214 protein-coding genes, 3 pseudogenes and 4 riboswitches are annotated in these 230,686 nt (G+C 37.7%); of the genes and pseudogenes, 160 read left to right on the forward strand and 57 right to left on the reverse strand.

The window, feature by feature from the left end:
• Positions 1-314: 314 nt before the first annotated feature.
• Together D8M06_RS06405 and D8M06_RS06410 are read left to right on the forward strand one after the other, a co-directional pair.
• Positions 315-572, forward strand: a complete 258-nt coding sequence (locus D8M06_RS06405) for a hypothetical protein (protein ID WP_121203587.1) — start codon at positions 315-317, stop codon at positions 570-572.
• Positions 572-859: a retropepsin-like aspartic protease gene (locus tag D8M06_RS06410; RefSeq protein WP_121203588.1), complete on the forward strand. Its 288-nt coding sequence runs from the start codon at positions 572-574 to the stop codon at positions 857-859. Before D8M06_RS06405 ends, D8M06_RS06410 begins: the two co-directional genes overlap by 1 nt.
• An 86-nt stretch (positions 860-945) precedes the next feature.
• Here D8M06_RS06410 and D8M06_RS06415 read toward each other — a convergent pair whose 3' ends face one another.
• The 3 genes from D8M06_RS06415 to D8M06_RS06425 all read right to left on the reverse strand — a co-directional run bounded on the left by D8M06_RS06415 (position 946) and on the right by D8M06_RS06425 (position 4,581).
• Positions 946-2,799 (reverse strand): heavy metal translocating P-type ATPase, encoded by a 1,854-nt coding sequence (locus tag D8M06_RS06415; RefSeq protein WP_121203786.1) that lies wholly within the window; start codon positions 2,797-2,799, stop codon positions 946-948.
• A 300-nt stretch (positions 2,800-3,099) separates the two neighbouring features.
• Positions 3,100-3,636 (reverse strand): hypothetical protein, encoded by a 537-nt coding sequence (locus tag D8M06_RS06420; RefSeq protein WP_147404952.1) that lies wholly within the window; start codon positions 3,634-3,636, stop codon positions 3,100-3,102.
• A 57-nt stretch (positions 3,637-3,693) separates the two neighbouring features.
• Positions 3,694-4,581, reverse strand: coding sequence for a LysR family transcriptional regulator (locus D8M06_RS06425; RefSeq protein WP_241558890.1), 888 nt, complete (start codon positions 4,579-4,581; stop codon positions 3,694-3,696).
• A gap of 95 nt (positions 4,582-4,676) precedes the next feature.
• On the opposite strand from D8M06_RS06425, the gene D8M06_RS06430 reads away from it, so the two are divergent.
• The 13 genes from D8M06_RS06430 (at position 4,677) to D8M06_RS06490 (ending at position 16,238) form a co-directional block, all read left to right on the forward strand.
• Positions 4,677-5,393, forward strand: a complete 717-nt coding sequence (locus D8M06_RS06430) for an AzlC family ABC transporter permease (RefSeq protein WP_121203590.1) — start codon at positions 4,677-4,679, stop codon at positions 5,391-5,393.
• On the forward strand, positions 5,386-5,688 hold the full coding sequence (locus D8M06_RS06435; protein ID WP_121203591.1) for an AzlD domain-containing protein: 303 nt from the start codon (positions 5,386-5,388) through the stop codon (positions 5,686-5,688). Before D8M06_RS06430 ends, D8M06_RS06435 begins: the two co-directional genes overlap by 8 nt.
• Positions 5,689-6,364: 676 nt before the next feature.
• Positions 6,365-7,516, forward strand: coding sequence for a betaine/proline/choline family ABC transporter ATP-binding protein (locus D8M06_RS06440; RefSeq protein ID WP_121203592.1), 1,152 nt, complete (start codon positions 6,365-6,367; stop codon positions 7,514-7,516).
• Positions 7,517-7,529: 13 nt separating this feature from the next.
• Complete coding sequence (locus D8M06_RS06445; RefSeq protein WP_121203593.1) at positions 7,530-8,174, forward strand: ABC transporter permease; 645 nt, start codon at positions 7,530-7,532, stop codon at positions 8,172-8,174.
• 44 nt (positions 8,175-8,218) lie between these two features.
• Positions 8,219-9,118, forward strand: coding sequence for an osmoprotectant ABC transporter substrate-binding protein (locus D8M06_RS06450; protein WP_121203788.1), 900 nt, complete (start codon positions 8,219-8,221; stop codon positions 9,116-9,118).
• Between the two features lies 1 nt (position 9,119).
• Entirely contained in the window at positions 9,120-9,782 is a 663-nt protein-coding gene (locus D8M06_RS06455) for an ABC transporter permease (protein WP_121203594.1), read from the forward strand.
• Between the two features lie 25 nt (positions 9,783-9,807).
• Complete coding sequence (locus D8M06_RS06460) at positions 9,808-11,496, forward strand: CocE/NonD family hydrolase (RefSeq protein ID WP_121203595.1); 1,689 nt, start codon at positions 9,808-9,810, stop codon at positions 11,494-11,496.
• 77 nt (positions 11,497-11,573) lie between these two features.
• On the forward strand, positions 11,574-12,113 hold the full coding sequence (locus D8M06_RS06465) for a GbsR/MarR family transcriptional regulator (protein ID WP_121203596.1): 540 nt from the start codon (positions 11,574-11,576) through the stop codon (positions 12,111-12,113).
• Between the two features lie 16 nt (positions 12,114-12,129).
• Positions 12,130-13,023: a beta-keto acid cleavage family enzyme gene (locus D8M06_RS06470; RefSeq protein ID WP_121203789.1), complete on the forward strand. Its 894-nt coding sequence runs from the start codon at positions 12,130-12,132 to the stop codon at positions 13,021-13,023.
• A gap of 5 nt (positions 13,024-13,028) precedes the next feature.
• Positions 13,029-13,997, forward strand: coding sequence for a 3-hydroxyacyl-CoA dehydrogenase NAD-binding domain-containing protein (locus D8M06_RS06475; RefSeq protein ID WP_121203597.1), 969 nt, complete (start codon positions 13,029-13,031; stop codon positions 13,995-13,997).
• A gap of 24 nt (positions 13,998-14,021) precedes the next feature.
• Positions 14,022-14,498, forward strand: coding sequence for a thioesterase family protein (locus D8M06_RS06480; RefSeq protein WP_121203598.1), 477 nt, complete (start codon positions 14,022-14,024; stop codon positions 14,496-14,498).
• A 484-nt stretch (positions 14,499-14,982) separates the two neighbouring features.
• A complete protein-coding gene (locus tag D8M06_RS06485; protein ID WP_121203599.1) occupies positions 14,983-15,312 on the forward strand; it encodes a hypothetical protein in 330 nt (109 codons plus the stop codon).
• Between the two features lie 323 nt (positions 15,313-15,635).
• The gene (locus D8M06_RS06490) at positions 15,636-16,238 is read left to right on the forward strand and encodes a 50S ribosomal protein L25 (protein ID WP_121203600.1); all 603 of its coding nucleotides are present in this window, start codon (positions 15,636-15,638) and stop codon (positions 16,236-16,238) included.
• Positions 16,239-16,506: 268 nt separating this feature from the next.
• Here D8M06_RS06490 and D8M06_RS06495 read toward each other — a convergent pair whose 3' ends face one another.
• The gene (locus tag D8M06_RS06495; RefSeq protein WP_121203601.1) at positions 16,507-17,700 is read right to left on the reverse strand and encodes an amidohydrolase; all 1,194 of its coding nucleotides are present in this window, start codon (positions 17,698-17,700) and stop codon (positions 16,507-16,509) included.
• Between the two features lie 49 nt (positions 17,701-17,749).
• Positions 17,750-19,189, reverse strand: a complete 1,440-nt coding sequence (locus tag D8M06_RS06500; protein ID WP_121203602.1) for an MFS transporter — start codon at positions 19,187-19,189, stop codon at positions 17,750-17,752.
• Between the two features lie 325 nt (positions 19,190-19,514).
• Here D8M06_RS06500 and D8M06_RS06505 point away from each other — a divergent pair, with 325 nt between their 5' ends.
• The 5 genes from D8M06_RS06505 to D8M06_RS06525 all read left to right on the forward strand — a co-directional run bounded on the left by D8M06_RS06505 (position 19,515) and on the right by D8M06_RS06525 (position 24,759).
• The gene (locus D8M06_RS06505; protein ID WP_241558891.1) at positions 19,515-20,651 is read left to right on the forward strand and encodes a sensor histidine kinase; all 1,137 of its coding nucleotides are present in this window, start codon (positions 19,515-19,517) and stop codon (positions 20,649-20,651) included.
• 2 nt (positions 20,652-20,653) lie between these two features.
• Positions 20,654-21,286, forward strand: coding sequence for a response regulator transcription factor (locus D8M06_RS06510; RefSeq protein ID WP_121203603.1), 633 nt, complete (start codon positions 20,654-20,656; stop codon positions 21,284-21,286).
• Between the two features lie 166 nt (positions 21,287-21,452).
• Positions 21,453-22,385: an ABC transporter ATP-binding protein gene (locus tag D8M06_RS06515; protein ID WP_121203604.1), complete on the forward strand. Its 933-nt coding sequence runs from the start codon at positions 21,453-21,455 to the stop codon at positions 22,383-22,385.
• Between the two features lie 17 nt (positions 22,386-22,402).
• Positions 22,403-23,662 carry an ABC transporter permease gene (locus tag D8M06_RS06520; protein ID WP_121203605.1) on the forward strand — a complete coding sequence of 420 codons (1,260 nt, stop codon included), beginning with the start codon at positions 22,403-22,405 and terminating at the stop codon, positions 23,660-23,662.
• Positions 23,662-24,759: an ABC transporter permease gene (locus D8M06_RS06525; protein ID WP_121203606.1), complete on the forward strand. Its 1,098-nt coding sequence runs from the start codon at positions 23,662-23,664 to the stop codon at positions 24,757-24,759. Before D8M06_RS06520 ends, D8M06_RS06525 begins: the two co-directional genes overlap by 1 nt.
• Before the next feature lie 129 nt (positions 24,760-24,888).
• Here the strand turns inward: D8M06_RS06525 and D8M06_RS06530 are convergent, their stop codons facing one another.
• The 3 genes from D8M06_RS06530 to D8M06_RS06540 all read right to left on the reverse strand — a co-directional run bounded on the left by D8M06_RS06530 (position 24,889) and on the right by D8M06_RS06540 (position 27,676).
• Positions 24,889-25,890: a DUF3231 family protein gene (locus D8M06_RS06530; protein ID WP_121203607.1), complete on the reverse strand. Its 1,002-nt coding sequence runs from the start codon at positions 25,888-25,890 to the stop codon at positions 24,889-24,891.
• 262 nt (positions 25,891-26,152) lie between these two features.
• The gene (locus D8M06_RS06535; protein ID WP_121203608.1) at positions 26,153-26,671 is read right to left on the reverse strand and encodes a MarR family winged helix-turn-helix transcriptional regulator; all 519 of its coding nucleotides are present in this window, start codon (positions 26,669-26,671) and stop codon (positions 26,153-26,155) included.
• Between the two features lie 102 nt (positions 26,672-26,773).
• On the reverse strand, positions 26,774-27,676 hold the full coding sequence (locus tag D8M06_RS06540; protein WP_121203609.1) for an AraC family transcriptional regulator: 903 nt from the start codon (positions 27,674-27,676) through the stop codon (positions 26,774-26,776).
• 193 nt (positions 27,677-27,869) lie between these two features.
• Between D8M06_RS06540 and D8M06_RS06545 the strand changes: the two genes are divergently transcribed.
• The 4 genes from D8M06_RS06545 (at position 27,870) to D8M06_RS06555 (ending at position 32,697) form a co-directional block, all read left to right on the forward strand.
• Positions 27,870-29,990, forward strand: a complete 2,121-nt coding sequence (locus D8M06_RS06545; protein WP_121203610.1) for a glycoside hydrolase family 3 protein — start codon at positions 27,870-27,872, stop codon at positions 29,988-29,990.
• 528 nt (positions 29,991-30,518) lie between these two features.
• Positions 30,519-30,695 carry a hypothetical protein gene (locus D8M06_RS19810; protein WP_158591743.1) on the forward strand — a complete coding sequence of 59 codons (177 nt, stop codon included), beginning with the start codon at positions 30,519-30,521 and terminating at the stop codon, positions 30,693-30,695.
• Between the two features lie 223 nt (positions 30,696-30,918).
• Positions 30,919-32,052: an NADH-dependent flavin oxidoreductase gene (locus D8M06_RS06550; RefSeq protein WP_121203611.1), complete on the forward strand. Its 1,134-nt coding sequence runs from the start codon at positions 30,919-30,921 to the stop codon at positions 32,050-32,052.
• Positions 32,053-32,271: 219 nt separating this feature from the next.
• A complete protein-coding gene (locus D8M06_RS06555; protein ID WP_121203612.1) occupies positions 32,272-32,697 on the forward strand; it encodes a cell wall hydrolase in 426 nt (141 codons plus the stop codon).
• Positions 32,698-32,890: 193 nt separating this feature from the next.
• Here the strand turns inward: D8M06_RS06555 and D8M06_RS06560 are convergent, their stop codons facing one another.
• The 3 genes from D8M06_RS06560 to D8M06_RS06570 are packed head-to-tail and all read right to left on the reverse strand — an operon-like array spanning position 32,891 to position 35,421.
• Positions 32,891-33,391, reverse strand: a complete 501-nt coding sequence (locus tag D8M06_RS06560; RefSeq protein WP_121203613.1) for a hypothetical protein — start codon at positions 33,389-33,391, stop codon at positions 32,891-32,893.
• A gap of 9 nt (positions 33,392-33,400) precedes the next feature.
• Positions 33,401-34,405, reverse strand: coding sequence for a DUF3231 family protein (locus tag D8M06_RS06565; protein ID WP_158591744.1), 1,005 nt, complete (start codon positions 34,403-34,405; stop codon positions 33,401-33,403).
• Positions 34,406-34,407: 2 nt separating this feature from the next.
• Positions 34,408-35,421 carry a DUF3231 family protein gene (locus tag D8M06_RS06570; protein ID WP_158591745.1) on the reverse strand — a complete coding sequence of 338 codons (1,014 nt, stop codon included), beginning with the start codon at positions 35,419-35,421 and terminating at the stop codon, positions 34,408-34,410.
• A gap of 214 nt (positions 35,422-35,635) precedes the next feature.
• Here D8M06_RS06570 and D8M06_RS06575 point away from each other — a divergent pair, with 214 nt between their 5' ends.
• From D8M06_RS06575 to D8M06_RS19960, 4 genes are read left to right on the forward strand one after another with little or no spacing between them, the layout of a single operon-like run.
• Positions 35,636-37,189, forward strand: coding sequence for a spore germination protein (locus D8M06_RS06575; protein ID WP_121203616.1), 1,554 nt, complete (start codon positions 35,636-35,638; stop codon positions 37,187-37,189).
• 27 nt (positions 37,190-37,216) lie between these two features.
• Positions 37,217-38,329 (forward strand): GerAB/ArcD/ProY family transporter, encoded by a 1,113-nt coding sequence (locus tag D8M06_RS06580; RefSeq protein ID WP_121203617.1) that lies wholly within the window; start codon positions 37,217-37,219, stop codon positions 38,327-38,329.
• Positions 38,316-39,497, forward strand: a complete 1,182-nt coding sequence (locus tag D8M06_RS06585) for a Ger(x)C family spore germination protein (RefSeq protein ID WP_158591746.1) — start codon at positions 38,316-38,318, stop codon at positions 39,495-39,497. The genes D8M06_RS06580 and D8M06_RS06585 overlap by 14 nt, the downstream gene beginning before the upstream one ends.
• A gap of 1 nt (position 39,498) precedes the next feature.
• The gene (locus D8M06_RS19960; RefSeq protein WP_170150260.1) at positions 39,499-39,666 is read left to right on the forward strand and encodes a hypothetical protein; all 168 of its coding nucleotides are present in this window, start codon (positions 39,499-39,501) and stop codon (positions 39,664-39,666) included.
• A 4-nt stretch (positions 39,667-39,670) separates the two neighbouring features.
• Here D8M06_RS19960 and D8M06_RS06590 read toward each other — a convergent pair whose 3' ends face one another.
• Positions 39,671-40,408, reverse strand: coding sequence for a YqjF family protein (locus D8M06_RS06590; RefSeq protein WP_121203791.1), 738 nt, complete (start codon positions 40,406-40,408; stop codon positions 39,671-39,673).
• Between the two features lie 141 nt (positions 40,409-40,549).
• Between D8M06_RS06590 and D8M06_RS06595 the strand changes: the two are divergent.
• From D8M06_RS06595 to D8M06_RS06635, 9 genes and pseudogenes are all read left to right on the forward strand, one after another.
• Positions 40,550-41,947 (forward strand): annotated as a pseudogene (locus tag D8M06_RS06595) (FMN-binding glutamate synthase family protein); the annotation flags it as partial.
• A gap of 400 nt (positions 41,948-42,347) precedes the next feature.
• Positions 42,348-43,850, forward strand: a complete 1,503-nt coding sequence (locus tag D8M06_RS06600; RefSeq protein ID WP_121203619.1) for an amidase — start codon at positions 42,348-42,350, stop codon at positions 43,848-43,850.
• Positions 43,851-44,659: 809 nt separating this feature from the next.
• Positions 44,660-46,195, forward strand: a complete 1,536-nt coding sequence (locus tag D8M06_RS06605) for an AbgT family transporter (RefSeq protein ID WP_121203620.1) — start codon at positions 44,660-44,662, stop codon at positions 46,193-46,195.
• Positions 46,196-46,405: 210 nt separating this feature from the next.
• On the forward strand, positions 46,406-47,362 hold the full coding sequence (locus tag D8M06_RS06610; protein WP_121203621.1) for an AAA family ATPase: 957 nt from the start codon (positions 46,406-46,408) through the stop codon (positions 47,360-47,362).
• Positions 47,363-47,365: 3 nt separating this feature from the next.
• Positions 47,366-48,643, forward strand: a complete 1,278-nt coding sequence (locus D8M06_RS06615) for a DUF58 domain-containing protein (protein WP_121203622.1) — start codon at positions 47,366-47,368, stop codon at positions 48,641-48,643.
• Positions 48,640-50,841 carry a transglutaminase TgpA family protein gene (locus tag D8M06_RS06620; RefSeq protein WP_121203623.1) on the forward strand — a complete coding sequence of 734 codons (2,202 nt, stop codon included), beginning with the start codon at positions 48,640-48,642 and terminating at the stop codon, positions 50,839-50,841. The genes D8M06_RS06615 and D8M06_RS06620 overlap by 4 nt, the downstream gene beginning before the upstream one ends.
• Before the next feature lie 54 nt (positions 50,842-50,895).
• Positions 50,896-50,997, forward strand: a riboswitch (purine riboswitch).
• A gap of 635 nt (positions 50,998-51,632) precedes the next feature.
• Entirely contained in the window at positions 51,633-53,168 is a 1,536-nt protein-coding gene (gene guaA, locus D8M06_RS06625; RefSeq protein ID WP_121203624.1) for a glutamine-hydrolyzing GMP synthase, read from the forward strand.
• Between the two features lie 126 nt (positions 53,169-53,294).
• Positions 53,295-53,396: riboswitch (purine riboswitch) on the forward strand.
• A gap of 80 nt (positions 53,397-53,476) precedes the next feature.
• Complete coding sequence (locus D8M06_RS06630; RefSeq protein ID WP_121203625.1) at positions 53,477-54,781, forward strand: NCS2 family permease; 1,305 nt, start codon at positions 53,477-53,479, stop codon at positions 54,779-54,781.
• Positions 54,782-55,268: 487 nt separating this feature from the next.
• Positions 55,269-56,963 carry a methyl-accepting chemotaxis protein gene (locus tag D8M06_RS06635; RefSeq protein WP_121203626.1) on the forward strand — a complete coding sequence of 565 codons (1,695 nt, stop codon included), beginning with the start codon at positions 55,269-55,271 and terminating at the stop codon, positions 56,961-56,963.
• 215 nt (positions 56,964-57,178) lie between these two features.
• Here D8M06_RS06635 and D8M06_RS06640 read toward each other — a convergent pair whose 3' ends face one another.
• Positions 57,179-58,345, reverse strand: coding sequence for an MFS transporter (locus D8M06_RS06640; protein ID WP_121203627.1), 1,167 nt, complete (start codon positions 58,343-58,345; stop codon positions 57,179-57,181).
• A 162-nt stretch (positions 58,346-58,507) separates the two neighbouring features.
• Here D8M06_RS06640 and D8M06_RS06645 point away from each other — a divergent pair, with 162 nt between their 5' ends.
• Positions 58,508-59,218: a gamma-glutamyl-gamma-aminobutyrate hydrolase family protein gene (locus D8M06_RS06645; protein ID WP_121203628.1), complete on the forward strand. Its 711-nt coding sequence runs from the start codon at positions 58,508-58,510 to the stop codon at positions 59,216-59,218.
• Between the two features lie 51 nt (positions 59,219-59,269).
• Positions 59,270-60,337, forward strand: coding sequence for an NAD(P)H-dependent flavin oxidoreductase (locus D8M06_RS06650; protein ID WP_121203629.1), 1,068 nt, complete (start codon positions 59,270-59,272; stop codon positions 60,335-60,337).
• Between the two features lie 517 nt (positions 60,338-60,854).
• Here D8M06_RS06650 and D8M06_RS06655 read toward each other — a convergent pair.
• The 3 genes from D8M06_RS06655 to msrA all read right to left on the reverse strand — a co-directional run bounded on the left by D8M06_RS06655 (position 60,855) and on the right by msrA (position 63,504).
• Positions 60,855-62,138: an MFS transporter gene (locus D8M06_RS06655; RefSeq protein ID WP_121203630.1), complete on the reverse strand. Its 1,284-nt coding sequence runs from the start codon at positions 62,136-62,138 to the stop codon at positions 60,855-60,857.
• A gap of 70 nt (positions 62,139-62,208) precedes the next feature.
• A complete protein-coding gene (locus D8M06_RS06660) occupies positions 62,209-62,832 on the reverse strand; it encodes an ArsR/SmtB family transcription factor (protein WP_121203631.1) in 624 nt (207 codons plus the stop codon).
• Positions 62,833-62,976: 144 nt separating this feature from the next.
• Positions 62,977-63,504 carry a peptide-methionine (S)-S-oxide reductase MsrA gene (msrA, locus tag D8M06_RS06665; RefSeq protein ID WP_121203632.1) on the reverse strand — a complete coding sequence of 176 codons (528 nt, stop codon included), beginning with the start codon at positions 63,502-63,504 and terminating at the stop codon, positions 62,977-62,979.
• Between the two features lie 322 nt (positions 63,505-63,826).
• Here msrA and D8M06_RS06670 point away from each other — a divergent pair, with 322 nt between their 5' ends.
• Positions 63,827-64,369, forward strand: a complete 543-nt coding sequence (locus tag D8M06_RS06670) for an MOSC domain-containing protein (protein ID WP_121203633.1) — start codon at positions 63,827-63,829, stop codon at positions 64,367-64,369.
• Positions 64,370-64,626: 257 nt separating this feature from the next.
• On the opposite strand, the gene D8M06_RS06675 is transcribed toward D8M06_RS06670, so the two are convergent.
• The 4 genes from D8M06_RS06675 to D8M06_RS06690 form a co-directional block, all read right to left on the reverse strand.
• Positions 64,627-65,328, reverse strand: a complete 702-nt coding sequence (locus D8M06_RS06675) for a lysophospholipid acyltransferase family protein (protein WP_121203634.1) — start codon at positions 65,326-65,328, stop codon at positions 64,627-64,629.
• A gap of 182 nt (positions 65,329-65,510) precedes the next feature.
• Positions 65,511-65,732: a hypothetical protein gene (locus D8M06_RS06680; RefSeq protein ID WP_121203635.1), complete on the reverse strand. Its 222-nt coding sequence runs from the start codon at positions 65,730-65,732 to the stop codon at positions 65,511-65,513.
• Positions 65,733-65,743: 11 nt separating this feature from the next.
• The gene (locus D8M06_RS06685; protein ID WP_121203636.1) at positions 65,744-66,412 is read right to left on the reverse strand and encodes a peroxiredoxin; all 669 of its coding nucleotides are present in this window, start codon (positions 66,410-66,412) and stop codon (positions 65,744-65,746) included.
• A 139-nt stretch (positions 66,413-66,551) separates the two neighbouring features.
• Entirely contained in the window at positions 66,552-66,986 is a 435-nt protein-coding gene (locus D8M06_RS06690; RefSeq protein ID WP_121203637.1) for an Hsp20/alpha crystallin family protein, read from the reverse strand.
• Positions 66,987-67,157: 171 nt separating this feature from the next.
• On the opposite strand from D8M06_RS06690, the gene D8M06_RS06695 reads away from it, so the two are divergent.
• From D8M06_RS06695 to D8M06_RS06770, 16 genes are all read left to right on the forward strand, one after another.
• Positions 67,158-67,772, forward strand: a complete 615-nt coding sequence (locus D8M06_RS06695) for a DUF2179 domain-containing protein (RefSeq protein ID WP_121203638.1) — start codon at positions 67,158-67,160, stop codon at positions 67,770-67,772.
• An 896-nt stretch (positions 67,773-68,668) separates the two neighbouring features.
• Positions 68,669-68,768, forward strand: a riboswitch (purine riboswitch).
• Between the two features lie 133 nt (positions 68,769-68,901).
• Positions 68,902-69,393, forward strand: a complete 492-nt coding sequence (gene purE / locus D8M06_RS06700) for a 5-(carboxyamino)imidazole ribonucleotide mutase (RefSeq protein ID WP_121203639.1) — start codon at positions 68,902-68,904, stop codon at positions 69,391-69,393.
• The gene (gene purK / locus D8M06_RS06705) at positions 69,380-70,507 is read left to right on the forward strand and encodes a 5-(carboxyamino)imidazole ribonucleotide synthase (protein ID WP_121203640.1); all 1,128 of its coding nucleotides are present in this window, start codon (positions 69,380-69,382) and stop codon (positions 70,505-70,507) included. Before purE ends, purK begins: the two co-directional genes overlap by 14 nt.
• Entirely contained in the window at positions 70,507-71,823 is a 1,317-nt protein-coding gene (gene purB, locus D8M06_RS06710) for an adenylosuccinate lyase (protein ID WP_121203641.1), read from the forward strand. Before purK ends, purB begins: the two co-directional genes overlap by 1 nt.
• On the forward strand, positions 71,813-72,523 hold the full coding sequence (purC, locus tag D8M06_RS06715; RefSeq protein ID WP_121203642.1) for a phosphoribosylaminoimidazolesuccinocarboxamide synthase: 711 nt from the start codon (positions 71,813-71,815) through the stop codon (positions 72,521-72,523). Before purB ends, purC begins: the two co-directional genes overlap by 11 nt.
• Positions 72,520-72,771, forward strand: a complete 252-nt coding sequence (gene purS, locus D8M06_RS06720; protein WP_121203643.1) for a phosphoribosylformylglycinamidine synthase subunit PurS — start codon at positions 72,520-72,522, stop codon at positions 72,769-72,771. Before purC ends, purS begins: the two co-directional genes overlap by 4 nt.
• Complete coding sequence (purQ, locus tag D8M06_RS06725; protein WP_121203644.1) at positions 72,768-73,451, forward strand: phosphoribosylformylglycinamidine synthase subunit PurQ; 684 nt, start codon at positions 72,768-72,770, stop codon at positions 73,449-73,451. Before purS ends, purQ begins: the two co-directional genes overlap by 4 nt.
• The gene (purL, locus tag D8M06_RS06730) at positions 73,435-75,663 is read left to right on the forward strand and encodes a phosphoribosylformylglycinamidine synthase subunit PurL (RefSeq protein ID WP_121203645.1); all 2,229 of its coding nucleotides are present in this window, start codon (positions 73,435-73,437) and stop codon (positions 75,661-75,663) included. The genes purQ and purL overlap by 17 nt, the downstream gene beginning before the upstream one ends.
• Positions 75,639-77,045, forward strand: coding sequence for an amidophosphoribosyltransferase (gene purF, locus D8M06_RS06735; RefSeq protein ID WP_121203646.1), 1,407 nt, complete (start codon positions 75,639-75,641; stop codon positions 77,043-77,045). Before purL ends, purF begins: the two co-directional genes overlap by 25 nt.
• A 217-nt stretch (positions 77,046-77,262) precedes the next feature.
• A complete protein-coding gene (gene purM / locus D8M06_RS06740) occupies positions 77,263-78,282 on the forward strand; it encodes a phosphoribosylformylglycinamidine cyclo-ligase (RefSeq protein ID WP_121203647.1) in 1,020 nt (339 codons plus the stop codon).
• Positions 78,279-78,839, forward strand: a complete 561-nt coding sequence (purN, locus tag D8M06_RS06745) for a phosphoribosylglycinamide formyltransferase (protein WP_121203648.1) — start codon at positions 78,279-78,281, stop codon at positions 78,837-78,839. The genes purM and purN overlap by 4 nt, the downstream gene beginning before the upstream one ends.
• A 26-nt stretch (positions 78,840-78,865) precedes the next feature.
• Positions 78,866-80,398: a bifunctional phosphoribosylaminoimidazolecarboxamide formyltransferase/IMP cyclohydrolase gene (purH, locus tag D8M06_RS06750; RefSeq protein ID WP_121203649.1), complete on the forward strand. Its 1,533-nt coding sequence runs from the start codon at positions 78,866-78,868 to the stop codon at positions 80,396-80,398.
• 125 nt (positions 80,399-80,523) lie between these two features.
• The gene (gene purD, locus D8M06_RS06755; protein ID WP_121203650.1) at positions 80,524-81,771 is read left to right on the forward strand and encodes a phosphoribosylamine--glycine ligase; all 1,248 of its coding nucleotides are present in this window, start codon (positions 80,524-80,526) and stop codon (positions 81,769-81,771) included.
• Positions 81,772-81,940: 169 nt separating this feature from the next.
• Complete coding sequence (locus D8M06_RS06760) at positions 81,941-83,683, forward strand: adenine deaminase C-terminal domain-containing protein (RefSeq protein ID WP_121203651.1); 1,743 nt, start codon at positions 81,941-81,943, stop codon at positions 83,681-83,683.
• A gap of 61 nt (positions 83,684-83,744) precedes the next feature.
• The gene (locus D8M06_RS06765; RefSeq protein WP_121203652.1) at positions 83,745-84,794 is read left to right on the forward strand and encodes a DUF3048 domain-containing protein; all 1,050 of its coding nucleotides are present in this window, start codon (positions 83,745-83,747) and stop codon (positions 84,792-84,794) included.
• A 90-nt stretch (positions 84,795-84,884) separates the two neighbouring features.
• A complete protein-coding gene (locus D8M06_RS06770; RefSeq protein ID WP_121203653.1) occupies positions 84,885-85,187 on the forward strand; it encodes a YerC/YecD family TrpR-related protein in 303 nt (100 codons plus the stop codon).
• Positions 85,188-85,449: 262 nt separating this feature from the next.
• Here D8M06_RS06770 and D8M06_RS19815 read toward each other — a convergent pair whose 3' ends face one another.
• Positions 85,450-85,587, reverse strand: a complete 138-nt coding sequence (locus tag D8M06_RS19815; RefSeq protein ID WP_158591747.1) for a hypothetical protein — start codon at positions 85,585-85,587, stop codon at positions 85,450-85,452.
• A gap of 97 nt (positions 85,588-85,684) precedes the next feature.
• Here D8M06_RS19815 and pcrB point away from each other — a divergent pair, with 97 nt between their 5' ends.
• The 14 genes from pcrB to D8M06_RS06835 all read left to right on the forward strand — a co-directional run bounded on the left by pcrB (position 85,685) and on the right by D8M06_RS06835 (position 102,803).
• On the forward strand, positions 85,685-86,362 hold the full coding sequence (pcrB, locus tag D8M06_RS06775) for a heptaprenylglyceryl phosphate synthase (RefSeq protein WP_121203793.1): 678 nt from the start codon (positions 85,685-85,687) through the stop codon (positions 86,360-86,362).
• A gap of 15 nt (positions 86,363-86,377) precedes the next feature.
• Entirely contained in the window at positions 86,378-88,621 is a 2,244-nt protein-coding gene (gene pcrA, locus D8M06_RS06780; RefSeq protein ID WP_121203654.1) for a DNA helicase PcrA, read from the forward strand.
• Between the two features lie 15 nt (positions 88,622-88,636).
• A complete protein-coding gene (gene ligA / locus D8M06_RS06785) occupies positions 88,637-90,652 on the forward strand; it encodes an NAD-dependent DNA ligase LigA (protein ID WP_121203655.1) in 2,016 nt (671 codons plus the stop codon).
• Positions 90,649-91,797, forward strand: coding sequence for a CamS family sex pheromone protein (locus tag D8M06_RS06790; protein ID WP_121203656.1), 1,149 nt, complete (start codon positions 90,649-90,651; stop codon positions 91,795-91,797). The genes ligA and D8M06_RS06790 overlap by 4 nt, the downstream gene beginning before the upstream one ends.
• A 250-nt stretch (positions 91,798-92,047) precedes the next feature.
• Positions 92,048-93,328 carry a helix-turn-helix domain-containing protein gene (locus D8M06_RS06795; protein WP_338322960.1) on the forward strand — a complete coding sequence of 427 codons (1,281 nt, stop codon included), beginning with the start codon at positions 92,048-92,050 and terminating at the stop codon, positions 93,326-93,328.
• Positions 93,329-93,340: 12 nt separating this feature from the next.
• Positions 93,341-93,481 (forward strand): hypothetical protein, encoded by a 141-nt coding sequence (locus D8M06_RS19820; protein WP_158591748.1) that lies wholly within the window; start codon positions 93,341-93,343, stop codon positions 93,479-93,481.
• A gap of 321 nt (positions 93,482-93,802) precedes the next feature.
• The gene (gene gatC, locus D8M06_RS06800) at positions 93,803-94,093 is read left to right on the forward strand and encodes an Asp-tRNA(Asn)/Glu-tRNA(Gln) amidotransferase subunit GatC (RefSeq protein ID WP_121203658.1); all 291 of its coding nucleotides are present in this window, start codon (positions 93,803-93,805) and stop codon (positions 94,091-94,093) included.
• 12 nt (positions 94,094-94,105) lie between these two features.
• Positions 94,106-95,572 (forward strand): Asp-tRNA(Asn)/Glu-tRNA(Gln) amidotransferase subunit GatA, encoded by a 1,467-nt coding sequence (gene gatA, locus D8M06_RS06805; protein ID WP_121203659.1) that lies wholly within the window; start codon positions 94,106-94,108, stop codon positions 95,570-95,572.
• Positions 95,572-97,002 carry an Asp-tRNA(Asn)/Glu-tRNA(Gln) amidotransferase subunit GatB gene (gatB, locus tag D8M06_RS06810; RefSeq protein ID WP_121203660.1) on the forward strand — a complete coding sequence of 477 codons (1,431 nt, stop codon included), beginning with the start codon at positions 95,572-95,574 and terminating at the stop codon, positions 97,000-97,002. Before gatA ends, gatB begins: the two co-directional genes overlap by 1 nt.
• Before the next feature lie 186 nt (positions 97,003-97,188).
• A complete protein-coding gene (locus D8M06_RS06815; protein ID WP_121203661.1) occupies positions 97,189-98,118 on the forward strand; it encodes a diacylglycerol kinase in 930 nt (309 codons plus the stop codon).
• Between the two features lie 146 nt (positions 98,119-98,264).
• Positions 98,265-99,647, forward strand: coding sequence for a 23S rRNA (uracil(1939)-C(5))-methyltransferase RlmD (gene rlmD / locus D8M06_RS06820; RefSeq protein WP_121203662.1), 1,383 nt, complete (start codon positions 98,265-98,267; stop codon positions 99,645-99,647).
• A 954-nt stretch (positions 99,648-100,601) separates the two neighbouring features.
• Complete coding sequence (locus D8M06_RS06825; RefSeq protein ID WP_121203663.1) at positions 100,602-100,838, forward strand: AbrB/MazE/SpoVT family DNA-binding domain-containing protein; 237 nt, start codon at positions 100,602-100,604, stop codon at positions 100,836-100,838.
• Positions 100,835-101,878 (forward strand): alpha/beta fold hydrolase, encoded by a 1,044-nt coding sequence (locus tag D8M06_RS06830; RefSeq protein WP_121203664.1) that lies wholly within the window; start codon positions 100,835-100,837, stop codon positions 101,876-101,878. The genes D8M06_RS06825 and D8M06_RS06830 overlap by 4 nt, the downstream gene beginning before the upstream one ends.
• A gap of 190 nt (positions 101,879-102,068) precedes the next feature.
• Positions 102,069-102,803, forward strand: a complete 735-nt coding sequence (locus D8M06_RS06835) for a class I SAM-dependent methyltransferase (protein WP_121203665.1) — start codon at positions 102,069-102,071, stop codon at positions 102,801-102,803.
• 310 nt (positions 102,804-103,113) lie between these two features.
• On the opposite strand, the gene D8M06_RS06840 is transcribed toward D8M06_RS06835, so the two are convergent.
• On the reverse strand, positions 103,114-103,707 hold the full coding sequence (locus D8M06_RS06840; protein ID WP_121203666.1) for a TetR/AcrR family transcriptional regulator: 594 nt from the start codon (positions 103,705-103,707) through the stop codon (positions 103,114-103,116).
• 98 nt (positions 103,708-103,805) lie between these two features.
• Here D8M06_RS06840 and D8M06_RS06845 point away from each other — a divergent pair, with 98 nt between their 5' ends.
• The 9 genes from D8M06_RS06845 to D8M06_RS06885 all read left to right on the forward strand — a co-directional run bounded on the left by D8M06_RS06845 (position 103,806) and on the right by D8M06_RS06885 (position 111,673).
• Positions 103,806-104,525 carry a GAP family protein gene (locus D8M06_RS06845; protein WP_121203667.1) on the forward strand — a complete coding sequence of 240 codons (720 nt, stop codon included), beginning with the start codon at positions 103,806-103,808 and terminating at the stop codon, positions 104,523-104,525.
• A gap of 22 nt (positions 104,526-104,547) precedes the next feature.
• Positions 104,548-104,769, forward strand: a complete 222-nt coding sequence (locus D8M06_RS06850) for a hypothetical protein (protein ID WP_121203668.1) — start codon at positions 104,548-104,550, stop codon at positions 104,767-104,769.
• A gap of 466 nt (positions 104,770-105,235) precedes the next feature.
• Entirely contained in the window at positions 105,236-105,280 is a 45-nt protein-coding gene (locus D8M06_RS20410; RefSeq protein ID WP_105980607.1) for an erythromycin resistance leader peptide, read from the forward strand.
• Positions 105,281-105,643: 363 nt separating this feature from the next.
• Positions 105,644-106,837, forward strand: a complete 1,194-nt coding sequence (locus D8M06_RS06860) for an MFS transporter (protein WP_121203669.1) — start codon at positions 105,644-105,646, stop codon at positions 106,835-106,837.
• Positions 106,838-106,955: 118 nt separating this feature from the next.
• Positions 106,956-108,407, forward strand: a complete 1,452-nt coding sequence (locus tag D8M06_RS06865) for an Msr family ABC-F type ribosomal protection protein (protein WP_121203670.1) — start codon at positions 106,956-106,958, stop codon at positions 108,405-108,407.
• 113 nt (positions 108,408-108,520) lie between these two features.
• The gene (gene ermCL, locus D8M06_RS06870) at positions 108,521-108,580 is read left to right on the forward strand and encodes a 23S rRNA methylase leader peptide ErmCL (protein ID WP_121203794.1); all 60 of its coding nucleotides are present in this window, start codon (positions 108,521-108,523) and stop codon (positions 108,578-108,580) included.
• Positions 108,581-108,638: 58 nt separating this feature from the next.
• Positions 108,639-109,373, forward strand: a complete 735-nt coding sequence (erm, locus tag D8M06_RS06875; RefSeq protein WP_121203671.1) for a 23S ribosomal RNA methyltransferase Erm — start codon at positions 108,639-108,641, stop codon at positions 109,371-109,373.
• A gap of 452 nt (positions 109,374-109,825) precedes the next feature.
• Positions 109,826-110,908: a ribosome small subunit-dependent GTPase A gene (gene rsgA / locus D8M06_RS06880; RefSeq protein ID WP_121203672.1), complete on the forward strand. Its 1,083-nt coding sequence runs from the start codon at positions 109,826-109,828 to the stop codon at positions 110,906-110,908.
• A 363-nt stretch (positions 110,909-111,271) separates the two neighbouring features.
• Positions 111,272-111,673, forward strand: a complete 402-nt coding sequence (locus tag D8M06_RS06885; protein WP_121203673.1) for a hypothetical protein — start codon at positions 111,272-111,274, stop codon at positions 111,671-111,673.
• An 80-nt stretch (positions 111,674-111,753) separates the two neighbouring features.
• Here D8M06_RS06885 and D8M06_RS06890 read toward each other — a convergent pair whose 3' ends face one another.
• Positions 111,754-112,341, reverse strand: coding sequence for a TetR/AcrR family transcriptional regulator (locus D8M06_RS06890; protein WP_121203674.1), 588 nt, complete (start codon positions 112,339-112,341; stop codon positions 111,754-111,756).
• A gap of 143 nt (positions 112,342-112,484) precedes the next feature.
• Here D8M06_RS06890 and D8M06_RS06895 point away from each other — a divergent pair, with 143 nt between their 5' ends.
• From D8M06_RS06895 to D8M06_RS06980, 18 genes are all read left to right on the forward strand, one after another.
• Positions 112,485-113,399 carry an ABC transporter ATP-binding protein gene (locus D8M06_RS06895; RefSeq protein WP_121203675.1) on the forward strand — a complete coding sequence of 305 codons (915 nt, stop codon included), beginning with the start codon at positions 112,485-112,487 and terminating at the stop codon, positions 113,397-113,399.
• Positions 113,399-115,009, forward strand: coding sequence for an ABC transporter permease (locus D8M06_RS06900; protein ID WP_121203676.1), 1,611 nt, complete (start codon positions 113,399-113,401; stop codon positions 115,007-115,009). Before D8M06_RS06895 ends, D8M06_RS06900 begins: the two co-directional genes overlap by 1 nt.
• A 93-nt stretch (positions 115,010-115,102) precedes the next feature.
• The gene (locus D8M06_RS06905) at positions 115,103-115,966 is read left to right on the forward strand and encodes an alpha/beta fold hydrolase (RefSeq protein WP_121203677.1); all 864 of its coding nucleotides are present in this window, start codon (positions 115,103-115,105) and stop codon (positions 115,964-115,966) included.
• 36 nt (positions 115,967-116,002) lie between these two features.
• Complete coding sequence (locus tag D8M06_RS06910) at positions 116,003-116,539, forward strand: GNAT family N-acetyltransferase (protein ID WP_121203678.1); 537 nt, start codon at positions 116,003-116,005, stop codon at positions 116,537-116,539.
• 127 nt (positions 116,540-116,666) lie between these two features.
• Complete coding sequence (locus D8M06_RS06915) at positions 116,667-117,308, forward strand: Vat family streptogramin A O-acetyltransferase (protein ID WP_121203679.1); 642 nt, start codon at positions 116,667-116,669, stop codon at positions 117,306-117,308.
• 766 nt (positions 117,309-118,074) lie between these two features.
• Complete coding sequence (locus D8M06_RS06920; RefSeq protein ID WP_121203680.1) at positions 118,075-119,058, forward strand: tRNA dihydrouridine synthase; 984 nt, start codon at positions 118,075-118,077, stop codon at positions 119,056-119,058.
• 185 nt (positions 119,059-119,243) lie between these two features.
• Entirely contained in the window at positions 119,244-119,909 is a 666-nt protein-coding gene (locus D8M06_RS06925) for a peroxiredoxin (RefSeq protein WP_121203681.1), read from the forward strand.
• A 367-nt stretch (positions 119,910-120,276) separates the two neighbouring features.
• The gene (pepV, locus tag D8M06_RS06930) at positions 120,277-121,689 is read left to right on the forward strand and encodes a dipeptidase PepV (RefSeq protein WP_121203682.1); all 1,413 of its coding nucleotides are present in this window, start codon (positions 120,277-120,279) and stop codon (positions 121,687-121,689) included.
• Between the two features lie 183 nt (positions 121,690-121,872).
• Positions 121,873-123,684 carry a M3 family oligoendopeptidase gene (locus D8M06_RS06935; protein ID WP_121203683.1) on the forward strand — a complete coding sequence of 604 codons (1,812 nt, stop codon included), beginning with the start codon at positions 121,873-121,875 and terminating at the stop codon, positions 123,682-123,684.
• Between the two features lie 327 nt (positions 123,685-124,011).
• Entirely contained in the window at positions 124,012-124,356 is a 345-nt protein-coding gene (locus tag D8M06_RS06940; protein WP_121203684.1) for an ArsR/SmtB family transcription factor, read from the forward strand.
• Positions 124,357-124,371: 15 nt separating this feature from the next.
• Positions 124,372-125,670: an arsenic transporter gene (locus tag D8M06_RS06945; RefSeq protein ID WP_121203685.1), complete on the forward strand. Its 1,299-nt coding sequence runs from the start codon at positions 124,372-124,374 to the stop codon at positions 125,668-125,670.
• A gap of 590 nt (positions 125,671-126,260) precedes the next feature.
• Positions 126,261-126,680, forward strand: coding sequence for an arsenate reductase (thioredoxin) (arsC, locus tag D8M06_RS06950; protein WP_121203686.1), 420 nt, complete (start codon positions 126,261-126,263; stop codon positions 126,678-126,680).
• A gap of 348 nt (positions 126,681-127,028) precedes the next feature.
• Entirely contained in the window at positions 127,029-127,607 is a 579-nt protein-coding gene (locus tag D8M06_RS06955; protein ID WP_121203687.1) for a hypothetical protein, read from the forward strand.
• Between the two features lie 48 nt (positions 127,608-127,655).
• Positions 127,656-128,345: a response regulator transcription factor gene (locus D8M06_RS06960; RefSeq protein WP_121203688.1), complete on the forward strand. Its 690-nt coding sequence runs from the start codon at positions 127,656-127,658 to the stop codon at positions 128,343-128,345.
• 85 nt (positions 128,346-128,430) lie between these two features.
• Positions 128,431-129,354 (forward strand): ATP-binding cassette domain-containing protein, encoded by a 924-nt coding sequence (locus D8M06_RS06965; protein WP_121203689.1) that lies wholly within the window; start codon positions 128,431-128,433, stop codon positions 129,352-129,354.
• On the forward strand, positions 129,347-130,114 hold the full coding sequence (locus D8M06_RS06970) for an ABC transporter permease (RefSeq protein WP_121203690.1): 768 nt from the start codon (positions 129,347-129,349) through the stop codon (positions 130,112-130,114). Before D8M06_RS06965 ends, D8M06_RS06970 begins: the two co-directional genes overlap by 8 nt.
• Positions 130,115-130,134: 20 nt before the next feature.
• A complete protein-coding gene (locus D8M06_RS06975; protein WP_121203691.1) occupies positions 130,135-131,070 on the forward strand; it encodes a sensor histidine kinase in 936 nt (311 codons plus the stop codon).
• Between the two features lie 93 nt (positions 131,071-131,163).
• Positions 131,164-131,724 carry a DUF4256 domain-containing protein gene (locus D8M06_RS06980; protein ID WP_121203692.1) on the forward strand — a complete coding sequence of 187 codons (561 nt, stop codon included), beginning with the start codon at positions 131,164-131,166 and terminating at the stop codon, positions 131,722-131,724.
• Positions 131,725-132,144: 420 nt separating this feature from the next.
• Here the strand turns inward: D8M06_RS06980 and D8M06_RS06985 are convergent, their stop codons facing one another.
• Positions 132,145-132,666, reverse strand: coding sequence for a hypothetical protein (locus tag D8M06_RS06985; protein WP_121203693.1), 522 nt, complete (start codon positions 132,664-132,666; stop codon positions 132,145-132,147).
• Between the two features lie 658 nt (positions 132,667-133,324).
• Positions 133,325-133,470, reverse strand: a riboswitch (cyclic di-AMP (ydaO/yuaA leader).
• Between the two features lie 197 nt (positions 133,471-133,667).
• Between D8M06_RS06985 and D8M06_RS06990 the strand changes: the two genes are divergently transcribed.
• Positions 133,668-134,525, forward strand: coding sequence for an MBL fold metallo-hydrolase (locus tag D8M06_RS06990; RefSeq protein WP_121203694.1), 858 nt, complete (start codon positions 133,668-133,670; stop codon positions 134,523-134,525).
• Between the two features lie 47 nt (positions 134,526-134,572).
• Here D8M06_RS06990 and D8M06_RS06995 read toward each other — a convergent pair whose 3' ends face one another.
• Positions 134,573-135,046, reverse strand: coding sequence for a PilZ domain-containing protein (locus D8M06_RS06995; RefSeq protein WP_158591749.1), 474 nt, complete (start codon positions 135,044-135,046; stop codon positions 134,573-134,575).
• 314 nt (positions 135,047-135,360) lie between these two features.
• Between D8M06_RS06995 and D8M06_RS07000 the strand changes: the two genes are divergently transcribed.
• The 5 genes from D8M06_RS07000 to D8M06_RS07020 all read left to right on the forward strand — a co-directional run bounded on the left by D8M06_RS07000 (position 135,361) and on the right by D8M06_RS07020 (position 140,492).
• Complete coding sequence (locus tag D8M06_RS07000; protein WP_121203696.1) at positions 135,361-135,639, forward strand: hypothetical protein; 279 nt, start codon at positions 135,361-135,363, stop codon at positions 135,637-135,639.
• A 137-nt stretch (positions 135,640-135,776) separates the two neighbouring features.
• The gene (locus D8M06_RS07005; protein ID WP_121203697.1) at positions 135,777-138,149 is read left to right on the forward strand and encodes a polyprenyl synthetase family protein; all 2,373 of its coding nucleotides are present in this window, start codon (positions 135,777-135,779) and stop codon (positions 138,147-138,149) included.
• 252 nt (positions 138,150-138,401) lie between these two features.
• Positions 138,402-138,974 (forward strand): hypothetical protein, encoded by a 573-nt coding sequence (locus D8M06_RS07010; protein ID WP_121203698.1) that lies wholly within the window; start codon positions 138,402-138,404, stop codon positions 138,972-138,974.
• A 16-nt stretch (positions 138,975-138,990) separates the two neighbouring features.
• Positions 138,991-139,581, forward strand: coding sequence for a hypothetical protein (locus D8M06_RS07015; protein ID WP_121203699.1), 591 nt, complete (start codon positions 138,991-138,993; stop codon positions 139,579-139,581).
• Positions 139,582-139,760: 179 nt separating this feature from the next.
• On the forward strand, positions 139,761-140,492 hold the full coding sequence (locus D8M06_RS07020; protein WP_241558892.1) for an N-acetylmuramoyl-L-alanine amidase: 732 nt from the start codon (positions 139,761-139,763) through the stop codon (positions 140,490-140,492).
• 175 nt (positions 140,493-140,667) lie between these two features.
• Here the strand turns inward: D8M06_RS07020 and ilvA are convergent, their stop codons facing one another.
• Together ilvA and D8M06_RS07030 are read right to left on the reverse strand one after the other, a co-directional pair.
• Positions 140,668-141,867 carry a threonine ammonia-lyase gene (ilvA, locus tag D8M06_RS07025; RefSeq protein ID WP_121203700.1) on the reverse strand — a complete coding sequence of 400 codons (1,200 nt, stop codon included), beginning with the start codon at positions 141,865-141,867 and terminating at the stop codon, positions 140,668-140,670.
• A gap of 262 nt (positions 141,868-142,129) precedes the next feature.
• The gene (locus tag D8M06_RS07030) at positions 142,130-142,990 is read right to left on the reverse strand and encodes a proline iminopeptidase-family hydrolase (protein WP_121203701.1); all 861 of its coding nucleotides are present in this window, start codon (positions 142,988-142,990) and stop codon (positions 142,130-142,132) included.
• Positions 142,991-143,187: 197 nt separating this feature from the next.
• Between D8M06_RS07030 and D8M06_RS07035 the strand changes: the two genes are divergently transcribed.
• The 4 genes from D8M06_RS07035 (at position 143,188) to D8M06_RS07050 (ending at position 147,679) form a co-directional block, all read left to right on the forward strand.
• Positions 143,188-143,883: a response regulator transcription factor gene (locus tag D8M06_RS07035; protein WP_121203796.1), complete on the forward strand. Its 696-nt coding sequence runs from the start codon at positions 143,188-143,190 to the stop codon at positions 143,881-143,883.
• Entirely contained in the window at positions 143,880-144,884 is a 1,005-nt protein-coding gene (locus tag D8M06_RS07040; RefSeq protein ID WP_121203702.1) for a sensor histidine kinase, read from the forward strand. The genes D8M06_RS07035 and D8M06_RS07040 overlap by 4 nt, the downstream gene beginning before the upstream one ends.
• Positions 144,885-144,978: 94 nt before the next feature.
• Positions 144,979-145,740: an ABC transporter ATP-binding protein gene (locus D8M06_RS07045; RefSeq protein ID WP_121203703.1), complete on the forward strand. Its 762-nt coding sequence runs from the start codon at positions 144,979-144,981 to the stop codon at positions 145,738-145,740.
• Positions 145,730-147,679: an FtsX-like permease family protein gene (locus D8M06_RS07050; RefSeq protein WP_121203704.1), complete on the forward strand. Its 1,950-nt coding sequence runs from the start codon at positions 145,730-145,732 to the stop codon at positions 147,677-147,679. The genes D8M06_RS07045 and D8M06_RS07050 overlap by 11 nt, the downstream gene beginning before the upstream one ends.
• Positions 147,680-147,733: 54 nt before the next feature.
• On the opposite strand, the gene D8M06_RS07055 is transcribed toward D8M06_RS07050, so the two are convergent.
• The 3 genes from D8M06_RS07055 to D8M06_RS07065 all read right to left on the reverse strand — a co-directional run bounded on the left by D8M06_RS07055 (position 147,734) and on the right by D8M06_RS07065 (position 150,150).
• On the reverse strand, positions 147,734-148,657 hold the full coding sequence (locus tag D8M06_RS07055; protein WP_121203705.1) for a GNAT family N-acetyltransferase: 924 nt from the start codon (positions 148,655-148,657) through the stop codon (positions 147,734-147,736).
• Positions 148,658-148,735: 78 nt separating this feature from the next.
• Positions 148,736-149,596, reverse strand: a complete 861-nt coding sequence (locus D8M06_RS07060) for an alpha/beta fold hydrolase (RefSeq protein ID WP_121203706.1) — start codon at positions 149,594-149,596, stop codon at positions 148,736-148,738.
• The gene (locus tag D8M06_RS07065) at positions 149,593-150,150 is read right to left on the reverse strand and encodes a GNAT family N-acetyltransferase (protein ID WP_121203707.1); all 558 of its coding nucleotides are present in this window, start codon (positions 150,148-150,150) and stop codon (positions 149,593-149,595) included. Before D8M06_RS07065 ends, D8M06_RS07060 begins: the two co-directional genes overlap by 4 nt.
• A gap of 360 nt (positions 150,151-150,510) precedes the next feature.
• On the opposite strand from D8M06_RS07065, the gene D8M06_RS07070 reads away from it, so the two are divergent.
• The 7 genes from D8M06_RS07070 to D8M06_RS07095 all read left to right on the forward strand — a co-directional run bounded on the left by D8M06_RS07070 (position 150,511) and on the right by D8M06_RS07095 (position 156,196).
• Positions 150,511-151,035, forward strand: coding sequence for a cupredoxin domain-containing protein (locus D8M06_RS07070; RefSeq protein ID WP_121203708.1), 525 nt, complete (start codon positions 150,511-150,513; stop codon positions 151,033-151,035).
• A gap of 16 nt (positions 151,036-151,051) precedes the next feature.
• The gene (locus D8M06_RS07075) at positions 151,052-152,530 is read left to right on the forward strand and encodes a cbb3-type cytochrome c oxidase subunit I (protein WP_121203709.1); all 1,479 of its coding nucleotides are present in this window, start codon (positions 151,052-151,054) and stop codon (positions 152,528-152,530) included.
• The gene (locus D8M06_RS07080) at positions 152,511-153,143 is read left to right on the forward strand and encodes an SCO family protein (RefSeq protein ID WP_121203710.1); all 633 of its coding nucleotides are present in this window, start codon (positions 152,511-152,513) and stop codon (positions 153,141-153,143) included. The genes D8M06_RS07075 and D8M06_RS07080 overlap by 20 nt, the downstream gene beginning before the upstream one ends.
• 5 nt (positions 153,144-153,148) lie before the next feature.
• Entirely contained in the window at positions 153,149-153,709 is a 561-nt protein-coding gene (locus D8M06_RS07085; RefSeq protein WP_121203711.1) for a hypothetical protein, read from the forward strand.
• Between the two features lie 406 nt (positions 153,710-154,115).
• Positions 154,116-154,292, forward strand: coding sequence for a hypothetical protein (locus tag D8M06_RS19825; protein WP_158591750.1), 177 nt, complete (start codon positions 154,116-154,118; stop codon positions 154,290-154,292).
• Between the two features lie 195 nt (positions 154,293-154,487).
• Entirely contained in the window at positions 154,488-155,177 is a 690-nt protein-coding gene (gene ric / locus D8M06_RS07090; RefSeq protein ID WP_338322962.1) for an iron-sulfur cluster repair di-iron protein, read from the forward strand.
• A 227-nt stretch (positions 155,178-155,404) separates the two neighbouring features.
• Entirely contained in the window at positions 155,405-156,196 is a 792-nt protein-coding gene (locus tag D8M06_RS07095) for a TatD family hydrolase (protein WP_241558893.1), read from the forward strand.
• A gap of 50 nt (positions 156,197-156,246) precedes the next feature.
• On the opposite strand, the gene D8M06_RS07100 is transcribed toward D8M06_RS07095, so the two are convergent.
• Positions 156,247-157,257 carry a DUF1646 family protein gene (locus tag D8M06_RS07100; RefSeq protein ID WP_121203713.1) on the reverse strand — a complete coding sequence of 337 codons (1,011 nt, stop codon included), beginning with the start codon at positions 157,255-157,257 and terminating at the stop codon, positions 156,247-156,249.
• Between the two features lie 285 nt (positions 157,258-157,542).
• On the opposite strand from D8M06_RS07100, the gene D8M06_RS07105 reads away from it, so the two are divergent.
• Positions 157,543-158,304: a CPBP family intramembrane glutamic endopeptidase gene (locus tag D8M06_RS07105; RefSeq protein WP_121203714.1), complete on the forward strand. Its 762-nt coding sequence runs from the start codon at positions 157,543-157,545 to the stop codon at positions 158,302-158,304.
• 67 nt (positions 158,305-158,371) lie between these two features.
• On the opposite strand, the gene D8M06_RS07110 is transcribed toward D8M06_RS07105, so the two are convergent.
• Entirely contained in the window at positions 158,372-159,163 is a 792-nt protein-coding gene (locus D8M06_RS07110) for a CAP domain-containing protein (RefSeq protein WP_121203715.1), read from the reverse strand.
• A gap of 280 nt (positions 159,164-159,443) precedes the next feature.
• Here D8M06_RS07110 and D8M06_RS07115 point away from each other — a divergent pair, with 280 nt between their 5' ends.
• Together D8M06_RS07115 and D8M06_RS20415 are read left to right on the forward strand one after the other, a co-directional pair.
• Positions 159,444-160,541, forward strand: coding sequence for a DUF3800 domain-containing protein (locus D8M06_RS07115; protein ID WP_121203716.1), 1,098 nt, complete (start codon positions 159,444-159,446; stop codon positions 160,539-160,541).
• 140 nt (positions 160,542-160,681) lie between these two features.
• Positions 160,682-160,768 carry a putative holin-like toxin gene (locus tag D8M06_RS20415; RefSeq protein ID WP_421904207.1) on the forward strand — a complete coding sequence of 29 codons (87 nt, stop codon included), beginning with the start codon at positions 160,682-160,684 and terminating at the stop codon, positions 160,766-160,768.
• A gap of 232 nt (positions 160,769-161,000) precedes the next feature.
• On the opposite strand, the pseudogene D8M06_RS07120 reads toward D8M06_RS20415, so the two are convergent.
• Positions 161,001-162,084 (reverse strand): annotated as a pseudogene (locus D8M06_RS07120) (DUF3626 domain-containing protein).
• Positions 162,085-162,528: 444 nt separating this feature from the next.
• Between D8M06_RS07120 and D8M06_RS07125 the strand changes: the two are divergent.
• From D8M06_RS07125 to D8M06_RS07150, 6 genes are all read left to right on the forward strand, one after another.
• Positions 162,529-163,902, forward strand: coding sequence for an NAD(P)-dependent oxidoreductase (locus D8M06_RS07125; RefSeq protein WP_121203717.1), 1,374 nt, complete (start codon positions 162,529-162,531; stop codon positions 163,900-163,902).
• Between the two features lie 29 nt (positions 163,903-163,931).
• The gene (gene preA / locus D8M06_RS07130; protein WP_121203718.1) at positions 163,932-165,200 is read left to right on the forward strand and encodes an NAD-dependent dihydropyrimidine dehydrogenase subunit PreA; all 1,269 of its coding nucleotides are present in this window, start codon (positions 163,932-163,934) and stop codon (positions 165,198-165,200) included.
• Between the two features lie 50 nt (positions 165,201-165,250).
• The gene (gene hydA / locus D8M06_RS07135) at positions 165,251-166,666 is read left to right on the forward strand and encodes a dihydropyrimidinase (RefSeq protein WP_121203719.1); all 1,416 of its coding nucleotides are present in this window, start codon (positions 165,251-165,253) and stop codon (positions 166,664-166,666) included.
• Positions 166,667-166,835: 169 nt separating this feature from the next.
• A complete protein-coding gene (locus D8M06_RS07140; RefSeq protein ID WP_421904208.1) occupies positions 166,836-168,257 on the forward strand; it encodes an NCS1 family transporter in 1,422 nt (473 codons plus the stop codon).
• 16 nt (positions 168,258-168,273) lie between these two features.
• The gene (locus D8M06_RS07145; protein ID WP_121203721.1) at positions 168,274-168,492 is read left to right on the forward strand and encodes a hypothetical protein; all 219 of its coding nucleotides are present in this window, start codon (positions 168,274-168,276) and stop codon (positions 168,490-168,492) included.
• A 21-nt stretch (positions 168,493-168,513) separates the two neighbouring features.
• A complete protein-coding gene (locus D8M06_RS07150) occupies positions 168,514-169,749 on the forward strand; it encodes a Zn-dependent hydrolase (protein WP_121203722.1) in 1,236 nt (411 codons plus the stop codon).
• 349 nt (positions 169,750-170,098) lie between these two features.
• Here D8M06_RS07150 and D8M06_RS07155 read toward each other — a convergent pair whose 3' ends face one another.
• Positions 170,099-171,757 carry a PucR family transcriptional regulator gene (locus D8M06_RS07155; RefSeq protein ID WP_121203723.1) on the reverse strand — a complete coding sequence of 553 codons (1,659 nt, stop codon included), beginning with the start codon at positions 171,755-171,757 and terminating at the stop codon, positions 170,099-170,101.
• 199 nt (positions 171,758-171,956) lie between these two features.
• Between D8M06_RS07155 and D8M06_RS07160 the strand changes: the two genes are divergently transcribed.
• Genes D8M06_RS07160 through D8M06_RS07170 form a run of 3 tightly spaced genes read left to right on the forward strand, consistent with a single transcriptional unit; the run spans position 171,957 to position 175,977 of the window.
• A complete protein-coding gene (locus tag D8M06_RS07160) occupies positions 171,957-173,312 on the forward strand; it encodes an aspartate aminotransferase family protein (RefSeq protein ID WP_121203724.1) in 1,356 nt (451 codons plus the stop codon).
• Between the two features lie 39 nt (positions 173,313-173,351).
• Entirely contained in the window at positions 173,352-174,482 is a 1,131-nt protein-coding gene (gene ald, locus D8M06_RS07165; protein WP_121203725.1) for an alanine dehydrogenase, read from the forward strand.
• Between the two features lie 34 nt (positions 174,483-174,516).
• Positions 174,517-175,977: a CoA-acylating methylmalonate-semialdehyde dehydrogenase gene (locus D8M06_RS07170; protein ID WP_121203726.1), complete on the forward strand. Its 1,461-nt coding sequence runs from the start codon at positions 174,517-174,519 to the stop codon at positions 175,975-175,977.
• 133 nt (positions 175,978-176,110) lie between these two features.
• On the opposite strand, the gene D8M06_RS07175 is transcribed toward D8M06_RS07170, so the two are convergent.
• Positions 176,111-177,133, reverse strand: a complete 1,023-nt coding sequence (locus D8M06_RS07175) for a plasmid pRiA4b ORF-3 family protein (protein WP_158591751.1) — start codon at positions 177,131-177,133, stop codon at positions 176,111-176,113.
• Between the two features lie 235 nt (positions 177,134-177,368).
• On the opposite strand from D8M06_RS07175, the gene D8M06_RS07180 reads away from it, so the two are divergent.
• A complete protein-coding gene (locus D8M06_RS07180) occupies positions 177,369-178,661 on the forward strand; it encodes a M20 family metallo-hydrolase (RefSeq protein WP_121203728.1) in 1,293 nt (430 codons plus the stop codon).
• Positions 178,662-178,730: 69 nt separating this feature from the next.
• On the opposite strand, the gene ltaE is transcribed toward D8M06_RS07180, so the two are convergent.
• Positions 178,731-179,759: a low-specificity L-threonine aldolase gene (gene ltaE, locus D8M06_RS07185; RefSeq protein ID WP_121203729.1), complete on the reverse strand. Its 1,029-nt coding sequence runs from the start codon at positions 179,757-179,759 to the stop codon at positions 178,731-178,733.
• A 175-nt stretch (positions 179,760-179,934) separates the two neighbouring features.
• On the opposite strand from ltaE, the gene D8M06_RS07190 reads away from it, so the two are divergent.
• Positions 179,935-180,402, forward strand: coding sequence for a UPF0158 family protein (locus D8M06_RS07190; RefSeq protein ID WP_121203798.1), 468 nt, complete (start codon positions 179,935-179,937; stop codon positions 180,400-180,402).
• A 54-nt stretch (positions 180,403-180,456) separates the two neighbouring features.
• Here the strand turns inward: D8M06_RS07190 and D8M06_RS07195 are convergent, their stop codons facing one another.
• Positions 180,457-180,945, reverse strand: a complete 489-nt coding sequence (locus D8M06_RS07195; RefSeq protein ID WP_121203730.1) for a hypothetical protein — start codon at positions 180,943-180,945, stop codon at positions 180,457-180,459.
• 100 nt (positions 180,946-181,045) lie between these two features.
• Between D8M06_RS07195 and D8M06_RS07200 the strand changes: the two genes are divergently transcribed.
• Together D8M06_RS07200 and D8M06_RS07205 are read left to right on the forward strand one after the other, a co-directional pair.
• Positions 181,046-181,627 (forward strand): vWA domain-containing protein, encoded by a 582-nt coding sequence (locus D8M06_RS07200; protein ID WP_121203731.1) that lies wholly within the window; start codon positions 181,046-181,048, stop codon positions 181,625-181,627.
• A gap of 34 nt (positions 181,628-181,661) precedes the next feature.
• Complete coding sequence (locus D8M06_RS07205; protein ID WP_121203732.1) at positions 181,662-182,288, forward strand: DUF4352 domain-containing protein; 627 nt, start codon at positions 181,662-181,664, stop codon at positions 182,286-182,288.
• A gap of 71 nt (positions 182,289-182,359) precedes the next feature.
• Here D8M06_RS07205 and D8M06_RS07210 read toward each other — a convergent pair whose 3' ends face one another.
• Positions 182,360-182,620 (reverse strand): YiaA/YiaB family inner membrane protein, encoded by a 261-nt coding sequence (locus D8M06_RS07210; protein WP_121203733.1) that lies wholly within the window; start codon positions 182,618-182,620, stop codon positions 182,360-182,362.
• A 283-nt stretch (positions 182,621-182,903) separates the two neighbouring features.
• Between D8M06_RS07210 and D8M06_RS07215 the strand changes: the two genes are divergently transcribed.
• Complete coding sequence (locus tag D8M06_RS07215; protein ID WP_121203734.1) at positions 182,904-183,404, forward strand: hypothetical protein; 501 nt, start codon at positions 182,904-182,906, stop codon at positions 183,402-183,404.
• A 164-nt stretch (positions 183,405-183,568) separates the two neighbouring features.
• On the opposite strand, the gene D8M06_RS07220 is transcribed toward D8M06_RS07215, so the two are convergent.
• The gene (locus D8M06_RS07220) at positions 183,569-186,727 is read right to left on the reverse strand and encodes a DEAD/DEAH box helicase (RefSeq protein ID WP_121203735.1); all 3,159 of its coding nucleotides are present in this window, start codon (positions 186,725-186,727) and stop codon (positions 183,569-183,571) included.
• A 43-nt stretch (positions 186,728-186,770) separates the two neighbouring features.
• Complete coding sequence (locus D8M06_RS07225; protein WP_121203736.1) at positions 186,771-187,160, reverse strand: (deoxy)nucleoside triphosphate pyrophosphohydrolase; 390 nt, start codon at positions 187,158-187,160, stop codon at positions 186,771-186,773.
• 213 nt (positions 187,161-187,373) lie between these two features.
• Between D8M06_RS07225 and D8M06_RS07230 the strand changes: the two genes are divergently transcribed.
• From D8M06_RS07230 to D8M06_RS07250, 5 genes are all read left to right on the forward strand, one after another.
• On the forward strand, positions 187,374-188,489 hold the full coding sequence (locus tag D8M06_RS07230) for a DUF4145 domain-containing protein (protein ID WP_121203737.1): 1,116 nt from the start codon (positions 187,374-187,376) through the stop codon (positions 188,487-188,489).
• A gap of 114 nt (positions 188,490-188,603) precedes the next feature.
• Entirely contained in the window at positions 188,604-188,945 is a 342-nt protein-coding gene (locus tag D8M06_RS07235; RefSeq protein WP_121203738.1) for a hypothetical protein, read from the forward strand.
• A 118-nt stretch (positions 188,946-189,063) separates the two neighbouring features.
• Positions 189,064-189,396, forward strand: a complete 333-nt coding sequence (locus tag D8M06_RS07240) for a hypothetical protein (protein WP_194074620.1) — start codon at positions 189,064-189,066, stop codon at positions 189,394-189,396.
• 203 nt (positions 189,397-189,599) lie between these two features.
• On the forward strand, positions 189,600-190,715 hold the full coding sequence (locus tag D8M06_RS07245) for an Rpn family recombination-promoting nuclease/putative transposase (protein WP_241558894.1): 1,116 nt from the start codon (positions 189,600-189,602) through the stop codon (positions 190,713-190,715).
• Between the two features lie 148 nt (positions 190,716-190,863).
• Positions 190,864-191,670 (forward strand): VLRF1 family aeRF1-type release factor, encoded by an 807-nt coding sequence (locus D8M06_RS07250; RefSeq protein ID WP_121203739.1) that lies wholly within the window; start codon positions 190,864-190,866, stop codon positions 191,668-191,670.
• Between the two features lie 84 nt (positions 191,671-191,754).
• Here D8M06_RS07250 and trpB read toward each other — a convergent pair whose 3' ends face one another.
• From trpB to D8M06_RS07265, 3 genes are all read right to left on the reverse strand, one after another.
• Positions 191,755-192,924, reverse strand: coding sequence for a tryptophan synthase subunit beta (gene trpB, locus D8M06_RS07255; RefSeq protein ID WP_121203740.1), 1,170 nt, complete (start codon positions 192,922-192,924; stop codon positions 191,755-191,757).
• 279 nt (positions 192,925-193,203) lie between these two features.
• Positions 193,204-194,346: a CAP domain-containing protein gene (locus tag D8M06_RS07260; protein WP_121203741.1), complete on the reverse strand. Its 1,143-nt coding sequence runs from the start codon at positions 194,344-194,346 to the stop codon at positions 193,204-193,206.
• Positions 194,347-194,568: 222 nt separating this feature from the next.
• Positions 194,569-195,510: a nucleoside hydrolase gene (locus D8M06_RS07265; RefSeq protein ID WP_121203742.1), complete on the reverse strand. Its 942-nt coding sequence runs from the start codon at positions 195,508-195,510 to the stop codon at positions 194,569-194,571.
• A 300-nt stretch (positions 195,511-195,810) separates the two neighbouring features.
• Here D8M06_RS07265 and D8M06_RS07270 point away from each other — a divergent pair, with 300 nt between their 5' ends.
• From D8M06_RS07270 to D8M06_RS07285, 4 genes are all read left to right on the forward strand, one after another.
• Positions 195,811-196,668 (forward strand): TetR/AcrR family transcriptional regulator, encoded by an 858-nt coding sequence (locus D8M06_RS07270; RefSeq protein WP_121203743.1) that lies wholly within the window; start codon positions 195,811-195,813, stop codon positions 196,666-196,668.
• Between the two features lie 49 nt (positions 196,669-196,717).
• The gene (locus D8M06_RS07275; RefSeq protein ID WP_121203744.1) at positions 196,718-198,175 is read left to right on the forward strand and encodes a DHA2 family efflux MFS transporter permease subunit; all 1,458 of its coding nucleotides are present in this window, start codon (positions 196,718-196,720) and stop codon (positions 198,173-198,175) included.
• 274 nt (positions 198,176-198,449) lie between these two features.
• Positions 198,450-199,361 carry an AEC family transporter gene (locus D8M06_RS07280; RefSeq protein ID WP_121203745.1) on the forward strand — a complete coding sequence of 304 codons (912 nt, stop codon included), beginning with the start codon at positions 198,450-198,452 and terminating at the stop codon, positions 199,359-199,361.
• Between the two features lie 207 nt (positions 199,362-199,568).
• Positions 199,569-201,008 carry an amidase gene (locus D8M06_RS07285; RefSeq protein WP_241558895.1) on the forward strand — a complete coding sequence of 480 codons (1,440 nt, stop codon included), beginning with the start codon at positions 199,569-199,571 and terminating at the stop codon, positions 201,006-201,008.
• Positions 201,009-201,074: 66 nt separating this feature from the next.
• Here D8M06_RS07285 and D8M06_RS07290 read toward each other — a convergent pair whose 3' ends face one another.
• The 4 genes from D8M06_RS07290 to D8M06_RS07305 form a co-directional block, all read right to left on the reverse strand.
• A complete protein-coding gene (locus D8M06_RS07290; protein WP_277749469.1) occupies positions 201,075-203,468 on the reverse strand; it encodes a phosphoketolase family protein in 2,394 nt (797 codons plus the stop codon).
• A gap of 427 nt (positions 203,469-203,895) precedes the next feature.
• A complete protein-coding gene (locus D8M06_RS07295) occupies positions 203,896-204,342 on the reverse strand; it encodes a CBS domain-containing protein (RefSeq protein WP_121203746.1) in 447 nt (148 codons plus the stop codon).
• Positions 204,343-204,418: 76 nt separating this feature from the next.
• Entirely contained in the window at positions 204,419-205,591 is a 1,173-nt protein-coding gene (locus D8M06_RS07300; protein ID WP_121203747.1) for an aminotransferase, read from the reverse strand.
• Positions 205,588-206,091: an Lrp/AsnC family transcriptional regulator gene (locus tag D8M06_RS07305; RefSeq protein ID WP_194074621.1), complete on the reverse strand. Its 504-nt coding sequence runs from the start codon at positions 206,089-206,091 to the stop codon at positions 205,588-205,590. Before D8M06_RS07305 ends, D8M06_RS07300 begins: the two co-directional genes overlap by 4 nt.
• Positions 206,092-206,285: 194 nt before the next feature.
• Between D8M06_RS07305 and D8M06_RS07310 the strand changes: the two genes are divergently transcribed.
• Both D8M06_RS07310 and D8M06_RS07315 read left to right on the forward strand, forming a co-directional pair.
• Positions 206,286-206,609 (forward strand): hypothetical protein, encoded by a 324-nt coding sequence (locus D8M06_RS07310; protein ID WP_121203749.1) that lies wholly within the window; start codon positions 206,286-206,288, stop codon positions 206,607-206,609.
• A 68-nt stretch (positions 206,610-206,677) separates the two neighbouring features.
• Complete coding sequence (locus D8M06_RS07315) at positions 206,678-207,001, forward strand: hypothetical protein (protein WP_121203750.1); 324 nt, start codon at positions 206,678-206,680, stop codon at positions 206,999-207,001.
• A 358-nt stretch (positions 207,002-207,359) separates the two neighbouring features.
• Here the strand turns inward: D8M06_RS07315 and D8M06_RS07320 are convergent, their stop codons facing one another.
• The 7 genes from D8M06_RS07320 to lgt all read right to left on the reverse strand — a co-directional run bounded on the left by D8M06_RS07320 (position 207,360) and on the right by lgt (position 214,543).
• Entirely contained in the window at positions 207,360-209,129 is a 1,770-nt protein-coding gene (locus tag D8M06_RS07320) for a SulP family inorganic anion transporter (RefSeq protein WP_121203751.1), read from the reverse strand.
• Positions 209,130-209,542: 413 nt separating this feature from the next.
• On the reverse strand, positions 209,543-209,869 hold the full coding sequence (locus D8M06_RS07325) for an ArsR/SmtB family transcription factor (RefSeq protein ID WP_121203752.1): 327 nt from the start codon (positions 209,867-209,869) through the stop codon (positions 209,543-209,545).
• A gap of 157 nt (positions 209,870-210,026) precedes the next feature.
• Positions 210,027-211,541: an osmoprotectant update ABC transporter permease/substrate-binding subunit OpuFB gene (gene opuFB, locus D8M06_RS07330; protein WP_121203753.1), complete on the reverse strand. Its 1,515-nt coding sequence runs from the start codon at positions 211,539-211,541 to the stop codon at positions 210,027-210,029.
• The gene (locus D8M06_RS07335) at positions 211,534-212,496 is read right to left on the reverse strand and encodes an ABC transporter ATP-binding protein (protein ID WP_121203754.1); all 963 of its coding nucleotides are present in this window, start codon (positions 212,494-212,496) and stop codon (positions 211,534-211,536) included. The genes opuFB and D8M06_RS07335 overlap by 8 nt, the downstream gene beginning before the upstream one ends.
• 320 nt (positions 212,497-212,816) lie before the next feature.
• On the reverse strand, positions 212,817-213,095 hold the full coding sequence (locus D8M06_RS07340; protein ID WP_121203755.1) for a YwqI/YxiC family protein: 279 nt from the start codon (positions 213,093-213,095) through the stop codon (positions 212,817-212,819).
• On the reverse strand, positions 213,088-213,513 hold the full coding sequence (locus D8M06_RS07345; protein WP_121203756.1) for a YwqH-like family protein: 426 nt from the start codon (positions 213,511-213,513) through the stop codon (positions 213,088-213,090). Before D8M06_RS07345 ends, D8M06_RS07340 begins: the two co-directional genes overlap by 8 nt.
• 193 nt (positions 213,514-213,706) lie before the next feature.
• Positions 213,707-214,543, reverse strand: coding sequence for a prolipoprotein diacylglyceryl transferase (gene lgt / locus D8M06_RS07350; RefSeq protein WP_121203757.1), 837 nt, complete (start codon positions 214,541-214,543; stop codon positions 213,707-213,709).
• A 181-nt stretch (positions 214,544-214,724) separates the two neighbouring features.
• Between lgt and D8M06_RS07355 the strand changes: the two genes are divergently transcribed.
• Positions 214,725-215,285, forward strand: coding sequence for a sugar O-acetyltransferase (locus D8M06_RS07355; protein WP_121203758.1), 561 nt, complete (start codon positions 214,725-214,727; stop codon positions 215,283-215,285).
• 45 nt (positions 215,286-215,330) lie between these two features.
• Here D8M06_RS07355 and D8M06_RS07360 read toward each other — a convergent pair whose 3' ends face one another.
• Positions 215,331-216,479: a PstS family phosphate ABC transporter substrate-binding protein gene (locus D8M06_RS07360; RefSeq protein WP_121203759.1), complete on the reverse strand. Its 1,149-nt coding sequence runs from the start codon at positions 216,477-216,479 to the stop codon at positions 215,331-215,333.
• A 269-nt stretch (positions 216,480-216,748) separates the two neighbouring features.
• On the opposite strand from D8M06_RS07360, the gene D8M06_RS07365 reads away from it, so the two are divergent.
• The 8 genes from D8M06_RS07365 (at position 216,749) to D8M06_RS07395 (ending at position 222,315) form a co-directional block, all read left to right on the forward strand.
• Complete coding sequence (locus D8M06_RS07365) at positions 216,749-217,153, forward strand: RDD family protein (protein ID WP_121203760.1); 405 nt, start codon at positions 216,749-216,751, stop codon at positions 217,151-217,153.
• 201 nt (positions 217,154-217,354) lie between these two features.
• Entirely contained in the window at positions 217,355-217,891 is a 537-nt protein-coding gene (locus D8M06_RS07370; protein ID WP_121203761.1) for a metalloprotease family protein, read from the forward strand.
• A gap of 152 nt (positions 217,892-218,043) precedes the next feature.
• Positions 218,044-218,175 carry a hypothetical protein gene (locus D8M06_RS20260; protein ID WP_277749470.1) on the forward strand — a complete coding sequence of 44 codons (132 nt, stop codon included), beginning with the start codon at positions 218,044-218,046 and terminating at the stop codon, positions 218,173-218,175.
• 357 nt (positions 218,176-218,532) lie between these two features.
• Positions 218,533-218,865: a winged helix-turn-helix transcriptional regulator gene (locus D8M06_RS07375; protein ID WP_121203762.1), complete on the forward strand. Its 333-nt coding sequence runs from the start codon at positions 218,533-218,535 to the stop codon at positions 218,863-218,865.
• Complete coding sequence (locus tag D8M06_RS07380) at positions 218,862-219,779, forward strand: DsbA family oxidoreductase (RefSeq protein WP_241558896.1); 918 nt, start codon at positions 218,862-218,864, stop codon at positions 219,777-219,779. The genes D8M06_RS07375 and D8M06_RS07380 overlap by 4 nt, the downstream gene beginning before the upstream one ends.
• Positions 219,780-219,885: 106 nt before the next feature.
• Positions 219,886-220,095, forward strand: a complete 210-nt coding sequence (locus D8M06_RS07385; RefSeq protein WP_121203763.1) for a hypothetical protein — start codon at positions 219,886-219,888, stop codon at positions 220,093-220,095.
• A gap of 216 nt (positions 220,096-220,311) precedes the next feature.
• Positions 220,312-221,907 carry an FMN-binding glutamate synthase family protein gene (locus D8M06_RS07390; protein WP_121203764.1) on the forward strand — a complete coding sequence of 532 codons (1,596 nt, stop codon included), beginning with the start codon at positions 220,312-220,314 and terminating at the stop codon, positions 221,905-221,907.
• A gap of 66 nt (positions 221,908-221,973) precedes the next feature.
• Complete coding sequence (locus tag D8M06_RS07395; protein WP_121203765.1) at positions 221,974-222,315, forward strand: cupin domain-containing protein; 342 nt, start codon at positions 221,974-221,976, stop codon at positions 222,313-222,315.
• A 201-nt stretch (positions 222,316-222,516) separates the two neighbouring features.
• On the opposite strand, the gene sda is transcribed toward D8M06_RS07395, so the two are convergent.
• On the reverse strand, positions 222,517-222,645 hold the full coding sequence (gene sda / locus D8M06_RS07400) for a sporulation histidine kinase inhibitor Sda (protein WP_121203766.1): 129 nt from the start codon (positions 222,643-222,645) through the stop codon (positions 222,517-222,519).
• A gap of 607 nt (positions 222,646-223,252) precedes the next feature.
• On the opposite strand from sda, the gene D8M06_RS07410 reads away from it, so the two are divergent.
• From D8M06_RS07410 to D8M06_RS07450, 9 genes and pseudogenes are all read left to right on the forward strand, one after another.
• Positions 223,253-223,999, forward strand: coding sequence for a hypothetical protein (locus tag D8M06_RS07410; protein ID WP_121203768.1), 747 nt, complete (start codon positions 223,253-223,255; stop codon positions 223,997-223,999).
• Positions 224,000-224,030: 31 nt separating this feature from the next.
• Positions 224,031-224,552: a GNAT family N-acetyltransferase gene (locus tag D8M06_RS07415; RefSeq protein ID WP_241558897.1), complete on the forward strand. Its 522-nt coding sequence runs from the start codon at positions 224,031-224,033 to the stop codon at positions 224,550-224,552.
• A gap of 249 nt (positions 224,553-224,801) precedes the next feature.
• The gene (locus tag D8M06_RS07420) at positions 224,802-225,857 is read left to right on the forward strand and encodes an N-acetylmuramoyl-L-alanine amidase (RefSeq protein ID WP_121203769.1); all 1,056 of its coding nucleotides are present in this window, start codon (positions 224,802-224,804) and stop codon (positions 225,855-225,857) included.
• 894 nt (positions 225,858-226,751) lie between these two features.
• Positions 226,752-227,306 carry a DinB family protein gene (locus tag D8M06_RS07425; protein ID WP_121203770.1) on the forward strand — a complete coding sequence of 185 codons (555 nt, stop codon included), beginning with the start codon at positions 226,752-226,754 and terminating at the stop codon, positions 227,304-227,306.
• Positions 227,307-227,338: 32 nt separating this feature from the next.
• Positions 227,339-227,470: pseudogene (locus D8M06_RS20420) on the forward strand (hypothetical protein); the annotation flags it as partial.
• Positions 227,471-227,686: 216 nt separating this feature from the next.
• Positions 227,687-228,034 carry a PadR family transcriptional regulator gene (locus D8M06_RS07435; RefSeq protein WP_121203772.1) on the forward strand — a complete coding sequence of 116 codons (348 nt, stop codon included), beginning with the start codon at positions 227,687-227,689 and terminating at the stop codon, positions 228,032-228,034.
• Positions 228,024-228,533: a DUF2812 domain-containing protein gene (locus D8M06_RS07440; protein WP_158591752.1), complete on the forward strand. Its 510-nt coding sequence runs from the start codon at positions 228,024-228,026 to the stop codon at positions 228,531-228,533. The genes D8M06_RS07435 and D8M06_RS07440 overlap by 11 nt, the downstream gene beginning before the upstream one ends.
• Positions 228,534-228,658: 125 nt before the next feature.
• Positions 228,659-229,444 (forward strand): class I SAM-dependent methyltransferase, encoded by a 786-nt coding sequence (locus D8M06_RS07445; RefSeq protein ID WP_121203774.1) that lies wholly within the window; start codon positions 228,659-228,661, stop codon positions 229,442-229,444.
• Positions 229,445-229,499: 55 nt separating this feature from the next.
• Complete coding sequence (locus D8M06_RS07450) at positions 229,500-230,033, forward strand: DUF1572 domain-containing protein (protein WP_121203775.1); 534 nt, start codon at positions 229,500-229,502, stop codon at positions 230,031-230,033.
• 4 nt (positions 230,034-230,037) lie between these two features.
• Here D8M06_RS07450 and D8M06_RS07455 read toward each other — a convergent pair whose 3' ends face one another.
• Positions 230,038-230,478: a GNAT family N-acetyltransferase gene (locus D8M06_RS07455; RefSeq protein WP_121203776.1), complete on the reverse strand. Its 441-nt coding sequence runs from the start codon at positions 230,476-230,478 to the stop codon at positions 230,038-230,040.
• Positions 230,479-230,686: the final 208 nt, after the last annotated feature.

Here is a 230,686-nt window from a genome sequence, read left to right on the forward strand (position 1 = left end):
AACTCGGAGGAACTAAAACTAAACAATGACAATCTGAATGATATCGATGATTTGTGAAGTAAAACACTTAAAGTAACGGATGCGTTAGTTCAGGAAGGAAAGAGTAGTCTATACATTAAAGAAGTAGAAGGCAAATGGTATGCAGAATTGCCTGAAACAGAATCCTATGATATAGGTACTCCTAGTATCGCATGGACATTATGTGGTGGGAGTAACGGGTGCTTATTTTTAATAAGTATTTGTTGAATTCGAAGTGTATTACATCTGTAAAATACCGTGATATAATATAACTAAATATTCTGGAGGTGATTTAAATGAACTGGGAAGATGTACGCCAAGCATTTCCGAAACACTGGGTTTTGATAGAAGCAACGGGGGCGTATACAAATGGGCAAAGTGAGCGGATCTTAGAAGAGATTACCCCTTTGAAAAAGTTTTCCAATTCTCCAGAGGCGATGAGAGCATATCAGGAAATCCATCGGGAAGAACCTAATAGAGAATTATATGTTCTTCACACAAGTCGTAAGAGGCCCAATATCATTGAGAAAAAACGGGTAGGTGTCAGGAGATAGTGAAAAAACTGATGATAGATAATGGTTTATTGCTTGCGGACATGGAACTAACATTTAGGGGAAAATCTCTTCATCTGCAACGTGTATTAGTGGATAATGGATCAGGTAGTACCGTTATATCAACGGACTTAGCTGAAACAATAGGTATTGTAGCAGAAGAGAATGACATGATATATCGTATCAGTGGGATAGGCGGTTCAGAGTTTGTATATTCGAAGACGGTTGATTTAGTAAAAGTAGGAGAAATGCAAATAACAGAGTTCACTTTGGAAATTTTCTCTCCCTAAAGTGAACCCGTTATTCTATTAGAGTAGTTTCCTCTTAAGTATTTTTTCGTAACTATGGTGGAGTTGGTAGAAAGTACGGTGTAAATTTATCTTCTCAAACGGTAGCGAAGCAATCTCATACCATTTAATATAACTACCAAGATACTTAATTCGTGAACCAACATTCCGATGGACATGTTCATCCATTCGCTAAATAGTAGGCTAGCAAGTAAAATCAATACCACACCTACCGCGATGAAGATATTTTGTTTCATGTTGTTTGAGGTTGATTTTGTCAGGCCTAATGCGTGTGGTAAACGACTAAAGTCAGAGTTCATTAACACCACATCTGATGTTTCAATCGCAACATCTGTTCCACTTCCCATAGCTATTCCGATATCTGCTAAGGCTAAGGAAGGACTATCATTCACTCCGTCACCGACAAAGGCAATGATTTGACCTTTTGCCTGCATTTCTTCAATATATGCAGATTTTCCTTCTGGAAGCATATGACCGTGTGCTTCTGTTAAGCCAAGTTCACGTGCAACTAAATCAACGGTTCCTTGGTTGTCCCCTGAAAGAACGACTAGGTTTTTGACTCCTAGTTTTTTCAGGTGTTGAAGATCTTTTTTAACACCTGGACGGATTTGATCGCGAATACCCATTAGAACTTTTAATTCTCCGTCGACTGCGGTTAATACAAGAGAGTTCCCGTTTTTCTCAAAACGTTCAACGTCTTTTTTCGCTTTTTCGCTTAATTCTACATTTTCTTTTTCCATTAAAGCTACGTTACCAACGGCTATACGATGACCATATACTTTTGCTACAACTCCGCCACCTTTAACGACTTCTGTATCTTCCACAGTAGAGAAAGTTGTCTCACCAATATCTTGTAGGACAGCCTTTGCAAGTGGGTGATCTGATTCCCGTTCCACACTAGCTAAGTATCCTAGAACTTCCTCCGTGTTATTTCCATAAAATTCTTTTTCGGCAACTTCAGGGTTTCCTACGGTCAATGTTCCTGTTTTATCAAAAACGATCGTATCTACTCTGCTAAAGTCATTGATCACTTCACTACCTTTTAGAAGTACACCATTACGTGCACCATTTCCAATACCAGCGACGTTTGATACAGGTACCCCGATGACCAATGCTCCAGGACATCCTAAAACGAGAATCGTGATAGCTAATTCAACATCTCTTGAGAATAACCAAACAATAAAACCAAGGATTAAAACAGCTGGTGTATAGTATTTCGAAAATCGATCAATAAACCGTTCTGCTTCTGATTTGGAATCCTGTGCTTCCTCTACTAATTCGATAATTCTGCCAAATGTTGTATCTTCTCCAACACGGTCCGCTCGAATTTGAATGGTTCCATTTTCTAAGATAGTACCTGCAAATACTTCTGAACCAACCTTTTTACCTACTGGCACAGATTCTCCAGTGATGCTTGCTTCATTAATATGACCTTCACCAATTAACACCGTCCCATCAACTGGAACTTTTGCACCGGTTTTAACCAACAAGATATCATCTTCGTCTACATCATCGACATCTACTTCTTCAAATTCCCCATTTTCCATTTGCTTTAAAGCACTCTCCGGAGCCAACTCGGTTAATTCCTTAATGGCTGAGCGTGTTTTGTTCAAGGTACGTTGTTCTAAATAAGAACCAAATAAGAATAAGAAAGTGACAATGGCTGACTCTTCATAGTTTTGAATTAAAACAGCGCCAACAACAGCAATCGTGACTAATACATCAATACTGACTACTTTTACTTTCAATGCCTGATAGGCTTGGATCGCAATCGGTGCTACACCAAGAATCGATGCAATGATCAGTGACCAATTGAAAATAACCATGTTATCTAAACCAAATCGTCCAAAGAATCCTAATACAATTAAAATCGCACTGATGAGCGTAATGGCATTCTTCTTACTTAATATAAATCTTTGCATATTAATTACCTCCAACTTCATCTTCTTTTTACTCCTTGTTGATGACTCTAGTATAGAATGTTTTTAAGAAATAAAAATTGATGCAAGTCAAGTTACGAGATTAATATTTCTTATCATTCGCTTGAGATATATCATAAAAAGAACAAATTCCCTGGAAGAGCGGGGGGACAGAGGGACAGGTTCCTCGTCCCACCCATTTTTGATAGTTTGTTAGATGATGAGCAAGATGATTAGACAAAAACTAGGACGACAAAAAGGTTTAATCTAAGACTTTTTAATCGTGTTATTAGATGTTTTTGTTCAATTAACGAGCATTCCTGTAAATACCAGTTCATACGTTCCATCTATCAACCGGGGGGAACGTCCTATCAACCGCCATCCTCCATCAATCAACCGGGAGGAGCGCTCAATCAACCGCCATCCTCCATCAATCAACTGGGAGGGGGGCTCAATCAACCGCCATCCTGCATCTATCAACCGCGATGGACGCTCAATCAACCGCCTTCTTCCATCAATCAACCGGGAGGAGCGCTCAATCAACCGCCATCCTCCATCAATCAACCGCGATGGACGCTCAATCAACCGCCTTCCTCCATCAATCAACCGCGATGGGCGCTCAATCAACCGCCCTCCTGCATCAATCAACCGCGATGGACGCTCAATCAACCGCCTTCCTCCATCAATCAACCGCGATGGACGCTCAATCAACCGCCTTCCTCCATCAATCAACCGGGAGGAGCGTTCAATCAACCGCCCTCCTGCATCAATCAACCGGGAGGAGCGCTCAATCAACCGCCTTCCACCTTCTATCAACCGATCGGGCCCTCCATTAACCATGTACATGGTTTCCGTCTCAGGCATGATATTCATTAAAAATGATGGGAATAAAATAGTCTAGTTTTTATGATGAAATTGTTCGATAACAAAGTCAATAAAATATCTACTCGTGATGGGTAATGTTTTTTTATCTTTGAAAGCCATTCCAATGGTACGAATAATGGGTGGGGATATTTTTTTAGCCACCAATTGATAGTTGATACGATTTAACACCAATTCAGGTAAAATAGAAATTCCTAGACTATTTTCCACCATTGCCATGATCGTATAGTCATCATGAACACGAAATTGGATATTTGGCTGTAACTGTTGTGCTTTAAAAATTTCCAACGGTTCACTTAATTCTCCTTCGTCTAGAAGAATAAAAGGTTCATTAGATAACTCCTCGACAGTCACTGAATCCTGATGGGCAAGAGAATGATCATGAGGTAAAACGGCAAGCATTTCATCATGCTTTAAAGGGATTGTTTCCAAATCGGTAACTGCATCCGGATTCACAAAACCAAAATCAACACTGCCTTCCTTGATATATTGGACAATACTTGTATATTCACCTTGCTGTAACTGGAAGTGCACGGAAGGATACATCTTTTTAAAGTCCTTGATTAATACTGGAAGCCAGTTGCTAGATATGCTGGAAAAGGTTCCAATTCGTATGTTTCCCCTTTGTAAACTTCTCATTTCTTTGCTTTTTTCGATTAGTTCCCGGTGTGCATAGTTTACCTTTTTAATATATGGTAAAAATTGTTCTCCATCAGACGTTAGACTAATTCCTTTCCGCGAGCGGACAATTAATGTTGTTGCAAGTTCACTTTCTATCGATTGAATCATTTGGCTAACTGCCGATTGGGTGTATCTCAAATCTTCTGCAGCTTTGGTAAAACTACCTTTTTCTAGTACCTTTAAAAAGATTTCATAACGATTGATTTCTATCCCTCCTAACATTAGCTTTTCTTATGTAAGTATCATAAAAATTAATTTTACTTATGTCAATTCATCTGATAGAATCAAAACAATTTAATCATCAGGGGGGACTTGATATGATGGGGAATCTTGCAGCATGGAAAAAAGGGGTGATTGATGGGATTCCGATTGGTCTGGGTTACCTTTCTGTTTCCTTCAGTTTTGGAATTATCGCTGCAACTGCTGGGCTGCATATAATAGAAGCTGTCATGATGTCGGCTACTAATTTCACTTCTGCTGGTCAATTTGCTGGCGTCACATTAATTGCATCGTCTGCTCTATTAATGGAGATGGCGCTAACTCAGTTTATTATTAATTCACGCTACTTTCTCATGTCAGCTGCTCTATCGCAAAAAATGGACCCGAAGACGTCAATGGTTCATCGAATAATCATGGCTTTTGGGATAACAGATGAGGTGTTTGGTGTATCCGTGGCAGTAAAAGGGAAGTTAAATCCTTATTATACTTATGGGGTAATGAGTGTCGCTTTACCAGGTTGGACGCTCGGTACGTTCTTAGGAGCTTATTCAGGTGATTTACTTCCACCAAGTATCGTAAGCGCTTTGAGTATTGCACTTTATGGAATGTTGCTTGCTGTTATTTTACCTCCGGCGAAAGGAAATAACATTTTATCGGCATTAATCATTATCTCCATGGTTGGCAGTTGGTTATTTAGTCAAGTGCCATATCTGCAAAACATCTCGAGTGGTGTAAAAATCATTTTATTAACTTTCATCATTGCTGGGATTGCGGCCGCACTGTTCCCAGTGAAGGGGGAGGCAAGAAATGGATAGAGTTTACCTTTATCTCCTTGTTATGGCAGTTGTCACCTATCTCATTCGGTTGTTGCCACTTACTTTGATTAGAAAGGAAATTAAAAATACGTATATAAAGTCTTTTTTGTACTATGTTCCATACGTCACTTTGGCGGTAATGGTGTTTCCAGCTATTTTGGATTCCACTGCTTCGCCAATTTCAGGATTGATTGGTTTTTTGATTGCAGTTATTTTTGCTTATTCTGGTGCCAGTCTGTTTAATGTTGCACTTATTGCTTGCCTATCCGTGTTTATTGTGGAGCGTTTCATTTAATCTGATTTCAATATATACATAGTATAGTGAATTCAGGTGTCAGTCCTCTCTGATCAGTTTTAGAACTGTGGGGCTGACACCTGTAATTGTTTATCGCCACGTTCCATACCCTTAAGGACTTAAACTATCTACAAAATAATCCATTACGGACTACGCTTTCCGCGAGGAGGCTGAAGCCGTGCCCGCGAACCGCAAGTATTCTGCCGGAGCGAAGACCCCACAAAATATTCATGATTGTAAGCGAGAGCTACACTATTCTTAATTAAATAAGTCAGCAGTTTCTATCAAATCCTACCTACTAAGAAACAAAAAACTCACGAAATGATTATATTTCCTATAACCATGAGAATCGTATTTTCGTTCAGTATTTAAAAATTGCAAGCTTTCATGTGATTTATAAACAATATCTGCTCGGACAGATAATCACTCATCAAATCCCCAATATTTGCTAAGCAAGCATCTATATTAAAACGCTTTCTCATCATTTACAAGTTACATAGAGTAGAAAAACGACGAAATTTGGCGGAATTGTACGATAAACACTTTATAAAGTTTGTGCAATTAAAAGTTTATAAAGTTTTCAAGTTGTATGGACTTATTTGGAGTTTTTGCAGCCCAGTTTTTTTCTTTATACTTAAAAACAGTGATTCAACAAGAATACTTACGGAGGTGCGTCATGTTAGAGTTTAAAAATGTAACGAAACGATACGACGGAAAAACAGCAGTTAAGAATTTGAATCTAAACATAAAAAAAGGGGAATTTGTTTGTTTTATCGGACCTAGTGGTTGTGGGAAAACAACGACGATGAAAATGGTGAATCGCTTAATTGGTATATCTGGAGGAGATATTCTTGTAGAAGGCAAGAATATCAAGGAACAAGATGCTGTTGAATTACGCAGATCTATTGGGTATGTTATTCAACAAATTGGTCTGATGCCTCATATGACGATTAAGGAAAATATTGTACTTGTTGGTACATTGCTTAAATGGTCGAAAGAGAAAAAAGATCAGAGAGCACGTGAATTACTTAAGTTAGTAGATTTACCGGAAGAATACTTGAATAAATATCCACATGAATTAAGTGGAGGACAGCAACAGCGAATCGGTGTACTACGTGCACTTGCAGCAAATCCACCATTGATTTTAATGGACGAGCCATTTGGTGCACTCGATCCAATTACGAGAGATTCTTTGCAAGATGAGTTTAAAAAGCTTCAAAAAGAGCTGGGCAAAACCATTGTTTTTGTTACACATGATATGGATGAAGCACTGAAGCTGGGAGACCGTATTGTCATTATGAAAGACGGAGAAGTCGTTCAAGCGGACACTCCAGATGAGATTCTTAGAAATCCTGCAAATGAGTTTGTGGAAGAATTCCTAGGAAAAGATCGTCTAATTCAAGGTCGTCCTGATGTTACGACGGTAGAGCAGATTATGGAAAATAAACCTATTACTGTTCCAGTTGGTACAACGTTACGGGATGCTATTTCGATTATGCGTGATAAACATGTAGATTCGCTTCTTGTTGTGGATTCAGCTAATGTATTAAAAGGCTTTATTGATATTGAGTCTATTAATCTAAACCATAAAAAAGCAAAAGTAGTGGATGAAATCATGGAGGAAGGAATTTATACCGTATCTCATCATAGTTTACTCCGTGATACGATTCATAAGATCCTTCGCCGTGGAGCGAAATATGCTCCTGTTGTAGATGATAACCAACGTCTAGTCGGGATTGTTACAAGAGCAACGCTTGCGAACCTTGTGTATGACACCATCTGGGGCGATGGAACAGAATTAGAAGAATTAACTCAAGCTGCAGAATAGGAGGCAGATAAATATGATGGAATTTTTTGCAACGCATGGTAACGATCTTTTAATTAAAACGTGGGAACATTTGTATATATCTCTTGCCGCTATTCTTTTAGGAGTCCTAGTTGCTATTCCACTTGGTATCTTGCTTTCTAGAGTACCTAATTTTGCCGATCGATTTATTTCATTTATTGGTATTCTACAAACCATTCCAAGTCTAGCAATACTTGCATTCTTTATTCCAATTTTAGGTGTAGGTAAGTTACCAGCAATTCTTGCGCTATTCTTCTATTCCTTACTACCCATTTTACGTAATACGTATATTGGAGTGCGTGAGGTTGATAAAGGAGTGGTAGAGGCAGGAAGAGGTATGGGAATGAGTAACTGGCAGTCCATTATGAAAGTAGAATTCCCAATGGCACTACCTGTTATTATGGCTGGTGTTCGTTTATCTACCGTCTATTTAATCGGTTGGGCAACATTAGCGGCCTTTATTGGAGGTGGGGGTCTAGGTGATTTTATTTTTGACGGATTAAACTTATATCAACCAGCATTAATAATTGCAGGTACCGTACCGGCAACCATTCTTGCCTTAATTGCGGACCGCTCACTTTCCATGATAGAAAACAAATTAACTCCCGAGGGTTTAAAGAATTCATATAAGACAGCATAATTACGGAGGTGACACGTGTGAAACGGATAGTAGGCAAAGGTAGCATGATTGTATTATTACTTGTCACGTTGGTAGGGTGTTCCTTACCTGGACTTGCAGGTACGACGAAAGAAACGATTAACATAGGTGCTCTTGGAACATCAGAATCACACATTTTAGCAGAAATGCTTTCGATTATGATTGAAAGAGAAACGGAGGCAAATACAGATATAGTTTCACATCTTGGGTCTTCCATCGTTCAGCATCAGGGAATGACTAGAGGAGATCTTGATATTACAAGTACACGTTATACAGGAACGGATTTATCTGGTGCTCTAGGGATGGACCCAATTACGGATCCAGATGAAGCATTAGAAATTGTAGAGCGTGAATTCCAAGATCGCTTTAGTCAAACATGGGCACCTACTTATGGTTTTGAAAACAGCTATTCGGTAGCTGTTACAACAGAGTTTGCGGAAGAAAATAATATTGAAAAAGTCTCAGATCTCGAACCATTTGCAGATGAGCTAAGTTTTGGTGTGGATAATGCCTGGATTAATCGTAAAGGGGATGGGTACGATGGCTTCCAAGAAACGTATTTTTCTTTTGGAGAAGTGTATCCAATGAATGTTGGGTTAGTGTATCAAGCGGCTGCTAGTGGTCATATGGACATTGTTCTTGCTTATTCTTCTGATGGCAGAATTAAACAGTTTGATTTGAAAGTCTTGGAGGATGATAGACAATTCTTTCCACCATATGATGCTTCTCCAGTTATTGCGAATGAAATATTAGAAAAGTATCCAAAAATTAAAGATATTACAGAGCGCTTATCTGATCAAATCTCCACAGAAAAAATGCAGGAACTAAATTATAAAGCGGATGTCGAATTAATGAATCCTAGAAGCGTTGCAATGGAATTCTTGGAAGAAAATAACTACTTTATTGAGGAGAAAGGGGAGAAGTGATATGGAAACATTGAATCAGTTGATTCATTATGTTGCTCAAAATGGCGATTATATTTGGGAACAATTTTATAGACATTTTCTAATGACTTTTTATGGTGTGTTATTCGCATCCATAATCTCTATTCCCTTGGGTATCCTTATAGCTAAATATGGTAAATTAAGTAGCTGGGTATTAGCGATTGGAAGTATTACACAGACGATTCCTGCTTTAGGTGCAATGGCAGTAATTATGATTTTGTTAGGCCTTGGTACCAACACAGCAATCGTGACATTAATCATCTATTCGATTCTACCAATTACTCAAAACACCTATGTTGGAATGAAAGATGTGGATAAGACAGTGGTTGAAGCTGGCTATGCATCTGGTATGACGCGTTTTCAATTGTTGCGCATGGTCGAATTACCACTAGCCATTAGCGTCATTATGGCTGGTATTCGAACAGCATTTGTTATTGGAATAGGGATTGCAGCGATTGGCGCTTTTGTTGGTGCAGGTGGTTTAGGAGCGATTATCCTAACAGGTACAAATGCTACAGATGGAACAGCGATTATACTAGCAGGTGCCATTCCTACCGCATTAATGGCGATTATTGTTGATTTATTTTTAGGATGGGTGGAACGTAAACTGCAACCAATTAAATCATCGAAGTCAAAAGCAGCTTAATAACGTATGTCTTGAGGTGAATAAAATGTTGGAAGAAAGAATGGTTGTTGAAAAGAATATCCCGTGCACTTTATCAGATGGAACGGTGTTACGGTCCGATGTCTACCGTCCGGACGGTGAGGATAAATATCCGGTACTCATGCTTCGATTACCCTATGATAAAGGAACTCCCAGATACTATGATGAGTATTTAGAAGTTCCGCGAATGGTAGAAGCGGGATACGCAGTCATTTTGCAAGACGTACGGGGAAGATTTGCTTCCGATGGTGAATTCTATCCTTGCATTCATGAAGCCAAGGATGGATATGATGCTGTTGAATGGGCAGCGAGACTTCCTTTTTCAAATGGAAAAGTTGGATTGTTTGGGATGTCCTATCATGGATATACGCAACTCGCAGCAGCGACAGAGAAGCCTCCATCCTTAAAAGCAATAGCCCCCGTTATGACTGGTGGCAACCTATTAGAAGGTTTCGTCGGCAGAGAAGGAGAACCGGAGACAAGTGCCAAATTGAAAAATTGGGTTTTAGGTTCGATGATAGAAGATCAATTAAAACGCAAGGGAACATTCGATCAGAGAACATTCCGTTTTTATTATGAAAATGTAACAGAATGGTTATCCCAATCACCAGCTAACGAATGGCAACCAATGAAAGTGTTGGACTCAGATTCCTATTACTTTGATTTAATAAATGATACGATACCAGCTGAATGGAAGAAAAATACCAATTTGCTTGATAAGCTTCAGGATATTGACATACCCGCTTTATTTATGGGGGGATGGTTTGATGCATTACTTGACTCCACTTTAGAAGTTTATCAGTGTTATGGTGGAGACAAGATGCTGTGGATTGGACCATGGACACACGAAGAAATGACCGGAAGATGTGGTGAGAAGTTTTTTGACCATGCCGAAACCAACATCGGAGTCGATCAAATAAAAGACCCGACAGAAGTCCATATTAAGTGGTTTGATCAATGGTTGAAAGACAAGCCGATGTCTGTGGATAAGCCGGTTCATTTATATCGAATGGGAGAAAATCACTGGGAAGCTTATGACGAATGGCCACTTGTAAAGGAAGTTCAGGAGAATGAATGGTTTCTTCATAGCAAAGGGGCATCACAAACACGTCATGGAGATGGAGAGCTAGCTCAACAACCGTTATCAAGTGAGTCTGTGAGTCAAATGAAATTGGATCCAGAGCATCCTGTTCCAACTCGAGGTGGAGGATCTCTTATTGCTGGATGTGAATCAGGTATGTTTGATATGAGTGATTTACAGGATCGTGAGGATGTCCTCGTCTATACGAGTGCTCCACTTGGAAAGGACTATGCCATATTGGGTACTATCAAAGCGGCATTATGTGTATCATCCCAGTCGGAATTATTTGATATGTCCCTAAGAATGACAGATGTTGACCCACAAGGAAAAGCTTATAATATAGTTGATTCCTTTCATCGGAAACAGGTAAAAGAAGCAGATAAGCCATTCTTATTGCAGGTGGAGATAGGGGCTACCGCTTATACGTTGAAAAAAGGCCACCGCTTGCGTTTAGATATTGCAGCAAGTAATGCACCACTTTATGATATTAATCTAAATAACGGGAAAACTACTAAAACACATACAGATGGAAAAGTGGCGTTTGAATCGGTTTACCATGGTGGGGATTTCTCGTCTAAATTATTCTTGCCAATCGCTAAGAATAACAATGATTAAAATCATGTTTTTATTAGAACAGACAGATTGGAGAGGAGTAGTTCTCTTTAGTCAGCTAACCGATAAGGAGCGGTAAAATGAAGCATCGTAATGAAAAGATTGAAGATGTAAGAACGCAATTTATAGAAAAAATAACCGATAATATGAATGCGTTTGGTGTTTCGACAAGTGTTGGACGTGTATTAGGAATTATTTATATGCATCAAGATGCGATGACCCTTGATGAATTATCAGAAGAAACAGGGATGAGTAAAACACGGATGAGTCAGGTTGTCCGAGAAATGATTGATTTGAATATTGCCGAACGTGTTTTTAAGAAAGGTGTTCGCAAAGATTTATTTCAGGTGGAAGAGGATTATTACCAAACGTTTATTTCCCTTTTCACTTCCACATGGCAAAAAGCGATTAATCGCAGCCGTACTTTTGAACAGAGAATCAAGAATAAGTTGGAAGAAATACAAGCGGATGAAGAGTTAAGCCCAGAAGAGGAACAAGCTGTTAACGAATTATTAGCAGAGTTGAAAGAATGGATGGAATATTACGATTGGATTCGTCGAGTAACGGACTTCTTTGAGAGTGGAGAAATATTTAAGCATGTTCCGAAAAAAGCAGACTAACGAAGGAGATGAGAAAATGAATAAAAAGGTAATTTTATCTTGTGCTTTAACAGGTGCTGGTGATACGACTGCTAAAAGTCCCCATGTTCCTGTAACACCAAAAGAAATTGCAGATTCAGCTATAAAAGCAGCAAAGGCCGGTGCAACGGTCGCGCACATTCATGTTCGTGATCCAAAGACAGGAAAACTAAGTCATGATGTGAAGTTATTTGAAGAGGTAGTAGAGAGAATAAGGGAATCAGAAACAGATGTCATCATTAACCTTACATCTGGTGGAGGTGGAGATTGGGTACCTAATGAACAAGACCCGACAAAAGGTGGAGAAGGAACGGATATTCAAACACCAGAAGAACGTCATGAGCCAATTGGAAAGCTTTTACCTGAAATGTGTACATTGGATTGTGGCAGTGTGAACTTTGGCAATATGCTTTATTTAAGCCCTACTGATTGGTTAAGAAAGCAAGCGAAGCTCATCCAGGAAAGTGGAGTGAAGCCTGAATTAGAGTGTTTTGATACGGGACATGTTCGGTTTGCTAATCAATTAATTGAAGAAGGATTAATTGATGGTGATCCCATTTTTCAATTTTGCTTAGGTATTCCATGGGGAGCTGATGCGGACGCAGAAACCATATCCTATATGAAGAGCCGTGTTCCGGAAAATGCAACATGGGCTGCATTTGGGATTGGCCGCATGCAAATGCAAATGGGTATGGAATCCCTTCTTCAAGGCGGGAATATTCGTGTAGGATTAGAGGATAACCTCTATCTTAAGAAAGGCCAATTAGCTACGAATGAGCAACTTGTCGATAAAGCAGTGAGCATGGTTCATAGCCTCGGGTCTGACATCATGACACCAGCAGAAGCAAGAAAACATCTAGGATTACGTAACCCGTACGGAAAGGAAGGCTGAAAACTATGACTACAGACACTTCAATAAAAAAAATAACGGTTGTAGGAACTGGAGTAATTGGAAATGGATGGATTACAAGATTTTTAGCGAATGGCTATACGGTAGTCGCATCCGATCTAGACCCTAAAGCAGAAGAACGTACAAGAGCGGCTGTGGAACGTGCATGGCCATGGATGGAGAAAATGGGAATCTCTAAGAATGCTTCCAAAGATAATCTATCTTTTGAAGCGGACTTAGAGAAAGCATTGAAAGATGCTGATTTTGTCCAAGAAAATGTTCCAGAGAGAGAAGATTTAAAACGAAGTGTGATTGCTAATATCGATCAGTATGCACCAAATGAAACGGTTATTGCTTCCAGTACATCTGGTATACTGCCAAGTACTTTACAAGCAGACAGTACAAATCACCCAGAACGTGTGATTGTCGCTCATCCGTTTAATCCAGTTTATCTGATGCCACTTGTTGAACTTGTTGGTGGGGAAAAAACGCAAGCTACCTATATTGAAAAGGCAAGAATATTCTATGAATCATTACAGATGAAACCACTCGTAGTCCGTCAAGAAATAGAAGGGCATATTGCGGATCGGTTAATGGAAGCTATCTGGCGTGAGTCGCTTCATATTGTCAATGATGGCGTAGCAACAACAGAAGAAGTGGATGCTTCCATTATATACGGGCCAGGTCTTAGATGGGCATTAATGGGACCGTTCATGACACTACACATGGGCGGGGGCAAACAAGGAATGCGTCATTTGCTTGAGCAATTCGGACCAGCATTAAAACTTCCTTGGACCAAATTAGAAGCACCTGAGTTAACGGATGAACTCGCAGAAAAAGTTATTAGTGGTTCTGAGGCACAGACTGGCAACATAGAGATGGAACAATTGGAAGATCGTCGGGATGAATTTTTATTCGAGTTGCAACAACTATTGGAAAAATATTGGCCAGGAGCTAACTTTACAGGAAGGCTATAATAACCAATAAAAGGAGGAATAGATTTGGTACAATCAAAGGTTTTGATTGAAGACAAGGTCCCCCAAGCCTGGATTGATTACAATGGGCATATGAATGATGCGGAATATGTACGGGCTTTTAGTTGGGGTGTGGATCGATTTATGAATTTGATTGGTATCACAGAAGCCTTCAGGAAAGACCATCACTACACCATCTATACAATGGAAAATCACGTATGTTATTTGGATGAAATGAAGCTTGGAGAAGCATTTGAAGTTCATCTATATGTGATTGATTATGATTCTAAACGAGCGCACTTATTCTTTGAATTGTACGGTGAAGATGGAAAACGTGCTGCAACGAGTGAACAGATGTTAATGGGAATAGATCAAACTTCTGGAAAATCAGCACCTTTTCCTGATGAAATAGTTACAAATGTTGAAGAGCTAGCTAACCAACATACACCAACAGATAAACCAAAAGAAGTTGGACGTATTATCGGGATTAAACGTAAATCATAAGAGAAAGGTGGTTCTTAGTATATACTAGGAACCATCTTTTTATGGCATATTTTTACTATTTAATTATGTTGTTTTGAAGATTGAGTGAATCTGATAAAAGAAGGTTTGTATTATCTGTTGACAATTTAGAATTATGTGATTATTATATATGATAACCTCTACATTGCCTCTAGTAATTTCTTTTTGTATCCGTATTTATCTCTATCGTATTTTTCTTTTCCGTATTTGCATTTCAAGCTTTATTTGAATTTATACCTCATGAAATCACGTAAGACCGTCAATCATTTTGAAAACATCATACTTCTTATTTATACAAGTAGAGCAGACAACATAGCGGAGTGTATTTCCGTAGCGGATGTAAACCACTATTCATAATTCAATAAATCAACAATTTAAAATAACCAATCCTGAAAGGGGTGATAGACTAACTATATAATTTTTACTTTTTCATTTTCCGACCATAAATAGAAAGGGGGTTTTAGTAATGAGTCATGATATGGTAGGGTTCAATAAAGCTGGGAAACAGATTGCGCATCTGCATTTTAGTATGGGAAATAGTAGTGCCGGTATATTATATGTTCTATTGGATGCTATGGATTACCATGCAGGTGTTAGTGGAACAGGAGACAGCACGAATCTATCGATAGAAAAAACAGAACAGGCTTTGAATAAATATCAGCAAATTTATGTGGATGGTGACACTTCCCAGAAGGATGATTTCACCATTTGGGAGCAAAACGAAATCCTGAATTTTCTATTAAACTGTGTCACAACTGCACAGAAAGAAGGGAGTGTGAGAGTACTTTTTGCGTAAAATTTTCATGATTGTTCATACATTTCTTCCGTTTCTCCAATTTCCTCATTCACACGAAAGAACAAATAAAAAAACTACAATGCTAGCAAGTAGGTGTAGATTTTTAGCAATTTTCTTTTTCCTCTTCAAATCGTAGTTGTAAATGAAAACCACTTTTATACCATCTCCATGTGAGAAAAACAAACCTTAGTAAAAAAGTCAGATAAGTTTGATATAAATCAAACAAATAGATATACTAGAGTAGTAAGGAATTTTTTTCATCCTTAGATATTAGTATATAAATAGAGTCTAAGATTCACTAACTTCAGGAAGGTGGTAGCGAAATGAATACGCTAGTAGCTCAAGAAAGAAAAGATTTTAGGAAATCTATTTTAAAAAAATCGAGAAATGAGGGAAAGATTCCAGGAATTGTTTATGGAAACGATATCAAAACGGATTCGTTTTTTATTAAAAACACCGACTTACTAAAAGTAATTAAGAGAGTTGGTAGGAATGGTATTTTCTCTCTAGATCATAGTGGAAAATCAACAAATGTTATTCTAAGAGATTATCAAACGGATCCTATCACTAGGGATATACTTCATGTGGACTTTCTTCAAGTTGATAAGCACACAGAAATCGATACTAGTGTCAGTGTTATCCTAAAAGGTACATCTCGAGGAGAGAAATCTGGGGGAATGGCTAAGCAATTTCTTCATGAATTGGATATCACAGCAAAAGCGGATGATATCCCTGATACAATTGAAATTGATATTACTGATTTTGAAATCGGACATACCGTTCAAATAGCAGATATGAAAAAAGAGTATGCTAACTGTACCATTAATCATGAGGATGAAGAGGCTATCGTGATGATCGACTTTGTGAAACCTGAAACAGAAGAAGATGAGGAAGAGGCTAGCGAAGTAGAAGTTTCGGGTGTTTAACCCAAGGTTACTGGATTCAACTTCTTTCCATTAGAAATAAATATAGACGATATTGGTCCCCTCTTTACTGCAGAATTTGGTAAAGAGGGGACCTCTACTTTATTTCCAAATTTATAAAAGCATTCTTTTCCTTTTTGCAAAAAAGCTATGGGAATGATGGTGTAAAGATACTTATTAAATGAGCACAAAATGTAAGGCAAAGTCATGTTAAAAAGCAACAATATTTGAGAAAAGAGCCTATAGAAAAGATAATGTGGGCATCATTTTCTTATTTTGTTTCCTTCTCTAAATAGCTGCATGTTACCTGACCAACGGCTTTTGCTGCTACAAGAATGGCATCTTCATCGATATCGAATTTCGGATGATGATTAAAATATGGATCTTCTACGCCTTTTGGTGTGCAGCCAATGTAAAAGTAAGATCCAGGTATTTTCTCTAAGAAATAGGCAAAGTCATCAGATGGTGCCATTTTAGGAAATTCTTCTATTTTCTTGATGTCTTTGTCTTTCACATCATTTAGCACCTCTGCAACAAAATCCGTTAATTCTGGATCATTGTACAACGGTGGATAATCCGGTGTATAAGTTACTTCGCAAGCTACTCCAAACATTTCTTCTATTCCTTTAGCTATACGATGAAATTCTTGCTCAATAACTTCTTGAACCTCTTTATTGGAATAACGAATATCTCCTTCAATTTCAATACTATCTCTAATTACATTGAAGGTACCTTTTCCATCAAATGAACCAATGGTTACAACTCCGGCTTGCATCGGGTTTATTCTGCGACTGACAATGGTTTGAACTGCTGTAACAAAATAGCTACCGGCAACAATGGAATCATTTGCTTTGTCTGGAGAGGAACCGTGCCCACCTTTACCTTTAATGACTAATTTAAAATAAGTTCGTCCATTAAAGGAATAACCACTATGGTATCCCACCGTGCCAGCTGGAGCCAGTGGTAAAACGTGAATACCGAAGATGGCATCTAAATCGTCTAGCTTTCCAGATTCCATCATGCTCTTGGCACCACCAGGTGGCACTTCCTCTGCATGTTGGTGAATGATTTTGATGGTTCCATTTATTTCATCTTTTAATTGAATGAAACAATCGGCAAGTACAAGGAGATATGCCGTGTGTGCGTCGTGACCACATGCATGCATAACTCCTTCATTTTTAGATTTAAACGGGACATCCGTTTCTTCTGTAATTGGGAGTGCATCAAAATCGGCTCGAAGTCCGATTGTTTTTCCAGAATTGCCCCCCTGTATCGTAACGATAATTCCATGCCCATTTCCAACATTGGTTTCTATTTCTACATCTTTATCATTGTAAAAATCAACAATATATTTAGCTGTTTTATCCTCTTTAAAGGAAAGCTCTGGATTTTCATGTAAATGTCGGCGGATTTTAATCATTTCTTCTTTCCGTGAATCAAGCATTTCCATTAATTTTTCTCTCATTGTTTCCTATCCTTTCTTAAAATTATTGCTGGTTCTTATTTTATCCTCTTTAACGTTCTAACTGTGGCTTAACAGGTTTTGTTACAGTTTTTGACTGTTTTGTTTTTCCAACACTTCTAGGAACAAGAACAATAATGGAAATTAATGAAAGTAAAGCAAAGATAACATTCGTAATAATCCCTGCAGTAGCTGCAACTTCAACGGTGCTAAATCCTGCCACTGTACTATAAATGGTTGCAGAAATTGCAATACCAAAAGCATTACCTAATGAACTCGCCATTTTATAGATACCCGAAGCTTCACCTACTTTACTGTCTGGCGCACCAGCTACGGCTGTATCCGTTGAAGGTGTTGCATACATACCAAGACCTAATCCAAATAAAATAAATCCAACAAACACTGCAATGGTGTACATTAAGTCCGGTAAAAAGGTTAACCCCATTAAACCAACACCAACCAATGTTGCCAGTGTACCCCAAATCATAGGATTTCTTGCCCCGACTCGCTGCATCAGTTTTTCACCTACTCGAATCATTGCTAGAACTGCCGCTAAATAGCCTAGTGATAACATTCCTGATTGGAACGCAGTAAACCCACGTCCTACTTGGACATAAGTGTTTGCGACAATAAGAGTACCAGCAACAGCGTTTAGTAAGAAGTTTGAAATGGTTGCCCCTGTATAAGGTTTGTTTTTAAATAGTTTAAAATCGATCAGTGGAGTAATTTCCCTTTTTCTTTCAAACCAGATAAAGACAGCTGTCCCTACTACAGATACAATTGCTAATGAAATGGTTAGCAGACTTGTCCAACCAAACTCAGCGCCTTGTGTAATAACGATATTTATAGCTAGCATGGTGATAATGAAAATAACTAAGCCACCATAATCGAACTTGAACTTACCAGATGTTTCAGCCTTACTTTCTGGAACTTCTCGAATTAACCACATGGCTAGTACAGCAAAGATAATGGAAAAAATAAAAATCCATTTCCATCCCATATAGGTTGCTATGGTACCTCCTGCAAAAGATGTTAAACCTGACCCACCCCATGAACCGATAGACCAGTAACTAAGTGCACGTTGACGTTCTTCCCCTTCAAAATACGCTTTTACTAATGCAATGGTAGCAGGCATAATACTTGCAGCAGAAAGTCCTTGTAAAACCCGACCGATGACCAATAATATCGAACCCTGTGCCAGGACGAGTAATAAGGAACCGATTATACTTAAAATTAACCCAAAATAGGTGAGTTTCTTTCTCCCAATTCTATCTGCTAAACCTCCGGCCACCACAATAAACATTCCGGAAAATAGGGATGTCAAGCTTATCGCAATATTAAGTGTACCAAGGTTCACCCCTAAATCTTCCTGTACGGCAGGAACAATATTTACCATTGCCTGGGCAAAGAGCCAAAAGGTGATAACCCCAAATACAATTCCTAAAATCATTTTATTGGTACCTTTATAGGTAGTTGATTCATTTGAAGCCATGGTATATCCTCCTGAAATTAGAATTTTATATAACAACAATTAATTAAATATGCTAATGAGAGATACCTTTAATATGAACATTCCTCTTTCATTTATCCGTTGAGACAGTAACTGGAATAAATTGATTCTATGGGAAGAATAAGGGATGGAAATTAGTGCTATAGAAGAATTGGGAGAGGGGGAATTTTATGATAAAAGTATTTACTATATTGGTGAGAATGAGAAGGGATATTCGATTGGGAAGTGGAATACTCTGTCCTGATATATCATGACATTGTGTTTTAATTGCTATACAATAATGAATGAACGAAAGGAGCGGTGCTGTTTGAGGTCGTCATATTGGTTATGGATCTTATTTAATATAATTATTTGGCCGTTTGCTCTGATTTATTCCAATCAAAGTATGAAAGAAATGATCGGAAATATATTTGGTGTGGCCTTGTTTTTTATGATTTTTTTCATGATTCCATTATTTATAAGTAAACCAAAATTGCTTTTATCTCTCTTAAGTATTAATGCATTTATTGCAATCCTCACTTTGCACTACGATGTTAGTACGGAATTTAATCCATATCTTCTTCTCGTCATCACGCTTTTAATGGCTGAAGGGTTCTACCATTTATCTATACGATTTAGTTTATTGTTGGGAGGATTTATGGTAACTATTACTATTATTGTTGTTTTTACTACGGATATATCTCCGAACGTACGGGTTTACATTATTCTCTATTTAATTTTTACACTTGCGGCAATGGTAGTATTTAAAAAAATGAAGAATCGTAACGATGATCTTGACGCTAGATATGAGGCATTACTTAGTGAATATCGTAGTTTGAAACGCAGACGGGTTTCTGAGGAAGAAATTGCGAGGCAGGAAGAGCGGATGTTAATTGCCCATGAAATTCATGATTCAGTCGGACATAAGCTAACTGCCTTGCTCATGCAGTTGGAGGCCTTTCGTATGAAGGTATTGGAAAAGGACAAAGAGCATGTTCAGTCTTTGAAGAAACTCGCGAGTGATAGTTTAGATGAAACAAGAAGAGCAGTTAAATCCTTAAAAAACAAGGATACAGGAGGGCTACCAGGAATACTTCGGTTAATCCGTAAATTAGAAATGGAAAGTTTTATGCGTATTCATTTCTCTGTCAAACATGGAGCTTTTACAGCCCCATTAACTGGAGAGCAGTCTTTTGTCATTTATCGTTCGGTTCAAGAGGCATTGACGAATATTATGAAACATAGTAATAAACGGGAAGCAGAGGTTATGTTTGAGTCACCAGGTGGAAGTATTTTTCGCTTTGAAATCAGTAATCCTATCACTAATCATACAATTTATCGTGAGGGATTCGGCCTTACTTCTATGCGTGAACGTTTAGAAAAACATGGTGGGAGCTTAGAAGTTTTTCAAACAAAAGAGAAATTCATTGTTCGAGGCTTTTTAAAAATCGGTTATGGAGGATGAACATGGTTCGAATTTTACTGGCAGAAGACCAGGTGATGGTTAGACAAGGATTGAAAATGATGTTGGAGTCGGATGAAGAAATGAAGGTGACTGGGGAAGCGGATAATGGAAAAGAAGCGATTCTCCTTTGTGAAAAACAGGCATTTGATATTGCTATTCTAGACATTCGAATGCCTGACATGGATGGAATTGAGGCAGCTAAAGTTATACAAACGCGTTGGCCGGATACAAAAATATTGATTTTAACAACGTTCGACGATAATGAATATGTGATGGAATCTTTAAAAATAGGTGTCAGTGGGTACATTCTGAAGACTGGTGACACCGAATCGTTGCTCCGCTCTGTTCGCAGTGCTTTAACTGGAGGGCTTTCGATTGAAGATCATGTAGCAGCAAAGGTCATGCCACTTCTATTGAAGCAAGAAGAAATCAATAAGCCCGATCCTTCCCTAACTCCACGCGAAAGGGCTATACTACAATGTATTGGTGAAGGTTTAAGTAATGGAGAAATTGCAGAACGACTTGCGATTTCAGTTGGCACGGTAAAAAATAACACAAGTCAAATCTTGAATAAACTCGATTTAAGAGACCGCACACAGCTAGCTATTTACGCAATCCGCCATAATCTGGTGTGAAAATCCCTTTACTATCAATCGACTTAACAAAGCCAATAAGAAAAAATGACGCGAGTAATGGGAATACTATCATATCGTGACTGGAGACAGTGGTTACACTGTTTCTTTTTTTGTACATTAGAAAAGAAGAAACAATGAACTTCGATTATGGAGGAGTGTTAAAGAAATGCTTGAAACGATAAATCTTAGCAAAACATTTAAAGAAAAGAAAGCTGTTGATGAAATAGATATTTATTTAGATGATGGAGAATCAGTTGGACTGCTTGGACCCAATGGAGCTGGAAAATCTACGACTATTTCTATGATTTCATCTTTACTAAAGCCGACATCTGGTGATGTAAAGCTTAATGGAAAGAGTACGATAAAAGATCCATCAGAGATTAGAAAGGTCCTTGGTGTGGTTCCACAGGAAATTGCTTTATACGAAGAATTATCAGCCTATGAGAATTTACATTTTTTTGGAAAGATTTATAAAGTGAAAAAAGGTTTCTTAGAGAACCGCATTCAAGAAGTACTTGATATGGTTGGTTTGAAAGATAGGCAAAATGAGCTTGTTAAAACCTTCTCAGGCGGCATGAAAAGAAGAGTGAACATTGCTGCTGCATTGTTGCATCATCCAAAAGTTCTTATCCTTGACGAACCAACCGTCGGTATTGATCCACAGTCAAGAAACCATATATTAGAAACTGTTCGTAAATTAAATGAAGATCATGGAACTACTATTCTTTATACGAGTCACTACATGGAAGAAGTCGAGCAATTATGTGACCGGGTTTATATCATGGATCACGGAAAAGTAGTAGCTTCGGGAAGTAAAGACGAATTATTAAGTATCTTATCCAGTGAAGATACAATCCAAGTACAGCTTAGTAAATCAAGCGATAATTTACTGGAAGCAATAAAGGCAATGAAACCTGTTCGACGTGTAGATGAAACAAGTGATGGTATTCGGATTATTTCTAAGAAAGACAGTAGCATACTAAACAATTTAGTACATGCAGCAGAAAAAGAAGGGATTCAAATTACCCATTTTCAGTTGGAAGTTCCAAGCCTGGAAGATGTATTTCTGCACTTGACTGGGAAATCACTGAGAGATTAACAGAGGAGGAAATGAAAATGGGCTCATTTTTAAAAAAAGACCTGCTAGTGTTTTGGAGAGATCGTAAAGAAGTGCTTTTAGCTTTGTTTCTTCCAATTGTTATCATAGTTGTTTTAAACTTAGCATTTTCTGGACTATTTGATAATGACGCAGAGTCTGTGAACATGAATGTGGGGATTGTTGATGAGAATGAACATTCTACCGAACTTGAGCAGTTTAAATTAAGATTGCAAGAAATGGATATATTGGAAGTCGAGAAAGAAGCATTGATTAATCAAGCATCTGCTATAAAGCCAAGTGAGCTGATAGTTGAGTTTTTTAATGACCCTAAATTAAAGGAATGGATTCCGTATGAGAAGGTTAGTGAAGCAGAAGCAATCAAGTTAGTTGAGGAGGGGGATCTGGATGCTATCATTAAGATTCCTGAAGGTTTCACATACGATGTTCTCTCTTCGCTCCTACTTGAAGAGGATTCGTCTACACCAATATCAATTCTAGCAGCAGAGCAATCGATGGAATTGAATACTCTTCAAAATGTGGTAAATGATTTTATTGATACGCTTAATTTACAGTTTGCCCTTGGTAGTACGGTTGGAGCGGATTTAGAAGAGCCAGTATTGCCGCAGGGAGGAAGAGAGGTCGTAGAGGGTGTAGAAACTTTTAACATCTCTCAATATTTTACCATTGCCATGAGTACGCTTTTTGCTTTGTTTATCGCACAAACTGTAGCAATGAAAACAGTAACTGAGAAAAGGGAACGTGTATTTAATCGAATACTGCTGACAAATAGCAATCCCCTGGAGTATCTAATGGGTAAAACGTTAGCTACATTTTTCCTTAGTATGATACAAATGCTGGTAACCTTTGCGGTGACTCAATTATTTTTAGATGTGTTTCCTGGGAAGTCATTAGCATTTTGGGTCGGGGTAATAGTCATCATTGCTGCGTTTGCTTTGACTGTTTCTGGATTGTCTGCATTATTCACCAGCATTACATTAATTCTAAATGATTCTAACGCAGCCAGTGGAATTTTTACAATGATTGTGATGAGTTTTGGTGTTCTTGGTGGGAGTTTCTTCCCGCTTCAGGGACTACCCGTGGTGTTCCAGAAAATTGGTGAATGGATTCCTAATGGGTTAACTCAAACTGTACTGATTAAATGGATCCAATTAACGAGTGTTCAAGATTTAATCGTACCTATTATTATTCTGATTGTATTTTTTATGGCTTGTCTTGTTATTGCCGTTACCATTTTTCCTAGAAGGGGGAGAGTTTAATGTACCCAGTTTTTATGGCGCAATGGATGAAAGATAAGCGAAAACCGTATATCATACTTTTATTTATCGGATTAAGCATTATTGCAACGCTCATATTCGGCGATATAGATAGAATAGAGCAAACTACTGCTATGGTTTATAGTACGGAACCAAATGCAGAAGCAGTAGAAGAAAAATGGTTAGAAGGATTAAATGGCCATGAGACGATTGATTTTATAATATCGGACAAAGAGGAAGCGCACGAACAAGTCGCAGAAGGTGCAATCGATGTTGCAATCCATTTGATGGAAAATGATTATCGATTGATTACTTCCAGTGATATGCCAAATATACAGATTGTCGAACAGTACGTTCATAAAGTGTTTACGGAAGAGGCTCAATTGGAGGCTGCTGCAGGAGATGGGAATACAGAGAAACTGAGAAGTGAACTGGATAGTTATCTGGAAAATCCACCAATTCAAGTTCAAACAGAGTCAATTGATGGCGGAGAAATTCCAAACTATGATATGGGGATGCAATTATTATTTGGTTTCACCCTTTTTATTGCGATGTTTACGATTGGATTTAAAGTAAATGGTATCAGTGGAGACAAAGTTAGTGGAATATGGAATCGATTAATTCTTTCTCCCGTAAGTAAAACCAATATGTACATCGGCCACTTGCTTTATAGTTTTTGTGTTGGTTTTCTTCAAATGTTGATTGTTTTTCTTATTTTTCATTATGTTATGGGCTATGATTTAGGCAATCTCTCGATGATACTTGTCATAACTGCTGTTTTCACTCTAAGTATGGTAAGCGTTGCTATGTTAATTACTGGGATTGTCAAAACCCCAGAACAGTTTAATATGGTTTATCCTTCTCTAATTCCAATGATTCCAGTTATTAGTGGTGTCTATATGCTACCTGGAACGATTAGTAATCCGGTTCTTCAATTTATTGGCGATATGTTTCCATTGTCCCATGGGGTGGAAGCGATGACGGATGTTGCTCTATTTGATGCAGGTTGGAATGACATCGCACTACCGATTGCACTGATGTTACTAATTGGAGTATTTTCTATGGGAATCGGAATTAATATGGTTGAACGGAGGAAGTAAATCATCCTTTTGAATTATGGTAAGGCGTTCTCTTAGTATGTTAATTTGAAACATCCTTCAATAGAAACACACAGGAGGCCTTAGAAACAAATTAGTCTCTATGGCCTCCTATATTTGCTAGTTGGTTGTTTAAATCAGTTTTTCCCGATCTTCCATTGGAGGTTGTTCCTCCATCCATCCGTTCCGAATCATAATTTTTGCTCCCTCATGGGCGTATTCAAATATATCTTTCATGAATAAAGAAGTTTTTGTTGTTAAATCATTTCGTAAACTAAAAGCGGTTCCTATAGAGTTTCCTCCCATTGCGAAACTAGAGAAGAGGCTTGTACAATACATCATTAATTTATCTGAGAACGGAGGCACGGTTGAACGTGTGGTATTTCCACCAGATACAACTGGTGTTTGAATACCGTCTTCGAGGAAAACTTCGTTAAGTTCTTTGATGATGCTTTTGGAAATTTCTGCTCCTTTCGTAAAATATTTTTTCACTTCCTGTGTATTGGCACATTGAGCAAATCCAGTAATCATTTGGAAGCCAGTAATGTTCGTTTCAATCGCATGAAACATATTGGCAACTTCCACGGTATTTATTGTACGCTTTTTACTTAGCGGATTAAGTCCTCCTCTTAAATAGGAAGTATCTGTTATAAATTCGACCTTTTTTGGCATGGAAACATAAGGAGGGCGTGCATGCATTCCTTTTTCAATAAGATATTGTGTACAAGCATTGTAATATTTTTGCGTAATAGAAGTTAGGTCTTTATAAAGCAAGATAATGTCTTCTCGGGATGCCATCGTTATATTTAAGGTGTGCATGGCCATGCTGATTTCCTTTATTAAACGGAAAAACATGATATCGAAGCCATTATCATATAGCTTAGGTACCCCTTTATTCACATCCTCGGAAGTAAATCCAACAGGGATTGCAACTCCTTCATTTTGGAAAATAACAGAAATTTCCTCCACATATGGGTCAACTTCATCGTACATGTTAACCATGATGTTTTTGGCTTTTTCGTCATCTGCTTTCTCTATGAAATATTCTAACATCCTTAACACCATTGTTTTTTGTTGATAAGTAAGCCATAATGTACCAAGTTCTGACGAAGTAATTCCCGGTTTTTCTGGCATGTAACAGATTCCTCCTATATATAATCTTGGGATTATAGTAGTCTTTCTTATTCTTTTAGATTTTATGAATGAATATATTTTTGGCTAGTCATAAACAAATCAAATTAACTAGTTTTTATTATGTACAAACAGAGTGGAATTATTTGCGAATGCAAATATAAATGTAAAAAAGTTGATCATAAGATTGGGATTGTATTTTGTCTTCGTCCTACCTAAAAAAGAGCTTGTAAGAAAGCCCTTAAAACTATAGCATTGGATTATTTTATTGAGTTGAAGCAGATTTATTTAACAGTTCAGCGGATGATTTTTTAACAAATTCATTGAAGTTCTTTCCTAATAGCTCATTACTTAATACGGACAATCCACCAACAAACGTAGCAAAGTCATTTTCAGATATCTTCTCTACTAAATGGGTTAGTTGGATTTCTGAGTCTTCCTCATTTCTTTTGATGAAATCATATACTACTCTTTGCCCATCCTCTGTTAGTGAGAGCTCCTTCGCCCGAGCATCGTGACCAATTTTAATCAATACCATACCCTCTTCTTTTAATTTGGTAAGTTGTCGAGTTACATTGGAAATATTAGTTTGCGTTAAATAGGTCAGTTCAGATATGTTTATGTTTGAATAGAAATAAAGAATCCATAAAATGCGAAAACTAGAGAAGTTCATCTTGATTTTCTTTAAATCTTTTCGGATATCATTTTCAATGACAAAATTAAGACCTCTAATAAGTCCATACAGTAAATAACTATGAGCAAATCTTTCTTTAGAATTAGTCATAAATACCTCCCTCTACTAGCTAAATAGCAGTATATACATTATTTCCATTTGATCTTTGTTTAAACGCTTCTATATTGCAATAAAAAACTTAGTCCAGCCGAACTAAGTTTTTTTATAATTCTTTTGGAAATTTTTAGGAGAGAGATTGTATTCTTTTTTAAAGAGTCTATAAAAGCTAGAATAATCAGGAAAACCACATGTATAAGCAATTTCTTCTATGGACATTTGATTTTGTTTTATCATGGTTAATGCAGTCGAAAGACGCTTTAAAGAAACGTAACGATAAAAAGGAAGAGTCATATTGTTTTTAAAGTAATGGGAGAAATAATATTTATTCAAATGAAAATGATTGGACACTTTATCAAGATTTAAATCTGGGTCAGTTAAATGCGATTCGATAAAATCCAGGATGCTTGCTAACCTTTCATCTAATTCATTCGTTTTAGGTGTGCTACTTTCTGGTTGAAAGATGGATTCAAGTACCTTAAATAAAAGATATTGTAAGAAAAAAGAATTTGTTTCTTTTCCATTTACTTTTTTCCATGATATTTCCTCCAAGAGAGAAAGAACCTCCTGAAATTTATCTGTGTGGAGATTTCGAACATAGGAACCTTGTGTTTTCTGGTAAACTATATTTTCCTTCATTGTTGGAGATATGGACACATAGTCATCCATCAGATGTGTACTAACAGTAAACATGATACGCTCATAGCTATCGAAGTCTGTCACCTTAGCTTGATGAACTGCATAGGGAGGAATGACAACAATATCTCCTCTTTTAAGGATATAAGTTTTTCCCTCACAAAAAAATGTACAGTCCCCACTCAAAAAAACAAGAACCTCTGTTACATCATGGCTATGCAATCGAAACAACTGCTCTACTTCCGCACGTTTTTCTGGGGATTCATATTCTTTTTTCAACGTATGTTGGGAAGGATTACTTTGGCTCCAGTCAAAAATCTCAAAATCTTGATGTTTAGCCGGCATAAAAACGGATTGTTCCAAGGAGATTCTCCTCTCTAATAGCAATAATTACAATGTTTAAAGCAATAAATGATATTTTTTATAGACGATTTATTGATAGTATAACATTATCAGGTTGTTAAGTAACTACTACTGAAATTGAAAGCCCTATCTTGGGGATAAATAATAATAACTGAAAATGATTAGATATAGGTAATCATTAGGAGGCCCTTATATGAAGCAACAACCAGAATTACAGGTTAGAAAGAAAAAGCTCATCGAAGTCGATGGATTACAATTTAAAGATTTAAATAACGATGGGAAACTGAATCCATATGAAGATTGGCGTTTAAGTCCTGAAGAACGGGCGAAGAACTTGGTTTCCTTAATGACTATGGATGAAAAGGTCGGGATGATGCTAATCAATTCTCGTCGAATGGGCTTATCTCAAGAAGATAAGGAAAAGACAAGTCATGATGGTGTATTAGATGAAGGAATTGTGGAAAAAGGAGAAAATATTTTTGCCATAAATAAGATTTATGGTACAACGCATACCATTGAGAAAATGAATTTAAGACATTTCATTTTAAGAGACAATTACAGTCCAGCTGAGATGGCAGAATGGATCAATGCAATGAATGAAGTGGCGGAGGGAACACGTTTAGGTATCCCTGTTTTAATCACTTCTAATTCACGAAATGAACATGCAGAACCTGTCTTTGGAATGAATGATGCGTCTGGAATCTTTTCTACATGGCCAGGAACGCTGGGTCTAGCTGCAGCAGCAAAAGGTGATATAAAAAATGGCAAAGATGCGTCCCTCATTAGCCAATTTGCTAGAATTGCTCGTAAGGAGTGGGATGCAACTGGTATCCGAAAAGGGTATATGTATATGGCTGATGTAGTAACAGACCCAAGATGGCAGCGCACGTATGGAACATTTGGAGAGGATCCTGAATTTATTGCGGATGCAATTGGTCGTATTATAGATGAGTTCCAAGGAGAAGAATTAGGAAAACATAGTATTGCTATGACAACGAAGCATTTCCCTGGTGGGGGAGCAAGAGAAAATGGTTTTGACCCACACTATGAGGAAGGAAAATGGAATCTGTATCCAACTCCAGGCAGCTTGGAAAAATACCACTTACCACCATTTAGAGCAGCGGTGGAGCATGGAACTTCTTCTATCATGCCGTATTATTCTATTCCAAGCGTTAAGAAGAGTGTTGTTCAGGAATTCGAGGGGGAAGACATTCCATTTGAAGAGGTAGGATTTACCTTTAATCATTATTTCTTAAATAAGATTCTTCGCGAGGAACTAGGGTTCAAAGGCTATGTGAATAGTGACAGTGGTATTATTAACAAGATGAGCTGGGGCATGGAAGATAAGACGGAAGCAGAACGTTTTGCGAAAGCCGTTAATGCTGGAACTGATATAGTTGCAGATACAAATGATATTGAAAATCTGAAACTTGCTGTCGATAAGGGATGGATTAGTGAAAAACGTATAGATGAAGCTAATGTACGCCTTTTAACAGAAATGTTTACCTTAGGTCTATTTGATGACCGTACGTACAATGAACCAGAACAGGCTACAAAGGTTATTAGTACACCTGAACATTGGGATGCAGCCTATGAAGCCCATAAAAAATCGGTAACCGTGTTGAAAAACTCGGAACAAACCTTGCCTCTAACAGCAGACAAGCTTGATGGCAAGAAAGTTTATGTAGAGGTTTTCCATAAAGAATCAGAAAAAGCTGCTTCATTCACTGAAAAAGCAAGAAAAGAAGCCAACGAGCTTGGATTATTTACAATGACAGACAACTATGAAGAAGCAGATACAGCTATTTTATTCTTACAACCAAAATCCGGGGCTTACTTCAACGCAACACCGGGACTTTTAGAACTTGAATTATGCGAGGATAAAATAAACACAGCTTTAGATGGGGAGTTGTATCGAGAGACAACCTTAAGTGGGATGGATCATCTGAAGGAAGTGGCAGATAGTATTCATCATCGTGGTGGGAAAGTTATCATGAGTGTAAACTTTGTCCTTCCATGGATTCTTGGAAATGTCGAACCGATGGCAGATGCTTTAGTTGCGGGATATGATACTTTCTTCAATGCACAAATGGAGGTAATGGCAGGAAACTACCAGCCAACAGGAGTATTGCCATTAACATTACCTGCAAGTGAGGAAGTAATTGCCGTTTATCAGAATGGGGATTGTATATCAAGAAACGATGTACCAGGATACGACAAAGACAAATATATGCCAGAAGGACTTAGTTATGCTTATAAAGATAGTGATGGGAACGTTTATAAGCTTGGGCATGGATTGTCTTATTACTATTGATTGATACAAAGATTACGATACAAAGAATAGGCACAAATCATTTTATGGTTTGTGCCTATTTTTGTTTGGCTTTTTTCTTATATTCTGTAGCTTTTTGAACCATTTATGGAACGCTTCAGCCAAACATCTTCGTGAGAAAAAGTGGTTTTCTTTTTCATAGTTATAGGGATGGATACTGTAAGGACAAACATGTTGCTCGTGCACAGGATAATCGAGGATAGGAATTTGGAAAAAGGTTTATCTTTGAATATTCAATTAATAAATAAGGATAAAATTGGTTCTTATATTACTTTCCGAACACGCGGAGATGTAGAAACGTATCTAGAAACCCAAGGGATACGGTGACTATAAAGTTCCATCTATCTAATCTGGAAGACGATCAAATAAAGCAATGCATATTATTTAACAACACATTCAGGGCATGATGTAATAGATGTACTAGTGAACGGGAAATCAGCGCCCTTTGATAATGTGACAAGTCAATAGCCACTAACAGGTGCTTATTTATTGAGTAAAGGGGGAGTTACTTTGTCAGGATTTGCCATTCCCGTAGTTGTTACGTTTTTGGTAGTCATTATTTTATCAATCGTTTTTAAAGACAAGGATAAAGTGGATAAGGGTTTTACATTTAACTACTATCTTATAGAAGAAAAGTTATTCGAACGATTATTTTTCTTCCTATTAATATTTTGTTACTCATTCTGATTTACGCTTATACCGATTGGAATACGGTAGTAAACATCTGTTTAGGGCTGTTACTTTTCATAGCCTGGTTGGTTCAGCTACTATATAATTTTAATATGTGGAAGAAAAATGAAAATTAAAGAATGGATATCATCCATTAAACGGATTTTTTGTTTGAGCAAACAAGATGAATAGACATCCTTCATATGAGAAAATAATAAGGAGTCTTTAGAGGAGGTCTATCATGAACAACAAATATCAAGCATTATTCGAACCATTGCACTTACCAAATGGAATCGAACTAAAAAATAGAATCGTAATGGCTCCAATGACGAATTATTCTTCTAATTCAGAAGATGGAACGGTTACGGAATCAGAAATCAATTATTACAACCGCCGCTCCAAAGGGGTAAGTGCAGTTATCACAGCAGTTGCGAATGTGACTGTGGGTGGCAAAGGCTTCCCAGGTGAGATAGGCGTTTATAGTGATGAACAAATACCGGGATTGTCGAAACTTGCAGACGGAATTAAAAGCCAAGGAGCAAAAGCAATTTTGCAAATTTTCCATGCCGGAAGAATGAGTCCTGCTGATTTGGTACCAAATGGTGATGTGGTTGGAGCAAGTGATATTCCTGCTGTGCGAGGTGCAGCACCTGGTATCGTTCCAAGAGAATTAACTACGGAAGAAGTAGATGAAATAATTGAAGCATTTGGAGAAGCTACTCGTCGTGCTATTGAAGCGGGATTTGATGGCGTTGAAATCCACGGGGCGAATGGATATCTTATTCAACAATTCTTTTCCCCACATTCGAATCGTCGTAGTGATAGGTTTGGGGGAGATGTCGAAAAAAGAATGACTTTCCCACTGGCTGTCATTGATAAAGTACAGCACGTTGTAAAGGAATATACCAAGAACCCGTTTATTGTCGGTTATCGCTTCTCACCAGAGGAACCAGAAACACCAGGAATCACCATGGGAGATACATTGAAGTTAGTTGATGTATTAGCTGATAAAAAATTAGATTATTTGCATGTTTCCTTACAAGATTTCTGGTCAAAAGCAAGGAGAGAAGCAGATACGAGCAAAACACGAATCAAATTATTGCTTGAGAAGATTAATAATCGTATCCCGTTGATTGGTGTTGGCTCTATCTATACAGCCGATGATGCTGAATCAGCTATCAGCACAGGAGTAGACCTGTTGGCTTTAGGCAGAGAGCTTGTGATTGATCCGGAATGGGTACAAAAGATAGAAGCAGGAAACGAGACAGATATTAAAACTTCATTAGATTTAAATGGTCAAGAAGCATTAGACATGCCAGATGCATTTTGGAAAGTCATTACCTCTGTTCCAGGATGGTTTCCCGGAGTCGAATAATTTGTACCAAACAGAAACAGCCTTTCTTACAGGGAAGGCTGTTTTTTATTCGACAAAATCCGGGGAGTGCCACAGGCACCGCCGTCTCTGCATAGGTTAGTGAGTGGGGATAAGTTTTTGATTCTGATACTTATGCTCGATGAATAGAACGAAAAGACGCACTTCCATACCGTTTTAGACATAATACTATAGAAACTATCTGTGTTTGGAGGGAAATGGATGGTAGTTCACTACACTGAATCAGATGTGAATCTTCTGGCAAGATTACTTCGAGCAGAAGCAGAAGCAGAAGGGCAACAAGGAATGCTAATGGTTGGAAATGTTGGCATAAACCGTGTGAGAGTACCATGCTCAGATTTTGAAGATGTTCGTACTATTGAACAGATGGTATACCAGCCTCATGCCTTTGAAGCAGTAACGCATGGGTATTTTTACCAAAGGGCGAGAGAAAGTGAGAAGAGATTAGCACGAAGAGCAATCAAAGGGGAGAGGGTATGGCCCTCAAAATTCAGTTTATGGTATTTCAGACCACCCGGAGACTGTCCGCCAACTTGGTATGATCAGCCACTTGTCGGCCGCTACAAACTTCATTGCTTTTATGAACCAACTGCTGAGGAATGCGAACAAATTTATAGTACGTATTAGCAAAGAAAATGCGAATTTAGCTTCTTGCATCTTTCATCAAGGAAGAAAGTAAGAAGCTTTTTTTGTTTAGCTCGACAAATATCGACAAAACCCGAGGGGTGCCAGGCACTCGTAAATAACCGCTCTCCACCAACGCTGATTCGACAACAATTGACAAAATCCGGGGGGTGCCAGGCACCAAAGGTGGGAGCGGTTAGTGTGTGTGGGTTGTTTGTTTTGTATAGATTTTTAATAAGATAGTTCGGATGATGGCACCGATTGCTAAGCCGATTGGTAGAAATAGGAATCCTGACCACATGGGGCCGATTAAATGGCCAAATAAACTTAACTTAGGTGAGTAGAACACACCTATGGTTACGAAATAGGCAGAAAAAACAAGTGGTAAGTATGCAAATGGTTTATCTCTACCGCCACCGGCATCTTTATAGGCATCCCACATGGCGAAAAAATATAAACAAGGATAAAACATAAGCCATTGATAATTTGTTTGTGAAATGGCCTCTTCAATTTTGAAGTTCCAGCTCAACAAAATGATGGTATTGAAATTTCCCAAAACATTTACAACAAACTCTAAGCCAACTAATAATAATCCTTTTACATATCTTTTATTTAATAATTGCGCAAATCCAGGCAGGGCAGCACTCCATAATATTGCTTCTAATTTTTTACTTTTACGTTCGATGTTTTCGTCCATATTAATACCCTATTTCACAAGGTCTTTTCGATCAGGGGCCATGGGAGGTTGTTCCATCCATCCTTGATCTATTAGGATATTTGCTCCGTCATTGATAAAATTGGCTAATTCTGCAGTTAAACGTGTGTAATGAGCGCCTAAATCATGCCTCGGACTCTCAGCCAGTGAGAAGCCATACTGACTAATCCCAGCAGCATTTAAACTGGCAACAAGATGCATCATCAGTCTTTCAGAAAACGGGGATTCCGTTGTGTCTGTTACTTCTGATATTAACGACATGGCCCCAATTGGCAAATCATCTTCTTGTAATATCGATGAAAATACTTCGAGATGTTTCCCTGAGATTTCACGGCCTCTTTTAAAATATCCTTTTATTTCTTTCGATGTTGCAACTTGTTGAAAGCCTGTAATTAGTGCCTGCCCTAAAGCGTTTCTTCTGGCGCTTGTATCAATATTGGTAATTTCCATTGCATTTAACGGTCGACGATTTCCAAACCATCCAGTTAGGAAGTTCTGTTTCTTTACAAAGTCAATTTTATCTGGCCTTGGAAGATGAGGGGCGCGTATAAAAATTCCCTTCTCTTTGGCAGTTTCTTTAATCCGTTTATGATGTTCCATGAGAACCGACAAACTCTCACTATAATAATCAATAATATCCTCACGAGCTGCAGCTGTTAATGCCTTGCTATAGAGATCCAAACTAATATAGCTCGCATTTAATAAATACAGAAGATATAATTTATCAGAAAAAAGTCGAGGTTTATGAACATCTACGTCTTCGTCTGTAAATCCATGTGGAATTGGATAATTTTCTTTGTTAAAAAGCTCTGTTACTTTCTTCATATGAGTATTCATTACGGTCAATGTATCTTCAAGTATTAACTTAATATCATTATCATCTACATGATTGATGGAATGTTTCAGTACACAAATAGCCAAACTCTTGCTTTGATATTGCGTCCAAAGTGTAGAAATTTCTGCAGCTGTTAATTCAATGTGATCATAATTTCCCAAAATCATTTTCCTCCCTTTGTTTTTGCTAATTCTTCTCTGTCCACCATTCTTGGTGGTTCCTCCATCCATTCATTTTTGATTAAGATATTGGCACCATCTTCTGAATATAGCATGATTTCACCTGTTAACCTCGTGTAATTCGCCGCAATATCTCTTCTCGTGTTGGTAGAAATACTTAACCCATAAAAACCAATCCCTAGAGCTATCATTCCACTAGCATGAAACATCATTAGTTTGTCGGAGAAAGGACTTGGCCCGGTAGAATCAGTTACCATGGTGTCTGCTCCTGCTGGAACTGGTACATCATTGCCTTCCAATACTTCCGTAAATACATTGACATGTTTTTTGGCAATATCAATTCCGCGCAATAAAAAATTCCGAACCTCTTTTGATTCAGCTACTTGGCTAAACCCTGTTAAAGTGGCCGCACCTAACACATTTCTTTGGATATTCGAATATAGGTAAGAAATTTCCGATGATAATAAAGGTCTGCGCTCCCCGAACCAACCTGTTAAAAAGTTTTGTTTTTCTACAAAATCGATTTCTTTTGGTGCAGGAATAGTAGGGGGGTCTGATAATACTCCCTTCCATTTAGCAATGGAAGATGCTTGTTTGTGAAAGCTATTATAGTCTTGAAAAGCACGTGAAAAATAATCATAGATATCTTGTCGAGTGGCCATAGATAAAGCCATAGCAGCAGCATTCATTCCAAGCATCCCCAACTGTATACAGTTTTGCAGCATATAATTATCCGTGAATAGTTTTGCGCCGTTTACGTTAACATCATCTTCTGTAAAACCATATGGAAGGGGGCGGTTCTCATCCCTGAAAACTGATTTTGTGTACTCCTGATGTCTCTTGGTTATCTCTAATGCTCCTTTTATGATTTCTTTTATTTCAGCATCCTCTACTTTGTGGTTGAAATAAGTCAGAACGGAAATGTTCAGGCTATCATTCATGTATTTGCCCCATAGTTCAGCAAGCTCAGATGAAGTTAATGCTTTCTTTCTTCCCATACGTTCATTCCTCCAGATACATAGTTCCTCCATAGTTTGTCAACTAATGAGATTGTTATACCAGTTTGTATAAGTTATCTTTATTGTTTGTAATCCTCGTATATAACATACCTCCTTAAAGGAATAATATCGTATAGAATATTTGATGCATAAAGTTGGATAGAATTGGGAAAGTAAAGGGGAGAATCTAATTTACATAACTTGGGGGATATCCATGGCGAGACCTTCACTATTTAGTCGGCTGAAACGAAAACAACAAATGAAGCAATCCTCACAAACAGAAAGTTATTCCACTAAAATCACTAAGGACTTAGATGATAATTTAAAAAATATAAAGCAAATGTTAGGAGATCCTGGGGATTTAGTCATGCGTGAGTTGATGATTGGTGGAATGGATAAGAGAGCTGCAATTATCTATATAAGTGGACTAACAGATGAAAACCTGATTAATGACAACATCTTAAAATCCATTCAGCTTAATTTGAAGAAATTTGATACAAATGTCATCGATCATATTCATAAAGAAGTCATTGCCATTACGGATATTCAAAAATCCAATAATATGGATGATATTTCCTTCGCTATTTTAAACGGAAATACCGCATTTTTTCTCGATGGAAATGAGACTATTTTGTTAATGAGTACTGGCGGTGGAGAAACCCGTTCGATTCAACAGCCTGAATCGGAAACACTAATTCGTGGCCCTAGAGATGGTTTTGTAGAAAGTATAGAAACCAATATGGCATTAATTCGGCGCGATATTAAAGATCCCAACTTGCGATTTAAGCAACATCAAGTAGGAAAACGCTCCAAGCAAAAGCTTGTCTTGTGTTATGTAGAAGGAATTACCAATCCGGATATTGTAGAGGAAGTCAATCGAAGACTAGAAACGATTGATATTGATTTTGTATCTGATTCCTCCTATGTCGAACAATGGATTCAAGATAGTTTTCTGTCTCCATTTCCACAATTGCTAGATACGGAGCGTCCTGACAAAGTATCCTCCGATTTAATGCAAGGTAGAGTAGCCATATTAGTTGATGGGACACCGTTTGTGCTAATAGCTCCGGTTACCATTGGAGAGGCGCTGCATTCGATGGAAGATTATACACAACGGTGGATAAGTGCTACTTTGCTTCGAATGTTGCGGTACCTTGCCGCATTCTTTGCCTTATTCTTACCGTCTCTATATATTGCACTCGTTTCCTATCATCCAGGGATGATTCCAGCAACACTAACTTATTCCATAGCTGCTACAAGAGAAGGCGTACCCTTTCCGGCTGCGATTGAGGCCTTTTTAATGGCAATTACATTTGAAATTCTACATGAAGCAGGGGTGCGTTTACCTAAAGTTATTGGACAAACTATTGGTATTGTAGGGGGATTAGTAATAGGTGAGGCAGCGGTAAGTGCAGGGATTGTAAGTCCAATCATGGTTATTGTAACTGCCCTAACCGCCATATCATCTTTTAGTGTTCCTTCTTACAGTGTCGCTGTGTCTTTTCGAACATTGAGATTTGCCTTTATGTTGGCAGCAGCAATTTTAGGGTTATATGGGATTATCCTGATTTACATTATGATTAACATTCATATTGTCAATCTAAAAAGTATTGGTGTTCCATATTCCGCACCATTTGCGCCAACTTTTTTAAAAGATTTCAGGGACTTAGTCATACGGTCACCGATAACGAAATTAACCAAACGACCAACCCATTTGAAACCATTGGATGATCAATCAAAAGATGTAGAACCAGAAAAAGGTCAATAATACTGGATATGAAGGAAGGAGTAATTCATGAGCACGTTTAAGTATGCGGACGACAAAATAAAAACTCGAGATATCATGATTGCTGTTCCTTCGATGGTTATAGCTGTGGGGATTCTGGCTTTTCCAAGGCTTCTTTCAGAGGTAACCTTTTCTTCTGATGGATGGGTTGCGATTCTGTTATCAGGTCTGGTTGCTGTTATTTTTACGTGGGCAGTGGCAAAAATTGCGGCTAATTTTCCAAATCAATCCTTCTTCACCTATGCTTCCTTTCTCGTTTCCAAGCCAATCGCAGTTATACTTGTCGTGTTATTCTCCATTCAAGGAATAACACTAACTGCATTTGAAGTAAGGGCAATAACAGATATATCGCATCAGTATTTGTTCCAGGAAACACCTATGCAAATCATATCGCTAACGTTTTTACTAGTAGTTGTCTATGCGGTCTCAGGGTCAAGGGCAGGTATTTTTCGACTGAATGTTTTGTTTATGCCAATCATTTTTGTAACTACCGTGATCTTGGTACTTTTTTCCATTGGTTATATGGAAGTAAAGAATATTTTGCCGGTTCTTAAAACAGATGTGGACGGCTATATGCAAGGCACATTACAGAGTGCATTATCGTATACTGGAATTGGAGTCCTATTTTTCTACATATCTTTGGTTAGAAATCCAAAAAAAGCACCAAGAATGGCTGCGTTCGGTATGTCTGGGGCTGTAGTGATATATATGCTCATCTATCTCACCTGTATCGCTGTTTTTGGGCAATCGGCAACAGAGGTAATACGCTTTCCATTTGTAGAGTTAGCAAAAACGGTTGAAATACCTGGTGGATTTTTCGAAAGACTGGAATCCATCTTTTTTGTTATATGGATTATGGCAATTTTTACTACAACCGTGATGGCTTTTGATGCAACGATATTTGCCTTAAATTCAATTTTTCCGAAAGTAAAAAAGATAAAGCTTGTATTTACTTTAACCCCATTTATTTATTTGATAGCCTTATTTCCAAATAACTATTTGGAAACAGATACCTTTGGCGATTTTGTTAGTTATTATGGCTGGGGATTGTCTATCACAGTTCTTATCTTATTGTGGATTATGTACAAAGTTAAAGGAGCGAAAAAAAGTGGGAAGAAATAAGGTTTTCCTTCATCTTGTATTTGTTTTGCTCTTATTTTTACTAACTGGGTGCTGGGATGATGTAGAACTAGAGGATAGAGCTTTTATCTCGGGTGTTTCCATAGATTTAGCCGAGGAGCAAGGGGAAAACACTACCTTTGAATTGATGGAACAACTGGTTGTCCCTTCTGGGTTAGGGTCGACTACAGAAGCAGGGGGAGGGAAAGCCTATCGGAATTTGAGCCAGACAGGAGAAAGTCTATACGAGATCAATTCAGCTATATCTAGACAGGCAAATCGAGATATTACTATTGACCATGTGGAGTTGGTTATTATATCTCAAGACCTCGCTAGGCAAGATGGGTTATTTAATGATGTGATAGATGTATTTATTCGTCAGCAACAAATGCGTCGGGGAATTTTACTAGCCATCGCGGAAGAGAAAGCAAAAGACCTCTTATCCATAGAAACAGAACATGCAAAAATCCCTGCACAGTATATTAGTGAACTAACAGAAAATAGACAAGTTCCCATTACGACAAGTCCTGTACGAATTGGGGATATACAAGAATCGATGTTAAATAATCGCAGTTTTGTTGTCCCGCTCCTTTCCATTTATAAGGACAATAGTGTTAATTATAAAGGGCTTGCTATTTTTCAAGGTAAATCAAGTAAAATGGTTGGCACCTTACTTGGAAAAGAAGCGAAAGGATTCAACTATGTTCTTGGTAAAGAACAGCAGGGTAGCGTGACCACTAAAGTGGAAGGCGATCAAACTACCTTTATTCTAGCCGGTGGTACCAGCAAAATTAAGCTTCTGAACAAGGATAAGGATCAATTGAGATTTCAAGTGGATATTGATGTAGATGCTCGCTTGACCGAGTACTTTGGTGAATTGGATTTTTATAGTAAAGGGGTAAAAGAGAAATTTAAAACGACATTAGAAGATAAGGTTAAGAAGGATGCGGAAGATGCGCTTAAAAAACTGAAGGATGAACTTCAGGTCGATGCCTTTCAATTTGATATTTTTCTGCGTTCACACCATTACAATCTATGGAAAGAAGTCAAGGATGATTGGGATCATGGTAAAAATTACTTTTCTAAAAGTGACATAACCGTTCAAGTAAACGCCAATATATTAGAACCGGGTAATTCCTTCCGAGTGAAGAAAAAGGAAGGGGAGGAATAACATGTGGAATATGATAATGGAAAGAATGCCATCCATGCTAGGTTTTTTTTGTACATTTCTTTCCTTCTTTGTGCCTTATGTTGTATATAAGGTAAACCAGAAATTGCATAAAAGTCTAGACCCACCTTGGAAACAGGAAGAAAATAATAAGGCTAATAAGCAATCATAAGTTGCTACAGCCTTTTAATGTTCCAAAAGAGTGTGTCTAATCCACTAGAAAAGTGAGAAACAGCAGGAAAGAATGCATCCAATCCGATAGTTAATTCGGATAGTATGGTATTCCGATGGATGGTTGTTTCTGCTTTTTGAAGGGACCATGGCTTGTGGTGGATATCTGCTTTATACAAAGATTGTTTCTTATTGATGCTGTATAAACGATATCTTTCCATTAGCCAATAATCTAATGAATCTTTATCCGCTATATAAGATTCAGGTAGGGGATGAATCATTCCTTCCCCTTTTATCTGTGATTGCCCATGACGGATAGACTCATAATGATAGGATTCGTGTGATTTTTCAATTGATATGTTAGCAGAGTGGTAAGGCAAGTGATACCATCTTTTGGCTAGAGTAACTGATGCCCAGTTATCTACATCAATAGATAAAAAATAGATTCCTGGCACACCGTTATAGGTAACGTAGGTTCGTACATTCACTTCGGAAAAGTTTGGAGTGATAGAATATTTGGGAATTCCTCGCAAATGAATACTTTCCATTTCGAAAATGACCATCCCTACCCAAGCTTGGCCGTGATACGTATCAATCGTTAATTGCTTTGGGATAAATGGACGTAATTGGCTTTCACTTAAAGGCCAATGGAGAAAGGATATATTTTTCCACTTTTGTTTCATCATCCAATGTTTGGAAGGAAAAGGAAATGGGCGATGATCCGTAACATTTAGAATATCCATGACTTTCTTTTTCTCCTTTCCGGTTTTATAGATGGTCATATCCATCTATTATGTAACACCAAACGTAGTATTAAACATGATTTACCTATTTCTGGGAATTATAAGTATAAATATGGAGATAAGGTCGTGACCGTATTGCAAATGATTCCGATTATTAATTTAGCTTTAATTATCATGATGTTTGGCTTTATTATCGTATTCTTTCTCATAGGCTGGCGATGGATGATAAAAATAATGGTTAAAAAAACTGGAAAGATTATTTTCTCCGATAGCTATCAGGAAAATATTATCGAAATGATTCCTGGGTTTAGACATATGGGAATTCAGAAGTCACTGGAGAATAATTTGCGTGCTGAATCTGGAGATGTGCTTCATCGGCCATTAGGCTCCACGATAAATTGGCCACATCTGGATACGCTTACTTTTATACCTGCTCAAATTAGCCTATTTCCTACAGATGGTGACGAAGACATTGACGTAAAAGTAACGATCGGTCCAAAAGCTAAGAAACCCTTGGAATTAGATATTCCGTTAATGATTAGTGGAATGGCCTATGGTATTGCCCTTAGTGAAGAAGCACGGCTTGCCTTGGCCGAAATTTCCAAAAAAACAGGCACTGCCATAAATTCAGGAGAAGGTGGCGTTATGCAAGAGGAAGTGGATACAGCTGAGAAGTATATCTTGCAGTTCGCTAAAACAGATTGGGCAAAAGAGGAAAAACTTTTAAAACGCGCGGATATGATTGAGATAAAATTTGGCCAAGGTGCCTATTCTGGTGTAGGTGGGAGAATATCCCCGGAGAACCTAACTGGTAAAGCCCGTAAAGTGATGGGGCTAGAAGAAGGGGAAACAGCGGTTATTTATGATCATTTCTTTGAAAATCAGACCTGGAACGATTTAAAGGACCTTGTTAGTGAGCTTCGTCGTATATCGGGTGGTGTGCCAATTGGAGCAAAACTAGGTGCAGGTGGGAAATTAGAGGAAGATATCGATAGTTTGATTGATCTTGGGGTCGATTACATTGCTGTGGATGGCGGACAAGCAGCAACACATAGTTCACCTCCAGTACTATCAGATGATTTCGGCATCCCGACTCTGCATGCAGTAGTCCGTGCAAGTAATCATTTAGAAAAGCGAAAAAAGAAAGGAGAAATTAGTTTAATCGTTTCGGGCGGTCTTTTTACACCCGGACAATTTTTAAAAGTACTGGCATTGGGAGCAGACGCAGTTTATATGGGTTCTGCCATGTTATTTGCAATTAGTCACAGTCAAGTATTTAAAGCAATTCCTTTTGAACCGCCGACACAAATAGTATGGAATGAAGGGAAATTTAAAAATAAATTTAACAGAGAAGAAGGGGTGCGATCAGGATCGAATTTTATAACAGCGAGTATTGAAGAAATGAAGATGGGTATAAGAGCAATGGGAAAACGTTCGCTAAAGGAAGTGTCTAAAAAAGATCTAGTATCCTATGATGAGTTAACCGCAAAGATGGTAGGTGTTCCATTTACGTTTGAACCCTATCCGAATGAGCAAGAGAATCAGAAAAATCAAGGAAGTAAACAAGGAGAGGAGCAGAAAGGCAAGCAGAGAGAAGGAACACAACAAGAGAGTCAGTTGGCTTCTGAACAAGGGGGAAAGGAAGCATCGCAGCAAAGGACGATGCAGGGAAATCAAAACGTAACCCAACAGGATGAACAAACCGTATCTGAAGGTCAGTCGAATTCCGTGATTAGGATGAAAAATCAGCAGGATAATGGGGGACAAGGGCAGACTAAGAACACAAAAGAGAATGAGAAGCAACAAAAAGAAAAGCGCAGAAGAAAAGTAAGGAAAGTACGGAAACTCACGAATAGTCAAACAAATAAGGACTAGTATTGGAACTGTTTTTATAGTAGTGATAGACTATTGTAAAATGATTCCAATGAGGTGTTTACATATGAATTTTGATACGTATAAGACATTAGATGCTACTGAAATGGCAGGATTAATTCGCAGAAAAGAAGTGTCAGCAAGAGAGTTGTTAGAAACAGCTTTTGAGCAACTGGAAAAAGTTCATCCAACGTTAAATGTGACGACCCATACAAGAAAAGAAAAAGTTTTAGATGAAGCAGAACGAATGAATTTAGAGGAAGCACCATTTGCCGGTGTGCCCATGTTATTGAAAAATATCTCCCAAAGTGTGGAAGGCGAGCCAATGACCTCTGGTTCGAAATTGCTGCAAGGAAATCAATCCAAACATGATTCGTATTTTGTGAAGAAGTTTCGGGATGCGGGATTTCATTTTATGGGACATACCAATGCTCCGGAATTTGGACTGAAAAATATCACAGAACCAGCATTATACGGTCCATCACGTAACCCGTGGAATAGCGAGCACTCTCCCGGAGGGTCCAGTGGTGGAGCATCCGCAGCAATAGCCTCGGGTGTAATTCCGCTCGCAGGTGCAAGCGATGGCGGTGGTTCGATACGTATACCAGCATCTTTCACCAGTTTATTCGGACTAAAACCTACAAGGGGAAGAACACCTGTTGGTCCTGGATATGGAAGGCAATGGCAAGGAGCATCGATTAACTTTGTCTTAAGCAGGAGTGTCAGGGATAGTGCAGCAATGTTAGATCTCCTCCAAGTTGTACAACCGGAAGCTGCTTTCCAAACGCCACTATTCCCAGGAAGTTATGTTCAATCCATGTCGGAAGGATTTGGTCAGAAACTGCACATTGGTTTTTCAACCAAGTCCCCTGTGGGCACATCAGTTTCGGAGGATGCTGTAGCAGCAGTTCATAAAACAGTAAAATGGCTGGAATCTCAAGGTCACCATGTTGAAGAGGTGGATAGCCCTGTAGATGGTATTCAATTAATGAAAGATTACTATGTAATGAACAGTGGGGAAATGAACGCAACCATTCTCAGCCTAGAGCACGCCTTAGGGCGCAAAATCACTGCAGAACATGTGGAAATAGAGCCATGGGTGCTGCATCAGGCAGGGAAGTCAGTATCAGCAGCCATGTATAGCAAAAGCCTATCATCTTGGGATCTAGCTGCAGAAAAAATGGCAAACTTCCATAGAATGTATGACTTTTTTATCACACCTGCAACAGCTTATACAGCACCGAAAATAGGAGAATTAACTCCCAATCAAGCGGACTGTGATAAGTTGGCCGATGCCATAGATGAAGCGAGCGGAAATACCGAGAATCAGCAACAGATTGTCTATGATATGTTTTTACCTAGTTTAACCTATACACCATTTACACAATTAGCCAACTTAACAGGTCAACCTGCAATGTCAGTTCCTGTTCATGTATCTGATCAGGGGTTGCCACTAGGTGTACAAGTAATGGCGCAAAAAGGAGAAGAACATCGGTTACTAAAGTTAGCCCATCAATTGGAACAATCAGCACTATGGGTTGGGATGAGTGGGAATCCATATTTTGAGTGAAATGGAGATCGGTGGTTGAGGGGAATGCTTAGTGTGGAGCGCCTGTAAAGATAGAGGAGTGCTTGTAAATTGAGAGGAGCGCCTATAAAAAGAGGTGAGCGCCTATAAAAAGAGTGGAGCGCCTATAAAAAGAGGTGAGCGCCTATAAAAAGAGGTGAGCGCCTATAAAAAAAGGTGAGCGCCTATAAAAAGAGGTGAGCGCCTATAAAAAGAGGTGAGCGCCTATAAAAAGAGGTGAGCGCCTATAAAAAGAGTGGAACGCCTATAAAAAGAGTGGAGCGCCTATAAAAAGTAGAGGAACGCCTATAAAAAGTGCGGAGCGCCTATAAAAAGAGTGGAGCGCCTATAAAAAGAGTGGAGCGCCTATAAAAAGAGAGGAGCGCCTATAAAAAGAGTGGAGCGCCTATAAAAAGAGAGGAGCGCCTATAAAAGTAGAGGAACGCCTATAAAAAGTGCGGAGCGCCTATAAAAAGCGAGGAGCGCCTATAAAAAGAGGTGAGCGCCTATAAAAAGAGTGGAGCGCCTATAAAAAGTGCGGAGCGCCTATAAAAAGAGTGGAACGCCTATGAAAAAGCGAGAACCGCCTATAAACCGAGAGCAACATCCATAAACCGAGCGCAACACCACCAAAAACACCGAAGTCGCACATAACCCAATTCAATTCCAGTCAATCGTGAGAAATGTTTCACAATTTCTACTTCTTTTCTAGGGGTTTCTTTTATGAATTTCACATTTTATAATGTAACTTGGCTTATATAAAGAATATTATTTTCAGAATATTAACCAAAAGATGTAGAAAGGAAGACAGTATGGATAAAAAGAGAAGAGGTTTATTTCAACGGTTATTGGATGGTATTGAAACGGTTGGAAATAAGTTGCCTCACCCGGTTACATTATTTGCAATATTAGCATTAGCAGTTCTTCTTCTTTCTGCACTTTTACAACCATTAGGTATTCGTGTGGAGCACCCTGGAAGTGAAGGGGAAATGGTTGAGATTGAAAATCTATTAAGTGCAGAAGGAATACAATATATTTTTACCAGTATGACGGATAACTTCATTGGCTTTGCCCCATTAGGCGTTGTGCTTCTAACCATGCTAGGGATTGGTGTAGCTGAACGTTCTGGGTTAATTAGTGCGTTGCTAAGAGGCTTTGTTTTATCTGTACCGAAGCGCTTTATTACGTTAGGGTTAGTTTTTGCTGGTGTCATGTCCAGTGTGGCTTCTGATGCTGGATATGTTGTTTTGCCACCACTTGGTGCGTTAATTTTTGCAGCGCTTGGTCGTCATCCGTTAGCTGGACTAGCAGCAGCTTTTGCTGGGGTTTCGGCTGGATTTAGTGCCAACTTATTCCTATCTGGTACGGATGCCATGTTAGGGGAGCTTACCATTGCGGGAGCAGCTGTCATTGATCCTGCTTATGCGGATTCAATGAGTATTGCGATGAACTATTACTTCATCATTGTTTCTACATTCCTGCTTACACTTATTGGTGCGTGGGTAACCGAGCGAATTGTGGAGCCGCGCTTAGGAGAGTACAAAGGTGAATATCGTGAAAAACTAGAAACATTAACAGCTGTAGAGAAAAAAGGTATAATTTGGGCTGGTGTATCTGTACTAGTTTCTGCCGTACTTGTATCACTCCTTATCTTACCTGAAAATGCACCTTTAAGAGGAACGGAAGGAAACTGGGTGGATCAAATCATTCAGTCACCATTTATGGGTTCTCTTGTACCAATCATAGCAATTTTATTCTTCATTCCAGGGCTAGTTTACGGAATGGTTACAAAATCTATCCGAAATGATAAAGATGTTGCTGCACAAATGACCGATACGATGGCATCCATGGGAATGTTTATTGTATTAGCATTTACAGCAGGTCAGTTTGTTGCTTACTTCAATGAATCCAATATGGGATTAGTTCTAGGAGTATACGGAGCGGAATTTTTAGATAGTATTAATTTAACTGGAATTCCATTGATTTTAATGTTTATTTTAATAACTGCGTTTATTAATTTATTTATTGGAAGTGCCTCTGCAAAATGGGCGATGTTGGCACCAATTTTCGTGCCAATTATGATGCAATTGGGTTATACACCAGAGCTTACTCAGATGGCTTATCGTGTAGCTGATTCAACAACCAATATCATATCTCCATTAATGACGTACTTTGCAATTATTATTGCTTTTGCTCAGAAGTATGATAAGAAAATGGGAATTGGTACATTGATTTCCACGATGGTTCCATACTCGTTAGTTTTCTTAGTGGGATGGACTCTGTTACTTATTGTTTGGATGCTATTTGGTTTGCCACTTGGACCTGGTGCAGGAATTTTATATCAGTAAATAATGAAAATGCACTACTCGTTATGGAGTGGTGCATTTTTTAGAATACTCATCCTTTTTAAGATAGAATACTAGTTTAAAGAATCTCTAGTATGTTTATACTAATTTTACAAATACTTCTACTTTTACTTGAAAGTCTTTTCTTGTATAGTTATAATATATAGCTATTTATAGTAACGTGTTTGGCAAACGAGAGGGGCGAAGGAATTCATGCAAGGTACAACTGTATATAATGAAAAAATCGAAAAAGTGTTGGCGAATATTAATAAAGTAATGATTGGTAAAGAGGATGTGGCGACACTTAGCTTAGTAGCTTTGCTTGCAGAAGGTCATGTCTTGCTGGAAGATGTCCCGGGGGTAGGGAAAACCATGCTGGTTCGTGCACTGGCAAAGTCATTGGATTGTGATTTCAGAAGAATACAATTTACCCCAGATTTATTACCATCAGATGTAACAGGCATATCTATCTATAACCCCAAAGAACTAGAATTTGAGTTTCGTGCTGGTCCGATTTTAGGAAATATTATTCTTGCGGATGAAATTAATCGTACGTCACCTAAGACACAATCTTCTCTCCTCGAAGCAATGGAAGAGAAGAATGTTACAGTTGACGGTAATTCGATACCTCTTAAAAAGCCTTTCTTTGTTATGGCAACCCAAAATCCAATTGAGTATGAAGGGACGTATCCCTTGCCAGAAGCGCAGTTAGATCGTTTTATTTTAAAGCTGAAGATGGGCTATCCGACGTTTATGGAAGAATTAGAGATTCTAGAGCGTACATCGAGAAACCATCCAATTGAAGAAATTGATGCGGTAATGACGAAGGATGAATTAATGGATGTGCAAAAAGAAGTTCGAGAGGTTTATATTGATAAGAATATCCAACAGTACATTGTTAATCTAGTAACCAAAACCCGTGAAGATTATGCCATCTATTTAGGGGTAAGTCCGAGGGGATCTATTGCCTTGATGAAAGCAGCGAAGGCATTTGCTTATATATATGGACGAGATTATGTTCTGCCTGATGATGTGAAATATTTGGCGCCTCATGTGATGGGACACCGGATTATACTTACCTCTGAGGCAAAATATGAAGGAATGACCAGTGAAGATGTTATTGATCACATTGTGAAAACAACCCATATTCCTATACGAAAGGAATTTTAGTTGATGAAAAAATCACTAAAGCTTCTGGGAAATCTGCTTTTTGTTGTGATTTTAATTGCTATATTGTTTTCCTATGCCATGTTTCAGGGAGGGTTTGTAAGCTGGTTCCTCTTTTCTGGTTTTTTACCCATTTTACTTTATCAACTTGGATTTTTGTTATATCCAATCAATAATTGGAAAGTATCCCGACAATTATCCCATCAGGTTATTCGTGCAGGTGACGGTGTCTCTGTAATGATACGCATTCAGAGAAGATTTCCGTTTCCTATCTATTATTGTACGCTGGAAGAGACTTTTTCAGAGTCATTAAATAAAATGGATAGTGGACATGCAAAATACCATCTTATGGATCAGCCAAATAAATTAATTTTGCCCCGAAAAATTAAAAAAGCTGTATTTCCAGGATTTAAACGTACTATTTTAATTGATTATTCTCTCTCACAAATCCCGAGAGGAGAACATCAACTAAAAGCAATACGCGTCCGAACTGGTGATATCTTTGGTTTTGTGAAAAAGGAACAAATCTTTACGGTGAAAAATAAATTAGTCGCTACCCCCAATCAGTTACCAGTAAGGATTACGGAAACGATTAGTAATTTTGAACAGGGGACGGTATCTTCTATTAGTAATACAATTACGAATACGAATGTTGCTGCAGGTGTACGTGAATACGAGCCAGGGGATCGCTTTTCTTGGATTGATTGGAAGCAAACGGCTAGAAAAAACACAGTGATGACAAAGGAATTTGAACAGGAAAAAAGCACTAATATTTTACTTATTCTAGATAACTGTTATTATGCCTCACTTAATCCTTTAGCATATGAGGCTTCCGTTGAAATAACACTTTCTTTGGTGGAAGCTATACGAAAGAAGAATACGGAAGTTAGCTTGCTTTCTGTTGGAGGAGATAAACAAAAAATATCTTATTTTCCAATGCATCAAGATAGAGTATCGAAGAACTTAATTGCTGATCATTTGACTAGAGTCCATCCTACTGGCAATCTACCGTTTGTCCGTCAGTTAAAAGAGCAAATAATGCGTATTGGCAATGGAGATATCGTATTTTTGATTACAACAAATATGGATGAAGAATTCAAACAAACGGTCCAACAAATAAACAGACGAATGAAATATGTTCAGGTGATTTATATTCAGTCTAGTTCGTATATCACTGAAATCCAGCAGCAAATAATTGGACAACTTCAGATAGAAGGGATAGGTATGCAGGTAATAACAGAAGTAAATCTAGTAAACAAGCCTATTGAGGTGACTTTGAAATGAATCAAAACAAACAAAGTAAAACGACTGTTTTCTACACCTCTCTACTGTATCTTTGCAGTTTCTTCTTATTTCTTGAATGGCTGCACCCTTTGGAAGATATTACAGACACTAGAAATGTAACCGTGTTTATCCTATTTGCCATTTATTGCTTTATCATTTCATTGTTTCAGTTCAAATGGTGGATTTCCTTTATATTAAAAGGATTTGGACTTATGTTTGTTGTTCATGGGTTGTTTTTTGATCAAATGATCTTTAGTCCGCTATGGGTGGAACAGCTGATACTAGAATTTTCTTTTAATATGAAGGCACTTTTTTCACAGGAATTCTATTATTTGACCCCCTTATTCCGAAGTTTTCTGTTTTTAATATTAATATGGTTAATGAGTTATTTGCTTCACTATTGGTTTGTACAGATGAAACGTATTTTCCTGTTTGTATTATTAACCTTCATCTATTTGACCGTATTGGATACATTTACCGCGTATGATGCTGGTATTTCAGTCGTTCGTGCATTTGTTATTTCATTAATTGCCCTTGCCATCGCTAATTTATTGAAAGAGTTTGACCAAGAATCCATTCGTTTTACGTGGATGAAAAGGACTTCTGCATGGCTTGGTCCATTAATTGCTATGGTCCTTTTTACAACGTTCATTGGCTTTATCGTTCCAAAGGCAGAACCAAAGTGGCCAGACCCAGTCCCGTTTATATATAGTGCTTCTCAAGGTGCTGGCGGGGGCGGTGGCACCATACAAAAAGTAGGGTATGGAGAAGATGATTCTAGATTGGGAGGATCGTTTGTTCAGGATTACACTCCTGTTTTTAAAGCAGAGGTTCAAGAACAGCATTACTGGCGAATTGAAACAAAGGATGTGTATACAGGGAAAGGCTGGGAATTGTCCGATGAACCAGAATATCAGGAATTAGAAGATGGAAATATTCCTCTGGAAACTTTTGCAGATTCAGTTGAAACGGACAGTATCGATGGATATTTAGAACTGCAAAATACATCTATTGGCAAGCTTATTTATCCCTATGGTGTAACAAAATCCAAAGAATTGACTGGAGCAGGTACGATATTTTCTTACGATAGTCTTTCAGAGTCGGTTCGGACGGATTTTCAAGTTCCAGAAGAAATGGTAGGCTATCAAATGCAGTATGAAAATCCGTCTTTTGCTATCCATACATTGAGAAATAGCAGTGAGTCGGACCCACAAGAGATTATGGATCAGTATACACAGGTTCCGTCTAATTTACCGGAAAGAGTAGTAGAATTAGCTGAGGAAATTACCGGTAATGAAGACACGCGTTATGACAAGGCAAAAGCGATCGAAAGGTATTTCAGCAGTAATGGTTTCGAATACCAAACGACCGAAGTGCCAGTGCCTCAAGGGAATGAAGACTATGTGGATCAATTCTTATTTGAATCCCAAGTCGGTTACTGTGATAACTTTTCCACCTCTATGGTTGTCATGCTTCGTTCGTTAGATATTCCAGCAAGATGGGCAAAAGGATTTACGAGCGGAGATTTGGTGGAAAATAATCCTGGGGATGAGAAAGATGTCTATCAGGTTACGAATGCGAATGCACACTCATGGGTAGAAGTGTATTTCCCAGAATCTGGCTGGGTACCCTTTGAGCCAACCCAAGGATTCTCAAACCCGACTGAGTTTCATATGGGAGAAGATCCAAATGCGAGGGAGAATCGTGATGATACGATAGAGGCCACAGGGAGCGATGCAGACGAAGAGCTAGGACAGCAAGAACAAATAGAGGAAGAAGAAGCAGAGCCTGCCTTTGGCCAATCCATAGACAATACAGAATCCTCCGAGGGGAATTGGTGGCCTAGTATTAGTATCCTTATCATACTGAGCGGCCTAAGCATGGTTATTTATAAAACAAGATATCGTTGGCAAACAAGGTTCATGTCAGCAAAACTAACTAAATCAACTAATGCTAAAACCTTTCAAGATGCCTATCATTATCTGATCAAATTGTTGCATCGTAAAGGACATGGTAAAGACCCAGACCAAACTTTAAGAGAATACGCTCGCGTAATAGATTCAAACTTTGGGACAAGTGAAATGAGACAGCTTACCAGTTATTATGAACGCATGCTTTATAAAAATGAAGAAACCATTAAACAACCGGATGAACTAACGAAATTATGGAAAAATTTAATCAATCAAATAATGGGTTGACCTTGTGTTAGTTGGTTAGTAGAATAAGAAGATATTAATAGTGTGTGTTGAAAAAAAGTTTAAATAGACGCCTTTCGTATATCCTCGAAAATATGGTTCGAAAGTTTCTACCGGGGCACCGTAAATGCCCTGACTATGAAGGCAGATAATCTTATGGTTGATCATAAACTTGGATTTCTGCCTTTTTGTAGCTTTTTAGCTATGAAAAGTAGGAGTTCAAGTTTTTTGTTTTAGCTTTTTTGTATAGTTTGTTGCTTATTGAGGTTTTATAGTTGATAGAAATTCCTTGATTTAATTTAGAATAGTTAGCTCTCGCTTTCACTTATGAAAATTTTCTGCTGGCAATCGTTCCGGCAGAAAACTACCGGTTTGCGGGCACGGTTTCAGCCTCCGCTATGTTAGATGGTCTAGATATTTTTATAGCTGAAGTCCGTAATGTCACGATTGGGATAGTTGTTCTTCGTATAAAATAAATTTATTTACTTAAAATCAAATAGCGCAGGAACTTAGCGGAGGAAATACACGGAGACTCCTGCGGGAAGAAGAGCATCGGTGAGACTACGTAGTGCGTCAGCACGGAGGAGGCTCACCAGCTCCCCGCGGAAAGCGTAGTGTATTTCCGTAGTGGAGACAGAGTAGTATTCTGAATTAAAGATATTAGGACTCTATATAAAATGTAAGGTAAAGTCATTTTAAAAAAGCAACAATCTTTTAGAAAAGAACCTTTGTTTTACTGGGGTTTCAGATAATACTGGTGATAGATTACTTAAATAGATAGGAGCGTATAAATCATGGGGAATGAAGAAATGATTCTCGTATTAGACTTTGGCAGTCAATATAATCAGCTAATTACTCGGCGAATCCGAGAATTTGGTGTGTATAGTGAACTGCACTCTCATAAATTAACAGCAGAAGAAATAAAGGAAATGAATCCAAAGGGCATTATTCTTTCCGGTGGTCCTCATAGTGTTTATGATGAGAATAGCTTTCGTTGTGATGAAAAGATTTTTGATTTAGACATTCCAGTACTCGGAATTTGTTATGGCATGCAATTAATGGCACTTCACTTTGATGGGAAGGTAGAAAAGGCAAAAAACCGTGAATATGGAAAAGCACTTATCGATTTAAATAATCAGCCAATTCTTTTCAAAGATACACCAGATAAACAGACAGTATGGATGAGTCATGGGGATAAGGTGACAGCAGAACCGCCAGCTTTTCAAGTGGATGCAACAAGTCCATCTACGCCGATTGCAGCAATGAGCAACCCTTCTGAGAAACTTTACGGGGTGCAGTTTCATCCAGAAGTCCGTCATTCTGAATATGGAAATGATGTATTACGCCACTTTGTTTTTGATGTGTGCGAAAGCAAAGGAGAATGGAGTATTAAGAACTTTATTGAGCAGGAAGTGAAGAATATCCAAGATAAAGTTGGCGATAAGAAAGTATTATGCGCACTCAGCGGTGGTGTGGATTCTTCCGTTGTTGCTGCACTTATCCATAAAGCAATCGGTGACCAGTTGACCTGTATTTTTGTTGATCATGGTTTGCTTCGTAAAAATGAAGCAGATGATGTCATGAAAGTGTTTGCTGACGATTTTCACATGAATATTATTAAAGTCGATGCCAAAGATCGTTTCCTATCTAAGTTAAAAGGAGTCGATGATCCGGAGAAAAAACGGAAGATTATCGGTAATGAGTTTATCTATGTATTTGATGATGAAGCAGATAAACTGAAAGATATGGACTATTTAGCCCAGGGCACACTATACACAGATGTGATTGAAAGTGGTACAGAAACGGCACAAACTATCAAGTCACACCATAATGTTGGCGGACTTCCAGAAGATATGCAATTTGAACTAATAGAACCATTAAATACATTATTTAAAGATGAAGTTCGTGAATTAGGGACTCAATTGGGAATTCCAGATCATATCGTTTGGCGTCAGCCGTTCCCGGGACCAGGCCTTGCGATTCGTGTTCTAGGCGAAGTAACCGATGATAAATTAGAAATTGTTCGTGAATCTGATGCGATTCTACGTGAAGAAATTGCTGCTGCAGGTTTAGACCGTGATATTTGGCAATACTTCACTGTTCTTCCAAACATTAAAAGTGTTGGTGTCATGGGGGATGCACGAACCTATGATTATACGATTGGAATTCGAGCAGTAACATCTATTGATGGAATGACTTCCGACTGGGCACGCATTCCATGGGACGTACTGGAGAAAATTTCTACACGTATTGTAAATGAAGTGGATCATATTAATCGTGTTGTATATGATGTGACAAGTAAGCCACCTGCAACAATTGAGTGGGAATAAGTAATCAAAATCAGTGAGGATAGGAAGCCTCACTGATTTTTTAGTGGAAAAACACAAACGTTAATGTTGTTTTTTATAAAAATATTCGACTTTTATTGACAATGTTAGATGAGGATAGTAATATAGTATTGTAATTTAATAGAAATGCGTATAATTATGGGGATATGGCCCAAGAGTTTCTACCAGACTGCCGTAAATAGTCTGACTACGCAGATATAGTAATAGATTCATAATCGATTACTTTTTCTGCAGTAGCGCTTTTGGAAAAATTCCAAGAGGGCTTTTTATATTTTTAAGGAGGAGAAGTAATGAAAAATTATTTTCAGTTTAAAGAACTGGGGACAAGTTATAAAACAGAATTTACTGCTGGATTGACGACGTTCTTGGCAATGGCTTATATATTATTTGTTAACCCTGCAACACTTGGTGATGCGGGAATGGATGAAGGAGCGGTTTTCGTCGCTACAGCATTGGCTGCTGCGGTTGGTTCCCTGATTATGGGATTACTTGCAAAGTATCCAGTTGTTCTTGCACCAGGTATGGGATTAAATGCTTTCTTCGCATATTCAGTTGTTTTAGGATCAGGAATTCCTTGGGAAACAGCGTTAGCGGGTGTGTTAGCTTCAGGACTTATTTTTATTGTTTTAACCTTAACTGGAATTCGTGAAAAAATTATTAATGCGATTCCATCTAACTTAAAGATGGCGGTTGGTGCTGGTATCGGGTTGTTTATTGCTTTTATTGGATTAACCAATGCCGGTATTGTAGTTGATGATGAGGCAACACTTGTAGCATTAGGAGCTATAACATCTCCAAATGTATTACTTGCTATTTTTGGACTAGCTATTTCTGTTATTCTTTTGACAAAAGGAATCAAAGCAGGTATTTTCTATGGAATGATTGTTACTGCGATTGTTGGGATGTTCTTTGGATTAGTTCCAGTACCACAAGGGATTAACGACATTGTTGGGTCTGTTCCTAGCATAGCGCCAACTTTCGGGCAAGCATTCATGCATTTTGGTGATATCTTTACGATTGAAATGCTCGTTGTTATTTTGACATTTTTATTCGTAGACTTTTTCGATACAGCGGGTACCTTAATGGCCGTTGCATCACAAGCGGGCTTGGTGAAAGATAATAAATTGCCGCGAGCAGGAAAAGCCTTATTCGCTGATTCAGCAGCAACGGTAGTAGGGGCTACGGTTGGTACTTCCACTACTACTTCGTTTGTAGAATCGACTGCAGGTGTTGGTGTTGGTGGGCGAACAGGATTTACCGCAATAGTAGCATCAGGGTTCTTTGTTCTCGCGTTATTCTTCTCACCGTTACTAGGAATTGTGACATCTGCTGTAACTGCACCAGCATTGATTATTGTCGGTGTAATGATGGCAAATCAATTGAAAAATGTAGAATGGGATCAATTTGAAATTGCAGTCCCAGCATTCTTTACCGTACTTATGATGCCATTAACAAACAGTATTGCAACTGGTATTGCTGTAGGATTTATCTTTTACCCAATTACCATGATTGTAAAAGGCCGCGCCAAAGAAATTAACCCAATCATGTATGGATTGTTTGTCATCTTTGTTTTATACTTTATCTTCTTGAACTAATTGATAAAAACTGGAACTTGCTAAAGATAGCAAGTTCCAGTTTTTTTATTTGGGCACAGGGGCGTGCCCACAGGGGCGTGCCAGGCACCCCCCGAAAAAGAGATAGTTCGCAATCACAGTCGTGACGAGGGATACCACATTCGACAAAATCCGGGGCGTGCCAGGCACCACCCGAATAAGAGCTAGTACTCAAACACTGCCGTGACCTGGGGCAAGGCGTTTGACAAAATCCGGGGCGTGCCAATCCGGGGCGTGCCAGGCACCTCCCGAATAAGAGCTAGTACTCAAACACTGCCGTGACTGGGGTAAGGTGTTCGACAAAACCCGGGGCGTGCCAGGCACCACCCGAACAAGAGCTAGTACTCAAACACTGCTGTGACCTGACATAAGGCATTTGACAAAAATCGGGAAGTAACAGGCACCTAGTGTGACGAAAGTCCTGGTTTTTTGTGTGTTTTCTGATAAGATTAAATAGGGGGTTTTTACTATGCGAAGGACATTAACGTGGAGATTGGGATTAATTATTATTGGGGTTATTGTGGCAACCGTTATTATTAATTCCATTACTACATATAACACTGCTTATGATAGCCTTTATCAGGCTGCAGGAGCAGAAGCTTACGGTTGTGCAAATATTACTACTGGACTTTTAAATGAACAAGATATTGAGGATTTGCAGAATGGGAATAGAAGTCATGAGATTGGCAAAAAACTGAACTGGACGATTGATCATAAGAGTATATTTGAGGATCATTATATTCTCAGCTTAGATGGAGAAATTCTAGCACTTGACGATAATCTTAAAGAGCAAGGTTTTGCTATTGGTGACGAGTTTCGTATGGATGAAGAGGCTGTCCAAACTTTAAAAGATAAGAAGCATTCAACATACTCAGAAATATATGAGTTCGGTGGGATGGAGCGGATATCTGGCTATGCGCCGATATTTAAAGATCATGATTCTTCCAAAGAAATTGTTGCAATTAGTGTCATCGACTTTGATGCTGATATTGTAGCAGAGCGTACGTGGGATGTTGTGAAAGAGGGAATTATTATTGGTTTTATTCCTTTATTGATTGCGGCTGTTGTAACGTTATTTTTAATTAGGAAGAAAACAAAACCAATTTCAACGCTTATTGAACGAACTAGAATGATTGCAAATGGTGATATTACTGAAAAGAATATGAACATTAAAAGTAAAGATGAAGTTGGAGATCTGGCCAATAACTTAAATGAGATGTCCGCAAACTTGAGACAAGTCATTACAACCATTAAAGCGACATCGGATGATTTAGTTGAGAATGCTGATTATACGTCTTCCTCCATGAATGAGATGAAGTTAGCCCTTGAGCATGTATCTAGTAATATGGAAGAAGTGGCGGCTGGTACTTCAGATGGTGCAGAGATGACAACAGAGACTTCTGAATCATTAGTTGATCTAGCTAAACTTATTCAGTCATCCAGTGAAAAAGCAGATACTAGTGTGAATAGTGCTGAGTATACAATGGAAGCTGCGAAAAACGGTAAACAAAAGGTAGAAGAAATTGAAGAAAGAATGAAGGCTATTAAAACATCATCAACTGAATCCAAACAAAAAATAGAATACTTAAATGCCTATACTACAGAAATACAAAAAATAACAGAAACAATTACAGGTATTGCAGATCAAACCAATTTACTAGCTCTAAACGCAGCAATAGAAGCGGCAAGAGCTGGTGAACATGGAAAGGGCTTTGCGGTTGTTGCAGATGAAATTAGAAAACTAGCAGAACAGTCAAACAAAGAAGCTTCATCAGTAGGGAAGGTTATTGCAAAAATCACTGCAAATATATCAGAAACCGTAGAAAGCATGGAAGGGAGTCATCAACATGTTGAAGCAGGAGTCCAAACCGTTAATGAAACAGGGGAAGTACTTGAAAATATAAGAAATGCAGTTAGTAATATTGCAGAAGAAATTAGCAGCTTAACCGCATTGATCCATGATGAAGCAAGTACTTCAGAGCAAATCGTTCATCATGTCAAGCAATTAGAAAAGGCCCATGAAAATATGGCCGCAAGTGCGCAAGGTGTATCAGCAGCAACAGAAGAATCGACTGCATCTGCAGAAGAAGTAGCAAATCGTTCTTCTAAATTAGCAGATATAGCTAAGCAATTGAACATGATTGTAAATAAATTTAAATTATAAAAAAAGCCAGGAACTCTTAGGAGGAGGTTCCTGGCTTTATGCTTAATATGCAGAATTTCACAACTTCCAAATGAAAGTGAAACAACCGTTCGACAAACTTCGGGAAGTGCCAGGCACGAGCTGAAAAGTGCCTGTTCTAAATCCCAACCGTGACCTAGGTTTGAGCATTCGACAAAATCCGGGAAGTGCCAGGCACCAATAAGAACCACTCGTGTTTATCCTCTTGCTTTGTTTTGTTTTCCGTATGGGAGTATATGATAAATGGTGAGTAATATGGTTCCGATAGCTGCTAAGCTTCCCATGAGAAGGTATAATGATTCTCCACCAAAGTTATCCATGATAACTCCACCTGTTAGGGATCCGATAATTCCTGATAGACCAAAGAATACAGCGAAGAAAACGAGATGTCCTGTTGCTTGCAGGATCTTTGGAATTAATCGAGTCACATATTCAAAGGCTGCGGTATAAAATACACCAAAGGTTAACCCATGTAAGAATTGCAGTGCAATAATATAAATTGGATCATCTATTGCAGCATAAAGGAACCAACGAAGCGAGAATAGAATTCCTGCAGCAATAATGAAAACTAAGGTATGGAATTTCTTAAACCAGAATCTGGCAAAGGCGAAAATAGCTGCTTCCGCGATTACACCCATAAACCACGCTAAACCAACTAGTCCTTCCGTGCCTCCAAGTTCTGTGATATATAGCCCCATATAACTGTCATTCATTCGGTGACTGGTGGTAATGAACACAACTAATGCCAAGAAGATAAGAAAAGGTTTATTTTTAATAATCATCTCTACATCTTTTAAACGAACAGGTTCTGATTCTACTTTAGCATCCTTCAATTTAATGGTGGCAACCATGGCCATCATCCCAAAGAATAAATAAGGAAACAGCATATACTGAATTCCAACTTGTGCAAGTATTTCCCCGACTACTAAAGAAGAAATCGCAAATCCAATGGAACCCCAAGTGCGAATCGATCCAAAAGCGATATTCAAATCATCTGCACGCCGCTGTGCCAGACTATCCCCAAGTGCGCCAATCGGGGTGGTGAAAAAGTAAAACACAGCTCCCATTAGAATAATCGTGATTAATGTATTCATTTGAAAGAAGAGGGTACTTCCGACAAGAAGTCCGATAACACATATAAATAAGACCCATTTTATGGTCTTAAACTTATCACTCATATATCCCCAAAATGGCTGGGCAAACATAGAAGCAAGCGGTCCAATTGCCAATACCCAACCGATTTGCGTTTGATTTAATTCTTTATATTGTAAATATAATGGTAAAAAACTCAGAATAACGGTATTAGAAGCGTGAAAACTGAATAATAGTGTTTTTAAAGGTAGTAATGATTCACTTCTAGCCAAAATTTTCTCTCCAATCTTAGGTGATTTATCGTTTGCATGTTCCTAAACTATAACATTTTTTTAATTAAATGTGTTTAATTGAGCAAAAAATAAAGGTAGACAACTAGAAAGTAAAATATTAGAATAGAATTAATTTTTTTATTAATTAGAGGAGGGGACCATTTGAAACCTTTCATTGGAGTGACGTCTTCCATGGAGATTGATCAGTCACATTATGCTGTTAATACTAGTAATATTAAGGCGATTATTCGAGCTGGAGGGATGCCTGTCATGCTTCCTTATACGTTGGAGGATGAGGATCTTCATCAATTAGCGAATCAATTAGATGGTTTATATGCTACAGGTGGTTATGATATTGATCCAACTTTGTTTGATGAAGAGCCCCATCCGCAGCTCGGTACCATCATTCCCGCACGTGACCACTTTGAGATAGAATTGATGAAAAGGATGCTGGAATTGGATAAGCCAATTCTAGGTGTCTGCCGTGGCAGTCAAACGTTGAACATTGCTGGTGGAGGAGATATGTATCAGGACATTTATGCACAAATAGATACCGAATTGCTACAACATGCTCAAAAAGCTCCACGCGAACATGCCTCGCATTTTGTTGATGTTCTCGAGAATTCCCTCCTTCATCAATTAACCGGGAAGAGGAGGCTCCGTGTCAACAGTTATCATCATCAAGCAAATCGTGGAGTTACAGAGCCATTCCAAGTTAGTGGCTTAGCTAGTGATGGAATAATTGAAGCAGTAGAAAGTAAGGGTCATAGATTTGTGCTAGGAGTTCAGTGGCATCCGGAGGCAATGGTAGATGAATCCTCACAGAAAATTTATGCAGGGTTTATGAAGGCATGTAAAAAGGATTTGGCTTAAACCATGTAGAAATATATAAATAACTAGTTCTAGCTAAAATGAGGTGTAGGCATGCTTCCAAATAAAATAACAGATCTTTTTAAAATTAAGTATCCAATTATTCAAGCACCAATGGCTGGAGGAATTACAACTGAACAGTTGGTTGCAGCTGTTTCCAATCATGGAGGCTTAGGAATGATTGGTGCTGGTTATATGTCCTCGGAAAGTTTGAAAACGTTAATCAGAGAAGTGAAGAAATCCACAGAACAGCCTTTTGGGGTTAATGTATTTGTCCCAGATGAATTCGAAGTTTCACAACAAGATGTTAATGCAGCTAAACAGACACTACAACCCTATCAGAATGAATTAGATATTCAACAGCCTGAGGTTCAACTACCTAAAGTGACAGATGCTTTTCAAACGTATCATGACCAGATTCAGATTATTATAGACGAAAAGGTTCCTATCTGTTCGTTTACTTTTGGGATCCCGTCTAAAGAAATGATGGAAAAACTAAAGCAGCATGGAGTGACTGTAGTAGGGACAGCAACAACAGTTAAAGAGGCCCAGGAAATTGAAAAATTAGGAATGGACGCTGTCGTTGCACAGGGAAGTGAAGCGGGTGGGCATCGTGGAAATTTCCTAAGTCAGACAGAAAAAAGTCTCATAGGAACGATGTCGCTTGTTCCACAAGTTGCAGATGCAGTAGAAATTCCGGTTATTGCAGCAGGAGGAATAATGGACAGAAGAGGACTAAAAGCTTCGATTTGTCTTGGTGCATTGGGCGTTCAAATGGGTACTGCCTTCCTAACGTGCGTGGAAAGTGGGGTCCATCCATTGCATAAGAAGACACTTCTTCAGTCGACGGAAGAGGAAACAACTTTGACTCGTGCATTTTCTGGAAAATGGGCAAGGGGGATCAATAATCGTTACATTCAGGAAATGAAAAAGAATGAAGAGAAACTTCCAGCCTTTCCTGTGCTAAATGTTCTAACACAACCAATTCGAAAAGCTGCTGCATCACAAAACAAGATCGAATTTATGTCATTATGGTCTGGTCAGAGTCCGAGATTAGCAAAGAAGCAAAATGTACAGGAATTGATCAAACAAATCATTTCAGATCCTGAAATAATAAACTAAGGATTTTTTTCTAAAAGATTTTTGCCTTATGTACCATTATTTTATTTCACATTTAGTATAGAATGTGAATATCTTTAATTCAGAAAAGTGTCGTTCGCAGTTACTTATTGATGAAGTCATGACATTCGCTTTGGCAGAACACTTTGCTTGGATAGATGCTCAGATTTTTTGAGTTTAAGGCTTATAATTACGTATAATACCGTTTTATTCATAAAACCAGCATATTTTTTTATACAGGCAGAGCAGGCAACATAGTGGTGGAAAGACAGGGAGACTCCTTGAAAAAAGATTTCTCACGAAGATGAAGCGTTCCTTTTCCTGAGGAAAAACGTCTAGGTAAAGTTTATATAGAGCGATAGAGTAGGCTCAGCAGCGCACGCGGAAATCGTAGTGTATTTCCGCAGCGGTGTTAAGCACATTACTATGAATTCAGAATATCAACCATTTCAATTAACTGTAACGTTAAATAGCAACAAAATATATGACTCAAGCAAAAATGAAAGATTGTTTTATTTAATTAGACTTCATTTACAACATTTGGTTCTTTCTCCTTAAAGCGTAATCGAAAAGTAGCTGCATCCATATTGGCCACTCTCGGCAATTTTCTTAGAGTGGGATGTAACAGCCAAACAACGGATACGAATAAAATCCCAGATCCAGTTATGGAAAAAATGAATTGTGGAGAGAATACACTAGCTAAATAACCACCAGCCAGTGACCCAATAGGCATGGCTACAACACTCATGCTTCTCGTTATCGAATTTATTCTTCCTAAGAAGTTATTTGGGACAATCGTTTGAATGACGGCTGCAAATAGAACATTGGTTGCACCGACAGGAATCCATGCTAAGCCAAAAAGGATAACTCCAAATAAAGTAGAGGATGAGAACGGACTAACTATCCATAAAATTCCACCGATTGCAAATGCTAGTATAGTAAGTTTGCCCAATGGCAGTTTGCCGAATAAAGAACTGATTAATGCACCAATTAAACTTCCAATAGACAATGCCGCTAGATAGAAACCATACCACTGAGCTCCGCCTTGATAATCGGCATAAGCAGGTAACACTGCCTGGGCAGCTCCAATTGCAAAATTACATAAAACCGAACCTAGTAGAAAGGTGGCAAGTAATGAGTGAAACACTATGGAAAAGCCTTCTTTTAATTCTCTGGTATAGCTTTTTATAACGTCTTTCGCTGTTTTCTTTTGATTGGATTTTTTTATCGCTTGTTTTGGAAATTTAAGTACTGCAAATAGTAAGATAGCAACAGCAAATGTAATGGAGTCGGCAAGAAACAGTGTAATAGCTCCAAATGAAACGATAAGAATCCCAGAAATCGCATTGAAAACTAGATCCACACCTTGATAGGCAAAGGAAAAGAGGGAATTCCCTTTAACTAGATCATCCTTTTTTAGAACAATCGGTAATGCTTTTGTTTGAGCAGGATAGGCGAATTGCTCTATGAATGAAACAATCGGCATAATGATTAACACCAATTGAACAGTTAATACGTCAAAGTAGTAGGTCAATGGAATAAGAAAAATAAGGAAGCATTGTAATAGTTGCGTACTTATCAGTACTTTTTTTATTGGCCAACGATCAACGAAAGGTCCCGTAAGAAATTGTAATGCCATAGGAAGCATAGTTAGAAAACCTGCTAATCCAGAATAAAAGGCATTACCACCCAAATCGTACACTAACCACATAGCAGCAACATAATAAATACTATCGCCAATATTGGTAACTAGCCTACCTAAAAATAAGAAAAGAAAATTGTGATTTCGTACTAGCCATTTCATGATCCATCACTCCGTTTCAAATATTTAATCGGTCGAATAAATTTGACCGTTGTAGAAATAAAAAAGAATCTTACTTGGATTCCTTTTTATCATCAAACTGTTCAAATAAAGGTTCATCAACCTGAAATCCATATGCGGTAATATGATACAGCTTTCCATTTGGATCTTTTTCTGCGGATTTATGTTCCTCTCTAAGTTCCTCCATTAGTTGATGGAATTTTTTAATGAACTTCTTGAAATTTCCTTCCGTTATTGTGATTTCGTAGATAGTACTTAAGTATGGCCATTCACTATAGTCATCCGTTGTATCTTTACTTTGAAAGGCCATATCCGGTGCTGTTAACAGTCGTGTTCGTGATCGGTCCATCATTTGCAACAGCATTGCCTTTGTTGCTTCACTAACCTCTTCCACGTGTGGCATTAAATCGGGAGAGGGTACAAAACCAGTTGCGACAGCGCGGTAGAATTTTTGAACAATCCCGTTTTTTTCCTCGGTTTTAACCACTTTGATCAAACCATTCTTCGCAAGCTCCTTTAAGTGATAATGTATCTTTGCTCTTGATAAATCCAACAGTTCAGCGAGTTGCTGGCCAGTGAACGGCTTTTCAATTAATCGCATCATCATTTTAGCTCGTAATGGGTCACTGATAGCCTTTAATTGGTCATAGGAATCAATGGTCGAGACTTGTTTCATTATTCATCCCTCCGTTATATGTTTTTACTCGGTAAAATTTATTTGACTGTAGTATAGCATAGTTTAGTATCAGGTGTAAACTGAGATGGGGAATTAATATTCCCCACCTCAGCAGTTTATGAGAAGCTTTCGTGAAGGCAATCGTTATTTCTTCCAAACTATTTCAATAAACTCATCGCGTCCAGATTTATCCCGGTCTTCTTTATATTCCTTCTCATTCTTTTTATAAAAATCTTGATGATATTCTTCGGCTGGATAGAAAGTAACGGCTGGGAGAATTTCCGTAACAACAGGTTTAGAAAACTTCCCGCTTTCGTCCAATGCTTTTTTACTTGTTTCTGCTATGGCCTGTTGTTCATCATCATGGTAAAAAATGGCTGTACGGTATTGATCCCCACGATCATGAAATTGTCCGCCAGCATCGGTCGGATCAATTTGCTTCCAGTACAAATCAATTATCGTTTCATAGTTCATAATAGAAGCATCATAAGTAATCTCCACTGCCTCATAATGGCCGGTGGTTCCAGTTTTCACTTGCTCATAGGTTGGATTTTTCACATGACCACCTGTATAACCAGAAATAACACTTTTGACACCGTTCCACTGGTCAAACGGTTTGACCATACACCAAAAACAGCCACCAGCAAATGTTGCCTTTTTTATATTCGCCAAATTGGTTCACTCCTATGTACAAAATCAATCTTTTTATATGGCTCTTTTATGAAGGCTCTTTTCTAAAAGATTGTTGCTTTTTACCTTACATTTTATGAAAATTGTTGATTACTTTAATTCAGAATACAGAAGCGACAGCTACACTATTCTAGTTTCTACCAAATAAAAAAACGAAGCAACAAAATACGAAAGAGTCTTCTAATAATCTATTTTTCTAGGAAAGTAGAATATGAAATTCTTTCTGCAAAAATCGGGCTTTGCTAAGCCTAAGTTTTCTAATAGAATAAAGATACTATAACATATCTTTAAAGCAGGTGAAATAATGGAAGAGCCTTATGTACATATAATTTTTAAAGGAGAAGGGGATAGGGCATCGAGGGAAAAGTTTTGGTTGGAAAAGGTTGGCTTTTCTCAAAAGAATAATGAGGATCATGCTATCTTTGCGTACCCAATTAAACACTATACGTATTGGCAGCAAGAAGAGGTTGATTTTAAGGAAGAAGGCAGTTTAGGAGAGAACTTTTCTGTCTTAGAAATGGACGAGTTCACTGTTTGTATAGGAGATACATTTAGAATGGGAGATGCGGTTATTCAAGTATCCCGACCAGGGAAGGCAAACACGAGTCTGTTGAGGAAAAGTTTGCGTACAGGATGGTATTTTCGAGTGGTCGAAGAGGGGCTAGTAAAAGAAGGGACAGACCTTGAACTATTGGAGCGGCCTTACCCACACTGGTCAGTTGCAGTCTGCAACGAAATAATGTATGTAAATAAATATGATCTGAGAATGGCAGATGAATTGTCAGATTGTGAACTGCTCGCAAGTAACTGGAGAAGAGCATTAAGAAAAAGGGTAAGGGGATTTTAGGTAAGTGGACTGTTTGCAGACCACTTACCTGATTTGGTCTGCAAATATTTTGTAAGGTTCTTTACGTAAAGTTTGTTTCTTTTTGAAGTTTTACAGTTGATAGAAACTGTTGACGAACTTAATTAAGAATAGTGCTTAAATCCGCTACGAAAGCAGACTACTCTTTCCGCGGGCGCTGCTGGGCCTACTCCGTCTGTCGCTCTCCGTATATTATAATCATAACTGTGAGCAAGATGTTTTTCAGAATAAGGAAGTTGTTACAAATGTTTTTTTATTTCTGTTAAGACAGCCGTAGCTAGATGGTTTGTATCTTTAAAATCTCTTGAATCAATGGGTGCAGAGTAATGAACAGAAACTTTGGCTGGTGTGTTCTTACCTTTCATTTCGATCAATTGATAAGAATCTTTTAAGGTTACAGGGATGACTTTGACTCCAGATTTCATCGCTATTCGCAAACTGCCTGATTTAAAATCACCCATGTCAGGCCCCTTACTTCTAGTTCCTTCTGGAAAAATGGCAATGGAGTTACCTGATTTTAAACCTTGAATAGCCTGATTAATAGCCTTTAGGGAACTACGAGCATTATCTCTGTCGATAAATACGCATCCTCGTTCCTTCATCCAATAACCCAACAAGGGGATTTTCTCCATTTCCTTTTTCGCAACAAATGCCATCGTTTGGGGTGCTGTTGAATATAAAATAGGGATGTCCATATTACCTTGATGATTACTTACATATAAAACAGGTTCATTTAGCGGAATATTTCCTTGCCCTGTAACTGTAAGATCAGCACCGGAAATTTTAATTAAATTATTCGTACATTTTAAAATAATCTTATCCATTAGTTCCAGTTTTTCTTTGTTCTTACCAGATCTATTTAACTTATTAATGGTAAATGATTTATTAGCTTTACTTAAAATATAACCCCACATATATCCTTGAAATAATAGAGTTCGCATATGATTTCCTCTTTTCCATCGTGTTGATTGCAATATGATTATAAAGGAAATGAACAAGTGAAAGAAGTTACAAATGTCATTTGTTTCTTTTGGATATACATTTAATCTAGGGAATCGATTGAAAAATAATCATAAAGAAAGTAAGTGGACAAACACAACCTGTGCTTGTCCACTGAATATTACTAGTCTAATAGTTCTTTTGCCTTTGAACTAATTTTATACCGTTCATCTTTCACGGTTACGAATTCCAAATCTTCCATTTCCCTTAAGCTGCTACGAACCTTAAAAAGTGGAGCACCCATTTGTTTGGAAATCTCCTGAGGCGTTAAAGCATCGCTCTCTATAGCGTGAAGCAGCTTTTTAGCGGAGTTGCTTAACTCTCCTTGAGCATTAACACACGCCATTATACTCCCTCCTATAATTTCTTTTTACAAAGATACCAATCGGTACATTCCAGACTATCATCTTTCATTCGCTCTTCAGCTAACTCTGTAGTTGATGGGGTAGGTATTATGACTTCATCGCCATCCTCCCAATTAGCTGGTGTTGCAATGTGATGCTCATCTGATTTTTGCAAGGCCTTTACTAACCGCAATATTTCCTGCATATTCCTTCCTGTAGATTGTGGATAATATATAATAGAACGTACCACTTGTTTGTCGTCAATGACAAACACGGCACGAGCTGTTTCTGTATTGCTTTCTTCTGGCATCATCATTCCATAAGCTTCGGCTACTTCTTTGTTTAGATCTGCAATGATAGGAAACGCTATTTCTACTCCAAACTTTTCCTTAATATTTCGTACCCATGCAATGTGTGAGCTTACACTATCAACGCTTAGTCCTAATAACTCCGTATTCAGTTCACGTAAATCATCATAAATGTTTTGAAAACCCATAAATTCCGTTGTACAAACTGGAGTGAAATCAGCTGGGTGTGAAAATAGAACAAGCCAGCCATCTTCATAGTCCGATAATCTCAGAGTTCCGTGTGTAGTAACTGCTTCAAATTGTGGTGCTTTCGAACCTATTCTTGGTAATGTTTTGATTTCTTCCGTTCTTTCTTTTACACGAATATCGCTCATCTCAACGGCCTCCTATATAGTTTGTAATCGCTTTCCAATCCTAGTTTAACACTGGAATAGACCGATATATGTGATATTATTGAATTTTTTGTAACAATAAAAAGGATTCGTCTGATTTGTCAAACGAATCCTTTTGTTTTTACTCATCCTCCATGAATTGCACTTCTACTTTGTTCTTTTTGCTCTTATCTGAAATTAAGCGATGCAATTGTATAAATACAAGACCATTTCTATAAGTCGCATTTATCTTATCTGCCCTCACCGGGAAGGGTAGATTAATCTCTCGGTTAAATACCCCTTGAAGGATTTCTTCCTTAATTACGGTGCCATTAGCCTGTTCTAAGTCAATGTTTCCTTTCAGTTCTAAAGTTGTATAATTAACAAAGATATCTAGTTGGTTCAAATTCTGCATACCTGGCATATTGACCATACATAAAATTTCATGATCTGTTTGATACATATTGATTTGGGGAATATTAGGTTTTATAATGCCTTCAAATTCATTCCAAAAGTTTTCGCCAAAAAAGTGGTCCATATTCTTTTTCCAGTCAGTCATTTGTTGAAATGGATCCATATTTACACCTCTTTGTTTTTAATTTCTATAGCCTATGCCCCAAAAGTAGGAAAGGTGCCTAGATGGAATAAAACCATGTGTTGGCTGTTATACAGGAACTTAACCAAAATCATTTACATATATAGCTATTTTTAATAAATTAGAAAGATGGAAAGGAATGGGGGTTAAACATTGCTAGAAAATGCATTAATTATGGTCAGCATTATCTTTATTGTTAATGTTGTGTACGTATCTTTAATGACAGTACGGATGATTTTAACATTAAAGGGACGAACGTACGTTGCATCTTTTGTGAGTATGTTTGAAGTGGTTGTCTATATTGTAGGTTTAGGGCTAGTACTTGACAATTTGAACGAAATTCAGAACTTGATTGCCTATGCGATAGGGTATGGAACAGGGTTAATTATAGGGGCCAAAATTGAGGAAAAACTAGCCTTAGGATACATTACGGTAAATGTCGTTTCATCCAATCCAGACTTTAATTTTACCAAGCAAATTAGAGAAAAAGGATATGGTGTAACGAGCTGGTATGCTTATGGGATGGATGGTGATCGGTTATCCATGCAGATCCTAACACCTAGAAAATATGAGTTACGCTTGTACGAAACCATAAAAGAAATTGATCCAAAAGCATTTATTATTTCTTATGAACCAAAACGAATTTACGGAGGTTTCTGGGTTAAACACGTCCGAAAAGGCAAATTGTTGAATCCGAAGAAAAAGAATTCCGATGCTAAAATGGCAGAGTCAAAAACGAGTATAGATGAAAAGGATAGTAAATTGTAAGGAGTAAGCTGCAAATGCTTGCTCCTTGTTTTGTTGATATATTTCCCGATGGTAGATATCCAGTCCTAAGTTGTTGATAAAAGTGTTTTTTCGTTGATATAATGATTACTTTGAAAGAACTGTCAGAAATAAATGTTAGCAAAGTGAGCTGAACGCCCATAAATTATGCAGAGCGCCCATAAATTATGCTGAGCGCCCATAAATTATGCTGAGCGCCTATAAATTATGCTGAGCGCCTATAAATTATGCAGAGCGCCCATAAATTATGCAGAGCGCCCATAAATTATGCAGAGCGCCCATAAATTATGCTGAGCGCCTATAAATTATGCTGAACGCCCATAAATTATGCAGAGCGCCTATAAATCCAGCTGAGCGCCCATAAATTCAGCTAAACGCCCATAAATTATGCAGAGCGCCTATAAATTCAGCTGAACGCCCATAAATTATGCAGAGCGCCTATAAATTCAGCTGAACGCCCATAAATTATGCAGAGCGCCTATAAATTCAGCTGAGCGCCCATAAATTATGCAGAGCGCCTATAAATTATGCTGAGCGCCCATAAATTATGCAGAGCGCCCATAAATTCAGCTGAGCGCCCATAAATTATGCAGAGCGCCCATAAATTATGCAGAGCGCCTATAAATTATGCAGAGCGCCCATAAATTCAGCTGAGCGCCCATAAATCCAGCGGAACGCCCATAAAAACATTACGAGCGCCTACAACCATCCGCGCCCCCTCATAAATCAGGAATAAACGCTCAATCTTAAAAGTTAGCGCCCCAACCTACAGCAAATCCTAATAATCCCCCAAAACCCGAACGTTATTTTACATAAACATTAAATCGTTCGATATTTTGTTGACATTAAGCGCTCGAATTGTTATGCTTAACACGACAAATGGATACGTAAAATCACCTCATATATTTCTAGGGATATGGCCTAGAAGTCTCTACCCAGTACCGTAAATGCTGGACTATGGGGGAAGATGAATCGTTGTAGCGTAACAATGGTTTGTTAAGCTGCGCGATAATATAGGCTAAGTCTATTCATCTTTCCTCATTAATGAGGGAGAGGAATAGACTTTTTTCATTTAAAAAAATGATTTACATATATAGGAGGATGGATACGGATGGCTCAAGTCGGGGTTATTATGGGAAGTATATCAGATTGGGAAACGATGCAGCATTCATGCAGTGTGCTTGAACAGTTAGAAATTCCGTATGAAAAAGATGTTATTTCCGCGCATCGAACACCAGATAAAATGTTTGATTATGCAAAATCTGCACGTAATCGAGGCTTAAAAGTAATAATCGCTGGTGCGGGAGGAGCGGCACATTTACCAGGAATGGTTGCTTCACAAACGACGCTTCCTGTCATTGGTGTACCAGTTCAAAGCAAAGCACTAAATGGACTTGATTCACTGCTATCTATCGTACAAATGCCTGGTGGAGTTCCAACTGCAACCGTTGCAATCGGTAAGGCGGGAGCAACGAATGCTGGAATTCTTGCGGCACAGATTATCGGAGCGTTTGATGAAGATATCGCTAACAATCTACAAAACTATCGAAATGAAATGCAAGGGAAAGTAGAAGAAATGAGGGAAGAACTTGCAAATAAATAAACCAATTCTCCCACCACAAACCGTCGGAATTATTGGTGGAGGACAGCTAGGAAGAATGATGGCTATTGCTGCGAGATATATGGGATATCAAATTGCTGTTTTAGATCCAACACCCAATTGCCCAACTGCACAAGTTGCCGACACGCAAATAACAGCAGCATATGACGATATGGATGCAATTAAACAACTTACAGATTTAAGTGATGTCGTAACGTATGAGTTTGAAAATGTCGACTTAGAAGCAGCTACATTTATTGAAGAACAAGGCAAACTACCACAAGGTTCCAATGTTTTGGGAATTACACAGAATAGAGAAAATGAAAAAACGCTTATGAGGAAATTAAACCTTCCGATTGCTGAATTTTCCATTGTATCAAATGCTAAGGAGTGTGAGGAAGCATTAAAACAGTTCACATTGCCTGCGGTTATAAAAACGTGCAGTGGTGGTTATGACGGGAAGGGTCAGTTGAAGATTAACTCTAAAGCAGATATAGAGCAAGCTAAAGCATTTGCAGATAAATATGGTTCTTGCATTTTGGAACAATGGATTACATTTGATAAAGAAATTTCCGTTGTTTTCACTAGATCACAATCAGGCGAGATTGCCTATTTTCCAATTGCTGAAAACGAACATCGTGACCATATTCTTTTCCAGACAATGGCACCAGCTAAAGTGAATGCAGAAGTACAAATCAAAGCAAATGAAGCAGCTCGAGTGCTTGCAGAAGAAATGAATATTGTCGGGACTTTTGCGATTGAGATGTTTGTTAAAAATGGTGATATTTATCTTAATGAAATGGCACCAAGACCGCATAATTCTGGACACTATACAATCGAGGCCTGTAATATCTCGCAATTTGGCCAACATATACGTGCAATCTGTGGTCTTCCGTTAATGCCAATAATACAGTTCAAACCAGCGATTATGCGGAATATTTTAGGAGAGGATATGGAGCCTGTTTTACGTGCCATGCCAAATAGTGAAGAAGGTTTTGTTCATTTATACGGCAAAGATGAAGCGAAAGTGAAACGGAAAATGGGCCACATTACTTTTACCGCAGACACCGAAAATCAATTATTTGCAAAGGTCGAAAAGTTCGAGGAGGCAAAATAATGATTGACCGCTACACCAGAGAAGAAATGGGAACCATCTGGACGGAAGAGAATAAATACCAAGCATGGCTGGAGGTTGAAATTTTAGCATGTGAAGCTTGGAGTGAACTTGGCGTTATCCCAAAGGAAGATGTGCAAGCGATTCGCAAAAATGCAACCTTTGACATCAACCGTATCTATGAAATCGAACAGGACACCCGCCATGATGTTGTTGCTTTTACTCGAGCAGTTTCGGAAACACTGGGAGAGGAGCGTAAATGGGTTCATTATGGCTTAACCTCTACCGATGTAGTTGATACGGCACTTTCTTACTTAATCAAACAGGCAAATAAAATTATTCGTAAGGACCTACACAACTTCATCGAAATTTTAAAAAACAAAGCAATAGAACATAAACATACTGTACAAATGGGCCGGACGCATGGGGTGCATGCTGAACCTACAACATTTGGGTTGAAACTTGCTCTTTGGTATGAAGAGATGAATCGTAATTTGGAACGTTTTGAACTGGCAGCGAGGGATATAGAGTTTGGCAAAATGTCTGGAGCAGTAGGAACCTATGCCAACATAGACCCTTTTGTTGAAAAATACGTTTGCCATAAACTTGGCATCTCACCGGCACCTGTATCAACACAGACCCTGCAGCGTGACCGACATGCAGCATATCTGTCAACACTAGCATTGATCGCTAGCTCCATTGAAAAATTTGCAACAGAGATTCGTGGATTACAAAAGACGGAAACCCGTGAAGTGGAAGAACGTTTCGCCAAAGGACAAAAGGGATCTTCCGCCATGCCGCATAAACGCAATCCAATTGGCTCAGAAAATATGACCGGCATGGCACGGGTTGTTCGTGGCTACATGATGACAGCATATGAAAATGTTTCTCTATGGCATGAGCGTGATATTTCCCACTCCTCAGCAGAACGCGTGATTTTACCGGATGCAACGATTGCCCTAGATTATATGTTGAACCGCTTTGGTAATATCGTCAAAGATTTAACGGTATTCCCAGAGAATATGAAACGAAATATGGATAAAACACATGGGGTTATTTTCTCACAACGAGTACTGCTTCAATTAATTGATAAAGGCATGACAAGAGAAGCAGCCTATGACATCGTGCAGCCAAAAGCGATGCAGGCATGGGAAACAGGAACGCATTTTAAGCAGCTAGTCGAGCAAGATAACCAAATGAGTAACCTGCTAACACAGGATGAAATAGAGGATTGTTTTGATTACACATGGCATTTAAAAAATGTGAACCTCATTTTTGAACGAATTGGACTAACGGAAGGAGAAACGAATGAAAGCTGATCTCTTATATGAAGGAAAAGCTAAGAAAGTCTATCAAGCAGCCAAACAACTGGGGAAATTAGTTTTATCTTATAAAGATGATGCAACAGCATTTAATGGAGAGAAGAGGGCTTCATTCGCTGGAAAAGGTCATTTAAATAATGAGATCTCTTCACGGATTTTTGAATATCTCCGGGAAAGAGGAATTGACTCTCATTTCATTGAGCAATTAAATGAAACAGAACAGCTGGTAAATAAGACAGAAATCATTCCATTGGAAGTGGTTGTTCGGAATGTCGCAGCAGGAAGCATCACCAGAAGATTGGGAATAGAGGAAAAGACCAATCTTTATCCCCCAATTGTAGAGTTATATTACAAGAAAGATGAATTGGGAGATCCGTTAATTAATGACGAACATGCCATATTGTTATGCAATATTACTCCTGTCGAACTACAGGAAATAAAGACGAAGGCACTTCAAATTAATAACCACTTGAGTGAACTTTTTACCGGTTTAGGTGTGATATTAGCAGATTTCAAACTGGAATTCGGAAAGATTAAAGACGATATTGTCCTTTCTGATGAAATTTCCCCGGATACATGCCGTTTGTGGGATAAAGAAACAATGAATAAATTAGATAAAGATGTTTTTCGTCAGGGTACTGGGAATATAATTGAGGTTTATGAAGAAATCTTACATCGACTGGAGGCAATAGTATGAAGAAAGTAACAGTTTACGTAACGTTAAAAGCAGGTGTGTTAGATCCACAAGGGAAAGCAATTCAGGAATCTTTGAATTCATTGGGCTATCAAGAGGTTAAAGAAGCAAGAGTGGGAAAAGTTATCGAATTAACAGTCGATGATGGTCCGGATTTAGAAGCACGTGTGAAAGACATGTGTGATAAGCTGCTTGCTAATCCAGTGATGGAAGATTACCGATTCCGTGTGGAGGAGGCTGTTCAAGCATGAAATTTGCTGTGATTGTTTTTCCTGGTTCCAATTGTGACCGTGACATGTATCATGCGGTAAAAGAGGTTATGGGGGAAGAAGCGGAATTGGTATGGTATGAAAATAGCAATCTGGAAAACTATGATGCGATTTTGCTTCCAGGTGGTTTCTCGTACGGTGATTATCTAAGAGGAGGAGCAGTTGCAGCTACTTCTGACGTAATGAAACAGGTTCGGGAACATGCACAGAAAGGCAAACCTGTACTAGGTGTTTGTAATGGATTCCAGGTGTTAACTGAATCTGGTTTGCTTCCAGGTGCATTAATGCGTAATAAGAATCTATCCTTTATGTGTCATCAAGAGTATTTAGTTGTTGAGAATAATGAAACTTTGTTTACCACTGACTATGAAAAAGAGGAGTTGGTTCGTTTTCCAATAGCTCATGGTGAAGGAAATTACTTCTGTGATGAGGAAACCTTAAAAAAATTGAAGGAGAACAACCAAATAGTATTCACCTATGAAAATAACCCAAATGGATCAGTAGCAGACATTGCAGGAATCATTAATAAAGAGGGAAATGTTCTTGGTATGATGCCTCATCCAGAGCGTGCCGTTGAGGCTATAATGGGTAGTTATGACGGAGTGAAGTTATTCAAAGCAATGATCAAGAATTGGAGGCAGACCTATGTTACAAACGCGTGAGTGGAGCCCAGAACAAATTGAAGAAAAGAAAATCTATCAGGAAATGGGCTTAAGTGACCAGGAATATGACATGATTAAAAACATCCTGAAACGCCGTCCAAACTTTACGGAAACGGGCATCTTTTCTGTGATGTGGTCAGAACACTGCAGTTATAAGACATCCAAACCGCTATTGAAAAAGTTTCCAACGAAAGCACCGAACGTATTGCAAGGTCCAGGAGAAGGTGCTGGTATCATTGATATTGGGGATAACCAGGCAGTTGTTTTTAAAGTGGAAAGCCATAACCATCCGTCTGCTGTAGAACCGTATCAGGGAGCGGCAACAGGAGTTGGCGGTATTATTCGTGATATTTTCTCGATGGGGGCACGTCCGATAGCGTCTATGAACTCCCTTCGTTTTGGTAATTTAAATACAGAACGGACGAAATATCTGTTTACAGAAGTTGTTAATGGAATTGCCGGGTATGGAAACTGTGTAGGTGTTCCTACCGTTGGCGGCGAAGTGCAATTTGATGACAGTTATGAAGAAAATCCACTAGTAAATGCCATGTGTGTCGGGTTGATCAATCATGAAGATATGCAAAAAGGGGTAGCTAAAGGTATCGGCAACACCATCTTGTATGCTGGACCACCAACAGGACGTGATGGGATTCATGGAGCGACATTTGCATCAGACGATTTAGGGGAAGATTCAGCAAAAGACCGTCCATCTGTTCAAGTTGGCGATCCATTTATGGAAAAACTAATTATTGAAGCATGCTTAGAAGTGATCCATTCTGACGCTCTAGTAGGAATGCAAGATATGGGGGCTGCTGGTCTTACATCGTCCGCATCAGAGATGGCCAGTAAGGCTGGTACGGGAATGGAAATGAACTTAGACCTTGTTCCCCAGCGTGAATTAGATATGACAGCCTATGAAATGATGCTTTCCGAATCTCAAGAGCGTATGCTGCTATGTGTGAAACGAGGTCGTGAACAGGGAATTATCGATGTATTTGAAAAATACGGGTTAAATGCAGTTCCAGTCGGTGAAGTTATTGAAGAAAAAGTGTTTCGAATTAAACATCATGGTGAAGTCGTCGCAGACATCCCGGTGGACCCTCTGGCTGACGATGCACCAGTTTATCACATGCCATCTGCAGAAGCGAAATATTTTCAAGATTTTCAAAAGATGGAAAACACGATATCCGAAGTGGATGACCATACAGAAATGTTGAAGACCTTATTACAGCAGCCTACCATCGCAAGCAAAGAGTGGGTTTATGATCAATATGACTCTATGGTACAAACAAACACAGTCGTAACCCCTGGATCAGATGCAGCAGTTATCCGTATTAAAGGACATGATAAGGCATTGGCGATTACAACGGACTGCAATTCCCGGTATATTTATTTAGATCCAGAAACTGGCGGGAAAATTGCTGTTGCTGAAGCAGCGAGGAACATTGTCTGCTCTGGTGCCAAACCACTTGGACTTACAGATGGACTAAACTTTGGTAATCCGTCCAATCCGGAAATTTTTTGGCAAATGGAGAAAAGTGTAGAAGGCATGACGGCAGCATGTAACGCACTGGAAACTCCTGTAATTAGCGGTAATGTTTCCTTGTACAATCAATCCAAAGGGAAATCCATTTTCCCAACTCCTGTTGTTGGCATGGTTGGATTACATGAATCGTTAGAGCATATTACTCCAAGTTTTTTCCAAAATGCAGGAGATATCGTATATGTTATTGGGGAAGCTGAAGCAGAATTTGGCGGTAGTGAGTTGCAAAATGTGACTTTAGGAAAATATGAAGGAAAAGCACCTGCAATTGATTTAAACATCGAGGCGAAAAGACAGAACCAATTACTAACAGCTATACAATCAGGTCTAGTAGAATCTGCACACGATTTATCAGAAGGTGGCTTGGCTGTAGCCTTAGCTGAAGGTGCCTTTGGAGAAAAAGGCTTGGGTGCGGAAGTAGATTTATCGGGTAATAGGACCGTTGAATTATTTAGTGAAACACAATCCAGATTTGTTGTTACGATAAATCCGGAGAACCGAGAAGACTTTGAGAAATACGTAGAAGACGCAAAAGCAATCGGCAAAGTGACAGGAAATAGTAAACTCCAGGTTCGTGTGAATGGTGAGGAAACAGTGAACGAAGACGTGAGTGAACTTGAAAAACTTTGGAGGGGAGCTATCCCATGCTTGCTGAAATCAAAGGCATAAATGAGGAATGTGGCGTGTTTGGAATTTGGGGTCATGAAAAAGCAGCGGAATTAACTTATTACGGTCTTCACTCCATGCAACATCGCGGGCAGGAAGGTGCTGGTGTTGTCGTTAGTGACGGCGAGGAATTAAAGGGGCATAAAGGATTAGGGTTAGTGAACGATGTATTTAAGAGTGCAAAGTTTGACCAGTTGCAAGGGCCAGTTGCAATTGGTCACGTTCGCTACTCCACACAAGGGGAGAAAGCTGCTGAAAATGTGCAGCCCTTATTGTTTCGTGCACAAACAGGCAGTATGGCTTTGGCGCATAATGGAAACATCATGAATGCTTTTAAATTACGTGGTCAGTTAGAAGAACAGGGAAGTATTTTGCAAACCACCTCTGATACAGAAGTTTTAGCACATTTAATTAAACGAGATGGAAATAGTGTTAGTGAAGGAACAATCGGTCATGCACTAAATCAAATGGTTGGTGCCTATTCGTATATCATTTTAACAGAAGAAAAAATGTACGCTGCGCTTGATCCATCCGGAATCCGTCCGTTATCCATCGGCATGATTGGCGATGCTTACGTTGTTGCATCTGAAACTTGTGCTTTTGATCAAATTGGGGCGACTTTTATCCGTGATGTACTGCCTGGTGAGTTGATTACAATTGATGATAATGGATTACGTTCCACTCACTTTGCAGAACAAAAGCAGCGGAAACTATGTGCGATGGAATATGTTTATTTATCAAGACCGGACAGCAATATCAATTATGTGAATGTTCACGCTTCACGTAAACAAATGGGGAAAGTACTAGCTAATGAAGCACCAGCAGATGCGGATATTGTCATTGGTGTTCCCGATTCCAGTATCTCTGCTGCAATTGGTTTTGCTGAAGAAAGCGGTCTTCCATACGAAATGGGTATTCTTAAAAATCGTTATGTCGGTAGGACGTTTATTCAACCCTCACAAGAATTACGTGAGCAAGGGGTGAAAATGAAACTATCTCCAGTTCGAGGAATTATTGAAGGAAAACGTGTCATTATGATTGATGATTCGATTGTTCGTGGAACGACATGCAAGAGAATTGTGAAAATGCTCAAAGCAGCAGGTGCCAAAGAAGTCCATGTGCGTATTGCATCTCCTGCCATTCAGAATCCATGCTACTACGGAATTGACATGTCAACAAGAGAGGAACTCATTGCTGCAAATCATACAATTGAAGAAATTGCAGAAATCATTGGTGGGGATAGTTTGGCCTATTTAACGGAAGAAGGCTTGGAAAAAGCAGTTTTAGCAGATGATTCCTTCAATCAAGGAATGTGTACAGCGTGTATGACAGGAAAATATCCGGTCAAGGAAGAGGAGAAGGAAATTTCTTATACCAGTTATTAGGAATAATTACTTGTTGCACGATTTGTGGATGGTGTTGCTCGGTTAGGGGTGTTGTCGCTCGAATGAAAGAAGTTGTCGCACGGTTTTGGTTGGAGTTGCGCGAATTTTGAAGGTTGTCGCACGATTTAGGGTTGAAGTAGCTCGGTTTAAATAAGGTTTCAAGAATATCAGCACTGAAATTCTAATGTCAATACAGTTGTGAGGATGTGTCAGATAAATGTCAGATGTATATAAACAAGCCGGGGTAGATGTTGAAAAAGGTTATGAAGCTGTAGAACGTATGAAAAAGCATATCGCAAGAACCACACGTCCTGAGGTGCTCGGAGGAATTGGATCTTTTGCTGGCCTTTTTGATTTATCTAATTCAACGATGAAAGAACCTGTGATGGTGTCCGGGACAGACGGTGTCGGAACAAAGCTAAAACTAGCTTTTCAAATGGATAAACATGATACAGTCGGCATCGATTTAGTTGCCATGTGTGTGAATGATATTGTTGCTCAAGGTGCTCAGCCATTATTTTTTCTGGACTACATTGCTTGCGGTAAAAATGAACCGGAACGGATTGAACAAATTGTAGCAGGTGTATCACAAGGGTGTGTGGAAGCTGGCGCTGCCTTAATTGGCGGGGAAACAGCAGAGATGCCAGGTATGTACAACGATGAAGAATACGACCTAGCCGGTTTTGTTGTGGGAATTGCTGAAAAATCGAAACTCCTAACAGGAGAATCTATTCAAGCGGGCGATGTTGTCATTGGGCTTGCATCTTCTGGCATTCATTCCAATGGATATTCTCTCGTAAGAAAACTAGTAGATGGGATAGATTTGAGTCAAACTCCTCAAGGGTTATCGCAGTCATTAGGAGAAGCACTGCTCACACCAACGAAAATCTATGCAAAACCTATTGCGAATGTTATGGAGAAGCATCACATGAAAGGAATCTCTCATATTACTGGTGGCGGATTCTATGAAAATCTACCACGTATGATGCCAGAAGGTTTGGGTGCTCAAGTGTATCCAGACAGTTGGGATGTTCCAGAAATCTTCCGTTTTTTACAGGGACTCGGCTCCATTCCTGAGGAGGAAATGTATGGGGTATTTAATATGGGAATCGGGATGGCAATTGTTGTGAACGAGAGTGATGTTGAAAGCACACTAGCAATCCTCAAGGAAAGTGGAGAAAATGCTTCGATTATTGGAAAAGTCATAGATCGCGAGGGAGTGCATTTCACATCATGAGTCTTGTAAAAGCAGCAGTTTTCGCCTCTGGAACAGGTAGTAATTTTCAAGCCATTATGGAAAATGCGAACCTTCCATGTGAAATTTCTCTATTAATTTGTGATAAGCCAGGTGCGAGAGTATTAGAAAAAGCAAAGAAATTTGGTGTTCCAACATTCGTTTTCAAGCCAAAGGAATATACAAATAAGGAAGAATATGAAAAACTTTTAGTAGAGAAACTTCGGGAGGCTGATGTTTCTTGGGTTTTTCTGGCGGGATATATGCGGATTGTCGGCCCAACTCTATTAAGTGCCTATGAAGGAAGAATTGTTAATATTCATCCTTCGCTTCTGCCAAAATTCCCTGGGAAGGATGCGATTGGTCAAGCCTTTCAAGCAGGGGAGAATGTAACTGGAGTGACCGTACATTTTATTGATGAGGGCATTGATACAGGACCAATCATCGCCCAGGAACCAGTCTATATTCTAGCAGATGATACAGAAGAGAGTTTAAAGGATAGAATTCAGAAGGTCGAGCATCGGTTATATCCGAGAGTCATCCAGAAAATCGTTAAATAGTCTAATTTACAAAGTGAGGGGTAAACATGAAACGAGCACTAATCAGTGTTTCCGACAAACAGAATATCACAGAATTTGCCAAAGGGCTTGAAGAACTAGGTTATGAAATCATCTCTACTGGTGGCACACTAAAAGTTATTCAAGATGCAGGAGTGAAAGCCATTGCGATTGACGATGTGACAGGTTTCCCAGAAATTATGGATGGGCGTGTGAAAACATTACATCCAAAAGTTCATGGTGGGTTACTCGCAAAGCGATCTAATTCTGATCATATGAAACAAATGGTAGAAAATGAGATTCAACCAATTGATATGGTGGTTGTAAACTTGTACCCATTTAAACAGACACTTGAAAAGGAAGGTGTCTCCAAACCAGAAATTATTGAGAACATCGATATTGGCGGTCCAACCATGCTTCGTTCTGCTGCGAAAAACTTTGAAGACGTAGCGGTTGTTGTTGATCCCAAAGATTATGATGGCATTTTAGAAGCATTGCAAAAAGATGAATTAGATTTTGAAAAACGCCAGCAATTAGCTGCAAAAGTTTTCCGTCATACGGCTCAATACGATGCAATGATTGCTGAATATTTTATGGAAGAAACAAAAGAAGAATTTCCTGAAAGTTATACTGTTACATATGAAAGAGTTCAATCACTAAGATATGGAGAAAATCCTCATCAACATGCTGCTTTTTATAAACGACCTATTGTCCAAACAATGAGTCTAGCAGCTGCCAAACAATTGCATGGTAAAGAATTATCGTATAACAATATTCAAGATGCCAATGCAGCATTAGAAATTTTAGCAGATTATGAAGGTCATGCGGCAGCTGTTGCTGTAAAACATATGAATCCTTGTGGTATCGGTGTTTCTGATACATTGGTTGATGCATTTAGTCGTGCATTTGATGCAGACCCAATTTCTATTTTTGGTGGTATTGTTGCATTGAATAAAGAAGTGGATTCTCCAACAGCAGAAAAATTAAGCAGCATTTTCTTAGAAATTGTAATTGCTCCTAGTTTTTCAGAAAAAGCATTAGAAATACTAACGAGAAAGAAAAATATACGCTTGCTTGAATTAGATATGAATAATAAAGAAGCGGTAAATCACAAACTCACGTCTGTAAATGGTGGTGTCTTGATTCAAAGTCAGGATAATGGAAAAGTAGGGACCGATGACTTGAAAGTTGTTACTAAACGTCAGCCTTCTGAAAAGGAATTAGCAGATTTATTATTTGCTTGGAAGGCAGTGAAACATGTGAAATCCAATGCGATTGTGCTTGCGAAAGATGGTCAAACCATAGGGGTTGGTGCAGGTCAAATGAATCGTGTCGGTGCAGCAAAAATTGCCATGGAACAAGCGGGAGAAAAAGCAAAAGGTTCAGTCATGTCATCGGATGCTTTCTTCCCGATGCCAGATACAGTAGAAGAAACAGTAAAAGCAGGGGTAACAGCGATAATCCAACCTGGTGGATCGAAGCGTGATCAGGATTCGATTGATGTGTGTGATGAGAACGGAATTGCGATGGTTTATACAGGGATGAGACATTTTAAACATTAATTTTGTGGATAGAGGAGTGCCTATAAAAAAAGAGGGAGCGCCCATAAATCCTAAAGAAGCACCTATATATCGCAACTAACACCATTAACCCAAAAGCATTACGACTAAAACAAGGGGGGAAACGCATGAACGTACTAATTGTAGGACGCGGGGGACGTGAACACAGCATTGTTATGGAACTTGCTAAAAGTGAACAAGTTACAAACCTTTATGTTGCTCCTGGAAACGGTGGGATGAAGAAACAAGCTACTTGTGTCTCAATTAATGAGATGGATATAGATGGGTTAGTTGATTTCGCAAAGGAAGCAGCAATTGAACTTACAATTGTTGGACCAGAAGCACCTTTAAATGAGGGAATCGCCAATCGTTTCCAAGCAGAAGGACTTAAAGTCTTTGCTCCGACTAAGGAAGCGGCACTTTTAGAGGGCAGTAAAAGTTTTGCCAAAGACTTTATGGAAAAATATAATATTCCAACAGCTACTTATGCAACATTTACAGAGGCCGATGAAGCAAAAGCATACATTGAGGAGCAGGGTGTACCAATTGTAATCAAAGCAGACGGCCTGGCTAATGGGAAAGGCGTAATCGTCGCAGAAACAAAGGAACAAGCACTAGAAGCAGTGGATGATATGCTTGTATCGAAAGCATTCTCAGAAGCTGGATCAACGATTGTTGTGGAAGAATTTCTTCCAGGAAGAGAATTTTCATTAATGGCATTTGTTCATGAAAATAAAGTTTACCCTATGGTACCAGCTCGAGATCATAAACGTGCCTTTGATAATGATGAAGGGCCGAATACAGGGGGCATGGGGGCTTTTGCTCCTGTTCCAGATATCACCGAAGAACATATCGCTTTTTCCGTAAAACACATTTTGCAAAAAGCCGCAGATGGTTTGATGGAAGAGGGGCGTCCTTTCACTGGTATTTTATATGGCGGTTTAATAATGACAGAGTCCGGGCCAAAAGTGATAGAATTTAATACCAGATTCGGTGATCCAGAGACACAGGTTGTTTTACCGCTTCTAAAAAATGACTTACTAAACGTATTTTTAGATGTCTTAGATGGGAAAAATCCTGAGCTTGTTTGGGAAGATGCTTCATGTATAGGCATCGTTCTAGCATCTGCTGGTTACCCAGGTAATTATGATAAAGGCATCGTTATTCCTAAGATAGATTTATTAGCTAATAGTTTTGTCGTTCATGCGGGAACAAAAATGCAAGGGGAATCTCTTGTTTCAGATGGGGGACGTGTTCTTTTAGTAGGTGCGAAGGAAGCAACATTAGAAACTGCGCGTGAGAAAGTTTACAGGGTTTTAGAATCAGTTCAACATCAAACGGATTTCTTTTTCCGTCATGACATTGGGGTAAATTAATATAGAAGAGAAGGCTGTTTGAAAAGAAAATTCTTTTTGAACAGCCTTTTATGTTGTCGGTAAACAAAATTGTCATAAATTTGTAACTATTAAATGTGAGCACTTTACAACATTAAAGGATGAAATTGTGTTAAAATAATATAAATTCTAATATTGGAGAGCTGGCCTTATGTTTACAAACGAAAATTACTGGAGGAACCGTGAGCTTAGACAGCATGTGAAAGTAATCGATGGTATCGAATCACCAACATTAATATTAAAAAATAGCACGTATTTAAATGTGTTTATTAAACAATGGATAAAAGCAAATATTTGGATATACAAAGATAGAATTGTGTATGTCGGGGAAGACCTCCCTGAAAACATGGAAGATACGGAAGTAATAGATTGTGCAGGGAAATATCTTGTGCCAGGGTATGTCGAACCACATTCCCATCCATTTCAATTAGCCAATCCTGAAGAATTAGCAAACTTTTCGGCAAGGTATGGAACTACTACATTAATAAATGACAATCTTATGTGGAATTTTTTATTGAATAAAAAGAAAGCGTTTTCTATTTTGGGGGAATTTAATAATTTACCAACCTCCATGTATTGGTGGGCAAGATTTGACTCTCAGACAGCTATGCAGGATGAGGGGGAAGTATTTAATACAGATGATATTCTCTCTTGGATATCGCATCCTTCCGTCGTTCAAGGTGGGGAACTTACATCTTGGCCTAGTCTTTTGGAAGGAAATGATAGATTACTATATTGGATGCAAGAGACAAAACGACAAGGAAAACCAATTGAGGGACACCTGCCAGGGGCTTCAGAAAAGACGCTAACAAAATTGAAACTGCTAGGTGTTACGGCAGATCATGAGCCGATAACTGGTGAAGAAGTAGTAAGAAGACTTAGACTTGGCTACAGTGTTTCATTAAGGAATTCTTCCATTAGACCAGATTTACCAAACCTAATAGAAGAAATTTTAGATCTAAACTTAACTAATTTTGATAATTTGACTTTTACCACAGATGGCTCAACTCCTGAGTTTTCACAAAATGGGCTCATTAATGTTTGTATTGATATTGCCATCCGTAAAGGAATACCGTTAGAAGATGCTTATCGGATGGGAAGCTACAATGCGGCAAAACATTTTCGTCTGGATGAAACACTTGGAAGCATTGCACCTGGACGAATCGCACATATAAATATTTTAGACAGGAAAGAAAATCCCCACCCAGTAAGTGTTTTGGCAAAAGGGAAATGGGTTTTAAAAGACAAACAAGTTCAGGAACTTCCTAACCAAATAGATTGGGAAAAATATGATATTTCCCCACTCGTATTTGATTGGGAACTACAGGAAAAAGAATTGCAATTTTCAATGCCAATGGGCTTGCAAATGGTAAACAATGTTATTGTCAAACCATACACAATTAATGTTGATATAACACCAGAGCAATTACCAGAAAATAAAGATGATGCCTTTTTATTATTAATAGATCGAAACGGTAAATGGCGCGTTAATACGACAATAAAAGGATTCACAAGACGCTTAGGAGCAATTGCTAGTTCTTTTTCCTCCTCAGGAGATTTGATAATTATCGGGAAGAATAAAAAGGATATGTTACTGGCATGGAATCGGTTGAAAGAAATTGGTGGTGGTATTGCACTTGTACATCAGGGTGAAGTACTTACGGATCTCCCTCTCGCCTTAGGTGGAATCATGTCAACAGAGAGTATGGACGAAATTATTGAGAAGGAAAAGGAAATCAAAGCTTATTTGAAAGAATTCGGATATCAGTATGAGGATCCGATTTATAATATTCTATTTCTATCAGCTACACACTTACCTTATGTTCGCATCACACAGCAAGGAATTATTGATATTAAGAAAGGAGAAATTCTCTTCCCAGCGACGATGTGTTAGCATATAATATATAGCAGAACTTGCTAAAATTTAGCAAAAACTGACAAAAGGTGTTGGGAAAATGAGAAAAGCAATTTACTTCTTCCTGATAATGCTTGTTCTCTTAGTGGGATGTTCAAATGGTAACGAAGAACAAGTGCAGGAAACAGACGAACAGAATGCAGCAGAAGAACCAGCAGTAGAGGAAGAGAGTTTTGAAAATATTTACCCATTAACAGGTATCGGAACCAACGAACCTGTTAATAATCGTATCGTTGGTGTTATGGTTAATAACCATACAAAAGCAAGGCCGCAAACAGGTTTATCACACGCCGATATCGTTTATGAGATTCTAGCTGAAGGAATGATTACAAGATTTTTAGCGCTATATCAAAGTGATTTGCCAGAAGTAGTAGGTCCGGTGCGCAGTGCGAGGGAATACTATTTTGAACTAGCAAATGATTACAATGCGTTATATGTTTATCATGGAGCTGCAAACTTTGTGAATGATATGATTGTAAATCGAGGGGTTCATTTCTTAAACGGTGCCATATACGATAATGATGGATATTTATTTAAGAGGGAATCCTTTCGAAAAGCACCGCATAATTCCTACTTGCAGTTAGGTTCTGCATATGAGGTGGCGGAAGGAAAAGGCTATGAAACGACAGTAGATTATGAAGCCTTACCTTTCCTATCAGAAGAGGAAGTAGATGGCTTGACAGGGGAGTCTGCACAGAAAGTCCGAGTAGTTTATTCAGGCAAACATGAATGGGCTAATGTAGAATATAAATATGACGAAGAAACAGAGAAATATTATCGTTTTAGTGATGGTCAGCAAACAGTTGAACTTGATACAAATGAACCAATTCAACTAGATAATCTTTTTATCATTGAAACCCATCACCAAGTCATAGACGATGCAGGACGCCGAGCTATTGATTTTAAATCGGGAGGAAATGGCTACTTCATTCAAAAAGGAACATTCCAGAAAGTGGAGTGGGAGAATCAAGATGGTCGTATTATTCCTGTGAAGGATGGTCAAGCAATCGGATTTGTTCCTGGACAGACATGGATAAACGTTGTTCCAACTTCTCCAGGAATGGAACAATCTGTTACCATTTCTGAATAATTCCATGAAGCAGGAAATATCGAACGCTGGCAGTGATAAACAAATTGCTGCCAGTTCTTTCATAAAAGTTTTAAAGCAGGAGGATTTTCAGTGCAAATAGATAAATTAAGAGGAGAGCAATTAGATCAGTTGTTTGATGCTATTCTCTCATTAAAGAATAGAGAAGAATGCTATCAATTTTTTGATGACATCGCAACCATGTCTGAAATCCATGCATTGTCTCAAAGATTGCAAGTTGCAAAAATGCTAATGGATGGCAGCACCTATAATAATATCGAAAAAGAAACCAAAGCCTCTACCGCAACAATTTCCCGTGTACGCCGCTGTATTAATTATGGTAGTGATGGGTATAAAATGGTGCTTGACCGTGTGTTGGAAGACGAAAAAAAGTAAGCCGCTGCCTATAGGTGGAGGTTTCTTTTTTCTTATTGGGTTGATATCCTGGAGGAGCGCTTATAAACCGGTTGGGAGCGCCTATAAACCGTGAGTAGCGCCTATAAACCGTGAGTAGCGCCTATAAACCGTGAGTAGCGCCTATAAATCGGTTGGGAGCGCCTATAAAACGTGAGAAGCGCCTATAAAACGTGAGAAGCGCCTATAAAACGTGAGGAGCGCCTATAAACCGTGAGGAGCGCCTATAAATCAGAAGTAGCGCCTATAAACCAGGAGAGAGCGCCCATAAATCATCAGGAACGCCCATAAACCCAGCAAGAACACCTACCCATAAACCATCCACAACCCCCCCACCAACCCCATGCATTTCCTCAAAAACACTTCCTACCCAATCACTCAAAAATTTCCACCACATATCCCTAAATTCTACCGTCGATTTTTGGTATAATGAATAAATGGAATTCGAGGGATGGAGGATTACCCATTTGAATACAAAGATGAACGAATGGAATCATATTTTTAAATTGGATCCAGCGAAGGAAATTTCGGATGAGAAGCTGGACATCCTTTGTCAATCAGGAACAGATGCGATTATGGTTGGTGGCACGGATAATGTTACTTATGAAGGTGTTGTCGATTTACTAGACAGAATAAGTAAACATCCAATTCACCGGATACTGGAAATCTCCAGAATGAACGCAGTAACTCCCGGTTTTGATGACTATTTTATCCCGATGGTGCTGAACTCCAAAGAGAAGAAGTGGATGATGGATATGCAGCATCAGGGACTGAAAGAATACATGGATTATCTTGATTTTGTAAATCCAATTTTTGAAGGCTATTGTATCTTAAATGAAGAGGCAAAGGCGTTTCACTATACGAACAGCACCATGCCTGATGTGGAAGATACACTGGTTTATGCTTATATGGCTGAACATATATTCCATTTGCCTATTTTCTACATGGAATACAGTGGAACGTATGGTGATCCCCAGCTTGTTAGACAAGTCAAGAACACCCTAAACAACACGTTGCTTTTATATGGGGGAGGAATCGAAAATAGCCGCCAAGCAAAAGAAATGAAACAATATGCTGATGTCATAATTGTCGGCAATAGTATATATACGGGTTTTGAACAGGCACTGGAAACAGTCCAGGCAGTGAAAGGAAAATAATTTGGAGGTGCAGGGATGAGTCAGACAATAGATGACTTATTGAAAGGATTAAACACAGAACAGAGGGAAGCAGTAAAAACAACGGATGGACCATTACTAATAATGGCTGGTGCCGGTTCTGGTAAAACACGAGTACTAACCCACCGAATTGCTTACTTAATCGGGGAAAAAGGCGTGGCACCGCGAAATATTTTAGCGATTACTTTCACGAATAAAGCAGCTCGTGAGATGAAAGATCGTGTACAAAAACTAGTAGGACCTGAAAGTGTGCATATGTGGGTGTCTACCTTTCACTCGATGTGTGTTCGTATTTTAAGAAGAGATATAGATCGAATCGGATATAACAGGAATTTTACGATTTTAGACAGCAGTGACCAGTTATCTGTTGTAAAGCAAGTGTTAAAAAATAAAAATATTGATGCAAAGAAATTTGAACCACGAGCCATGATTGGCCAAATAAGTTCTGCCAAAAACGAACTGATCACCTATGAAGAGTTCCAAAAAAATGCTGGAAATTTTTATGACAAGACCGTTGCAGATGTTTATGAAGGTTATCAAAAAATGCTGCAGAAGAACCAGTCGTTGGATTTTGATGATTTAATCATGCAAACCATCCATTTATTTAAGCGTGTACCAGAAGTTCTGGAATATTATCAACGCCGTTTTCAATATATTCACGTGGATGAGTATCAGGATACCAACCATGCACAATACACACTAGTAAAGCAATTAGCAAATCGTTTCCAAAATTTATGTGTTGTTGGAGACTCAGATCAGTCCATTTATCGTTGGCGTGGGGCGGATATCTCCAATATTCTTTCCTTTGAAAAAGACTATTCTGCAGCGAAAACTGTATTCTTAGAACAAAATTACCGTTCTACCAAATCTATTCTGGAAGCAGCGAATAAAGTCATAGCAAATAATCCAGGACGTAAGCCGAAAAATCTGTGGACGGATAATCCGGACGGTCAAAAAATTAATTACTACCAAGGTTCCACAGAGCGGGAAGAAGCTTTGTTTATTACGAACAAAATACAGGAATTAACTGGACAGGAAGGTTATTCACCAGGGGACATTGCCATTCTTTACCGTACGAATGCACAGTCTCGTGCGATTGAGGATACTTTCGTGAAATCTGGTATCACTTATCAGATGGTTGGCGGCACGAAGTTCTATGATAGAAAAGAAATCAAAGACATGCTAGCTTACCTTCGTTTAATTACCAATCCGGATGATGATATTAGTTTTGAAAGAGTCGTTAATGAACCCAAACGCGGAATTGGGAAAACGTCGATTGAAAAAATACGTGCCTATGCAATGGAACACGATATCTCCTTCTTCCAGACGACACAAGAAGTTGATTTTACTGGAGTGTCTAAGAAAGCAGCAAATGCTCTAGCGGAATTTGGTAAGTTAATTAAGACATTGACGCAGCAACAGGAATTTTTAACAGCAACGGATATGGTTGAAGCTGTACTCGAACGGACAGGCTATGAACAGATGCTAAAAAATGAAAACTCACTCGAATCGCAATCACGTCTAGAGAACTTGGAAGAGTTTATGACCGTTACAAAGGACTTCGAGCAGACAGCAGAAGACAAGACATTAGTCGCTTTTCTAACAGATCTTGCATTAATCGCCGATATCGATAAAGTGGATGAAGAAGATCCAGATAACGAGGAAAAAGTAACCCTGATGACACTGCATGCAGCAAAAGGATTAGAATTTCCAATAGTATTCCTTATTGGAATGGAAGAAAGCGTATTTCCGCATCGCCGTTCATTGATGGATGATGAGGAAATGGAAGAGGAGCGCCGTTTAGCATATGTTGGGATCACTCGAGCGGAGCAAATTCTTTTCCTAACCCATGCGAAAATGCGTACGTTATTTGGTCGTACAAACATGAACCCTGTCAGTCGTTTTATTAATGAAATCCCACAAGAATTAGTGGAAGGCATCGAACAGCAAAGAGAGTCTATGTTCGGTTCCTCATCTTTTGGCAAATCTACCTTTGGAATACCGAAAGAGAAACCTGCACCATCCCCGGTTCGCCGAAAAGCAGAACGCATGCAGAAGACCAGTGGAGCAGAAAGTAAATCCTGGGCATCAGGAGATAAAGCCGTTCATAAGAAATGGGGCGTGGGCACGGTTGTTAAAGTACAGGGCGAAGGAGAAAATATGGAACTGGATGTTGCGTTTCCAGCACCTGTTGGCATCAAACGCCTTTTAGCCAAATTTGCTCCGATTACAAAACAGTAGGAGGTGTGCTTCTTTATGGATCAAAAGCAAGCACAAGAAAGAATCAACGAACTTAGAGAAATTTTAAATCAATATAGTTATGAATATTATGTTTTAGATAAACCTAGCGTTCCGGATAGTGAATATGACGCAAAATTACACGAACTGGAAAAACTAGAAGAACAATTTCCAGAATTGATTACAGAGAATTCCCCGACCCAGCGTGTTGGGGGAGAACCTCTGGAAGCTTTTGAGAAAGTTCAGCACCGAGTACCCATGCTTAGTCTGGGAAATGCCTTTAATGAGCAAGACTTAAAGGACTTTGCAAGACGTGCGAGTCAGGGTGTGGATGGCCCTGTCTCGTTTGTTTGTGAATTGAAAATAGATGGTTTGGCCGTTTCATTAAGTTATGAAAATGGAAAATTTGTTCGAGGTGCCACCCGTGGAGACGGCACAATAGGAGAAGACATTACAAAAAACTTAAAAACCATTCGCAGTATCCCATTAACATTAAAAGAGCCAGAAACATTGGAAGTACGTGGCGAAGCCTTCATGCCGCATCAATCCTTTCTAAAAATGAATGAGGAACGAATGGCAAAGGAAGAAGAGCCATTTGCAAACCCAAGAAATGCTGCGGCGGGATCACTCAGACAGTTGGATCCAAAAATCGCGGCCAAGCGAAATCTGGATACCTTTTTATATGCAGTAGGTGAATGGCAAAATAACAACATTTCCACGCACAGTGGCAGATTAGAAAAACTAAAAGAGCTTGGATTTAAGACAAATCCTGAGTGGAAAAAATGCGCTTCAATAGAAGAAGTCATGGAATTTGTTGAGTACTGGACAAACGAACGTCCCAATCTAAATTACGAAATCGATGGTATTGTTATCAAGGTAGACAACCTCGAACAGCAGGAAGAGCTAGGATACACGGCAAAAAGTCCACGATGGGCAATAGCTTATAAGTTTCCTGCAGAAGAAGCGATGACAAAGTTAAATGATATTGAATTAAGTGTTGGAAGAACTGGTGTGATTACGCCAACAGCTATTTTAGATCCGGTGAGAATTGCTGGTTCAACAGTTCAGCGCGCAACATTACATAATGAAGACTTAATCCGTGAACAGGATTTGCGCGTTGGGGATACGGTAGTAATCAAAAAAGCAGGAGACATTATTCCAAAAGTCGTTCGTGTGGTGGAAGAAAAACGCACAGGTGAGGAAAAAGAATTTCATATGCCAGATGAATGCCCGGCATGTGGCAGCGAAATTGTCCGCTTAGAAGGGGAAGTCGCCTTAAGATGTATCAATCCAAGTTGCCCAGCCCAATTAATGGAGGGACTCATACATTTTGTATCACGAAATGCCATGAATATTGATGGATTAGGAGAGAAAGTAATTATTCAACTCTTCCAAGAAGAATTAATTCATACGATGGCAGACTTGTATCGATTGGAGCGCGAAGAATTACTCCAACTGGAACGAATGGGTGAAAAATCAGTCGATAATTTACTAAAGGCTATTGAAGCGTCGAAAGAAAATTCATTGGAACGATTGTTGTTTGGATTAGGCATCCGGTTTATTGGTGCCAAAGCTGCGAAAACGTTATCGATGGAATTTGAAACGATGGAAAACTTGCAAAAGGCCTCCTATGAAGAATTAGTAGCTATTGATGAAATTGGGGAAAAAATGGCTGATGCGATTGTACAGTATTTCGAGGAGGAAAAAGTGCAGGATTTACTAAAAGAACTTCGTGAACTAAATATTAATATGGACTATAAGGGGCCGAAAAAGGCAGAACAAAATAATGAAGATAGTGTGTTTGCTGGGAAAACTGTCGTTCTAACCGGAAAAATGGAGAGCTATACCCGCCCACAAGCCAAAGAATTAATCGAAGCTTTAGGTGGATCGGTTACAGGAAGTGTCAGCAAAAAGACCGATATCCTGATTGCTGGGGAAGATGCAGGTTCCAAATACGACAAAGCACAGAAATTAGGAGTTACGATTTGGGATGAACAGCAATTAAAAGAGGCATTGGAGAGTGTCACATCATGAAGAGGTGGAGTATCGCGCTTTTAAGCTTCCTGTTAATACTTGCAAGTTGTGCGCCGGAAGATACAGATGATGAGCAAGTAGTACAGGAAAATGAAGATGCCGAACAGCAAACATCCATCGTTCCTAGTTATAAATTGAACGATGAATCATACAGAGTTATCCTTCCTTATCAAACCAGTGAAGCAAGAGGCGTTATTACGAATCAAATGGGAAATCGCGTAGATATCGACGAACTGGAACAAGGATTAATGCGACATTCTAAAGATATTTTTGATCCAGAGGAGCTGTATTTTCAAGAAGGACAATATTTAAATTCGAATCATATATTTGGTTGGATTGATGCGAATAACCCACAGTTGGATGAAGATGAGCTGGAAGATATGGAAGATGAAGATAAAATAAAGACATACAAAAATAATCCGCGGATATTAACTCATATTTTAGAACAGAACTATTTAAAACGAAACGAAGATAATACAGTGGAGATTGCGGGAATCTCTATTGGTATTGCGTTGAAATCTGTGTATCGATTCCAAACAGATATAGGAGAACCATCTCACTATGAAGATATTCCGATGGATGAGATGCTGGAAAAGGGGAATGAGGTCGCTCAAGCTATCTTAACTGAAATGAGAGTGGAAAGTGATGAATCTCCAGATGTCCCCGATGTTCCAATCATGATTGCGTTATATAGAGAAGAGGAGCATAGTTCTCCGGTTCCTGGCAACTTTGTGGCTAAGACAGTTGTTGAATCCGGGCAGTCCAAAATCAATAACTGGGATACCATTAAAGAAGAGAATATACTGTTCCCTTCTAATGAAGGAAAAGATAAATACCCGGAAGACCACGAAATAATTTCAAGCTTTGGAACAGAAATTGGCGAATTCTTCCCTAATTATGTTGGGGTGATTGGAAGAGGCTTTTATGTCAATGAAGAATTACGAAAACTAACGATCGAGATTCCCATTGAATTCTATGGGAAAGGTGAAGTGATAGGGTTCACACAATATACTTATGGATTAATTATGGATATGTTCGCTAATAACTTTGATTTGGAAGTGCGTATTACTTCCAGCGAGGGACTGGAAAGTTTGATTACTCGCGAGTATGGTGATGAGGAACCAACCGTAAATATTCTTGACTAACTATATTTATTCTAATTAGTCCTGTAGTCATATTGACAAAACTTTTTTTAGCTTATAAAAGTGTAAAAACATACCGCTTTTTGAGGAATTCACTCAAAAACGCGGTGTTTTTTCTTGTTTTAGGAAAACCGGAAAACTTTTACGGTGATAATCAAGGGTCAACATGCGTGATTTTCCCAATATGAATAGTTAGAACATATGATATAATATAACTAAATCAAATGATTACAAATTCTTATTAAATGATAGGGTGGGTATTTTGATAGAGATTGGATCATTTATCAAGCTGCAACGTACCAAACAAGACATGACATTAGGCGATCTCGCTGATGGTATTGTTTCCGTATCCTATTTATCAAAAATTGAAAATCTAAAAACCCAAGCAAGCCCGGAGATTATTCAATTACTTTGTAATAGACTAGGAATTCAAGTAGATAACAGTGAAGAACAGGCTATCAAAGAGAAGTGCAAAGAATGGTACAGCATGCTATTTAAAGTAAATGATAAAGAAAAAATTATAGCTACTTACAAAGAAATTCAAGAAATGATGGATACAAATCTATCAGAAAATCTGCTCATGTTTGAGATTCATAAGATTAGATATTATTTGATCTTGAATCAGTATGATAAAGCATTAAAGAAGATTAATGAGTTAAGTGAAATATCGGATAACTTCGATAATTTGCAGGACTTTTATTGGAACAAATTTAGAGGCAATTATTATTCCTTAGCAAATGTTGATTATCATCAGGCTATGTTCTACTATAAAAAGTCTGAAGAAAAAATAATGCATATTGATATTGGTGAGGACGAAGCAGCTGACCTGAAATATATTATTGCTGTAACACACAGTGAATTAAGAAATACACTGGAATCCATTGACTATGCAAATCAAGCTCTTGCAGTTTTTATGAAACAGTATAATTTTCACCGATGTGCGCAATGTCATATTGTTTTAGGAATATCTTATAGAAGAATTAAAATGTATGAAAAAGCCATTAAGAATTATAACTTAGCAAAGCATCTTGCAGAGTTGAATAATAATAAACAAGTTAATCAACAAACTACTTATAATTTGGGAAATCTCTATTCAACAATAGGTGAATCAGAGGAAGCCATAAAATATTATAGTGAAGTTGTAGAAGATAATGAGGTACACCTGCATGAAAAATTAATTGCGATTACCTCCTTAATTAAGGAGTATTATAAGATTGGTAACATTGATAAGACCAGAGAAATGATAAATGAGGCCAAAGCACTCTTGGACTCAGTAAAAAATAGTGTATATTATCAATTATATTACTATATTATATATACTTATACTTATAAACTTAATGGAGAAGATGATAGATTTAAATCGTTAGTAAAAGACAAATTTATACCTTACCTGAGAAAGAATAAGGATTATGGTAATTTAGTTGCCTATTCTAATATGCTAGCAAATCATTTTGAGAGTATTGGAAGGTATAAGGAGTCTGTTAAATACTATAAACTTGCAAATGAAACATACGAGAAATTAATTAACTTATAAGGAGGAAAAATCATGAAAAAAATGATTTTATCAGTAGCATTAGGAACAGCATTAGTGGCGGGATTATTTTTTGCTTCCGAGGTACCAAGTGATTTAGCAATGGATTTACATCCTGATATTTTATCAGTTGAAAAGCCAACACTTTTCTTTTAATTAATTTGTATTACTTTATTTTCATTTAAATTTTTACCCTATTACTATATGATGATTTGACTGGAATAGATTGGAAACCTATTCCGGTTTTTTTTGGTGAAAAAATTCCATTAAGAGAGCCAAAGGCCAATATAAGTGCATGGCCACGATACATGCCTCCAATAAACGCACAAAAACCCACAATTATTTTCTCCTTTCTAATTCTTTTTTCTTACATAATTTGCCTACATACGACTATCTCTGCTATTATCATAGTGTTATAATAGTTAATTATGGTTATATTTAAATGTATATACTATTTTTAGTTTGGAGGGTAATGAAGTGGCAGATATTTCAAAAGAACAGGTGAAACATGTTGCGCATCTGGCAAGGCTTGCTGTTACAGATGAAGAGGTAGAGCAATTGACTGAAGAATTAGGTGCAATCATTCATTATGCAGAACAATTAAATGAACTGGACACAGATAATGTAGAGCCTACAACACATGTGTTAGACATTAAGAATGTGATGCGTAAGGACGAACCAAGAGAATGGATTACACAAGAGGAAGCATTGAAGAACGCTCCAGACAAAAAAGATGGACAGTTCCGTGTGCCGTCAATCTTAGAATAAGGAGGGAACCTAATGGCGTTATTTGATTTTACGATTAAAGAATTAGAAGAGAAATTACATAATAAAGAAATTACTGTTCAGGATTTAGTAGATGAATCCTTTAATCGCATTAAAGAGGTAGATGGGGAAGTAAATGCCTTTTTAACGCTAAATGAAGAAAATGCTCGTACCTATGCAAAAGAGTTAGACGAAAAGGAAGATGCTGCTGCTAGTCTTTTCGGTATACCAGCAGGAATTAAAGATAATATCATGACAAAAGGGCTTCGCACGACATGTGCTAGTCAATTTTTAGATAACTTTGAAGATCCATTATATGATGCGACCGTTATGGAAAAATTATCGAAAGAAAAGCCGGTGAATATCGGAAAATTAAACATGGATGAATTTGCGATGGGTTCTTCCAATGAAAATTCAAGCTACACTCCAACTAGAAATCCATGGAATACGGATTATGTACCAGGTGGATCTAGTGGTGGTTCCGCAGCATCTGTTGCAGCTGGAGAGGTATTATTTTCATTAGGATCTGATACAGGCGGTTCCATTCGTCAGCCTGCTGCATTCTGTGGTGTCGTTGGAATGAAACCAACATACGGACGTGTGTCTCGTTTTGGTTTAGTTGCCTTTGCATCTTCCCTTGACCAAATTGGACCAATCACTCGTACCGTAGAAGACAATGCACGTGTACTGGAAGTAATTGCCGGACATGACAAAATGGATGCTACCAGTGCAAATGTTGAAGTACCAAAATATACGGAAGCACTAACGAATGATGTAAAAGGTCTTAAAATTGCTGTACCAAAAGAATACCTGGCTAAAGGGGTTAGCCCGGAAGTAAGAGAACATATCATGAATGCTCTTAAAGTCTATGAATCACTTGGTGCAACATGGGAAGAAGTATCCTTACCACATTCGAAATATGCGGTAGCAACATATTATCTATTATCTTCATCCGAAGCATCTGCCAACCTAGCACGCTTCGATGGTGTACGTTATGGAGTTCGCTCAGAAAATGCAGATAACATGATTGATATGTTCAAGAAATCCCGCAGTGAAGGATTTGGACAAGAAGTAAAACGTCGGATTATGCTTGGAACCTTTGCTTTAAGTTCCGGTTACTATGATGCTTACTATAAAAAAGCGCAAAAAGTACGTACCTTAATTAAAAATGACTTCGATAAAATTTTCGAAGACTATGATGTAGTAGTTGGACCGACAACTCCAACTCCAGCATTTAAAGTCGGAGAAAAAACGGATGATCCTTTAACGATGTACGCAAATGATATTTTAACCATTCCAGTGAACCTAGCTGGTGTTCCAGGAATCTCTGTACCTTGTGGATTCTCTGGAGAAGGCTTACCGATTGGCTTGCAAATTATCGGTAAACACTTTGACGAAAGTACCGTTTATCGTACGGCACATGCCTTCGAACAAGCAACTGATCATCATACCAAACGACCTCAAATAGGAGGTGCCAAATAATGAACTTTGAAACGATTATTGGTCTTGAAGTACACGTAGAGTTGAAAACAAAATCAAAAATATTTAGTCCGAGTGTGAATGCATTTGGCTCAGAACCTAATACCAATGTGAGCCCAATTGACTTAGGATATCCAGGTACACTTCCAATTTTGAATGAAGAAGCAGTGAACTTCGCGATGAAAGCAGCGATGGCATTGAATTGTGAAATTGCAACTGACACGAAGTTTGACCGTAAAAACTACTTCTATCCAGATAATCCAAAAGCCTATCAAATCTCACAATTTGATCAGCCAATTGGAGAAAATGGCTGGATTGAGATTGAAGTAAATGGGAAAAAGAAAAAAATCGGAATTACGCGTCTGCATTTGGAAGAAGATGCGGGGAAACTAACGCATGGTGACGATGGATACTCCTATGTCGACTTTAACCGTCAAGGAACACCATTGATTGAAATCGTATCTGAACCGGACATGCGCACACCAGAAGAAGCATATGCTTATTTAGAAAAACTAAAAAACATCATTCAATATACTGGTGTATCTGACGTGAAAATGCAGGAAGGTTCCCTAAGATGTGATGCTAACATTTCCTTACGTCCAATTGGTCAAGAGGAATTTGGTACGAAAACAGAGTTAAAGAACTTAAACTCCTTTAACTATGTGCAAAAAGGCTTGGAATTTGAAGAAAAACGCCAGGAGAAGGTTCTTTTAACTGGTGGAGAAATACTACAGGAAACACGTCGCTATGATGAGAAAACAAAAGAAACGATTTTAATGCGTGTGAAAGAAGGTTCGGATGATTATCGTTACTTCCCTGAACCTGACTTAATTCCCCTATATATCGATGAAGAGTGGAAGGAACGCATTCGTGCAGAAATCCCTGAGCTTCCTGATGCAAGAAGAAGTCGTTATGTAAAAGAAATGGGACTCTCTGAATACGATGCGAACGTCCTTACAAGCTCTAAAGAAATGTCTGATTTCTTTGAGGATGCGGTCAACCATGGAGCAGATGTAAAACAGGCCTCTAACTGGTTGATGGGGGAAGTTTCTGCTTATATGAACAAGCATTACAAAGAACTTCATGATCTAGCGATTACTCCTGAAGCATTAGCAAAAATGATTAAGCTCATAGAGGATGGCACCATTTCATCAAAAATAGCGAAGAAAGTATTTGCAGAGCTAGTTGATAAAGGCGGAGATCCTGAGAAAATTGTAAAAGAAAAAGGGCTTGTACAAATCTCAGATCCAGAGCAATTAAAAGAAATTGTGAACAAAGTGTTGGATGAAAACGAACAATCTATCACAGACTATAAAGCAGGTAAAGGAAAAGCACTGGGCTTCTTAGTCGGTCAGATTATGAAAGCAACCAAAGGCCAAGCAAACCCGCCAATGGTTAACAAGATTTTGAAAGAAGAAATTGAAAAACGTTAATAATAAATCTTTTCCCTAGGCTACTATTACTTATGTGATAGTAGTCTAGACTTTGCAAAAATGAATTTTAGGCTTAAGATGGATTTGGTATGTACTTTATAATATAAAATGAGACTATGCGGCAAATATGATAACACTATTAATGATAACCCTGCATGAGGCTGCAATTGGGGGGAGGTAAATATAATGAAGAAGGCCCGTATTATTTATAACCCAACATCAGGACGAGAGGCTTTTAAAAAGGAATTGCCAAATGTACTGCAAAGGCTGGAAGAAGCTGGTTATGAGACATCTGCACATGCAACAACTGGAGAGGGCGATGCGATAACAGCCGTAAGATATGCGATTTCTAGAAGTTTTGATTTAATTATTGCTGCAGGTGGTGACGGAACCATCAATGAAGTAATTCATGGTTTAGCAGAACAGAATCACCGTCCAAAACTCGGTATTATTCCAACTGGTACAACGAATGATTTTGCCCGTGCATTGCATATTCCACGTGATATTCATAAGGCAGTAGATATCATTGTCGAAGGTCACTCTGCTTTATTGGACATTGGAAGAGTTAACGAACATTATTTCATTAACATTGCCGGTGGTGGGAAGTTAACCGAGTTGACCTATGATGTACCAGCAAAACTAAAAACCATGCTCGGACAGTTGGCTTATTATGCAAAAGGGATTGAAATGCTTCCCTCCTTAAAACCTGCCAGGGTGAAAATAGAATTTGATGACGATGTGATTGATGAGGATATTATGATTTTTCTAGTATCCAATTCTAATTCGGTTGGTGGATTTGAAAAACTTGCACCAGACGCAAAACTGGACGACGGCTATTTTGACTTATTTATTTTAAAGAAAGTTAATCTAGCAGAATTCATCCGAATCGTGACATTAGCCGTTCGCGGTGCCCATTTAGATGACCCAAATGTTATCTATAAACAAGCAAAGAAAATCACTGTAACACCAGAAGAAAAAATGCAGCTAAATATAGATGGAGAATACGGTGGATTATTACCAGGAGAATTCATTAATCTTAAGCAACATATTAACTTTATGGTACCAGAAACATTTAGAAAAGATGATGAAGAAAAGGAAGAGGAGACTGAGGAGTAAGCAGTCTTCTTTTTTAATGTTGCTTTTCGGTAGAGTAATAACGTGTTAAAAGATACGTTCTTTCAAAAGGAATGAGACATGCTATTCCGGTCCAAAATATGATAAGATATAACCACTAAATTCAGCGCGGAAAAGGAAGATAATTGATGGCAAAACACACGGCACCCGTAAAGAAAAATCAAACCATTACACTTACATTTGAAGACCTAACACACGAAGGAAATGGTGTTGGAAAAGTCGATGGGTATCCATTATTTGTACCCTATGGCCTCCCAGGTGAAGAGGCAACGGTAAAAGTAGTAAAAGTAAACAAAAATTTTGGCTTTGGAAAATTGCTTAATATTAAAAAGAAAAGTGAAGATCGAGTAGAACCTCCATGCAATGTTTTTTATCAGTGTGGCGGATGCCAGCTTCAACACATGAGTTATGATTTGCAACTTCATATGAAACAAAATCAAGTGAAAAATGTCATGAAAAAGATAGCACATTTGGAACATGTACCAGTGCATCCTACCATCGGAATGAAGGATCCTTGGCGTTATCGGAATAAGGTACAGATTCCAGTTGGTGAACGTGATGGAGAATTGATTACTGGGTTTTACCGGATGAGAAGTCATGACATTATTGACGATATGGAAACTTGCGTGGTTCAAGATGAGGTTAATGATCGCTCCATTCATGCAGTGCGGCGGATTGCTAATCGATTGGGAATAACAGCATATGATGAAAGGTCGGACCGAGGTGTGCTCCGTCATATTATGGTACGAACTGGAAGAGAAACCGATGAAACGATGATTGTACTCGTTACTAGAACAAAGAAATTGCCACATCAGGACGAATTGATACGTGAATTAACAGAGACGTTCCCGCATGTGAAATCCATTGTACACAATATCAATGACCGAAAAACGAATGTCATTTTAGGTCGTAAAACTAAGGTGATCTGGGGCGAAGAGTATATTTATGACACGATTGGCGATGTGAAATTTGCCATCTCAGCACAGTCCTTTTATCAAATAAACCCATATCAAACGAAAGTGTTATATGATAAGGCGCTGGAATATGCTGATATCGGTAAGGAAGATGTAGTGATTGATGCGTATTGCGGAATAGGGACGATTTCTCTATTTTTAGCACAAAAAGCAAGGAAAGTATATGGCATCGAAGTAGTTCCAGAAGCTATTAGTGACGCAAAAAACAACGCTAAGATTAATGGGATTGAAAATGCAGAATTCTTTGTTGGAGAAGCAGAAAAAGTCATGCCAGAATGGAAAGAGCAGGGACTAGACCCAGATGTCATTGTCATTGATCCACCACGTAAAGGCTGTGATCCAGACTTCTTGAAGGCCATGATTGAGATGGATCCGAAACGAATTGTCTATGTATCCTGTAATCCATCCACCTTGGCAAGAGACTTAAAAATCTTAGAAGATGGTGGATACGAAACGAAAGAAGTGCAACCAGTTGATATGTTTCCACAGACGAATCATATTGAAGGAGTATGTTGGTTGAAGAAAAAATTTGTCTAATTAAAAAGTAATTTTGGTAGTCAAAATAAACTCTTGCTGACTTCACCACCAATTCTGTCAAAATAAACAATTGCTATTTCAATAATAAATCCAATAAATTCTCGGGCTTTCCTAATCAGGATCCCGAGTTTTTTTCATGTCTTTTTCAATATCTTTTCAATATGGTTATGTACCTAAATCATTGATATTACTGGGTTTCTTCAATATCTCATTCAATATAATTTCAATAACAATTCAATACTCATCCAATATTATTCTCTTTATTCTAGACCTCTTATCTCCATTATTTTTCTTTGTTTTGTTAGCAAAACTCTATTATAACTCCGAAATACCATGAGAAAACAGTCGAAAAAGGCCCGAAAAACGGTCATTTTTGAACCGAAAAACCTTCAAAATAGGGATTCCGTAGCAAATCTTTATTATGACTGAAACGGTGGAATGCGGGTTGGAGGGGTGGGGTTTTCCCAAATGATTAATATTTTGGTACAGCATCAATAATAATGGGGTTTGAAACAATAGATTTGATAGCTATAAGCTCATCTCAAAACATGTGGAGTGTGTCGTCTTGATGTCAAAGGTGTTGTAGATCTAAAATAAACCCTTGGCTGTCAAAATAAACTATTGCTAATCCCAACACCGATTCCGTAATAATAAACATTTGCTTTTTCAATATAAAACTCAATAATATCTCGGGTTTTCCTCAACAGGATCCCGAGTTTTTTCCTGCCTTTTCGATATCTTTTCGACCTTTATATTCCCAACACCCTACTAAATATGATCTCAATATTCCCTTTCCATAAATGTCTGTAGGTCAATTGTTATTTCTTGGTCCGATGTAGTACCTTGAACTATGATAAGCAAAGTAGTATAATTTGTATGAAAAGTAATACTTAATATACTCGGTTGTACAAATAAGAGATAAAATATATTTACAATGGGAAAGGTGGAATTATAATGGCACATCCAGAGGGAAAACATATTTTTGGTACGGTGAAGGTCGGTACTAAAGGACAAATTGTCATTCCAAAAGAAGCAAGAGATATATTTAATATTAAACCAGGTGACTCTTTACTAATGCTAGGTGATGAGAAACAAGGTATAGCACTAGTTAAACAAGAAGCGTTCTTTGAATTAGCAGATGCAATTTTGAATTCAAAACTTATAAAAGAATCGGATGAGGAATCGGAATGATATATGGCGTTATCATATTACTGCCGTTGTTAGCATTGATTGGATCTTATCTTTATAACAATAAGACTTATATTAAAAAACCATTAAAAGAAATGTACAATAAAGGATTTACTGAAAAGCAAATACAATTAAAAAATGGTACTGTATTAAACTATGGTGAAGGACCAAGCAACGGAAAAACTCCATTATTATTAATTCACGGTCAGGGTATGACATGGGAAGATTATGCAAAAGTATTGCCTGATTTATCAAATCACTATCATGTTTATGCTGTAGATTGTCATGGTCATGGAGAATCCGATTGGGATCCTGAAAAATATTCAGCTAAGGCAATGGCAAAGGATTTTGCAGAATTTATCGAAGTTGAGATCGGTAATAAAGTAGTTTTATCAGGTCATTCGTCTGGTGGTATGATTGCAGTATGGATGGCAGCACATTATCCGGAACTTGTGCTAGGAACAGTGATTGAAGATTCACCTTTCTTTGCAACAGAACCGGATAGAAGAGAAAAGACATATGTGTGGGTATATGGATTTCAAATGTATGAAGATTTTAATAATCAACATGAAGTGAAGGATTATTTTTCTTATTCTTTAGAGCACAGTTACTGGAAGAAGTTATTTGGAAATTTTCTCTGGAATAAATTTTCGAAAGATGCTATCAGGTATCGTGAGAAACACCCAAATGAGCCAGTACATTTAGTGTATTTACCTCCACAAATTAATAGAATATTTGAATCTGAAACGTATACTTATGACCGTAAATTCGGAGAAACATTTTATGATCATTCATGGTTTGAAGATTACAATCAATCAGAAGTGTTATCAAAAATCAAAAGTCCTACCGTATTCATTAAAGCTAAAACATCTTATGATGGAGACTTATTAGTAGCAGCTTTATCAGATGAAGATGCAGATCGGGTTATTGAATTACTGGATAATGGTAAGAGAGTAGATGTTGATACACCTGGACATGATATTCACTACGACAAGCCAAAGGAATTTACGGGGATTTTGGTTAGTTTTTTAAAAGAATTGTAAAATTTAGGTGTACTAATCCCACCAGAACTTTTTATCTTATAAATCTTGTTATTTCTTTACTGTAATTTTCACATTTTTTTCATTGCTATATCCTTGGGTTAATAATGTAAAAAGGAAATGGCAGTAATAGATGAGGCAATGCAGCATGGAAAGCATACAACCTTTAACTTTTTAAACGAGGGGAATTCAGATGAAAGAAAACAAATATGATGATGATATATTTTTTCAAAAATATAGTCAGATGAGTCGCTCACAACAGGGATTGGCTGGTGCAGGAGAATGGGAAACATTGAAAAAGCTGCTGCCGGATTTTAAAGATAAGCGTGTGCTTGATTTAGGATGTGGCTATGGATGGCACTGTATTTATGCGATGGAACACGGTGCTTCTTCTGTTGTAGGTGTTGATATTTCTCATAAAATGCTTGAAGTAGCAAAAGAAAAAACTCATTTTCCGGAAGTTGAATATGAATGCTGTGCCATAGAGGATGTGGATTTTCCAGAGGAGAGCTTTGATGTAATATTAAGTTCACTTGCGTTTCATTATATAGAAGACTATGAGGAATTGATTAATAACTTGTATAAAATGTTAAAACCAAATGGAACACTTATTTTTACGGTTGAACACCCTGTTTTTACTTCCTATGGAACACAAGACTGGTATTATAACGAAAAAGGAGAAATACTGCATTTCCCAGTGGATAATTATTATTATGAGGGAAAACGGACAACTGTATTTTTGGGAGAAAAGGTTACAAAATATCATAGAACACTGACCACATATCTAAATTCACTGCTTTCAAATGGTTTTATAATAAATCAGATTGTGGAGCCACAACCGCCAAAAAAAATGATGAATATTCCAAGTATGAAGGATGAAATGCGACGCCCTATGATGTTGATTGTCTCGGCTAAAAAGAGAAAGTAATTTGTTCGCTCAATATAAAATTTAGCATAGGGGGATAAAGAAACCAGATTTCTTTGTTGTAAAAGATACAAAAATGCCGGCTGCTTTAGTCATTTTTTTAGCTCGAGTTTTCCTAAATAGAATCCTAGTTTTTCATCCCTTTCCAATATCTTCTCAATACAGTTATGTCCTAACTCATTCATATTGCTGGGTTTATCCAATATCCCACTCAATATAATCTCAATAACAAATCAATACTCATTTTATTAATAATTATAAGGGTGGAAGTAGATAATCTAACGAGAATGAATTATCTACTTCCGAGTGTTTTTTATTTATTACAGAGTGTTTTTAAATGGTAACTGATTACTTCCTTCACCATTTCTGGAGTATACACATCTGGTCTTAACAAGGCATGAAATGACATCCCTTCAATCAATGCAGATAACCGACTTCTCTCTAATTCTACATTAACTGAATCCAATAATATTCCTTTTTGAGTTAATATCTCTAACATTGAATTTGCTAGGACATATGTACCATCAGTCAATTCGTCTTTCTTTTCTTTTAATGCATCACTCGTAAGAGAACGGAGTGCAAAAATCCACCAAACACTCGTTTCAATTATCTTTTCTTCATTGATAGGTACAAGCTCTAGTAAAACTTCCTCAACGGCCTTTAATGGATCTTCTGACCATTCTTTATGATCAGAACGCTTTTTTCCTGCATCAAAAAAGTAGTCCATAATAAACAAGAGCATTTCATCCTGAGTTGAGAAGTAATGTCTTAAAGCACCAGAAGACATACCGGCTTCTGCTGCAACCCTCCGTATAGATGCTTTTTCAATTCCATCGTTTATAATTATCTTCCACGCAGCTTCAGCAATTAATTTTCTTTTTTGCTCATGATTAACTAATTTGGGCAAAGAAAACCACTTCCTTTTTTTAATACAGTGTGTTATTATTTTTTTAGCACATTGTGTTATTTTAATGGTATCACATTTTATAAAGGGGGACTAATTATTTGATTGAAATCATTGAGACAATGATGCCTTCCTCATCAATAGATATATCCGTAGCCCTACTTATTATTTCCATTTGTGCTTTAGTTGATATATTAAGTCCTGGTGTGCTAGCTATTACGGGTTATTTATTACTTACACAACCTAATCAGCTATCTTCTCGTCTATTTGTATTCTTGCTAGTTATTCAGTTAGGTTATTTCATGATTGGATTATTACTGTACTTTGGCGGAGATACAATATTGGAATTGATCGAAAGTTTATCTGAATTTGATTTTATTAATTGGTTCTATACTGTTACGGGAACACTTCTTGTTTTAGTTAGCTTCATAAAACCAAAAGAAAGCACAATAGAACGTCTTACGTCATGGATTCCAATACAGACAACAATAAAGGGAATAATTATTTTGGGTATTATTGTGTTTTTTATTGAATTTGTAACGGCATTGCCTTATTTCTATTCGATTTTTTTATTAAATCATCTGTCAATTAATTCTTTTTCTTCTATATTTGTAATAATTGGGTACAATCTTGTAATTGTAATGGTGTTACCTTCCTTAATATTGTTAGGAATTAGTATTGTGTTTAAAGATAAACTGCAGCACTTTCTGAGAAATATAAAAACAAAATTAAATGAAGCACCGATTTCTTCAGTTTTAGTAGCAATAGGTGTCGTAGGTGCAGTATTTTTTAATATTGGTATTAGAGGTATCTTAAATTAAAAAAATGAATGAGGTGTTTAATATGAAAGAAATTATTAGTGGAATTAGTTTACTTTTCCTAATTCAGGGAGTAGGAGGTTTGATAAATCATTTGACAAATGGTGGAAAAAGTTGGTTTTTGGTGAATTATATTGATATGTTTCAAGGTTGGGAAATTGCGATAGATATTTTATTGATTGTTATTGGAGGGGCTATTGGTTTATTTTCTATGAAAAAATCTAGTTCATCTAGAAATGGTAAATAAAGATTAAGATGCTCTCTTCACAGCTTATCTTATAATACACGTCCGACCTTAATGCTTATATCCTATAGTTTTTTTTGATTGGAACAATTCTATTATTTCCAGCTGTTTTAATACTTGTACAGTTATTAGCAATAAAAACCGCTTTTAGGTTTTTGGGGTGGTTTATTAGTAATCGTTGTTCTATTTCTTTTTTAATAACTTTTTTCAATTATGAAGTGTGATGGGGTTTTAGCAGATAATAAAAAAGATGGTACATTCTTTTAAAGGGAAGACATGGTGAGAAATACTTACCGGTGCTAGTCAATGATTGAATGAGACTCCAAGATAAACATTTTCGATTCTAACTCTACTTACGTTAAAAAATAGATTACTTGAGTTGTATAGGGATTATTTTCCTTTGACTTTTGACAAAAGATTAACTATACTAGTCACTGTATTTATAAACGGTAAGGAGGATTATTAAAAAATGACACATTCGATGAGACTACGTTTCCCAACTTTGAACCAGTAATTGAATACGTTCAAAGGCTCTGTTTTGTGTTTGCAGAGTAATGGGATTAGTCTGTCCTTTTTTAATAATCTTTCATTTCATATTTGAAAAATTATCTATTATCCCGATATGGGAGTGTTTTTAACCTATTTCACGATAGGTACTAACAGCATTCTCTATTCCGGATAATGATATGGAATGTTTAGAAAGGTGGATTGTTCTGCCTTTCTTTATTTTTTGTACAAATTAGCTTTACCTTCACTAAAGGTAGGTTTATTTGTGGATGGCTATTCATGGCTTCCTAATAAAATATGGATAGGGCTTTTTCCCTTTACTTCAATCACAGGCAGATGCTTGTGATTTTTTATTTTGGAGGGAACATTAATGGAAAATAAAAATTGGAAAAGAAAATTTATTGCGATTTTTACTGGGCAGTTCTTTTCATTACTGAGTAGTGCTGCTGTTCAATTTAGTATTATTTGGTGGTTAACGGATACAACGGACGGTTCGCCCCTAGTACTGACACTAGCAGGCCTCGCTGGGTTTTTACCGCAAGCATTAGTTGGTCCGTTTGCAGGAACGATTACGGATCGTTACTCACGTAAATTGATGATGATTTTGGCAGACACGACTGTTGCACTTGGGAGTTTAACCTTATTTATTACGATGTACTTTTATGAACCAAGTATTTTGTTGGTGTTATTTGTTTTAGTTATTCGTTCACTTGCAACTGCATTTCATATGCCGGCAATGCAAGCATCCATACCTTTACTTGCACGTAAAGAGCATCTTACAAAGGTGGCAGGTTGGGGACAGACGATAAGTTCTATTTCAAATATTGCAGGTCCAGCAGTAGGGATGTCTTTGCTTGCAATGAGCTCTCTTGAATGGGTATTGATGTTAGATGTTTTAGGTGCTGTGATTGCAAGTAGTATTTTATTGTTTATTCACATTCCAAGAGTACTGAGAAAAGAAGGAGAGGTTTCTAGCGGTATTATTACTGAAATGAAAGAAGGGTATCATGCGATAGTGAAACATCCAGTTGTTTTGAAGTTAACTATAACAATTACCATCGTGGCTATGCTTTATATTCCGCTTGGTACTTACTTTCCACTTATGACACGAAATCATTTCGAAAGAGGTGTTGTAGAAGCTGGAATAGTGGAGGTAATTTTTGCTATTGGGTTAATTGTTGGGGGTGCACTATTAGGTGTAATAGGAGATCGTTTCGATAAAATAAAAACAATGGCTTCAGGAATGTTGTTGATGGGGATTGCATTATTCCTATCTGGTATCGTACCGCCGTCATTGTTCCTTGTTTTTCTAATGATGGCTGGCTTGGTTGGTTTATCTGGACCATTGTTTTCAGCACCATTCTATGCCCTTATTCAAACAGAGATACAACCTCATCTCTTGGGAAGAGTATTTAGCTTTGTAACTAGTCTTTCGTTATTAGCAACACCGATTGGCTATGCCGTAGCTGGAGTATTGATTGAACTTACAAGTGTTGCTACATTATTTTCTATCATAGGTATTTTGATTATGATAAATGCAGTTATAACAAGGAAAGCAAAATAGGAGGAGATATTCATGCAGTTTTTATTATTTTTTTGATACGAGCTTGAACTAGAAATAAAAGCTCGTATCGGTACTAGCTATCGATGCGGAAATTATTTATTTTCGGGAGGTAGCGAAAATGGAAAAAGTAAGTTTTGAATTAGAAAATATAGAGTTAAATTATTTAGATAAAACGGTATTAGAAATTGAACGTTTGGCTGTACATCAGTTTGACCGAATCGGAATTGTTGGGAAAAATGGTGCAGGAAAGAGTTCATTATTAAAGTTACTTGCAGGGGTTATTCACCCTTCTATTGGAATAGTCAAACGTCACGTGGATTTTGTATATTTTGACCAATTAACAACACCTAACGAATCAGAGATAGATTATGATTTAAAAGGAAAATTGGCGATTCCAGAAACTGAAATTAGTAATTTTAGTGGTGGGGAACAAACGAGACTCAAACTTGCACAAATCTTCTCCAGCTATCATGAAGCTCGATTAATTGACGAGCCAACTACTCATCTTGATTCAGATGGTACGCAGTTTTTTATCGAAGAATTGATGTACTATTATGGTGCACTCGTACTAGTAAGTCATGATCGATATGTGTTAGATCAACTGGTGACAAAAATTTGGGAAGTAGAAGATGGGACAGTAAAGGAATATACAGGTAACTATACCGAATATGTCCGTCAAAAAGCGCTTGAGAAGAAACAACTACTGGAACAGCATGAAAAATATATAAAGGAAAAAACACGTTTAATGAAAGCTGCTGAGGAAAAATTGCAAAAAGCGGAAAAAGTAACACAAGGAGATAAAAAAGTAACAAAGGTTAAAGGAAATCGAACCTTTGAAACGAAATCAAAAGGGACTAGTCAAAAATCCATGCAACGTGCAGCAAAAGCGATTGAACAGAGAGTAGAGCAACTGGAAATGGTAGAAGTTCCGAAAGAGGAGCAAATCATTCGTTTTCATCAGTCAAATGCTCTAGAGTTACACAATAAGTTCCCAATAATGGGGGAGAGCTTAAAGCTTAAAGCAGGGGATAAAACACTTCTCAGAGATGCAAAATTTCAATTTCCTTTAGGAAAGACGATTGCTATAACAGGAAAAAATGGCTCTGGTAAGACAACACTGCTTCATCATATTTTAAAACAAGCTGAAGGGATAACGATCTCTCCAAAAGCTGTCATAGGAACGTATCAACAAATGGAATATCGATTTACAAAAGAAGAAACGGTATTTGAATATATTAAAAATAGAAGTGATTGCAATGAAAGCAAAATTCGAGCTGTACTTCATGCCATGAATTTTACTGGTAATGATATAAAAAAGAATATCCAGAATATAAGTGGTGGAGAGGCAACTCGTTTAGTATTGTGTCAGCTATTTTTAGGAAGGTATAATGTATTGGTTTTAGATGAACCAACAAACTTTTTGGACGTTTTTTGTATAGAAGCATTGGAACGATTTTTGAATGGATATGAAGGTACCGTTCTCCTAGTATCACACGATCGTACCTTTGTTGAGTCAGTGGCTGATTCTGTATATGCTATAGAAGAGCAAAAATTAATATTGAAAAGCTAATATAAATGTAGAGAAAGTATAAAAAGAGTTGGTGAACAAGAAAGATAATAACCATAATAAAGATTTGATACTAAAAGTTGTTATTTGTATAAATAATGAAAGGGAAATAAATTATGCGTATTTTTAGTATATTTGTGATAGATACAGTTCATTATCAACCAAACAAAAAATAAATGGTTATAATGAATTGTTAAAATGGAATTCATTATAACCTAATTAGGAGAGGTTATAATGAACAAGGTAAATATAAAGGATAGTCAAAATTTTATTACTTCAAAATATCATATTGAAAAAATAATGAAACTGATAGATTTAAACGAAAATGATAACATTTTTGAAATTGGTGCTGGTAAAGGGCATTTTACTATTGAATTAGTAAATCGGTGTAATTATGTGACAGCTATTGAAATTGATCCTAAATTATGTGGGGTAACTCAGGATAAACTTTTAAATTACGCTAACTATCAAATTGTAAATGATGATATCTTGAAATTTAATTTTCCTAAACATAAATCATATAAAATCTTTGGAAGTATACCTTACAACATAAGCACAAGTATAATTAGAAAAATTGTTTATGAAAGTACGGCTACAGTAAGTTATTTAATAGTGGAATATGGTTTTGCAAAAAGATTATTAAATACAAACAGATCACCAGCATTACTCTTAATGGCAGAAGTAGATATTTCTATACTAGCAAAAATTCCTAGGCATTATTTTCATCCGAAACCTAAAGTGGATAACTCATTAATTGTATTGAAAAGAAGGCCTATAAAAATGTCATATCAAGATAGAAAAAAATATAAATACTTTGTAATGAAATGGGTTAACGAGGAGTACAAAAAACTGTTTACCAAAAATCAATTTCATAAAGCATTAAAACATGCGAAAATCAATGATTTAAAAAATATAAGTAACGAACAGTTTTTAGCCCTTTTCAAAAGTTATAAATTATTCAATAGATAATTGTAATACAAGAGATGAACAAAGACTGTCTGTGTGTTTATGGCAAATAAATGTGTGGAACTTTGCACTAATAAGGGTTCAATTCAGGCTGGAGAATCCATCATTATAATACTATGTAAATTCCAATATAATTGCCTGGCTGGCCTACTAAACATTTGCCAATCTTACCACCAATTCTGTCCTAATACTTTGCTATTTCGATATAAACACCCAACAATTACTTGTTTTTTCAACAGGGGCCCGGGTATTTCTAGAGCTCAGAGGTTTAAAATACCCTTATTCAATAAGGTTAACATTATGATACACTGAAATAAGATTAATAAGAAGGGAATGTTGTTTTATGTTTAACAAGCAAAATGCTGAGATTGTAACAAACGGGGAGGTATATGCAAAGTAAATTCAAGCATTAAGCCTCCCAAAGGTTATAATCTAAACTTTAGGAGGAAATAAAGTTGAATCATATTGATATGGAAAAACTAGGACTTACTGAACAATTTATTCAGGAGTCTAAACAATATAAAGATTTATTTATCGGTCGAGTTTCATCACAAACCAGAAACGTATACAAGGTGATAACGGAAAACGGTGAAATTTTAGCTGAGATATCAGGGAAATTTCACTTTAATGTTAAAGATTTATCTGAATTTCCAGCAGTCGGTGATTTTGTAATGATTGACAGGATAGATCTTTCTAAAGGAAACGGAATTATTCATCATGTCTTAACACGGAAAAGTGTTTTTGCACGAAAAGTAGCGGGTTCAAAGGAAGATGTGCAAGTTGTCGCTACAAATATTGATACCGTATTTATTTGTATGTCACTAAATAATGATTTTAATCTACGAAGAGTGGAACGTTATCTTTCTATTGCGTGGGATAGTGGTGCGATTCCTGTTGTTGTCCTAACCAAATCAGATCTATGTTCTGATGTAGAGAACAAACTGAATGAAGTATCTTCTATAGCTATAGGTGTTGAAGTGCATGTTACAAGTGCTTATGACGATGGATATCAATCATTAAAAAGATATCTTTCAAAAGAGCAGACAGTTGCATTCATTGGCTCATCCGGTGTTGGAAAATCAACGCTAATAAATCGACTTCTTGGTCAAAATGTCTTAGATACAAGTGATGTTAGAAGTGATGACAAAGGTAGGCATACTACTACAAGGCGTGAATTAATCATGCTGCCTGATTCTGGTGTTGTGATCGACACTCCGGGTATGCGTGAACTTGGAATAATTAGTGCAGATTTGTCAAAAACTTTTGTTGATATTGAGAACTTAGTGGATAAGTGTAAATTCAACGACTGTACTCACAGGAGTGAGCCTGAATGTGCCGTACAAAAGGCAATTCAGGATGGGACCTTGTCAATTGAAAGGTTAGAAAGCGATCGAAAACTAGAAAAAGAAACAAAGTATGAAGGCTTAAATTCTAAATTGCTAGAAAAAGAAAAGCTAAATAATATGTTTAGTGAGATGGGCGGCATGAAGAATGCCAGGAAATTTTTAAATGAACAAAAGAGAAAAAAACGTAGATAAAATGAAGGGTTGAATCTAAAACTAGATTCAACCCATTTTGCTATTATACATCTATTAGAACTAACACTATGTAGAAAATATTGTGGACACTTAGGAGAGACGATATCAATTATAGAGATAATGTAAAATAATTATTAAATACCAAATTTGATAGGTGTTATGAGTAGATTATAGATGAAAGAAACGAAATGATAGAGGGGCTGATTTCTTCCCTTTCTTTATATTAACTCTTAATCTTGCATTTTCGCTAATCTTTATTCCAACTCCCAAAATTTATTGATTTTGTACTTACAATGTATTGACGACTATGTAAATACTAATGATTATAATTAACTTAATCTATTAAGGAGGCATTATCTTAAAATGGATACGAATTTGAATTTACGTATATCGAAGGAACTAAAAGAGAGTTTCCAACAGATCGCAAAGGAAAATAATAAAGATGCTTCTTCGCTAGTGCGGGATTGGATTTCTAACTATGTAGCTGAACACCAGAAATCAGATGAAGATCTTGCTACTGAATTGTATAGGGCAGGCTATCAGTTGCAACAAGCACTTGGTGGAAGGGAAAAAGTTAGTAAACAGTTAGTAAAAGAATTGCAGCAAAGTGCTTTAACGAATCAGAAAGATTTTACACAGCAAATTTTAAAAACCTACTTGGACTATGGTTTGACAATTCCATCAGTTGCTTCAAAAATTTACAATAATTATGCTTTCTCTCAAATGTTTTTGTTTGGCTTAATTGGAGATAAGCCAAAGGAGTAATCCGAAAATAAACAAGTTTTCTGTCCTAATAGCTACTTAATTTAAAAAGTCCTGCCCAATTTTTCTAGTTGGGCAGTATCTTATTCTTCTTTACTACCAGCTATGCCATAAAAGAATAACTTGGTAAGATCCTCTGCTATTGGAAATGTCATTGTGGCAACATCTTCACGCTGCAAATATTCTTGAAACATCTTTAAATAGAATAAGATAGCTTCATCTGATACCTCAGAGTCAATATATCCTTGTTCTCTACCTTCATTAAAAAGTTTAATGAAGAGTGGAAGGGCTTCCTTTTCATACACTTCTTCAACATAACTCTGCCCACTTGCATAATCTTTCATAAAGTCTTGAAAGAATCGTTCGCTTATTTGATTAGCGGCAATACCTTTTTCAAATATAATCTTTTTAATCTTCTCATTAAATGGAAGGTCATTAACTAATAGATGTTTTTGTTCATCCCATATCTGATCAACATAAAACTTAAAAACTAAACGAACTAGATTATCTTTACTTTCAAAGTAATTATATATGGTGACTTGCGATACATTGGCCTTTTTAGCTATTTCCGTAATGGATACCTTTTGTATTCCATACTCCATAAATAAGGCTAATGCGGCTTCTAATATGTCTCTTTTCTTTTGCTCCCTACGTTTTTCAAAACCATCCATTTTCTTCACCTCATTGATAGTGTAATAAAAAATATGTAATAAAACAATATAAATAGTTCAAAAACTATTGCGAGAACCAGTAATTTTATATATTATGAACTAAATAGATAAAAATATTTCATAACTAAAAAGGAGATTGAAATATGAGTATATTAAAAGTAACCAATTTGAAGAAAAGGTTTGGTAAGTTTACGGCATTAGATGGTGTGAATATGGAAGTGAAAAAAGGGGAAGTGTTTGGCTTCATTGGTCCAAATGGAGCGGGGAAATCAACGACCATTCGAATATTACTTGGTATGTTAAAGGCTACACAGGGAGAGGCTAGGGTTTTTGGTAAGGATGTTTGGGCCGATGCGGTTGACATTCATAAACGTATAGCATATGTGCCTGGCGATGTGAATCTATGGCCAAATCTAACTGGTGGGGAAGTTATTGATCTTCTTATGAAAATGAATGGAAGTACAAATCTAACAAAAAGAGAGGAACTAATAAAGAAATTTAATTTTGATCCAACGAAAAAGAGCCGGACGTATTCGAAAGGGAATAGACAAAAGGTTGCATTAATAGCTGCGTTTGCATCTGATGCCGATTTATATATTTTAGATGAGCCGACGTCAGGACTTGATCCGTTGATGGAAACTATTTTCCAGGAATGTGTTCTTGATGCAAAAAGAGCGGGTAAAAGTGTTCTGCTATCGAGTCATATTTTATCTGAGGTAGAAAAATTATGTGATCGGGTAGGGATTATCCGTCAAGGGAAGATTATTGAAACAGGAACATTAGATGAACTAAGACACTTAACCCGTACTCATTTAACGATTAAAACAAAAAAACACATAACTTCTCTAAACGAACTAAAAGGAATTCATAATTTGGAAGAAAAAGATTCAGAGCGTACTCTTCAAGTAGATGCAGAGGAAATGGATACAGTTATTCGGTATATAGCTGAGTTTGGGATTTTAAAATTAGAAAGTTCCCCACCAACATTAGAGGATTTGTTTATGCGTCATTATCAAGGAGAAGAATACTCTAACTCTAAGATAGAGGGGTCGTTATAATGGTTGCGAGATATTTTAAAGGGACGAATCAATTAACAGCATTCTATTTTAAACAACACCGATTTAAAATCCTCGTTTGGTTGATTGGTTTGATAGGAATCACCTTGTCTGTTGCTTCTGCTTACCCAAGTATTTATAACGATGAAGAATCGAGGCAAGCTGCTTCACTGACAATGGATAATCCGGTTATGGTGGCGATGCTTGGAACGGGTTATGAAATGGAGGAATATGTAAATTCTGTAGGTGCCATGTTTGCCAATGAAATGTTGCTCTTTACGGCTATTGCAGTAGCTATCATGAGTATATTACTTGTAGGGCGGGCTACACGTGGGGATGAAGAAGAGGGTCGTAATGAAATGGTTCGGGCTCTTTCTGTGGGTCGCTTATCATCTGTAAGTGCGGTAATGATTGTTATCGTATCAACAAATATTTTACTAGCTATTTTAACAGGGATTGGCTTGGCTTCCCTTGGGATAGAGGGTGTGGAGTTAGAAGGGTCTTTATTATATGGTTCCATTTTAGGTGCAACGGGGCTTCTATTTGCTAGCTTCACAGCAGTTTTTGCCCAGGTTACAGAAACATCAAAAGGAACTACTATGTTTTCTTTTATGTTATTAATAATAGCTTATCTTATTCGAGCCATAGGAGATGTGAGTAGTGAGGAACTGTCGTGGATATCGCCACTTGGCTGGACAGTTAAAACTGGCGTATTTGTGGAAAATGATTGGTGGCCGGTTGTATTATCATGTATCGTTGCTATTATGTTTGGAGTTATTGCTTTTTATTTACACTCTATACGTGATTTGGGGGCTGGATTTATAGCAGCAAGAAAAGGTAAGACACACGCTTCCCCATTTTTACAAACATCATTGGGACTTGCTTTAAGGTTACAGCGTACGAATATAATTGCTTGGGCTATTGGACTGTTTATTTTAAGTAGCTCTTTTGGGGCAATTTTAGGAGATTTAGAAACCTATTTTGCTGAAAATGAGTTTATGCAAGCATTTATTGTGGTTGATTCAGATTATACGATGACGGAGCAATTTATTACATTGCTAATGGCAATCATGTCATTGATCAGCCTTGTTCCTGCAGTGATGGTAATATTAAAGGTAAAAGGTGAAGAGACGAGGAATCTTACAGAAAACTATTATACTCGTGCAATATCACGAACTCGTGTACTAGGTAGTCACTTTCTCTTAGCGGTTGTTGTCAGTTTTATCATGCAATCCCTTGTTGCTCTGGGGTTATGGTCGGTAGGTGAAGTAGTGATGGATGAAGCGATATCGTTTGATACAACTATTGCTTCGGCTTATGTTTATTTACCAGCGATATGGGTAGTAATTAGCCTTGTAATAGGATTGGTTGGGGTAGTTCCAAAGCTAACTGGATTGATTTGGCTTTATGTTGTCTTTTGTTTTGTTGTTGTCTATCTTGGAGACTTGTTTGACTTCCCGGAATGGATGAATAACTTGTCAGTCTTTGATTATATCCCGCAAATTCCGATAGATAGCGTGAATTTTACGGCGATGGTGGTATTAATACTGATTTCTTTTGTACTATCTATAATTGGTTTTAGTGGATATAATAGACGGGATATTTCTGGGTGATTTCTTTGAGTAGTCTAAATTTTGTAGAATAGCTTTCAGATCGTACTGTTAAGCTAACCATTGATAAATAAACATCTTTAGAGGAGGATTACTATGCTAGGAAACTTGCCAGAAATTAAAACGGTAAAACTTAAACTAAATGATATAGATGTCAACTGCTACTTGGCTGGGGAATCTGGTTCTCCAGTGATACTTTTGCATGGAGCAGGAGTTGATTCAGCAAGAATTTCTTGGAGTGAGGTAATAGGTTTTTTATCAAAAAAACACCGTGTATTTGCTCCTGATCTTCCTGGGTATGGAGATAGTGATAAACCTAATGTAGAATATTCACTTTCCTTTTACATTGATATTTTGAAACAAATAATGGATAGCCTTCACCTTGAGAAGACTAACTTGGTGGGACTATCTCTAGGTGGAGGACTCTCTCTTGGATATACGCTCGAATATCCAGATCGAGTAGAAAAGCTAGTATTAGTAGGTGCGTGGGGGCTATTTAGTAAACTTCCTTACCATCTTCTTTCTTATTGGTATACAAAATCATTCCTCAATGAGCTTTCGTATAAATGGTCAAGTAAAAGCAGAAGATTTGTGAAGTGGACTCTGTTAAATAGTTTGTTTGGAAATCCTAATAATGTACCAGAAGAACTTGTAGATGAAATTTATGCATCCTTACAAGCACCACATGCTGGTAAAGCATTTATGTCATTTCAGAGAAGTGAGATTACACGAACGGGACTTAGAACAAAGTTGGCAGAAAGGTTATCTGAAATTAATAAACGAACATTAATCGTTCATGGTTCAAAAGATACGACGGTTCCTATTAAACATGCGTTAGAAGCACATAAGGCTTTTAAGGACTCCGAAATCTATGTAATGAAAGGGTGTAAACATTGGTCACAGAAAGAGAGACCTGAAGAGTTTACTCGAGTTATTACAAGATTTCTAGGGAAAGAGTAAAGTAAAAATTTGTATTCGAACAGGAGTTATAAAGAAATGAACATAATAATGAAACAAGAACAGGTTAAGGACTATAACATAACTGAAAAAGTAGTAAAATGTGCATTTGCTAATGCAGAACACAGTGATAGAAATGAACATCATTTGGTGTCTCGTATTAGAAATTCAAACGTATTTATACCAGAATTATCTTTAGTGGCAATAAATAATGATGATAATCGAATAGTGGGACATATTCTATTATCCAAGATAAGAATTAAGAATGACGTTCAAGTTGTAGAGTCACTCGCTCTTGCACCTGTATCTGTATTACCGGAATATCAAAATCAAGGCGTAGGTAAGCTGTTAATTATAAAAGCATTAAAGAAAGCAAAAGAGCTTGAGTTTGATTCAGTTGTTGTCTTGGGGCATCCAGAATATTATCCGAAGTTCGGGTTCAAAAAAGCATCCACTTGGGGGATAAAAGCACCTTTTGAAGTACCAGACGAGGCATTTATGGCAATGGAGTTAGGTGAAAATACCCTCGATAAAGTTTCGGGAGTTGTTGAATATCCTAGTGTGTTTTTTGAATAAATGTAAGTTGAAATTAAGAATATGACCTTAAATTATATCTTTTTCAATGTGTGTTTAAATATGATTTTTTCTTGTTGTGATAAAATTTGCAAGTTATCTTTAAACAATGATATAAAGGAGTGATTTTATGTCTGCTAAAAATTTTCCTGGACCAAATCCACAAACTCCATTTCCATTAGAAGGAAATAAAAATGTTCAATTTATCAAGCCAACTACAACAAGAAAAAATGTTTCCGTTGGTGATTATTCGTACTACGATAGTAAACATGGAGAGTCATTTGAAGAACAAGTTCTATATCACTATGAAGTAATAGGTGATAAACTGATTATAGGAAAGTTTTGTTCGATAGGTCCAGGAACAACATTTATTATGAATGGAGCGAACCATCAAATGGATGGCTCAACGTATCCATTCCATTTGTTTGGCAGTGGGTGGAAAATGCATGTACCTTCACTAGACGACCTGCCGATTAAAGGAGATACTGAAGTCGGAAATGATGTATGGATAGGAAGAGATGTAACAATTATGCCTGGAGTCAAAATTGGAGATGGAGCAATTATTGCTGCACAATCTGTTGTTACAAAAAATGTAGCCCCTTATACAGTTGTTGGAGGAAATCCTGCGAAAATTATAAAAAAACGTTATTCAGATAAAGTAATAGAGGAATGGCTAACCATAAAGTGGTGGGATTGGGATTCTAAGAAAATTAGTGAAAATATCGAATTCATAATAGGTGGACATATAGATAAATTGAAAATGAACAATTAAAATAAGATCGGACTGGATGCTATACTGGGTTCAGTCTGATTCAATATTAAAAATCCTTGATCTCTTAAAGGTAGTGTAAATGATGATTTACTTGATAGGTATTGTACAAAAATATTTAGAAAGTAATTTAAGTAGTAAATCTATTTTCTTAACTCCTAATCTCGTTTTTCCACTACGTAGATCAATATTAAACGCTTAGCAAACCATAATAAACTCTTACTAATCTCACCACCAATTCTATAATAATAAACATTTGCTTTCTTCAATATCAGACTCAACAATTACTCGGACTTCTCTTTTCAAAAGCCCGAGTTTTTTCATCTCTTTTCTCTATTATTTTCTTCCCTCTGTTCTAGCAGACTTTATTCATTTCCGAAAAACTATGAAAAAACAGCTGAAAAAGGCCCTGAAAACGACCGATTTTAATCTGAAAGTGGATAAAAATGAGGGGGGCCGTAGCAATACATTATTATGACTTGAACGGTGAAATGCGGATTGGAGGGGGATTAAGCAGGAGTTTATTGGGTTGTACAGAAGCTGTCTAACTAAAAAGAACTTGCTAATTCGGCCATAATTTCGTAAAATAATCTTTTGTAATTTCCATTTTAATTCAAAATCCTTCCGTTTTAATAATTAGAACATGGGATTTTTCTGATAAAAAAAGTTTATGAATGGTATGAAAGTATAGATTACAGGAATACCTTTGTTTTCTATCTTTGGGACAAGGTTTGACCTGGTATTACTATGAGAGGAATTGAATGAACATATGAAAGAGAACTTTTGGCATGAATTACCAAAACCATTTTTCGTTCTGGCACCGATGGAGGATGTGACAGATGTTGTTTTCCGTCATGTCGTAAGTGAAGCTGCCAGACCAGATGTGTTTTTTACAGAGTTTACAAATTCAGAAAGTTACTGTCACCCAGAGGGGAAACAAAGTGTCCGTGGGCGTTTAACTTTTACAGAAGATGAACAGCCGATGGTGGCTCACATATGGGGAGATAAGCCTGAATATTTTCGTCAAATGAGTATTGGTATGGCGGAGCAAGGTTTTAAAGGCCTGGATATTAATATGGGGTGTCCTGTACCAAATGTGGCGGCTAAAGGTAAAGGTTGCGGCCTTATCCGTCGTCCAGAGGTTGCTGCAGAACTTATACAAGCAGCAAAAGCAGGAGGATTGCCCGTAAGTGTGAAGACAAGGCTTGGTTACACGAAGGTGGACGAATGGCGTGACTGGCTAACTCATATATTGAAGCAAGATATTGTTAATCTTTCCATTCATCTACGTACGAAAAAGGAAATGAGTAAAGTAGATGCACATTGGGAATTGATTCCAGAAATTAAGAAACTTCGTGATGAAGTGGCTCCGGATACACTTTTAACGATCAATGGAGATATTCCGGACCGTCAAACTGGTCTGGAACTTGCCAATAAATACGGGGTTGATGGGATTATGATTGGGCGTGGCATTTTTAAAAATCCATTTGCCTTTGAAAAGGAGCCAAAGGAACATAGCAGTAAAGAATTGCTTGATCTCCTAAGGCTGCAGCTAGACCTTCATGATAAATACTCAACCGAATTTGAGCCACGTCCATTTAAACCACTTCGTCGCTTTTTCAAGATATATGTACGTGGAATTCGAGGTGCAAGTGAATTAAGAAATGAATTAATGAGTACTGAATCAACAGATGATGTGCGTGCATTGCTTGATGGTTTTTTGGAGAAACACAGTGATGAGTTGGAGAAATAGTGTTTTTGGGAAAGTTGATTAAAAAAGGTATATAGACTTATTCATTGAAAATCTTGGGTTTATTACGAACCTGAGATTTTTCTTTCTCAATAAGTCATTTATATATAGCCTTCAATTTGTTATTCCGTAACATAGACTAATACCTAGCATAGAATATCTTGGAATGATGATTGGAGGCATGGAATATGAATGAACGGAGTCTGTCAATTGGCGACCAATTTCCCGAAATGACGGTTCAAACAACTCATGGAACAAAAACTCTTCCAGATGATTATGAGGGTAGGTGGCTTATATTATTTAGTCATCCAGGTGATTTCACCCCAGTATGCACAACAGAATTTGTAGCGTTTCAACAATTATATCCTGAATTTCAAAAACGAGGGACGGAATTAATGGGGCTTTCAATTGATCAGGTCCAAGCACATATGAAATGGACAGAGTGGATAGAACAGAATTTAGGTGTTCCTATTACATTTCCTATTATTGCTGATCCTTTGGGAACCGTTGCGAATAAACTAGGGATGGTGCACAAGGCGAGGCAAACCAGTACAGTCCGAGGTGTATATTTTATTGATGATAAAGGTATGATACGTGCAATCTTCTTTTATCCAGCTGAAGTTGGGAGAGGGTTAAAGGAAATTTTACGAACATTGTATGCACTGCAAACTTCAGATCATTATCACTTAGCATTGCCAGCAGATTGGCCGAATAATAACATAATTGGTGATAGAGCTATTGTCCCACCTGCAGCAAACGAACAACAAAAAGCAGAACGGTTAAAGCAAGCGGAGACTGGTGAAGTAGATTGTTTTGATTGGTGGTTTTGCTATAAAAATTTGAGAAAAGAATGATGCTTTATGTTAACGTTGTAGTTGATAGAAACTGTGGGTAATCTGAATTCATAGTAGCAAAATAATCATCCGTGTGAGCGAGAACAATAAAATTCTAATTAAAAATATTCACGGTCTATAAAAATGTAAGCAAAGATGAGAGCCATTACAAAAGAGACAAAAAAATAAAGGTCCTATTTGAATAATATTATTTCAAATAGGGCCTTTTGAATATATTTCTAATACTAGTTCCAACATATGAAATCTATTTTGTTCGTCAAAAAACAACAGATGAAGACTTCCAAACTTATAATAAGGGAATACTTTGGTAAAATGAACAAGTAACGTAAATACTTGTAAAGGCAGCCAATAAGGAGTGAAGTACATAATGTGTAACATCAATTGGATGGAAGAAGTAGTAAAAAGGAAAGAGGATTTCCTAAAGGATTTACAAGGCATTCTGCAAATAAAAAGTGTGCTGGATGAAGAGAAGGTACAACCAGATGCCCCATTAGGACAAGGGATTAAAGATGCGTTGGAGTATATGCTGAATTTAGGGAAGAAAGATGGATTTACTCCTAAAAATGTTGGGAACTTGGCAGGTCATCTTGAAATGGGACAAGGAGACCAACTACTTGGTATATTAGGACATGTCGATGTGGTTCCTGAAGGAGATGGCTGGAGTGTGGATCCATACGGTGCCGTCATTAAAGATGGAAAGATTTATGCACGTGGTTCCAGTGATGATAAGGGACCAACCATTGCTGCCTATTATGGGATGAAAATTATCAAAGAACTAGGGATTCCACTAGGGAAAAGGGTTCGACTCATTATTGGTACGGATGAAGAGAGTGATTGGAGATGTGTGGAGCATTATTTTGAAAAGGAAGAAATGCCAACTATGGGATTTGTTCCAGATGCAGATTTTCCAATCATTTTTGCGGAAAAAGGAATAGCAGATTACGACATTGTTCAACAATCTAATGTTAATAGCTCAAATGAATCTTTACAATTGCAGTCCTTTCAGTCTGGACGAAGATACAACATGGTTCCGGATTTTGCAGAAGTTCAGTTACAATTAGACGGAGAAACTGTAGATATGAAGCAGAAATATCAGGCATTTCTTGATGATTGGGAATTAGATGGTGCAACTTCTGTAAATGGGGAGGAAGTGACGTTAACTCTAGTTGGAAAGAGTGCCCATGGAGCAGAACCTCGAAACGGGAAGAATGCCGGAGTTTATATGGCGAAGTTTTTGCAAAACCTGGAGTTGGATGATGCAGGGAAGACATTTACAGAAACTATCGCATCATTCTTTGATAAATCTCGTGGGGAAGTTTTTGATATTGCCTTTCAAGATGAGGAATCTGGGGAATTAACGATTAATGTGGGAATGATGAATTACAACCAAGAATCTGGTGGTCGAATTGGACTTAATATGCGATATCCTGTTACTTTTGATATAGATAATGGAAAGACCAAAATTCAAACATTCTTAGAGAAGGAGAATCTCCAGTTAGAGAACTTTTCAGACTCTAAGCCAACCTATGTCAAAAAAGATGATCCACTCATTCAAACATTACAAAAGGTATATGAAGAGCAAACTGGTGAAAAGGCAGAACTGCTCTCTATTGGTGGGGGTACGTATTCACGAGCATTAGATCATGGAGTTGCCTTTGGAGCGATGTTTCCAGGACGTGAAGATGTCATGCACCAAAAAGATGAATATGCCATTGTCGATGATTTACTAAAGGCGACAGCGATTTATGCGCAGGCCATTTATGAATTAGCGAAAGCCTAAAAGTGTGTGTTTAAAAAGGAGGATAAAAAGGACCGAGAATTTCGAGGCGGCGTAGATTTGAGCACCGGAATGTACATTAAAAGGTACATGAGGAACGGAAAACCAAGCCAACGAAGAGATTCGATGTGTCATTTTTACCGGACTTTTTGAACAACCTCGAAAGAAGGAAGAGGAGGAGCAAGTATGAAATATGTAGATACATGGGATTTGGAAAGTATTTTTCCAGGTGGAACGAAATCAGCAGAATTACAAAAGAAAATAGAAACCATTCAAGCAGAAATTAAGGTCTATCAAGATTCCTTGCATGCATGGAACTTTCAAAAAGATTCATCACCTGAAACCTTTAAAATGATTTTAAGTAAACAAGAGACGATTGGAAAAGGATTAGGTCAAGCAGCTACATTTGTTCAGATGTGTCATGATGCTTACATGAATGATGAACACGCCAATGTAGTCATGGGACAAATCATGAACCTTTACAGTGAAGTACAAAAACTATCCAATGCGTTTACGAAAAAATTGGTTGATATATCCGATGGAGATTGGCAAAACCTGTTACTGGAGGGTGAGTTAAAGGAAATATCTTTTGCGTTAGGGGAAATACGTGAACAAGGAAAACGTCTTTTATCAGAAGAAGAGGAGAAGATTATTACTGACTTAAATAATGATGGGTTATCCGCTTGGAGTAATTTGTACGATACCGTTGTTTCCATTATGACTATTCCATTTACAGATAAAGAAGGAAATACAACCGATTTATCTGTAGGACAAGCGATGAATCGTATGTATGCAGACCCTGACCCAGATGTGAGAAAACAGATTTTCGAACAATGGGAAAAGGCTTGGACAAAGTATGCACCTATATTTGCCGACACGATTAATCATTTGGATGGCTACCGAATCACCCTGCAAAAGGCGCATCAGCGCGAGCATTATTTGGATGAGCCGTTGGAATATAATCGCATGTCCAAAGAAACATTGGATGCTATGTGGTCAGCAGTTAGCAACAATAAACAGCCATTCCTTCACTTTTTACAACATAAGGCCAAACTATTAGGGATGGAAAAGCTAGGCTGGCAGGATGTGGATGCCCCTGTCACGATAGGCGGTGCCAAACCAACTACCTTTACATATGATGAGGCTTGTGACTTTGTGATCGATAACTTTGCTACATTTGGTCCGCGATTGTCCAGCTTTGCTGAACATGCTCTTAAGAACCGTTGGGTAGAAGCAGAGGATCGACCAAACAAACGGCCTGGTGGCTATTGTACTGGTCTTCCAGAATGGGAAGAGTCCCGTATCTTTATGACATTTACAGGATCACCAAATGATACGAGCACGTTGGCGCATGAGCTGGGGCATGCCTTTCATAGTGATGTGATGAAAGATTTGCCGCGTTTAAATCAAGAGTATGCCATGAATGTAGCCGAAACAGCAAGTACCTTTGCAGAAACGATCATTGGAAATGCGACCATAGAAAATGCTAAAAATGAGGAAGAAAAGGTTTCCCTGTTAACATCTAAAATAGAAAATGCTACAGCCATGTTTTTAAATATTCATGCTAGATTTTTATTCGAGAATTCCTTCTATGAGGAACGACAAAAAGGAATTGTTTCCGAAAAAAGACTAAGTGAATTGATGGTACAAGCACAAAAAGAAGCATATGGTGACAGCTTAGCCAGTTATCATCCACACTTCTGGTGCAGTAAATTGCATTTCTTTATCGACGATGTTCCGTTTTACAACTTCCCGTACACGTTTGGCTATTTATTCAGTTTGGGAATTTATGCACAATACATGGAACAACCAGAAGGCTTCGAGGATAAATATATTGCCTTATTAAGGGATACAGGATCCATGAAAGTAGAAGATTTAGCCCAAAAGCATTTAGGTGTAGATTTAACTAAACAAGATTTCTGGGAAGCAGGAATTCAACTAGCTGCAAAAGATGTGGATGAATTTATCCGATTGACAGAAGATAAAGTGAATAATTAAAGATTAGGAAAGGTGCTCCTGTAATGGAAGGTTGGAGCACCTTTTCATTTTAGTTAAAATGGTGTAAGTACTGCATCGGTCCCTTTTCTTTGTGCACCCGACTTGTTTAAATTTGCACCTTATCTTGTAACAGGCACTCCGGGATCAAATACCTACTCTAAAAACTCACTAATCATCGGTGTTAGAGCATTCGACAAAATTCGGGAAGTGACAGGCACCAATTTAGTTTCATATATAAGCAAATTATTATATAATGATGTAGGATTAAAATGTATATAAGCAAATAACTATATTCTTATTTGAGATAAATAGGAAGGAGGAAAATAAGTGCTGCAAACAACAATCGAATTGGAGAAAGCTGCTGTAATTTTAAAATTGCTAGGGGATAAAACACGATTAACGATGATGAAATTGATGGATAATCAGACATGCTGTGTTTGTGAGTTTGTTGAAATATTCCAATCTAGCCAACCGTCCATCAGTCAACATTTGCGTAAACTGAAAGATTTAGGTTTAGTCAAAGAAGAAAGAAAAGGTCAATGGATCTTTTATTCGGTGAATAAAAGCAATGAGTACTATTCGTTTATTCGACCAATTCTTGAGCAACTCCCTAATCAGGATTATAAATTAAAAGAACTAGAAGAAAAAGGTACACGAATTTCTTGTTGTTAAACTGGAGGTATTATTTTGTCATCAACGCTTATATTTGCCATATTAATTTTTGTAGCAACCCTAGTTTTAGTCATATGGCAGCCTAGAGGATTGAATATTGGCTGGTCTGCCATGGGAGGAGCAGTTATTGCTCTACTAGTAGGTGTGGTAGAGTTTAGTGATGTAATTGAAGTTACCGAAATCGTTTGGAACGCAACGTTAGCATTTGTTGCAATTATTCTTATATCGTTAATCTTAGATGAGATAGGATTATTTGAATGGGCTGCATTACATATGGCCCGATTTGCCCAAGGTAATGGAATAAAAATGTTTGTCTATATTAGTATATTAGGTGCGATTGTTGCTGCTTTATTTGCGAATGATGGTGCGGCATTAATCCTGACACCTATCGTACTAGCTATGGTAAGGAATTTGAACTTTAAAGAGAAAATGATCTTTCCGTTTATCATGGCGAGTGGGTTTATTGCTGATACGACATCCTTGCCATTCATTGTAAGTAACCTGGTTAATATCGTATCTGCGGACTTCTTTGGGATTGGATTTGTGGAATATGCCTCCCGAATGATCATTCCGAATTTATTCTCCTTAACTGCAACTATCCTGGTTTTACTCATTTACTTTAGAAAAAATATTCCAAGGTCATATGATATTTCAAAATTAGGTAAGCCAGTAGATGCCATTAAGGATCTTAAAATGTTTCGTTTATCGTGGTACGTACTTGGTTTATTAGTTATTGGATATTTTACAAGCGAATTTATCCATGTGCCAGTCTCTTTCATTGCAGGGATTATAGCTATATTCTTTATCATGATGGCTAGACAAAGCAGTGCTGTGAATACCAAAAAGGTTATTAAAGGAGCACCATGGGATATTGTGTTCTTTTCCATCGGTATGTATGTGGTGGTATATGGATTAGGAAATGCCGGGCTCACTTCTGCACTAGCGAGTGTCATTCAAACAGTAGCTGAAGAAGGATTATTTGTCGCTACCATTGTCATGGGGTTCATTGCTGCTTTTCTTTCATCCATTATGAATAATATGCCAACCGTTATGATTGACGCTTTAGCCATTGCGGAGACCAATACATCTGGTGTATTAAGGGAAGCATTAGTGTATGCTAACGTTGTTGGGTCTGATTTAGGTCCAAAAATCACACCAATTGGTTCCTTAGCAACTTTAGTATGGCTCCATGTTTTATCCCAAAAAGGAGTCAAAATTTCTTGGGGAACCTATTTCAAAACAGGTATTATTTTAACGATACCCATTCTGCTAATCACATTAATAGGTCTCTATCTAACGTTAACTATATTTTAGAGTCTTTTCGTATATTTTGTTGCTTTTAGAACTTTTACAGTTGATAGAAATTGTTGATAATTTGAATTCATAGTAAAGTGCTTAACCCCGCTGCGGAAATACACTACGCTTTCCGCGGGGAGCTGGTGAGCCTCCTTCGTGCTGACGCACTACGCAGTCTCACCAATGCTCTTCTTCCCGCAGGAGTCTCCGTGTATTTCCTTCGCTATGTTGTCATCTCTACTTGTATAAACAAGAAATATGCTATTTTCAAGAATAATAATGGTGTTAAACGTGATTTCAAGAACATTCATCTCAAAAATATCTCATGCATCTATCTTAGCGGAGGCAGAATACGGAGACTCCTGCGGGAATAGCACGTGTCCGAAGACCCCACAGCGGTGGTTTTCCGCGAGGAGGCTGAGGCCGTGCCCGCGGAAAGCGTAGTATTCTGCTGGAGCGAATACCCGCACCAACTAATCACAAGTGTAAGTGAGAGGAATACTATTTTGAATAAAAGACATCTACAGTCTATTAAAATATAAAGCGAACTTATATTAAAAACCAACAATTTCTAGAAAAGAGCCATATTTTAAAAAAGGAGTATTAGAATGACTAAAAAAACAATCTATTTTTTATGTACCGGTAACTCATGCAGAAGCCAAATGGCAGAAGGGTGGGCAAAAAAATATCTTGGAGATGAATGGGAGGTTCGAAGTGCAGGTATTGAAGCACACGGATTAAATCCCAATGCGGTTAAAGCAATGAAGGAAGTTGGAATGGATATCTCCAATCAACAATCAGAGATTATTGACCCTGATATTTTAAATAACGCAACATTAGCAGTAACTCTTTGTGGAGATGCCAAAGATAAATGTCCGGTTACACCACCGAATGTCAAACGTGAACACTGGGGATTTGATGATCCTGCAAAAGCAAAAGGAACAGAAGAAGAGAAATGGGCCGTTTTCCAACGTGTTCGTGACGAAATTGGCGAACGAATCAAACGTTTTGCTGAAACTGGTGAATAGTTAGCTTCTTTAGGGTCTCACCGATGCCTTTTCTCCCGCAAAAGTCTTCGTGTGCTTCCTCCACTAAGTATCAGGTTTACTTGATTTTAACTAGAAAAACTTTATTCTACAATAACAGCTATTTAGAGGTGCGAAATCACAAAAGGATTCGCACTTCTTTTTTGTGTAATTAAAACTAAACGAAAGTTAGTGCTCTACCCGCAGAGATTCTGTCCTTTATATTCGCCATGAAAAAAACATTCTTTAAAACTTAAGCTTTTCTTAAGAATTGTTTTAAGTTCTTCTTATGTTTTCGTTTGTATATTGATTATAGAAAAATTCTTTCCAAGACAGAAGAGGAGAATGATCATGGCAGACTTAAAGGTATATATTCTTTTAACAGATACAGGTTCTATCTTTACAAAGTTGATAAAACTATATACAAAAAAGCCATATAATCATGCGTCAATCGCCTTTGACTCTGAGTTATCAGAGGTATATAGTTTTGGGAGGAAGAAGGCATGGAATCCATTTAATGGTGGTTTTGTTAAAGAAGATGTGAAACAAGGTTTATTTAAACATGCAGATTGTGCTATCTATTCATTAACAGTTACAGAGCCTCAAATGGAAAAGATGCAATTATATATACAGGAAATGGAAAGGCAAAAGGAATCCTACAGCTATAATTTCTTAGGTTTATTCGGTTTTATATTAAATAAGCCAATCATAAGGGAAAAAGCATTATTCTGTTCACAGTTTGTGGCATCTGTGCTAAAGCATTGTAACAAGGTTAACTTTGATAAACACTTATCTCTTATAGCACCATACGACTTGCAAGAATTAACGGAATTAAAATTGGTATACGAAGGAGAACTTAAAGCCTATCACCATAAAAGTGAAGAAGATAAATGGCATGTTCCAGTTCCCTTCATCCCGGTTGAAATGTAATACAACCTAATCCTCAAAATAAATAATAGGAAAAAGGAAGGATTCAGAGTGAATCAGACGATTAACATTTTAGTTGTTGAAGATGATAATGACATTAATCAATTATTATGCAGAATCATACAAAAGAGCCAGTACCATCCACAACCTGTATATTCAGGTACAGAAGCTCTGATTTATTTAGATAAACAGAAGTGGGACTTAGTTTTATTGGATTTAATGCTTCCAGGAATGTCCGGTGAAAAAATTCTAGAAAAGATAACGGAAAAAGGTTCAATCCCAGTGATAATTATTTCCGCCAAGAGTGAAAAAGAAACAAAAATTAATAGCTTACGATCCGGTGCCGATGACTTTATATCTAAACCATTTGATGTAGATGAAGTATCCGCTCGTATTGATTCGTTGCTGCGCAGATACAGACATACCGCTGAAAAGCCAAAACAAGTGTTAACCCATAAGGATATTCAGCTTGATTTGGATACAATGACTGTTTTTGTAAATGGAACCGAAATTACGTTAACGGCAAGAGAATTTAAGATATTAATCCTACTAATGAATTCACCTCAGAAAGTTTTTTCCAAATCAAATGTTTTTGAAAGTGTATGGAACGAGCCTTTTCATGGAGATGACAACACGGTTAATGTTCATATGAGTAATTTACGAAATAAGCTATCCAAAGCTAATCCAACGGAAGAATATATCGAAACTATATGGGGAATGGGATATCGGATGAAATCTTAAGGTTTTCTTAAGGTCTGACTTAAGCCATTCTTATGTTTTACACACCATACTAATGTTATGAGCGATTAAGGGAGGTTGCTAGGAAATGAGCGAATTTATTTTACGAACAAATAATTTAACCAAAAAATATAAGAATGATTTTGCGTTGGAAAATGTTAATGTATCTATTAAAAAAGGTGAAATATATGGTCTTATTGGTCAAAATGGGGCGGGCAAATCGACGATGCTTCGTTTGGTAACAGGACTTAGCTTTCCAACAGATGGGTCCATAGAGTTATTTGGAAATGATCATCCATCTGAGTTGACAGAAGTACAAAAAAGGATGGGAGCCATTATCGAAAATCCTGCCCTTTTCCCCAATATGACAGCCTATGAAAATTTAGAAGTCCATCGATTGCAAAAAGGGATTCCTGGTCGTTCTTGTATCCAAAATACACTAGAACTTGTCGGGCTTTTAGACACTGGAAAGAAAAAGGCAAAAAACTTTTCCCTTGGTATGAAGCAAAGACTTGGTCTTGGTATTGCATTATTAAGTGATCCAGAATTTTTAATCCTAGATGAACCAACAAATGGATTGGACCCAATGGGAATCGTAGAGATGAGGGAACTGATCAAAAGGTTAAATCATGAAAAAGGACTTACGGTTTTAATCTCAAGCCATATTTTAAGCGAACTCCATCAACTTGCAACGAGCTTTGGCATTATTCACAAAGGAAAAATATTAGAAGAACTTACGTTAAAAGAATTGGACGAGAAATGTAAAATGCATGTGCGAGTGAAAGTAGATCAGTCGGCAATAGGGGCTACCGTTTTGGAAGATACATTATCTACTACTGATTTCGAAGTAATGCCTGATGGTACTATCAAACTTTATAAATACCTGAACGATGTACGAAGCGTTTCCCAAGCATTAACAAATAATGGCTTGGTAATTGAACACCTATCACAAAATGGGGATAGTCTGGAAAGTTATTTTTCCAAGCTTGTTGGAGGTGTAGATATTGACTAATCTTCTAAGAGTAGAATTATATAAATTGAAAAGAAATAAATCTTTTTGGGTAATAATCGCCATGACTACTGGATTAAGTACATTGTTACATTATTTAGTAGTTATTGACTGGTGGACGATGTCCGGAACCGTCTTTAATGAAGCTGGTTTAAGTGAACTAAATGCCTTATCTCCCTTTACAACATTATTGTTCTTTAACCTAATCGTCAGTTCATTAGCAGGATTTTTTATTTCTGTTGAATTTTCATCGAGTGGTGTCATTAAAAATCAAGTAATAAGTGGTAATAAACGTTCGCATATTTTCTTGGCGAAGTTTCTTGTCTTCTCATTAGGTGCTATTATCGTTACGATCCTGATTCCGGTAATCATCGGAATTCTATTGGTTATCCTATTTGGACACGGAGATATAATCAATACATCTAATTTGCTATACTTGGGAAGGGCATATTTCTTGTTTATCCTTCCATTTCTTGGTTATACAGGCTTAATCACAGTGCTTGCTATGATTACCGAAGATAGTGGGAAAACAATCATTTTCTCTATTTTATTTTCAATCATTATGTTTGCGATAGAAAAGTTCCCAAAGCCATTATTGATAGAGACGGTTTTTGAGCATTCTATATTTTATCAATTCAGTGAAGTATTTAAGCATACGATGACAAATGGTGAAATCATAAAATCTCTTCTTATCGGTGCAATATCATTGATGATCATCATTTTATGTGGAATATTTATGATGAATAGAAAAGAAATTAAATAATATAAGGCGGGGTGAGACCAATGATCTATATCGTTATAATCTTAAGCTTAGCAACCATATTCGTACTCACTCGCATATACGCTTTAAAAAAAGAAGTAAAAAAAATCCACAAGCAGCTGCGAACCTATAATAATAGAAAAACGAATAAAAAAATTGATATGGCACTTTTTGACAAGGATGTGGAAGAGCTGGGATTGGAAATTAATAGGTTGATGGATTCGTATGTGACAGAAAATAGAAGGAGAGTTCAATTTGAAAATGAACATCGACAAGCAGTTGCAAATATGTCTCATGATTTGAGAACACCATTGACTTCTATCATAGGATATATCCAAATGGCTAATTCTAAAGAGATAGAAGAAGATGAAAAAGCAGAATTATTATCTATCGCAGCTAAACGAGGAAAACGACTAGAAACCTTGTTAAATGAATTCTTTGAACTGAGCGTTATTGAATCCGCCGATTATCATCTGAAAACGGAACGGATTAATTTGAGGAATCTAACAGTGGATGTCTTGATGAGCTTCTATGACCGATTTCAGGAGAAAAAAATGGAGCCTAATCTCGACCTTCCTGAAAATGATGTATTCCTAGTTGCTGATACATCAGCTTTAACTCGTGTGATCGAAAATTTGCTTTCCAATGCAATAAATCATTCAGAAGGAAACATCTCAATAAGTCTTGAGGAGAATCACACGAAAGTCAAATTAATGGTAAAAAATAATGCAAACACCCTTACTCAACAGGATGCTACCCGCATGTTTGATCGATTTTATATGGCCGATCAGTCACGTTCTGGCAAAAACACCGGATTAGGCCTTTCGATTGTCAAAAGCTTTATGGAAAAAATGAATGGGACCATAAGGGGACAACTGGATAATGGACAACTCTCGATTATATGTGAGTGGGAAACTGGGAAGGATGAACTGGAAGTAGCGCAACAATCATCGAATTGATTTATGTCTATTAATTCCAATGATTAAACGTACTAAAGAACCTAACCGATAATTATGTTATTATAATTAAACCATTGTAAGGGGGAAAACGACATGAATAAAAAGGAACTATCTCTAGAACAGCAAGAAGAATTAATCAAAATATTGAAAGCTCGTTTTGAGGAAAACATGCACCGCCATAAAGATATAGAATGGAATAATGTTCAAACAAAACTGGAATCGAACACGGAAAAACTATGGTCGCTCAATGAAATGGAAAGAACAGGCGGAGAGCCGGATGTTATAGATTTTGATAAAGAGCTCAATGAATATATCTTTAATGATTGTTCTCCGGAAAGTCCTAAAGGCCGTAGAAGTGTATGCTATGATCTTGAAGGACTGGAGTCGAGGAAAAAATATAAACCAGAAAACAATGCGATAGATATGGCCCGAGACATGGGAATTGAGCTTCTTACGGAAGAAGAATATCGCTCATTGCAGGAACTAGAAAATGTTGATAAGAAAACATCCAGTTGGGTACAAACCCCTTCTGATATTAGAGAACGAGGTGGTGCGCTTTTTTGTGACTATCGTTATGGAAAGGTCTTTGTTTATCACAATGGAGCGGATGCTTATTTTGGAGCCAGAGGATTCCGTGGCTCATTAAGAGTATAAATTATTGAAGCTTTATATAGTAAGCTTTCCCATAAATATAAGAATAGATCCATGATGAGAAAACAAAAATTCTCCATGACTTGCTAGAACGTGTGAATTAAATGAAGTAAAAAAGGTGCTCACCCTTCTTTAAGGGAGCACCTACTAAAGTAATAGCAGACACCAGATACACAGGCCGAAAAAATAACCATTCCGGTAATAAAGCTTCTATCAGAAAGCACATTTATTATCATTTGAGCGATGGTTGCAATTAAAACCTATACAAACATTATATTAAATATGGATTTAGAAGTAATTCTTCTGTTACCTATTTTTATTTCCATTTTTGTTACCTCCCTTTATTAGAAAAACGTTTATATGTGAAATTGGCAATGATGAAAATACTAATTTAAAATTCTTGTACCCCGTTACGAATTTATGCTAATTACTCAAGGAACCCAAAAAATCACCTATACGAATTAACATATTTTCTATTTTATGGTCTTCATTCAAATTTGCTTGACCAGTGACTATTTCTACTTCTGTATTTTCACTACCTTCTTTTTGATAATGTAATTCTACTGAGAAATTATAAATAATCTCTTCTGAGTCAGTTTTTTCAAAATCGATGTTTTTTACCTTTAATTTGTAATTATTTCTCATCGGTTCATTCATTAACACGGAACCGTAGCTACCTACAAATGCAACATAGGATGCATCATCTGCAAAATAATCTTTATATAGTTTTTCTTCATATTTTCTTAAACGTTCCATCCATTCCTTTTCCTTCAATATTTGTTGCAGTTCATCACTGGGGCCTGTAAGGTTATTTTTTAGTACAGCTTCCATAGTTTGTATATTTTTATCTTGGGTTTCCGTTTCTGTGTTTTCAGTGCACCCGAACAATAATAGAAGTGAGGAAAATAAAGTGATTGCAAATAGTTTAAACGATCGTTTCTTCATATAATTCTCCTCTCAATAAAGCACTATGGCTACTGGTACAAAAGGGGTTTATAGGCGTTCGATTTAAAGCTTCATCTTCCACTTTACTGCATGTTAAATTTTAGAACACTATTTCATATACTCTATATCTATTTTAACATAAATATTCGGAATTCTTATATAGGATTCTCCTAGCGATTCATTTAAGAGGAATTTAAGTAGTATCCGCGTTGCTGGGCTTCGGACACGTGCTATTCCCGCAGGACAAGGAATAGATCGGCAGCAAGACATCGCACGAAGAAAATTGATTTGTATTTTCGAGGAGTCTTCGTATTCTGACTCCACTATACAAAAGGCGACATAAACGGAAAAAGCAACTAGTATTTTTTCGGAGAGAGAGTAAACTCAATCCAAATCATAAAAAGGCTTTCTGTATTAAGGCAATGTAGAGCTCTTTACCCGTGTAGGTGATCATAAATAACTTTATAAATAATCATAATTCCCCAATATGTTAATCCAATTCCTCCAAGTGAAAATATGAAAGCAATGCAATAGAACAGAAACATTTCCATATAGCTTCCCCCATTCATTTTCCAAAGTAATGAGTAAAACCCTAGAAAACACAAAAAAGACCATTACAAATAAGAATGGTCTTAGGTAAAGCCTTAGACCTTTCTCTCGAAATAACATGTAACGCTTACGAGGTTAGCTGTCGGATTAGGGACGGAGAGTATCCCCTCTTACGTTAATAAGATTCACCCCAGATAGAAATCATCTATCGAAAATGGTTCCCCCGCTCATCAAATGATTCAGCGATTAAAAGGTATTCGTACGTATTTAATTAACTTCAAATTACCCCTCTTTTCTTAATATGTCAACTCCTTTTTCTAATTTACTAATATTTTATTTTAACTATATAAACCAGTAACATTAGCAACAAAATAAGTTTAAAACGTTCATTATTTTTTGGCAGTAGGAGACACTATTCTTATATGTATTTGATTATACGAAGGAGGTAAAGAATGGATAAGCATATGGAATATGGCGATGATTATAAATATATTCCAGCTACATCTGTAGGTAGTGGAGTTGGTACGGAGGTTCTACCTGATTTATTTAATTATACGATTCAAATCGTAAATATCCACTTGGTTGGAAATCCAGAAACCAATGATTTTGTTTTGATTGATGCTGGGATGCCTGGATCGGCCGATAAGATTATTTCTGTTACTGAAGAACACTTTGGTGAAAATAGTCGGCCAAAAGCGATTATTTTAACACATGGTCATTTTGATCATGTGGGAGCTATTATTGAACTAGTAAAATATTGGGATGTACCTGTATATGCCCATGAGCTAGAATTACCTTATCTAACAGGACAAAAGAGTTATCCAGAACCAGATGCAAGTGTGGAAGGCGGTATGGTAGCGAAAATGTCCCCTATGTTCCCAAATGAACCAATTGATTTAGGGGATAGCATAGAAAAATTACCTTCTGATGGAACCATTCCCCACATGCCAGATTTTGAGTGGTATCATACGCCAGGACATACAGCGGGGCATATATCATTATTCCGAGAAAAAGATCGTGCACTCATAGTAGGAGATGCCTTTGTGACGGTTAAACAAGAATCCCTTTATAAAGTAATAACACAGGAACAAGAGATAAGTGGGCCTCCGAGATATCTTACAACTGATTGGAAAGCAGCCAAGGAATCGGTCATCAAATTAGAAGCATTAAAGCCTTCAGTTGCTGTAACTGGACATGGTTTACCGATGGCTGGCGAGCTGTTATCAAGTAGCTTAGAAAAGTTAGTTCAGGAATTTGATCAAATGGCTGTTCCAGATTACGGGAAATATGTTAATAAGAATACGCATTAAGTGAAAGTGGCTAAGCTTGCAACCATATTCTCTGAAAAAGGCTGAATTCAAAGTGAGTTCAGTCTATTTGGTGTGTACAGGCGGGGTTCACTTATTCTTCTTTGCTCCATCTCTATCTCTCGTAATACAATCGTAAGTTTATCATTTGTTCGTTCATCCGTTTCGGTAAATACTACACCATAAATATAATGGGACTTATCGCTATACTCTTCCTTTCTTACTATTTTACTTTTTAAAACAAAATCACGATTAGATAAGTTGAAGTATAGTTTAATCTCCACTCCTTGTTGTATTGGTAGATTATACGGACAAATTAGTTTCATCCCTGTATAGCTAATATCACTGATAATTGCCTTTCCTTTCTTTAGAGGATTAATATTTTTATTACCAACATTTAATAGTTGAAATTCACATGTTTTATTTTCCAATCTTAATCGAAATGAGTCTCTTCTTTCTTTGTCGTTTAATTTCGCTTCTTGCCCCTTAATGGTCTTCATCAATTCGTTTAGTTGTATTTGCAAATTGCTATTCTGCTTTCTGTAAAATAATATTCTCAGTGTAAAAAAAGTGTTAAATATAAATAAAATCGCAATGATTACATATAAAAGAGTGAGTATCATATAAAGATCACCTCTGTCTTGTAAGTTAGAGTATATAAATAAACTATATTATTTTTCGTAAAAATTTATATAGCCACCAAGTACTATATTTCTAGTACTGCACTCCTATTTTAAAATACGAGTGATGGAAAGGTGTTTAAATAAACGAAACGAATAGGCGTTTCATTCGTATAAATATTAGAAGACTAAAAATGACTATTTAAGGAAGGGTCTAAATGGCTATTCATTTTTTAGAAGTAGCGGCATTAGTAGGAATTTTGTATTTGCTTTTCAAGGTGGTAAAACTCCAAAATTATGTGCGAGGAATGAAATATAATCTGGATTTGATAATGAAACAGGTTGGTACACCGGAAAATCCAATAGATGATGAATTACATATTCTTTTAAAAGAGGGGAAGGATGTCAAAGCAGTGAAAGTTGCCAGAGAAAAAATGGGTCTTTCGTTGTTGGAAGGAAAACAGTACGTAGATAAGCTAAAAGCTGATATCGAATAAAATTTAGATATCATTATTGTATGTTGGGGACATAGGTTTTTGTGTAGGAAACTTTAAGAATGAGATGTTAAATAGTAGATCTTTCATATACTATAATAATAGGCATCAAGATTGACCAATGAGGAAGTAGGGGTAGTATGAAGACAAACCTAGAAAAAATAAATACGGATGTATGTTATCAGGAAGCAGAACAAAAGGCTGCTGATTATTTTCAATCACTCCATACGCAACTTTTGCAGAAGGAAGATATCCCTACTTTAATTACCGACATTGAATTATGGCGGAAAAACCATCGCCGTCATCTATTTTCTATTAAATCACGTAAAAAACCAGATCCAAAGGACTATCGTAAGTATATTCAGTGGCTGCATTACACCAACAAATTGGAAAGCTATTTGAAGCGGAGTTTTTCTTATATCTTTATGCGAGATTTGGGGAAGGATATCCGTGATAAAGAAACGAAGGAAAAACTGGATAAGATGGTTGCCGATGTGAAGAATCATTTAGCTGATTCAACGACAAAAGGTAATAAAGAACATACAGATACATTGAACATGGCTTCGTTATATCGTTTGGCTGAGAAGGAAGGCGTAGAATTAACGATGATCTGGGTCATGAATAAGATTAAGACAGTTTCTGCGAATATACCGGAGGAACTTGAACCAGAACATGCGAAGCGTAAACTGATCAAGCTAATAGCGGGAGTTGTTATGCAAGAGGTGGAAGAGATGGGGAAGGATGTTGCTTCTGAGGAACGGAAGGAGCGACTGGATAAGGCTATTCGACTTGGGTACGCTTATGGACTGACCTATCCTTTTATTGATGACCTTCTCGATGCTAAGCTATTATCGAACGAAGAGGAGAAACAATACTCCGACTTAATTCGCACAACGCTTACTACCGGTATAGTACCGGATTTGGAAAACTGGACAGGGGAAAATCAGAAACTTATTTACTATATTCATTCGGAACTTAAAGAGGCCTTTGAATATATTAAAGCAAACCAGAAACCAGATAATATGACCTCTTTTCTAGAGCAATCATACATCTTTTTTCAATCCCAGGAAGTGGATCGATGGAAGGATCTTTCGAATCCAAATTATACAAATGAAGAAATTTACATACCGATTATTTTAAAATCATCTTCGTCACGGTTAATCGTCCGTTCGGTAATAAGTGCTGCTCACGATGATGAGGTGAATGATCGATTATTCTTTTACGGTATCTATAACCAGCTTGCTGATGATTTTACGGATATGTTTGATGACATGGCCGAGGAATCAGTGACACCGTATACGTATTACTGGAAGTATCATGACAGACGGCCAGACCTAGTAAATCCCTTTGAATTATATTGGACGGTCATTCATCACTTAATCCATCATGTTTATTATTCAGATCCAATGGTATGTGAAATGATTTTCAGTCGAGCCATTAATAGTCTGAAACGATTTAAAGAGCGGTGGGGAAGGGATAAATACAATCAAGTGATGGAGCTGTATGCATCTGGTATTCCAGAACTCAATAAAGTGATACAAGAAGCGGTCCGTAAAGCAGAGAATGTTGATTTCTTTGATAAATTGCTACGGGATCATATTATTTCTAGTCTAAAAAAAGAACAAGAAGAGCAGGAAGATTTTATAGATACTGTTCGTGAAATACGTAATCGGATAAATACTGTCTTACCTATTTTAGAAAAAGACAATCAGTTATTGAAAAACCCAATTATAGATGGAGCGAATTATAGTCTGGCAGGAGAAGGGAAACGGCTAAGACCTGTCATAACCTGGTTTATGGCAGTGAAACAATATGGTTTGGAAGAGTCAGCCATCTTGCCCTTATTAAAATCTTTGGAATACATGCATACGGCCTCTCTTATCTTTGATGATCTGCCATCACAGGATAATGCGTCTGTAAGAAGAGGGCGCCGGACCTTGCATCAAGTGTATAGCACAGCGGTCGCCGAATTAACGGGACTATTTCTTACACAAAAAGGAATGGAAGAACAAGCCTCGATGGATCAGTTTGAAGCAAAAACAGTGCTACAGTTAATCCGGTATTCTGCTCAAAAGACAGAAGAGATGTGCCAGGGGCAGGCGATGGATTTGGAATCAAAAGGGAAAGTATTATCGTTGGAGCAATTAAACACCTTGTGCTTTTACAAAACGGGAATTGCCTTCGAAGCTTCCCTTATTATGCCAGCAATGCTAGCAAACGTTTCGGAAAGAGAAATCAAAGCTTTAAAGAAATTTGCTTATCATGCTGGGATTGCCTTCCAAATAAAGGATGACTTACTGGATGTGGAAGGGAAAGAGGAAGTGATTGGAAAAACGATAGGACAGGATTTAGTGAACAAGACTGCTACATTTGTATCCGTGTTAGGTCAGGATGGGGCCAAAAGAGCCATGTGGGAACATTTCTGTTTAGCCAGTGAAACCTTAGAAGAACTTACCAGTCCTATCCCATTTCTAAAGCATTTATTGAACTATATCGTTCATCGAGAAAACTAAAGCCTACAATGCTGGTTTCCACTCCTTACGTAAGAGAGAAACCAGCATTTTTAATGCAAAGACACGACAAAACCTGACAAATTCCGGGTGGTGCCAGGCACTTCCTGTTTAGAGGCAATTTAAATCTAAGGTGTAGCAAGGCTTGGTGCGTCGACAAAATTCGGGAAGTGCCAGGCACCACCAATGAAACTTTTTTTCTGCTTTTTCGTATGAATAGGTAACAGTTTTTTTTTGATTGAAGGGGTGGAGATGATGACGGATGAGATTTGGAATATGAGGGGCAGGCAATTGATTGCATTAAATATTTTAAATCTGGTTGCTATTACAATTTTCTTCCTTGCCTTTAGACTTTTTAACGTGACACTTCCACACTTTTTTCTTTTTATTGGCATTATATTGTTCATACAGGCGATATGTGGTTTCATAAAAGGAGATTCTACTAAATCATTCTTACCTATATTTGAACAAGTAGCAAAGTATGAGAAGGAAAAAATGGGAAGAGAATGGATGAAGCAAAGAAAAGTGGGGAATGTTGGTCAACTCCTATTGAGTGGCTTAATGTTTCTCCAGTATTATTGGAATCGAGAAATGGCTGAAAGTGTTATTATGGAGTTGAATTTTATTTTTATTGCTACTATTTTCTTTCTATTATTTGTTTTAACGAATTTGATGTTTGTATTGCACGTCAGGAAGGTCGATCGTTCGACTTTCCAGCAGGAGTTGAAAGGCTATACGTGGAAATCTAATTTAATTGGAGCGGGAATTGGAGCCTCATTTGTTCTGATCATAGTAATGATGACAGTGTTTTACATTTTTCTATACTAGTATGGGGAGGGGTTTTATGAAGATATTCTTAGATGCACTATTTTTTCTTATCATCGGTTATTATTGTGTTAGTTTTATTCAAGTCTTAATCCGTATGGAAAGCAAGGTTATTTTACCAACGACTTCAGAAGAAAGGGCGGTAATTAGAAAACACCCTGAAAAACCATTAGCACCTCCTAAATATTCGAAGCAAAAATTGGGTATTATTATTTATTCCGGAGTGCTAATGTTTGTGATATCCATGTACTTTATTAGCCTTACATTTAATGAAATCAATTGGTCGATATACTTACTGTTATCCATACCACTTACAAATTCCTCTGATCTGTTCAATCTTTTTGCAATTTCTAATGACGGGGTGCTCAGCGGAATACGGTTTATACCATGGAAAAGAATGAAGTCCTATCAATTTATTACAATTGACATGAATCACAGATTTTATGGGTTTTCTAAAGAAGTGAATAACCGTTATGAGCTAAAAATAAAAACCAAGGGATTTCCAGTTAGTCTTGTCGTAACTTCGGATGAAATGAAGGAAAAACTGGATAATATATTACGTGAACATATTTATGGTACGGAGAAAATAACCGTAGTAAAGGAGTCCTAAGTGGTAGAGAAACCTAGTTAACTGGAGACATGACTAGGTTTTTTAGTGTGCAATTTTTTAATTTTCCCAATGTGCTGGTTTCTCAAAAGGTCGGGATTACGTCTAAATAAATTTTGGATTACTGCCGATATTATAGGTATAAAGTATTGTTTTTTGACAGCATGTTGGGAGGATTGTATTTGATTTTTTTGAAAAAGAAAGGCTTCTTGCTTGTGATGGTATTATTTTTAATCGTCGCCTTTCTAGCTTTTAGTACGGAAAAATTAGTTTCTTCGCAAGCAAGTAATCAAGATAAGGGCCAGGTTGTAGACAAACCAGTAGTTCCAAAGATAGAAACAAAGGAAGCATCTCTTCCTAATGAGAATTCTAAACCTCGAACGGAACCAATTACGCATCTTGTTCTTCACTTTTCCAGTAATGTGATAGTGAATCCTGAGGATCCGTTTCGTATGGAGGATATCCGCCAAACCTTTATGGATTATGGTGTTTCAGCGCATTATTTGATAGGAAGAGACGGTGCCATTTACTCTTTAGTACCTGAAGAACGTGTAGCTTATCATGCGGGAAAAGGGGAATTATCGGACTTTCCACAATATAAAAATCGTCTAAATGATTATTCGATTGGGATTGAGATAATGGCGATTGGAACGAAAGAGGAAATGAGTATAATGATGGACGAATCGAAGTATGAGGAAATCGATTCTGACCATATTGGTTATACGGATGCGCAATATGACGCACTGGTAAAGTTAATTGATAATGTAATTGAACGACATCCATCCATTAAAAAAGACCGAAAACATATCATTGGGCACGATGAATATGCACCAGGTCGAAAAACAGACCCAGGAGAGTTATTTGACTGGTCGAGAATAGGGTATGAAGAAAAAGTAGAGGACAGTACCTATTAAATGGAATGGGTACTGTCTTTTTTGGTAATGAGTTTCATGCATGGTTCGACAAAAACCGGGTGGTGACAGGCACTTTAAGTGAAAAGACCTATGATGAAAAGTCCGTTGTGACCAGGGAATCCTGATTCGACAAAATCCGGGAAGTGACAGGCACCGCAGAAGGCACCGCCAGAACCTATATGTTGGTGTATCCTTTTTGTTTGAGTGCTTCGAGGATTTCTTGGATATGCTCCTGGTTTTTGGTTTCGATGGAGAGAAATAGTTGTGCATAGCTCGGGTAGATTTTATCACCGATGTGACTGACAGAGATATTTAAGATGTTGCCTTGATGTTCCGTTATCACTTGAAGCACTTTTTCCAGATTCCCTGGTTTATCTTTTAGTATCGTTTGAAATTGCATAAAGCGCCCGGACTCGACCATACCCCTTTCAATAATTCTTGAAATAAAACTAACATCCACATTTCCGCCACTTATCACAGTTACTACTTTTTTATCTTCTATTGGTAGTTTTTTATACACCATAGCGGCAAGAGATGCTGCGCCTGAGCCTTCTACTAAGAGTTTGTTGCGTTCTAGTAATAAGAGCATGGTTCGAGCAATCTCCATTTCATCAACAGTAACGATACCATCCACGAATTTTTCCACAAGACCAAATGGGTGCTGACCGGGGCGTTTAACCGCAATTCCATCTGCCATTGTTGGGGTGGAATTCACCGTAAGTAATTCTTTTCCTTTTAATGATTCTGCCATACTGGGGCATGCTTCTGCTTCTACACCGTAAACTTTAATCGATGGATTTTTTTCTTTGACAGCTGCCGCAATCCCAGCAATTAATCCGCCGCCACCTATTGGAACGACAATGACCTCAACATCTGGAAGCTGTTCTAGAATCTCGATTCCAACTGTTCCTTGTCCTGTAATAATTGCTTCATCATCAAAAGCATGCACAAAAGCTGCTCCTTTTTCATTCTTTAAATCTAAAGCATAGTCTAGTGCGTCATCGAAGACATCTCCTTTAAGTTCTACATTTGCACCGTAATCTTTAGTCGCTTGTACTTTGCTTAAAGGGGCTCCGACAGGCATAACAATGGTACATGGGATACCGAGTATTGAGCTAGCGTAAGCAACACCTTGTGCATGATTTCCAGCTGAAGCGGCAACTACACCTTTTTCTAATTCGTCCTTACTTAGGGATACCAACTTATTATAAGAACCTCGGACCTTGAAAGAACCGGTTTTCTGTAAGTTTTCTAACTTTAAATGTACCTCATTTCCTGCATATTCACTGAAAGTTTTTGAATAATCTAATGGTGTTTTATGTACAATATGTTTCATTTTTGAGTGAGCTTGAGCAATATCATTATAGGAAATCATGATGCCACTCCTTAGGTTATCAAATTTTATACTGCTGCTATCTTTTGCTAGTATGGTACGAGTTATTATATTGTATTCTTTCTTTAAATAAAAAAGGTTATCAAATCCTGCTTCTATGAAGTATGGAATGATAACTATTTACGTATGAAATTCGACAAAAAACGGGGAGTGACAGGCACCGCCCGTTTGCGCCTCTCTCTACAACCCCATTGGTCACACCTGCTCACCCGTTCGACAAAAATCGGGAAGTGACAGGCACTTACTAAGAAAGGAAGTTTTTGATGGTTTGTAGGTATTCTTGGGTTTGTTCGATGTAGGGCATGTGTGCGCTGTTTTCAAAGACGTGAAATTTGCTGCCGGGGGTTAGTGAACTGAAATATTCAGTTGACTCTGGAGTTGCTTCATCATAGCGACCACAAGTAAACAAAGTTGGAATCGTGATGGTATGTAACTCATTTGTGCAGTCAAAATCTTTTAAGTTTCCAGTTACATGAAACTCAGATGGTCCCCACATAAGATTGTAAACTTCCTTATTCTTATATTTGGCACCATATTTAAGAAACTCTGGTTTTGGATCCATTCGGCATACAAAGTGATTATTAAATATTTCTGTTGCCTCTTTGTATTCGAGTGTATCTGTGGTGCCGAATTTCTCACATGTATTTAATGTGATTTGTACATTAATCGGTAGTTTTTCGCGATTTCGCTTCTGGTCTTCAGCCCATCTTGGTGCACTTAAACAGGGGCTTGAAAAAATGATGCTTTTGACGCCCTCTGGATGTGCCATATAATAAGCGGCGGCTAAGGTAGTTCCCCATGAATGACCGAGAATGTGAAAGTCATCAAGATGGAGTGCTTCTTTTATTTGAGCTAACTCTTCTACAAATCGGTTGATGTTCCATAGAGAAGTGTCGCTTGGTCTGTCTGAATGCCCGCATCCTAATTGATCATAAAATATAACCGGGCGATCTTCAGCAAGCTCTTTTAAACCTTGCAAGGAGTAATGCGAAGATCCCGGACCACCATGTAAGATAATTACAGGCGTTTTTTCTGTTCCGTTATCATGCATTTGATACCAAACTCTGCCACCTGTTACTTCAATAAAACCATCTCGAACTGACATATATTTTTCCTCCTAAATTCACTCTGTCTCTATGTTACCATTATTTTCATAAAAATGGTTTATTTAGTGCGGGCCCCGACATCAACCACAGTAGGCTAAACTACTTAATTTATAGCATTTATAATAAAAACACTCATAGCTGTAACAGAAAAAATGATAGAATGGAAGCATACATTGATAAAAGTGCGGTGGTAATGTTGTTTAAAATAATGTTAGTTGAAGATGATCGAACACTTTATACAGAAATAAAGGAACGATTAACACAATGGTCATACGAAGTTTGTGGTATAGCTGATTTCAGCATGGTTATGGAAGAGTTTACGAAGGAGAAACCGGATTTAGTAATTATCGATATCCAATTGCCAAAATTTGATGGTTTTCATTGGTGCCGGATGATTCGCTCACACTCCAATGTGCCAATCATTTTTCTATCATCCCGTGATCACCCAACAGACATGGTGATGTCCATGCAACTTGGGGCAGATGATTTTATTCAAAAACCTTTTCATTTTGACGTGCTTATTGCTAAAATTCAGGCCGTGTTAAGACGAGTCTATAATTACAGCTTGGATACACAAACGAACATTCAAACATGGAACGGCGCAACCATTGATTACATGAGGAATACGGTCGCACATGATCATGGAGAAATAGAACTGACGAAAAATGAAATGTTTATTTTGAAAATATTAGTTGAAAATAAAAATAAGATTGTTAGTCGTGAAGAGATAATGAAAAGTCTTTGGGATGATGAGCGTTTTGTTAGCGATAATACACTAACTGTTAATGTGAACCGACTCAGAAAAAGTTTAGGGGAGATTGGCCTTGGAAAACTGATTGAAACCAAAGTGGGACAAGGTTATATGGCTAAAGAAGAGGTATCTGGGACATGATGCGAGATTACCTTCGAGAAAGAAGGAGTTGGATAAGCTTATTTATATTCATGGAGTTGCTTTTACTTTTTTTAGGATACCTGGATACATCCATTCCAATCTCATCTATTTTATATTTTATATTCCTATCCACCATCATTTTTGTTCTTTTTTTCATTATTCGATATAACCGCGAAACTCGCTTCTATAAAAACTTAGAAGACTGGGAACCAGGGGATGATTGGACATCTGTTATTCAAGCAGCGTATCCTTTTGAAATATTATTGGAGGAGAAATTGCAGAGTCAATCGGAATTTTATAAAGAAGCGTTAGATCAGAAAGCAGTCAGTTTAGAGCAGGAGAAAGATGATTTATTAACGTGGATTCATGAAGTGAAAACACCGTTAACAGCGATGCAGCTTATGCTTGACCGCCTAGAAGATGATACGTTAAAGCAACAATTAATGTATGAGTGGCTACGCATTCATCTACTGCTAGATCAGCAATTACATCAACGCCGATTACCATTCATGGAAAATGATTTATACATGGAAAAAATCGATTTAGAGTCACTTATTGCTAAGGAAATAAGGGCATTACGAACGTGGTGTATACAAAAAGGAATTGGTTTTGACGTAGGACTGGAAGTAACAGAGATTCTAACTGATGCAAAGTGGTTCAGTTTTATCGTTCGTCAGCTTTTAACGAATGCGGTGAAATATAGTGATTCGTCTGATATAGTGGTGAGGTGTTTTAGGAAAAATGAAGCACTACAGCTTACCATTCAAGATCATGGTCGTGGGATTGCGCCAAAGGATTTGCCTCGTATTTTTGATAAGGGGTTTACATCCACTTCAAATCATCAAGATCATGCCGCAACAGGAATGGGACTTTATTTAACGAAAAAAGCAGCAAATGCATTAAAAATACAAATGGATGTTCAATCAAAAGTAGGGAAGGGCACGACCTTCACCTTATTGTTGCCAAAAAAGAATGATTTGCTGGCCATTACAAGCATGTGACAACATTGTCACATGCTTTGCTCATTTGTTCGGTAATTCGAAGGAAAAAATGTTTTGTTTTTCTTATGATAGTTACATAAGGAGTTGATTCACGATGAACATATTAGAAGCGAATAAAATTTACAAAAGCTATGGAAATAAATTGAATAAGCAAGAAGTTTTAAAGGCCGTTGACATTCAGGTGGAAAAAGGGGAATTTGTAGGAATTATGGGGGCGTCTGGTTCTGGGAAAACAACGTTACTGAATGTGCTTTCCTCCATTGATAAAGTAACTCAAGGGTCGATTAAAATAGAGGGCCAAGAATTTACGAAAATGAAAGACAAAAAGCTAGCGGAATTTCGGAAACATCATTTAGGATTTATTTTTCAGGACTATAATTTACTGGATACATTGACCGTTAAAGAGAATATCATGTTGCCACTAACCATTAAAAAGGTACCGAAAAAACAGGCGCAATCTATGTTTGCATCTGTTGCTAAGGAATTGGGAATATATGAAGTGAAAGATAAGTATCCGAATGAAATATCTGGTGGGCAAAAACAACGTACTTCGGCAGCGCGTGCGTTTATTCATGAGCCAAGCATTATATTTGCGGATGAGCCAACCGGGGCACTGGATTCGAAATCTGCTTCCGATTTGTTAAATAAATTAAGTGATTTAAATGAAAAAAGGGAAGCAACGATAGTTATGGTTACACACGATCCTCTGGCGGCTAGTTATTGCAGCAGAGTGATTTTTATAAAAGATGGCCAGATTTATACGCAACTTAACAAGGGTGATGAAACAAGACAGGCATTCTTTAACGACATTATTAAGACACAAGGTGTGTTAGGTGGCGTACAGTATGAGCATTAATCAACTCATTTTTCGTAATTTGAAAAAGAACTTGAAGAACTATTATCTGTACGTTTTTGCGCTCATTTTTAGTGTTGCTTTATATTTTGCCTTTGTTACTTTGCAGTTCGATCCAGCGATGGATGAAACGGAAGGATCGATCAAAGGTGCTGCAGCATTAAAGACCGGTGCTGCCGGAATGATAGCCATTATAACGGTATTTTTAATTTACGCTAATAATCTTTTTATTAAGCGAAGAAGTAAAGAAATTGGTTTGTTTCAACTAGTTGGTCTAACGAAAGGGAAAATATTTCAGATTCTAAGCGCTGAAAATTTACTGTTGTATTTTGGGTCTATGGTAGTTGGGATATTTTTAGGTTTTGCTTCTTCTAAATTGTTGATGATGGTTTTGATAAAGATATTAGGAATTGAAGCAGTAGCGGAGTTGCGGTTTTCTCCGGAAGCTTTGCTGCAAACAGTGATTGTGTTTGCTGGAATTTACTTGGTTATCATGTTAATGAATGCCCTGTTTATCCGGAAACAGCGAATTTTAAATCTCTTTCAAGCAAGTTCTAAAACGGAAGTGAAGAGGTTGCGAATATCCGCTTTAGAAATGATTATCGGTTTGTTGGGAATTGTTTTCATCGGTTTTGGCTATTATTTGTCTACCAAACTTTTTGGTGGTGACTTTACAGGGATGAATGAGTTAATGATAGCGATGATGGTTATTTTAGGAACTGTTATTATTGGAACGTATTTCTTTTACAAAGGATCTGTTAGCTTTATTTTTAATATTATCCGGAAAAAAAGTAATGGATATTTGCCTATTAATAAGGTGATGTCCTTGTCATCGATTATGTTTCGGATGAAATCCAATTCGATATTGTTAACGGTAATTACAACAGTATCTGCTTTAGCTATTGGACTTTTATCATTGACTTATATTTCCTATTATTCGGCAGAAAAGGTGGCTGATCAGGCGGTTGCGCATCAATTTTCGATTCCTCATTTGGAGAATGCAGAGCTTTTCATCGAGGCACTGGAAGAAGAAGGAATTGATTATTCCAAGGAAGAATTCGATATACTCAGTGTCGTAATCGATTTAAGTGATATGGTGGAATTGAACGATAATGTGGAGTATAATTTCGACCCAAGTGTAACATCCATAGTTGTCATGAATGATTTGTGGCTGGAGGATATAGACGTTGCTCCTGATAAAAGTGTATTTGTGAACTCTACTGAAGCGATGAAACAAACATTACCGTTTAATGATTCAGGGGTATTCACGTTAAAAGGGAAAAGTCAGGAGATTGAACTGGAGTATTTAGGGGTACAGGAAAAAAGAGTTATGCCATTACGGCTAACGAATGGAGGGTTTCCTATAGCAGTTGTTGATGATGCAGTTTATCAGCAATTAGCAGTTGATAAGGATCCTTCCGTACAGGGAAACTTCTCAGTCTATGTGGGAATTGATATAGCGGATAGTGGAGAATTGAAAAAAGCAAATGACATATATAAGCGTCTAAACCTGGATGAGTGGGTAGGACATGAGTCAAGATTGGAAGTGAGCACCTCCCAAAAACAAAATATGGGTCTCATGATGTTTCTTGTTGGTTTCTTAGGTCTAACCTTTCTCGTAACATCTGGCTATATCCTTTATTTCAAACAGATGGATGAAAGTGAAGAAGAAAATTCAAGTTATACTATATTGAGAAAATTAGGTTATACAAATGGCGATTTATTAAATGGCATCAAAATCAAGCAAATGTTCAACTTTGGAATTCCATTGGTAGTAGGCCTAAGTCACAGTTATTTCGCCGTGAAATCAGGCTGGTTTTTTTTCGGTACGGAACTATGGACGCCAATGATTATCGTCATGATGCTGTATACACTGCTCTACTCCATCTTCGGCATTCTATCCGTTTTAAACTATAAAAAAGTAATAAAAGAAGCATTATAGAACAACCACCCGGGGAGTGCCTGTCACTCCCCGGTTTTTGTTGTGCAGTAAAACTCAAGGAGCAGTAGGGCTTTGGGGTTCGACAAATTTCGGGGAGTGACAGGCACCGGTTTGATTCCACTCTCTTTTATTCATGCCATGCAAAATCCATGGTGATGGAAGTTGAAACGAATGATTAGGTGGTAAGGTTTGAGCTTCTTCCTTTGTTAAATCCATCCATATGTATGCTTCCGATTTGGTTTGTTTTAGTACTTTTTCGTAATCTTTTGAGATGGTTTCCCACAAACCTGCTTGGTTGGTTATGTCACTCCACGGATAGACAGCATGTAGGTAATAATGCTTTTTCTGATCCGTTTTCGTGATGAGGAAACGTGTTTGTTTATCATTTTCATAGAATGACCATTTTTGTAGGTCTTCATTGTTAAATAACTCCCAGGATGCGGGGAAGGGGTAGTAACACTCATATGGGAAAAGGTTTGAATTTTCCACATATGCTTGGTGTACCCATTCCTTTTTTCGTTGCAAATCATGAACTTCATTCCAAGTTTTTGCTCCAGCCACTAAAGCGGAAGTATCTTTAGTCAGCGCACCGTGTAATGCTGTTAGTTTTTTAAGCTTTAGTTTTTCCAAAACACGACGTGCAGCTGCATTATCTTCTTGCGTATTCGCTCCAACCCATTGAATATCTTCGGAACGAAAGGCCTCCTGCATGACATAAGACATCAATTCTGTAGCCAAATCGCTCCCTCTAAATCTGCGGTCGCTTCGCAATCTTCCAAGCATTGCATGGTGTTTGGCATAGATAGAATAGCCACCTATACTGACCAATTGTCCATCTAAAAATAAACCATATAGGCGATTATTTCCCCTCACTAATCGAGGGAAGACACGTTGGACATAGTCATCCTTCATACCTGTGTCCATCGCTTCAAGATGCGGGTAGTCCTCATCGGTTAATAAGCGGATTAGTTTCTCCAATTATGTCACTCCCTCCATTTTTTCTTCTTCTATAATGCCATTACTCTATATCTAAAACAATCAAAATGGAGCAACATTTTATTGGTATTCCTGAAGAAAGTAGGTTACCTTCTGATTGGTTTCCCGAGAATCTTTACCTAGCCATATCAGATGTCCCCATGAATCGAGTACGGTTAGACTGGAAAAGGAAATATATTCCTGAGCAAAATGCGCATGCTCTATTGGTACGGAACTATCGTGGAGAGAATGCATGACGTGGGTTGGACAAGTGATTTGTTGTAAAACTTCTTTTGATAATTCACTATTCTGCTTTAAGTCCAAGAGAAATCCCTGACCAGACCGCTGTCGGTGATTCATCTTGCAGACTTCTATTACATCCGTATCTTCCATTTTCTCCTTCACTTCAGGATAAGATAGCTTACTAAAAGATGGTATCATTTGCTTAAAGATAAACGTTGGAAAAGCTCTACTCATAATGGAAAACATCGCCCAAGTATATTTTTCAACAGGCGGTCGGAATATCACATTCGCAATTTTATAGTTAGTATCTTGTGGAGTGAGCCATTCTTTGGTTACAGCACTTTGCAAAGTTAACGTTTTAACTCGGTCCGGATAGTTAGCTGAAAAACAGATCCCTGTTGGTCCACCTGCTGATATTGCTATAATATGAGCCTTATCTACATGTAAATGATTCAAGAGCTCAACATAATACTGGCAGGCTACATTTAAATTGACGCCTATCTCTTTTGATATTTTCCCATAACCTGCTCTGGAAGGAGTAATTATCATGAAACTATTTTCGACTAAAAACTCGTATCCAAATGTCTCCATACAATTAGAATGTCCTCCATGAAAAACGAGAATAGGAGCACCTTCTCCAACTAAAGTATATTCCATTTGATAATCATCTACAGAAAAAAGCACCTTTCTTCGTTTCATGGACTTTCTCCTTTATTTTCCCACTCGTTCTGAAGTAAAGAAAAAATAAAAGCATCATGGGATTGATTATTCTGATATAAATAGCCTCTAAGCACGCCTTCCTTTTTAAAGCCAAGACGCATTAACAATTGAATGGAGGCTTCATTTTGTGGGAAAGTAATTGCTCCCATTCGATAGATATTCAAGTTGTTAAAGGAATATCTGAATACTTCTTGAACAGCCTCAATCGTTATACCTTTACGCCAGTGTGCAGGATGTAATTCGAACCCAATATCTGCTCGTTTGTTTCGGAAATTCAAATTATTTAATCCTACTGTTCCAATAAAATCTCCTGTTTCTTTTAAAACAATTCCCCATCTGATTCCTCTTCTGCTTTCAAAAGTTTCCTGGAACGATTGGATGATCATCAGTGCTTGATCAATGCTTTTTAAAGGATCCATCCCGTAATATTTTATTACCTCATCACGAGACAGCACATTGTAAAATTGCTCGGTATATTTTTCTGTTACTTTCACTAGTCGTAACCGCTCTGTTTCAAGCTTTTGAAACTTCACTCAGACTCCCCCTGAACTTTTGTTAAATTACATATGAAACTATTACGATTCAACTTTTATTCTAGCACACGGAAGCAGCTATTAATGGTATAGGAATGAATTGACAGAAAATAGACAAATCAGGGGGAGTGCAGAAAACTATCGTATACGTTTGTCTTTAGAGAAGATCAGAAAGGTTTCTACTATATACAACATAATTACTATAATAAATAAAATAATCTAAATATTTAGTTTATAGTGACATAACTCACATCCTACGTGCACATTTATGATTTATGATGATGACGGTTACAGTATTTATTCTTATAAAATTCTTAAAAAACATGGGAAAGGGAAGTTTGTAAAAAGGGAGGATTTCAAATGGTTCAAACAGTGGCATGGATAGTTAGTTTGATTTTCATGATGGTGATTGCTGGTGTATTTGCTTTTGTATTTTTAAGGTCAAAAGAAAGACGAGATTATGAACCAATTAAAAAGAAATGGTATAAGGCTAGAAATTTTTATGCGGTAACATTGATTATCATTATGTTAGTCGCAACGATTTACACGTTACGAGAGTTGCCTTACGATCAGCCGGTTTATGGGGAAGGATTGGAACCAACCATTGTAGATGTGGAGTCGGTGCAATTTGGATGGAAGATGAGTGAAACAGAATTTAAAGTTGGCGAGCCCATCGAGTTTCGGGTTACAGCAACAGATGTAACACATGGGTTTGGAATTTATGATGAAGATATGATGTTGTTAGCACAAACACAGGCAATGCCGGAGTATACCAATGAAGTGTATATTACGTTTACGGAACCGGGCACGTATGAAATTCTTTGCCTAGAGTATTGTGGGTTAGGACATCATTTGATGACTGAAACAATTGAGGTTACTGAATAATATTGGGGGTGTAGAAATGAATAGCATGGTTAGGAAAGAGGAAAGAAAGGCTAATAAGCATGTAGCTAGTTACTTAGTTATAGGTGGTATCGTTATTGGATTAATGATGATTTTTGGAATCTTAATGCTCTTGCAGCAAGGGGGAGTATTTGATGTAGGTCCTGCGCTGTTTTACCAGTTCTTAACCATCCATGGTACAGGAATGGTAGGGGCAGCAGCATTAGCGGCAGCGGCCATTATGTATTACTTTTTACGTCAATATGTAGATCTGACTCCTGAAATATTTGTGACGAATTTATGGTTGTTTTTAGTTGGAGTTGTCATGGTCATTATTGGGGTATTTTCATTTGAATATGCAAGTGCTTGGACGTTTCTTTATCCGCTGCCAGCTCTTTCAGCTGGGGCATGGGGGACATTAGGAGCGATTCTGTATCTTGGTGGAATGTTAGTACTAGGAACTGGATTTGTTCTTTTTTATATTGATGCAGGAAGAGCTATTATTAAAAAATACGGAAGCCTTGGTAAAGGGTTAGGATGGGATATTCTTTCTGGGAAGAGGCCAGTGGATAAGGCACCACCAAAAGCTGTTATTGCTAGTACAATGGTTATCATTGTTAATACGACGGCATTGATTGCTGGTACGGTTGTTATCATTATGAATATGATTCATGTTGTTAATCCGGCATTTACGTTTGATCCGTTATTAGCGAAAAATTTAACGTATGCATTTGGACATATCTTTGCAAATGCAATTATTTATATGGGAGTCATTGCTGTCTATGAAATTTTGCCCCGCTATGCGAAACGAAAATGGGGAGTAAGTAAAGCATTTCTTGTTGCTTGGAATATGTCAACGTTCTTTACCCTTTTGATTTATACACACCATTTATTGATGGACCCTTCGATGCCAAAATGGGCATTAATTATGGCGCAGATTTTATCTTATTCCAATGGGTTGCCCGTTCTTGTCATCACAGCGTATGGTGCTTTAATGCTTGTATATAAATCTGGGATTAAATGGGATTTAGCATCTGGATTAGCCTTTTTATCCATGCTTGGTTGGACGTTAGGGGTTGTTCCTGCAATTGTCGATGCCACCATCGTTGTTAACCATGTGATGCATAATACGAAATGGGTGCCGGGACACTTTCACATGTATATGGGATTAGGAGCGGTAGTCATGCTCTTTGCATTTATGTATTTTCTTGCTAAAGAGGATAGTGGCATCAAAGAAAATTGGCTGGATAAATTCGGGTTAACCTGTTATACGATTTCATTTCTTGGAATCAGTGGTTCTTTCTTAGTATCAGGAGCAATAAGTACTCCAAGAAGATGGGCAACCCATATTCCGGATTGGATGGGACCAGCTGTCTTTGGTGGAGTATCCGGGGTTTTAGCCTTGCTAGCTTCAACTATTTTTATCTTCCATTTTACTCGTTATATGGCGTTAAGGAATAAAATGGGAAGCGAATCCTATGAGAAAAAACTGGCGTAATAAAGTTGCTATTTTACTTAGTGTTTTTGCCGGACTTTTATTGCTTTATATTGGAACGGATGGGTTTCGGGCGTTTACTGCAGAAAGTGCTAGGACCTATCAATTGATGAAGGAAAAGCCTGTTTTTCCGGAAGTAACGTTAGAAGACAGTAATAACCGAATTTATCCTTTTTCTGATTTTGAAGGAAAGTACGTTATGCTCACATTTATTTACACAGCTTGTGCGGATGTTTGTCCGAAGCTTGGAATGAACTTGGCAGAGGTCTATGAGCAGGTTCCGAGTGAATTTATTGGCGAGAATATTGTCTTTCTTAGTATTAGTTTTGATCCAAAACGTGATGATCCTGCTACTTTAGATAAGTATCGGACCTATTTTGGAAGTGATGGGGAGACATGGCGGATGGCACGAATTCCTGATCAGACGGAGCTGGATCGTTTACTGGAGGAATTTGGTGTAATTGTTATTCCGGATGACTATGGAAATTTCACGCATAACTCTGCCTTTTATTTAGTTGATAAAAATGGGGTGCTTCAGGAAGTAATGGATTATACAAAGATAGATAAGGCGGCAGATACCGTGATTTCGATGGTAGAAGAGGAAGCGGGGGACTGAAGGACATGGGAAAAACTAGATATGGCATTGTCTTGTTCGTACTTTTGCTCCTTCCTCCAATTCGGCTGGGGATGGAATCGATTATGATTGTTCATATGCTAATCCAGCTTCCATTGCTTATACTTGCAGGGTGGCTGACTGGTGACGTGGTAGTGAGAAAGTTTTATGATGTTTGGGATAGATGGAATGGTAACGGCATCCCTGGAATTATTTTGGTATTCTTTATAACTTTATTTTGGATGTTTCCAAGAACGTTGGATGAGGCCTTAACCTATAACTCTATGGAGTTTTTGAAATTTATAAGTTTGCCATTTGTAGGCCTGCTGCTGCGAGGTAGCTGGGAAAAGCTTCACACCCTTGGAAAGACATTTATTTATTTAAACTATTTATCTATGTTTGGATTATTTGCATGGCTGTATATTGATTCCCCTATTCAAATCTGTAACAACTACTTAGAAACACAGCAAAAAGTGCTTGGATGGGGCATGCTCTTCATCACCGTGCTAATGATTCTCTCAATCATTCACTATGTATTTACCGATCACTCTAAAGAAAACGTAACATAAGGACGGAGTCTACTTTCCACTCAAGTAGACTCCGTCCATTTTTTATTCGACAAAAACCGGGTGGTGCCAGGCACCACCCGGTTTTTCAATCAAATCTAAAGGCAACAAGGGCAAAGGTTTTGGGGTTCGACAAATTCCGGGAGGTGCCAGGCACTGTTCAAGGAATTGTCACAGAAAAGGCTAGGAAAGCAGGTTGAGACAATTGATAAAAGTAAACGCTTACATTATAATAGTAAGTGGGTTAAGAATTACCAAGTATAGAAAAGAGGAGAGCTATGATGTAGGACGAATCGTACTACAAAATAATAATAGCGATTTTTCTAACTATTGTCTTAAAACAAGCGCACCTGTAGTAGTCAACATAGGAACAAACTGCATCGCATCATAATGTGGAGGTGTCAATGGTATGAAGTTTTTTAAAAAGATTAACAGATTTCCTAAAGCTTTAAAATCTACAAAAATAACTAATGGAATGGAACATATACGAGAAATAGAAGATCCACACGCACACTCGCTGCAAACTTATGAATTGTTTCGAATGCCTTCAAGATATAAAGGAAATCGAAATTATAAAATCTCATAATTACAGTAAGAAGAGCCTTGCATTCCCGCAAGGCTTATTTTAATGCCCTTTTATGTTCAGCGTTTTTCGACAAATTTCGGGAGGTGCCAGGCACCGAAAAGCCAAAAAGCTTGCTGGAAGTGATTTCAATCACAGATTAGTTTATGGATATCAATTACAATGTACACAAGTCGAAATTTAAATGGAGGGTTTATAGTGAAATTTACTGTTGAACATACACCAGCAAATATCGTAAAAGTTTTCCCGAAAGCTAGTGATTTATTTAAAGAACATAAAATTGACTTCTGCTGTGGCGGAAATCGTCCTTTAAAAGAGAGTTTTGAAGAAAAAGGACTGGATGAGAATTTTATTCTATCTGAGTTAAATACATCTTTTGAAAAATGGAACAAAGAAGATCATGATGTGGTTGATTGGGATGCTAAGCCACTTGCAGAACTAGTGGATCATATTAGACATAATCATCATGCATATCTGATGGAAGAACTTCCAGCACTCGGCCAATTTGTTACAAAAGTATACAGCCGTCATGGAGCTGCTCACCCAGAACTAAGAGAATTATATCAAATCTATAATGAGTTTCGAGTAGAGATGGAAGAACATACCATTAAAGAAGAGAATGAAGTATTCCCACTAATAAAGCAATATGAGCAAGAGCCAAGCGAAGAATTACTGATTCAGATTCGTTCAGCGAATGGTGACTTAGAAGATGAGCATAGTTCTGTAGGAGATATGCTTAAAAAAATGAGAGAAATTACTGGGGAATTTATTCCACCGGCAAATGCATGCGGTTCATACCAAATAACATATGCCCGTCTTGCAGAATTAGAGGAAGACACATTCCAGCACATTCATTTAGAAAATAACGTTCTATTCGCTAGACTATAAGTCGTTTTAGGGATTTCTGTCCAACTCCCCCTACCAAAAAATAGAAACACGTCATTCTCGAGAGCATTGAATTATATTTAATTTGATGCTCTTTCTTTGTTCACTAAATTAATCCAAACAGTAAAAACAATCCACCATCCGACAAAAATCGGGGAGTGACAGGCACCGTTAATAGTGCTAAAATGATAGAAAATTGTATATATTTGCAGGAATGGGGAGAAAAGGGAATGGGAAGTCTTATGTATAATTCAATCATTGATTCTCACATCCATTTAGATGTATATAAGAAAGTGGATCGTAAAAATATTATTGATGAGATGGAGAAATACCATATTGAACAGCTAATAACAGTATCCATGAATCTTGCGTCTGCGATTATCAATCTATCTTTATCACGGAATAATCCTCGAGTTAATGCGGCTTTTGGTTTTCATCCGGAACAACCGTTACCAAGAGAACAGGAGCTTGATGCACTCTGCCTACTCATTAAAGAATATCATCATGAAATGATTGCAATTGGAGAAGTCGGCTTGCCATATTATAGACAAAGAGAAAACCCAAAACTTGAACTGGAACCATACATAGAGATATTGGAACATTTTATCCTAGAGTCAAAAAGATACGATAAGCCAATCGTGTTGCATGCTATTTATGAACATGCACCAATTGTCTGTGATTTATTGGAAAAACATACCATCGAAAAAGCTCACTTTCATTGGTATAAAGGGGACAAGAGAACTACTGAACGTCTTATCCAAAATGGCTATGATGTTTCCATCACGCCAGATGTACTTTATGATAAAGAAATTCAGCAATTGGTGAAGGATACTCCAATTGATCATATGATGCTCGAGACAGATGGGCCATGGAAATACAAGGGAGCGTTCTTAGATAAAATGACACATCCGAAAATGATTCACTGGTCGATTGCAAAGATTGCCGAAATTAAAAACTTGCACATAGAAGACATCTATGCGCAAATTTATCGAAATACAAAAGAATTTTATTGCTTAGATTAGTTTACACACTTTCTTGCAGAATTCGACAAAAACCGGGAAGTGACAGGCACCTAAAGAATAAGATAGATAAATACGATGCTCATGATTAGGAGTCCGAGTGGGAGGCCGTGTTTGGCCCATTCTTTGCTGGTGATTCCTAGTTTGTTTGCTGAGATGATATTGGGAATATTCCCTGGAATTAACATTCCACCGCTGATTACTAGGCTTAATAGTATAAACCGGATGGTCTCCGTATTCATGGCTGGAGTGATTTCTGCTGCAGCTAATGTTGCATTATCCAACACGGCAGAAACCATATTGATCCAATACAGTAGACCGGTATGTAAACCAAGTAAATATTGATTTACAAGTGTTTCAAAGCTTGCACCAAGCAAAGTCAATCCCATGATAAACAGGTAAATTCCACTGGAGCGGTTCACAATATCAGAAAAACTCTCTGCTTGTTTCTTCTTATGGAGATTCTCTTCTGTCCTTTTTGGTTTTAAAAAGAAGAAAGCAAAGACGCCTATTGCGAGGACTGCAATGATTACTTCTTTACCAACTAACTGAAAGAGATAGAAGAAATCTGCATTCAGCTTATTTGTTGTAATAGTTGCTAACGGTTCCCCAATCGGCGTTAATACAGAACCGAACCCGATAGAAAAACACGATAAAACCACGGCACGAATTTCCGTTTTCCGGTCTATGGGCAGGATACTAATAATCGAAACAAGTACAATCGCAGAAATAATGGCAGTAATCAAACTCGATAATAATCCAATAACTACAATTATGACCACCAGAAAGATATGGATACTCATATACTGACGAACTTTTAACATTCCATGCTCTATCGGTTCTTTTAACCACTTAAATAATAGGCTGGAAATAAACACAGCTAATGTTATATTAAGCGGATCGGTTACAGCCTGTCGGATAAGCTCTCTATTCAATACCCCGCTAATAATCGCAGCTAATACTCCCATAATTGATAAAAAAATTTCTAAGTTTCGTTCAACTGTTTTTAATAAGAATGGTAAACATAATACAAGCAGCAAAATAATGATTAGGCCGGTAGTCAAGGTGGACGACGTCCTTTCTAGAAGTAATCACTTTATTCTCACTCTCTATAATGTATAGTTGTCCACCTCATTTAATATTCCTAGTCTGGTGTAAAGAGAAGAGGAAATGATATCCTATATAGTCCAAAAAAATTATAGCACTTTCAATCATTACTAGAAGAAAATACTTTTCTCGCATTCTTAGTGTATAAGTTATATAATTTTTTTACTGATCACAGAGGGGCGATAATGAAAGAAGTAACCAGTGAAAAAACATACACAAAGTAGGAGGAAGAAGTAATTAAAATGGAAGTAAAGACAAAAGAAGAAGAGCTAGCGAATACAAATGAAACCATTCATGGAGAAGGTCAATTACAGCTCAGCTGGGGAAAGTTAATTTTATTTTTTGTTGCATTCATCGGTTTTAGTGGAATAATTGGAGCAATGATTGGTGTTGTGTTTGGAATGATGGATGTAGCAAGTGGAAGCAATCTAATGGATACGGTATTTGCCAGTCATTATATGTTGCTTTTGGATGCCATTGCTCTAATTTTCGCACTACTGATTTTTAAAAGTGTACGTAACCTATTAAAGGGTTCTTTTTCATTTAAACCATTTCAGCAAGGAAAAACATATCTATACTTATTAGGGGGATTCATTGTCCTCTTTGTCAGTCAATATTTGATTATGAATGTATTTCAATTGGAAGATGGTTCCGATCAAGTGCAAACGTTTGGGATGGATAGTTTGTCGATGGATTGGTTAAATATAATTGTTTTTTACCTTGCTTTTACAGTAGTAACCCCGATTAAAGAAGAAATTATATATAGAGGGGTCATTCATGGTTTTCTAAGCGAGAAAATTCATTTTGGAGTTGGATTGCTCGTATCTTCTATTATCTTTGGGGCTCTTCATACAGGACATGTGCTCTCTGCAACCATTATGGGAGTTGTGTTCGTATTGTTATATCGATTAACGAGGTCGTTAATTGTTCCGATTGTTTTTCATATGTTATGGAATATGTACGCGATCACCGGATTGTTGTTTATGATTAGCACTGGAAGTTAAGGTAAATCCTAATCTGCTTTGGTCATACGATAAGGAGAGCATAAAATGTTCGCGCTCTCCGTATCGTTTATTTTGCTATAAACAATTGTGTCCAATATGGTCCTTGGTTTCCGCTATCTTCCATTCCAACACCAATATGGGTAACGGAATCATTTAAAATATTTTTGCGGTGACCTTCACTATTCATCCAGCCATCCACCACTTCCTGAGCTGTTTGTTGCCCAGCAGCAATGTTTTCAGCAGCAACTGTATAATCAATACCAAATTGCTTCAACATATCAAAAGGTGATCCATAGGTTGGGGAGTTATGACTGAAATAGCCATTATCCGCCATATCAACAGATTTCTTTTGTGCCGCATCATTTAATTCCTGTGACATTTGTAGTTCTGGAAGTCCATTTTTCTTACGTTCCTCGTTCGTTAAACGCACCACTTCTTTCACTATTTCACTTGCATCAGCAGCCTGGTTTCCTTCTTGTGGTGTATTATTGTTTCGTTCGGATTGATTAGTTTCAGGTGAAGTAGGATTTGGCTGTGTAGGAGCTTGTTGTCCTGGATTTAACCTCTCATCGTCTGGAACCGATTGATCATTTGGTACACGATTTGGGTCACCGAAGCGATATTCCTTTCGATAAATTTGGTAATTTCCTCTATCTTCCGTGTTCCCATCGAAAAGTGGAAAATCATTATCGGTTCTTCCATTGTTTTCTTGGTTTTCATTAGGACCAAAACTTACATTTTCAAAATCGTTTGGATTACCAGTATCATTGTTGTTTCTAGCCCCTTCTTCATTGGCGCAGCCCATCAGAATCATTGGAAAAATAAACAGGGCTAAAAGCCATTTTATATGATTTTTCATTATCTAACCCCCTATCTATTTGACCTTATTTTAGGTCGGAGAGGTAAAATTATTCTCCCAATATAAGGGAAGATAGGGAGTGGATAGTTGTAGTATGGGAGAAATGGTTATAAAATAGGAATAGTAGAAGGATTATTAAGAATTTTAGCTATAATAAGTTTACGATGGAGAAGACAGGATTAATATATATAAACCACGTAGCAAAAGACATCTTAGAAAGAGTTTGTCTTTTGCTTTTTTATTTTGGTTAAAAATTGCATAAGAGTGGGGTGGTAACATTATGAAGGAATTTGTGGCATTTTTAGAGGAAACTGGAGATTACAGTTTAGACTTAAAACACCAAGGATCCAAGTATTTTACGGTTACTGCTGTTATTGTTGAAAAAATTAAATTACGTAAACTAAAAGAAAAGCTCTCTACGTTTTCCGATTCACCAAATATGGAAACGATTATACCTGAGATTATCGACAGCGATTTCCATATTTACTCCTTTGTTATTAATAAAAGATTGCTCCGGAAACATAGTGGCCTTGCCTATAAGCAGAGTTTTATTCGCCATTTGAACGGCAAGTTGTATAAGGAATTATATAGAACATATGAAAATCTGGAGATAATCGCTGATTTCACGGAAACCAAAGAATTTTTAGAAGCATTTAAAGTATATATTGAAAAAAACCATATTCCGAATCTTTTCAATCAATCCGAATTTCACTTTTCAAACACAAAGGAGCCAGAACTCCTTCAGTTAGTTAACTTAATCTCAAGAATGGTTTTTACAAGATATGAACAACCTAATAAAAAACAAGTTGCCTTTTCGCTTCTAAAATCGAAACTAATTCGTGTGACAGAATGGCCGGAAAATAGCGTAGGAAATGAAATAACGCTATCAAAGGAAGAAGCGGAAGCGTATGAAGACATAATTATGGAACGTGCGGTACACTTAGCTAGAGATTTTATAGCAAATTATGAAGATGAGAAGGATGCTGTAATAAAAGATCAAGTAAACTTTACCAAATACCTGCTCTTTCATTTATCTCTTCACCCGGAAAGTTACATCGCAACAGATGAAATTATTGAAAACCTTCGTATTTTTAAAGGGGAGAAGGTCAGTAAACATTACCTGAGATCGAATGTTGTTGCACCACTGAGGGCTAAGGGAGTTCTGATTGCGAGTAGTGAGAAGGGCTATAAATTACCAATTTCACAGAAAGACTTGATTGATTTTGTTCATTTCAGCAGTTTAAGAATTCTGCCAATGATTCATCGTCTGCAGAAATGCCGGGATCAAATACTCGTCGCTACGGATAAAGAACTAGATATTATGGACTATCCGGAATATAAAGAACTGAAACAGTACTTAGATAGGATGAGTGGATAATGAGGAAGCAAAGAATCATGAACGAATATAGGAAAATATGTTCTGTTAGCAAGAAGTGAATTGCGATATAATGATACTTGTACAATAAGGCTTTTCGTGGGTGGTGGCTCACTCCCTGACTTTTATAGGGAAGGGGGGTGATGCTTCTGACGGTATTCGAATCACTCGTTCTAATGATTTCATTTGGAACATTGGTAGTGGCGATATTGTCCAATCAAAAAAAATAACCACCCTATAAGCCTGACGAGCGATTAGGGTGATTAGAATCCTTAAACGTGAGTCGCCCCCCAAGGAGGGCTATTGTACATGGCCGTTAGTGTAACCAGCACTAACGGTCTTCTTTTATTTTATGCATGATATCTACTTTTATTATAACGAATAAAGCCCAACTTGAAAACCAAATAATCTAATTCAAATGGAATGACGCCATTCGACAAAATCCGGGGAGTGCCAGGCACCTTAGGGTTTTGGTCTGCCATATTTAACTAATACGTGCCACAGCAGTTTTAATTCTTGAAGGATTTGTTCTACGGTTCCGTGATCTTTCCAAGTATCTGGATTTTCCTTTACCTCCCTAACGGCAGCACCAATAATGCTAGCATCAATATAACCATTTGATGCAATTCGCTTTGCTAAGTTTGGCATGGTTGGCCCCCTGAAATTCTTTGGCACTTCATTCACAGGTAGGACAAACCCCATGTGCCAATATAAATCAATGGAATAGGTTGCACAAAGTTCTTCAAGGTTATTTCCAGTTTTAGTTCCTTGAAAGCAGGGATCTGCCACTAGAATTTCTACATCCTCTTTTAGAGAAATATCTCCGTGAATTTGAGCTTCAATATAGTGGTTTAGGTTGCGTGCTGGCTCATTATCGTCCGTTTCGTTAAATACCTCCTGGAGGTTGTACAATAAATGATGGATGAATTTTGTTGGAGTTAAATTTCTTTCTCCTATGGCAAAATCTCTTGTGAATATTTCTGCTAAAAGTCCAGCCATGATAAAGTCAAATTCCTTATAAGTTCCCTTTTCTCTTGTATCCTCATGGGAATCTAAATATGTATAAGTTGCACGGTAGGAAACCTCTGTAGATAAAAGGAAGTAACATGACCCGAAACGTGGAGATGGTCCATCTGGATGCAGCATCAAATTTAGGGCACCGTATTTTGGCCGGTGTTGATTAGTAGTTCCCTCCATCTGGTATGCACCACCGAATATCTTCTCTTCCCAAAGATCCCGTGCACCACCAGAGTATGCTGATACACTTCCGTTAGATATGAGCGTTTCGAACTGACTTTTATACTTTCCTTGTTCAAGTAATGCTTCAGCAACACTTTTCATAGCTGAATCAGGCCTATCTGGATGAAAATGCAGACCAATTTTTGCGTTTTCCTGTAAATTTTTGACTGCTTGATTAAATGTCTTTTCCGAGATATTGGACATTTTTCTGACATGATGGATGATTTGATTAGCTTCTTTTTTTATGTACTCTTGCATAAGAGGTAATGTGTTCCAAAGCTAACTGTTGAGCTCTTGTTAATTTCATAAAAGGATTACTCCTCCCCAAAGAGTTATTACCCAAATTTTAACATATTTCAAAATGGCTTAGCGTTCATATCTAGCTTGATTGGCAGTTTCTTTTGTCCTCCATCAATTAAGCAATAGGCCATTGTTTACAGTTCGGCCAAATAATTCATTAATTGTTTTACAATCTGTCCAATGAATAAGAATATTATAAATTTTATAATAACTAATGAACAAGTTTACACCTACTAGTAAAATTTACATTCTATTTCTTTAACTTACCCCGCTTCACGAAATCCTTATAATATGACGCACATGCAATTAAAAATGATCTATTTATTTTCCAGAAATGAAAAAATGAATAATTCTTTACAGAGAAGGTTTGCTGTAAAGGTAGTGATTTTACTATTAGGTTGAGTAATAGTAACTTTCTCTTTTTTATACATGCTTTAAAGGAGGTTTATCATTGAGCGATTTATTAAAGAATCTTATATCAGGTAAGGTACTTAACGAAAACTTCGAGGAGTCCAAGCCGAGTTTTAATCCTCAAGAAGCATTAGATGAAGCAAATCGGTGTTTATATTGTTATGACGCACCTTGTATTACAGCCTGCCCAACAGGGATTGATATCCCAGGTTTTATTAAAAAGATTGCATCTGGGAATTTGAAGGGGTCAGCTACAACAATCATGGAAGCGAATCCTGTTGGAGCCAGTTGTGCACGCGTTTGCCCAACAGAAGAATTGTGTGAGGGTGCTTGTGTATTAAATCACTCTACCAAACCGATTCCGATTGGTGATTTGCAAAGATTTGCTACGGATTGGGCAATTAAAAATGAAGAAGTATTGTTTGAGGCTGGTAAAAGCAACGGTAAAAAGGTTGCTATTGTCGGAAGTGGACCTGCTGGATTGTCAGCTGCACGCGAGTTAGCACGTCTAGGATATGAAATAACGGTTTTTGAAGCTAAAAGCGAAGCAGGTGGTTTAGATACATTTGGAATTGTTCCTTTCCGTCTGCCGAAAGATATCTCTATATGGGAAGTAGAACAAGTGAAGAATTTGGGAGTGGAAATAAGAACAAATACTGTAATTGGCAAGGATATTTTGGCGGAAGAACTTGCAGAAGAATACGATGCCGTTATTCTTGCTGTGGGAATGTCGAAAGTTCCTGACTTAGGAATGGAAGGCGAGGACCTGGAGGGAATTTATGATGCCATTGACTTGGTAGAAAGGACCAAAAATGGTGAATATATAGAGGAGTTTGCTGGTAAACGGGTAGCTGTCATTGGTGCCGGAAATACTGCCATTGATGGTGCCACAACATCCGTTAGACTTGGTGCTGAAAATGTAAAAATTCTTTACCGGAGAACTGAGGCAGAAATGACTGCTTATGATTTTGAATATGAGTTTGCCAAACAAGATGGCGTAGAATTTAGATGGCTGACCAATCCAAAGCGTCTGATTAGTGACGAAAATGGGCATGTGAAGCAGATGGAATGTGTGCGAATGGAATTACAAGATGCGGGTGATGACGGGAGACCACGCCCTGTAGAGATAAAAGGATCTGAATTCGTGCTGGATGTAGACATTGTAGTAAAAGCCATTGGTCAAACGAGACATAGAGCCATTATTGAAGCTTTTGGTTTGGAACATCATGGTGGAGTTGTGAAAGCAGATCCAAAGACGTTTATAACATCGAACCCAAAAGTGTACGCAGCAGGAGATGTGATATTTGGAAAAGGGGTTGGCGAAGCAATGGTTGTATCCGCGGCACAGCAAGGTAAGGATACAGCATTGGCAATCCACGAACGTCTCAAAGAATCTGTAACAGAGAGTGCATAATCGACTGTTTTATGATTAGGAGGATGTAAATGGCTGATATAAGTATTAATTTTGCTGGAATCAAATCACCAAATCCCTACTGGCTAGCATCTGCGCCCCCAACAAATACAGGTTATCAAGTACAGCGTGCATTTGAAGCGGGTTGGGGTGGGGCTGTATGGAAAACATTAGGAGAGCCGATTTTAAATGTAACCTCTCGCTTTGGTGCAAGTCACTTCAATGGACAACGAGTTGCTGGCTTTAACAATATCGAACTGATATCCGATCGTCCTATTGAGGATAATTTGAAAGAAATCTATGAAACAAAGAAACTTTTTCCCGATCGGGTAATCATTGCATCTTTGATGGTTGAACCTGAACGTGAGAAGTGGCATGAGATTGTAAAAAGGGTCCAGGATGTAGGAGTTGATGGATTCGAGTTAAACCTTGGCTGTCCTCATGGAATGTCTGAAAGAGGGATGGGGGCAGCTGTTGGTCAACATCCTGATTTAGTTGAGATGACTACCATGTATGCGAAAGAAGTGGCTGAAGTTCCAGTTATTACGAAACTTACGCCAAACATTACGGATATAACAGCAACAGCAAAGGCAGCTGCACGAGGTGGAGCAGATGCCATTAGTTTGATAAACACCATTAATAGCTTAATAGGTGTTGATTTAGATACATGGAATACTATCCCGAATGTGAATGGAAAAGGAGCACATGGTGGCTATTGTGGACCTGCTGTGAAGCCAATCGCTTTAAATATGGTTGGTGAATGTGCTAGGAATCCGGAAGTGAATATCCCAATATCAGGAATAGGTGGTATTTCTACATGGAAGGACACCGTTGAGTTTATGCTGATGGGTGCGGGTGGTGTTCAGATTTGTACTGCAGCAATGCACCATGGATTCCGTATTATCGATGATTTAACCGAAGGATTGGAAAATTATTTAGATGAAAAGGGAATTGATTCCCTAAGTGATATTATTGGAAAATCGGTTGAAAAGTACACAGACTGGAGCGAACTGGATTTAAATCATAAATTAGTTGCTCGAATTAATAATGATGTATGCATTAATTGTAATAAATGCCATATTGCCTGTGAAGATACATCTCATCAGTGTATCGATATGTTAAAAGATGGAAATGGAAATGACATCTTGCGAGTAAGAGAAGATGATTGTGTTGGGTGTAATCTATGCTCCATCGTCTGTCCAGTTGATGGTGCTATCGATATGGTTGATCTGACTCCAACTGAACCGCCAATGTCCTGGAATGACCGTCAGGCTGCTATTCAGATGTTGGAAAGGCGCTAATTACTTGGGTGAAAATCAATAATACAGCATTATGATAGGAGGAATCATGGATGAAAAAAATAATAAAAAACGGAACGATAGTGACAGCAGCAGATACGTATCAGGCGGATGTTTTAATTGAGAATGAAAAAGTAAAAGCAATTGGCAATGACTTAAGTGATGTATATGCAGAGGTTATTGATGCATCAGGCCTCTACGTATTTCCTGGAGGCATTGACCCACATACCCATATGGAGATGCCTTTTGGTGGGACGGTAACAAAAGATGATTTTGAAAGTGGAACCATTGCTGCTGCGCATGGAGGGACGACTACAATTATTGACTTTTGTCTAACGGAAAAAGGCAAGACATTAAAGAGTGCATTGGAAAAGTGGCATGCCAAATCAGAAGGACGAGCGGTGATTGATTATGGGTTCCATTTACAAATCGTGGAAGCAAACGAGACTGTGTTGCAGGAAATCCCATCCATTATAGAAGAAGAAGGCGTTACTTCCTTTAAGGTGTTTATGGCTTATAAAAATGTTTTGCAAGCAGATGATGAAACGCTGTTTCAAACACTCATTACTGCAAAAGATCATGGAGGCTTGGTCATGGTCCATGCCGAGAATGGGGATGTGATTGAATACTTGACCCAGGAAGCGTTAAAAGCAGGAAATACAGAACCAATCTATCATGCTTTAACACGTCCGCCAGAACTAGAAGGAGAGGCGACAGGGCGAGCAGCTAAGTTAACAGCATTAGCTAATTCCCAGTTATATGTTGTGCATGTCACGTGTAAAGAAGCGGTAGAGCAAATTGCCGAAGCACGCAGTAAAGGGTTCTCTGTTTATGGAGAAACTTGTCCACAATATTTGGTACTTGATCAAACATATATGGAAAAGCCTAATTTCGAAGGGGCTAAATATGTTTGGTCCCCACCGTTACGAGATAAATCCAATCAGGAAGTACTTTGGAATGCGCTGAAAAGTGGAGAATTACAAACAATTGGTTCTGATCATTGTTCCTTTGATTTTGATGGTCAGAAAGATTTAGGAAAAGATGACTTTACGAAGATTCCTAATGGTGGACCGTTTGTTGAAGACCGCTTCAGTGTTCTATTTTCGGAAGGGGTGAAAAAAGGGCGTATATCTCTGAATCAATTTGTAGACATGGTTTCGACGCAAACTGCGAAATTATTTGGTTTATTCCCACAAAAAGGAACCATTGCTCCGGGGACAGATGCGGACATCGTCTTATTTGATCCAAACGTAGAACGGACGATATCAGCTAATACGCACCATATGGCTGTCGACTACAACGCGCTCGAAGGAATGAAAATCACTGGTCAACCAGTAACGGTTTTATCCCGTGGAGAGTATGTGATCAAAGATAAAGAATTGGTTGCAAAACCTGGAACTGGGAAATTCCTAAAAAGAGAGAAGTTCAACACGGTTACACAAGAAGACCAAAAGGTAGAAAGTATATAAACAATCGATCTTAATCCGTAGCTGCTTGATGAATTCTAGAAATTAAGCAGCTATTCGGATTTTATATAAAACAGGGATGGTCTATCTCTTTAAAAAATTTATAGGAAGAAGGTCGATAATATTGCAGGAGAAGGGGAAAAGCAGTTCTTATTTGAAGTCTCCAGATTTAATGCCAGTAAAGCATAATGAGCGAAAGATTGGAGTAATGGGTTTCTTTGCTATGTGGGTTGGGATGGCAATTCTTCTTGCAACCTTTGATATTGGGGCATCAGGGATCCAGAACATCTCATTGCTATGGGTTGTTATCGCGACATTAGTAGGTTGTCTATTGATAGGTGGGATTATCTCGATTATAGGAGATATCGGTGTGGAACACGGCATTTCCTTTCCCGTCTATATGAGAGCACCGTTTGGAACAGTGGGAACCCATATTCCTTCTGTTACGAGGGCTGTTACGGCATCCTTCTGGTTTGGGCTTAATACGTATTTTGGTTCAACGGCTATTAATGCCATTCTGAACATCATGTTTCCAGGTTTTGACAATTGGCTGTTATGTTACGTCGTGTTTGCGCTTTTTCAATTAATTAATACAGCTTCTGGAATTAAATGGATAGAACGATTCGCTGATCTTGCTGCACCTATTATTGTCGTCATTTCTTTAATTATGTATAGCACGCTAACTGCGGAAGTTAAAGCACAAGGGGAAGAAGTGTGGGCTTGGGTGGCAAGTCCGGTTACTGGAAGTGCTGCAGTTACAGCTTTCATGGTAGTTATTTTTGCAAACATGGGATTTTGGGCGACGTTAGGATGTGACATTCCGACAATCTCCCGACATTTCAAAGCACCGAAGTATGAGAGAAATTGGTTTAAACGAAATAAAACAACCGTAGTAGGCAGTTTGATTGCCATGCCATTGACCGAAGCATTTATGATCATGATTGGAGCAGCCGCATTTATGGTTGCAGGAACCTCTAACCCGGTTACTGCGCTACAAGAAACGGCCTCAGGTTGGATGCTTGCTACTTTATTATTCATGATTGTATTGACACAGTGGTCTACGAATACTGCTGCTAATGTATTGCCAGCTGCAGCTGTTTTCTCCAATGTTCTTGGACCGAAAGTATCTCATGGAGTTGCCGTATTTGTTGCTGGTATTGTTGGAACCATCATCCAGCCGTGGAGTGTCTTTGAAATACTCACACAAGTTCTCCTAATTATTGGTGCTGTCTTATCCGCAGTAAGTGGAATCTTGTTTGCGGATTATTATTTGTTAAGAAAACGAAGAATAAATGTTCCAGATTTATATAGAAATAGTGGGCAATATCGATTTAATGGTGGAATCAATATGGTTGGATTTATTTCATGGGCAATCGGTGGTGTTATTGCGACATTCTTTATGACTTACTCCTTTATCGTTGGCTTTGTCATTGCAGCAGTTCTTTACTATGTATTGACGAAATATTGGTACATTAAAAAATTCCCACAAGCAGAAATTATCGATCCGGATGATGATAAATATCTTGGCATTACGGTAGGCCGGGATTGGGTTATTGATGAGGAACTGGAAAAAGATGAAGTGGTAGCTAAATAAGTTAGGAGGTATCTCATTGTCAAGTTACCAAGATTTTTTAAGAGAAAAGCAACGGATTGATGAGTATGTGAAAAATGGATATAAAATTACCGCAGTTGTAGGTACGTTGGATGGAGATAGCGTGGAGCTGGAAAAAGAGAATACAGGAGAAAAGCAGTCCATCCTGCTCAGAAATGCGGACGCTAGAAAATATATCACAACATTGTTGATCAAGCGCCAACTTCAAAAACAATAAACATTGCAGGGAGGAGATACGATGGAAAAACAAAAGCTATTAATAAATGGGGAAAGACTCAAACAAACAGTGGAAGAGTTTGCAGATTTCGGAAGAACAGAAAATAATGGTGTCACCCGTCTTGCATTATCTGAAGTCGATATAAAAGTGAGAGATCATTTCAAATCTGTGTGTGAAGAACTGGGAATGACGGTAAAATGGGATGACATGGGGAGTATGTATGCAACCTTAGAGGGAATAGATAATGACAAGCCGCCAGTGGTTGTTGGCTCGCATCTAGACTCCGTCGAAAAAGGTGGTAGATTTGATGGGGTATTAGGTGTTTTAACAGGTCTAGAGATTGTAAGAACCCTGGTCGAGAATAATATTAAGCCACAGGTTCCTGTAGTGGTGGCTAATATTACAAATGAAGAAGGGGCAAGATTTGAACCTTCTATGATGGCTTCTGGTGTGATGTCTGGACGATTTGATAAAGGTGCCATGCTGAAGTCCACCGATAAGCATGGTGTGACATTTGAAGAAGCATTAAAGGTTAGTGGATATGAGGGAAGTAAAGAAAATCGTTTAAAAGAAGCAGAAGCTTTTCTGGAATTGCATGTGGAACAAGGTCCTGTGCTAGAGAATGGGTCTATCGATATCGGGGTAGTCGAATGTGTGGTAGGTATGTGCTGCTATGAGATAGAAGTAATTGGAGATTCCGATCATGCAGGAACCACTCCAATGCCAATGCGAAAGGATGCCTTATTTGCAGCGAATAACTTAATTAATGAAATACGTGAAAAGATGAGTAAATTGGATAGTGACCTTGTTTATACGATTGGTCGAATGAATGTAAGTCCGAATATTCATACTGTTATTCCGAATAAAGTTGTTTTTACTATTGAGGCACGTCACAAAGAAGCGGCTACTATCAGTCAAGTGGAAGACATTATTCAAGGGCTTAGTGAATCAGTTGGAAAAGAGAAATGTGAGGTTACTGCAACTAAGTTATGGGACCGTGACACCGTATGGTTTAGTGATAAACTAGTAAACTCTTTGGAAGAATCCTGTAAGTCATTGAATTACTCTTATAAGCGTATGCCTAGTGGTGCTGGTCATGATGCACAATTTATTGCAACGTATCTACCTGCTGCTATGATTTTTGTTCCAAGTGTGAATGGAAAGAGTCATGCGGAAGATGAGTTAACCTCCTGGGAGGATTGTGAAAAAGGCGTAAATGTTGTTTTGCAGACGGTTTTGGATATGACTACTAGTTAAGTAGTAGTGGTTGTTTCACGTTATTTCGGAGTTGATAGAAACTCTTGATTTATTTAATTCAGAATAGCTAGCTCTCGATTACACTTATGAATGTATTCTGCTGTCATTCGATACAGCAGAATACTACGCTTTCCACGGGCACGGCCTCAGCCTCCCCGCGGAAAGCGTAGTGTATTTCCGTAGCGGAGACAGAGCATTATTCTGAATGAAAGATATCCGCACTCTATACAAACAATTAAAAGCAACAACCTTTTTGTGGGATGGTAAACAGCGTTCCTAATCTATTAGTAGAGACAATTGCATGATGAATTTTTGTTAACTAATTGGATAGAATTCATACCTGCACTTCTTATCCCAACTGCTTCGTATTAGTGTATTCTTCCTTTTTCGATGTATATTGTAAAAGATAATATGCACTCAATGCCAGTTCTATTGCCTGTCGATTGATTGGTTCCATTAGATTTGTCCTTAATAACTCTTCTATTTTCTGCAGACGATGATACAAGGTCTGTCGAACGATAAATAATTGATTGGCTGTTTCCTTTTTGGAACCCATACATTTTAAATAGACAGATAGTGTCAACAGCAATTCGCTTTTCATCTCTCGATCGTACCTTAAAATAGGCCCTATATAATCTTGAATAAATTCATGTAATTTATCGTTATCGTACATTTCTAATAACAACCGATAGACACCAATTTTTTCATAAAAATATGTCTCTATTAAATTAGCTTTCTGAATGAGTATGACATCTTTGGCTTCTTTATAGCTGATAGGAGAAAATGCGTAATCATGATGGACATTGCTGATTCCGAATGTACATTTCTTCCCATTGAAAATGTTTATTTGCTGAATGTTTTTCAGTTCAAGGAGAATATCGCTGAATGACTTTGTATCTTTTTGAGCATCCTTTTGCATGTAAAAAGCAGCAATAATGGCAATTTCATTACGACCTACCGATACAGCCGGAACAAATCCGTTTTTGCGGAATAAGGATCGAATAATTATAGCTTGCTGTAATTTTACTTCTTCCCAATCGTCCTCTTTCGTACTTACATGATGGGAGTTCATATTAATTAGGAATAATCGATAGTATAAGTTTTTTGCTGGAGAGGGTAATATCTTCTGGACCTCTGTTGCATCCACATTTTTCCCTTTTACCATACTTCTGACAATCTCTTCCTCTTGGTTTTGCTTTCTTTCTTCTATTGTTTTATTTCGTAGCATAATTTGCGCAATGGCCAATGCCGCACGATCTACTACGGAAAAGGAAAACTCATCTAATGATTCAGACTTCATTTGCAAACATAGATATCCCCAGGTATGTCCAAGACCTCTAATTGGAAAAATCGTGTAGTGATCCTTGTCCGATACATAGCTTTTATAGGGACTTGGTTTTATGGTTTTTTTGATTAGTGTATGAATGGATTGTGTTTGGCTTTTAATCTTTGGAGGGTAGTAATGGGCTTTTGTATCATCAGAAACGAATAGGACAGGTGCATGAAAGTGTGTGTGTAATTCTTTTAAGATCTTTAATATGCCATTTGGCAATAAAGAAAGTTCGTTAATTTTTTCTGAAAATGTGTAGAGTTGGTTCAGCATTTGATGATGATGATTAACAATTACTGTGTGGAGGTCTTGCGTGATGTCTACGAATTTGACAATTTCGTTGAAGGTAATTAGTGGCAAGTTATGATCATTTCCATATTGAATGATTTCAGGTGCAATCTTTTTAACATGGGTTCCTAACTCAATGACGACACCAGCTACATTCTTTTTTACCAATTTGTCTAAGTGCGTAATTCCCTCTGGGGCATCAAAGGCAATTCCAGAACCTGTCGTGAGGATTAACTCCCCGCCATTAATAAATGACTCAATATCACCCGATTCTAATATATGTGTCCATTTAATTTCACGGTTTAATCCGCCTTTTCCAGACACGACGACCGCATTTTTAAATAAATCCCTGGAAAGAATATCTTTTACTCGAATACTCCATTTCTCCATCTATTTACCACCCTTCATATCGTAAAAGTAAAGCAGTAATTATTTGACACTATGTAAAATGATTCCATACGAAAAACATTATACAATAAATTATGTAATATACTAAAAATTATGTCAAATATAAATAGAACAAAAGTAACTGTGGTTTTGAAACTGGACATTTTGTTAATGCTTAAAGTCTGGAAAGGAGAAGGTATGGATGGAATCTGTTAAGAAAAAGCAATCTTTAGTAGAAAGGGATCGTCAGAATGTTTGGCATCATATTTCCCCTTATAGTGAAAAGAATCCGCCAATGATTGTGGAAGAGGGGATAGGTTCTTGGATAACGGACCATCAAGGAAATCGTTATTTGGATGGGATGTCAGGACTTTATTGTGTCAATGTAGGGTATGGCCGTGAAGAATTGGCACAGGCGGCTTATGAACAATTGAAGAAGATGGCTTACGTACCCATGACACAAAGTCATGAACCCGCCATTGAATTGGCAGAGAAAGTAAATGAATTGCTCGGTGGAGATTATGTGATTTTTTATTCCAATAGTGGATCCGACGCTAATGAAGTGGCATTTAAGATGGCCAGGCAGTATCATCAGCAAAATGGTGAGACAACTCGACATAAAGTCATTTCACGCTATCGTGCTTATCATGGGAGTTCTATGGGGGCATTATCTGCTACGGGTCAGGCTTTAAGAAAATATAAATACGAACCACTTTCAGCTGGATTTTTGCATGTTGCCCCACCTGATAACTATCGCAAACCTGAAGGAATGTCGATAGAAGAATATAATATACAGCGAGCAAGGGATATGGAAGAGACAATCATCTGGGAACAAGAAGAAACCATTGCAGCAGTCATCATGGAACCACTCATCACAGGAGGTGGCGTATTAATTCCTCATCCTGTTTATGTGGAAAAGGTACAGGAAATCTGTAAACGTCATGGTGTTCTGTTGATCATCGATGAAGTTATTTGCGGCTTTGGCCGAACAGGGAAAGCTTTTGGTCATCAGCACTACCAGGTAAAACCAGATTTGGTCACCATGGCTAAAGGTTTGACAAGTGCTTATCTGCCGTTATCTATTACAGCAGTTCGAAAAGATATTTATGATGCTTTTAAAGACAGTGAGGAAAATAGTCATTTTCGCCATGTAAATACATTTGGCGGCAATCCAGCCTCTTGTGCATTAGCATTGAAAAACATTGAGATTTTGGAAAAAGAAAATCTATTTGATCGCTCAGCTGAGGTCGGTGATCGCTTATTAAATGAACTGGCTGAATTACAGAATCTTGATTTTGTTGGGGATGTACGTGGATTAGGGATGATTGTAGGAATTGAAATCGTGGAAGATAAACAGACGAAGAAACCTGCATCAAAAGAGCGAGTAGGTAAGTTGATAGCAGCGTGTAAAAATAATGGATTAATCATTGGAAAAAATGGAGATACCGTAGCAGGCTATAATAATATTTTGGCACTTAGCCCTCCGTTATCCAGTACGGATGATGATATCGATTTTATTATTGCCGTATTGAAGAAAGTATTCAATGAAAACAAATAGATAAATATTTTATAGGAAACATAGGGAGGAGGATTATTCATGAGGATAGGGATACCAAAAGAAATCAAGAATAATGAAAACCGTGTAGCCATTGCGCCAGCAGGTGTGGATGCACTTGTTGGGGCAGGGCATGAGGTTGTGATTGAAAGAGGAGCGGGTTTAGGGTCAGGATTTACAGATGAGGTCTACCAAAACTCAGGTGCCCGTTTGGTTACTTCCAGGGAGGAAGTATGGAATCAAGATATGGTAATGAAAGTTAAAGAGCCTTTACCAGAAGAGTATATGTATTTTCGTGACGGGCTCATTTTGTTCACATTTTTGCATCTAGCTGCAGAGTCTGAATTAACAAAAGCATTAGTAGATGCGAAGGTGACAAGTATTGCTTACGAAACAATTCAGGAAAAGGATGGATTACTCCCGCTTCTGTCTCCAATGAGTGAAGTTGCAGGAAGGATTGCTACCCAAATAGGGGCCCGTTTTTTAGAAAAAACAAGTGGTGGAAAAGGAATCTTATTAAGTGGAATTCCAGGTGTCAATCGAGGCAAGGTCACGATAATTGGTGGAGGCGTAGTAGGAACGAATGCAGCTAAGATTGCTCTTGGCTTAGGCGCGGATGTAACGATTATTGATTTGAGTGCCAACCGTTTACGGGAATTGGATCAATTATTTGGGAATCAACTGCAAACCATGATGTCCAATCCATTTAATATTGCTGAGTCGGTTAGCGAAGCAGATCTTGTGATAGGCGCAGTGCTGATACCTGGAACAAGGGCACCGAAACTAGTAACAGAATCCATGGTTAAAGCAATGAAACCTAAGTCCGTCATTGTGGATGTTGCGATTGATCAAGGTGGAATCTTTGAAACGAGTGACCGGATTACGACCCATGATAATCCAACCTATGAAAAACATGGAGTTATTCATTATGCAGTAGCCAATATGCCTGGCGCAGTACCGAAAACCGCATCCCTTGGCCTGACGAATGTAACCTTGCCGTATGCTTTGAAAATAGCAAATAAAGGAATTAAGAAGGCCAGTGTAGAAGAAGCTATATATAAAGGAATCAACACAATGGAAGGATACGTTACTTATAAAGCTGTAGCAGATGCTCACGGCCTAGAGTACAGTAAAGCTAGTAACCTATTAAATATGAAACAGAAAGTATATTGATAGGAAAATGCAAAAGGATAGGGAGGATTTTGAATTGACACAAACAACCGTAAAAGAATTGAAAAACTATGTAGGCGGAAAATGGATCGAAGCAAAGACAGATAAAACGGAACCTGTTTATAATCCAGCGACTGGTGAAGTGATTGCAAACGTGCCGATCTCCACTCAAGAGGATGTGGAGTATGCGATACAGGTGGCCGAGGAAGCTTTTGAGTCTTGGAAAGAAGTAGCTGTACCAAGAAGAGCTCGAATTTTATTTAAATATCAGCAATTACTAGTTGACAATTGGGAAGAACTTGCAAAGCTAATTACAATTGAAAATGGAAAAAATTATACAGAGGCCTATGGGGAAGTACAGCGAGGAATCGAAAATGTAGAGTTTGCTGCGGGTGCACCATCGTTAATGATGGGAGAACAACTTCCGTCGATCGCAACAGACCTGGAGTCTGGTGTGTATCGTTATCCAATAGGTGTTATTGGTGGAATTACGCCATTTAATTTCCCGATGATGGTGCCATGCTGGATGTTTCCGATGGCAATTGTAACCGGGAACACGTTTGTTATGAAGCCGTCTGAACGGACTCCTCTTTTAGCTAATCGTTTAGCAGAGTTATTAGAGGAAGCGGGACTTCCTGCCGGTGTATTTAACATTGTCCACGGGGCACATGATGTTGTGAATGGCCTATTAGATCATAAGAAAGTAGCGGCCATCTCCTTTGTTGGATCACAGCCTGTGGCAGAATATGTTTATAAACGTGGTACAGATAATCTGAAACGCGTGCAAGCTCTAGCAGGAGCGAAAAACCATTCCATCGTATTAAGTGATGCAAATTTGGATAATGCAACGACGCAAATTATGAATGCTGCCTTTGGTTCTGCGGGAGAACGGTGTATGGCGGCATCTGTAGTAGCGGTAGAAGCATCCGTTGCGGATGAATTCATTTCCCTGCTTACGCAAAAAGCGAACGAAATTGAAATTGGTAATGGTTTAGATGAAGGTATTTTCTTAGGTCCAGTTATACGGGAGCAACATAAAGAACGAACTCTTAAATATATTGAAACTGGCGAAAAGCAAGGAGCAAAACTGGTTCGGGACGGAAGAAAAGATGAAGCAGTGAAACAAGAGGGTTATTTCGTGGGACCGACCATTTTTGATAACGTTACATCGGAAATGAAGATCTGGCAGGATGAAATTTTTGCACCGGTACTTTCGATTGCTCGTGTGGAAAATTTAGAAGATGCCATTGATTTAACGAACCAATCCCGTTTCGCCAATGGAGCTTGTATATTCACAAAAGATGGTGGAAGTGTTCGCAAATTTAGAGAAACCATCGATGCAGGCATGCTTGGGGTCAATATCGGTGTTCCTGCACCAATGGCATTTTTCCCGTTCTCTGGATGGAAAGATTCCTTCTATGGCGATTTGCATGCAAATGGGAAAGATGGATTGCAGTTTTACACGAGGAAGAAAGTCATTACGACGAAGTGGGTTTAATATAAGTATTCATAAAAAAATCAAACACCTCAGATGAAGCGGCAGGTGTTTGATTTTTTCCTTTTTCTATAAGGATGTGGATTTTACGTGATTTTTAAACTTTCGATGTAAGGCGCGTGTTATCAATAGGCATCTAAAAGAAATTGCTCTTTAGGAATAGGTTTACTTTTTCCAAATCAAAAGTACGGTCCCCTTGCATTTCATACCAATTTTTCATATGTTCGTGTTCAGGGTCATGTTTATCTTCCAGAACTTCCAACAAATAAGCATATCCACCTTCTCCCCCTACATCTTCAGGTGGCGTATCTCCTTCACCTTCCAGACAAACAGGGAACATATTGTCATAGTTCTCGATCATATCTTCTACTAGGATACGATGCTCCCAGTTGTCACCTGGATCGTAAATATACATAAATGACTGATGTTGTGGAATATATGCTGACAGGCTAGTGTCTGCAGAAATCCTTGCCGGTTGTTCTGGAATATGGAATTGGTGTAAATGAATATCCTCCCATTTAAAAGATATTTGAATGGCTTGGTGCAATTGTTCCCATGTGTAGTTTAAAGGGACAACCAGACGGCGCCAAATATCTGATTGGCCTACGTCTAAAGTAATTTTCATTTGTACCGCTTTTGTCTGCACAACTGCTTTTCCTGAAAAAGCAGTTAAATCATGGAACAATTCACGGTTAGGGTCGATATAATGATTCTTCCCATGCCCCACTAAAAAACGGCTTGCATGCATATTTAGTACTGGTTGGGCAATAGAATTCCTATCGAGATAATCATCCAAAAAGTAGATAGTCTCACACGATTTATTTAAGCGGGAAACCGTTGTTCGATCTTTTGTTTTGGTAAAAGAAATGGCAGGTGAGTGCTCGATAAACTGTTCGATAACATCTTCTTGAAATCCCTCTTTACGAAAGGTGATTCGAATGGATTCCCTAATTAATTCATCGAGATTTTTAAGATGTTTCTTAGTTAACCCGTATAAAACAATCGTATAGCGATTTTTATCATTTACGAGTACTAACGCCTTTTTCCGTTCCAGCGTTAATAAATTGGCATGCCAGGAGAAAAGTGGGTTATTATCTATTGGGGGTTCCGGTTTTATTTTTAAAAAGTCGAGTACTTTTTTGGTAGCTTGTATAAGCATATAGAAATAGCTCCTTATAAAATATAGTTTCTCAAATAATAACATCTCTTGGACAGACTGAAAAGGAATGCCATTCGTTCCGGTATAGGTTTAGATGTACTTTATTTCGGAAGTTATAGGACATGGTGGCTGCACGCATAATGAAATAGTGCCTTTTTCGATATGGTCATAAGAAAAGATAGTTAAATCAAAAAAATACTAGTAAGATAGACATTAAAATAGGGGGATAGAACAAATGACATTCTATGAGGAATTACTAACCGGCTATAATATCGATTTAAATCATTCTGGTGTAAGTGGAGAAAGGATAGCAAAGAGACTCGATGAAATATCCAGAATTGGGGCGGAAGAAAATAATGGCGTAACCCGCATTGGCTATTCACGCGAAGAAAAAAGAGCAAAGGAATTAGTTGCTGGCTGGATGAAAGAAGTGGGATTAGAAGTATCGATGGACGGTGCTGGAAATGTTTTTGGTAGATTAGAAGGTGAAAATAAAGGTCCTGCCATCCTGTCAGGCTCTCATTTGGATAGTGTACCAAAAGGCGGCAATTTTGATGGTCCATTAGGAGTTCTAGCTGCACTTGAAGTAGTGGAAGCTTGGAGACAAACAGGTTACACACCACCGTTTCCTTTTGAAGTAGTGATTTTTTCAGATGAAGAAGGATCCAGGTTTAATGCTGGAATGACTGGTAGTGAATCTTTTATGGGAAAAATGAAGAGTGAGGATTTAGATAATCTAATCGACCAAGAAGGCAATACGTTTGATGAAGTGATTAAAATCTATGATAGCAGTCGAGAAAAGTTTTTGAATCCATCCAGTAAAGAAAAGGATATCCAATTGTTTGTGGAAGTGCATATTGAACAAGGAAAGGTGTTGGAAAAACACAATCAGCCAGTAGGAATTGTGAGTGGTATCGCAGGACCAGCTTGGTTAGAAGTTACCTTTGAAGGGCAGGCAGGGCATGCTGGGAATACGTCAATGGAGAATCGAAAAGATCCAGTCATTGCTGCCGGGATTTTTGTCAGTGAAATCGAGGCTTTGCCAAGAAAAGTAAGTGAGATGGCAGTTGCTACCGTAGGAAAATTAAAAGTTTTGCCAAATGGCGTAAATGTTATCGCACAAGAAGTCAATCTTATGGTAGATATACGAGATATCCGTGAAGAAACAAGAGACAGATTAATAGAATTAATTTATCAAAAGGCTGAAGAAGTGGCAGATAAAAGAGGTATAGAGGTAACATGGAATCTCAACACTAAAATCCGCCCGCTCCCAATTGAAAAGAATTTGCAGGAGAAGTTAGCAAATGTTATGGATGAAATGAATATCGAACCAATTTATATCCCTAGTGGAGCAGGCCATGATTCGATGATTGTCGGCGAGGAGATACCGGTAGCAATGCTATTTGCCAGAAGCAGAGATGGGATTAGTCATAACCCAAAAGAATGGACGTCATTGGATGATTGTGTCTTGTCTGTACATGTGTTGAAGAAGTTTGTGGAAAAAGAGATGATAGAGAAGGCAGATTAAAACGAAACGGCCTCACTTCATACATGGAAGTGAGGCACCTTTACTAGGTAGAAGTTTCCTTTTTTAACTTTATTGAACTCGAGCAACCCTGGTCATTACAGCTACCGCTTGCTCGATAGCTTCTTTCGTAATATCCAAATGAGTAACAAAACGAATGGTATGAGTACCAAACCTGCTTGCAAGTACGCCTTGTTTCTGTAATGCATCAAGAAACTCATCTGAAGTATATCCAGTTTCTTGCACATTTGCTAATACGATATTGGTTTCAACGGTATTTTCAAGTTTAAGCCCAGATATGTTAGCTATTCCTTCAGCCAGAGTTTGAGCGTTCTTATGGTCCTCTACTAAGCGATCCGCGTTTTCCTTTAATGCGACAAGGCCAGGGGCAGCGATTATTCCTGCTTGTCTCATTCCTCCACCTAAACGTTTTCTCCATTTTCTTGCTTTTGCGATGAATTCTTCGGTTCCAGCGATGATAGAACCGACTGGGGCACCTAACCCTTTGGATAAGCAGAATTGAACGGTATCTACATTTTTGGCGTATTCTTTTATGGAAATACCTGAAGCTGCGGATGCATTGAATAGTCTAGCCCCATCTAAATGGACTGCTACTTGATTTTCTTGAGCAATTTGGTAGATTTCCTGCATATTTTCCAAAGGCAAAATGGCACCACCAGCTAGGTTATGCGTGTTTTCCAAACAAATTAAGGACGTTTCAGGAAAGTGGATATCGTCAGCACGAATGGCGTTCCGAACGTCTTCCGTATTCATTGCGCCTCGAGTTCCTTGAAGTGGACGGGGCTGAACGCCTGATAAAGCTGAAATTGCTGCACCCTCAAATAGGTATATATGTGAATTCGCTTCCAGGATGACCTCCTCTCCTGGTTTACAATGTGTCAATGCAGCAATTTGATTCCCTTGTGTTCCGCTTGTAACAAATAATGCTTTTTCTTTTCCTAGCATCTCTGCAGCGGTATCTTCTAACAAGTTAACTGTCGGGTCCTCTCCATAAACATCATCGCCGACTTCTGCACTATAAGCCATTTTTCTCATGTTATCCGTTGGTTTGGTGACAGTATCACTTCGCAAATCTATCATAATTAATCCTTCGTTTGATGAAAAAGTATTATAGAATAAATGTAAACCTATTTCTAGTTGAATACAATATAAAATGAAGTTCTATTTTGATGAATATAAAAAATAAATTCAAGAATTGTGCTAAAAAGACTACTATATAGTTAAGTGGGATATTCTTAGAGGGAGTTGATTAATGATGGGTGTTAAGGTTAAACTAGATGATATTATAGAGGGAATGGAATTTCAATCTGATGAAAGTTTAAGATTACTTAACATAAAAACGGGTAAAGTTATATTTATTGACCGTTATTTTCTGACACAAGCTGAAGATGGGGAGCCCTTTGACCATATGAATGACTGGATGCAAGAACAAATGGAAATAGCCTACGATGTCGCTAAGTATGTTGAAAATTATAGAGAACTGCCTACTTCTTTTGAAATCAATGAATATGAAATAATGGAAGACTTTTGCTATGAAGTAAAAAGCAATGGTAAGAGAGACCGATTGCTCCGTGCAATTAATGGTAGAGGTGCATTTAGAAGGTTTAAGAATACGGCTATTAAACTTGAGTTAATTGAAGACTGGTATGATTACCGTGATGAAAGGTATAAACAAATTGCGATTGCATATTGCAAGGGCTTAGGACTAAATTATGTAGAATAAGACGGAAGAGCTATCCAAAATGGGTAGCTCTTTTATAATGGACTATTTAAGTATTTATCCTATCAAAGGCTCCAAACTAAAATAATCCAGTGCCTCGTTAACATCGAGGATATTCGTTATTTTATTTTCTAAGCAATACTGGATGACTAAATCTCTCGTATCGTTATTTGTAAGCGAAAAACCAGCAGCATGCAGTAGCTTATCGGCATCCTCTCTATCCAGTTCTAAAGCAAATGCAAGAGCAATGAGTGTGTTTTTCTTGGGAAGGTAACCTTTATTGCTACGGATTTTCGAAAAATGCCTACGGTCGATTCCAGCTCGCTTATAAACATCTGGATCACGTAGGCCGGACTTATCAATATAACGAAATAATACTTGCTGAAAAGTTGGTTCTCTTTTGCTTTCTATGTAATCCTCTAATTCTACCTCTTTCGTTAAGTAATCTGCGTCGAATGCCTCATGAAGCGAATATAGGACTTCCTCCTGATGTTGATGAAGCTGTATATAATCTTCTATTTCTTTAAAAATTTTTTGATCAAGCATGCATCATACCTCCAAGAAAATGTCGCTTAACAGGCGACCAAATCGTGAAACTATTACATTAAGATTATAGCATAACGAAGGGTATAGGAGGTTGATTCACATGAACAGCGAGGTGACTGAAATCATTTTTTTACTTGACCGTAGTGGTTCCATGTCAGGACTGGAAGAGGACACGATTGATGGATTTAATTCTATGATAAAGAGTCAATCGGAAAGGTTTGGTGATACGCTACTCACCACTATCCTTTTTGATGATCAGTATGAGGTGTTATGGAATGGTGTAGATGCCAGTTCTGCTGTACTTACGGAAAAAGAATACTATGTTAGAGGTACAACTGCCTTATTGGATGCTGTTGGGAAAACGATTTTGGATGTTGGATACAGATTGTCCAAAACCACGGGAAGTCAAAAAACAGACAAGGTCATCTTCGTTATCACAACTGATGGGATGGAAAATGCAAGCCATGAGTTTACGTATGAAAAGGTGAAAAATCTCATCAACCACCAGCAGGATAAATATAATTGGGAATTTATCTTTATGGGAGCAAACATAGATGCTGCTCAAGAGGCAAACTGTATAGGAATAGATACGGATAGTGCTTATAGTTTTGAAGCATCAACAAAAGGCGTGGAAAAAATGTATGACTTGGTGAATGAAGCCATCACCCTTCGAAGAGATTAGGGACACATCTAATAATTTAGAGGAGAGATTTAAATTGAGTAAAGAAAAAGTGAAAAAACCATTTTATAAGAAGGTTTGGGTATGGATTGTAGCAATTATTATTGTTTTTGCTATAGCTAGCGGTGGCAATGCAGATACAGAAACTACAAGCGATAGTGAAGAAACAGGATTAGAGAGTAAGGAAGAAGCTGAAGAAACCAAAGACGATAAAGATGAGGCATCAGGAGAAGTCACAACTGCTAAAATGGGGGAAGCAACAACAATTGGAGATGTCACGTTCACGGTAAACGATGTAGAGGAAACCAATGAAATAGACAGTGGAAATGAGTTCATTGAAAATGCAACAACCGATGGGAAATTTGCTGTCTTAGATGTAACGGTTCAAAACGATAAGAATGAATCCATCACTATTGATTCCAGCTATTTCAAAATCATCACTGGAGATGGTGTAGAATATGATCCGAATACAGATAGAGAAGTGATGATGGCAATGGGGGAAGAATTGGATGACTTCTTCCTGGAACAAATAAATCCTGGACTCTCAAAAACTGGGAAAGTTGTGTTTGAAGTTGGAGGAGATGTTGATCTTACTAATGCGGTCTTAAAGGCTCAAACGGGGTTTTGGGGGACAGAGTCTATTGAGATAGCTTTGGGTGAATAGAGTTTGATAGTTTAAAAGAAGCTAAGGAAGGACGATTAGCATTACAAGCTGTCGTCCTTATCTTTTTTAGATTAATCTGATTCACTTATTTTAGATTCTTTTTTCTTCATCTCTGCAATAATATCATCATCCTCTGCGTTATCCCTTGTCACTTTCTGGGTGAGAATTGCACCTACTGCGACTAATAACATGACAGCCACGTAATATCCTTTTTCGTGTAATTCCATATCTGCATTGTAAAGACCAATTAAAAATAAGCCGACACCTGCTGCTAAGGTGAAATAGGCTAAAAAGGTAAATGCAGAAGTGTTTCTTCGCCTGTACCTGTTCATCCTTATAACCTCCTTGTTTCTTTTCTCTGATAAATATACTTAGCTAATTGACTAAAAAGAACCGATTTTGTGTCATTCGAAGGTTGGATATAGTTAGATGTAGATAAATAAATATTGTATTGTAATCAAAAGAATAAAATAATACCCACATTTCACAATTTAACAACATCTATTAATCACCCTAACTATGCTTTCAATGATTGTAGTTTTGTATTATAGTAGGTTCTGCTGTGAGGTTTTATATATATTACATACTTACATAGAAGAAAGGTTGGGATGAATAATGAAGAAAGGTTTATTGATATTGCTTATGGGAGCGCTATTGATTTTCACAACTGCTTGTGGAACTAGTGTAGAGGAAGAAGCTACGGACTCAGAAAATACAGGGGAAGAAACAAATGCAAGTACAGAAACAGAAGAGGCGAACGAAGCGGAAGTCGCAATTGCAGTAGTAGAAGATAGCTTGAAATATGCACAAGAAGAGGATTTGGACGGATATTTGAATACGTTTGTTACCGATGTTCAAGATGATAAACGTACAGTAATGGAAGAGACTTTTGCTAACTTTGATCTTGAATATGAAATTATTACTACCGATGTTGTCATTGAAAGTACGGCAACCATGGTTTTAGATTTTAATCTAAAAACAGTAGCTACAGATGTAACAGAAGGACAAGAATTTGTTGATAACATTGCAACAGTACAATATAACATGAACAAAGAAGACGGTGAATGGAAGATTTATTCAACAGAGATTGTTGAAGAGGCTCCGATTGAGGAGTAGGGATTTTGGAAAGCTATCCGGTTGGGTGGCTTTTTTAATATCTTTATAACTTCACTGCAACAGGACTTACCCCTTATTTCTAGCATAACGGCCAACTTCCTTAATCTGAGAAAGTTGGCCTTTTCATAAAGTAATCCTATTATTTGGGTATTCTAATTTATTATTTAAACAATACTCTTATTAGCCTTAGGCAACAACTCTGGTGGCAGTTCCTCTTTTAACCTCCATATAAAACTAATAGGCCTTTCACCAGAATGACTTACATAGTCACAAGTCCCTAAAAAAGTAAATGATGCTGTATATCCATTTTCCTTTTTATATTCTCTAACACACATGGCTATCTTATGATCTAGTGACTTATGATTGATATATCTTTGTGCCGTTTTACTCGTCTCCCGTAAAGTACTCTGTGTCTGCCAATGAAATAGTTTTTCATTTATTGCATAATCTTCGTATAATGTTGAAGGTGAGAAATCTTTCTCCGACTTGTTAAGCGTAGTGAAGAATATATCTAATTTTTTATCCTTAAAATGTTTAACTCCCTCTCTAAATGCAGGGCATTTCTCTTCATTAAAGTATCCTAGTGCAGCCATAATTTGTTCTTTAGAATAGGTAGAGTGAACGGTTAATGGTGTGACAAAGTCAAAATCATTATCTATTTCCAATGTTTTAATTGATTGATAATTAAACTCTAATATTTGGAGGATTTCCATTCGTATTTGGTCGTTTTCCAAAATCTTCTCCAAACCGGTTTTAATTGTAGAAAATCCTTCTTTTACTGGCTCTTTTTGATAGAAAGTATAATACAGCATGTTCACCATTAATTTTTCTTCTTCATTACTCGAATAAATTTGTCCATTTGATCGAACATATTTAATAAAGAAATCCAGAAGTTTCCTTAAATTCAATGGGAAAAGTTTGTGCAACCTTTTAACTATTTTCTCTTCACTTACGTAAAAGAAGTTTTCTGCTAAACCAGCTTCAACCAACATGCGTTGAAAGGAACGATTACCATTCTTCCCATAAAAATCATATAATGATAAATTATAATGTCTTAAAAATGTAGATAATTTAAGTTCCAATCCGGTATCTTGATTAAAAGTTCTCATCTTGTTTATCAAATTTTGTTTTGTATTGGTTGACGCTTTAATATTTCTAAGAACATATTCTTTTGCTTGCGTCTCTAATAAGATAAAACTACCTCTCGGCAAGTTTGAGAAACCATTATCTACATAATATTGTATGGAGTGCTTGGTCTTTCCTATAAGTGTGCGAAATTTCTCCTCAAAATTATAATTTTTATGTGCTTGACCAATAAAGTCTAAAACGGTTAGACACTCTTTTCCTTCCGCTAGTCTCAATCCTCTCCCTAATTGTTGGAGAAATACGGTTAAACTTTCTGTAGGACGCAGGAATAAGATAGTATTTACATCTGGAATATCAACACCCTCATTGTAAAGATCAGCTACAAATATAAATTTTAGTTCTCCTGTTGTTAATTGATGTTGCGAATTTTTTCGTATTTCTTTTTCTGAACTTCCATGTAATGCTACAGAAGGAATATTATTCTCGTTGAAAACTTTAGCCATATAGTTTGCATGTTCAACGCCTGCGCAGAAACCAAGTCCTTTGATTTCATCTATGTCGGTTACATATTTATATAAACTGTTTATAATTTGGTTACTGCGTATCTTGTTATTCGTATATACATTTTCTAATTCCTTTAAATCATATCCTTTTCTGCTCCATTTAAGTGTAGATAAATCAACTGTATCGCTTACACCAAAATACTGGAATGGACTTAATAATTTTCGGTCAATTGCTTCGGTTAACCTCATTTCTGAAGCAATTTTTCCATCAAAATACCTTGTTATATCCTGTCCATCCATCCTTTCAGGAGTTGCAGTTAAGCCTAATAGGATTTTCGGTTCAAAATGACTTAATAACGTTTGATATGATTTTGCTGCAGCATGATGAAATTCGTCTACAATAATAAAATCATAATAATCCTTAGTGAATTTCTCATGTAACTTCATACTATTAAAGGATTGGATACTAACAAATAAGTGATCAAGTGTTGCTGGAGTATTTCCTCCGACCAACAGGTCACCAAAATTAAAATCTTTTAGTATGGCCCTAAACGTATCTCTGCTTTGCTTTAATATTTCCTCTCGGTGTGCAACAAAAAGTAGTTTAGCGCTATCTCTACTTTTTTTCATAAACGTCTTATAATCAAAAGCTGAGATTACAGTTTTTCCAACGCCGGTTGCAGCAACAAGAAGATTCTTTGTTCTTCCAAAGACTTCTCTCTCTACCTGTAAATTCTCTAACATTTCCTTCTGATAATAATACGGCTGTATGTCTAAAGTAAACTGTACGTCGTTTTCTTCCAATTGTTTTTTCTTGCTTAATGCTAGTTTTAATTGGCTTTTACTTGATTCCTCTTCTCCATTAAATTCTTTAAACTCTCCATCATTCCAGTAACTCTCAAAGGTTGCTTCAAATTTTTTTATGATATCGAAGGAATCTTTTTCCGTTACTTTCATATTCCATTCTAATCCAGAAGTTAAAGCTGGATTTGATAGATTAGATGATCCTATGTATGCTGTTGTAAATCCAGTTTCTCTTTTAAACATATATGCTTTTGCATGAAGACGAGTACGATCAACATCATATGATATTTTTATTTCTGTATTTTTCAATTTGCTAAGTTCAATAACAGCTTTGTAATCTGTTGCTTCCATATAGGATGTAGTTATTACCCTTAATTTTCCACCGTTTTCAGTAAAACTTTTTAATTCATCAATAATACAGCGAATACCACTCCATTTTACAAAAGAAACTAGGAAATCAAGCTTATCTGAGGACAATATTTCCTTTTTAAGTTCACTAAGCATATCAGGTTCGTATCTTGAGCCAGTAAACAAAGTGCTTTCTGATATGGAAGTCACAGGGCGAATCGGCTTTTGTTTTCTAATTCCCCTAACTGAATTAATTTTCGAATAAATAGAATGGAGGACTTCTCCTTTTTCATCAATCTGTAATCGCTTAAATTCATCTTCATCAAGCTGGTAGCTTAAAGTGGTTATTAATTCATTGCAAGCTTCAATCTGTTTAATCAATGCTTCTTTGTCATCAGATTCTTTGTCTCTTACATATTGGAGAGCTTTTCTTGTTACGTTCGAAATATAAGAGGATAGATATTTTCGGGCCTCTTCAACATCTAATGATTCCTTTTCCAACTGAAACTCATTAGCATCTATTAACTCTAGCTCTTTCTTCATTTTCTTGTTGATAATCTCTTCATAAATCCCTTTTTTCATTAATGTCACCGCCTTGTTAGGTTTGCATGACTCTTATACTATTTCAAGTCCCTATTAGTTTTGTAATTGTCGGAATGTCGGCAGGAGCCCAATCTAGCGATAAAATTTCCTCACGTTCTAGCCATTTTATTTGAATATGTTCAGTTAACTCTGGTTTTCCCGCTATAAGTTTACAATAATAAGTGGATAAATGAACCATACCAAATTCATACTCATGTACTGTATGTTCGACTCTTTCTCCAACTTCTACCTTACATTTCATTTCTTCTTCTATTTCTCGTGTTAGTGCTTCTTGTGGATCCTCCCCTTGTTCAATTTTTCCACCTGGAAATTCCCACTTATATGGCAATGTTTTATCAGGCCCGCGTTGTGCACATAATATTTTATTTTTCTCAATAATTACTGCTCCCACTACATTAATGTCTTTTTTCATTGTCTCCTCCAAATTATTAAGATTTGTTTAATTTATCTATTATTATAGCTTAATCTATAAGCATACATAACCTATTCTGAAAAAATAGATAATCAAAAGGGCTATTTTATTATGATGTTAGTAAAAGGAAATTATTTCTATAAACATTTTAACAGGGCAGCATGCTTAATTATGATAAAATAAACCCCTACATAATTTTTAGGAGAATCCAACATGCAATCACAACCCTATTTCTACCAATTTCTAAAACCCATATCAAAAGAACTAGCTCTATTAGCCAGAGAATTAGAGTTTAGTATTTACACGAGTCCACGTACTATGCTCACGCATGCGCGTGTTTTTATAGAGAACATCTTACAGCACGTGATTTTTCTGGAAAAACTATCAATTGATGACCGTGCGAAATTAAAAATGCAAATTGATTTATTGGATAAGAATGAATTGCTGGATTCAGAGATTCTGGATTCCCTTCATTTTGTCCGTCAGTTAGGAAATCAAGCTGCACATGATACTAGAGTTTTCCGGTATTCGGAAGCATTATTATCTTGGGAAGCTGTCTACAAAATTGTGAAATGGTATGTAGAAGTTTACGGACCAGTGGAGTTAAAGGTGCCGGAGTATCAAGACCCTAGACATCAGGAGTCTGTGTCCTATGATATTACGGAGGTACAGGAACGATTGAGATTACTAGAGGAATTGCTTATTACCTCGATAAAAGGTCAGCCAGTAGAAGCAGAAACAGCAGCAACGACAGAAGCAGCAGAATCTCTGACTGAAGAACCCGTGCAACCGGGATTTACATCCATCCGGAAGTTAACATATAAAGGCGATACATTGGATGTTCCACATTTTCTTAGAGATGCTTTCTTGTTACCACAGCGATTTGGTAAATCAGAAACTTTCTTAATCCGACTTGGAGCTAATCAACAAGCACGGATTATGAGTGAATTGCCTAATAACCTGGAAAACTTGCATAAACATGTTAAGCGATATAACGAAAAGAATGATGAAAACCTGTTTAACGAACTAAGAGTGTTTATCGAGGAAGAAAAGGCACGTAGAAAAATAGTTCTCGATCGACCAGGTGAGTTATTTTTATTCTATAAATCGAATTATATTATTGTAACCGAAGAACTTTCCAACGTCGTGATAACATCAGAGATATTTTCAGGAATTCCTAGTCTGATACGGCAATTGAAAGCAGACCAAATAGAAACAGTCGGACAATTACCGAAAGAATTGGTAATTATCGCAAAATATGAAAACGTCGGTGTTGGAACTGTTGAGAAGTTGTTTGATCAATTGAAGAGGATGCAAGGGGAAGTATAATAAGTTACCACTTCCCTTTCTTTGTATCTGGAACATATGTAAAAAAGATTCATTAGGTCGGAGTAATTATGCTAATATTGATTTAAGTAAAGTAATTTAATGGAGGTGTAGTTGTTGGATTATAACCAGAGGGATCATTATTATATAGCCCACAACGCTGAAGAACTGCTTTGTGCGTTAATAACTAAAGAAGATTATATTATCATTCATGAAAATTTCAAAAAAGAATTCGAGGAAAACACGCAACTGCCAGTTACAGAAACAGAAGAAATGGCATTTCAACTAGGATCTCGTGGGTGGGCAGGGATTTTGGGAGAACTATTCTTTCATATTATTAATTTTTTCAGCAAAGGAACGAAACAACAGAAGAAAATTGACAGCAGGATCCGCAAATACAATCTTAAACAAGTAAATGATAAAGAAATTCTATTGTATTTACGTCAGTTGAATTATTAAAATAGGAAGTGTAAAAAGGGATGAAAAGTATCTCTATTTTTCTTTTTATATAAATGGGATAGGTATCATTAATGCTAAATCTGTATCATCTCCAAAACATAAGCAGGCAAGGGGATCCGTGCCAATTCCAGGACCAGTTCCGGGACTAATTCCAGGACCAGTTCCGGGACTAATTCCAGGACCAGTTCCGGGACTAATTCCAGGACCGGTTCCGGGACTAATTCCAGGACCAGTTCCGGGACTAATTCCAGGACCAGTTCCGGGACTAATTCTAGGACCAGTTCCGGGACTAATTCTAGGACCAGTTCCGGGACTAATTCTAGGACCAGTCCCAGGACTAATTCCAGGACCAATTCTTTTTTACCTGTGTTTGTATATTATATATAATTACTTAAAAGAAGAAGAAGAAGAAGAAGAAGAAGAAGAGGAGGAGGGCCAGCAAAAATTTTAAAAATAATCCCACCTTACTTGGATTGTTTTCGAATGTATGAGTGAGGGAGGAAAATAAGGCTAGAAGATGAAAATCGTTGAATAACTGAAAAAATTGTTACACACTTTCAGGAACGCTTGTTCGTTTGTTTTGTTTCTGATATACTGAAAACAGTAGAAACTCATCTCCGTAAGTCCTCATATTCTAAAGGGATGTGTGTAAACATGCTATTAAGCCAACTACAGAATTATACCTCAAATACAACTTCATTTTTCATCACAAGAGAAGAACCCACAGATTATTCGGATCAAAACATGGAGCAAGATAATAATAGGAGAACAAAGCTGCTGAAGCGAATTCCACTGGAACGTTTGATGGATTTAAAAGTGGATTATGCTTTTAAGCAATTGTTTGGAAATGAAAAGAATAAAGAAATAACCGTTGTGTTTTTAAATGCTATTTTACAAAGAACAGGAAGAGACAGGATAAAAGATATTTCCTTTCAAAATGTAGAATCTGGAGGGGAATATGCGGATGATAAACAATCTAGGTTAGATTTGTTAGTTGTTACGAATGCAGATGAATGGATTAATGTGGAGATTCAGTTTACTAATCAGTATGACATGGTTAAACGATCTATTTATTATTGGTCTGGAGTATATCGACAGCCACTACAAAAGTCCATGTCATATAAAGAATTAAGGCCAGTTATCGCGATAAACATTCTAAACTTTAACCTGTTTCAGGAAACGAAAAAATTTCACACGACATACCATTTGTATGAAGATGAAGAAAATTTCCGCCTAACAAATGTAATGGAATTTCACTTCATAGAAATGGAAAAGCTAATAAAGGATTGGAAAGAAGATCGATTAGATCCATGGAATAACGTACTAGCCAGGTGGTTATTAATGCTTGGGATGGTTGATCATAGAAACCGGAAAATCTATCATGATATTTATAAGGAATTGGAGGAGATTTCCATGAAGGATAAATCCTTGAAAGATGCTTTTCAAAATTGGGAAGAACTAAGTATGACGCAAGAACAATATTTAGCATATGAATCTCGTTTGAAACGTGTGATGGATGAAGAAGCTGCAAAGCGTGAAGCCGAACTCCGTGCACAGGAAGCGGAAAAGGAAGGTAAAGAAAAGGGCATGAAAGAAGGCATGAAAGAAGGCATGAAACAAGGCATGAAACAAGGCATGAAAGAAGGGGAAAAGGAAGCAAAAGAGGAAATCGCCCGAAAGTTATTAACCAATGGAATGAATGTTGAATTTGTTATAGAGGTCACAGGTCTGACGAAAGAGAGGGTTTTGGAGATTCAGAGTGAATTGTAAAAAGTTTCAACACTATCATCCCTGCTGATATCATCGTTTACTCAACATATAGTAAACTTGATTCCCTCGTAGGAAGTTTAACTATCGTTTTTAACGGATAGTGAATAAGTAGAAAGCTAATAGTTTCTACGAAGGGAGTAGTTTTTGTATGAGAAATATCAAGAAAGAAATGAAAAAGTTAGCGAGTGTGTACGTGGAAAAGCCTCATCGTGTGTTTAGTATGTATTTGAATACCGATCCATCTGATCCAGACCAACAAGGTAGAGAGTGGAAAATTCACTTAAAAAATGGATTAAATAGTTTTGAAAATTACTTGAAGGAAGATGGAAATAGAGAAGAAAAACGTAATTTTAAAATGGTTAGAGAGATGGTAGAAAATTATATACGTGAACATGAACTTAATCTATCGAAGAGTATTGTAATTTTTGCCACTGCAGATCAGAAAGTATGGTTTGCTGAGCGATTTCAAATGCCTGTAGTAACTGAGTTTTCCTGGGAAGAAACAGCAAAGATAGACCAATTGAAAAAGATGTATCACCAGTTTCCTAAAACAGGTATTATTCTGACACAAAAAGAATCTATTAAAGTGATGGATGCAGAACTTGGAACATTAAAAGATACGAATGTATTTGAACTGGATCTTGATACGGAAGACTGGAAGGAACATACGGGCCCAAGTCATAACCAGTTATCAATGGGTTCGGGGGGAAGAAGTACGAAACAAGATGAGTTTCAGGAAAGGTTTGAAGCGAATCGTTATCGCTGGTATAAGCGTGTAGCGCCTAAACTGGATAAACTGGCGAAGGACAAGCAATGGGAGAGTATTTATCTTGTTGGCGATAAGCAGGAGGCTGAAGACCTCAAGAGTCATATGAATAAAGTTATCACTGATATAATCAATAAAAACATGCTGGATCATGAAGAAAAGCAAGTGATAGATACGGTGATGGCGTGATATTGTGGGTTTAATGATTTCATAAATGTGGGGTTTGAAAAAGAGAGCAGGGTGAGTTTACATCCCTGCTCTAACTTAATTTCCTTATTTAGCTATCATATCATATACCTGATTAACATCCTTATCGCCTCGGCCAGAAAGGTTCACGATAATAATGTCATCTTTGTGTAGCTCTTTAGCAAGTTTTACTGCATGTGCAACAGCATGGGAGCTTTCTAATGCTGGAATAATACCTTCCACTTTGGATAGTTCTTGGAATGCTTCCAATGCTTCTTCTCCAGTTGCTGTCACATATTCACCTCTGCCAGTAGAATGAAGGTAGCTGTGCTCTGGACCAACTCCTTGGTAATCCAGACCTGCAGCAATAGAATTCGTAGGTTTTGGTTCGCCGTTTTCATCAAACAATGTAAGTGATTTATAGCCGTGGAAAACCGCAGGAACACCTTCCGAAATGGACGGTGCTTCAGCAGGTTCAACCCCAATTAATCGAACTTCTTCATCCTCTAGGTAATTGGCAAAAGCTCCGATAGCATTGCTTCCACCGCCTGCACAGGCAACGATAGCTGTTGGTAATTTTCCTTCTTTCTCTAGTATCTGTCTTTTTGATTCTTCACTGATAACGGATTGAAAATGTTTGACCATTTCAGGATATGGGTATGGTCCAACAGCGGAACCAATTAAATAAAACGTATCCTCATGGTTTTTGACCAGGTCTTCAAATGCTTCGTCCACAGCTTCTTTCAAGCGGCCTCGACCTTTATCCACAGCAACCACTTCTGCTCCTAGTAACTGCATACGAAATACATTCAAAGCTTGCCTTTCCGTATCTAATTTACCCATATAAATGGTGTAAGGTAAGCCAACCATCGCGCTTGCCGTGGCAGTAGCAACCCCATGCTGACCTGCGCCTGTTTCCGCGATAATTCGTTTCGCACCGATTCGTTTTGCAAGAAGAATTTGTCCAAGGGCATTATTAATCTTGTGTGCTCCTGTGTGGTTTAAATCTTCTCGTTTCAAGTAAATTTTCGCTCCGCCTATTTTATCAGTAAGGTTTTTTGCGAAAGTGAGGGGATTTTCCCGACCTACATATTCTTTTAAGTAATAACGATATTCTTTCAAAAATGCAGGGTCATCTTTAAAATTATGAAACTGTTCTCCGATGTTATCTAAAATTCCCTTTAGATCATCCGGAACAAAACTCCCTCCAAACTCTCCAAAATACCCTTTCTCAGCTACACTCTCTCTGCTACTCATACTAACCTCAGCTCCTAAACTAGTAATTACTTACATGTACATATTATAAAGGAAAAAAAAGAAAAATTTAATAAGTTTTGTGAATTTAGTAAAGGAAATCTTGAGCCTACCTGTTGGTGCCTGTCACTTCCCGGAATATGGCGGATTTTGTCGAAGTTGTTTTTTATGAGCTACGGGCTACGGAAAGTAATTTAAAAGGAACACCAAGAATGTCAGTGGTGTTCCTTTGTTGAAAATATTTATTGTGTGTAGTGCCCCAATGGAAATCATACCTAGTCATTATTTTTTCAAAAAGTTCTCTGTATAAAATGGTTGTGCATCTTCATTAAACGCTACTCCAACAGCAAGACCATCAAATTCATTCTTTAAAATGTTTTCCCGATGACCGAGGGAATTCATTAGTCCTTCGTGTGCAAAAATACTGCTCGGCTGACCAGCAGCAAGGTTTTCTCCTGCCATTCGGAAGACAATGTCATCTTCTTCCATTCGGTCAAAGGGGGATTGGCCTTCGAGATTGGTGTGGCCAAAGTAATTATTGTCTGCCATGTCTGCACTATGGTCACGAGCTGTTTCTCGCAGTCCTTCCTCCCAAGATAAGACGGAGAGACCGTGATGGACCCTTGCTGCATTTGTAAGATCGAATAACTGATATTCAAACCCCTCTTTTAAATCTCCTTTTGGATCTGCAAAGTATTTATCCTTTTGCTTTTCCAATTCCCCACTAATGATTTGTACAGCTGTAATTGTACTGTTTTCGTGCTTATCATAAAAGATCGTCACATAATTATTATCAATGAGAAACATATTATATTCATCTGTGTCCTGAATCTGGTAGTTTACAAACCCTTTTCGTATTGCTTTTAGAGGCTCATCAAACGTGGATAAAACGGTATCTCTGGTATCATTTTCAAAAATAATACCATCTGTAGACGAGAGCAAATCTTGATTAGTGTATAACCCAACAACCTGATCATGCTCATCGTATGCTGCCATAAAGAAGTTTTGATAATTTTCATGATAAGAAACCCAATCAACTCCGTATTCATTTAAAGTTGATCGCTTCGGTTCACCTGCTTGTTCTTCAACATTAGAACGGTTATCACCAATTTCGATATTATGAATGGAAAAAGATTGATCAGATGGAGCCTTTAGTTGTGGTTTCTCCGTTGCTGGCTCATTTGAATCTTCGTTTTCAGACCTTTCAGATTGAAAGTCTCTTAACTTACCCATCAATAATTGAAAATCTTGTTTTAATGTATCTACTGCCGCTATTACTTGCGGATTTTCTTTTATTTCATTCACATCTGTTCGCATTTCTTGGAAAACACCCTGAACACCAGTCTGTTCAAAAGTATCTCCGTAAAAATGCCAAAGTGCAAAAGCAATAAGTAATAAAACCAGCATATTCCTTATCTTTCGCATCATCTCACACCCTGTCGATTATCTATCTCATCATTGTAGCAAGTATTCCCAAGATGAACAAATCTGATAAGCATCAACAGGAACACAAACTAATCACCAAACAATTCGACAAAGACCAACAAATTCCGGGTGGTGACAGGCACCAGTCAAGAATTTCCTATTAAAGAACTTGCTCTACATAAGGTGTCTGGCGTTCGACAAACTTCGGGAAGTAACAGGCACCTAATTTCGTTGTCTAGACAACTCGGTTATATAATCAAAAAAGGCATCTCGTTTTACTTCGTACACGAGTTGAACAGGGCGTCCGTCTTCAGAAAGCTCGGTCTTTCCTTGACTTGGTCCGTGGGTATGGACCGTGCTTTTCACTTCTTTATTCATGACTAAGTCTTGATTTCCGATTGTAGCGGTTGTTAGTACGTCCCAGAGAAAGTAGGTGGAATTTGTTTGAAAATGTACGAGTGGAGGTACCATTGCATAGCATTGGCCGAGAAAATCTGTTCCGAGATCCGTTCTTTCTGCTGCCCATCTATTTCGAACATCCATGGTTAATGGCACCATATTGGTACTTTCCAATGCTACAAGATCGATAGGAATGCTACTATCCCATACCGTTTTAACAGCATCTGGGTCCCAAAAAGCATTCCATTCTGCTGTACCATCATGTTCGGGTTCTTCTACGTTACCTGTTTCTAGGAAGGTCCCACCCATCCAGGTTAATTTTTCGATGTTTTCCTCTATATCCGGTGCTTCTTCCAGTGCACGAGCCAAATCAGTCAATGGACCAATAAAGACCAATGTAACCTTTTCCGCACTATTCCTTATCGTTTGAATCAGGTGTTGGTGAGCAGGTAATTGGGATTCTTTTGTTTTGATTGGGAGGTGTTCATTTAAAATTGGTAAGGCATCAACAAAGAAAGCATGCATACGCCAATCTTTAGGAAATGGATTTTTTCCACGAGAGTTGGAACTAGCCACTTCCAGTTGATTTCCAAATCCAAAACGATCTATAATTTTTCGGCTAGCTGATACTGCAGGCTCTAAATAACAATCAGCAGGAATGACACCTACACCGATTAACTCAGTATCTTTCATTTGTAAAAGCAGAAATAAGGAAACGAGATCATCCACTCCACCATCGTGATTTAAGTATACTTTTTTTGTCATTATGAGATTCTCCTTTAGTTTGTAGGTACTGAATTTTATGATAAAGAACGGATGATAGCAGGTCAAGGAAGAGGAGGGACGGTTCGACAAAATACGGGGAGTGACAGGCACCTCCCAGAAAAAAACGAATGCCTCATACCACTATTATCAAAGAGTCTGAGGTTCGACAAATTTCGGGGAGTGACAGGCACCTAATTTGTCTGGTGTGTGTGTCTTGACATTAGCTTTTCTACCAGTTAGTATTCATGTTATGACTTGTTGGTCATGATTGTTGACTGTTTGGTATGAGGGAGAGAATAAATGGGTAAAAGAATGGAATTAAAGGGAAGAGCAATTCAATTATTCTCCGAGAAGGGATTTCATCAAACATCGGTACAGGAGATTGCTGATGCTGTTGGGATTTCAAAAGGGGCATTTTATAAATACTTTGCATCAAAAGAAAACTTGCTTATCGAGATTTTAAAACAACACTATGAAAATATGATTAAGCAGGCAAATGCCATGAGCAATTTAGATGGGGTAACAAAAAAAGAAGTATTTATTAAGAAATTAAGCATGGAATTGGAACAGTGGATCAATAATCGAGACTTTTTTAATGTGTTGTTTAAGGATTTCCCTCCGAATAAGAACAAGGAAATATCTCGTATTATGCGCCAATTAAGATTATCCATGTTAGAAATACATAAGGATACTTTACTGGATACGTATGGAGAGGATATTAAACCTTTTTTAACAGATATCGTGATTATGCTAGAGGGAATTACAAAAGAATACCTTGTCACGATTATTCTTAAGAATAAACAGAAAGAAATGGATGTCAATAAATTGGCAACACTGATTGTTTCCAGTTTTGATGCGATCGTTCATTCACTGCCTCAAATGGAACCAGTTTTTTCAGATGCTAGTATTCCATCTACTAATCTTAAAGAAAGATTGCTCAATTGTCTAAGAATCATAGAAGAAAAAATAACAAAAGAAAACGTGGAAAAAGACAAGAGGTTAGACACGCTGCAGTTGCTGGAAGAAGAATTGCTGAAAGAAGAGCCAAAGACATTTTTAATCGAAGCACTTATAAACTATTTGAAACAAGAAAAAATGATAGAGGAAGAAGTGCTTATGCTCGAGCGTCTTTATACGCAATTTACTAGGAAGAAGTAGGTTTAAATTTATCACAATCTACTATGTTGAAAGAAGGTTGATCAATTATATGAGTGAGCATACAGCGGAACAAAAACCGGCCTATAATAAATGGGTAATTATGATTGTGTTATTATCCGGGGCCTTTGTAGCGATTCTAAATCAAACGCTTTTAGCTACAGCTTTACCGCATATTATGGCAGATTTGAAATTAGAATATAACGTTGCTCAATGGGTGCAATCCATTTTTATGTTGATAAATGGGATTATGATACCTATAACAGCTTTTCTGATTGGCCGATTTACAACGAGAAAACTATTTCTTACAGCATTGGGACTTTTTGCAGTTGGTACGCTAGTTTGTACATTTTCTCTGAACTTTACTTTCTTAATGCTTGGGAGAATTTTGCAAGCGGCTGGTGCAGGGATTATCATGCCGCTCATGCAAACAATCCTTTTCCTTATTTTCCCTGTAGAAAAACGGGGGACGGCAATGGGAATGTTTGGGCTGATTATTGCCTTTGCACCGGCGATTGGTCCAACTCTATCCGGTTATATGGTGGAAAACTATCCATGGAGAAGCTTATTTTACATTATTTTACCGATTGTCATAATAGATATAGTGGTTGCTTACTTTGTCCTTAAAAATGTGACGAAACAAACCTTCCCGAAACTGGATATGCTGTCGATTGTATTATCTACGTTAGGGTTCGGGGGATTACTATTTGGCTTTAGTATTGCTGGTGGGGAACAAGGGTGGTCCAATCCACAAGTGATCATTTCAATGGTAGTAGGGACCATCACTCTGACTTGGTTTATATTCCGACAGTTAAAACTCGAGGAACCTATCTTAGAATTTAGGATTTTTAAATATAAAATTTTCACCTTGTCTACCATTCTTGGGATGCTGATTTTTATTTCTATGATAGGATCGATGGTTATCCTGCCATTGCTGATGCAAGATATGTTGGGATTCACCGCATTGGAATCGGGATTAGCATTGTTGCCAGGAGCGATTACAATGGGACTGATGAATCCCATTACTGGCAGGTTATTTGACAAGTTTGGTGCTAGATGGCTATCTATTATCGGCCTTACTATCCTAGTTATTACCACATTCATGTTTGCGGTTCTTACACCAGATACCACTTTCGCATATATAGCCTCGTTGAATGCAGTTAGAATGCTGGGCATAGCGATGGTAATGATGCCAGTGACAACTGCTGGACTGAACCAGCTACCAATTGAAGTTATCTCGCATGGATCTGCGATGAACAATACCATGCGCCAAGTTTCTGGGGCGATGGGAACGGCCTTGATGGTTACGGTCATGTCGAATAGCACGATTCCTTCTGAAGGAGTACAAGGCATGGTCCATGGTGTGAACGTTGCTTTTATTATGTCTGGAATCTTTGCCCTTATCGGTCTTGTACTATCCTTTTTCATTAAAAACTCACGACCAGATTCCTTGGGGCCAACTGAACCAAAAATGGGCAACAGACCGATGAATCAACGAGCAAAAGCTTGACGCAGAGATAATGGATTACTTTTAGTAAAATGATTCAAACGGAAATGATAAAAAGGTCCTCCAATACAATTCTTTGGAGGACCTTTTTATAATTCGACAAAAACCGGGAAGTGCCAGGCACCGATGATAGGCACCGATGATATGTCACGGATAATCTAACACCAGTAACGGCAACCTTTTCCAAGTTCGACAAAATTCGGGGAGTGCCAGGCACCATCAAGCTATATTTATGATAAAATATTATTAAGTCATCATTAGAATAGGAGTATGTCTTTTGTCTGGTTTTAATGAACAGTTTCTTTATTCGATTATTATTATTGCATTAGGGTATGTGCTTAAACGTACCGGGCTAATTAAGGAGAGGGATGGGGAAGGGTTAGCGAGGATTATTTTTAATCTGACACTTCCTGCATTATTAATTGTTACGTTTAATGGAATGGTTATTGATTATTCGCTATTTTGGTTAATTATTATTGCCTTTGTTTTTGGTTTGGTCGCTGCGGTCATCGGAATAGTCATGTTCAGGAAACAGCAGCGGGATACGAAGGGAATGCTCGCAATGATGGTTCCCGGTTTTAATATTGGACTCTTTGCTTTTCCACTAGTTGAAGGATTATGGGGGAAAGAGGGTGTTCAGTATTTTAGCATGTTTGATGTTGGGAATGCGTTCATTGTATTTGGCGTAATTTATTTCATTGGAAGCTATTATTCTGGGGATGGTTTTCAAATTAATTTTCGAACCATCGTTAGCAAAATGTCTAATTCGGTTCCTTTCATGACATATATTGTGGTCCTGTCTATCAACTTATTGGGACTTCAATTCCCAAACGTTATTCTTCAAACAGCAGAGACAATCTCCGTTGCCAATATGCCGTTGTCTCTATTGTTATTAGGAATCTATTTGAATTTCGTGTTTGATAAGAAGTACCTCCAATTGATTTTTAAATACATGGCGGTTAAATATGTAACTGGAATCGTGGTTGGTATTGCGTTATTCCTCTGGCTTCCATTTGATGATATGTTTAAATTCACCGTGCTTATCGGACTGATCCTGCCGACGTCCATGTCGGTTGTTCCTTATGCGGTCGAGTTTAAGTATGATACACGGTTTGTCGGTACTGTCTCGAATATAACCATTCTTACTAGTTTTCTTTTGATTTGGCTCGTTGCTAATTTTATTGTTTAATAGCAGTGCGCGAAGACAACATGGCGGACTTTCTGTAGTCCACTAATTCTATTCATTATCACTAAAAAACAGTTCTGGTGCATTATTTTTTCGCAAATAATGCACCAGAACTGTTTTGTTGTTTAGAAATAGTAGGAGATAGAATTTATACCTTTAATAGTGTATCATATAATTGAAAGACTATTCTAAAAACAATGAGGTGATCGCTTGGTACATCCAATTCCTGTAAGCATCAGTGGAATTATAGATATGGATGCAACGACCTTGGCCGAGAAAATTCGCAAACAGGAGATTTCTTCCTACGAAGCAGTAACAACCTATATCGAACATATAAAAAAGATAAATCCACTACTAAATAGCCTGGTACAAGATAGATTTGAAGAAGCATTAAAAGAAGCCAAAATGACGGATGAAAAAATAAAAAATAATGAAACTCTAGGAAGACTTGCTGGTGTACCTATCACGATCAAAGATTCCTTTGATATAAAAGGAATGAGTACAACAGGTGGATTGATCCATCGAAAGGATTTAATCTCCAGAAAGGATGCTCAAGTGGTTGCGGATTTAAAAAAGGAAGGGGCCATTTTTTTAGGGAAAACCAATACCCCCGTTCTTTGCTTTTGCCAGGAAACAGATAATAAATTATATGGAAGAACGAATAATCCATGGGACACGACCAGAACAGCAGGAGGTTCAAGTGGTGGAGAAGGATCGCTTATTGCCGCCGGTGGTGCTGCGATTGGTATTGGCTCAGATATTGGTGGTTCCATTCGTTTTCCAAGCCATTTTAACGGTACGATTGGATTTAAAACTGGTAACAAACAAGTGTCGCAAACCGGTTCATTTCCATCGGTAGACCTGCCCCTTCAGGAACGAATGTTAGGAATTGGTGCGATTGCCAAATCGGTTCAGGACGCAGAATTAGTGAATCAAATTATTGCCAAAAATGTGCCAGTTGATAGAGAGATTTCCAGCTATGAAGTAGTTATCCCGATGGAACAATTGCGCTACCCTGCAAGGGAATCAACTCTCCATTCGCTTGAAAAGGTGAAACGAGTGCTTAGCAGTAGTTTTGCCGTTAAGGATGAAGAGCCGTCACACTATCATGAGGCGGCAGAGTTGTGGCAGTTGATTATGTCGATGGACGGAGCAAAAGGTGGGGCAGATATTGCATTTAACGGCAGACCTCATCATTTTTTTAAAGAGTATGTGAAGGAGCGTATGTTTCATCGTTCAGACTTGCATCACTACTATACATGGGCTGCATATGGTGCGAAACTGTTCCGGCCAAGCCCTAAGAAATCCAATGAACTGAAGATGATTATTAAAGATGGGGAAGAGGAAGTACTATCCTACTTAGAAAAGAAACTCCTCATTTTACCTGTGTACCATACAACAGCACTTCCGCACGGGGAAGTGTATAGTCAGATATTCTCCATTAGAAAAACCTATCAAAATTATATGCCATTTGTCGCGTATGCCAACACGTGGGGACTTCCTGCATTAACCATACCAGTTGCAGAAGATGAACAAGGACTGCCTGTTGGGATACAAATAATAAGCGCTAACGGAAATGAGGATGCTATTTTTCAAATTGGTAAAGTACTAGAAAAAGAAAGTAGAGGATACAAGCGAGCGATGCTATAGAAAAAAGACGGTTCCCGCTTATCCTCTTATAGACCGAGCGGGAACCGTCTCTAAATTACACAGAGATTATTTGGTTAATTCTTTCCATTCCCAGTTTTCTACTTCTGGTAAGTCTACACCTTCGTCACGGATGTATTGGTTATGTTTAGCAATCATGTCATCAATTTCCTGGACGATATGTGCATATTTGTCAGCGTCTGGTAAGTTTAGAACAGCTTCCTTCACTAAGTCAAAGCGGTCCATTTGGTTCAAGACACGCATATCAAATGCAGTGGTGATGTCACCATTTTCACGGTAGCCATGAACGTGCAGATTACGGTTGTTGCGATCAAAGAAGAAGTCTTTGATTAAGCCTTCATAACCGTGGAATGCGAACACTACTGGTTTGTCTTTTGTAAAGTATCTATCAAACTCATTATCCGATAATCCACGTGGGTCCAACTTCTGACTTCTGAGTCTTAATAAATCTACTACGTTGATGTAACGGATCTTCAATTCAGGTAATTTCTCATTTAATATCGAAATAGCTGCTAAGCTTTCAATCGTCGGTTCTGTGCCTGCAGATGCGAATACCACATCCGGTTCTGCACCTTGATCTGTGCTTGCCCAATCAATTATTTTCAAACCGTTATCCACTAATGTTTTTGCTTCAGAAGCAGTAAACCATTGATGACGTGGATGTTTGGATGAAACAATTAAGTTAATTTTTTGACGGTCATTTAGTACTTTGTCAAATACAGCTAACAAGGAGTTAGCATCAGCCGGCAAGTATTCCCGGATGAATTCAGGTTTTTTATCAGCTAAGTGACCTAATAAACCAGGATCTTGGTGTGTGTACCCGTTATGGTCTTGCTGGAATACGGTGGAAGTTGCAATCACATTAAGGGATGGGATATCTTCACGCCAAGATTGATCCGTTGCTTTACGTAACCATTTAAAGTGTTGGGTTAACATGGAATCAACCACACGCAAGAACGCTTCATAACTAGCAAAGAAACCATGACGTCCTGTTAAAACATATCCTTCCAATAAACCTTCTGCTTGGTGCTCCGATAATTGGGAGTCAATAATGCGGCCATCTGCTGCTAAAAATTCATCATTTGGTTCTTTAATACTATCCAACCATTGACGTTTCGTTGCCTCAAACACGGGAGCTAAACGGTTGGACATCGTTTCATCGGGTCCAAAGATACGGAAGTTGCGATTGTCTTCGTTTTGAATAACGACATCTTTTAAATATTGCGCTAAAACAAGCATATCTTGAGCAATGATTTTACCAGGTTCAGAATTATCTAGTGTATAATCACGGAAGTCAGGTTTGCGTAAATCTTTAATTAATCTTCCTGCATTCGTTACCGGATTCATGGCCATTCGTTTTTCGCCTTTAGGAGTGATTTCAGCGATTTCAGGTAAAAGTCGGCCGTTTTCATCGAATAATTCTTCAGGACGATAGCTCTTCAGCCATGAAGTTAATGCATCGGCATGTTCCATATGGTTGGCATCGACAGGAATTGGAACTTGGTGGGCACGGAATGAATTTTCATTTGGTACACCGCCCCATTCTTTTGGACCAGTCCATCCTTTAGGTTGACGGAAAATAATTAATGGCCAAACAGGACGTGTTGTGTCATTGTTTGCACGTGCATAATTCTGGATTTCCTTGATTTTTTCAATGGCAATATCCATTGCTTCAGACATATCTGCGTGCATTTTTTCCGGCTCTTCGCCTTCTACAAAGATTGGTTTCCAGCCCATTCCTTCGAAGTATAGATTTAATTCTGCATTCGTTTTACGTGAGAGAATAGTAGGGTTACTGATTTTGAATCCATTTAAGTCTAAAATTGGTAAAACAGCGCCATCTGTAATTGGGTTGATGAATCGATTGGAGTACCAGGAAGCGGCTAGTGGACCCGTTTCTGCTTCTCCATCCCCAACAACAACTGCAGAGATTAAATCCGGGTTATCTAAAATAGCACCAGCACCATGGGACAAGGAGTAGCCTAGTTCGCCACCTTCATGGATGGATCCTGGAGTTTCAGGAGCTGCGTGAGAAGCAACGCCACCTGGGAAAGAGAATTGCTTGAACAATCTTTTCATTCCGTCGATATCCTGCGTAATTTCTGGATAAATCTCTGTGTAACTTCCATCAAGATAGGAGTTAGATACCATCACTTGACCACCATGACCAGGGCCTTCAATATAAAACATATCTAAATTGTATTTATTGATGACACGGTTTAAATGGGCATATATAAAGTTTTGACCAGGGATTGTACCCCAGTGTCCAATGGGTTTTACTTTGACATCAGAAGACTTTAATGGTTCTTTTAATAGTGGATTATCTTTTAAATAAAGCTGGCCTACTGAAATATAATTGGTAGCACGCCAATATGCGTCTACTTTATCTAGATATTCCTTTGATGAGTAATCCAACTGTTTCTCTAAACCTACTTTAATCAATGAAAACACTCCTTTTTATTCGAAGACAATATTTTTCTTGATGTGAAATCTAAGATACTTCTAGCATAATACTTCGTGTGGAAAAAACAATAGATATTGTGAAATGTTCACAAAATAGATAAATTTGTTTAGCGTCTAAACAAATAGTGTAAACGCTTTAATAAGAAGGTTTATTCTGGTTTGTATTTGTTTGTGATAGGTTTTAATAGGATTTGTTTGTGAATTCATTATCATACTTTTTGATAGCTTTAAATTGGTGGAATGGAAAATGTCAAGGAACTTGTATCTATATAAATTATTTTAGGGATTACCTGACTAGTACTGAAAACACAGTCAAAGTTTCTCATAAATGTATTTGGATCACTCTTAAATCCCTTACCACATAAAAAAGGAACCATTCTCTTTCTAATGAAAGAGATAGTTCCAATCAATCAATTGCATGAAGTAATTTATCTGTTATTTTGCGGATGACATCACCGCGACTGATAATACCAACAATCTGATTCGCTTTATTGACTACAGGAAGCTTTTTAAAGTGGTGCTGTGATAATATCTTCAGTGCAGTTTCTAAACTATCATCTTCTTTTAGCGCAATTACATGTTTTTTCATGATGGTTTTTAATTCCAATTTACTCTTGTTGGGAATAATTTCTTCGATGTCTTCTTTATAGAACATTAAGTAAGAGCTGTATGTCTTTGGGTTAAGGTATCGCAATACATCCCCATCACTCACAATTCCTACTAATTGACTGTTTTCATTCTCAATTGGAAGTCCACCAATTTTATTTTTTGACAGTGTTTCTAATAATGTTTTAATTGTGTCGCTTTCATTTAATGTATAAACGTCTTTGATCATAAAGTCTTTTACCTTCATGCAGTCTCATCTCCTTATTCCTAGTTTACCTATGAAGGGAAGATGAAATCAATCCAGTATCCAACTAAAGACTCTATTAATTATTAAAATTGTCGATAAATCGCCCTATTCGCGTCATGGCTTCTTGCAGCTGTTCAATGGAAGTTGCATAAGAACATCGGATATATCCTTCGCCTGAGGATCCAAATGCACTTCCAGGGACTACTGCAACTTTTTCCTGCTCCAATAATTCCTGAGCAAATGCTTCAGAGGTGAGTCCAGTCCTTTGAATCGATGGGAACACATAGAATGCACCACCAGGAGTGTGGCAGTTTAAGCCGATTTTATTTAGGGATTGAACGGTAAAATTCCTTCTCCTCCAGTAATTCTGTCTCATCTTTTCAACATGATCTGAACTATTACGTAAAGCTTCAAGAGCACCTCTTTGCAGCATATGTGGGGCACACATAGTTGTATATTGATAGATTTTCACCATGAGGCTAATCATTTCCTTTGGTGCAGCAAGAAATCCTAGACGCCAACCGGTCATAGCAAACCCTTTGGAAAATCCATTAATTAAAATGGTTCGCTCATACATCCCCGGAATGCTCGCAAAACTGGTAAAATCCTGATCATACGTTAGCTCTGCATAGATTTCATCAGAAACAACCAAAAGATCATGCTTCTCTACAACTCTAGCAATTTCCGTCAGTTCACCTTTACTGAGGGCAGTGCCTGTTGGATTGTTAGGCGAACATAAAAGAATGGCCTTGGTTCGTTCGGTGATTGCTTCTTCTATTTGTTCCGGAGTCACCTTAAAACCATTTTCTGCCTTGGTTGCAATCTGAATCGGTACGCCTCCAGCCATCGTGACAAGAGCAGTATAGGAAACAAAGGCTGGTTCAACAATTAAAACTTCATCTCCTGGATTAAGGATTGCTCGAAATGCTAAGTCAAGAGACTGACTGGCCCCAACCGTAACAATCACCTGATTCTCAGGTTTATAGTCAACATGGAATCTGCGTGTTAAGTACCTAGAAATTTCCTGTCGTAATTCAAGTAAACCTGCATTCGCTGTATAGGAAGTGAACCCGTCCTGAAGCGCATCTATCGCATGCTCACGAATGTTCCACGGTGTAATAAAATCTGGTTCTCCGACACCTAAAGAAATGACGCCTTCCATACTTGCAGCCAAATCAAAGAACTTCCGTATGCCCGATGGTTCCAATTCTATTGCTGTTTTGGAAAGGTATTGCTGATAATCTATCATGGTGAAACCACCATTCTGCGGTCTTTGTCGTCGTCGCCTTCAATGATGACCCCGTCATGCTTGTATTTTTTTAGTATAAAATGAGTTGTAGTTGAGATAACCCCTTCTACAGTAGCCAACTTTTTGGATACAAATAAAGCAATCTCTTTCATCGTTTTTCCTGCTATTGTGACTGATAAATCATATGTACCAGACATTAAATAGAGCGACTCTACTTCTGGATAACGGTAAATTCGTTTCGCTACTTCATCAAAACCTACTCCACGCTGAGGGGTCACTTTGACATCGATCATTGCCTCAACCGTTTCTTTACCCTCAATTTTGTTCCAGTCAATAAGCGTTGGGTAACTTACAATAATTTTTTCCCGTTCTAGTTTCTTAATATGCTTTTGAACGGTTTCTTCCGTCATATTTAACTGCATGGCAATTAGTTCATTCGTTACTTGATGATTTTCTTCCAGAATTGCTAAAATTTGTAGCTCTTCCGTTGTCAGTTTCAATTTAAATCCTCCTTTGGCCATACTCTATACTAGAATAGCGGGCCATGTTTTCCTCAAAGGGTCCATCTAATTCTGAAAATTATATCACTAATGGAATTATTCGACAATATCCTTAGGAACATTTTCATAGCGAATCTTTATGTCGTACTATAAAATAATACGTAGCTGCATCATTCTTTTTATGAGGTGTTTGGATGAAAAATAAATCCTCACTACAAAATCAAATACTTAAATCAATCCCTGCCGATGAGAAAAGGGTATGGAATACATTGACAGCTTTACCACTTGAACAGAAGAAGTTCATATGGAAATTGATTAAAAACAGCAATAAAGAAGGACTTATCGTTTATAAGCAGGATATAAAACATCTTCATTACTTGCAATCGAAGGGGTTAATTTCGATTAACAGCCTATATAAATCCCGTTCTGGAGAAGTTAGCTTATTCGTACTAAGAGATGCACCATATCTTCAACGTATGTTGCGAAATATAGCTAGGAAAAAAGTAGGGTTTTCCTGAAGATGGAAAGCTGATAAAAGCAACAGAGTCAAAAAATAAAAACCAGCTATAAAAAAGGGGAGAAAAGTATGGATCGTATTATTTCCATTTTTGAGAAAAACCATTTTGAATTAACAAAGAAAACTGCTAAAGCGCTGGAGTTTCAAAATAAAAAGCTGGAGCAAGTTATCTACTTTATGACGGAAAGAACTGTTCTTACCATCGCGCTAAATCCTAACATTGTCGAGAACAAGGCTATATTAAAAGAAGATGGTATCTTACACAGTACGGCACTTACGCTCTTTCCTAAGAAAATGCATACCGGAGAAACCCCTATACCATATGGATGCACATTTAAATTCGACTCAGAGGAAGCGCTTGATTCCTTTTTGGACAGCTTTAATCGGATATGATAGAAAGTGGTAGAGCTATAAGTAAGTAGTTTAATTGTAAAAAGCCCGAACGGATGGAGCATAAACCAGCTGCAGAAAAATACTCAAACTTTCCGTGGCTGATAAATTCCTCTCATCTCGCAGGAGTCGACTTCCCACTGCTACAAATAACCATCTTTTTAGGTAGGTTTTCTTTGCACAGAATAACATGTAAAGAGCCGAAAGCACCAAATAGCCGAGTGTCTCTTTCCGTAGCGGTTGTAAAGTACTATTATGAATGAAATAATCCAGGAGTTTCTATCAACTATGCATTTAAAAAAGCAATAAAGAATACGAAAAAAGAGCCTAACGAAAAAGAACTGGGATTTCCCCAGTTCCACTATTTTCCAACAATTTCTAAATCTTTCTCTCGTACAATACTTTTACCGATTGTTCCTGATTGTGAGAGTGATTCACATTCATGAAATGCAAAATGTTTACAACCTAAACATTTATTGTGATTGATTTCCTGAAGAGCATAGGTAATGGCTTCTCCTGTTCGATCGAAAAAGTACTCTTCACCGATTTCCTTATACAAACCAGATAATTTCAACCGTTCTTTTAGTTCAGGCACAACACCTGAAACAAGTAATATCCCACCATTTTTCTTAAAGTGTTGGACAATATTTTGGAAATTTGCTTCTCCTGTAGCATCCATAAATGGGACTTTTCCCATTCGTAAAATCAGTACTTTTGGTTTATAGTGAATCGTCTCCATAACACGCTGTTCAAATACTTGTGCAGCACCAAAGAAAAGGGGCCCTTCAATCGTATAAATACTTATTTGCGGGCAATCATGAGCGTCATTAACCACATGAGACTGGACGGTTTGTTTTGATTGCGTGTGATCTGGAAGAACTTTGGATACAACCAATAGATTACTCATACGTTTTGCAAATAACACGAGAGCAAGGATTAATCCAATTAGTACAGCGGTTGTGATACTGGTAAATACAGTTAATAAGAAGGTCACCAGTAAAATTAGTGAATCTCCTGTTTTCATTTTTAGTAAATGAGCAAATTGTTTTCGCTCTGCCATATTCCAAGCCACAATCATTAATACAGGTGCCATGCTGGCTAACGGTATATGGGAAGCATATGGCGCAAAAATTAAGACCGTTAATAAGACGAAAACCCCATGTATAACACCAGACATTCGAGAAGTAGCACCAGATTTAATGTTGGTTGCGGTTCGTGCAATTGCCCCTGTAGCTGGAATACCACCAAATAAAGGGGTAACGATGTTAGCGATTCCTTGCCCCATGAGCTCACGGTTACTGTTATGCTTGCTATTGGTCATTCCATCAGCCACAACAGCAGATAATAACGACTCAATACCACCAAGTGCCGCAATTACAAATGCAGGTACAATTAGTCGCTGAATTCGTTCCCAAGTTATTTCTGGAAATTGAAAAGATGGAAGCTCGCTCGGAATATTCCCATAGGTCGTACTGATTGTTGCGATATGGTCTTTGAAAAAGATCATGGCAAAAACAGTGGATACGATTAGACCGATGATAGACCCTGGAACTTTCGGGAACAGCTTTGGTGTGATTAAAATGACAACAAGACAAACGAAAGCAGTTATTACACTATACAAGCTTGTGGTGTTCAAATGCAGAAAGATTTCTTTCATATTATCTAGAAATCTTTCATGTTTTTCGATATTGGATAATCCCAAAAAGTTTGCAATTTGCCCAGTGAAAATAATGACAGCAATCCCTGATGTAAATCCTATTGTAACAGGGCGTGGGATATACTTGATTAATGTTCCGATCTTAAAGAGTCCCATCAGACATAACATGATTCCTGCTAATAAACCCGCAAGTAAAAGATCTGCATAGCCATAGGTAATCACAATGCCAAGGAGAATTGGAACAAAAGCACCAGTAGGTCCGCCAATTTGGTATTTGGACCCTCCGAATACGGAAATCAAAATCCCGGCAATACAAGCAGTGTAAATTCCGTATTCTGGTTTAACACCTGAAGCAATAGCAAAAGCCATTGCAAGTGGAATGGCAATGATTCCGACAATGACTCCAGATAGTAAATCCTTTTGAAAATTCCCCAATGAATAACCATTAAACCTCTCTGTCAATAAACCTTTCATTCTGTATCTATTCCCTTTCTGTTCCTTATAGGATTGTTGATTCATTTACCTGCATTTTTAATTAAGTTGGAGTTGATAGAAACTCCTGATTTATTTAAATAAGAATAGTGTAGCTCTCGCTTACACTTATGGATGTTTTGTGCTGCCATTCGCTCCGGCAGAATACTTGCGGTTCGCGGGCACGGCTTCAGCCTCCTCGCGGAAAACCATAACTGCGCCTGCATCTACTAGTAACGCTTCGAAGTAGGCTCAGCAGCGCCCGCGGAAACCGTAGTGTATTTCCGTAGCGGGTATAGAGCAGTATTCAGAAACATATTTATTAAAAAAGAGCCATTGTTTAAAACGGTTACCCTTAAAGGCATTTCCTGGTAAATAGAAACCATAGTTTAGGAATAGCCCGATTTTCGTGGTGTTTATTCTTTTTCTATTTTTTCCAGCATAGAAAGGGTGTCGATTAAATGATTGTTAAATATTTCCCGTGCAGCTTCTAGTAATTTGATAATGGATGGATCACGTAATGAATAAATTACTCTTTTCCCATCCTTTGTTCCGACTACAATATTCTTTGCGCGCAAAACGCTCAGTTGCTGTGAAACAGCTGAACCATCTTTACCAAGAATACTTTGTATTTCATTTACACTTTTATCCCCCTCAGATAATAGTTCAAGAATCCGGATTCTGAGAGGATGGGATAAGGCTTTGAAAAAATCTGCTTTAAACTGTTGCATATCTGACCACAAGTTAATTTCACCTTCTTAATCTATACATATCTAAATATTTGAATATGTACTGAATTATACCCCATTTCTTTTTATTTGCAAGGGTTTTTAAAATTTTTTGAAAAGAGTAAAGGAAAGACACTCAAACCTTATGACAGGTTTCAAGTGCCTTCTCAACTTATTCTAGCAAACCTTCTATCTCCAAAAATTCTCTTGCCACTTCATTGGCGCTAAGTCCTTCAGCGTCCACTTTGTAGTTCATTTCTCGCATTTCGTCATCACTTATTTTTCCTCCGAGTTGATTTAAAGTATCAACGATTTCTGGATGTTTTTCTGCGGTTTCCTGTCTTAACAATGGAGCCCCTTGATATGGCGGGAATAATTGCTTATCATCTTCTAACACCGTCAAGCTATAGCGTTCTAATTCACTGTCAGTAGAATAAGCATCGATCACATTGATGTCGCCTTTTTCAATCGCAGCATAGCGAAGTTGTGGTTCCATTGTTGATAGATTTGGAAATTCCAAGTCATAGAGTTCTTGAATTCCAATGTATCCGTCTTCTCGGTCGGAAAATTCCAAGGTGAACCCAGCTTTTACTTCCTCTTCCAGCCCTTCTAAATCAGAGATGGTTTTTACTTGGTGTTCTTCTGCAAAATCCTGAGGGACGGCTAGGGCGTAGGTGTTGTTGAACTCCATTGGCTCCAGAAAGACAAGGTCAAATTGTTCCAAAAGACCTTCACTTGCTTGCTCATATACTTCTTGTCGGTCATTGCTTTCTGCAGTTTCCTTTAAAAACTCAGCAATAGCTGTTCCTGTAAACTCAGGGTAAATATCAATGCTTTTCGTTTCCAAAGCATTAAATAAGAAAGACGTTTTCCCAAGTCCAGGTTCTAACTCTACCTCTAAATCCGTTTCCTCTTCAATTAATAATTTGTACATATTAATAAGGATTTCTGGTTCTGAACCTAACTTTCCGCCGATCACAATGGTGTCATCTTCGCTTTTTATGAATGGTGCAACCATAATAACGATAGCGATGGCTGAAATGACACCAATTGTAATGAGGGACTGTTTGTAAGAAAGACCTTCCATTTTTCGGAGCAAAATATCAAAAATAATGGCGAGTAATGCTGCAGGTATGGCACCAAGAATAATCAATGCCGTATTGTTTCGGTCAATTCCAAGTAAAATAATATCCCCTAAGCCACCAGCACCAATTAACGCAGCGAGTGTTGCAGTACCAACGATAAGCACCATAGCTGTTCGAATTCCGGCCATAATAACCGGCATGGCTAGTGGCAATTCTACTTTTACCAAACGTTTTCTCGTATTCATCCCCATCGCCATCGCAGCTTCTGTAAGCGATGGATCAACTTCTTTAATTCCAGTATATGTATTACGGAGAATCGGCAGCAATGCATAAATGACCAAGGCGATAACCGCTGGTAACTTTCCAATTCCAAATAACGGAATGAACAATCCTAACAATGCCAAAGAAGGAATGGTCTGTAATACAGCGGTCACTCCAATAACAGCCTCAGCAAGTTTTTCCTTCTTTGTTAAGTAAATGCCGAGGGGGATGGCAATAAGTACAGCAAAGAAGAGGGCGATAAAAGAAATTTGGATATGTTCGAGAAGTGCATGAATAAGTTGGCCCTGCCGATTTTGAAATACTTCTAGAAAACTAGCCATTTACCGCACCTCTCTTTTCTAGATGTTCGAAGAAATACTGAATCATGGTTTGCCGGTTTACGATGCCGATGATTTCGTCATTTTTCTCAATACCAATCTGTTCATGGTTTGTTAGTGCTCGTAATAACTCCTCCAGAGATATATTCATTGTAACAGTGACTGAAGGTTGTTTAATTTTCTGATTTATTGGTTGAATAAATTCCTCTAAATTAAATGCTTTATTAATGGGTTGTGGCGCTAGGCCAACGAAGTTTTGGACAAAATCACTGGATGGATTTTGCTGAATTTCTTCTGGTGTTCCAAGCTGAATCATTTTTCCATCCTTCATTAGGCAGATTCTGTCTGCTAATTTAATGGCTTCCTGCATATCATGAGTGACAAAAACGATGGTTTTCTTTATGTTTTTTTGCAAGGCAATCATGTCATCCTGCAGTTTTTCCCGACTAATTGGATCGAGTGCGCTAAAGGGCTCGTCCATTAAAATAATATCAGGGTCAGCTGCTAACGCACGAACCACGCCAATTCTCTGCTGTTCTCCACCAGAAAGTTCACTTGGCTTTCTGTCACGATAGGTTTCAGGGTCTAAGCCAACCATCTCCAGAAGTTCAGTTACACGATGCTTTATTTTTTCCTGGCTCCATTTCTTTAGTTCCGGGACAATCGCAATATTTTCCTCAATTGTCATATGCGGAAATAGCGCGATTTGCTGGAGGACATAACCGATATTCCAGCGCAATTCATGAATGTTATAGTCGCTAATTTTTTTTCCATCAATATAAATCGTTCCATCGGATATAGGAATGAGACGGTTCATCATTTTTAAAGTGGTTGTTTTTCCGCAGCCACTTGGTCCAATAAGAACAAAAAATTCCCCTTGTTGAACTTCGAAGTTTATTGAATCAACGGCCATGGTACCATCTTCGTAAGTTTTTGTAACATTTTCTAGTTTGATCATGAAAGAAATACTCCTTATTATCGTTTTAAGAACGGAATGCTTCTGGTTCCATTATAAATTACTATAATCGCACCTTGAAATGATTTGATGTGAATATAAGAAATTAAATTTATTTGATTGGAAAAAGGGGATGTATCTCACTTATTATTTTTAAAATAAGTGAAAGTGATAGAATATTCTGTCTTTATTTGAAACAAAAATAAAAAGTGCTGCTCATGCAACACTTTAACGTAAAACTTCCTGAATTTGCACTTGTGCGTTCGTAATCCGTAGAATACGTCCATCTTTAGTTACATGACTGTCCATTCAGTTCCGTTTGATTATCTTAATTGCCGAATAGAAGAAGTGATCCTTTCATCTGTCTGTTTTAATGTCTCTACGGATTTACTTGTAGATTCAATATTTTGTAATAGCAAGGCTTGGTATGTGGCTAAAATAGTTTCATAGTTTTGTCTAATCTCATTCAGCTTATCTACCATATCAAGCTGGTTCTGGCCTTGAATCTCCTTAGCAAAGGAGGTTTCTAAGGCAGTGGTGGAAGCCCTCAATTCAGAAAGAGCCTTTTCTACAGCAGACTGAACGACTTTAATTTCACTCACTTCTTGATAACTCCTCTCGTCTTTGATCATATAAAGAATGCAATCTGGAATTGTGAGAAGCAATTCCTGATTGTAAACTCTCAATCTCTGCTCTAATCTCTGATATCTTATCTTCTAGCTGGGAGATGGTATTGGCCAACTGTTCATTTGGCAATGTTAAGTAACTTACTTGTAATTCACTTTGTCGATAGGTATCAAAGTTGTTAGCCAACTGACCATGCCAGGAGTTTGCCATTAATTCTGGTTTTAAACACAAATCTTTTTGGTTGATAAACTCACTTTTGCAATTGGATAATTGTGTGCTAGCTGTATTTAGACGCTGTAAATCGTTTCTTTTTTGTTCCAGACGCTGATTCATGACGTGAATGGAATAATGGATTGAATTGATTTGACTGTTGATAAAAAACAAGGAAGCCATGCGAAAATCACCCCGAACATTTCATTTAAATACATTTAATGGTTTAGGAAAATATAACTAACTAATTGTTAATTATACTGATAATCGCTAACCTTTTTTAAGGGCAAAAGGAACTGTTTTTTAGAATGGGGATTGGGCATTTTGTAACACAGGTGCCTGTCACTCCCCGTATTTTGTCGAATTTTAAATAGTTTTATCTTCTCTTTTTCTTCTTTCCTTGTGTTGGAATGTCATGGTACCTTACTGTTGTTGTTTTTCGACGATATATGATTAGGATGATTGCACTAATTATTGCAAGAATAGAAATCAGTTGTGCTGTTCGAAGGTCACCGAATACATATAGACTATCCGTGCGCATTCCCTCGATAAAGAATCTGCCAATCGAATATCCTATGGTGTATGTTAAAAAAACTTCACCGATCCGTGGGTTCAATCTTCTCCATACGAGAAGTAGTACAAAAATGAGAATGTTCCACATGGATTCGTATAAAAATGTTGGGTGATAGGTAATGCCTTCTATAGTCATCTGGTTAATAATAAAGTCTGGAACGATTTCGTACACGATTGATCCATCTGGAAGTGGACCACCATGGGCTTCCTGATTGATAAAATTTCCCCATCTTCCAATCGCCTGACCTACTATAAGGCTGGGAGCAACAATATCTGCTAACTGCCAGAAAGAAACTTTTTTTATCCGAGAAAAGATAATCGCGGTTAATAAGCCACCAATAATTGCTCCATGGATAGCGATGCCTCCTTCCCATATGGCAAACACTCGCCAAAATGGACCGTTTGCATAATTTTCCCATTCGAAGATTACGTAGTAAATTCGTGCAAACAAAAGGGCGACAGGAACTGCGTAGACAATGAAATCTATCAATAAATCTTTGTTTAAATGAAGCCGATTTGCTTCTTTTATGGCAAGCCATAAGCCTAGTGCAGTGCCCAGTGCTATAATTACGCCATACCAATGAATCGTCAATGGTCCGATTTCCAGAAACACTCTGTTTAGTGGTGCGGTTAGTAGCATATGTATACCTCTCTTATTACGTATTTTTTAAGGTCTGTTGCATTAACAGTTTAAATGACTTTCTATCAAATAAAATTGACTTAAATCAAGGTTAGGAAAAATAAATCGTTCGTTTCCAGCTTGATTTGTAGCTATGATATATTAGGGGATACATGCAACAAACGATAAGGAGAATGGAATTATGAGAACAGAAAAAGAAAAAATGATTGCTGGTGAATTATATAACCCTGAAGATCCTCTTTTGGTAAAAGAAAGGTTAGAGGCTCGCAAAACCGCTAGGATTTATAACCAATCAACAGAAACAGAGGCAGAAAAAAGAAGGGGAATTTTAAAGAATTTCTTTGGTTCTACTGGCGAAGATATATATATTGAGCCGGATTTCCGTTGTGATTACGGCTATAATATTCATGTTGGCGAAAATTTTTATGCAAATTTTAACTGTGTATTTTTGGATGTCAGTGAAATTCGCATTGGAGATAATTGCTTTATCGCACCAGGTGTTCATATTTATACGGCCACACACCCACTCCGTGCAAAAGAACGAAATGCAGGCCTCGAGTTTGCAAAACCTGTTCGGATTGGTGATAACGTATGGATAGGGGGAAGTTCGGTGATAAATCCTGGAGTTACGGTTGGGGATAATGTGGTCATTGCATCCGGTTCGGTTGTTACGAAAGACGTACCTGATAATGTGGTCGTTGGCGGTAACCCTGCAAAAATTATTAAAGAAATCGAGCAATAGAAAAGGTAGAAGCCAATCAAAGTATTTAGGAGATTTGATTGGCTTTTATCTATTTACTGGTACATATCCCGTTTCGTCTACAATCTTTTGCCCTTGGTCTGATTGCATCCATTGAATGAATTCTTCGATGTTCGGATTATCACTGTCTGCAGTGATGGCATAGAAACTATCTACGATGGGATAGGTTTGATTTTGGATATTCTTTTTTGTTGGTTCGACCCCTTCGATGGCAATATGCTTGATTTTACCGTTTTGTACCATGTCCTGTGAGAAATAGCGAAATGAAAATCCGATGGCATTGCTTCGATTCTGGAAATTGGATGTCTCCCTAATAATGCCACCCATTCCTGAAACTATCTCTTCAGCAGGAGCTTTCATTAACGGAATGCCATTCATAACAGTAAGTAATGCAGTTTGACTGCCGCTTCCTTCTGGGCGCTGGAATGCCAGGATTTCCTCATCATTGCCACCTAATTCTTTCCAATTGGTAATCTTGCCAGAATAAATATCCTGGATTTGTTTTATGGTAAGTTCGTTAACAGGATTTTTACTATTTACAAAGAATACAAAAGCTTCCTGTCCAATTGGAGTAAGGGTTAAATCAAGACCTCTTTGCTTAGCCTGATTCATTTGAATTTCCGATGGGTGTGCGATAAAGATGATGTCTGCTTCCCCGCGAAGTAAGCGATCAAATGCATAACTGGTTTGCGACGAAACAACCTCACTTTCTTCCAAAGGATAATTTTCTTCCGGATAAACAGCTTGTGCAAAAGCGGCATACACAGGATATAGAGCGGTAGCTCCATCTAATTTTGGCAAATTATCTTCTATCTTAAATTCAGAAACTTCCTCTAAGGTAACGGCTTGCGTATTATTAGTAAACGGCAGGTAGTCAGACAAGTCAACATCCTGGGTACTGACCACTTCCAGGCTTCTCAAATAGGCCTGATACCCCTCATAACTTCCTAATGCAACCAAACATGAAACACCAAAAATGATGATAGTTCTCCTTACTAGTTTCTGATGAAATTGTCTGTAGATTGCTAGGATAATCGTGATAATTAAACCAATCGTAACTGTAATAACAAATGGAACATAAAACGCAGCATTTCTTGTTAGTGCAACAATAATAGTACTGACCAGTCCAACAAAACCAATAATGATAATAGTGAGAATGGATCCAAAAATTTTCATGATATTCTCCTTTAAATAAGTAAATAATTCCAGTAGCTTCGTTTTTAGTATAGTAAAATAATAGAGAAAATGAAATGGAGCGTGGAGCTTTTTTTGAATAGATACTATTTTTTATTAGGAGAGTAAGTGAATGAGTTTAGCTCGTGTGTAAGTCTTCTTTACATTTAGAGCACATATTATTTCCAATTAATTTTTATTTGTTGCTTAAAGCCCTCTGATTTGAAATAATCTAGTTAATTGGACAACATGAAATTCGAAAGGAAGATTAGATGGAAAGACCTGCTGGATTTTGGGTTAGGTTAGTGGCGAGTATTCTGGATGGTATTATATTGAGTCTTATCCTTGGTTTTATTGCATTTATTATTTATGGAGATTTTAATTACGACAAAGCGAACATAACCGATTTATTAAGCTTGCTTTATGGAATCTTTGTTCCAGTCTTATGGAGAGGTTATGTAATTGGGAAACGCATCATGAACATCCGAATAGTTAAAGTGAATGGGGAGGACGTAACGGTTGGTACAATGCTCTTGCGTCATTTAGTTGCTGGGCTGGTTTATGCATTCACCCTTGGTATTGGCTTAATTATCAGCGCATTTATGGTAGGACTCCGCCAAGATAAAAGAGCCATACACGACTTCATCGCCGGCACCTATGTAAAGCACGAAAACTAAAGTGCCTGTCACTCCCCGGATTATGTAGAATTATGTCGAAAGGTTGATGCTGCTAATAAAATTTTTACGCTAGGTACTCACCTTAAGGGATTTAGAATAGAGCTTGACACCAAAAAATAGGTTACTAGCTCTATTTTTATAGGGGAATCATCCGTTCGACAAAAATCGGGGAGTGACAGGCACCTAAAAGGGGGAGTGGTTATGGAAAGTAGAAAGGAAACGGTTGTTGCGATTTCCATGAAAAAAATGAATATCTATCTTTTTATACTTACTATTTTTATGTTCTTTGCTGTACATATCGTTCACGTTCTTCTTTATGGGGAAGTAAAAATGACAGTTACATTATCTGGGATGCTTCTTTTCTTGCTAGCGATGCTTATCATTATTTGTTTACATGAAGCCATTCATTTAGTAGGTTTTCATTATATTGGCGGTGTGCCATGGAAAGAGATGGCTTGGGGTGTGAACTTGAAACTTGGAGTGGCTTATGCTCATTCTAAACAAACAGTAACTGTAAAGCAGATGAAAAAGGTATTGCTGTTGCCATTATTGCCAACAGGCATTTTGCCACTTCTTGTCGGTATCGGGATAGACTTTCCAGCGTTATCCATTCTGGGAGTTATCTTAACGATTGGCTGCTTTGGGGACCTCATCCTTTATAAAAAACTATTGCCGTTCTCAGATCATGCGCTAGTCATTGATCATCCAACAAAACCGCAGTTTAAAGTATATGAATGAGTCTAGTTTTGGGAGGGTTTTTAGTGGAAGGAAGATTACATATGGGAGATATGCTCTTTCAACTTGGGGCGATCGCCTTTATTATCGCAATAATTTTTTTCATCGTATATCTGTTTCGCTCGTATAAAAAATAGAATTTGAGGGGTACGTGTATGGAAATATTTATTTTTATTATTTTAATTATTTTCCTTTTTGATTTTACCAGACTCAGAAAACAAAATGACACCATCATTGAACAGAATGAAAAAGTGATTACATTATTGGAAGACTTAAAGAATAAGTAATGGGCAGTGGCTTAAAAATAGAAGAACATTCTGTTAATAGCGAGTTTTGGGGTATTGGGAAGTAAAGATAGCACGGAGAAATCTCGTCCTTAGGATAAAGATTCTGAGGAAGAGATTTTTTGTTACATGGTACTGAAACAGGATGATAGCTTGATGGTGATGCCGTCACTAGTGGTAATATGTCACGAAGTAAAAGTTTGTTTTATAAAAATAGAATTCATCTCGTTCGAAAGCTAAATCAACGAAAGAGACAGTGATATCAATGATCAAACAGAATAACACCTACCCCTCTATATAAAAAATATACTTGATATATTTTTTATACCAACTTATAATAAGTAACAAGAAGGTGATTTAATGGAAGTATGTCCATATCTACAATATGCCTTTGAGGTGTTAGGGAAAAAATGGAACGGCCTGATTTTGCATTATCTTTCTCTTTGTCCAAATGGGACAGCACATTTTTCGGAAATAAAGAGGGATTTAACGGAGATTACGGCTCGATCTCTTTCCTTAAAGCTTGGTGAACTTATGGAATATGGATTGATTGAGAAGAATGTGGTCGATGGCTCACCAGTTATCATCACTTATGAGTTAACGGAGAAAGGGCAATCTCTAACTGAGGCATTGAAACCGGTTCAGAAATGGGCGCAGCAGCATCATATTTTAAATGAGGGGGAGAAAAAATGAACAATATGTTTTGTGATTTAGAAACTGGGGTATGCGGAGATGCTAGTGAGAATGCGGTACAAACAATTAACTTGAAACAGCCACAAAAAAAGATAAAACTTTACTATGTGACAGATCCAATATGCTCACACTGCTGGGCACTGGAGCCAGTACTAAGAAAGTTCAAGGCTCAGTATGGACAATATGTTGAATTTCATACCTTGATGGGCGGCTTACTGGAAAGCTGGGAAGGTTTTGCAGATGTAAAAAATGGAATTGGCAGTCCTTCCGATGTTGCTGGTCATTGGAGAGAAGTTGGAGAGCATTCTCGTATGCCAATTGATGGTTCTCTGTGGTATGACAACCCGGTACAATCATCATTCCCACCATCAAGAGTATATAAAGTGATTCAGAAAAAGGATGAAAATTTGGCTGGAACTTTTTTACGCAGAGCAAGGGAAGCGGTATTCGCCTTTAACCAAAATATTGGTGAGGACTCTGTGCTAATTCGAATTGTTAATGAATTAGGACTTGATGGGAAAGAGATTGTAAATGAAGCAGCTAAAGAATCCAGTCAGCAACTGCTAGATCAGGACTTCGTGTTAGCCAGTAGCATGGGAGTCCGTGGATTTCCAACAATTATTATGGTAAATGAAGAGAACCATGGGGTTAAAATCGTTGGTGCACGTCCTTTGGAAAACTATGTGAAAGGCTTGGAGCAAGTTCTGTCTTCAGGAGAAAAGCTTAAGGAACAATCCCTACCAGGACTTACTGAACTTTTGGAGGAAGAAGCTTTATTATTTTCTAAAGAGATTGAGGTTATGTATGATTTAGCCCAAGATCAAGTAGCAGCCTATGTTCAAGATGAACTTTCTTCTAATTTTTATAAACAAAAGGAAATATTGGGTGAGAGTTATATGGTTAAGATTATATAATATGGATTGGGGCGCCCTGTTTGTAGGCGCCTTTTTTCATGCAGGACCATTGAAACCAAATGACAGTGATTTTCGTATGACAGATAGCTAATAAAGGGGGTATTTCGTGCGTTATTGGAGCAAATATACGTTACAGTACTTTATCTTTTTCTTTCTAGGTCTAACCATTTGGGATTTTATTAAACTTGGCTCTATAAATCTCCTAGAAAATCTGGGGCAATCACTATTTGCGGCAGCTTTCTTTTGGTTCTTATCATGGGGATGGGGTAGTGTAGATGATAATAAGAAAAAAGAAAAGAAATCGAAGGAAAGTTAATGCAGGATAAGGAATAGGATACTGAAAGAGGAGTAATGTCGAGCAATAGATAAACTACATATCTCCAGCTGATACCGATACCTTGACTTCGAAGTGACTCAACTTGGACTGTTTTATGGTAAAATAGGTGTATGAAAGTTTGTAATGATAGGAAGATGGGGGTAGGCAAAAATATTTAAGTAAGCGCCTTCAAAAAAACGTCTAGGAGGAATCTGAGTGAATTTAGCTGATATTTTTACTATCATAGGATTTTTGTTTAGTGCAATTATTTTACTTGTTTTAGTCGTGATTGGACTATGGGTTTTTTTCCGAGACCGAAGACAGAAACAGCATCCAATCCTTCGAAATTATCCGTTAGTAGGGAGGGGTCGATATTTTGTGGAAAATATTGGTCCAGAACTACGGCAGTATTTATTCAATAGTGATACAGAAGGGAAGCCTCTTTCCCGCATTGATTACCAGCATATAGTGAAGAAATCAAAATATAAGAAGGATGTTATTAGTTATGGCTCACAGCGTGATTTTGAAGGGGCTGGGTACTATATTCGGAATTCTATGTTTCCGAAGTTGACCGAAGAGATGAAGGTAGATCACCAAACAAAGGTAACAACAGATCGATATGTTTTAACGAAAGAACCGTTATTTGCACAGAAGAAAGAACATATGGAGAAGCATGAAACACAAGCATATTTGCTGGATGACCAAGATGCGATTGTTATAGGAAAAAACTGCAAACAACCTTTTGTTGTCAAAGGACAAATTGGCATGTCTGCTATGAGTTATGGTTCACTAGGGGAAAATGCAATTACGGCATTATCTGAGGGATTGGGGATCGCCAAAGGAACGTGGATGAATACTGGGGAAGGTGGGATTTCTGATTATCACTTAAAAGGTGATGTGGATCTTATTATGCAAATTGGCCCAGGTTTATTCGGTGTTAGAGATAAAGAAGGAAATATCAATTGGGACGCTCTCGAGGAGAAAAGCAGAATACCCCAGATAAAAGCCTTCGAATTAAAATTAGCGCAAGGGGCTAAAACACGAGGTGGACATATTGATGCCGATAAAGTAACAGAAGACATTGCTAGGATGCGAATGGTGGAACCCTATCAATCTATCGATAGTCCAAACCGGTTCCGTGAATTTACAGATCTGTTATCCATGTTTGATTTTATTGATCGAATTCGTGATGTAACTGGAAAACCTGTAGGGATGAAGATTGTTATTGGCAGCAAACACGAAGCAGATGAATTGGCAAAACATATAAAAACTACAGGAAGTGGCCCGGATTTTATTACAATAGATGGAGGAGAAGGTGGGACAGGTGCATCGTATCAAGAGTTAGCTGATAGTGTCGGATTGCCTATTAAATCAGCCTTACCTATTTTAGATGAAGACCTTAGAAAATATAAGGTTCGAGATAGAGTAAAAATCATCGCCTCTGGTAAGCTGTTTTCACCAGACCGAATTGCAATTGCCTTGGCGATGGGAGCCGACTTAGTTAACATTGCTCGTGGATTTATGATCTCTGTCGGATGCATACAAGCATTAAAATGTGATTCTAATGCCTGTCCAGTTGGTGTTGCAACAACGGATCCAGATTTGCAAAAAGCACTTGTCGTTGATGAGAAAAAGTATCGAACAGCTAATTATGTGATATCGATGCGTGAAGGCTTGTTCCGAATGGCTGCAGCAGCTGGATTAGATTCACCCGTTCACTTTAATCAGGAGCATGTTGTATATAAAGATGAAAAAGGGAAAGTATGGACAATGGATGACCTGTATCAGACAACGGTTAAAACAGCGAATTAATTTTCTGCAAATGAATAGTAGGATTTAGCATACCATCGTAGCTGTATTCAAATGAGGAGGACAACCATGAAAAAACAAAATTTCAACGACTACGTAGAGTTTAGTAATGAAAGATTTACCAAACGAGTAATTTTTAAAGAAAATAAGACCACGATTTTCGTGTTAAATTTTGCATCTGGACAAACGCTTCCCGCACATAAACATCCTGGATCGAATGTACAATTAATGGTGATGCAAGGGGAAGGGAAGTTTACAATTGATGGAGAAGACATTCCAGTAATAAAAGGGGACGTACTGTTTGTAGAAGGCGATGAAGAACTTGCATTCACCAATAATAGCACCTCTAACACAAGCCTATACGTCATGTTAAACAAAATACCAAACGAAAATTACGCAAAGGACATCTAAGGTGCCTGTCACTTCCCGATATTTGTAGTTTCTTGTCGAAGCGCTGAGTTGCTTAAGCAGGTTTTGGCTCTTAGAGTGAGTGTAAAACCTGCTTTTTTTAAGTTCTTGATTCCGCAAAATACGACAAAAAACGGGGAGTGACAGGCACCATTAATGTAATAAGGGATGCGGTCTCCTCCAATAGGAAACGCATCCCTTATATTATTTAATAGTTAACATTCCTCTATTTTTCATTTCTAATTCTAGCAGATTTATAAATTCTTCCTCTAAGTTTAATTCTAATGCCTTTTTAAAACTATCATATAGAAGCTCGTCCGATAAGGAATACATTATATCCTCCTTTATCTCCTGAAGTTCAATAATTACCTTCATTTTATTAATACCCGAAATAAACGAATGTAAACTATTAACCCTATTAGACGTTACTAGCCTGAAATAGAAAAGGAAATTAGAAAAATCGCAGGATGTTTAGGAAAGACTGTAAACAAAATGTACCCAATATTAGAGACTGCCAAAAATTGGCAATCTCTTCATTCCAAAAGTGGCATAATAAACTCTATTCTTGTTGCTCCCTCTTGTAATTGAAAGCTTCACTCATTTTGCGCTGGAGTAAATGAATTTTATCATTTAAAAAGATATACAGATATCGTTTAATGTAATACGTCCAATATGAAAACCTGGAAAATTTGCTTTCAAACAGGAGAAAAAGAAAAGCAATGACTATGATACCAATGATGTATTTGCGCATACATTATCATCCTAACTAATTTATATCATTACACTATTATTATTTTCCAAATGAATCGTATTATGTAAAAGTTTTTTCGAAGGGCCTTATCTTTTTTTGTATGATACAAGCAAAATTATTCGTGTTTTGTTATGATTTGAAATAACCTGAAATTTCAGGGAGAATATGAGGCAAAAGGAGTCTTACGCAATGAAACATATCTATGCATTTGAAAAGAAAGAAGACTTTGAAACATATCAGAAGCGAATCGACCAATTTAAGAAAGGATTAAACGATTACCAGGAAATATTAAAAGAAAAGTATGGGCTAAAAACAGGTCCTAGGGCGGTTGTTTGGACTTCAGAAAAGTTAGCTACTGAGGTTTTTTCTGATGTTCCCATACCGGCATATACGAATAAAGACATTATTTATATGTCGCCAGATTTATCAGAATGGAGAACACTATTCTTAAAACAATTAGATGGGATAAAGATTCCTTATATTGAACACTTTTACAAAAATTATTCAGAGAATCAATTGTTTACCATTTTAGGTCATGAGTTAACTCATCACTCCGATTGGTTTTTGGATGAATTTGATGATGACAGAGATAATGGGATATGGTTTGAAGAAGGAATGTGTGAATATTTACCAAGAAAGCATTGCTTAAATGAAACGGAATTTAAAGAAATTGTAAAGGTGGAGTCAGAACTCGTAGACATATTTAAAGGGAAATATGGAATAAACTCCATTGAGGAATTTGGCAGTACAACTTATAAAGGCAGTTTGTCCAGTATTATGTTTGATTACTGGCGAAGCTTTTTGCTTGTGAAAGAGTTAGTTGAGGAGCGGGCTAATGGGAATGTAGAGTTAATTTTCAAGATATACCATGAGTGGGATGAAAAAGGGAGAAAAGTGCCATTGACAGAGTATTTTGAAGCAGAATTTACAAAATGATGAAATGATAAACGACAGGAGTGGGGACGTTTTGAGCCAAAAACTATATCTAGTAAAACCAGCAAGAGAATTTAAAGACGAGTACCTTTCTTTTTACCAAGAATGGGTTGAAAGTGGAGAGGATATGATTCCATGGGTCATTGAAAAAGATCCGACTGACTTTGAAAAGATGCTGCAATTTTTGGATGACAATGAAAAGGGGCTTAACCAACCAGAAGGCTGGGTGCCAGATTCTACTCGCTGGTTAGTAAATGAAGAGAAAAGAATACTTGGGGTTGTAAATATACGACATGACTTGACAGAGTTTCTGTTGAATGGTGGAGGACATATCGGTTACGGAATTCGCCCATCGGAAAGAAAAAAGGGTTATGCAACGAAGTTATTGAAACTGTCGCTTGAATTAACGAAAGATCTTGGAATAGATAGGGTCCTAGTCGTTTGTGATAAAGATAATATCGGATCCATGAAAGTGATTGTTAAAAATGGGGGAATAGAAGACAAAGATTTCATAGAAGAAAATGGTAATATTGTGAAAAGGTATTGGATGGAATAAATAAATTTTTAGGACCATCGTATTATTCGATAGCAAAAATTCTCCATAAAATTTCCCGGGAAATGTAGTATTTTGTCGTCAATAATTTTTTTAAGTGATTATCCATACTGAATCTGGCATGAAAACTAAATTCTAGACAAAAAGACATTCGACAAAATCCGGGAAGTGCCAGGCACCAATAAGGCACCAATAAAGCTATCCGAACATATTGTGTTACAGGGATTAGTATAGTATGGGAGATGATAACAAATGGTTTTTAGAGTAGCAGTTGGTGCTGGCCATGGTGGTAGGGGTTCTACACCAGGCAAGCGTACTCCTGATGGTGAATATGAATGGAACTTTAATGATAAGGTAGCGGATGCTTTTATCGCTGAATTGAATAAATATGAAAATGTAAATATATTGCGTTTAGATGATGACGACGCTTCTGATGGATTAGTGGATGTGTCGCTTCGAGATAGGATTTATAAAGCCAATCGATGGGGTGCAGACATTTATGTATCATTCCATCATAATGCTTTGGCCGGAAGATGGGGGACACATGGAGGAACTGAAACGTATTATTATGTTGGTTCACGAGAAGGAATGGAACTGGCTATGGTGATCCATGATGCCGTAGTGAGAGCTTATGGTTTACGCAACAGAGGCATTAAGAGAGGGAATCATTTATATGTAATTCGAAATTCCCAGATGCCAGCTGTCCTTGTGGAAGGCGGTTTTATGGATTCCGTCACAGACATCAAAAAACTAAGAGATGATCAGGTGCTGGCAAGAGCAGGGAGATATGCAGCAGAAGCGGTAGCCGAATATGCGGGATTAACGGATAGAGGAAGGAAAACTCCATCAGAAAATGAAACCTCAACCCCTAAAACGGAATCGTCGCCTAACGAGCAAGTGAAATCCGAACAGATAAGAGGAGACATTGCAGAAATTCAAGATACATTAAATAAACGTTATAACCAGAAACTTACGGTAGATAATTTGTATGGACCTAATACGCATAAAGCCCTTGTGAGAGCCTATCAAACAGAATTAAATAAACAATTTAATGCGAGACTGAACGTTGATGGTATCTTTGGCCCAAGAACTAAAAGAGCAACGGTTGCAGTAATGGAAGGTGCGAGAGGAAATTTGACATGGGTCATACAGGCAATGTTAGCAGTGAAAGGTTACGACACAAATGGAGTAGATGGAATCTATGGAAATGGCACAGAAAACGCCATAAAACAATTCCAGCGTGATTCTCGTATTGCGGTTGATGGTATTTTTGGTCCGAATACAGCTGAAGCATTGTTTGATGTGTAAGCAATAAAGTTCTTCATAGAGGCTGGGACAAAAGTCTTTTCTCAAAGGAAAGAACGAACATGATTGGTGCAAAAATACGCTACGGATATATACTTCACTTTCCGTGGGCCTAGAAGAGTCAGCCTCCGTGCTGACGCACTACGGTGTCTCATCTAGGTCTTCTTTTTCAAAGAGTCTCTGTATATTTTCGCCCGCTAAGTAGCACATTGTTCGTTTCATGAGTTAAACACTTTAGTTATGTCCCAGCCTCTTATTGTCATGTAGCTGCGCTTGTGTTTCGACAATGTTTGACAAAATCCGAGGGGTGCCAGGCACCAAGAGAGGGTCGGTGCCGGGACACTGTCAAATGTGTGTTAATATAGTATGTATAATGTACTTATGGGGAGTGTCACTGGCTCTAGATTTACATCCATAGTGGAGTTGTATTCCACTTTCCTCTTACTCAGTACATATCATGATTATGTTCCATCTGGGTCACTTACCGTCCTTTAATTCGTATTATTTCGTTTTTCTTTATATGCCCTTGAATTTAATCGATCCACAAGTTTCTTATTGACTAATACTCTGGCTAATAAATTTTTAAACCTCAAAGCTATCACTCCAAAAATATGGTTTACATACTATTTACCATTTTTTTATACGTATTTCATTATTAATTAGAGAAGAACTTTTCTTAAGAGGATTTCCTTCAAATGATACAGAGCATAAAGAACGTCCAGTGCTTTATCGATCTTGGAGGAAATAGCAGAAGAAAAGTGGAAAGAGGTAGATAGTTACTATTGGGGCCATTTTCTCTAGAAGAGAAGTGCACCTATTTATTCGACAAAATCCGGGAAGTGCCAGGCACCAAAGATTTTGAATGATTTATAGAGCAAAAAACAGGAGATGTATATTATGAAGAGTAATGAAATGGAAACCCATTTTCAAATGCTAATTTTGCAGCGTCAGGCATTTTATCAGGACAAGGATTTGGACTTTGAACAGGCATGGGTCAGGCCTTTGCCTGAAAAGTGGTCGATTGGCGAAACGCTGTATCACCTATTTTTAATGGTGAGATTATTTAGGAGATTTTCAAATATATATATTCCGACGATGCTTCCGCTTGCATATGCACGGCGACGAAAGCCTTATCAAACAGAAACACACAATATATATGAGGAATACAATCAGAAAAAGAAGAAACCGATGAATGCACCATCACTAATCGTACCTCCGTCCGAATTAGAGAAGAAATGGAATATCACTGAGATACAGTGGCTACTGGAGTATGAGACGGAAAAAATTAAGACGTTCATCAAATGTATCGGTTCAGATGTGGCAGGACATATCTATTATCCAGATCCTGTAGCATATTATCCTAATTTGGTTCAATGTATTCATCTTCTGGCAATACATGAGCAGCACCATTTTGACTTAACTAAGAAGTATTATTCACAAATGGACAGATGAATGAAAATGGTTTGCCATCGAAACATCTAACTTTTGAGCTAGGAAAGACAATTGCGATGACAGGAAAGAATGGTTCAGGAAAATCAATGCTTCTTCATCATATCTTAAATCACGGAGAAGGAATTACTCTTTCTCCAAAGGTAGTCTTCGGTGTTTATGAACAGTTCTATGTAATAGAAAATCAGCAGTTAAAATCGTAGTCAAATTTTACTCCAGGGTGCAGTTTCTAATAAACGGGAACGGCACCTTTTTTCGTTCGACAAAATCCGGGAAGTGACAGGCACCATAAAAGACAAAAACACCTATTGCCAATGGATAGATATTTTGTTATTATATCGGTATACGATATATCGACATGCGATATCTAGGGTGGTGAGAATATGGCTAAGGCTCCAGAAGAATTCATACCATTATCTCAGGCAACATATTATATTTTACTATCACTGAGAGAAGTAAGGCATGGGTATGGGATTATGCAAGATGTCAGTGAAATAAGCCAGGAAGAAGTGAAGATGGGGCCAGGTACCTTGTATGGTGCATTGGGCAAACTGGAGAAGCAAGAAGTGATTATAAAAGCAGAAGTCAACGATGGAGAAAGAAGAAAGTATTACAAGCTTACAGAGTTGGGAAAACAAGTGGTACAACTGGAATACAATCGGTTAACTTCCCTTGTAGAAAATGCCAAGGAGATTATCAAGGAATTGGGAGGAGAAAAAGATGGGGATTAAGAAGTTTAGATTTTTTCTTGCTTCAGATATTGAAAAAGAGGAAGCATGGTTAACGGAGATGTCACGTCAAGGACTTCACTTTTACAAATATAAATTCGGTATGTATTATTTTGAGGAAGATCCGAACGTATCCTATGTCTATCAAACTGATTTTCATCAACAAGTAGATGATGCCTATTTTCAACTCTACAAAGACGCGAGTTGGGAACATGTTACAAGTTATATAGACTCCTTTCATTATTTTCGTACTAAAACAGATAATCCAGGGATAAAGAAGATTTATTCTGATGCGGAATCGGCCGTAGAGTCATTGAAACGTATGATGAAAATGTATATGGCTATCTTTCTATCTCTCATTGTGATTCAAATAGCTTTACTGCTAATGTGGAGAGGAAGTATCATTGACTATTTTTCTAACGGAATTGTCTTTTCGGTGATTCTTTTATATGTTTATCTGCTCAGTACGCTGCGGAAACGAATTAAATATTATTTGAGGTGAAGTAGGTATGGCACTTGTTACAGGGCCATATCCTTTTTTTTGTAAACAACGAACGTCCAATAGCAGGAAACAAATGCACGAAAGACGAAATAATTATGTAACTGAAAAAGAGAGGAGTGGCCATGATGGATACAATAAAACACAATCAAGATGCTTGGGATAAAAAGGTGGAAGCGGGCGCTCGGTATACAAAACCGGTTAGTACAGAAATAATTGAAAAAGGCAGACAAGGAGATTGGGGGATATCGGTTACGACAGAAAAGGCTGTTCCAAGAGATTGGTTTCCAAAGGATATGAATGGTCTAAGAATCCTTTGCTTAGCTTCTGGTGGAGGACAACAAGGACCGATTCTTGCTGCAACTGGTGCGGATGTAACGGTAATGGATATCTCCGAAAAGCAGTTGGAACAAGATCTATTTGTGGCCAAAAGGGACGGACTGAATCTTAAGACGATAAAAGGAGAAATGTCAGATCTTAGCTATTTTGCTGACAATTATTTTGATTTAATTGTTCATCCGGTTTCCAATGTTTTTGTAAAAGATGTGCACCCTGTATGGAAAGAAGCTGCAAGAGTACTAAAAAGTCGAGGTGTGTTAATTTCCGGCTTCACCAATCCGCTTCTTTATATTTTTGATGATTATCAGGAAAGACAGGGAATTTTAAAAGTAACCAATTCTATTCCTACCTCCACGAAGGAATATTTAACAGAAAAAGAGTGGAAGGAGCATGTTTTATCAGGTGAAGCCATAGAGTATGGCCATTCGTTGGAAGACCAAATACAAGGACAAATAGATGCTGGCTTCGTCATAGCTGGGTTTTATGAGGACGATTTTGGTGGGAACAGGATACTTGATCAATATATCAAAACCTTTATTGCAACGAAAGCTGTAAAGATAGGAAATGACATCTAACTGATTGACAAAGTTTTGGAATGGCTGTGATACAAATTATAAAGGTGGAATACGGATGAAAATTGGCAAGGAATACTTAAGAGTCGTGCAAGAACGGTTTATGAGTGTAAAAAGCTTAGGGGACAAAACAATTAATCAACTTTCAGAGGAGGAAATTCATTGGGAATATAATGAGGCGTCTAATTGTGTTGCAGTAATCGTGAAACATCTTAATGGTAATATGCAATCTCGATGGACAGATTTTCTATCCACAGATGGTGAAAAAACTAACAGGGACAGAGACAGTGAGTTTGAAAATACGATTTCTTCTAAGCAAGAATTAATGGCCATTTGGGAAAATGGATGGAATGTTCTTTTTCAGACATTAGAAGATTTAAAAGAAGAAGATTTATTAAAAGAAATCTATATTCGCGGCGAAAGACACAGTGTTATGGATGCCATTGAAAGACAAATGGTTCACTATGCTTCCCATATTGGGCAGATTGTTTACATCGGAAAACAAGTAAAGGGAAATTACTGGAAAAGTTTAAGCATACCAAAAGGAAAGTCCGCTAGTTACTTAGAGTATATGAAGAAAAAACAAGAATAAAAAACTAGTTTAAATCTCTTTCCATTATGGTTGAAACTTCATGAAAATCTAGTTTCTCATATAGTAACTTCGCCCGATTGCCAGCAAATACATTTAATTGAACTTTTCGACAGCCTTCTTGTTTTAGTTGGATGATTGCTGCTTCACATAAACTTTTTGCTATTCCTTGTTTTCGAAATGGGGAAAAAACATATAATTCTGTGAGGAAACCTACCGTTTGATTGGAATAAATATCATAGAAATGACTAATACCTATCCACCCTTGAATTTTTTGATTGTCGGTATGTATTAGATAGTACCCACCGTTATCCAAGAATGGGGCAAACAGCTGATTTGCTTTCTCCCAATTTGGTTCTACATGTCCTAAAGTAGCTTCTTGCATAACATCTAGTGCATAATTTAAAATTTGCTGAGTTTCCTCAGGCGACGCTTTTCGAATGGTCATTATGCTAATCTCCTTTTTTGATTTATTTATGTTCGTATTTCCATAGCAGTGGATATCGCTTGAAGTATCCACCCTTGAGAGTAAGGAGTTATTTTGCACTTTCCATCTTCTCACTTCTATTAGCCTATGCGGATAATTTCTAAAAAGAAACTTGTCTCATAGGTAAATGCCTAGATTTCCGATATCTGGGTGTATAACCATGTCAACA

Source organism: Oceanobacillus halophilus, assembly GCF_003628505.1.
GTDB lineage: Bacteria > Bacillota > Bacilli > Bacillales > Amphibacillaceae > Oceanobacillus > Oceanobacillus halophilus.

Bases quoted from the DNA above. Each gene is read 5' to 3' on its own strand.
- D8M06_RS06405 (WP_121203587.1), top strand. From the start codon at position 315: ATGAACTGGGAAGATGTACGCCAAGCATTTCCGAAACACTGGGTTTTG.
- D8M06_RS06415 (WP_121203786.1), bottom strand. From the start codon at position 2,799: ATGCAAAGATTTATATTAAGTAAGAAGAATGCCATTACGCTCATCAGT.
- D8M06_RS06420 (WP_147404952.1), bottom strand. From the start codon at position 3,636: ATGGTTAATGGAGGGCCCGATCGGTTGATAGAAGGTGGAAGGCGGTTG.
- D8M06_RS06425 (WP_241558890.1), bottom strand. From the start codon at position 4,581: ATGTTAGGAGGGATAGAAATCAATCGTTATGAAATCTTTTTAAAGGTA.
- D8M06_RS06430 (WP_121203590.1), top strand. From the start codon at position 4,677: ATGATGGGGAATCTTGCAGCATGGAAAAAAGGGGTGATTGATGGGATT.
- D8M06_RS06435 (WP_121203591.1), top strand. From the start codon at position 5,386: ATGGATAGAGTTTACCTTTATCTCCTTGTTATGGCAGTTGTCACCTAT.
- D8M06_RS06440 (WP_121203592.1), top strand. From the start codon at position 6,365: ATGTTAGAGTTTAAAAATGTAACGAAACGATACGACGGAAAAACAGCA.
- D8M06_RS06445 (WP_121203593.1), top strand. From the start codon at position 7,530: ATGATGGAATTTTTTGCAACGCATGGTAACGATCTTTTAATTAAAACG.
- D8M06_RS06450 (WP_121203788.1), top strand. From the start codon at position 8,219: ATGATTGTATTATTACTTGTCACGTTGGTAGGGTGTTCCTTACCTGGA.
- D8M06_RS06455 (WP_121203594.1), top strand. From the start codon at position 9,120: ATGGAAACATTGAATCAGTTGATTCATTATGTTGCTCAAAATGGCGAT.
- D8M06_RS06460 (WP_121203595.1), top strand. From the start codon at position 9,808: ATGTTGGAAGAAAGAATGGTTGTTGAAAAGAATATCCCGTGCACTTTA.
- D8M06_RS06465 (WP_121203596.1), top strand. From the start codon at position 11,574: ATGAAGCATCGTAATGAAAAGATTGAAGATGTAAGAACGCAATTTATA.
- D8M06_RS06470 (WP_121203789.1), top strand. From the start codon at position 12,130: ATGAATAAAAAGGTAATTTTATCTTGTGCTTTAACAGGTGCTGGTGAT.
- D8M06_RS06475 (WP_121203597.1), top strand. From the start codon at position 13,029: ATGACTACAGACACTTCAATAAAAAAAATAACGGTTGTAGGAACTGGA.
- D8M06_RS06485 (WP_121203599.1), top strand. From the start codon at position 14,983: ATGAGTCATGATATGGTAGGGTTCAATAAAGCTGGGAAACAGATTGCG.
- D8M06_RS06490 (WP_121203600.1), top strand. From the start codon at position 15,636: ATGAATACGCTAGTAGCTCAAGAAAGAAAAGATTTTAGGAAATCTATT.
- D8M06_RS06495 (WP_121203601.1), bottom strand. From the start codon at position 17,700: ATGAGAGAAAAATTAATGGAAATGCTTGATTCACGGAAAGAAGAAATG.
- D8M06_RS06500 (WP_121203602.1), bottom strand. From the start codon at position 19,189: ATGGCTTCAAATGAATCAACTACCTATAAAGGTACCAATAAAATGATT.
- D8M06_RS06510 (WP_121203603.1), top strand. From the start codon at position 20,654: ATGGTTCGAATTTTACTGGCAGAAGACCAGGTGATGGTTAGACAAGGA.
- D8M06_RS06515 (WP_121203604.1), top strand. From the start codon at position 21,453: ATGCTTGAAACGATAAATCTTAGCAAAACATTTAAAGAAAAGAAAGCT.
- D8M06_RS06520 (WP_121203605.1), top strand. From the start codon at position 22,403: ATGGGCTCATTTTTAAAAAAAGACCTGCTAGTGTTTTGGAGAGATCGT.
- D8M06_RS06525 (WP_121203606.1), top strand. From the start codon at position 23,662: ATGTACCCAGTTTTTATGGCGCAATGGATGAAAGATAAGCGAAAACCG.
- D8M06_RS06530 (WP_121203607.1), bottom strand. From the start codon at position 25,890: ATGCCAGAAAAACCGGGAATTACTTCGTCAGAACTTGGTACATTATGG.
- D8M06_RS06535 (WP_121203608.1), bottom strand. From the start codon at position 26,671: ATGACTAATTCTAAAGAAAGATTTGCTCATAGTTATTTACTGTATGGA.
- D8M06_RS06545 (WP_121203610.1), top strand. From the start codon at position 27,870: ATGAAGCAACAACCAGAATTACAGGTTAGAAAGAAAAAGCTCATCGAA.
- D8M06_RS06550 (WP_121203611.1), top strand. From the start codon at position 30,919: ATGAACAACAAATATCAAGCATTATTCGAACCATTGCACTTACCAAAT.
- D8M06_RS06555 (WP_121203612.1), top strand. From the start codon at position 32,272: ATGGTAGTTCACTACACTGAATCAGATGTGAATCTTCTGGCAAGATTA.
- D8M06_RS06560 (WP_121203613.1), bottom strand. From the start codon at position 33,391: ATGGACGAAAACATCGAACGTAAAAGTAAAAAATTAGAAGCAATATTA.
- D8M06_RS06570 (WP_158591745.1), bottom strand. From the start codon at position 35,421: ATGGGAAGAAAGAAAGCATTAACTTCATCTGAGCTTGCTGAACTATGG.
- D8M06_RS06575 (WP_121203616.1), top strand. From the start codon at position 35,636: ATGGCGAGACCTTCACTATTTAGTCGGCTGAAACGAAAACAACAAATG.
- D8M06_RS06580 (WP_121203617.1), top strand. From the start codon at position 37,217: ATGAGCACGTTTAAGTATGCGGACGACAAAATAAAAACTCGAGATATC.
- D8M06_RS19960 (WP_170150260.1), top strand. From the start codon at position 39,499: ATGTGGAATATGATAATGGAAAGAATGCCATCCATGCTAGGTTTTTTT.
- D8M06_RS06590 (WP_121203791.1), bottom strand. From the start codon at position 40,408: ATGGATATTCTAAATGTTACGGATCATCGCCCATTTCCTTTTCCTTCC.
- D8M06_RS06600 (WP_121203619.1), top strand. From the start codon at position 42,348: ATGAATTTTGATACGTATAAGACATTAGATGCTACTGAAATGGCAGGA.
- D8M06_RS06605 (WP_121203620.1), top strand. From the start codon at position 44,660: ATGGATAAAAAGAGAAGAGGTTTATTTCAACGGTTATTGGATGGTATT.
- D8M06_RS06610 (WP_121203621.1), top strand. From the start codon at position 46,406: ATGCAAGGTACAACTGTATATAATGAAAAAATCGAAAAAGTGTTGGCG.
- D8M06_RS06615 (WP_121203622.1), top strand. From the start codon at position 47,366: ATGAAAAAATCACTAAAGCTTCTGGGAAATCTGCTTTTTGTTGTGATT.
- D8M06_RS06620 (WP_121203623.1), top strand. From the start codon at position 48,640: ATGAATCAAAACAAACAAAGTAAAACGACTGTTTTCTACACCTCTCTA.
- guaA (WP_121203624.1), top strand. From the start codon at position 51,633: ATGGGGAATGAAGAAATGATTCTCGTATTAGACTTTGGCAGTCAATAT.
- D8M06_RS06630 (WP_121203625.1), top strand. From the start codon at position 53,477: ATGAAAAATTATTTTCAGTTTAAAGAACTGGGGACAAGTTATAAAACA.
- D8M06_RS06635 (WP_121203626.1), top strand. From the start codon at position 55,269: ATGCGAAGGACATTAACGTGGAGATTGGGATTAATTATTATTGGGGTT.
- D8M06_RS06650 (WP_121203629.1), top strand. From the start codon at position 59,270: ATGCTTCCAAATAAAATAACAGATCTTTTTAAAATTAAGTATCCAATT.
- D8M06_RS06655 (WP_121203630.1), bottom strand. From the start codon at position 62,138: ATGAAATGGCTAGTACGAAATCACAATTTTCTTTTCTTATTTTTAGGT.
- D8M06_RS06660 (WP_121203631.1), bottom strand. From the start codon at position 62,832: ATGAAACAAGTCTCGACCATTGATTCCTATGACCAATTAAAGGCTATC.
- D8M06_RS06670 (WP_121203633.1), top strand. From the start codon at position 63,827: ATGGAAGAGCCTTATGTACATATAATTTTTAAAGGAGAAGGGGATAGG.
- D8M06_RS06675 (WP_121203634.1), bottom strand. From the start codon at position 65,328: ATGCGAACTCTATTATTTCAAGGATATATGTGGGGTTATATTTTAAGT.
- D8M06_RS06680 (WP_121203635.1), bottom strand. From the start codon at position 65,732: ATGGCGTGTGTTAATGCTCAAGGAGAGTTAAGCAACTCCGCTAAAAAG.
- D8M06_RS06685 (WP_121203636.1), bottom strand. From the start codon at position 66,412: ATGAGCGATATTCGTGTAAAAGAAAGAACGGAAGAAATCAAAACATTA.
- D8M06_RS06690 (WP_121203637.1), bottom strand. From the start codon at position 66,986: ATGGATCCATTTCAACAAATGACTGACTGGAAAAAGAATATGGACCAC.
- purE (WP_121203639.1), top strand. From the start codon at position 68,902: ATGGCTCAAGTCGGGGTTATTATGGGAAGTATATCAGATTGGGAAACG.
- purB (WP_121203641.1), top strand. From the start codon at position 70,507: ATGATTGACCGCTACACCAGAGAAGAAATGGGAACCATCTGGACGGAA.
- purC (WP_121203642.1), top strand. From the start codon at position 71,813: ATGAAAGCTGATCTCTTATATGAAGGAAAAGCTAAGAAAGTCTATCAA.
- purS (WP_121203643.1), top strand. From the start codon at position 72,520: ATGAAGAAAGTAACAGTTTACGTAACGTTAAAAGCAGGTGTGTTAGAT.
- purQ (WP_121203644.1), top strand. From the start codon at position 72,768: ATGAAATTTGCTGTGATTGTTTTTCCTGGTTCCAATTGTGACCGTGAC.
- purL (WP_121203645.1), top strand. From the start codon at position 73,435: ATGTTACAAACGCGTGAGTGGAGCCCAGAACAAATTGAAGAAAAGAAA.
- purF (WP_121203646.1), top strand. From the start codon at position 75,639: ATGCTTGCTGAAATCAAAGGCATAAATGAGGAATGTGGCGTGTTTGGA.
- purM (WP_121203647.1), top strand. From the start codon at position 77,263: ATGTCAGATGTATATAAACAAGCCGGGGTAGATGTTGAAAAAGGTTAT.
- purN (WP_121203648.1), top strand. From the start codon at position 78,279: ATGAGTCTTGTAAAAGCAGCAGTTTTCGCCTCTGGAACAGGTAGTAAT.
- purH (WP_121203649.1), top strand. From the start codon at position 78,866: ATGAAACGAGCACTAATCAGTGTTTCCGACAAACAGAATATCACAGAA.
- purD (WP_121203650.1), top strand. From the start codon at position 80,524: ATGAACGTACTAATTGTAGGACGCGGGGGACGTGAACACAGCATTGTT.
- D8M06_RS06760 (WP_121203651.1), top strand. From the start codon at position 81,941: ATGTTTACAAACGAAAATTACTGGAGGAACCGTGAGCTTAGACAGCAT.
- D8M06_RS06765 (WP_121203652.1), top strand. From the start codon at position 83,745: ATGAGAAAAGCAATTTACTTCTTCCTGATAATGCTTGTTCTCTTAGTG.
- pcrB (WP_121203793.1), top strand. From the start codon at position 85,685: ATGAACGAATGGAATCATATTTTTAAATTGGATCCAGCGAAGGAAATT.
- pcrA (WP_121203654.1), top strand. From the start codon at position 86,378: ATGAGTCAGACAATAGATGACTTATTGAAAGGATTAAACACAGAACAG.
- ligA (WP_121203655.1), top strand. From the start codon at position 88,637: ATGGATCAAAAGCAAGCACAAGAAAGAATCAACGAACTTAGAGAAATT.
- D8M06_RS06790 (WP_121203656.1), top strand. From the start codon at position 90,649: ATGAAGAGGTGGAGTATCGCGCTTTTAAGCTTCCTGTTAATACTTGCA.
- D8M06_RS19820 (WP_158591748.1), top strand. From the start codon at position 93,341: ATGAAAAAAATGATTTTATCAGTAGCATTAGGAACAGCATTAGTGGCG.
- gatA (WP_121203659.1), top strand. From the start codon at position 94,106: ATGGCGTTATTTGATTTTACGATTAAAGAATTAGAAGAGAAATTACAT.
- gatB (WP_121203660.1), top strand. From the start codon at position 95,572: ATGAACTTTGAAACGATTATTGGTCTTGAAGTACACGTAGAGTTGAAA.
- D8M06_RS06815 (WP_121203661.1), top strand. From the start codon at position 97,189: ATGAAGAAGGCCCGTATTATTTATAACCCAACATCAGGACGAGAGGCT.
- rlmD (WP_121203662.1), top strand. From the start codon at position 98,265: ATGGCAAAACACACGGCACCCGTAAAGAAAAATCAAACCATTACACTT.
- D8M06_RS06825 (WP_121203663.1), top strand. From the start codon at position 100,602: ATGGCACATCCAGAGGGAAAACATATTTTTGGTACGGTGAAGGTCGGT.
- D8M06_RS06830 (WP_121203664.1), top strand. From the start codon at position 100,835: ATGATATATGGCGTTATCATATTACTGCCGTTGTTAGCATTGATTGGA.
- D8M06_RS06835 (WP_121203665.1), top strand. From the start codon at position 102,069: ATGAAAGAAAACAAATATGATGATGATATATTTTTTCAAAAATATAGT.
- D8M06_RS06850 (WP_121203668.1), top strand. From the start codon at position 104,548: ATGAAAGAAATTATTAGTGGAATTAGTTTACTTTTCCTAATTCAGGGA.
- D8M06_RS06860 (WP_121203669.1), top strand. From the start codon at position 105,644: ATGGAAAATAAAAATTGGAAAAGAAAATTTATTGCGATTTTTACTGGG.
- D8M06_RS06865 (WP_121203670.1), top strand. From the start codon at position 106,956: ATGGAAAAAGTAAGTTTTGAATTAGAAAATATAGAGTTAAATTATTTA.
- erm (WP_121203671.1), top strand. From the start codon at position 108,639: ATGAACAAGGTAAATATAAAGGATAGTCAAAATTTTATTACTTCAAAA.
- D8M06_RS06885 (WP_121203673.1), top strand. From the start codon at position 111,272: ATGGATACGAATTTGAATTTACGTATATCGAAGGAACTAAAAGAGAGT.
- D8M06_RS06890 (WP_121203674.1), bottom strand. From the start codon at position 112,341: ATGGATGGTTTTGAAAAACGTAGGGAGCAAAAGAAAAGAGACATATTA.
- D8M06_RS06895 (WP_121203675.1), top strand. From the start codon at position 112,485: ATGAGTATATTAAAAGTAACCAATTTGAAGAAAAGGTTTGGTAAGTTT.
- D8M06_RS06900 (WP_121203676.1), top strand. From the start codon at position 113,399: ATGGTTGCGAGATATTTTAAAGGGACGAATCAATTAACAGCATTCTAT.
- D8M06_RS06905 (WP_121203677.1), top strand. From the start codon at position 115,103: ATGCTAGGAAACTTGCCAGAAATTAAAACGGTAAAACTTAAACTAAAT.
- D8M06_RS06910 (WP_121203678.1), top strand. From the start codon at position 116,003: ATGAACATAATAATGAAACAAGAACAGGTTAAGGACTATAACATAACT.
- D8M06_RS06915 (WP_121203679.1), top strand. From the start codon at position 116,667: ATGTCTGCTAAAAATTTTCCTGGACCAAATCCACAAACTCCATTTCCA.
- D8M06_RS06920 (WP_121203680.1), top strand. From the start codon at position 118,075: ATGAAAGAGAACTTTTGGCATGAATTACCAAAACCATTTTTCGTTCTG.
- D8M06_RS06925 (WP_121203681.1), top strand. From the start codon at position 119,244: ATGAATGAACGGAGTCTGTCAATTGGCGACCAATTTCCCGAAATGACG.
- pepV (WP_121203682.1), top strand. From the start codon at position 120,277: ATGTGTAACATCAATTGGATGGAAGAAGTAGTAAAAAGGAAAGAGGAT.
- D8M06_RS06935 (WP_121203683.1), top strand. From the start codon at position 121,873: ATGAAATATGTAGATACATGGGATTTGGAAAGTATTTTTCCAGGTGGA.
- arsC (WP_121203686.1), top strand. From the start codon at position 126,261: ATGACTAAAAAAACAATCTATTTTTTATGTACCGGTAACTCATGCAGA.
- D8M06_RS06955 (WP_121203687.1), top strand. From the start codon at position 127,029: ATGGCAGACTTAAAGGTATATATTCTTTTAACAGATACAGGTTCTATC.
- D8M06_RS06965 (WP_121203689.1), top strand. From the start codon at position 128,431: ATGAGCGAATTTATTTTACGAACAAATAATTTAACCAAAAAATATAAG.
- D8M06_RS06975 (WP_121203691.1), top strand. From the start codon at position 130,135: ATGATCTATATCGTTATAATCTTAAGCTTAGCAACCATATTCGTACTC.
- D8M06_RS06980 (WP_121203692.1), top strand. From the start codon at position 131,164: ATGAATAAAAAGGAACTATCTCTAGAACAGCAAGAAGAATTAATCAAA.
- D8M06_RS06985 (WP_121203693.1), bottom strand. From the start codon at position 132,666: ATGAAGAAACGATCGTTTAAACTATTTGCAATCACTTTATTTTCCTCA.
- D8M06_RS06990 (WP_121203694.1), top strand. From the start codon at position 133,668: ATGGATAAGCATATGGAATATGGCGATGATTATAAATATATTCCAGCT.
- D8M06_RS07000 (WP_121203696.1), top strand. From the start codon at position 135,361: ATGGCTATTCATTTTTTAGAAGTAGCGGCATTAGTAGGAATTTTGTAT.
- D8M06_RS07005 (WP_121203697.1), top strand. From the start codon at position 135,777: ATGAAGACAAACCTAGAAAAAATAAATACGGATGTATGTTATCAGGAA.
- D8M06_RS07010 (WP_121203698.1), top strand. From the start codon at position 138,402: ATGACGGATGAGATTTGGAATATGAGGGGCAGGCAATTGATTGCATTA.
- D8M06_RS07015 (WP_121203699.1), top strand. From the start codon at position 138,991: ATGAAGATATTCTTAGATGCACTATTTTTTCTTATCATCGGTTATTAT.
- ilvA (WP_121203700.1), bottom strand. From the start codon at position 141,867: ATGATTTCCTATAATGATATTGCTCAAGCTCACTCAAAAATGAAACAT.
- D8M06_RS07030 (WP_121203701.1), bottom strand. From the start codon at position 142,990: ATGTCAGTTCGAGATGGTTTTATTGAAGTAACAGGTGGCAGAGTTTGG.
- D8M06_RS07040 (WP_121203702.1), top strand. From the start codon at position 143,880: ATGATGCGAGATTACCTTCGAGAAAGAAGGAGTTGGATAAGCTTATTT.
- D8M06_RS07045 (WP_121203703.1), top strand. From the start codon at position 144,979: ATGAACATATTAGAAGCGAATAAAATTTACAAAAGCTATGGAAATAAA.
- D8M06_RS07050 (WP_121203704.1), top strand. From the start codon at position 145,730: ATGAGCATTAATCAACTCATTTTTCGTAATTTGAAAAAGAACTTGAAG.
- D8M06_RS07060 (WP_121203706.1), bottom strand. From the start codon at position 149,596: ATGAAACGAAGAAAGGTGCTTTTTTCTGTAGATGATTATCAAATGGAA.
- D8M06_RS07070 (WP_121203708.1), top strand. From the start codon at position 150,511: ATGGTTCAAACAGTGGCATGGATAGTTAGTTTGATTTTCATGATGGTG.
- D8M06_RS07075 (WP_121203709.1), top strand. From the start codon at position 151,052: ATGAATAGCATGGTTAGGAAAGAGGAAAGAAAGGCTAATAAGCATGTA.
- D8M06_RS07080 (WP_121203710.1), top strand. From the start codon at position 152,511: ATGAGAAAAAACTGGCGTAATAAAGTTGCTATTTTACTTAGTGTTTTT.
- D8M06_RS07085 (WP_121203711.1), top strand. From the start codon at position 153,149: ATGGGAAAAACTAGATATGGCATTGTCTTGTTCGTACTTTTGCTCCTT.
- D8M06_RS19825 (WP_158591750.1), top strand. From the start codon at position 154,116: ATGAAGTTTTTTAAAAAGATTAACAGATTTCCTAAAGCTTTAAAATCT.
- D8M06_RS07095 (WP_241558893.1), top strand. From the start codon at position 155,405: ATGGGAAGTCTTATGTATAATTCAATCATTGATTCTCACATCCATTTA.
- D8M06_RS07105 (WP_121203714.1), top strand. From the start codon at position 157,543: ATGGAAGTAAAGACAAAAGAAGAAGAGCTAGCGAATACAAATGAAACC.
- D8M06_RS07110 (WP_121203715.1), bottom strand. From the start codon at position 159,163: ATGAAAAATCATATAAAATGGCTTTTAGCCCTGTTTATTTTTCCAATG.
- D8M06_RS07115 (WP_121203716.1), top strand. From the start codon at position 159,444: ATGAAGGAATTTGTGGCATTTTTAGAGGAAACTGGAGATTACAGTTTA.
- D8M06_RS20415 (WP_421904207.1), top strand. From the start codon at position 160,682: ATGCTTCTGACGGTATTCGAATCACTCGTTCTAATGATTTCATTTGGA.
- preA (WP_121203718.1), top strand. From the start codon at position 163,932: ATGGCTGATATAAGTATTAATTTTGCTGGAATCAAATCACCAAATCCC.
- hydA (WP_121203719.1), top strand. From the start codon at position 165,251: ATGAAAAAAATAATAAAAAACGGAACGATAGTGACAGCAGCAGATACG.
- D8M06_RS07140 (WP_421904208.1), top strand. From the start codon at position 166,836: ATGCCAGTAAAGCATAATGAGCGAAAGATTGGAGTAATGGGTTTCTTT.
- D8M06_RS07150 (WP_121203722.1), top strand. From the start codon at position 168,514: ATGGAAAAACAAAAGCTATTAATAAATGGGGAAAGACTCAAACAAACA.
- D8M06_RS07155 (WP_121203723.1), bottom strand. From the start codon at position 171,757: ATGGAGAAATGGAGTATTCGAGTAAAAGATATTCTTTCCAGGGATTTA.
- D8M06_RS07160 (WP_121203724.1), top strand. From the start codon at position 171,957: ATGGAATCTGTTAAGAAAAAGCAATCTTTAGTAGAAAGGGATCGTCAG.
- ald (WP_121203725.1), top strand. From the start codon at position 173,352: ATGAGGATAGGGATACCAAAAGAAATCAAGAATAATGAAAACCGTGTA.
- D8M06_RS07175 (WP_158591751.1), bottom strand. From the start codon at position 177,133: ATGCTTATACAAGCTACCAAAAAAGTACTCGACTTTTTAAAAATAAAA.
- D8M06_RS07180 (WP_121203728.1), top strand. From the start codon at position 177,369: ATGACATTCTATGAGGAATTACTAACCGGCTATAATATCGATTTAAAT.
- ltaE (WP_121203729.1), bottom strand. From the start codon at position 179,759: ATGATAGATTTGCGAAGTGATACTGTCACCAAACCAACGGATAACATG.
- D8M06_RS07190 (WP_121203798.1), top strand. From the start codon at position 179,935: ATGGGTGTTAAGGTTAAACTAGATGATATTATAGAGGGAATGGAATTT.
- D8M06_RS07195 (WP_121203730.1), bottom strand. From the start codon at position 180,945: ATGCTTGATCAAAAAATTTTTAAAGAAATAGAAGATTATATACAGCTT.
- D8M06_RS07200 (WP_121203731.1), top strand. From the start codon at position 181,046: ATGAACAGCGAGGTGACTGAAATCATTTTTTTACTTGACCGTAGTGGT.
- D8M06_RS07210 (WP_121203733.1), bottom strand. From the start codon at position 182,620: ATGAACAGGTACAGGCGAAGAAACACTTCTGCATTTACCTTTTTAGCC.
- D8M06_RS07215 (WP_121203734.1), top strand. From the start codon at position 182,904: ATGAAGAAAGGTTTATTGATATTGCTTATGGGAGCGCTATTGATTTTC.
- D8M06_RS07220 (WP_121203735.1), bottom strand. From the start codon at position 186,727: ATGAAAAAAGGGATTTATGAAGAGATTATCAACAAGAAAATGAAGAAA.
- D8M06_RS07225 (WP_121203736.1), bottom strand. From the start codon at position 187,160: ATGAAAAAAGACATTAATGTAGTGGGAGCAGTAATTATTGAGAAAAAT.
- D8M06_RS07230 (WP_121203737.1), top strand. From the start codon at position 187,374: ATGCAATCACAACCCTATTTCTACCAATTTCTAAAACCCATATCAAAA.
- D8M06_RS07245 (WP_241558894.1), top strand. From the start codon at position 189,600: ATGCTATTAAGCCAACTACAGAATTATACCTCAAATACAACTTCATTT.
- D8M06_RS07250 (WP_121203739.1), top strand. From the start codon at position 190,864: ATGAGAAATATCAAGAAAGAAATGAAAAAGTTAGCGAGTGTGTACGTG.
- trpB (WP_121203740.1), bottom strand. From the start codon at position 192,924: ATGAGTAGCAGAGAGAGTGTAGCTGAGAAAGGGTATTTTGGAGAGTTT.
- D8M06_RS07260 (WP_121203741.1), bottom strand. From the start codon at position 194,346: ATGCGAAAGATAAGGAATATGCTGGTTTTATTACTTATTGCTTTTGCA.
- D8M06_RS07265 (WP_121203742.1), bottom strand. From the start codon at position 195,510: ATGACAAAAAAAGTATACTTAAATCACGATGGTGGAGTGGATGATCTC.
- D8M06_RS07270 (WP_121203743.1), top strand. From the start codon at position 195,811: ATGGGTAAAAGAATGGAATTAAAGGGAAGAGCAATTCAATTATTCTCC.
- D8M06_RS07275 (WP_121203744.1), top strand. From the start codon at position 196,718: ATGAGTGAGCATACAGCGGAACAAAAACCGGCCTATAATAAATGGGTA.
- D8M06_RS07295 (WP_121203746.1), bottom strand. From the start codon at position 204,342: ATGAAGGTAAAAGACTTTATGATCAAAGACGTTTATACATTAAATGAA.
- D8M06_RS07300 (WP_121203747.1), bottom strand. From the start codon at position 205,591: ATGATAGATTATCAGCAATACCTTTCCAAAACAGCAATAGAATTGGAA.
- D8M06_RS07310 (WP_121203749.1), top strand. From the start codon at position 206,286: ATGAAAAATAAATCCTCACTACAAAATCAAATACTTAAATCAATCCCT.
- D8M06_RS07315 (WP_121203750.1), top strand. From the start codon at position 206,678: ATGGATCGTATTATTTCCATTTTTGAGAAAAACCATTTTGAATTAACA.
- D8M06_RS07320 (WP_121203751.1), bottom strand. From the start codon at position 209,129: ATGAAAGGTTTATTGACAGAGAGGTTTAATGGTTATTCATTGGGGAAT.
- opuFB (WP_121203753.1), bottom strand. From the start codon at position 211,541: ATGGCTAGTTTTCTAGAAGTATTTCAAAATCGGCAGGGCCAACTTATT.
- D8M06_RS07335 (WP_121203754.1), bottom strand. From the start codon at position 212,496: ATGATCAAACTAGAAAATGTTACAAAAACTTACGAAGATGGTACCATG.
- D8M06_RS07345 (WP_121203756.1), bottom strand. From the start codon at position 213,513: ATGGCTTCCTTGTTTTTTATCAACAGTCAAATCAATTCAATCCATTAT.
- lgt (WP_121203757.1), bottom strand. From the start codon at position 214,543: ATGCTACTAACCGCACCACTAAACAGAGTGTTTCTGGAAATCGGACCA.
- D8M06_RS07355 (WP_121203758.1), top strand. From the start codon at position 214,725: ATGAGAACAGAAAAAGAAAAAATGATTGCTGGTGAATTATATAACCCT.
- D8M06_RS07360 (WP_121203759.1), bottom strand. From the start codon at position 216,479: ATGAAAATTTTTGGATCCATTCTCACTATTATCATTATTGGTTTTGTT.
- D8M06_RS07365 (WP_121203760.1), top strand. From the start codon at position 216,749: ATGGAAAGACCTGCTGGATTTTGGGTTAGGTTAGTGGCGAGTATTCTG.
- D8M06_RS07370 (WP_121203761.1), top strand. From the start codon at position 217,355: ATGGAAAGTAGAAAGGAAACGGTTGTTGCGATTTCCATGAAAAAAATG.
- D8M06_RS20260 (WP_277749470.1), top strand. From the start codon at position 218,044: ATGGAAATATTTATTTTTATTATTTTAATTATTTTCCTTTTTGATTTT.
- D8M06_RS07375 (WP_121203762.1), top strand. From the start codon at position 218,533: ATGGAAGTATGTCCATATCTACAATATGCCTTTGAGGTGTTAGGGAAA.
- D8M06_RS07380 (WP_241558896.1), top strand. From the start codon at position 218,862: ATGAACAATATGTTTTGTGATTTAGAAACTGGGGTATGCGGAGATGCT.
- D8M06_RS07395 (WP_121203765.1), top strand. From the start codon at position 221,974: ATGAAAAAACAAAATTTCAACGACTACGTAGAGTTTAGTAATGAAAGA.
- sda (WP_121203766.1), bottom strand. From the start codon at position 222,645: ATGTATTCCTTATCGGACGAGCTTCTATATGATAGTTTTAAAAAGGCA.
- D8M06_RS07410 (WP_121203768.1), top strand. From the start codon at position 223,253: ATGAAACATATCTATGCATTTGAAAAGAAAGAAGACTTTGAAACATAT.
- D8M06_RS07420 (WP_121203769.1), top strand. From the start codon at position 224,802: ATGGTTTTTAGAGTAGCAGTTGGTGCTGGCCATGGTGGTAGGGGTTCT.
- D8M06_RS07425 (WP_121203770.1), top strand. From the start codon at position 226,752: ATGAAGAGTAATGAAATGGAAACCCATTTTCAAATGCTAATTTTGCAG.
- D8M06_RS07435 (WP_121203772.1), top strand. From the start codon at position 227,687: ATGGCTAAGGCTCCAGAAGAATTCATACCATTATCTCAGGCAACATAT.
- D8M06_RS07440 (WP_158591752.1), top strand. From the start codon at position 228,024: ATGGGGATTAAGAAGTTTAGATTTTTTCTTGCTTCAGATATTGAAAAA.
- D8M06_RS07445 (WP_121203774.1), top strand. From the start codon at position 228,659: ATGGATACAATAAAACACAATCAAGATGCTTGGGATAAAAAGGTGGAA.
- D8M06_RS07450 (WP_121203775.1), top strand. From the start codon at position 229,500: ATGAAAATTGGCAAGGAATACTTAAGAGTCGTGCAAGAACGGTTTATG.
- D8M06_RS07455 (WP_121203776.1), bottom strand. From the start codon at position 230,478: ATGACCATTCGAAAAGCGTCGCCTGAGGAAACTCAGCAAATTTTAAAT.